The sequence below is a fragment of the Rhizobium sp. EC-SD404 genome, assembly GCF_902498825.1.
GTDB lineage: Bacteria > Pseudomonadota > Alphaproteobacteria > Rhizobiales > Rhizobiaceae > Georhizobium.
Map to the genome: position 1 here is coordinate 2,682,657 of NZ_LR701459.1, position 225,639 is coordinate 2,908,295.

The 225,639-nt window shown below is 63.2% G+C and carries 223 protein-coding genes, 1 tRNA gene, 5 pseudogenes and 1 riboswitch (2 of these 230 running past the window's edge); of the genes and pseudogenes, 124 read left to right on the forward strand and 105 right to left on the reverse strand.

The genetic code is table 11. The annotated features are described in order from the left end of the window. Nucleotides 1–112: the 5' end (the start) of a response regulator gene (locus tag GC125_RS13710; RefSeq protein WP_151986151.1), read on the reverse strand. It extends 2,903 nt beyond the left edge of the window; 112 of the gene's 3,015 nt are visible here — the first part of the coding sequence; the start codon lies at nucleotides 110–112; the stop codon falls past the left edge of the window. A 402-nt stretch (nucleotides 113–514) separates the two neighbouring features. Here GC125_RS13710 and GC125_RS13715 point away from each other — a divergent pair, with 402 nt between their 5' ends. From GC125_RS13715 to GC125_RS13745, 7 genes are all read left to right on the forward strand, one after another. Further along, nucleotides 515–1,720 carry a quaternary amine ABC transporter ATP-binding protein gene (locus GC125_RS13715; RefSeq protein ID WP_151986152.1) on the forward strand — a complete coding sequence of 402 codons (1,206 nt, stop codon included), beginning with the start codon at nucleotides 515–517 and terminating at the stop codon, nucleotides 1,718–1,720. A 40-nt stretch (nucleotides 1,721–1,760) separates the two neighbouring features. Next, on the forward strand, nucleotides 1,761–2,693 hold the full coding sequence (locus tag GC125_RS13720) for an ABC transporter permease (RefSeq protein WP_151986153.1): 933 nt from the start codon (nucleotides 1,761–1,763) through the stop codon (nucleotides 2,691–2,693). Nucleotides 2,694–2,788: 95 nt separating this feature from the next. After that, the gene (proX, locus tag GC125_RS13725) at nucleotides 2,789–3,838 is read left to right on the forward strand and encodes a glycine betaine/L-proline ABC transporter substrate-binding protein ProX (RefSeq protein WP_151986154.1); all 1,050 of its coding nucleotides are present in this window, start codon (nucleotides 2,789–2,791) and stop codon (nucleotides 3,836–3,838) included. A 219-nt stretch (nucleotides 3,839–4,057) separates the two neighbouring features. Then, complete coding sequence (locus tag GC125_RS13730) at nucleotides 4,058–4,876, forward strand: ABC transporter ATP-binding protein (protein WP_151986155.1); 819 nt, start codon at nucleotides 4,058–4,060, stop codon at nucleotides 4,874–4,876. Further along, nucleotides 4,873–5,577, forward strand: coding sequence for an ABC transporter ATP-binding protein (locus GC125_RS13735; RefSeq protein WP_151986156.1), 705 nt, complete (start codon nucleotides 4,873–4,875; stop codon nucleotides 5,575–5,577). The genes GC125_RS13730 and GC125_RS13735 overlap by 4 nt, the downstream gene beginning before the upstream one ends. A 9-nt stretch (nucleotides 5,578–5,586) precedes the next feature. After that, nucleotides 5,587–6,585, forward strand: a complete 999-nt coding sequence (locus tag GC125_RS13740; protein ID WP_151986157.1) for a branched-chain amino acid ABC transporter permease — start codon at nucleotides 5,587–5,589, stop codon at nucleotides 6,583–6,585. Continuing rightward, nucleotides 6,585–7,850 (forward strand): branched-chain amino acid ABC transporter permease, encoded by a 1,266-nt coding sequence (locus GC125_RS13745; RefSeq protein ID WP_151986158.1) that lies wholly within the window; start codon nucleotides 6,585–6,587, stop codon nucleotides 7,848–7,850. Before GC125_RS13740 ends, GC125_RS13745 begins: the two co-directional genes overlap by 1 nt. Nucleotides 7,851–7,862: 12 nt before the next feature. On the opposite strand, the gene GC125_RS13750 is transcribed toward GC125_RS13745, so the two are convergent. Next, nucleotides 7,863–10,121 (reverse strand): putative bifunctional diguanylate cyclase/phosphodiesterase, encoded by a 2,259-nt coding sequence (locus GC125_RS13750; protein WP_151986159.1) that lies wholly within the window; start codon nucleotides 10,119–10,121, stop codon nucleotides 7,863–7,865. Nucleotides 10,122–10,303: 182 nt separating this feature from the next. After that, complete coding sequence (locus GC125_RS13755) at nucleotides 10,304–11,509, reverse strand: ABC transporter substrate-binding protein (RefSeq protein ID WP_151986160.1); 1,206 nt, start codon at nucleotides 11,507–11,509, stop codon at nucleotides 10,304–10,306. 447 nt (nucleotides 11,510–11,956) lie between these two features. Between GC125_RS13755 and GC125_RS13760 the strand changes: the two genes are divergently transcribed. Beyond that, entirely contained in the window at nucleotides 11,957–13,276 is a 1,320-nt protein-coding gene (locus GC125_RS13760) for a DEAD/DEAH box helicase (RefSeq protein ID WP_151986161.1), read from the forward strand. A gap of 68 nt (nucleotides 13,277–13,344) precedes the next feature. Here the strand turns inward: GC125_RS13760 and GC125_RS13765 are convergent, their stop codons facing one another. After that, nucleotides 13,345–14,238, reverse strand: coding sequence for a DMT family transporter (locus GC125_RS13765; protein WP_151986162.1), 894 nt, complete (start codon nucleotides 14,236–14,238; stop codon nucleotides 13,345–13,347). Nucleotides 14,239–14,436: 198 nt separating this feature from the next. Here GC125_RS13765 and GC125_RS13770 point away from each other — a divergent pair, with 198 nt between their 5' ends. The 4 genes from GC125_RS13770 to GC125_RS13785 all read left to right on the forward strand — a co-directional run bounded on the left by GC125_RS13770 (nucleotide 14,437) and on the right by GC125_RS13785 (nucleotide 18,432). Further along, the gene (locus GC125_RS13770; RefSeq protein WP_199864704.1) at nucleotides 14,437–15,834 is read left to right on the forward strand and encodes a circularly permuted type 2 ATP-grasp protein; all 1,398 of its coding nucleotides are present in this window, start codon (nucleotides 14,437–14,439) and stop codon (nucleotides 15,832–15,834) included. Between the two features lie 7 nt (nucleotides 15,835–15,841). Further along, entirely contained in the window at nucleotides 15,842–16,780 is a 939-nt protein-coding gene (locus GC125_RS13775; protein WP_151987917.1) for an alpha-E domain-containing protein, read from the forward strand. A gap of 2 nt (nucleotides 16,781–16,782) precedes the next feature. After that, nucleotides 16,783–17,577 carry a transglutaminase family protein gene (locus tag GC125_RS13780; protein ID WP_151986164.1) on the forward strand — a complete coding sequence of 265 codons (795 nt, stop codon included), beginning with the start codon at nucleotides 16,783–16,785 and terminating at the stop codon, nucleotides 17,575–17,577. A 105-nt stretch (nucleotides 17,578–17,682) separates the two neighbouring features. Next, nucleotides 17,683–18,432, forward strand: a complete 750-nt coding sequence (locus tag GC125_RS13785; RefSeq protein WP_151986165.1) for a proteasome-type protease — start codon at nucleotides 17,683–17,685, stop codon at nucleotides 18,430–18,432. 6 nt (nucleotides 18,433–18,438) lie between these two features. Here GC125_RS13785 and ureG read toward each other — a convergent pair whose 3' ends face one another. From ureG to ureC, 6 genes are all read right to left on the reverse strand, one after another. Then, a complete protein-coding gene (gene ureG, locus GC125_RS13790; RefSeq protein ID WP_151986166.1) occupies nucleotides 18,439–19,074 on the reverse strand; it encodes an urease accessory protein UreG in 636 nt (211 codons plus the stop codon). Continuing rightward, a complete protein-coding gene (locus GC125_RS13795; protein ID WP_286165654.1) occupies nucleotides 19,071–19,760 on the reverse strand; it encodes an urease accessory protein UreF in 690 nt (229 codons plus the stop codon). Before GC125_RS13795 ends, ureG begins: the two co-directional genes overlap by 4 nt. Beyond that, a complete protein-coding gene (locus GC125_RS13800; RefSeq protein ID WP_151986167.1) occupies nucleotides 19,747–20,307 on the reverse strand; it encodes an urease accessory protein UreE in 561 nt (186 codons plus the stop codon). Before GC125_RS13800 ends, GC125_RS13795 begins: the two co-directional genes overlap by 14 nt. Before the next feature lie 38 nt (nucleotides 20,308–20,345). Further along, complete coding sequence (locus GC125_RS13805) at nucleotides 20,346–20,756, reverse strand: DUF2177 family protein (RefSeq protein ID WP_151986168.1); 411 nt, start codon at nucleotides 20,754–20,756, stop codon at nucleotides 20,346–20,348. Nucleotides 20,757–20,805: 49 nt separating this feature from the next. Next, entirely contained in the window at nucleotides 20,806–21,252 is a 447-nt protein-coding gene (locus GC125_RS13810) for a host attachment family protein (protein WP_151986169.1), read from the reverse strand. Nucleotides 21,253–21,338: 86 nt separating this feature from the next. Beyond that, a complete protein-coding gene (ureC, locus tag GC125_RS13815) occupies nucleotides 21,339–23,051 on the reverse strand; it encodes an urease subunit alpha (protein ID WP_151986170.1) in 1,713 nt (570 codons plus the stop codon). 142 nt (nucleotides 23,052–23,193) lie between these two features. Between ureC and GC125_RS13820 the strand changes: the two genes are divergently transcribed. After that, complete coding sequence (locus tag GC125_RS13820) at nucleotides 23,194–23,835, forward strand: hypothetical protein (RefSeq protein WP_151986171.1); 642 nt, start codon at nucleotides 23,194–23,196, stop codon at nucleotides 23,833–23,835. Between the two features lie 32 nt (nucleotides 23,836–23,867). On the opposite strand, the gene GC125_RS13825 is transcribed toward GC125_RS13820, so the two are convergent. The 4 genes from GC125_RS13825 to GC125_RS13840 all read right to left on the reverse strand — a co-directional run bounded on the left by GC125_RS13825 (nucleotide 23,868) and on the right by GC125_RS13840 (nucleotide 26,877). Beyond that, on the reverse strand, nucleotides 23,868–24,173 hold the full coding sequence (locus GC125_RS13825) for an urease subunit beta (RefSeq protein WP_151986172.1): 306 nt from the start codon (nucleotides 24,171–24,173) through the stop codon (nucleotides 23,868–23,870). An 11-nt stretch (nucleotides 24,174–24,184) separates the two neighbouring features. After that, entirely contained in the window at nucleotides 24,185–24,487 is a 303-nt protein-coding gene (locus GC125_RS13830; RefSeq protein WP_126009920.1) for an urease subunit gamma, read from the reverse strand. A gap of 31 nt (nucleotides 24,488–24,518) precedes the next feature. Beyond that, a complete protein-coding gene (locus GC125_RS13835; protein WP_151986173.1) occupies nucleotides 24,519–25,376 on the reverse strand; it encodes an urease accessory protein UreD in 858 nt (285 codons plus the stop codon). 97 nt (nucleotides 25,377–25,473) lie between these two features. Further along, the gene (locus GC125_RS13840; protein WP_151986174.1) at nucleotides 25,474–26,877 is read right to left on the reverse strand and encodes an MATE family efflux transporter; all 1,404 of its coding nucleotides are present in this window, start codon (nucleotides 26,875–26,877) and stop codon (nucleotides 25,474–25,476) included. Nucleotides 26,878–27,146: 269 nt separating this feature from the next. On the opposite strand from GC125_RS13840, the gene GC125_RS13845 reads away from it, so the two are divergent. Continuing rightward, nucleotides 27,147–28,442, forward strand: coding sequence for a hemolysin family protein (locus tag GC125_RS13845; protein ID WP_151986175.1), 1,296 nt, complete (start codon nucleotides 27,147–27,149; stop codon nucleotides 28,440–28,442). Nucleotides 28,443–28,463: 21 nt separating this feature from the next. On the opposite strand, the gene GC125_RS13850 is transcribed toward GC125_RS13845, so the two are convergent. The 4 genes and pseudogenes from GC125_RS13850 to GC125_RS20260 form a co-directional block, all read right to left on the reverse strand. Then, nucleotides 28,464–28,730, reverse strand: coding sequence for an usg protein (locus GC125_RS13850; protein WP_151986176.1), 267 nt, complete (start codon nucleotides 28,728–28,730; stop codon nucleotides 28,464–28,466). Between the two features lie 232 nt (nucleotides 28,731–28,962). Then, on the reverse strand, nucleotides 28,963–29,223 hold the full coding sequence (locus GC125_RS13855; RefSeq protein ID WP_151986177.1) for an acyl carrier protein: 261 nt from the start codon (nucleotides 29,221–29,223) through the stop codon (nucleotides 28,963–28,965). 126 nt (nucleotides 29,224–29,349) lie between these two features. Further along, entirely contained in the window at nucleotides 29,350–30,438 is a 1,089-nt protein-coding gene (locus GC125_RS13860) for a serine hydrolase domain-containing protein (RefSeq protein ID WP_151987921.1), read from the reverse strand. A 64-nt stretch (nucleotides 30,439–30,502) separates the two neighbouring features. Next, nucleotides 30,503–30,865, reverse strand: a pseudogene (locus tag GC125_RS20260) (transglycosylase SLT domain-containing protein); the annotation flags it as partial. Nucleotides 30,866–31,176: 311 nt separating this feature from the next. Here GC125_RS20260 and GC125_RS13870 point away from each other — a divergent pair. Further along, complete coding sequence (locus tag GC125_RS13870; RefSeq protein ID WP_151986179.1) at nucleotides 31,177–31,329, forward strand: DUF3563 family protein; 153 nt, start codon at nucleotides 31,177–31,179, stop codon at nucleotides 31,327–31,329. 111 nt (nucleotides 31,330–31,440) lie between these two features. Here the strand turns inward: GC125_RS13870 and GC125_RS13875 are convergent, their stop codons facing one another. The 6 genes from GC125_RS13875 to GC125_RS13900 all read right to left on the reverse strand — a co-directional run bounded on the left by GC125_RS13875 (nucleotide 31,441) and on the right by GC125_RS13900 (nucleotide 37,136). Next, nucleotides 31,441–32,559, reverse strand: a complete 1,119-nt coding sequence (locus tag GC125_RS13875) for a branched-chain amino acid ABC transporter substrate-binding protein (RefSeq protein ID WP_151986180.1) — start codon at nucleotides 32,557–32,559, stop codon at nucleotides 31,441–31,443. A gap of 137 nt (nucleotides 32,560–32,696) precedes the next feature. Further along, nucleotides 32,697–33,044, reverse strand: coding sequence for a DUF6867 family protein (locus tag GC125_RS13880; RefSeq protein WP_151986181.1), 348 nt, complete (start codon nucleotides 33,042–33,044; stop codon nucleotides 32,697–32,699). Further along, the gene (locus tag GC125_RS13885) at nucleotides 33,044–33,808 is read right to left on the reverse strand and encodes an ABC transporter ATP-binding protein (RefSeq protein WP_286165517.1); all 765 of its coding nucleotides are present in this window, start codon (nucleotides 33,806–33,808) and stop codon (nucleotides 33,044–33,046) included. Before GC125_RS13885 ends, GC125_RS13880 begins: the two co-directional genes overlap by 1 nt. Then, nucleotides 33,805–34,770: an ABC transporter ATP-binding protein gene (locus GC125_RS13890; protein WP_502706100.1), complete on the reverse strand. Its 966-nt coding sequence runs from the start codon at nucleotides 34,768–34,770 to the stop codon at nucleotides 33,805–33,807. Before GC125_RS13890 ends, GC125_RS13885 begins: the two co-directional genes overlap by 4 nt. Nucleotides 34,771–34,876: 106 nt before the next feature. Further along, nucleotides 34,877–36,211, reverse strand: coding sequence for a high-affinity branched-chain amino acid ABC transporter permease LivM (gene livM, locus GC125_RS13895; RefSeq protein WP_151986182.1), 1,335 nt, complete (start codon nucleotides 36,209–36,211; stop codon nucleotides 34,877–34,879). A 1-nt stretch (nucleotide 36,212) separates the two neighbouring features. After that, nucleotides 36,213–37,136, reverse strand: coding sequence for an ABC transporter permease subunit (locus GC125_RS13900; RefSeq protein WP_151986183.1), 924 nt, complete (start codon nucleotides 37,134–37,136; stop codon nucleotides 36,213–36,215). A 330-nt stretch (nucleotides 37,137–37,466) separates the two neighbouring features. Between GC125_RS13900 and GC125_RS13905 the strand changes: the two genes are divergently transcribed. From GC125_RS13905 to GC125_RS13950, 10 genes are all read left to right on the forward strand, one after another. Further along, on the forward strand, nucleotides 37,467–38,372 hold the full coding sequence (locus tag GC125_RS13905) for a dihydrodipicolinate synthase family protein (protein WP_151986184.1): 906 nt from the start codon (nucleotides 37,467–37,469) through the stop codon (nucleotides 38,370–38,372). Nucleotides 38,373–38,376: 4 nt separating this feature from the next. Then, nucleotides 38,377–39,624: an NAD(P)/FAD-dependent oxidoreductase gene (locus GC125_RS13910; RefSeq protein WP_151986185.1), complete on the forward strand. Its 1,248-nt coding sequence runs from the start codon at nucleotides 38,377–38,379 to the stop codon at nucleotides 39,622–39,624. Nucleotides 39,625–39,634: 10 nt separating this feature from the next. Then, nucleotides 39,635–40,642 carry a 4-hydroxyproline epimerase gene (locus GC125_RS13915; protein WP_151986186.1) on the forward strand — a complete coding sequence of 336 codons (1,008 nt, stop codon included), beginning with the start codon at nucleotides 39,635–39,637 and terminating at the stop codon, nucleotides 40,640–40,642. Nucleotides 40,643–40,818: 176 nt separating this feature from the next. Then, nucleotides 40,819–41,526, forward strand: coding sequence for an ABC transporter permease (locus GC125_RS13920; RefSeq protein WP_151986187.1), 708 nt, complete (start codon nucleotides 40,819–40,821; stop codon nucleotides 41,524–41,526). Next, nucleotides 41,519–42,262, forward strand: a complete 744-nt coding sequence (locus tag GC125_RS13925) for an ATP-binding cassette domain-containing protein (RefSeq protein ID WP_151986188.1) — start codon at nucleotides 41,519–41,521, stop codon at nucleotides 42,260–42,262. The genes GC125_RS13920 and GC125_RS13925 overlap by 8 nt, the downstream gene beginning before the upstream one ends. Before the next feature lie 32 nt (nucleotides 42,263–42,294). Then, on the forward strand, nucleotides 42,295–43,125 hold the full coding sequence (locus tag GC125_RS13930) for an ABC transporter substrate-binding protein (RefSeq protein WP_151986189.1): 831 nt from the start codon (nucleotides 42,295–42,297) through the stop codon (nucleotides 43,123–43,125). Nucleotides 43,126–43,159: 34 nt separating this feature from the next. Then, entirely contained in the window at nucleotides 43,160–43,909 is a 750-nt protein-coding gene (locus tag GC125_RS13935) for a substrate-binding domain-containing protein (RefSeq protein WP_199864577.1), read from the forward strand. Continuing rightward, nucleotides 43,906–44,961 (forward strand): iron ABC transporter substrate-binding protein, encoded by a 1,056-nt coding sequence (locus GC125_RS13940; protein WP_151986191.1) that lies wholly within the window; start codon nucleotides 43,906–43,908, stop codon nucleotides 44,959–44,961. Before GC125_RS13935 ends, GC125_RS13940 begins: the two co-directional genes overlap by 4 nt. An 87-nt stretch (nucleotides 44,962–45,048) precedes the next feature. Beyond that, nucleotides 45,049–46,035 carry a FecCD family ABC transporter permease gene (locus tag GC125_RS13945; protein ID WP_151986192.1) on the forward strand — a complete coding sequence of 329 codons (987 nt, stop codon included), beginning with the start codon at nucleotides 45,049–45,051 and terminating at the stop codon, nucleotides 46,033–46,035. Then, nucleotides 46,032–46,826 carry an ABC transporter ATP-binding protein gene (locus GC125_RS13950; protein ID WP_353617083.1) on the forward strand — a complete coding sequence of 265 codons (795 nt, stop codon included), beginning with the start codon at nucleotides 46,032–46,034 and terminating at the stop codon, nucleotides 46,824–46,826. Before GC125_RS13945 ends, GC125_RS13950 begins: the two co-directional genes overlap by 4 nt. Here the strand turns inward: GC125_RS13950 and GC125_RS13955 are convergent. The 3 genes from GC125_RS13955 to GC125_RS13965 all read right to left on the reverse strand — a co-directional run bounded on the left by GC125_RS13955 (nucleotide 46,807) and on the right by GC125_RS13965 (nucleotide 49,093). Then, nucleotides 46,807–47,016, reverse strand: coding sequence for a TOBE domain-containing protein (locus GC125_RS13955; RefSeq protein ID WP_151986194.1), 210 nt, complete (start codon nucleotides 47,014–47,016; stop codon nucleotides 46,807–46,809). The two genes, GC125_RS13950 and GC125_RS13955, sit on opposite strands and share 20 nt — an antisense overlap. Nucleotides 47,017–47,027: 11 nt before the next feature. After that, nucleotides 47,028–47,921: a substrate-binding domain-containing protein gene (locus tag GC125_RS13960; protein WP_151986195.1), complete on the reverse strand. Its 894-nt coding sequence runs from the start codon at nucleotides 47,919–47,921 to the stop codon at nucleotides 47,028–47,030. Between the two features lie 122 nt (nucleotides 47,922–48,043). Beyond that, a complete protein-coding gene (locus GC125_RS13965; protein WP_151986196.1) occupies nucleotides 48,044–49,093 on the reverse strand; it encodes a TRAP transporter substrate-binding protein in 1,050 nt (349 codons plus the stop codon). Between the two features lie 217 nt (nucleotides 49,094–49,310). Here GC125_RS13965 and GC125_RS13970 point away from each other — a divergent pair, with 217 nt between their 5' ends. The 3 genes and pseudogenes from GC125_RS13970 (at nucleotide 49,311) to cysQ (ending at nucleotide 51,246) form a co-directional block, all read left to right on the forward strand. Further along, complete coding sequence (locus GC125_RS13970) at nucleotides 49,311–49,772, forward strand: MarR family winged helix-turn-helix transcriptional regulator (protein ID WP_151986197.1); 462 nt, start codon at nucleotides 49,311–49,313, stop codon at nucleotides 49,770–49,772. Between the two features lie 3 nt (nucleotides 49,773–49,775). After that, nucleotides 49,776–50,402 (forward strand): annotated as a pseudogene (gene cysC / locus GC125_RS13975) (adenylyl-sulfate kinase); the annotation flags it as partial. Beyond that, nucleotides 50,395–51,246, forward strand: coding sequence for a 3'(2'),5'-bisphosphate nucleotidase CysQ (gene cysQ, locus GC125_RS13980; RefSeq protein ID WP_151986199.1), 852 nt, complete (start codon nucleotides 50,395–50,397; stop codon nucleotides 51,244–51,246). The pseudogene cysC and the gene cysQ, both read left to right, overlap by 8 nt. Here the strand turns inward: cysQ and GC125_RS13985 are convergent. Further along, complete coding sequence (locus tag GC125_RS13985; RefSeq protein ID WP_151986200.1) at nucleotides 51,227–51,799, reverse strand: manganese efflux pump MntP; 573 nt, start codon at nucleotides 51,797–51,799, stop codon at nucleotides 51,227–51,229. The genes cysQ and GC125_RS13985 overlap by 20 nt on opposite strands. A 445-nt stretch (nucleotides 51,800–52,244) precedes the next feature. Between GC125_RS13985 and GC125_RS13990 the strand changes: the two genes are divergently transcribed. The 5 genes from GC125_RS13990 (at nucleotide 52,245) to GC125_RS14010 (ending at nucleotide 55,701) form a co-directional block, all read left to right on the forward strand. Further along, nucleotides 52,245–52,538, forward strand: a complete 294-nt coding sequence (locus GC125_RS13990) for a ribbon-helix-helix domain-containing protein (RefSeq protein WP_151986201.1) — start codon at nucleotides 52,245–52,247, stop codon at nucleotides 52,536–52,538. A gap of 90 nt (nucleotides 52,539–52,628) precedes the next feature. After that, nucleotides 52,629–53,024, forward strand: coding sequence for a VOC family protein (locus GC125_RS13995; protein WP_151986202.1), 396 nt, complete (start codon nucleotides 52,629–52,631; stop codon nucleotides 53,022–53,024). A gap of 76 nt (nucleotides 53,025–53,100) precedes the next feature. After that, nucleotides 53,101–53,625 carry a Twin-arginine translocation pathway signal gene (locus tag GC125_RS14000; protein ID WP_151986203.1) on the forward strand — a complete coding sequence of 175 codons (525 nt, stop codon included), beginning with the start codon at nucleotides 53,101–53,103 and terminating at the stop codon, nucleotides 53,623–53,625. A 14-nt stretch (nucleotides 53,626–53,639) separates the two neighbouring features. Then, nucleotides 53,640–55,211, forward strand: coding sequence for a GMC family oxidoreductase (locus GC125_RS14005; RefSeq protein WP_151986204.1), 1,572 nt, complete (start codon nucleotides 53,640–53,642; stop codon nucleotides 55,209–55,211). A gap of 175 nt (nucleotides 55,212–55,386) precedes the next feature. Beyond that, nucleotides 55,387–55,701 (forward strand): Hpt domain-containing protein, encoded by a 315-nt coding sequence (locus GC125_RS14010; RefSeq protein WP_151986205.1) that lies wholly within the window; start codon nucleotides 55,387–55,389, stop codon nucleotides 55,699–55,701. 13 nt (nucleotides 55,702–55,714) lie between these two features. On the opposite strand, the gene mnhG is transcribed toward GC125_RS14010, so the two are convergent. From mnhG to GC125_RS14055, 9 genes are all read right to left on the reverse strand, one after another. Further along, nucleotides 55,715–56,113, reverse strand: a complete 399-nt coding sequence (gene mnhG, locus GC125_RS14015) for a monovalent cation/H(+) antiporter subunit G (protein WP_151986206.1) — start codon at nucleotides 56,111–56,113, stop codon at nucleotides 55,715–55,717. Beyond that, nucleotides 56,110–56,391, reverse strand: a complete 282-nt coding sequence (locus GC125_RS14020; protein WP_151986207.1) for a K+/H+ antiporter subunit F — start codon at nucleotides 56,389–56,391, stop codon at nucleotides 56,110–56,112. Before GC125_RS14020 ends, mnhG begins: the two co-directional genes overlap by 4 nt. Next, the gene (locus GC125_RS14025) at nucleotides 56,388–56,873 is read right to left on the reverse strand and encodes a Na+/H+ antiporter subunit E (protein WP_151986208.1); all 486 of its coding nucleotides are present in this window, start codon (nucleotides 56,871–56,873) and stop codon (nucleotides 56,388–56,390) included. The genes GC125_RS14020 and GC125_RS14025 overlap by 4 nt, the downstream gene beginning before the upstream one ends. After that, nucleotides 56,870–58,486 carry a monovalent cation/H+ antiporter subunit D gene (locus tag GC125_RS14030; protein ID WP_151986209.1) on the reverse strand — a complete coding sequence of 539 codons (1,617 nt, stop codon included), beginning with the start codon at nucleotides 58,484–58,486 and terminating at the stop codon, nucleotides 56,870–56,872. The genes GC125_RS14025 and GC125_RS14030 overlap by 4 nt, the downstream gene beginning before the upstream one ends. Beyond that, a complete protein-coding gene (locus tag GC125_RS14035; RefSeq protein WP_151986210.1) occupies nucleotides 58,483–58,827 on the reverse strand; it encodes a Na+/H+ antiporter subunit C in 345 nt (114 codons plus the stop codon). The genes GC125_RS14030 and GC125_RS14035 overlap by 4 nt, the downstream gene beginning before the upstream one ends. After that, nucleotides 58,827–61,754 (reverse strand): monovalent cation/H+ antiporter subunit A, encoded by a 2,928-nt coding sequence (locus GC125_RS14040; protein WP_151986211.1) that lies wholly within the window; start codon nucleotides 61,752–61,754, stop codon nucleotides 58,827–58,829. Before GC125_RS14040 ends, GC125_RS14035 begins: the two co-directional genes overlap by 1 nt. Before the next feature lie 172 nt (nucleotides 61,755–61,926). After that, nucleotides 61,927–62,304, reverse strand: a complete 378-nt coding sequence (locus GC125_RS14045) for a hypothetical protein (RefSeq protein WP_151986212.1) — start codon at nucleotides 62,302–62,304, stop codon at nucleotides 61,927–61,929. A gap of 268 nt (nucleotides 62,305–62,572) precedes the next feature. Next, on the reverse strand, nucleotides 62,573–63,886 hold the full coding sequence (locus GC125_RS14050) for a four-carbon acid sugar kinase family protein (RefSeq protein WP_151986213.1): 1,314 nt from the start codon (nucleotides 63,884–63,886) through the stop codon (nucleotides 62,573–62,575). Next, nucleotides 63,883–65,142, reverse strand: a complete 1,260-nt coding sequence (locus GC125_RS14055; protein ID WP_151986214.1) for a ribulose-bisphosphate carboxylase large subunit family protein — start codon at nucleotides 65,140–65,142, stop codon at nucleotides 63,883–63,885. Before GC125_RS14055 ends, GC125_RS14050 begins: the two co-directional genes overlap by 4 nt. Nucleotides 65,143–65,250: 108 nt before the next feature. Between GC125_RS14055 and GC125_RS14060 the strand changes: the two genes are divergently transcribed. From GC125_RS14060 to GC125_RS14070, 3 genes are all read left to right on the forward strand, one after another. Continuing rightward, entirely contained in the window at nucleotides 65,251–66,075 is an 825-nt protein-coding gene (locus GC125_RS14060) for a phosphogluconate dehydrogenase C-terminal domain-containing protein (protein WP_151986215.1), read from the forward strand. 70 nt (nucleotides 66,076–66,145) lie between these two features. Then, a complete protein-coding gene (nanR, locus tag GC125_RS14065; protein WP_286165519.1) occupies nucleotides 66,146–66,883 on the forward strand; it encodes a transcriptional regulator NanR in 738 nt (245 codons plus the stop codon). A gap of 165 nt (nucleotides 66,884–67,048) precedes the next feature. After that, the gene (locus GC125_RS14070) at nucleotides 67,049–68,506 is read left to right on the forward strand and encodes an aldehyde dehydrogenase family protein (protein WP_151986216.1); all 1,458 of its coding nucleotides are present in this window, start codon (nucleotides 67,049–67,051) and stop codon (nucleotides 68,504–68,506) included. A 72-nt stretch (nucleotides 68,507–68,578) separates the two neighbouring features. Here GC125_RS14070 and GC125_RS14075 read toward each other — a convergent pair whose 3' ends face one another. Continuing rightward, nucleotides 68,579–69,337: a FadR/GntR family transcriptional regulator gene (locus GC125_RS14075; RefSeq protein WP_151986217.1), complete on the reverse strand. Its 759-nt coding sequence runs from the start codon at nucleotides 69,335–69,337 to the stop codon at nucleotides 68,579–68,581. Nucleotides 69,338–69,530: 193 nt separating this feature from the next. On the opposite strand from GC125_RS14075, the gene GC125_RS14080 reads away from it, so the two are divergent. From GC125_RS14080 to GC125_RS14130, 11 genes are all read left to right on the forward strand, one after another. Next, nucleotides 69,531–70,514, forward strand: coding sequence for a TRAP transporter substrate-binding protein (locus GC125_RS14080; protein WP_151986218.1), 984 nt, complete (start codon nucleotides 69,531–69,533; stop codon nucleotides 70,512–70,514). Between the two features lie 65 nt (nucleotides 70,515–70,579). Further along, complete coding sequence (locus tag GC125_RS14085) at nucleotides 70,580–71,098, forward strand: TRAP transporter small permease (protein ID WP_151986219.1); 519 nt, start codon at nucleotides 70,580–70,582, stop codon at nucleotides 71,096–71,098. Beyond that, a complete protein-coding gene (locus tag GC125_RS14090; protein WP_151986220.1) occupies nucleotides 71,095–72,372 on the forward strand; it encodes a TRAP transporter large permease in 1,278 nt (425 codons plus the stop codon). Before GC125_RS14085 ends, GC125_RS14090 begins: the two co-directional genes overlap by 4 nt. 32 nt (nucleotides 72,373–72,404) lie before the next feature. Further along, the gene (locus GC125_RS14095; RefSeq protein ID WP_151986221.1) at nucleotides 72,405–73,154 is read left to right on the forward strand and encodes a glucose 1-dehydrogenase; all 750 of its coding nucleotides are present in this window, start codon (nucleotides 72,405–72,407) and stop codon (nucleotides 73,152–73,154) included. A gap of 66 nt (nucleotides 73,155–73,220) precedes the next feature. Next, nucleotides 73,221–74,207, forward strand: a complete 987-nt coding sequence (gene denD, locus GC125_RS14100) for a D-erythronate dehydrogenase (RefSeq protein ID WP_151986222.1) — start codon at nucleotides 73,221–73,223, stop codon at nucleotides 74,205–74,207. Further along, nucleotides 74,204–75,106, forward strand: coding sequence for an L-threonate dehydrogenase (gene ltnD, locus GC125_RS14105; RefSeq protein WP_151986223.1), 903 nt, complete (start codon nucleotides 74,204–74,206; stop codon nucleotides 75,104–75,106). The genes denD and ltnD overlap by 4 nt, the downstream gene beginning before the upstream one ends. Before the next feature lie 2 nt (nucleotides 75,107–75,108). Continuing rightward, complete coding sequence (gene otnK / locus GC125_RS14110; RefSeq protein ID WP_151986224.1) at nucleotides 75,109–76,365, forward strand: 3-oxo-tetronate kinase; 1,257 nt, start codon at nucleotides 75,109–75,111, stop codon at nucleotides 76,363–76,365. Then, a complete protein-coding gene (otnC, locus tag GC125_RS14115; protein ID WP_151986225.1) occupies nucleotides 76,362–77,015 on the forward strand; it encodes a 3-oxo-tetronate 4-phosphate decarboxylase in 654 nt (217 codons plus the stop codon). Before otnK ends, otnC begins: the two co-directional genes overlap by 4 nt. Nucleotides 77,016–77,026: 11 nt before the next feature. Then, nucleotides 77,027–77,791, forward strand: coding sequence for a hydroxypyruvate isomerase family protein (locus GC125_RS14120; RefSeq protein WP_151986226.1), 765 nt, complete (start codon nucleotides 77,027–77,029; stop codon nucleotides 77,789–77,791). 157 nt (nucleotides 77,792–77,948) lie between these two features. Next, nucleotides 77,949–78,944 carry a diguanylate cyclase domain-containing protein gene (locus tag GC125_RS14125; RefSeq protein ID WP_151986227.1) on the forward strand — a complete coding sequence of 332 codons (996 nt, stop codon included), beginning with the start codon at nucleotides 77,949–77,951 and terminating at the stop codon, nucleotides 78,942–78,944. Nucleotides 78,945–79,344: 400 nt separating this feature from the next. Further along, entirely contained in the window at nucleotides 79,345–80,667 is a 1,323-nt protein-coding gene (locus GC125_RS14130) for a tyrosine-type recombinase/integrase (protein ID WP_151986228.1), read from the forward strand. Between the two features lie 110 nt (nucleotides 80,668–80,777). On the opposite strand, the gene qatD is transcribed toward GC125_RS14130, so the two are convergent. The 6 genes from qatD to GC125_RS14160 all read right to left on the reverse strand — a co-directional run bounded on the left by qatD (nucleotide 80,778) and on the right by GC125_RS14160 (nucleotide 87,301). Beyond that, nucleotides 80,778–81,527, reverse strand: a complete 750-nt coding sequence (gene qatD / locus GC125_RS14135) for a Qat anti-phage system TatD family nuclease QatD (RefSeq protein WP_151986229.1) — start codon at nucleotides 81,525–81,527, stop codon at nucleotides 80,778–80,780. A 2-nt stretch (nucleotides 81,528–81,529) separates the two neighbouring features. Then, a complete protein-coding gene (gene qatC, locus GC125_RS14140; protein WP_151986230.1) occupies nucleotides 81,530–82,897 on the reverse strand; it encodes a Qat anti-phage system QueC-like protein QatC in 1,368 nt (455 codons plus the stop codon). Beyond that, nucleotides 82,894–83,535, reverse strand: coding sequence for a Qat anti-phage system associated protein QatB (gene qatB / locus GC125_RS14145; RefSeq protein ID WP_151986231.1), 642 nt, complete (start codon nucleotides 83,533–83,535; stop codon nucleotides 82,894–82,896). The genes qatC and qatB overlap by 4 nt, the downstream gene beginning before the upstream one ends. Nucleotides 83,536–83,780: 245 nt before the next feature. After that, nucleotides 83,781–85,709, reverse strand: a complete 1,929-nt coding sequence (gene qatA, locus GC125_RS14150; RefSeq protein WP_151986232.1) for a Qat anti-phage system ATPase QatA — start codon at nucleotides 85,707–85,709, stop codon at nucleotides 83,781–83,783. Nucleotides 85,710–85,800: 91 nt separating this feature from the next. After that, entirely contained in the window at nucleotides 85,801–86,691 is an 891-nt protein-coding gene (locus tag GC125_RS14155; protein ID WP_151986233.1) for a nucleotidyl transferase AbiEii/AbiGii toxin family protein, read from the reverse strand. Then, the gene (locus tag GC125_RS14160) at nucleotides 86,684–87,301 is read right to left on the reverse strand and encodes a type IV toxin-antitoxin system AbiEi family antitoxin domain-containing protein (protein WP_151986234.1); all 618 of its coding nucleotides are present in this window, start codon (nucleotides 87,299–87,301) and stop codon (nucleotides 86,684–86,686) included. The genes GC125_RS14155 and GC125_RS14160 overlap by 8 nt, the downstream gene beginning before the upstream one ends. Nucleotides 87,302–87,616: 315 nt before the next feature. On the opposite strand from GC125_RS14160, the gene GC125_RS14165 reads away from it, so the two are divergent. From GC125_RS14165 to GC125_RS14190, 6 genes are all read left to right on the forward strand, one after another. Next, nucleotides 87,617–88,810 carry a DUF932 domain-containing protein gene (locus tag GC125_RS14165; protein ID WP_151986235.1) on the forward strand — a complete coding sequence of 398 codons (1,194 nt, stop codon included), beginning with the start codon at nucleotides 87,617–87,619 and terminating at the stop codon, nucleotides 88,808–88,810. 129 nt (nucleotides 88,811–88,939) lie between these two features. Beyond that, nucleotides 88,940–91,021 carry a ParB/RepB/Spo0J family partition protein gene (locus GC125_RS14170; protein WP_151986236.1) on the forward strand — a complete coding sequence of 694 codons (2,082 nt, stop codon included), beginning with the start codon at nucleotides 88,940–88,942 and terminating at the stop codon, nucleotides 91,019–91,021. Between the two features lie 100 nt (nucleotides 91,022–91,121). Beyond that, nucleotides 91,122–92,168 carry a DUF7146 domain-containing protein gene (locus GC125_RS14175; protein ID WP_151986237.1) on the forward strand — a complete coding sequence of 349 codons (1,047 nt, stop codon included), beginning with the start codon at nucleotides 91,122–91,124 and terminating at the stop codon, nucleotides 92,166–92,168. Nucleotides 92,169–92,541: 373 nt separating this feature from the next. Beyond that, a complete protein-coding gene (locus tag GC125_RS14180; RefSeq protein WP_151986238.1) occupies nucleotides 92,542–93,471 on the forward strand; it encodes a DUF2493 domain-containing protein in 930 nt (309 codons plus the stop codon). A gap of 124 nt (nucleotides 93,472–93,595) precedes the next feature. After that, nucleotides 93,596–94,063, forward strand: a complete 468-nt coding sequence (locus GC125_RS14185) for a hypothetical protein (RefSeq protein WP_151986239.1) — start codon at nucleotides 93,596–93,598, stop codon at nucleotides 94,061–94,063. Between the two features lie 579 nt (nucleotides 94,064–94,642). Beyond that, nucleotides 94,643–94,975 carry a DUF736 domain-containing protein gene (locus GC125_RS14190; RefSeq protein ID WP_199864578.1) on the forward strand — a complete coding sequence of 111 codons (333 nt, stop codon included), beginning with the start codon at nucleotides 94,643–94,645 and terminating at the stop codon, nucleotides 94,973–94,975. Nucleotides 94,976–95,029: 54 nt separating this feature from the next. On the opposite strand, the gene GC125_RS14195 is transcribed toward GC125_RS14190, so the two are convergent. Next, nucleotides 95,030–95,248, reverse strand: a complete 219-nt coding sequence (locus GC125_RS14195; protein WP_151986240.1) for a helix-turn-helix domain-containing protein — start codon at nucleotides 95,246–95,248, stop codon at nucleotides 95,030–95,032. Nucleotides 95,249–95,461: 213 nt separating this feature from the next. On the opposite strand from GC125_RS14195, the gene GC125_RS14200 reads away from it, so the two are divergent. From GC125_RS14200 to GC125_RS14330, 28 genes and pseudogenes are all read left to right on the forward strand, one after another. Next, nucleotides 95,462–95,734 carry a DNA -binding domain-containing protein gene (locus tag GC125_RS14200; RefSeq protein WP_151986241.1) on the forward strand — a complete coding sequence of 91 codons (273 nt, stop codon included), beginning with the start codon at nucleotides 95,462–95,464 and terminating at the stop codon, nucleotides 95,732–95,734. A gap of 129 nt (nucleotides 95,735–95,863) precedes the next feature. Beyond that, a pseudogene (locus tag GC125_RS20390) lies at nucleotides 95,864–95,965 on the forward strand (transcriptional regulator domain-containing protein); the annotation flags it as partial. A 19-nt stretch (nucleotides 95,966–95,984) separates the two neighbouring features. Continuing rightward, complete coding sequence (locus GC125_RS14205; protein WP_151986242.1) at nucleotides 95,985–96,581, forward strand: DUF2285 domain-containing protein; 597 nt, start codon at nucleotides 95,985–95,987, stop codon at nucleotides 96,579–96,581. Between the two features lie 67 nt (nucleotides 96,582–96,648). After that, entirely contained in the window at nucleotides 96,649–97,212 is a 564-nt protein-coding gene (locus tag GC125_RS14210; RefSeq protein WP_151986243.1) for a restriction endonuclease subunit S, read from the forward strand. Between the two features lie 9 nt (nucleotides 97,213–97,221). Further along, a complete protein-coding gene (locus GC125_RS14215) occupies nucleotides 97,222–98,775 on the forward strand; it encodes a type I restriction-modification system subunit M (protein ID WP_151986244.1) in 1,554 nt (517 codons plus the stop codon). After that, a complete protein-coding gene (locus GC125_RS14220; protein WP_151986245.1) occupies nucleotides 98,765–100,102 on the forward strand; it encodes a restriction endonuclease subunit S in 1,338 nt (445 codons plus the stop codon). Before GC125_RS14215 ends, GC125_RS14220 begins: the two co-directional genes overlap by 11 nt. Then, nucleotides 100,099–101,754: a DUF6119 family protein gene (locus GC125_RS14225; protein ID WP_151986246.1), complete on the forward strand. Its 1,656-nt coding sequence runs from the start codon at nucleotides 100,099–100,101 to the stop codon at nucleotides 101,752–101,754. Before GC125_RS14220 ends, GC125_RS14225 begins: the two co-directional genes overlap by 4 nt. Continuing rightward, complete coding sequence (locus tag GC125_RS14230; protein WP_151986247.1) at nucleotides 101,751–104,984, forward strand: type I restriction endonuclease subunit R; 3,234 nt, start codon at nucleotides 101,751–101,753, stop codon at nucleotides 104,982–104,984. Before GC125_RS14225 ends, GC125_RS14230 begins: the two co-directional genes overlap by 4 nt. Then, nucleotides 104,974–105,684, forward strand: a complete 711-nt coding sequence (locus GC125_RS14235; RefSeq protein WP_199864579.1) for a M48 family metallopeptidase — start codon at nucleotides 104,974–104,976, stop codon at nucleotides 105,682–105,684. The genes GC125_RS14230 and GC125_RS14235 overlap by 11 nt, the downstream gene beginning before the upstream one ends. A gap of 140 nt (nucleotides 105,685–105,824) precedes the next feature. After that, on the forward strand, nucleotides 105,825–106,109 hold the full coding sequence (locus GC125_RS14240) for a helix-turn-helix transcriptional regulator (RefSeq protein WP_151986249.1): 285 nt from the start codon (nucleotides 105,825–105,827) through the stop codon (nucleotides 106,107–106,109). Further along, the gene (locus GC125_RS14245) at nucleotides 106,106–106,570 is read left to right on the forward strand and encodes a DUF2840 domain-containing protein (RefSeq protein ID WP_151986250.1); all 465 of its coding nucleotides are present in this window, start codon (nucleotides 106,106–106,108) and stop codon (nucleotides 106,568–106,570) included. The genes GC125_RS14240 and GC125_RS14245 overlap by 4 nt, the downstream gene beginning before the upstream one ends. Further along, complete coding sequence (locus tag GC125_RS14250) at nucleotides 106,567–107,079, forward strand: S26 family signal peptidase (RefSeq protein ID WP_151986251.1); 513 nt, start codon at nucleotides 106,567–106,569, stop codon at nucleotides 107,077–107,079. The genes GC125_RS14245 and GC125_RS14250 overlap by 4 nt, the downstream gene beginning before the upstream one ends. A gap of 3 nt (nucleotides 107,080–107,082) precedes the next feature. Next, the gene (locus GC125_RS14255; RefSeq protein WP_151986252.1) at nucleotides 107,083–107,844 is read left to right on the forward strand and encodes a lytic transglycosylase domain-containing protein; all 762 of its coding nucleotides are present in this window, start codon (nucleotides 107,083–107,085) and stop codon (nucleotides 107,842–107,844) included. Between the two features lie 241 nt (nucleotides 107,845–108,085). Beyond that, nucleotides 108,086–109,837, forward strand: coding sequence for a relaxase/mobilization nuclease domain-containing protein (locus tag GC125_RS14260; protein ID WP_151986253.1), 1,752 nt, complete (start codon nucleotides 108,086–108,088; stop codon nucleotides 109,835–109,837). A 13-nt stretch (nucleotides 109,838–109,850) separates the two neighbouring features. Beyond that, nucleotides 109,851–111,857: a conjugal transfer protein TraG gene (locus GC125_RS14265; protein WP_151986254.1), complete on the forward strand. Its 2,007-nt coding sequence runs from the start codon at nucleotides 109,851–109,853 to the stop codon at nucleotides 111,855–111,857. A 26-nt stretch (nucleotides 111,858–111,883) separates the two neighbouring features. Further along, on the forward strand, nucleotides 111,884–112,291 hold the full coding sequence (locus GC125_RS14270; RefSeq protein WP_151986255.1) for a ribbon-helix-helix domain-containing protein: 408 nt from the start codon (nucleotides 111,884–111,886) through the stop codon (nucleotides 112,289–112,291). A gap of 43 nt (nucleotides 112,292–112,334) precedes the next feature. Beyond that, nucleotides 112,335–113,483 (forward strand): PIN domain-containing protein, encoded by a 1,149-nt coding sequence (locus GC125_RS14275; protein WP_199864580.1) that lies wholly within the window; start codon nucleotides 112,335–112,337, stop codon nucleotides 113,481–113,483. A 165-nt stretch (nucleotides 113,484–113,648) separates the two neighbouring features. Further along, nucleotides 113,649–114,584 carry a P-type conjugative transfer ATPase TrbB gene (gene trbB / locus GC125_RS14280; RefSeq protein WP_199864712.1) on the forward strand — a complete coding sequence of 312 codons (936 nt, stop codon included), beginning with the start codon at nucleotides 113,649–113,651 and terminating at the stop codon, nucleotides 114,582–114,584. Between the two features lie 38 nt (nucleotides 114,585–114,622). Next, on the forward strand, nucleotides 114,623–114,913 hold the full coding sequence (locus GC125_RS14285; protein ID WP_286165657.1) for a TrbC/VirB2 family type IV secretion system protein: 291 nt from the start codon (nucleotides 114,623–114,625) through the stop codon (nucleotides 114,911–114,913). After that, a complete protein-coding gene (locus GC125_RS14290) occupies nucleotides 114,913–115,179 on the forward strand; it encodes a VirB3 family type IV secretion system protein (RefSeq protein WP_151986259.1) in 267 nt (88 codons plus the stop codon). The genes GC125_RS14285 and GC125_RS14290 overlap by 1 nt, the downstream gene beginning before the upstream one ends. A gap of 4 nt (nucleotides 115,180–115,183) precedes the next feature. Further along, nucleotides 115,184–117,652, forward strand: a complete 2,469-nt coding sequence (gene trbE / locus GC125_RS14295) for a conjugal transfer protein TrbE (protein WP_151986260.1) — start codon at nucleotides 115,184–115,186, stop codon at nucleotides 117,650–117,652. Beyond that, complete coding sequence (gene trbJ / locus GC125_RS14300) at nucleotides 117,649–118,410, forward strand: P-type conjugative transfer protein TrbJ (protein ID WP_151986261.1); 762 nt, start codon at nucleotides 117,649–117,651, stop codon at nucleotides 118,408–118,410. The genes trbE and trbJ overlap by 4 nt, the downstream gene beginning before the upstream one ends. Before the next feature lie 4 nt (nucleotides 118,411–118,414). Next, nucleotides 118,415–118,687: a putative entry exclusion protein TrbK-alt gene (trbK-alt, locus tag GC125_RS14305; protein WP_151986262.1), complete on the forward strand. Its 273-nt coding sequence runs from the start codon at nucleotides 118,415–118,417 to the stop codon at nucleotides 118,685–118,687. 3 nt (nucleotides 118,688–118,690) lie between these two features. Continuing rightward, complete coding sequence (gene trbL / locus GC125_RS14310) at nucleotides 118,691–119,980, forward strand: P-type conjugative transfer protein TrbL (protein ID WP_151986263.1); 1,290 nt, start codon at nucleotides 118,691–118,693, stop codon at nucleotides 119,978–119,980. Further along, nucleotides 119,977–120,666 (forward strand): conjugal transfer protein TrbF, encoded by a 690-nt coding sequence (trbF, locus tag GC125_RS14315; RefSeq protein WP_151986264.1) that lies wholly within the window; start codon nucleotides 119,977–119,979, stop codon nucleotides 120,664–120,666. Before trbL ends, trbF begins: the two co-directional genes overlap by 4 nt. Beyond that, the gene (trbG, locus tag GC125_RS14320) at nucleotides 120,663–121,727 is read left to right on the forward strand and encodes a P-type conjugative transfer protein TrbG (protein ID WP_151986265.1); all 1,065 of its coding nucleotides are present in this window, start codon (nucleotides 120,663–120,665) and stop codon (nucleotides 121,725–121,727) included. Before trbF ends, trbG begins: the two co-directional genes overlap by 4 nt. Continuing rightward, nucleotides 121,708–122,949, forward strand: coding sequence for a TrbI/VirB10 family protein (locus tag GC125_RS14325; protein ID WP_151986266.1), 1,242 nt, complete (start codon nucleotides 121,708–121,710; stop codon nucleotides 122,947–122,949). Before trbG ends, GC125_RS14325 begins: the two co-directional genes overlap by 20 nt. Beyond that, a complete protein-coding gene (locus tag GC125_RS14330; protein WP_151986267.1) occupies nucleotides 122,946–123,203 on the forward strand; it encodes a DUF2274 domain-containing protein in 258 nt (85 codons plus the stop codon). Before GC125_RS14325 ends, GC125_RS14330 begins: the two co-directional genes overlap by 4 nt. On the opposite strand, the gene GC125_RS14335 is transcribed toward GC125_RS14330, so the two are convergent. After that, on the reverse strand, nucleotides 123,145–124,056 hold the full coding sequence (locus tag GC125_RS14335; RefSeq protein WP_199864581.1) for a LysR family transcriptional regulator: 912 nt from the start codon (nucleotides 124,054–124,056) through the stop codon (nucleotides 123,145–123,147). The two genes, GC125_RS14330 and GC125_RS14335, sit on opposite strands and share 59 nt — an antisense overlap. A gap of 244 nt (nucleotides 124,057–124,300) precedes the next feature. On the opposite strand from GC125_RS14335, the gene GC125_RS14340 reads away from it, so the two are divergent. The 8 genes from GC125_RS14340 (at nucleotide 124,301) to GC125_RS14375 (ending at nucleotide 130,700) form a co-directional block, all read left to right on the forward strand. Continuing rightward, a complete protein-coding gene (locus GC125_RS14340; RefSeq protein ID WP_151986269.1) occupies nucleotides 124,301–125,182 on the forward strand; it encodes an NAD-dependent epimerase/dehydratase family protein in 882 nt (293 codons plus the stop codon). Nucleotides 125,183–125,270: 88 nt separating this feature from the next. After that, complete coding sequence (locus GC125_RS14345) at nucleotides 125,271–126,182, forward strand: helix-turn-helix transcriptional regulator (protein ID WP_151986270.1); 912 nt, start codon at nucleotides 125,271–125,273, stop codon at nucleotides 126,180–126,182. Continuing rightward, complete coding sequence (locus GC125_RS14350) at nucleotides 126,179–126,496, forward strand: antibiotic biosynthesis monooxygenase family protein (RefSeq protein ID WP_151986271.1); 318 nt, start codon at nucleotides 126,179–126,181, stop codon at nucleotides 126,494–126,496. Before GC125_RS14345 ends, GC125_RS14350 begins: the two co-directional genes overlap by 4 nt. A 110-nt stretch (nucleotides 126,497–126,606) precedes the next feature. Then, nucleotides 126,607–127,152: an antibiotic biosynthesis monooxygenase family protein gene (locus GC125_RS20150; RefSeq protein WP_151986272.1), complete on the forward strand. Its 546-nt coding sequence runs from the start codon at nucleotides 126,607–126,609 to the stop codon at nucleotides 127,150–127,152. A 107-nt stretch (nucleotides 127,153–127,259) separates the two neighbouring features. Beyond that, a complete protein-coding gene (locus GC125_RS14360; RefSeq protein ID WP_199864583.1) occupies nucleotides 127,260–127,880 on the forward strand; it encodes a glutathione S-transferase family protein in 621 nt (206 codons plus the stop codon). Nucleotides 127,881–127,891: 11 nt separating this feature from the next. Next, nucleotides 127,892–129,193 (forward strand): hypothetical protein, encoded by a 1,302-nt coding sequence (locus GC125_RS14365; RefSeq protein ID WP_151986274.1) that lies wholly within the window; start codon nucleotides 127,892–127,894, stop codon nucleotides 129,191–129,193. An 18-nt stretch (nucleotides 129,194–129,211) separates the two neighbouring features. Continuing rightward, nucleotides 129,212–129,889, forward strand: coding sequence for a hypothetical protein (locus tag GC125_RS14370; protein WP_151986275.1), 678 nt, complete (start codon nucleotides 129,212–129,214; stop codon nucleotides 129,887–129,889). Between the two features lie 214 nt (nucleotides 129,890–130,103). Then, the gene (locus tag GC125_RS14375) at nucleotides 130,104–130,700 is read left to right on the forward strand and encodes an isochorismatase family protein (protein ID WP_151986276.1); all 597 of its coding nucleotides are present in this window, start codon (nucleotides 130,104–130,106) and stop codon (nucleotides 130,698–130,700) included. A gap of 220 nt (nucleotides 130,701–130,920) precedes the next feature. Here GC125_RS14375 and GC125_RS14380 read toward each other — a convergent pair whose 3' ends face one another. The 3 genes from GC125_RS14380 to GC125_RS14390 all read right to left on the reverse strand — a co-directional run bounded on the left by GC125_RS14380 (nucleotide 130,921) and on the right by GC125_RS14390 (nucleotide 132,790). Then, nucleotides 130,921–131,325 (reverse strand): hypothetical protein, encoded by a 405-nt coding sequence (locus tag GC125_RS14380; RefSeq protein WP_151986277.1) that lies wholly within the window; start codon nucleotides 131,323–131,325, stop codon nucleotides 130,921–130,923. Between the two features lie 193 nt (nucleotides 131,326–131,518). Beyond that, a tRNA-Arg gene (locus GC125_RS14385) sits at nucleotides 131,519–131,595 on the reverse strand. A gap of 322 nt (nucleotides 131,596–131,917) precedes the next feature. Then, a complete protein-coding gene (locus GC125_RS14390) occupies nucleotides 131,918–132,790 on the reverse strand; it encodes a D-alanyl-D-alanine carboxypeptidase family protein (protein ID WP_353617084.1) in 873 nt (290 codons plus the stop codon). Between the two features lie 165 nt (nucleotides 132,791–132,955). Between GC125_RS14390 and GC125_RS14395 the strand changes: the two genes are divergently transcribed. Beyond that, a complete protein-coding gene (locus GC125_RS14395) occupies nucleotides 132,956–133,906 on the forward strand; it encodes a lytic transglycosylase domain-containing protein (RefSeq protein WP_151986278.1) in 951 nt (316 codons plus the stop codon). Nucleotides 133,907–133,996: 90 nt separating this feature from the next. Next, a complete protein-coding gene (locus GC125_RS14400) occupies nucleotides 133,997–134,761 on the forward strand; it encodes an SDR family NAD(P)-dependent oxidoreductase (protein ID WP_151986279.1) in 765 nt (254 codons plus the stop codon). 18 nt (nucleotides 134,762–134,779) lie between these two features. Here GC125_RS14400 and modC read toward each other — a convergent pair whose 3' ends face one another. Genes modC through GC125_RS14435 form a run of 7 tightly spaced genes read right to left on the reverse strand, consistent with a single transcriptional unit; the run spans nucleotide 134,780 to nucleotide 140,453 of the window. Next, on the reverse strand, nucleotides 134,780–135,895 hold the full coding sequence (gene modC / locus GC125_RS14405; RefSeq protein ID WP_151986280.1) for a molybdenum ABC transporter ATP-binding protein: 1,116 nt from the start codon (nucleotides 135,893–135,895) through the stop codon (nucleotides 134,780–134,782). Next, entirely contained in the window at nucleotides 135,895–136,536 is a 642-nt protein-coding gene (gene modB / locus GC125_RS14410; protein ID WP_286165661.1) for a molybdate ABC transporter permease subunit, read from the reverse strand. Before modB ends, modC begins: the two co-directional genes overlap by 1 nt. A 54-nt stretch (nucleotides 136,537–136,590) precedes the next feature. Next, nucleotides 136,591–137,403 (reverse strand): molybdate ABC transporter substrate-binding protein, encoded by an 813-nt coding sequence (gene modA / locus GC125_RS14415; protein WP_286165521.1) that lies wholly within the window; start codon nucleotides 137,401–137,403, stop codon nucleotides 136,591–136,593. A gap of 38 nt (nucleotides 137,404–137,441) precedes the next feature. Continuing rightward, complete coding sequence (locus tag GC125_RS14420) at nucleotides 137,442–137,813, reverse strand: winged helix-turn-helix domain-containing protein (RefSeq protein ID WP_151986282.1); 372 nt, start codon at nucleotides 137,811–137,813, stop codon at nucleotides 137,442–137,444. 9 nt (nucleotides 137,814–137,822) lie between these two features. After that, on the reverse strand, nucleotides 137,823–138,599 hold the full coding sequence (locus GC125_RS14425) for an SDR family NAD(P)-dependent oxidoreductase (RefSeq protein ID WP_151986283.1): 777 nt from the start codon (nucleotides 138,597–138,599) through the stop codon (nucleotides 137,823–137,825). Next, nucleotides 138,592–139,632, reverse strand: coding sequence for a phosphotransferase (locus GC125_RS14430; RefSeq protein WP_502706062.1), 1,041 nt, complete (start codon nucleotides 139,630–139,632; stop codon nucleotides 138,592–138,594). The genes GC125_RS14425 and GC125_RS14430 overlap by 8 nt, the downstream gene beginning before the upstream one ends. Then, nucleotides 139,632–140,453 (reverse strand): SDR family oxidoreductase, encoded by an 822-nt coding sequence (locus GC125_RS14435; protein WP_151986284.1) that lies wholly within the window; start codon nucleotides 140,451–140,453, stop codon nucleotides 139,632–139,634. The genes GC125_RS14430 and GC125_RS14435 overlap by 1 nt, the downstream gene beginning before the upstream one ends. A 75-nt stretch (nucleotides 140,454–140,528) precedes the next feature. Here GC125_RS14435 and GC125_RS14440 point away from each other — a divergent pair, with 75 nt between their 5' ends. The 6 genes from GC125_RS14440 (at nucleotide 140,529) to GC125_RS14465 (ending at nucleotide 145,161) form a co-directional block, all read left to right on the forward strand. After that, a complete protein-coding gene (locus GC125_RS14440; RefSeq protein WP_151986285.1) occupies nucleotides 140,529–141,770 on the forward strand; it encodes an acyl-CoA dehydrogenase family protein in 1,242 nt (413 codons plus the stop codon). After that, the gene (locus GC125_RS14445) at nucleotides 141,767–142,738 is read left to right on the forward strand and encodes an NADPH:quinone oxidoreductase family protein (protein WP_151986286.1); all 972 of its coding nucleotides are present in this window, start codon (nucleotides 141,767–141,769) and stop codon (nucleotides 142,736–142,738) included. Before GC125_RS14440 ends, GC125_RS14445 begins: the two co-directional genes overlap by 4 nt. An 86-nt stretch (nucleotides 142,739–142,824) precedes the next feature. After that, a complete protein-coding gene (locus GC125_RS14450) occupies nucleotides 142,825–143,370 on the forward strand; it encodes a hypothetical protein (protein ID WP_151986287.1) in 546 nt (181 codons plus the stop codon). A 54-nt stretch (nucleotides 143,371–143,424) separates the two neighbouring features. Continuing rightward, a complete protein-coding gene (locus tag GC125_RS14455) occupies nucleotides 143,425–143,838 on the forward strand; it encodes a phage holin family protein (protein WP_151986288.1) in 414 nt (137 codons plus the stop codon). Beyond that, nucleotides 143,822–144,805, forward strand: coding sequence for a hypothetical protein (locus GC125_RS14460; RefSeq protein WP_151986289.1), 984 nt, complete (start codon nucleotides 143,822–143,824; stop codon nucleotides 144,803–144,805). Before GC125_RS14455 ends, GC125_RS14460 begins: the two co-directional genes overlap by 17 nt. 158 nt (nucleotides 144,806–144,963) lie before the next feature. After that, entirely contained in the window at nucleotides 144,964–145,161 is a 198-nt protein-coding gene (locus GC125_RS14465) for a CsbD family protein (protein WP_151986290.1), read from the forward strand. A 139-nt stretch (nucleotides 145,162–145,300) separates the two neighbouring features. Here the strand turns inward: GC125_RS14465 and GC125_RS14470 are convergent, their stop codons facing one another. Then, on the reverse strand, nucleotides 145,301–146,098 hold the full coding sequence (locus GC125_RS14470) for a response regulator (RefSeq protein ID WP_151986291.1): 798 nt from the start codon (nucleotides 146,096–146,098) through the stop codon (nucleotides 145,301–145,303). A gap of 158 nt (nucleotides 146,099–146,256) precedes the next feature. On the opposite strand from GC125_RS14470, the gene GC125_RS14475 reads away from it, so the two are divergent. Beyond that, nucleotides 146,257–146,448, forward strand: coding sequence for a NepR family anti-sigma factor (locus GC125_RS14475; RefSeq protein ID WP_126009759.1), 192 nt, complete (start codon nucleotides 146,257–146,259; stop codon nucleotides 146,446–146,448). Continuing rightward, nucleotides 146,441–147,013 carry a sigma-70 family RNA polymerase sigma factor gene (locus tag GC125_RS14480; RefSeq protein ID WP_151986292.1) on the forward strand — a complete coding sequence of 191 codons (573 nt, stop codon included), beginning with the start codon at nucleotides 146,441–146,443 and terminating at the stop codon, nucleotides 147,011–147,013. Before GC125_RS14475 ends, GC125_RS14480 begins: the two co-directional genes overlap by 8 nt. A gap of 38 nt (nucleotides 147,014–147,051) precedes the next feature. On the opposite strand, the gene GC125_RS14485 is transcribed toward GC125_RS14480, so the two are convergent. Then, nucleotides 147,052–147,414, reverse strand: a complete 363-nt coding sequence (locus GC125_RS14485; RefSeq protein ID WP_199864584.1) for a response regulator — start codon at nucleotides 147,412–147,414, stop codon at nucleotides 147,052–147,054. 337 nt (nucleotides 147,415–147,751) lie between these two features. Between GC125_RS14485 and GC125_RS14490 the strand changes: the two genes are divergently transcribed. Then, nucleotides 147,752–148,492 carry a Crp/Fnr family transcriptional regulator gene (locus tag GC125_RS14490; RefSeq protein WP_199864585.1) on the forward strand — a complete coding sequence of 247 codons (741 nt, stop codon included), beginning with the start codon at nucleotides 147,752–147,754 and terminating at the stop codon, nucleotides 148,490–148,492. 96 nt (nucleotides 148,493–148,588) lie between these two features. On the opposite strand, the gene GC125_RS14495 is transcribed toward GC125_RS14490, so the two are convergent. The 12 genes and pseudogenes from GC125_RS14495 to aptA all read right to left on the reverse strand — a co-directional run bounded on the left by GC125_RS14495 (nucleotide 148,589) and on the right by aptA (nucleotide 157,706). Next, nucleotides 148,589–148,837, reverse strand: coding sequence for a YMGG-like glycine zipper-containing protein (locus GC125_RS14495; protein WP_151986295.1), 249 nt, complete (start codon nucleotides 148,835–148,837; stop codon nucleotides 148,589–148,591). Between the two features lie 131 nt (nucleotides 148,838–148,968). After that, complete coding sequence (locus GC125_RS14500) at nucleotides 148,969–149,289, reverse strand: hypothetical protein (protein WP_151986296.1); 321 nt, start codon at nucleotides 149,287–149,289, stop codon at nucleotides 148,969–148,971. Between the two features lie 115 nt (nucleotides 149,290–149,404). Beyond that, a complete protein-coding gene (locus GC125_RS14505) occupies nucleotides 149,405–150,391 on the reverse strand; it encodes an ABC transporter substrate-binding protein (protein ID WP_151986297.1) in 987 nt (328 codons plus the stop codon). A 13-nt stretch (nucleotides 150,392–150,404) separates the two neighbouring features. Continuing rightward, a complete protein-coding gene (locus tag GC125_RS14510; RefSeq protein WP_151986298.1) occupies nucleotides 150,405–151,280 on the reverse strand; it encodes an ABC transporter permease in 876 nt (291 codons plus the stop codon). Beyond that, nucleotides 151,277–152,179 carry an ABC transporter permease gene (locus GC125_RS14515; protein WP_151986299.1) on the reverse strand — a complete coding sequence of 301 codons (903 nt, stop codon included), beginning with the start codon at nucleotides 152,177–152,179 and terminating at the stop codon, nucleotides 151,277–151,279. The genes GC125_RS14510 and GC125_RS14515 overlap by 4 nt, the downstream gene beginning before the upstream one ends. Nucleotides 152,180–152,191: 12 nt before the next feature. Continuing rightward, nucleotides 152,192–152,998, reverse strand: coding sequence for an ABC transporter ATP-binding protein (locus tag GC125_RS14520; protein WP_502706101.1), 807 nt, complete (start codon nucleotides 152,996–152,998; stop codon nucleotides 152,192–152,194). A 26-nt stretch (nucleotides 152,999–153,024) separates the two neighbouring features. Beyond that, entirely contained in the window at nucleotides 153,025–154,482 is a 1,458-nt protein-coding gene (gene hydA, locus GC125_RS14525) for a dihydropyrimidinase (protein ID WP_151986301.1), read from the reverse strand. Between the two features lie 13 nt (nucleotides 154,483–154,495). After that, complete coding sequence (locus tag GC125_RS20265) at nucleotides 154,496–154,621, reverse strand: hypothetical protein (protein WP_286165522.1); 126 nt, start codon at nucleotides 154,619–154,621, stop codon at nucleotides 154,496–154,498. Nucleotides 154,622–154,746: 125 nt separating this feature from the next. Continuing rightward, nucleotides 154,747–154,827, reverse strand: a pseudogene (locus GC125_RS20270) (type II toxin-antitoxin system PemK/MazF family toxin); the annotation flags it as partial. Continuing rightward, the gene (locus GC125_RS14535) at nucleotides 154,824–155,045 is read right to left on the reverse strand and encodes an antitoxin MazE-like protein (RefSeq protein ID WP_199864586.1); all 222 of its coding nucleotides are present in this window, start codon (nucleotides 155,043–155,045) and stop codon (nucleotides 154,824–154,826) included. The gene GC125_RS14535 and the pseudogene GC125_RS20270, both read right to left, overlap by 4 nt. Before the next feature lie 33 nt (nucleotides 155,046–155,078). Further along, nucleotides 155,079–156,326: a Zn-dependent hydrolase gene (locus GC125_RS14540; RefSeq protein WP_151986303.1), complete on the reverse strand. Its 1,248-nt coding sequence runs from the start codon at nucleotides 156,324–156,326 to the stop codon at nucleotides 155,079–155,081. Nucleotides 156,327–156,380: 54 nt separating this feature from the next. Beyond that, on the reverse strand, nucleotides 156,381–157,706 hold the full coding sequence (gene aptA / locus GC125_RS14545) for an omega-aminotransferase AptA (RefSeq protein ID WP_151986304.1): 1,326 nt from the start codon (nucleotides 157,704–157,706) through the stop codon (nucleotides 156,381–156,383). Nucleotides 157,707–158,038: 332 nt separating this feature from the next. Here aptA and GC125_RS14550 point away from each other — a divergent pair, with 332 nt between their 5' ends. Both GC125_RS14550 and GC125_RS14555 read left to right on the forward strand, forming a co-directional pair. After that, nucleotides 158,039–158,716, forward strand: a complete 678-nt coding sequence (locus GC125_RS14550; RefSeq protein ID WP_151986305.1) for a TetR family transcriptional regulator C-terminal domain-containing protein — start codon at nucleotides 158,039–158,041, stop codon at nucleotides 158,714–158,716. A gap of 83 nt (nucleotides 158,717–158,799) precedes the next feature. Continuing rightward, nucleotides 158,800–159,108 (forward strand): EthD family reductase, encoded by a 309-nt coding sequence (locus tag GC125_RS14555; RefSeq protein WP_151986306.1) that lies wholly within the window; start codon nucleotides 158,800–158,802, stop codon nucleotides 159,106–159,108. Here the strand turns inward: GC125_RS14555 and GC125_RS14560 are convergent. The 5 genes and pseudogenes from GC125_RS14560 to ade all read right to left on the reverse strand — a co-directional run bounded on the left by GC125_RS14560 (nucleotide 159,105) and on the right by ade (nucleotide 166,453). Continuing rightward, nucleotides 159,105–160,070, reverse strand: a complete 966-nt coding sequence (locus GC125_RS14560; protein WP_286165523.1) for a DMT family transporter — start codon at nucleotides 160,068–160,070, stop codon at nucleotides 159,105–159,107. The genes GC125_RS14555 and GC125_RS14560 overlap by 4 nt on opposite strands. Nucleotides 160,071–160,202: 132 nt before the next feature. Continuing rightward, nucleotides 160,203–161,516 carry an NAD-dependent dihydropyrimidine dehydrogenase subunit PreA gene (gene preA / locus GC125_RS14565; protein WP_151986307.1) on the reverse strand — a complete coding sequence of 438 codons (1,314 nt, stop codon included), beginning with the start codon at nucleotides 161,514–161,516 and terminating at the stop codon, nucleotides 160,203–160,205. A 15-nt stretch (nucleotides 161,517–161,531) separates the two neighbouring features. After that, nucleotides 161,532–162,890 (reverse strand): NAD(P)-dependent oxidoreductase, encoded by a 1,359-nt coding sequence (locus GC125_RS14570; RefSeq protein ID WP_151986308.1) that lies wholly within the window; start codon nucleotides 162,888–162,890, stop codon nucleotides 161,532–161,534. 247 nt (nucleotides 162,891–163,137) lie between these two features. Continuing rightward, nucleotides 163,138–164,552 (reverse strand): annotated as a pseudogene (gnd, locus tag GC125_RS14575) (NADP-dependent phosphogluconate dehydrogenase). 86 nt (nucleotides 164,553–164,638) lie between these two features. After that, complete coding sequence (gene ade / locus GC125_RS14580) at nucleotides 164,639–166,453, reverse strand: adenine deaminase (RefSeq protein ID WP_199864715.1); 1,815 nt, start codon at nucleotides 166,451–166,453, stop codon at nucleotides 164,639–164,641. Nucleotides 166,454–166,595: 142 nt separating this feature from the next. Between ade and GC125_RS14585 the strand changes: the two genes are divergently transcribed. The 6 genes from GC125_RS14585 to GC125_RS14610 all read left to right on the forward strand — a co-directional run bounded on the left by GC125_RS14585 (nucleotide 166,596) and on the right by GC125_RS14610 (nucleotide 171,945). Next, entirely contained in the window at nucleotides 166,596–166,904 is a 309-nt protein-coding gene (locus tag GC125_RS14585) for an acyl carrier protein (protein WP_151986310.1), read from the forward strand. Nucleotides 166,905–166,934: 30 nt separating this feature from the next. Continuing rightward, nucleotides 166,935–167,438, forward strand: a complete 504-nt coding sequence (locus GC125_RS14590) for a 3-hydroxyacyl-ACP dehydratase FabZ family protein (protein WP_151986311.1) — start codon at nucleotides 166,935–166,937, stop codon at nucleotides 167,436–167,438. Then, entirely contained in the window at nucleotides 167,435–168,634 is a 1,200-nt protein-coding gene (locus tag GC125_RS14595) for a beta-ketoacyl-ACP synthase (RefSeq protein ID WP_151986312.1), read from the forward strand. The genes GC125_RS14590 and GC125_RS14595 overlap by 4 nt, the downstream gene beginning before the upstream one ends. Continuing rightward, complete coding sequence (locus GC125_RS14600) at nucleotides 168,631–169,911, forward strand: beta-ketoacyl-ACP synthase (protein ID WP_151986313.1); 1,281 nt, start codon at nucleotides 168,631–168,633, stop codon at nucleotides 169,909–169,911. Before GC125_RS14595 ends, GC125_RS14600 begins: the two co-directional genes overlap by 4 nt. A 61-nt stretch (nucleotides 169,912–169,972) precedes the next feature. Further along, complete coding sequence (locus GC125_RS14605) at nucleotides 169,973–171,001, forward strand: zinc-binding dehydrogenase (protein WP_151986314.1); 1,029 nt, start codon at nucleotides 169,973–169,975, stop codon at nucleotides 170,999–171,001. A 14-nt stretch (nucleotides 171,002–171,015) separates the two neighbouring features. Further along, the gene (locus GC125_RS14610; protein WP_151987938.1) at nucleotides 171,016–171,945 is read left to right on the forward strand and encodes a lipid A biosynthesis lauroyl acyltransferase; all 930 of its coding nucleotides are present in this window, start codon (nucleotides 171,016–171,018) and stop codon (nucleotides 171,943–171,945) included. On the opposite strand, the gene cbiB is transcribed toward GC125_RS14610, so the two are convergent. Genes cbiB through cobA form a run of 4 tightly spaced genes read right to left on the reverse strand, consistent with a single transcriptional unit; the run spans nucleotide 171,929 to nucleotide 176,101 of the window. Then, the gene (cbiB, locus tag GC125_RS14615) at nucleotides 171,929–172,915 is read right to left on the reverse strand and encodes an adenosylcobinamide-phosphate synthase CbiB (RefSeq protein WP_151986315.1); all 987 of its coding nucleotides are present in this window, start codon (nucleotides 172,913–172,915) and stop codon (nucleotides 171,929–171,931) included. The two genes, GC125_RS14610 and cbiB, sit on opposite strands and share 17 nt — an antisense overlap. A gap of 6 nt (nucleotides 172,916–172,921) precedes the next feature. Further along, on the reverse strand, nucleotides 172,922–173,947 hold the full coding sequence (cobD, locus tag GC125_RS14620) for a threonine-phosphate decarboxylase CobD (protein ID WP_151986316.1): 1,026 nt from the start codon (nucleotides 173,945–173,947) through the stop codon (nucleotides 172,922–172,924). Beyond that, nucleotides 173,944–175,245 (reverse strand): cobyrinic acid a,c-diamide synthase CobB, encoded by a 1,302-nt coding sequence (locus GC125_RS14625; protein WP_151986317.1) that lies wholly within the window; start codon nucleotides 175,243–175,245, stop codon nucleotides 173,944–173,946. Before GC125_RS14625 ends, cobD begins: the two co-directional genes overlap by 4 nt. Before the next feature lies 1 nt (nucleotide 175,246). After that, nucleotides 175,247–176,101: a uroporphyrinogen-III C-methyltransferase gene (gene cobA / locus GC125_RS14630; protein ID WP_286165524.1), complete on the reverse strand. Its 855-nt coding sequence runs from the start codon at nucleotides 176,099–176,101 to the stop codon at nucleotides 175,247–175,249. A 47-nt stretch (nucleotides 176,102–176,148) separates the two neighbouring features. On the opposite strand from cobA, the gene GC125_RS14635 reads away from it, so the two are divergent. Both GC125_RS14635 and GC125_RS14640 read left to right on the forward strand, forming a co-directional pair. After that, entirely contained in the window at nucleotides 176,149–177,270 is a 1,122-nt protein-coding gene (locus GC125_RS14635) for a cobalt-precorrin-5B (C(1))-methyltransferase (RefSeq protein ID WP_151987942.1), read from the forward strand. Further along, entirely contained in the window at nucleotides 177,263–178,021 is a 759-nt protein-coding gene (locus GC125_RS14640; RefSeq protein WP_353617107.1) for a cobalt-precorrin-6A reductase, read from the forward strand. Before GC125_RS14635 ends, GC125_RS14640 begins: the two co-directional genes overlap by 8 nt. Here the strand turns inward: GC125_RS14640 and cobM are convergent. From cobM to GC125_RS14675, 7 genes are all read right to left on the reverse strand, one after another. Then, entirely contained in the window at nucleotides 178,016–178,795 is a 780-nt protein-coding gene (gene cobM, locus GC125_RS14645) for a precorrin-4 C(11)-methyltransferase (RefSeq protein ID WP_151986319.1), read from the reverse strand. The genes GC125_RS14640 and cobM overlap by 6 nt on opposite strands. Then, on the reverse strand, nucleotides 178,792–180,615 hold the full coding sequence (gene cobJ / locus GC125_RS14650) for a precorrin-3B C(17)-methyltransferase (protein ID WP_151986320.1): 1,824 nt from the start codon (nucleotides 180,613–180,615) through the stop codon (nucleotides 178,792–178,794). Before cobJ ends, cobM begins: the two co-directional genes overlap by 4 nt. Next, complete coding sequence (gene cobI / locus GC125_RS14655) at nucleotides 180,612–181,340, reverse strand: precorrin-2 C(20)-methyltransferase (RefSeq protein ID WP_151986321.1); 729 nt, start codon at nucleotides 181,338–181,340, stop codon at nucleotides 180,612–180,614. Before cobI ends, cobJ begins: the two co-directional genes overlap by 4 nt. Further along, nucleotides 181,337–182,611, reverse strand: a complete 1,275-nt coding sequence (gene cbiE / locus GC125_RS14660) for a precorrin-6y C5,15-methyltransferase (decarboxylating) subunit CbiE (RefSeq protein ID WP_151986322.1) — start codon at nucleotides 182,609–182,611, stop codon at nucleotides 181,337–181,339. The genes cobI and cbiE overlap by 4 nt, the downstream gene beginning before the upstream one ends. Beyond that, a complete protein-coding gene (locus GC125_RS20275; protein WP_151987944.1) occupies nucleotides 182,608–183,261 on the reverse strand; it encodes a precorrin-8X methylmutase in 654 nt (217 codons plus the stop codon). Before GC125_RS20275 ends, cbiE begins: the two co-directional genes overlap by 4 nt. Nucleotides 183,262–184,193: 932 nt before the next feature. Next, the gene (locus GC125_RS14670) at nucleotides 184,194–185,465 is read right to left on the reverse strand and encodes a sirohydrochlorin chelatase (protein WP_151986323.1); all 1,272 of its coding nucleotides are present in this window, start codon (nucleotides 185,463–185,465) and stop codon (nucleotides 184,194–184,196) included. A 208-nt stretch (nucleotides 185,466–185,673) separates the two neighbouring features. Further along, complete coding sequence (locus GC125_RS14675; protein WP_151986324.1) at nucleotides 185,674–186,150, reverse strand: TerB family tellurite resistance protein; 477 nt, start codon at nucleotides 186,148–186,150, stop codon at nucleotides 185,674–185,676. Between the two features lie 166 nt (nucleotides 186,151–186,316). On the opposite strand from GC125_RS14675, the gene GC125_RS14680 reads away from it, so the two are divergent. Further along, nucleotides 186,317–187,102, forward strand: coding sequence for a TSUP family transporter (locus tag GC125_RS14680; RefSeq protein ID WP_151986325.1), 786 nt, complete (start codon nucleotides 186,317–186,319; stop codon nucleotides 187,100–187,102). 62 nt (nucleotides 187,103–187,164) lie between these two features. Here the strand turns inward: GC125_RS14680 and GC125_RS14685 are convergent, their stop codons facing one another. The 9 genes from GC125_RS14685 to GC125_RS14725 form a co-directional block, all read right to left on the reverse strand. Beyond that, the gene (locus GC125_RS14685) at nucleotides 187,165–188,319 is read right to left on the reverse strand and encodes a PQQ-dependent sugar dehydrogenase (RefSeq protein WP_151986326.1); all 1,155 of its coding nucleotides are present in this window, start codon (nucleotides 188,317–188,319) and stop codon (nucleotides 187,165–187,167) included. Nucleotides 188,320–188,430: 111 nt separating this feature from the next. After that, nucleotides 188,431–189,069 carry a cob(I)yrinic acid a,c-diamide adenosyltransferase gene (cobO, locus tag GC125_RS14690; protein ID WP_151986327.1) on the reverse strand — a complete coding sequence of 213 codons (639 nt, stop codon included), beginning with the start codon at nucleotides 189,067–189,069 and terminating at the stop codon, nucleotides 188,431–188,433. A gap of 6 nt (nucleotides 189,070–189,075) precedes the next feature. Then, nucleotides 189,076–189,465, reverse strand: a complete 390-nt coding sequence (locus GC125_RS14695; RefSeq protein ID WP_199864588.1) for a GFA family protein — start codon at nucleotides 189,463–189,465, stop codon at nucleotides 189,076–189,078. Then, nucleotides 189,462–193,169, reverse strand: a complete 3,708-nt coding sequence (gene cobN, locus GC125_RS14700) for a cobaltochelatase subunit CobN (RefSeq protein WP_151986329.1) — start codon at nucleotides 193,167–193,169, stop codon at nucleotides 189,462–189,464. The genes GC125_RS14695 and cobN overlap by 4 nt, the downstream gene beginning before the upstream one ends. A 46-nt stretch (nucleotides 193,170–193,215) precedes the next feature. Continuing rightward, on the reverse strand, nucleotides 193,216–194,268 hold the full coding sequence (gene cobW, locus GC125_RS14705; protein ID WP_151986330.1) for a cobalamin biosynthesis protein CobW: 1,053 nt from the start codon (nucleotides 194,266–194,268) through the stop codon (nucleotides 193,216–193,218). A gap of 5 nt (nucleotides 194,269–194,273) precedes the next feature. Further along, the gene (gene cobU, locus GC125_RS14710; protein ID WP_151986331.1) at nucleotides 194,274–194,807 is read right to left on the reverse strand and encodes a bifunctional adenosylcobinamide kinase/adenosylcobinamide-phosphate guanylyltransferase; all 534 of its coding nucleotides are present in this window, start codon (nucleotides 194,805–194,807) and stop codon (nucleotides 194,274–194,276) included. A gap of 4 nt (nucleotides 194,808–194,811) precedes the next feature. Beyond that, complete coding sequence (locus tag GC125_RS14715; protein ID WP_151986332.1) at nucleotides 194,812–195,447, reverse strand: HupE/UreJ family protein; 636 nt, start codon at nucleotides 195,445–195,447, stop codon at nucleotides 194,812–194,814. Nucleotides 195,448–195,580: 133 nt separating this feature from the next. After that, nucleotides 195,581–195,959, reverse strand: a riboswitch (cobalamin riboswitch). A 47-nt stretch (nucleotides 195,960–196,006) separates the two neighbouring features. Continuing rightward, entirely contained in the window at nucleotides 196,007–197,467 is a 1,461-nt protein-coding gene (locus tag GC125_RS14720; RefSeq protein WP_151986333.1) for a cobyric acid synthase, read from the reverse strand. Between the two features lie 58 nt (nucleotides 197,468–197,525). Continuing rightward, on the reverse strand, nucleotides 197,526–198,776 hold the full coding sequence (locus GC125_RS14725) for a TadE/TadG family type IV pilus assembly protein (protein ID WP_151986334.1): 1,251 nt from the start codon (nucleotides 198,774–198,776) through the stop codon (nucleotides 197,526–197,528). Nucleotides 198,777–199,078: 302 nt separating this feature from the next. Here GC125_RS14725 and GC125_RS20055 point away from each other — a divergent pair, with 302 nt between their 5' ends. Beyond that, on the forward strand, nucleotides 199,079–199,225 hold the full coding sequence (locus GC125_RS20055; protein WP_199864589.1) for a hypothetical protein: 147 nt from the start codon (nucleotides 199,079–199,081) through the stop codon (nucleotides 199,223–199,225). Between the two features lie 192 nt (nucleotides 199,226–199,417). Here GC125_RS20055 and fdhF read toward each other — a convergent pair whose 3' ends face one another. Genes fdhF through GC125_RS14740 form a run of 3 tightly spaced genes read right to left on the reverse strand, consistent with a single transcriptional unit; the run spans nucleotide 199,418 to nucleotide 204,597 of the window. Continuing rightward, nucleotides 199,418–202,276, reverse strand: a complete 2,859-nt coding sequence (fdhF, locus tag GC125_RS14730) for a formate dehydrogenase subunit alpha (protein WP_151986335.1) — start codon at nucleotides 202,274–202,276, stop codon at nucleotides 199,418–199,420. 24 nt (nucleotides 202,277–202,300) lie between these two features. After that, entirely contained in the window at nucleotides 202,301–202,930 is a 630-nt protein-coding gene (locus GC125_RS14735) for a LysE family translocator (protein ID WP_199864590.1), read from the reverse strand. Next, nucleotides 202,927–204,597 carry an NAD(P)H-dependent oxidoreductase subunit E gene (locus GC125_RS14740; RefSeq protein WP_151987946.1) on the reverse strand — a complete coding sequence of 557 codons (1,671 nt, stop codon included), beginning with the start codon at nucleotides 204,595–204,597 and terminating at the stop codon, nucleotides 202,927–202,929. The genes GC125_RS14735 and GC125_RS14740 overlap by 4 nt, the downstream gene beginning before the upstream one ends. Before the next feature lie 179 nt (nucleotides 204,598–204,776). Between GC125_RS14740 and GC125_RS14745 the strand changes: the two genes are divergently transcribed. After that, a complete protein-coding gene (locus GC125_RS14745) occupies nucleotides 204,777–205,823 on the forward strand; it encodes a glycine betaine ABC transporter substrate-binding protein (RefSeq protein WP_199864592.1) in 1,047 nt (348 codons plus the stop codon). A gap of 85 nt (nucleotides 205,824–205,908) precedes the next feature. Continuing rightward, nucleotides 205,909–206,928: a betaine--homocysteine S-methyltransferase gene (gene bmt / locus GC125_RS14750; RefSeq protein ID WP_151986338.1), complete on the forward strand. Its 1,020-nt coding sequence runs from the start codon at nucleotides 205,909–205,911 to the stop codon at nucleotides 206,926–206,928. Nucleotides 206,929–207,089: 161 nt separating this feature from the next. On the opposite strand, the gene GC125_RS14755 is transcribed toward bmt, so the two are convergent. Next, complete coding sequence (locus GC125_RS14755; protein ID WP_151987948.1) at nucleotides 207,090–208,661, reverse strand: trimethylamine methyltransferase family protein; 1,572 nt, start codon at nucleotides 208,659–208,661, stop codon at nucleotides 207,090–207,092. Nucleotides 208,662–208,967: 306 nt separating this feature from the next. Here GC125_RS14755 and GC125_RS14760 point away from each other — a divergent pair, with 306 nt between their 5' ends. Next, on the forward strand, nucleotides 208,968–209,666 hold the full coding sequence (locus GC125_RS14760) for a cobalamin B12-binding domain-containing protein (RefSeq protein ID WP_151986339.1): 699 nt from the start codon (nucleotides 208,968–208,970) through the stop codon (nucleotides 209,664–209,666). A gap of 106 nt (nucleotides 209,667–209,772) precedes the next feature. On the opposite strand, the gene GC125_RS14765 is transcribed toward GC125_RS14760, so the two are convergent. After that, nucleotides 209,773–209,934: an entericidin domain-containing protein gene (locus tag GC125_RS14765; protein WP_151986340.1), complete on the reverse strand. Its 162-nt coding sequence runs from the start codon at nucleotides 209,932–209,934 to the stop codon at nucleotides 209,773–209,775. A 58-nt stretch (nucleotides 209,935–209,992) separates the two neighbouring features. Between GC125_RS14765 and GC125_RS14770 the strand changes: the two genes are divergently transcribed. From GC125_RS14770 to GC125_RS14795, 6 genes are all read left to right on the forward strand, one after another. Then, nucleotides 209,993–210,631: a DUF1638 domain-containing protein gene (locus tag GC125_RS14770; RefSeq protein ID WP_151986341.1), complete on the forward strand. Its 639-nt coding sequence runs from the start codon at nucleotides 209,993–209,995 to the stop codon at nucleotides 210,629–210,631. A gap of 73 nt (nucleotides 210,632–210,704) precedes the next feature. Further along, on the forward strand, nucleotides 210,705–211,016 hold the full coding sequence (locus GC125_RS14775) for a virulence factor (RefSeq protein WP_151986342.1): 312 nt from the start codon (nucleotides 210,705–210,707) through the stop codon (nucleotides 211,014–211,016). Nucleotides 211,017–211,056: 40 nt separating this feature from the next. Continuing rightward, complete coding sequence (locus tag GC125_RS14780; protein ID WP_286165525.1) at nucleotides 211,057–211,962, forward strand: methylenetetrahydrofolate reductase; 906 nt, start codon at nucleotides 211,057–211,059, stop codon at nucleotides 211,960–211,962. A gap of 52 nt (nucleotides 211,963–212,014) precedes the next feature. Beyond that, a complete protein-coding gene (locus GC125_RS14785; RefSeq protein ID WP_126009695.1) occupies nucleotides 212,015–212,974 on the forward strand; it encodes a methyltetrahydrofolate cobalamin methyltransferase in 960 nt (319 codons plus the stop codon). A 79-nt stretch (nucleotides 212,975–213,053) separates the two neighbouring features. Next, nucleotides 213,054–213,425, forward strand: coding sequence for a hypothetical protein (locus GC125_RS14790; RefSeq protein ID WP_151986344.1), 372 nt, complete (start codon nucleotides 213,054–213,056; stop codon nucleotides 213,423–213,425). A gap of 35 nt (nucleotides 213,426–213,460) precedes the next feature. Continuing rightward, on the forward strand, nucleotides 213,461–215,482 hold the full coding sequence (locus GC125_RS14795; protein WP_151987950.1) for an ASKHA domain-containing protein: 2,022 nt from the start codon (nucleotides 213,461–213,463) through the stop codon (nucleotides 215,480–215,482). A gap of 6 nt (nucleotides 215,483–215,488) precedes the next feature. Here GC125_RS14795 and GC125_RS14800 read toward each other — a convergent pair whose 3' ends face one another. Beyond that, nucleotides 215,489–216,382: a LysR substrate-binding domain-containing protein gene (locus tag GC125_RS14800; protein ID WP_151986345.1), complete on the reverse strand. Its 894-nt coding sequence runs from the start codon at nucleotides 216,380–216,382 to the stop codon at nucleotides 215,489–215,491. Between the two features lie 120 nt (nucleotides 216,383–216,502). Between GC125_RS14800 and GC125_RS14805 the strand changes: the two genes are divergently transcribed. Together GC125_RS14805 and GC125_RS14810 are read left to right on the forward strand one after the other, a co-directional pair. Next, on the forward strand, nucleotides 216,503–216,706 hold the full coding sequence (locus GC125_RS14805; RefSeq protein WP_151986346.1) for a hypothetical protein: 204 nt from the start codon (nucleotides 216,503–216,505) through the stop codon (nucleotides 216,704–216,706). A 147-nt stretch (nucleotides 216,707–216,853) separates the two neighbouring features. Then, nucleotides 216,854–217,858, forward strand: a complete 1,005-nt coding sequence (locus GC125_RS14810; RefSeq protein WP_126009688.1) for a GlxA family transcriptional regulator — start codon at nucleotides 216,854–216,856, stop codon at nucleotides 217,856–217,858. Between the two features lie 49 nt (nucleotides 217,859–217,907). On the opposite strand, the gene secD is transcribed toward GC125_RS14810, so the two are convergent. From secD to GC125_RS14830, 4 genes are all read right to left on the reverse strand, one after another. Further along, on the reverse strand, nucleotides 217,908–220,415 hold the full coding sequence (gene secD / locus GC125_RS14815) for a protein translocase subunit SecD (protein ID WP_151986347.1): 2,508 nt from the start codon (nucleotides 220,413–220,415) through the stop codon (nucleotides 217,908–217,910). A gap of 73 nt (nucleotides 220,416–220,488) precedes the next feature. Further along, a complete protein-coding gene (locus tag GC125_RS14820) occupies nucleotides 220,489–220,890 on the reverse strand; it encodes a hypothetical protein (protein WP_151986348.1) in 402 nt (133 codons plus the stop codon). A 73-nt stretch (nucleotides 220,891–220,963) separates the two neighbouring features. After that, nucleotides 220,964–221,863 (reverse strand): DUF1194 domain-containing protein, encoded by a 900-nt coding sequence (locus tag GC125_RS14825; RefSeq protein WP_151986349.1) that lies wholly within the window; start codon nucleotides 221,861–221,863, stop codon nucleotides 220,964–220,966. Nucleotides 221,864–221,947: 84 nt separating this feature from the next. Beyond that, nucleotides 221,948–224,458, reverse strand: a complete 2,511-nt coding sequence (locus GC125_RS14830; protein ID WP_151986350.1) for a GcvT family protein — start codon at nucleotides 224,456–224,458, stop codon at nucleotides 221,948–221,950. A gap of 232 nt (nucleotides 224,459–224,690) precedes the next feature. Here GC125_RS14830 and GC125_RS14835 point away from each other — a divergent pair, with 232 nt between their 5' ends. Next, nucleotides 224,691–225,639 carry the beginning of a hypothetical protein gene (locus GC125_RS14835; protein WP_151986351.1) on the forward strand. The gene runs 1,928 nt beyond the window's last position, so 949 of the gene's 2,877 nt are visible here — the first part of the coding sequence; its start codon is at nucleotides 224,691–224,693; its stop codon lies beyond the right edge, outside the window.

Consider the following 225,639-nt stretch of genomic DNA (forward strand, 5'->3'; position numbering starts at 1 on the left):
CGCGATAGCGCATCTGGCCGTCCTTGACGTAGATCAGCGGACTGATCTGCGCCACGTGCGCGATGCCGCGCTCGATAACGTCCCTATCGAGATCACCTTCAGCAGACCCCACGCACAACCCCCGCAATTGCCGGCCACAATCGAGCCGGCCGCGCCAACAACCCAAGGGTGAGAATGCCGTGGCGCGCTGAACAAAGCGTTAACCATAGAACCCGACGGCATCAGTGGAACGTTTGGAAACGCACGCGTCATTTTTTGGCCTGTTTGCGACACGGCAGGCCGCATTCCGCATGGCGCGCGCGCCCTCCTTCTGCAACATTATGTTCCGAATTGATAAAAATCGTGTCCGTCGGTTGCCAGGATGGAATAGAGGCGTTAGGTTCCGCGCCAACTACTCCCCTATAGCCTCCGCCAGGCCGCGTCCTGCTGATCTGCACTTCGCATCACTGCGCATTATTCGAGGTTTCATCCACTTGTATTGAAATCCCTCTTGGGAAAAGCTTTAACGGACGGTATGGCGAACAAAGTAGAAGCGAAAAATATCTTCAAGATATTTGGAAACGAGCCCGAACGGGTCTTCGAAATGGTGAGCAAGGGCAATAGCAAGGCGGACATACACGCCGAAACGGGCCACACGATCGGCGTCAATGACGCGAGCTTCGAGGTCGCCGAGGGCGAAGTCTTCGTGGTGATGGGCCTCTCTGGTTCCGGGAAATCCACCCTGGTGCGGATGATCAACGGATTGATCCCACCGACGCGCGGCCAGATGATGATCGACGGCGTCGACGTGGCGTCGTGCTCGGCCGAGACCCTGCGCAAGGTACGGCGCGAAAAGGTCGCGATGGTCTTCCAGCACTTCGCCCTGTTCCCCCACAAAACCGTCATCGACAATGTCGCCTATGGCCTGAAGGTGAAGGGTCTGCCCGCTGCCGAAAGGCGCGAACGATCGTTGAAGGCGCTGGCCCAAGTTGGCCTGGAGACCTACGCAGACAGCTATCCGGAAGAGCTTTCCGGCGGCATGCAGCAGCGAGTCGGTCTGGCGCGCGGCCTGGCGACCGAGCCCGAGATCCTTTTGATGGACGAGCCCTTCGGTGCGCTCGATCCTCTCATTCGCCGCGATATGCAGTTGGAACTTTTGGAACTGCAGCGCAGCCTGAAGAAGACGATCATCTTCATCACGCACGATCTGAACGAAGCGCTGATCCTGGGCGACAAGATCGCCATCATGAAGGATGGCAGCTTCGTGCAGGTGGGCACTGCGGAGGAGATCGTGGGCGAACCGGCCGACGAATACGTGCGCGCCTTCACCCAGGACATCGACCGCTCGCGTGTTTTCGAGGTCGCCGCCATCGCCCGCCCGCCGCTTTCCATCGAAATCAGCGCCGCCGTCTCGGATGCGCTGGCGCGCATGGAAGCCGAAAGCGTGGACGCGCTTTTCGTCACGGAAAATGGCACACTGCGCGGACAGGTCTTCTATCGCGGCCTTTCTGGAACGGCAGACACAGGCGTGCTGGCACAGCATCTCGACGCTGATTTCGCGACGGTGACGCCCGATGCGCACCTGCACGAGCTTTACGGCAAGGCAGCAGCTGGCCTGCCAATTGCAGTCGTGGATGAAACGGGCGCCTTTATCGGCATCGTCGAGCCGGGCGACATCTTCCAGCAGCTGGTGCGCGGTGAAGAGCATGAGACTGCGCCAACACGCGCTGCAACTGCCTGAGATGGCTCAACCGCGCACAAGACAGTGGGAGGCTTGAAGCATGTTCAGCCCATCCGACCTTTTTGAAATTCCTTTCGGCGACTGGGTCGATTCCGCCGTCAAGGACTGGCTCGTTCCCAATTTCCGGCCGTTCTTCCGCTCCCTCCAGGCGCCGATTTCCTTCGTTCTCGATGGGTTGGACGGATTTTTGAATGCGATGCCGATGCTCGTGTTCACGGCGATCCTCGCCTTCATCGCCTGGCGTACGGCGGGCCGTGGCGTCGCAATCTTCACGGCGCTGGCGCTCGTCTTCCTCGACCTGATCGGGGTGTGGGGCCAGACGATGACGACGCTTGCCATGATCGTGACGGCCGTCTTTTTCTGCGCCGTCATCGGTGTGCCTGTCGGCATTCTCGCAGCCCGCAGCGACCGGTTCCTGGCGATCATGCGGCCGATCCTCGATGTAATGCAGACCATCCCGCCCTTCGTCTATCTCGTTCCGATCGTCATGCTGTTCGGCGTCGGCACGGTGCCCGGCGTCATTGCGACGATCATCTTCGCACTGCCGCCAATCGTGCGGCTGACCAATCTCGGCATTCGCGGCGTAAGGGCCGATCTTGTCGAAGCGGCCTATGCGTTCGGCTCCACGCCGTCTCAGGTTCTGTGGGAAGTGCAGCTTCCGCTCGCCATGCGCACGATCATGGCCGGCCTCAACCAAACCCTGATGATGGCGCTGTCCATGGCGGTCATCGCCGCGCTGATCGGCGCCGGTGGTCTTGGTCTCACCGTCAACACGGGCCTCGGCCGGCTGGACGTCGGAACCGCGATGGAAGGCGGCATCGGCATCGTCATTCTCGCGATCATCCTCGACCGGATCACGCAATCCTTCGCCGAGCGCAAGGCCGTCGCCACACCGTCGCTCGCAGAGACATTCCGCGGCTTCTTCAAGCCGTCACGGATCGCGGCACGCGCGACAAACGAAAAGCCCGCCTGACCGCCAAGAAAATCGGCCGCCTCTTGCGGGCGGCACGAAAACCCTCCGCTTCGGCACCGCGGCGGAGACCGACAAAACCCAAAGGGAGAACAAAGATGACAGCTTTCGGACGCCTATCCCGCCTCTCCGCCGGTGTTGCGGCGGCAGCCCTCTGCTTCGCAGCGGCAACGACCGTAGCAGGCGCTCAGGACGCGCAGCCCGGCGAAGGTGTGACCATCAACATGGCACAGCCGACCTGGGACACGGGCTATTTCTACACTCAGATCTACAAGCAGATGCTCGAGGAGCTTGGCTACGAGGTCGCAGGCCCAAGCGCGCTCGACAACCCGATCTTTTACCAGTCGGTCGCCCAGGGCGACATGGACCTCTGGGTCGACGGCTGGTTCCCGCTGCACAACACCTACGAGGAAACATTTGCAGAAGGCGCCGAGAAGGTCGGCGTGGTTGCCGCCGGTGGTGCGCTTGAAGGCTACCTGATCGACAAGGCCACTGCCGACGAGCACGGCATCGACAATCTGGAAGACTTCAAGGATCCGGAAATAGCCGCGCTTTTCGACCGCGATGGCGACGGCAAGGCCGATCTCGTCGCCTGCCCGCCCGGCTGGGGCTGCGAAGTCGGCATCGAGCATCACCTTGACGCCTACGGCCTGCGCGATACCGTCAACCCGGTGAAGGCCGGCTACAATGCCTCCATGGCCGATGCTGTTGCAGCCTACGAGGCCGGCGAGCCGATCTTCTTCTACACATGGACGCCGAACTGGACCGTGAACGTGCTGACGCCAGGCGAAGATGTCGTCTGGATCGAAGTGCCGGAGATCGATCTGCCGGAGTCCACCAAGGGTCTTGAAGATGCGGCCACCATGGCCGGCGTCGAAGGCTGCGTGAACGATCCATGCCAGCTCGGCTTCCCGGCAAACGATCTCGTTCCGGTCGCAAACTCCGAGTTCCTGGAAGAGAACCCGTCCGTGCGCGCCCTGCTGGAAGCGGCATCCGTGCCGCTGGATGACGTCTTCGCGCAGAACGCCAAGATGTACGAAGGCGAAAACAGCGAAGAAGATGTCGCCCGCCACGCCTCCGAGTGGATCGAGGAAAACCGTGCCGAAGTCGACGAGTGGCTGACTGCTGCACGAGACGCGGCTTCCTAATCTGAAAACTCTCTAAACAAGCGAGTGAACGGGCCCTCCGGGGCCCGTTTTCATAGGTATGGGCTGCAATCGCAAAGAATCTGCGGCATTTGTGCAGTGGTCCGCTTCTCTCGCGGCCTTCCATTGCGAATTGCCCGATGCTAGAGGCACCGCCATCGACGTCCCGGAAGAGGGACGCATCCGCGACGAGAAGCGGCCCAAGGCCGCCCACAGGGAACGATGTCAGCGATCATCGAAGTTAAAAGCGTGAGCAAGCGCTTCGGCGGCTTCCACGCAGTCAACGACTGCACGCTCTCGGTCGAAAAAGGCTCCGTTACGGGCCTGATCGGTCCGAACGGTGCTGGCAAATCGACGCTGTTCAACATGGTGGCCGGCACGCTGGAACCGACGAGCGGCACGATCCTGTTCGACGGCGAAGACGTAACCGGCCTGCCCTCGCACGCGCTCTACAAACGGCGTCTGCTGCGCACCTTCCAGATCGCGCACGAATTCTCCAACATGACGGTTCTGGAAAACCTCATGATGGTGCCGGACAACCAGGCTGGCGAAGGCCTGATCGGCGCCTGGTTCATGCCCGGCCGCGTCAGCCGCGAGGAAGAAGCGATCCGCCACAAAGCCGAGGAAGTGCTGGACTTCCTGAAGATCACCCATGTGAAGACCGAACTTGCCGGCAATCTTTCGGGAGGCCAGAAGAAGCTTCTGGAACTCGGCCGAACGATGATGACCGACGCCAAGGTCGTGCTGCTCGACGAGATCGCCGCCGGCGTCAACCGCACGCTTTTGAACGACCTCGCGTCCAATATCGAACGGCTGAACCGCGAACTCGGCTACACCTTCTTCGTCATCGAGCACGACATGGACCTGATCGCCCGGCTCTGCGACCCGGTTATCGTCATGGCGGCTGGCTCGGTGATGACGCAAGGGCACATCTCCGACATCCAGAAAGACCCGCGCGTAATCGAAGCCTATTTCGGCGGCTCGCCGACGGGCAATGCGACCGTCGCCCACGCCAACCAGGTGGTGGAGGCGCGTCCGTGAGCCTGCTCGAAATCCGCAATCTTCATGCCGGCTACGGCCAGATGACGATCCTCAAGGGGATCGACATGACGCTCGATGCCGGCGAAATCGGCGTGATCGTCGGCCCGAACGGGGCGGGCAAGTCGACCACGCTGAAGGCGATCTTCGGCATGCTGAACATCACCGAAGGATCGATCCATTTCGATGGGCACGACATCACCGGCATCAGCCCGGAAAAGCTCGCCGCCCACAAGATCGCGATGGTGCCGCAGGAGCACAACGTTTTCGGCACGCTGACGGTGCACGAGAACCTCGAGATGGGCGCCTATACGCGACGCGACGACTATTCCCGCGTGCTTGACGAGGTCTACGAGATCTTCCCGCCGCTGAAGGAAAAGCGCCGGCAGGCAGCGGGCGAGTTGTCTGGAGGCCAGCGCCAGATGGTCGCCTTCGGCCGCGCGCTGATGATAGAGCCGAAACTGATCCTGCTCGACGAGCCGACGGCCGGTCTTTCGCCCATGTACATGTCGGAGATCTTCGACCGCGTGATTGCCATCAACAAGCTCGGCGTGACGGTCGCCATGGTCGAGCAGAACGCCAAGCAGGCGCTCGCCATCGCCCACAAGGGCTTCGTGCTGGCTAACGGCCAGAATTCCTACACCGACACCGGCCGGGCGCTTCTCGATAATCCGGAAGTCGCCAAAAGCTTCCTCGGGGGATGATCGACACCAATGAATGAGCTGGTCTTCTTCATCAACAAGGGCATCATCGCCGGTGCCATCATCGGATCGATCTACGCGCTCGGCGCGATCGGCGTTACGCTGATCTTCGGCATCCTGCGCTTCGCCCATTTTGCCCATGGGGACATGATGACGCTCGGCGCCTTCATCGCCTATGTGCTTGCCGCCGCACTGGCCGCAGCAGGCTTCGCAGGTCCCCTGCCCATCGCCATGATGGTGCTGCCGATCGTTATGATCCTCACCGCCGGCATATCGATCGGGATCGACCGAACGTTCTACCAGCCGCTGCGCCGATCAGGTGCAAAAGGCATCGTGCTCGTCATGGCCTCGATCGGCGTAACACTTATGCTGCAGGGCCTCATCCGCCTTTTTGCCGGCCCCAGTTCGCGCGAGCTCTATTTCAACGAGCCGAAGGATATCTTCCGCATCGAAGTACCCGGCGCCAACCAGATGATCACCGTGACGGAGCCGCAACTGGCGCTTTTCGTCGTGACGTTGATCTCGGTGGTCGTGCTGCATTACTTCCTGTCGCGATCGCGCCTCGGCAAGGCGATGCGGGCCGTCTCCGACAACCCGTCGCTGGCGCAGGTCACCGGTATTTCCATCGAAACCGTGGTGCGTGCCACCTGGATCATCGGTGGCGGGCTGGCGGCATTGGCCGGAACGATGCTCGCACTTGACGTCTCGCTGAAGCCGGATCTTTCCTTCAACATCCTGTTGCCGATCTTCGCCGCGACGATCGTTGGCGGCATCGGCCAGCCCTATGGCGCAATCGCAGGCGGCTTCGTCGTCGGATATGCCGAGACGCTCGCCGTCTTCAATTGGTCCGTGCTGCTGCGCCCGATCGCGCGCTGGACCGACAACGCCTTCGAGGTGCCAGCCTCTCTCGCCATCGTGCCCACCGACTACAAGCTGATGGTGCCCTTCGTCCTCCTGATCCTCATTCTGATCTACCGGCCGACCGGCATCTTCAAGGGACGGGTGCTGTGATGACCGATAACCGTCGCGATCTCCTGCTCTTCGCCGGCCTCGGCGTTCTCTTCGCCATCATCTTCGTCACGCAGGGCACCGCCTATTCGCTGCGCGTGACGGTTGAAGCGCTCTGCTATGCGATGATCGCTTTCGGCCTTTCGCTGCAATGGGGCACGGCCGGGCTCTTCAATGTCGGCATCATGGGCTTCATCGCCGCCGGCGCCTTCGCCTCGCTCTTCGTGACCTTCCCGGTCAACCAGGCCTTCTGGGATTCCGAGGGACCGGCCATGCTGGGCGACGTGCTCGTGAAGGTGCTGATCGGCGCGGCCGCCGTCTTTGCCGTGTCGCGCGCGGGCAAGATCGGACTGCCGAAGCCGCTCGTGACCTTCCTGACGCTGGTGACGCTTGCCGTCGCCTACCTGGTCGTCTCGGCGAGCCTCGATCCTGCCGCGCGCTATATCGAGCAGGAAGCCGGCTTCGTCGGCGGTCTCGGTCTGCCGGTCTATTTCGGCTGGGCCGCAGCCGGCGTGGTTGCCGGTGCCATCGCATGGGTCGTCGGCAAGATCTGCCTCGGCCTTCGTTCCGACTATCTCGCGATCGCCACGCTCGGCATCGCGCAGATCATCAAGACCTTCCTCAAGAACGCCGACTGGCTGACCCGCGGCACGCAAACCGTGTCGCCTCTGCCCTGGCCGGTGCCGGGTGCAGCCGAAGTCGGCTTCACCGCCGCGCGCGCCAGCTACCTCGTCCTGACGGCAGTCATGCTCGTCATCGTCTACATGCTGCTGCAGCGCGTCTACCACGCGCCTTGGGGCCGCATGATGCGCGCGATCCGCGACAATGAAGACGCGGCCTCCGCCATGGGCAAGGACGTGACCAAGCGCCGGCTCGAGATCTTCGTCTTCGGCTGCGTCCTGATGGGCATCGGCGGCGCGACGCTCATCCATTTCAACACGATCTTCGATCCGAACGGCTTCGTGGACCTCAACCACACCTTCCTGATCTGGGTGATGGTGATCCTCGGCGGACCCGGCAACAATCGCGGTGCGATTTTCGGCGCGCTGCTCGTCTACGTGATCTGGACGATGTCGGAGCCCGTGACGCTCGTCATCTTCGACTATATCCGCACGATCGGGCGCGATCTGTTCGGCTGGCAGGCCCCTGCCGACCTGAACAGCCGGGCGCTCGCCATGCGTGTCTTCGTCATCGGCCTGACGATCACCATGGTACTGCGCTTCGCACCGAAGGGCGTCATCCCCGAACGTCTGTCGCGCAAGGCCTAGGCCAAGCACGACTCAAACAGCCTCACGCAACTCCCGCCACGCGGCCTCGACGATGGCCGCGGGCTTCGGCCGGCTGAAGAGATAGCCTTGGCCGTAATGGCAACCATGGGCGAGCAACGTCTCCGCCTGGGTGCTCGTCTCCACACCTTCCGCCACGACCTTCTTTCCGAGCCGCCGTGCCAGGGTCAACACCGCCTCGACGATCGCCATGTCGGCGGGTGACGTCAGCATTGAGCGGATGAAGGACATGTCGAGCTTGATGATGTCGAACTCGAGCTGTCGCAAATGGACGAGTGAAGCGTAACCCGTGCCAAAATCATCGAAAGCGATCTTGATGCCGTGGTCGGACAGGCGCTTGAGGCCCGAGGCGACAGATGTGGCGCCGGTGGACAGAAGCACGCCTTCCGTCACCTCGACCTGGATGTCGCCGGGCGCAAGACCGGCCGTCTCCATGCCCGAAATCAGCCGATCGACGAAACCGTGGCCAATGAACTGGCTCGACGAGACGTTGATCGCGATATCGCCGAACGCGAAGCCGTCCGCCCGCCATCTGGCTGCCTGGCGGACGGCCTCGTCCATGACGAAGTCACCGATGCGCCGCGACATTTCCCCGTCTTCCAGCACGGCGAGATATTCGCCGGGCGCGGCATGGCGACCATCGGGCTGGCGCCAACGCAGCAGCGCTTCGAAGCCGCTGAGCGACCGGTCGGCAAGCTCGATCTTAGGCTGGTAGTAAAGGCAGAAATCGCCATTCTCCAGAGCCGTTCGAGCGCTGTTGATGATGTTGAAGCGCTGCAGAGCGACGGCGTGGAGGTCGGAGGAATAGACCGCCAGGCAGTTGCGACCCGCAGCCTTCGCCTTGTAGACCGCGAGATCGGCCGACTGCACCAGGTCCATCGCATCCGGCTCTGCCCCGCGCTCGGCAAAGGCGAGCCCGATCGACGCAGAGACCTGGAACGTCAGTCCCTTCCAGGTGATCGGCTCCTGGATGATCTGGCGCAGTCCCTCAAGCCGCGCATAAAGCGCCTCGATCTGGCAGTCCTCCGCGATAACGACCGTGAACTCGTCTCCGCCCGGCCGCACAAGCAACCATTCCTTGCTGCAATGCCGGCGCAGTCGCGCGGCGATCGCCTTTAGACAGGCATCGCCTGCCATGTGCCCATAACTGTCGTTGATGGCCTTGAAACCATCCAGATCGAGGATCGCGACGCCAGTCGTCACATGCTGGTTGGCGCGCAGGAACGTATTGGCGTGGCGCAGGAAGTAGTTTCGATTGAAAAGGCCGGTCAGAGAGTCCCGATTGGCGATGTGATCGAGACGGCTGAGCAGGCGCTTCTGCCGCGTGATGTCCTGCATCATGCCGAAACGGCGCACGGGCCGACCGTTCGCGTCATACTCGAAATCGACCCGCAGCCGCACCCAACGCCGACGACCCTTGGCCGTTTTCAGCGCGGTCTCGAATTCCAGCGTTTGATGAGCCAGCATCGCTTCGCGGATTGCCTTGAGATACCGCTTAAGCTCCCGCTTGGAATAGAAGCGGTTCATATGGACGAACTCGCTGACGGGCCCGATCTGCGCATCCTCGTCGAGATCATGGATGCGTTTCAGCATGCCGCTCCATTCGGCCTGACCTGTCACCAGATCGTGGTCGAACGCTCCCATTTCACCGAGAGCACAGGCTTCGTCGAGCATGCGGTTCTGCAACGTCAGCGCATGCGATTGTTCTTCGATTGTCCGGGCGGATTGAGCGAGCGACACCGAAAGGCGGGCCACGCGCACCGTGTCGCGATGCTGTCGGAGCAAAGTGGTTGCAACCGTGGCAAGCCGCTCCAACTGGGTCGCTTCGCGTGGAGACAATTGGCGAGGCTTGGTGTCCACGATGCACAATGTGCCAAGAACGATTCCAGGGTCGATCTCCAACGGGAAACCCGCATAGAAGCGCAAACCGGGGTGCTCGTGGACGAGCGGATTGCCGTCAAACCTCGCGTCGATGCTCAGGTTCTCCACGACGACTGGCCGACCTTCCGCAAGTGCGACGTTACACAGGGAATGCATCCTGGGCGTGGCGGAATCTTCGAAGCCGGATCGGGAAATATTCCACTGGAAGTCGTGGTCGACGATCGTCACCACCGCACCGTCGACCTCGAAAATCTCGCGAGCAAAGCTGGTGATCGCGTCGAGATCTTGAAATTCGGGCTTGTTGGATAGGTTGAGCGAGCGAACGGCCTCTAGCCGTTCTATTTCACCCTTGCCAACCGAACAAATCGTCATGGCTCACCCCACATGCTGTCCCTAACAGCTAGCGAATTGGCCGTTTCCAAAGTGTTACGGGTGCATGCCTACAAATTAGAATATTCGGAAACCTGTGACGTCGCCTGATAACGAAGAAGGGAGCCTGCAGTATGCACTACAGGCTCCCTTCGAAGCGAAACGTTACGTTAGCGAGGCGAGACTCAGGTCGCCGGGCCGACGACGACGAACTCGCCGTTCTCGACCGTCATCTCGTCGAACACGCCGGGCACGTCGCCAGCGTCGTCGAACTCGTGGCTGCCGGAAGCGCCTTCATAGTTGATGTCCTGACCGGCTTCGATCAGCTCAACCGCCTTCTCCCACTCGCCCGGCAGAATGACTTCGCCCGGCTCCGTCGAGATTTCGCGCAATGCTTCGTTGAGGCCTTCCATCTCTCCGCCGTTCTTCTGCAGAGCGAGGGCGAGAAGGAATGCCGCGTCATAGGACTGTGCGGCGAAGGTCGCGCTCGGGTCGAAACCCGCTTCCTCTGCTGCAGCATCGTAAGCGGCGCGGCCCGGCAGTTCCGGAGAGCCCGGACGGGTCGCGATCATGCCATCGGCGCTGGAACCGATGAGTTCGCCGAGACGGTTGCCGACCATGCCGTCACCACCGACGAACTGCGAGAAGTCGCCGCCTTCGACGGCCTGGCGAATGAGTGTGCCGCCCGAACCGTCGACATAAGCAAGCACGACGAGTGCCTCGGCGCCCATGGACGACAGCGAACCGATTTCGGCGCGATAGTCGGCCTTGCCGTCTTCATGCGCTTCGGAGGCGAGCACCTGGCCACCGGCAGCTTCGAAAGCAGCGCCGAAGGCATCGGCAAAGCCAGTGCCGTAGTCGTTGTTCACGTAGGACACGGCAACGCTCGTGATGCCCTTGCTGAACACGAGGTTGGCGAGAACTTCACCCTGGAACGCGTCTGAAGGCGCGGTACGGAAGACGAGGTCGTTGTCTTCGAGCGTGGTCAGCGACGGCGCGGTGGACGCCGGCGAGATCATGACGACGCCGCCTGGAACGGCCGCGTTGTTGGCTGCGGCAACAGTTGCACCCGAGCACATCGCACCGACGATCGCCTTGACGCTTTCGACGTTGACGAGACGGTCGGCGGCATCCGATGCACGCGTCGCGTCGACGCAACCGTCGTCGCCGATGACCAGCGAAGCCTGGCTCTCATCACCGAAGAAACCGCCCTGCTCGTTGATCTGGGCGATGGCCAATTCCGCACCTGCCACGATCGGCGGCATCAGGCTTTCGATCGGTCCGGTCATGCCGCCGATGAAGCCGATCTTGAAATCCTCCGCCAAGGCTGCCGTCGTCAGGCTCGCTACAGCCACGCCGGTGGCGAGCGCCGTCTTGAATGCTGGCAACATGTAGTCACTCTCCCTGAAATCTGTCGGAGCGCATCGTTCGTGCGTCCGTCCTGTCTTTGACTGTCCTTTCAGGCGTCTCTGCCCAAAAGTTGGCCGATCATAGCGATTGGCGTGCATCTGGAAAGGAGGGGTCGAGAATTTCGACTGGGGCTTCTCGCCAGAGCGCTGATCACCTCCCCCGTCTTGACTTTTGTCGAGGAAAAGACGACATGCGGTTCAGCTTTCCCTTTAGGCCGCCAGCGTGAGCGCGCCATTTCGGGTTTTAACGATCCGATCAACAAGGTTTCATAAAGCGGCAGTTCCCAAGAACGACGAATCCAATTCGTCGCCCTGGCGCTGAAGAAAGCATTCCCAATCCAAGTTCCCATTTCACGCGGGGTTCTTGAAGTCGACACCCGGACCGAAAAGGTTCCGCGTGCGGCTGCCCACGCCTGAAAGGCATGTACTTTGAACGATTTCGCTTCGCTTGGACTTTCCAAGCAAACACTTGCGCCGCTCGTTGCCCTCGGTTTCACCCAGCCGACGCCGATCCAGGCACAAGCCATCCCACTCGTCCTGAAGGGCCACGATCTGATCGGCCTCGCTCAGACGGGCACCGGCAAGACGGCCGCTTTCGGCCTTCCGCTCATCGAAGGTCTGCTCTCCGACGGCAAGAAGCCGGAGCCGCGCGCCACGCGTGCCCTGATTCTTGCTCCGACGCGTGAACTGGTCAACCAGATCGCCGCCAATCTGAAGGCGTTCGTCAAGAACACCCCGCTCAAGATCGGCATCGTCGTCGGTGGCGTTTCGATCAACGGCCAGATGCGCATGCTCGACCGCGGGCTCGACATTCTGGTGTCCACGCCCGGCCGACTGCTCGATCTCGTGGACCGCAAGGCGCTGAGCCTGCACCAGGTGCACCGCCTCATCCTCGACGAGGCCGACCAGATGCTTGATCTCGGCTTCATTCACGATCTGCGCAAGATCGTGAAGCTCGTGCCCAAGAAGCGCCAGACGCTGCTGTTCTCGGCAACGATGCCGAAGATGATCGCGGATCTCGCCGACAGCTACCTCACCGACCCGATGCGCGTCGAAGTCTCGCCTCCCGGCAAGGCTGCCGACAAGGTCGAGCAGAGCGTGCATTTCGTCACCGACAAGTCCGCAAAGACCGGCCTTCTGATCGAGTGCCTGCGCGCCAACCCCGATGGCCTTGCACTGGTCTTCGGCCGCACGAAGCACGGCTCTGAGAAGCTGATGAAGCAGCTCGTCGCTGCCGGTTTCTCGGCCGCCTCAATCCATGGCAACAAGAGCCAGAACCAGCGCGAGCGCGCCTTGAAGGAATTCAAGGACGGCAAGGTTCGGGTACTGGTGGCAACCGACGTCGCAGCACGCGGCATCGACATCACCGGCGTCAGCCACGTCTACAATTTCGAGCTGCCGGAAGTTCCGGACGCTTACGTGCACCGGATCGGTCGTACGGCACGTGCCGGCCGCGATGGCCTGGCCGTCGCGTTCTGTGCTCCGGACGAAATTCGTTTGCTGCGCGACATCGAGAAGCTCATGGGCATCTCGATCGCGGTCGCAGGCGGTGTCGCACCGGCTGACCACGCTCGCCCCGCCCGCGGTGGCGGCAAAGGCCCCGGTCGCGGCAATGGCGGCGGACGCGGCAACGGCCAGCGCCCCGAGCGTACCGGCAACAGCGAGCGCCCGAGCGGCCGTTCGCATCGCCGTATCGGCAAGGGCAAGCGCGAAGGTGCATCCCAGGGCGGCCAGCGCCGCAGCGCCTGATCGTTCTCTTCAATGACAATGAAGGCCGTCGCTGAACAAGCGGCGGCCTTTTTCTTTGCCCGCTCGGCTCAGGTGGGCAGCACGGCTTTCGGCTTGCGGTTCGTCAAATAGACGCCGAGCACGACGACCAAGGTACCGACGATCATCGGCAGCGTCAGTTCTTCGCCGAAATAGAGGAAGGCCTGGATCGCGACCGTGGGCGGAACGAGGTAGATGAGCGACGCCGCCCGCGATACCTGCCCACGCCGGATGAGATAGAGCAGCAGCGCAACGGCCAGCAGCGACAGCCCGAACACCGACCAGGCAAGCGCGACGAACACCTCGAAGTTCCAGACGATCCGCATGTCTTCCAGCAGCAACACGAATGGGGCGGTCACGACGAACGCGCCCAAATATTGCAGCGTCGCGATGGTGCGCAGGTCGCCGGTCTGAAGATAGCGCTTCTGGTAGAGCGTGCCGGCCGTAACCGCGATCATGGCGACGACATTGACGATGAGCGGCACCGTCGCGGCGGCGATCTGTTCCGGTTCGAGCGCCATCAAATTCGGCACGATGGCGATCATGAGACCGATGAGCCCGAGACCGATGCCGAGCTTCTGGCCGCCCGACAGGCGCTCGCCCACGACGAAGGGCGCGACGGTGGCCGTGAGCAGAGGCTGGAGTGCGGCAATGAGCCCCGAAAGTGCTGTCGGCACGCCGTGGGCGATCGCCCACCAGACGCCGCCGAGATATATCGCGTGCAGAAGCACGCCCGAAAAAGTGGCATGCCACCACTGCGCCCGGGTCTGCGGCCATTCGGCACGCACGATCATGCAGAACACGACGAATACTGCGGCGGCGGACACGTAGCGCAAGCACAGAAAGAACAGCGGATCCGCGTGCGGTGCGGCATAACGCGCCACGATCCAACCCGTGGACCAGAGCAGCACGAATAGCGCGGGGGCGATGCGTTCGATTGTCATGGGGAGAGCGGCTCGCAGGCGGAAATTCGCGTCGACCGTTACGCGCGCTGGCGCAACCTGTCAAAGCATGATCAAAGCTTGTGCAACCACGCCTCAGCTTAAGGCATTGTTTTGCCTCTGCTCGCAGCCGCTTGCAAAGCCTCCCGCTTTGCTCTTTCATGACTGAAAAGAGGGAGCTTTGATTTGCCGTTCGACGAAATGCTCGATGCAGACGACCGGCCCCGCGGGCCCTATTCGGAGTATATGTCCTGGTACGGCGAGCAGGACCACGCCAGACTCCTGACGAAGTCGCGTGATGCCGAGGCCATCTTCCGCAAGACCGGCATCACCTTCGCCGTCTACGGCAAGGAAGAAGCCGCTGAGCGCATCATCCCCTTCGATATCGTACCCCGGGTGATCTCCGGCCGCGAATGGCGCAGGCTCGCCCAAGGGATCGAGCAACGTGTCGCGGCACTCAACGCGTTTCTCGACGACATCTATCACAAACAGGAAATCATCCGCGCCGGCCGCGTGCCGCGTCATCTGATCGAGCGCAACGTTGCCTTCCTTCCGGAAATGATCGGCATGCGGCCGCCGGGCGGCGTCTACACGCACATCATCGGCACCGACATCGTGCGCACCGGTGAAGACGAATTCTACGTTCTCGAGGACAACGCCCGCACGCCTTCCGGCGTCTCCTACATGCTGGAGAACCGGGAAACGATGATGCAGATGTTCCCGGAATTGTTTCACCGGGTGCGCGTTCGGCCGGTCGAAAACTATCCGATGCTGCTGCGCCAGAGCCTCGAGGCATCGGCGCCCCCTGGCTGCACGGACAAGCCGCGCGTCGCCGTGCTGACGCCCGGGATCTACAACTCGGCCTATTATGAACACGCGTTCCTTGCCGACCAAATGGGCGTTGAACTGGTAGAAGGTCCCGACCTGAGGGTCATTGGCGGTCGCGTCGCCATGCGCACCACCCAAGGCTACAAGCCCATCGACGTGCTCTATCGCCGCGTCGATGATGATTTTCTCGATCCCCTCACCTTCCGGCCGGAATCGGCACTCGGCGTGGCCGGGATCATGGACGTCTACCGCGCGGGCAACATCACCATCGCCAATGCGCCCGGCACAGGAATAGCCGACGACAAGGCGATCTATTCCTACATGCCGGAAATCGTCGAGTTCTATACGGGCCGCAAGCCGCTTCTCGAGAACGTACCGACCTATCGATGCTCTGAACCGGACACGCTGAAATACGTGCTGGAGAACCTCGGAGAACTGGTCGTCAAGGAGGTTCACGGCTCCGGCGGCTACGGCATGCTCGTCGGCCCGACGTCGTCCAAAAAGGAAATCAGCGCATTCGCCGCCAAGCTCAAGTCGCGGCCGGGCAACTATATTGCTCAGCCGACCCTATCGCTCTCCACCGTCCCGATCCTCGTCAAGAAGGGCGTCGCGCCGCGTCACGTGGACCTGCGGCCGTTCGTGCTCGTTGCACCAAACCGCATCCAGATCATTCCGGGCGGTCTGACGCGCGTCGCATTGAAGGCCGGTTCGCTCGTCGTCAACTCCAGCCAAGGCGGAGGCACCAAGGACACCTGGGTGTTGGAGGATTGATGCGATGATGCTCGGACGCACAGCCAACGGCCTTTTCTGGATGTTCCGCTACATAGAGCGGGCAGAAAACACCGCCCGCCTGATCGATGCCGGGGTGCGCATGTCGCTCACCGCCGCGAAAGGCTCCGACGATGAATGGACGTCGGTGCTGAAGAGCGCCGGCGTCGAGGCGAATTTCCTGCAGCACTATGGCTCGGTGACAGGCGCGGATGCCATCGATTTCATGCTGCGCGACGAGCGCAACTCGTCCAGCGTGCTTTCGGTCATCCACGAAGCCCGGTCGAACGCACGCATGGTTCGCACCGCCCTGACCCGTGAGGCCTGGGAAAGCACCAACGAGTGCTGGATCGACCTGACATCTCGGCTCTCGCGCCGCGTTCGCGATGCGGATCTGCCGAGTGTACTGGACCTCATCAAGCAACGGACGGGCCTGATCCGCGGCGCCTTCCACGGAACGATGCTGCGCAACGAGATCTTCAACTTCTCGCGCATCGGCACCTTCATCGAGCGCGCCGACAACACGGCTCGCATCCTCGACGTCAAATACTATCTGCTGCTTCCGGCGGTGACCTATGTCGGTTCATCGCTGGACAACGTGCAGTGGGTGTCGATCCTGCGGTCGGTCTCGGCGCATCGTTCGTATGGCTGGGTCTACGAATCCGATCTCAATCCCACGAACATCGCGGACTTCCTCATCCTGAACGGGCGCATGCCGCGCTCGCTCGCCTACTGCCATGAGAAGATCACCAACAATCTCGGCTATCTGGAAACGGAATATGGCATCCGGCATGGAGCGCACGACACTGCGCTTGAAATACTGGAAACCCTGCAGAACCGTGATATTCGGGCCATCATCGACGGCGGACTGCACCAGTTTCTGGAAGACTTCATCCGACGCAACAGCCGTCTCGGCCAAGAGATCGCGGAAGCCTACAGGTTCTATTGATCATGCAAATCCGGGTCAGCCACTCGACCGAATACAATTACAACATCCCCATCTACTACGCGCTTCAGCGGCTGCGACTGACACCGCGGTCCGGACGCGGGCAGACGGTGATCAATTGGCAGACCGACATCGAAGGTGCGCGGGTCGAAGTGACCTATGACGACCATTTCGGCAATCTGACGCAGCTCCTGTCGGCCGAAGGCGATCCCCACATGATCCGGATCGTCGCGCATGGCGAGGTGGTGACGGAAGACGTGAACGGCGTCTCCGGCCCGCATGTGGGCTATGCGCCGCTTTGGCTCTACCTGCGCGACACCCACCTGACCCGCGCCGGCAAGCCCATCCGCGATCTGGCCCGCTCGATCCCGGGCAAGGAACCGCTGGAGCGGCTTCATGGGCTGATGGCGACGATCAGCGACAAGGTGGCCTACGAGATTGGAACCACCGACGCCCAGACGACCGCAGAGGAAGCGCTCGAGAACGGCAGCGGCGTTTGTCAGGACCATAGCCACATCTTCCTGAGCGCTGCCCGCTATCTCGATTTTCCGTCGCGCTACGTGTCAGGCTATTTGCTGATGGACGACCGCACCGAGCAGGTGGCGACGCATGCCTGGGCCGAAGCCTTCGTCGAAGGTCTCGGTTGGGTCGGCTTCGATGCTGCGAACGGCATCTCGCCGGACGAGCGCTATATCCGCATCGCGACCGGTCTCGATTTCGTCGACGTCTCTCCGGTTTCCGGTATCCGCCATGGAAATTCCACCGAAACGCTTGCCGTGGCGATAACGGTGGAGCAGTAATTCGGCTCGCGAAATTCGGATACATCTGAGTCGCGCCGAGGCGCGTAAAGGGTGACGAAGACGGTCGGGGGTGGCCGGTAATCTGATGGCGGGGTGACGTAAGCGATGACCTACTGTGTTGGTCTTCGGCTCAAGCGCGGGTTGATGTTCATGTCCGACACCCGGACCAATGCGGGGGTCGACAATGTCTCTTCGTTCAAAAAAATGTACACCTGGGAGCGCAGGGGCGACCGGCTGATCACGTTGCTGTCGGCTGGCAATCTCGCCACGACGCAGACCGTCGTCAGCATGCTCGAAGAGCGGCACAAGACAGCCGGCGAACGCGAGCCTGATATCTACGAAGTACCGTCCATGTTCCAGGCGGCAAAGCTCGTCGGAGACACGGTGCGTTCCGTGATCCGCGAAATTGCCGTGGGCGGGGGTTTCAAGAGCGAATCCAGCTTCGGCGCGACGTTCATCCTCGGCGGCCAGATCGCGGGCGGTGAAAGCCGGATGTATTTGATCTATCCCGAAGGCAATTTCATCGAGGCGACGGACGACAATCCGTTCTTCCAGATCGGCGAGCACAAATACGGCAAGCCGATCCTGGTGCGCGCCTACGACCCCGACATGAGCTTCGAGGAAGCGGCAAAGCTTCTCATCGTTTCGTTCGACTCGACTCTCAAGTCGAACCTGTCCGTCGGACTGCCGCTGGACATCCAGACCTACGACACCGGCTCCCTGCACCGTGGCGCGCAGAAGCGGCTGATGGCTTCGGACCCCTACTATCAGGCAATTTCAGATGGTTGGTCGGAAGCGCTGCGAGAAGCCTTTCAGCGCCTTCCGAACTATCAGGGCTTGAGCAGCACGGACTGAAGCCGATTACTCGGCAGCAGCGCGTCGCTCCAAGCCACCTTCCCGGACCAGAAAATCGACGATCTCGGCAACGCCCTTGGCGCGGCTGAGATCGGTGAAAACGTAGGGCCTTTCGCTGCGCATCCGCGCGGAATCCTGGTCCATCTGCTCCAGATCCACGCCCACATAGGGCGCAAGATCGGTCTTGTTGACGATGAGAAGATCCGAACGGGTGATGGCCGGCCCGCCCTTTCGCGGAATGTCACCGCCCTGGCACACCGAAATGACGTAGAGCGTCAAATCCGCGAGATCGGGCGAAAAGGTCGCCGCAAGATTGTCGCCGCCGGATTCGATGAAGACGACATCGAGGTCCGGGTGCCGGCGGTTGAGCTCGGCGATGGCGCGCAGGTTGATCGAGGCATCCTCGCGGATCGCCGTATGCGGGCAGCCGCCCGTCTCGACGCCGATGATGCGGTCCTCCGGCAGCGCCTGCATACGCACCAGCGCCATGGCGTCCTCGCGCGTATAAATATCGTTGGTGACGACGCCGACGGAAAATTCGGCCGCCATCGCCTTGCAGAGCTTTTCGGTGAGCGTGGTCTTGCCCGAGCCGACAGGACCACCAATACCGACGCGTAGCGGGCCGTGTGGAGAATGTGTCATGAGCGAAAAAGCCTTGAATGAAGTGTTTCGTGTCGAAGTGACATGATCTCGGATCGGAACGTGCAGGACCCGAAATCGTCGAGGCCGGCAGCGGACGCGCGCTCGGCAGTTTGGGCGATAAGCGGCTCCAGCGATGCAAGCACCCTGACGCCGTCCCGCTGGCCGATGGGCGCGAGCCGGAGTGCAGCCTGAATGAGGTTGGAGACGAATGCATGGGAGAAGGCCGTCAGCGTATCGGCAAGCGGCACGCCCTCCCTGCCGGCCACCAAACCGACGGCGACGGGATAGGCCAGTTCGGCGGGCAGTGTGTCTCGATCATCGGCGATGATGAAGGCGCGTGCTCCGGCCGCATCCAAAAAGGCCGCGCCTTGCGCCATGGTTTCCAGATGCCGTTCGGCGGATCCTGCCAAAGCTTCGGCGAGTTCGCCGAGCTCGTCGATCCGCCCAATATCGGCGCATGACCGCCAGGCCTCGGCAACGAGCACCATGTCGTTCCAGCCCGACCCCCGCGCAACAAGATCGGAAAGCCAGTCCGCGAGATCGTCACGCGTTCTGACAAGGCCGGCATCGACCGCGGACTCCAGCCCGTGGCTGTAGCTGAAGCTGCCGGTCGGAAAGGCGGGCGAAAGCCACGCCATCAGCCGCATCAAGCTGCGCCGCTGAGCCTGCGCTTCAGTGAGCATCATGGTCGTGATGGTGCCCTTGATGTTTTCCGTGGTGATCCTCGTGCCCGTGGGAATGGCCGTGCCCTGGTCCATGGTCGTGATGGCCGTGGCCGTGACCGTGACTGTGCTCGTCGCCGTCATAGGCTCCGCCTTCCGGATCGAAAGAAGCGGTGATGTCGGTCACGATCGCTCCCAGTCCTTCGAGCATCTGCCGGATCACGTGGTCGCGCCTGATCAGGATGTGATCGTCGAATATCTGGGACGGAAGATGGCGGTTGCCGATGTGCCAAGCCAGCCGTAGAAGCGCGCGCGGTGATAGCTCCTGTGCCCGAACGTCATAAAGTTCTTCCGGCTTGGATCGCACGATGACGACTTCGCCTCCCGCAAGCTGCAAGCCGTCGCCATCGCGCAGCAGCACCGCATGCGGAAGATCCAGAAGGAATTCCAGGCCGCCATCGCTTGCAAGCCGCAGACGCCGCCGATTGCGCGCCGTCTCGTCGAGCGTCACGCTGTCGCGAGCTTCACCCGACCACTCGCCCTTTCTCAGGACTGAACTCGCTCTTTCCATTTCGGCTCCCGGTGGTTGCTACCGGGAGTGAAGATGCATCATCCGTGCCAGAGGGAGAAGGTGCGGGCGATGAAATAGGTGACCCCGGCCGTAAAGGCACTGAGGGCGGTACCCCACAGTGTATCGACGATGGCGACTGTCGTATCGAAACCGCGGATGGTGGAAAGGTTCGTTGCGTCATATGTCATGTAGCAGAACATGCCGAAAAGGCCGGCATTGAAGACCGTTAGCCAGAAACTGCCGGCGTTAAGGCCGGGGGCGATGGCGAAATAGATCAGGCCGATGACGAAGATCGCGTAGAAACCGGCGGCGATGCCGAAGCGCGGGCGATCCAGAAGCAGCGACCCCAGCCGGTCCTTATAGAAATCACGTGCCACGTAGCCGAGCCAGATGGCATCGATCGCCAGAAAAACGACCGCCGCGACGAGGTAGACCCAAACGAATTTCATGATGTGCCCTCAGCCGCGGCGTTGATGCTCGCTAATCTTCAATACGCAGCTAGTGCAGAAGCAGATTTTCGATTTTATCGATCGAGTGATTTGTCAGTGTTTTGGGGATCTCGCTGACGATGCGATCGAGCACTTCCTGGTGCATCGCCTCACGCATTTCGCCGAGAATCTTCGGCGGCGCGACCAGCACCAGTTTGTCGAAACGATTGGCATGGGCGTATTTGTACAGACGCTCTGCGATCTCCTTGGCAAAGCGCTCCTTACCCAGTTGCTGCCAATCGGTTGGCTCCACGCTCGACCGGCCAGTTCCGGCGGACTCATGCACGCGACCGGGACGATCTGTGCCCTGCTCGCGCGTCGGCGGATTGTCCTGCGCTATCTCCCGGAAAACCTGGAGGTTCGGGTGCTCACCGTCGCCCTCGTTGCGCAGGAACAGCGCCTTCTCTCCATCGGCCACGACGACCCAGCCATCGTGCTTGAGATTGATACCGCTCATGTTCGACCTCCGTGGTTGAATGGAGGGCCAACGTGAAGCGGCTGATCAAGTTCCTCATTGATCGACGTCAGAAATGCGGCATTTGGTCAGAACAGGAAATAACGCTGGGCCATCGGCAGCACGGTCGCGGGCTCGCAGGTCAGGAGTTCCCCGTCAGCCCGCACTTCATAGGTTTCCGGGTCAACTTCGACGTGCGGCAGCGCATCGTTGAGCTTCATGGAACGCTTCGAAATGCCGCCGCGGGTGTTTTCCACCGCCACCATGCCCTTGGCGACGCCGAGTCGGTTCTTCAGCCCGTCGTCGAGAGCCGCCTGCGATACGAAGGTGACCGACGAGGCGGCCGGACCGCCGCCATAACCGCCGAACATCGGCCGGTAGTGCACCGGCTGCGGCGTCGGGATCGAAGCGTTGGGATCGCCCATGGGAGCAGCGGCGATCGTGCCACCGAGCAGAACCATGGCCGGCTTCACGCCGAAAAAGGCCGGATCCCAGACAACCAGATCGGCGCGCTTGCCGACTTCGATCGAGCCGATGTGCTTGCTGATGCCGTGGGCGATGGCGGGATTGATGGTGTATTTCGCGATGTAGCGCTTCACTCGCGCATTGTCGTTGTCACCGGTTTCGCCGGGCAGCCTTCCGCGCTGTCGCTTCATCTTGTCCGCCGTCTGCCAGGTGCGGATGATCACCTCGCCAACGCGCCCCATGGCCTGGCTGTCAGACGCGATAATGGAGAAGGCACCGAGATCGTGCAGGATATCTTCGGCGGCGATCGTCTCCTTGCGGATGCGGCTTTCGGCGAAGGCCACATCCTCCGGTATCGATGGCGAAAGGTGATGACACACCATCAGCATGTCGAGATGCTCGGCGATCGTGTTGACCGTGTAGGGCCGCGTCGGATTGGTCGAGGACGGGATGACGTTCTCCAGCCCGCAGACCCGGATGATGTCCGGCGCGTGGCCGCCTCCTGCCCCTTCGGTATGGAACGCGTGGATCGTGCGGCCTTTCAGCGCCTCGATCGTCGATTCCACGAAGCCGCTTTCGTTGAGCGTGTCGGTGTGGATCATCACCTGCACGTCGAAGGCATCGGCAACCGACAGGCAGCAATCGATCGCCGCCGGCGTCGTGCCCCAGTCCTCGTGCAGCTTGAGCGCGCACGCTCCGCCGAGCACCATCTCTTCGAGCGCCTTCGGCAGCGAGGCGTTGCCCTTGCCGGAAATGCCGATGTTCATCGGAAACGCATCGAAGGACTGGATCATCCGGCCGATGTGCCATGGCCCCGGCGTGCAGGTGGTGGCGAGCGTGCCATGGGCGGGGCCGGTGCCGCCGCCGAGCATCGTCGTCAGCCCCGACATCAGCGCTTCCTCGATCTGCTGCGGACAGATGAAGTGGATGTGGGAATCGAAACCGCCTGCCGTGACGATCTTGCCCTCGCCGGCGATAACTTCCGTTCCTGGACCGACGATGATGGTGACGCCGGGCTGGGTATCGGGGTTGCCGGCCTTGCCGATGGCGACGATGATGCCGTCCTTCAGCCCGATATCGGCTTTGTATATGCCGGTATAATCCACGATGAGAGCATTCGTGATGACCGTGTCGACGGCTCCGTCGGCGCGGGCGACCTGGCTCTGGCCCATCCCGTCGCGGATGACCTTGCCGCCACCGAACTTCACCTCCTCGCCGTAGATCGTATGGTCTGCCTCCACCTCGATGAAGAGTTCGGTGTCCGCCAGGCGCACCTTGTCGCCGACGGTCGGGCCGAACATGTCGGCATAGGAAGCGCGGTCAATCCTGGCGGGCATGGCAATGTTTCCCTTGATGCATATTGAAAAGCGAAGCGAGAACAATCACGTTCGACATCGAACCCCGAACTGGGCTATGAGCGCGGCAAGCGCCTTGGGCGCAATTCGAATTGCCACAGCAATCTTTGTCAGGATGGAAAACGTGACCACGACGAGCAGACGAAACGCGCATGGCGGCAGGCTCTTGGCGGCGACCATTCTCGCCGGAGCGCTCGCCTTTTCCGGTCTCGTTCAGGCGCAGAGCTTCGACAGCCAGGATCCGTCCGAAAGCATCGCTGACTCCGAGATCTCGGTTGCGGGTACGCGTGCCGCCGAAAGGCTGGAAGACTTGATGGCGTCGATCGAAAATCTGCCTGAAAGCGTCGACCGGGTGAAGATCATCACCAACATGGAGCGCATCGACGTCGTCTACCTGAGCGACATGATGGACGGTGGCGCGCCGGCCGAACTGGAAGAGGCGGTCGCCGAAAACGACGAGCGCATCAATGAATTGCAGAACGGCATCGAGGGCAGCGCGATCTTCTACAACGCGCTGAATTCGCAGCGGGTCAATATCGCCGACGTGGTGTCCATTCTGCTCGACGAGCCGAATGCCACGATCTTCGTGCGCGGCGTCGCTCCTGATTCCGGCGTCAGCGACGAGACGCTGGAAGGCAGCGATGAAGCGCCCGCCGAGGACGACGCGGAAGCGCCGGCTGGAGGCGAAATGCCGGCCGCAAGTGAAGCGCCTGCCGAGACAGACGCGCCGGCCGACGTCGACGAACCGGCCGCTCAGCCGCAATAATTGCGGCGTCGGCAACTGGAGCGCATGGGCGATCAAAGCTTGCCCATGATTTCTTGGCGAAACCCGTAGATGGTGCGGTTGCCGGAAATCGGCACCAGCGACACATCACGCATCTGCCCGGGCTCGAACCGCACCGCCGTTCCTGCGGCTATGTCGAGACGCTTTCCGCGTGCTTTGTCCCTGTCGAACCGAAGCGCGGGATTGGCCTCGAAGAAATGATAGTGGCTACCGACCTGGACGGGCCGGTCGCCGGTATTCGCCACGGTGATCGTGGTCGTTTCAGCGCCGGCATTGAGCTCGATGTCGCCTTCGGCCGTGATGATTTCACCTGGGATCATGATCGCGGCTCCTAACGGATGGGCTGGTGGACGGTGACGAGCTTGGTGCCATCCGGAAACGTCGCCTCGACCTGAACGTCGTGGATCATCTCGGCGATGCCTTCCATGACCTGCTCCCGCGTTATGACGCCGGCACCCGCTTCCATCAGTTCCGCCACGGGGCGCCCGTCTCGCGCGCCCTCCACCACGAAATCGGTAATCAGTGCGATCGCCTCGGGATAATTCAGCTTCACGCCCCGTTCCAATCGACGGCGCGCGACGATGGCAGCCATCGAGATGAGCAGTTTGTCCTTTTCGCGCGGCGTCAAATTCATGTCGATCCAATCCTCGAGCCTGGAATGCGGCTCATGTCGTCCAGATTTTAGGCAGGCCTGCCCGCCCATTGAGCAGGGCAATCAGCGGTATCAGCCGTCTGCGCAGCTCATAGCTGCCCGGTGCGGTGATACGGGCAAGAAGTTTGCCACTTCCGCCGACGCGCCACACGCTGGCGCCGCCATCATCACCGATGATGCCGCGCGCCGCATCGAGCTGTGCCTCAACGTCGCTGCCGATGACCAGTACAGTCGCGATCGCGCGCGCTCCGTTGGCGACGGCGCGGTGGCCGAGAAGCGATTGAACATCGCCATCGAGCGCCACATCCTCGCCATGCACGAGACGTCCCCCGACCCGGATGCGCCAGCGGTCGCGATAATGGGCCGCCAGCACATCCTCGCCCATCGCCTGTCTTCCGAACACGAGCGGCTCGACCACTAGCAAACGCGCACTCGGAGCGAGATCGGCCGACAAAGAGCGTTCGAAAGAGGAGCGATCGAACAGGATCGTTTCCTGCGGCAGGAAAGCAAGGCTTGCTCCGGCAGCGACCTCGGCACGGGTCTCGACGCGTGCGGCGGGGCCCGTCGTCTTGTAGATACGTTCGCAGGCCTGTGTCGTGACACTTGCTCCGGCGCCCTCGCCGACGGCAATGGACCACATCATCTGGTCGCCGCCGGTCAGGCCACCGGCGGTATTGATCAAAACCGCCTCGAGGGGTGCACCCGGCCCTGCCCGCGGCAATCGGATCTTGGCGCATCCATCCTGATAGAGCACCGCCAGCCGGTTGACGCCGCCGACGCTCTTGACGGCGATACGGCCATCGCCCCGCGCACGCTGAAGCGTGGGCGCCGTGTCTGCAACCGAAAGCATGTTGGGACTGATCTGAAGCATGCGCGCCGAGTTTACCCAACGGCATTCCATGCGCAACGGCGGAATGCGCAAATCCTGAGCGCAGGACAAGGCTGCATGCAAATTGTGCGCTCGGGCTCTAGTTGATGAGCCCGAGCTGTTCGCGCTTGCTGAAGCGCAACGACAGGAAAACGGCCGCAACCGTCAGTCCGGCCGCAAGTCCGAACCAGATACCCATGGCGCCGAAGCCGAGCGGGAAACCGAAGACGTAGCCAGCCGGAAGACCGATCACCCAGTAGCTGACGATCGCGATGATCATCGGCATGCGCGTGTCTTTCAGTCCACGCAGATTGCCCGCTGCGACGGCCTGGATGCCATCGACGATCTGGAAGGCCGCGGCCACGTAAAGCAGCGGAACGGCAAAGGCGATCACCTCGGCGGCGTTCGGGTTGCTCTCGTCCATATAGAAGCCAACCAGCACGCCCGGGATGATCAGAAAGGTCATTGCCGCCGCAAGGCCGATCGCCGCAGCGAGGACAACGCCGGACCATCCCGCACGCTGCAGTCCCGTCCAGTCGCGCTGGCCGTGGGCGACGCCGACCCGCACCGTCACCGCGCTGGAGAGACCGAGCGGGATCATGAATGCGATGGACGCAAGCTGCAGCGCGATGCCGTGCGCCGCGAGCGGAATGGTGCCGAGCCAGCCGACCATGATAGAAGAGGCCGCAAAGAGGCCCGCTTCGGCGATGATGGTCAGCCCGATCGGCCAGCCCAGCCGGACCACGTCGAAGAACGCCGGCCAGTCGGGACGCCAGAAGCGGACATAAAGCTCGTACTTCTTCAGCACATCCTTGCTGCTCGTGTACCAGAACAGCCAGGCCGCCCCGAAAAGATTTGTGCCGAGCGACGCGACCGCCGCGCCGACGATGCCGAGCGCGGGAAAACCGAAATTGCCGAAGATGAAGAGGTAATTCAGCCCGATATTGAGAAAGACGCCGACGAACGTCGCCCACATCAGGACATGGGCCTTGCCGACGACTGCCAGATAGGAACGCAGCCCCATCATGATCAGCGCCGGGAACATGGCCCACTGCGCGACGCGCATGTATTCCCCCGCCAACGCGGCGATGGCCGGCTGCTGGCCGAGCGACAGCAGGATCGTTTCGGTGTGCCACATCGGCAGCATGACGAGCGCCGCAAAGAGCATCAGCACCCAAAGACCCATGCGTACCGAACGGCGCACGCCACGGATATCGCCCCGCCCCTCCGCGCTGGCGGCGACCGGCATCACGGCCTGGGCGAACCCGACGCCGAAGATGAAGACGAGAAAGAACCCCTGCGTCGCCAGAACGGTGGCTGCCAGCTCCGTCGCGCCGAGCCACCCGACCATCACCGTGTCGCTGATGTTGATCGCCATGTGGCCGAGTTGGGCGCCGATCAGCGGCGTCGCGAGCAGCATGCTCGCGCGCGCATGGCCGGCCCAGGTCAGGCCGGGTCGAATGGCTGTCTGCTCGACGGTCAGGGCGTCGACGCGGGTATCCATGGTAGGCTCCGATAGAAAACGGCGCGCCGGCCCTCTGGCCACGGCAGCGCAAGCAGCTCTCCTTAACCGAAACGACACCAGGAAGAAACGCTTCAGCGATGACAGTTGTTGATGCCTCCGAGCATCCTGCGTGAAGTTTCGCGCATGTCACAAAACGCCAGCAGCAGTTGCACATCGGCGGCAGAACCCGTAAATCCTGAAGGGACAGCGGCGGCTTCTTGCCAGCGACGCTGCAAATCAGAGGAGCCGGACGGCCGGCAACCCCATCAATGTATCTGCAATTGTTGATCGTGTTCCTGTTGATCCTGCTCAACGGGTTTTTCGCGATGTCCGAAATGGCGCTCGTTTCATCCCGCAAGATCCGCCTGGAACAGATGGCCGACAATGGCAGCAAGGGGGCCCGCCGTGCACTCAAGCTTGCCGAAGACCCAACGGGCTTCCTTTCCACCGTCCAAATCGGAATCACGCTCATAGGCATCGTCGCCGGTGCGTATAGCGGCGCGACCTTCGCAGATCCGCTTGCAAACGTGCTGCGCGAAGTCTCCTTCATCGAAGAAAGCGCGTTCGCGATCGCCTTCACGATCGTCGTTGCGATCACCACTTATCTGTCGCTGATCGTCGGCGAATTGGTCCCAAAGCGCATCGCGCTCAATCACTCGGAAGCCATTTCGAGCTTCGTCTCCGGTCCGATGACGATTCTTGCGGTGATCGCAGCCCCGATCGTCTGGTTCCTGCGCCTGTCGACCGAAACGCTCCTGAAGCTCCTCGGGATCAAGCCGAGCGAAGAAGCGACGGTTACGGAAGAGGAAGTGAAGGCGCTTATTGCCGAAGGCGCCAAGACCGGTGTTTTCGAGCATGCCGAGCGCGACATGATCGACGGCGTTCTGCGCCTGGCCGACCGGGACGTGCGCACCATCATGGTGCCCCGCCCCGACACCGTATGGCTGTCGATCGAAGACCCGATCGAGACCATCATGGAAGAGATCGTCGCGAGCGGCTTTTCACGCTTTCCCGTCTGCCGCGGCGATGTCGACGACGTGGTGGGCATCCTTCACGTCAAATCGCTGATCTCGCTCGGACGCGCGCCGACGCACGACGAGATCGAGGCGCGCATCGCAGAACCGCTCTACGTCAACGAAACCATGAGCGTCCTGAAGCTGCAGGAGCGCTTTCGGGATTCGCCGATCCACATGGCGATCGTCATCGACGAATACGGCTCCTTCGAAGGTGTCATCACGCCCACGGACATTCTGGTTGCCATCGCGGGCGACCTACCCGAGCGCGAAGGCGAGGATCTGCCCTACGCCGTGCAGCGCGACGATGGCTCCTGGCTGCTGGACGGCGCCATGCCGATCGACGAGGTCGACCGCGTGCTTGCCGGCGTGTCCATCAACCGCGGCGACTTCGCGACGCTGGCCGGTTTCGTTCTGGAATCCTTCGGCCACATCCCCGAAGCCGGGGAGCACTTCCAGGCGCAGGGTTGGCGCTTCGAAGTGGTCGACCTGGATGGCCGACGCATCGACAAGGTCCTAGCAGCGCAAATCGGCGCCGCCACCGACGCTTAACCGGCTTGACGATGTCGCTGCCTAGTGAAGGATGAACTCGCCCTTGACGGTTCGCCACTCGCGCGGCTCGATCAGCCTTTGATGGGTGTATCGCACCGAGTGCAGCAGCCCTTCCAGCGTCGTTTCCCAAAACTTGAGGAAGCCGCGCATTTCGGGAAAATCTGGAGCGAGATCGTATTCCTGCCAGATATAGGTCTGGAGAAGGGAAGGATGGTCCGGAAGGCGGTAGAGAATGTGGGCGGTGGTGAGGCCGTAGCCCGCCATCTGCTTTTCGAATGCTGACTGCATGCTTTTCCTCATCATAGCTGTCATCCGATGAGAAAAGTGTGCGCTGCTTCGCGTTTTCGGTCCAGATCGAATATGCGAAGTATCATTTAAAACTTCGTCGATTCAGTGTGTTAGCAGCACGGACCATCGACTGCTGACACCATCCGAATGCCTGTTTCGATTGGAGCGAGCCCAGGATGCGCGGGTGCCTGGATGGCGCCCGCCCGCCTTTTTGTAATAATCGTAGATACGATCACATTGCCTTTGCGGCCAGCATAGCACGCACGGCCGCCACGATATCGTCGACCGTCTTCAGCGAGTTCCAGGACTCGACGCTGTCGGTCTCAATCTCGATATCGTATTTTTCTTCCAGTTCCATGACGAGCTCAGCGAGCTCCAGTGAATGGATGCCGAGATCGTCCACCATCGACGAACCCGTGATGTCATCGGCATTGGCGTCGCTGTATTCGGCAATGTGGCGGATGATTTCATCCTTCAGGGTGTCAGTCGTCATCGCGTTCCCTCGGCAAAATGTCGGCCCCCGCGGGTTGTGCGATTCCGCCGCCCGCCCCGCCGGAGCAAGGTGCGTCAACTGACAGTGCAATGCAACAAGGCTTAAGGTTGCAACCGTTAAGACTGGTTAACTTCCACTGGCCTCAAGCACGGGACGGACCAGCCGGTCTTCGACCAGCGCGTGCAGGTCATCGCGGTACCCCGAGCGCGCCGATGGGCGATTCTCGGCAGAAGTGATGACGACGGTCATTTCCAACTCGGGCAGGATATAGAGCATCTGGCCGCCATAGCCCCAGGCGTAGAAACAATCGACGCCCGCCATGTCCGTCAGGAACCAGCTGTAGCCGTAAGCCTCGCCCGAGAAGACCGAACTGGTGCGGCGCTGCCACGACTGCTCGATCCACTCCTCCGAAACGACGCGCGCGCCATCGGGCCCCACGCCGCCGTTGCGATAAAGTTCGCCGAAGGCCAGCAACGACCGCGGCGAAACGGCCATCTGGTTGCCGCCGAGCGGAATGCCCTGCGGATCGCGTTCCCAGTCGGTCACGCGAAAAGCACCGTCCATGCCGAGCCACTCATTGGCGAGTTCCATCGTGTCGGCATCACCGACGCGCATCAGGATGGCGGACAGAAGATGGGTGCTGCCGGTGGAATAGAGCATCCGCCCGCCGGGATCGTCGGCAAAGGGCTCGGCCAGAGCGGCACGGACCCAGTCGGAGCTTGCGATCCAGCGACCATAATTCTCGCCGGACGTCCGACCGAGGCCGGCCTGCATCGAAAGAAGATTTCCGATGGTGATCTCGTTGATGCGCGGATCCGCATCGTCGGGAAGCTTGTCCTCGAGCAGCGGCGCGATCGGCTGGTCGACACCCTCGAGCAGGCCCTTGTCGATCGCGATGCCGACCATCGCCGACACGATCGATTTCGAGGCCGACTTGATGTTCGTCGGCGTCGTGACCGAACGACCCTCGAAACCTTCCTCGATCCAGACCTCACCATCGCGCGCGACGATGAGCGTGTGAAGACCGTCCAATTCCTCGGCCGCCTGAACGGCAGCGTCGCGCACTTCGACAAGCGAAGCGGCCGCCGGCCCGATCGCCTCGACGTCGGGCGATGGCTCGGAGGCGGCATCCTGGCCATGTGCAGACAGGGAGACAGCGAGACAGGAGAGAAAGACGACGCCGCGAAGGGCGTGCAGACGCGCAGTGTTTTTCATGGTCATGGGCATCACATATGGGAGGGAAGCGGCAAGTCCATGACTGGACGAGCGAATGCCGCGATCACGAAGCGCGCAGCCCTGTCTCGACGAGAAGTCCACGACGCTTGGCGTCGTAGTAATAACCGCGCTGATAAAGAGCGATCGCGCGGTCCTCGTTGCGATCGGCAACGATATAGGCGCCGCGGAGATACTTCACCGCATAGCGCAGATTGGTATCGGCATCGAGCAGGCCCGATGGCTCGCCACGATAACCCATGGTGCGCGCCGTATCGTGGCGGATCTGCATCAGGCCGAGATTGGGACCGTTGCGGGCCGCCGGATTGTAATTGCTTTCACGCTTCACCACCCGCCGAACCAGCGATTCAGGCACGCCATAGGCCGTGGAGTGTGCAGAGATCAGACGGTCGAGATCGGACTGCGGAGCCAGAGCGGCGGTCTGATTGGCCGTCTGACGACCCGCAGCCTCCTGCCCGCTCGTCGCGCAGGCCGTAAGACCGCTGCCACAAAGGAGGATGATCAACACTCGTGCGGCAAGACGCATCTGATGGCTCGTCGATGAACACGCACTCGGCGCGGGAAAGCCTTTATTGCTCAATGCTTGCGGCTGAATTGTGGTGATGCCGGTCACGCCCTGCCACGTGCAGGCGTCGCATGGCTCACATGCCGCAATGTCTGTTGTGCATTGCAGCATGGAAGACTATTTCATGGTCAACAACAAGAAGAAGGAAGAAAACCATGAAGAACATGACACGTCGCTTTATTAAGCTCATTAGCGCAGATCCGTGGCGCGACCGGGAATCGGCCTATCTCAATGGCTCGACCTCGATCGTCGACTTGGAAATGCGTATGCGCGAGATCGACAGCGGCCGGTTCCGCAATCGCCTTTAAGACGAGCATGACGCTCCGACGTTGAAAAGCCCGCTGCGATCGCTCGCAGCGGGCTTTTTGTTTGTAGTCGATGGGCCGAGCTGACGCCGGCCCATCGCGACAATTGTTTGCTTACTGAGCAGCGGCGTCTTCGTAGTAGCCGTATTCGCCGGCAGTCCACTCGTACATGACGTAGCCGGGCAGCGTGACGTCGCCCTTGTCGTCGAAGTCGAGTTCGCCGAGAACGGTCTGGAAGGTGCCTGCATTCAGGGCTTCGACCACACCGTCGAAATCGGTCGAACCGGCTTCTTCAACGGCAGCGGCCCAGGCCTGGATCGCAGCGTAGGTGTAGAGCGTGTAGCCTTCCGGGTTGATGCCTTCAGCTTCGAACTTCTCGACGACCGGAGCGGCTTCTTCGTTGAGGCGCGGATCCGGAGAGAAGGTCATGAGCGTGCCTTCGCCGGCATCGCCCGTGATGGACCAATACTCGTCGGTGACAAGCGCATCGCCGGAGATCAGGACCGCGTCCATGGCCTGGTCGGCCATCTGGCGTTTGATGAGACCGGCTTCCGTGTGGTACCCGCCAACGTACAGAACGTTCACGCCTTCGTTCTTCAGACGGGTCACGAGCGCGGTGTAGTCCTGCTCACCAGCCGTATAGGCCTGGTAAAGAGCCGGCTCGCCGCCTGCTGCCTCATAGAACGACATCGTCTGGTCTGCGAGGCCCTTGCCGTAAGCCGTGTTGTCGTGAATGAACGCGACCTTGGCATCCGGGAAGGTTTCCATCAGGAACTGGCCGGCGATTTCGCCCTGCTGGTCGTCACGTCCGCAGGTGCGGAAAATGCCGGGGCCCGGACGCTCGTCCGTGAAGGCCGGGGCGGTCGAAGCTGGTGAGATCTGGACCACGCCTTCTTCGTCATAGACGGCGCTGGCCGGGATCGACGAACCCGAGCAGAAATGGCCGGCAACGAAAACGGCGCCTTCGCCGACGAGCTGGTTGGCGACCGAGACGGCCTGACGGGCGTCGCAGGCATCGTCACCGATTTCAAGCACGAGCTGTTCGCCGAGGACGCCGCCAGCCGCATTGATGTCGGCCACGGCCATTTCGGCGCCGGCCTGCATCTGTGCGCCGAACGACGCGTACTGTCCGGTCATCGGACCAGCGGTCGCGATGACGATATCGGCCGAAGCCATACCGGCGGTTGCAAAGAGCGCGGAAGCGGCCACGCCCGTCATCAGAACTTTCTTCATTCGATAGTCTCCCTCTGGTGTTTTGCGGCGGAGCACACGCCCCCGTTCCGCTCCCGAAACATCCTTGCGTTCCGGCTTATTTCGGATGCTATTCCCTTTGCCGGCAAAGGCAATCGGGAAAAGCCCCGAAAATTCGATCACGAACCCTGCTTCACCTTCCAGGCGAGTGGGCCCGCCTGCTCGTTGATCCACGTGTATTGACGCACCATCTGTCGCGCCCGGAAAAACCGATGCCCGATGAGCCCGATGACGACGATGATCGCGAGGTGGAGAAGGAAATAATAGAGCGTCAGCAGCTCGCCGTCGTAGAGCGCAAAGTTGAGGAAGCGCACCGCGAGCGAGACGAGAAAGCAATAGAAGACGAGCAGCCAGATAGGCTGCCAGGTCTTCGCCATCGCCCGTCCCGTCATCCAGGCAGCGCCTCCGCCGAGAAAGAGCGTGACGACGATGAAGGCGATGATTGAGTTGTCCCAGAGCACGCCCATCAGTGCGCTCCCCCTTCCAGATAGGCAGCCTGGATCTCGGGGCTCGCCAGCAACTCCTTGCCGGTGCCCGTAATCGAGATCTTGCCGTTGACCATGACATAGCCGCGGTGGGCGAGCTTCAGCGCATGGTAGGCGTTTTGTTCGACGAGGAAGACCGTCAGCCCTTCCGATTGGTTGAGGTCGCGGATGGCGTTGAAGATCTGCCGCACGATCAGCGGTGCAAGACCGAGGGACGGTTCGTCCAGCAGAAGCAGCTTCGGCCGGCTCATCAATGCCCGAGCGATAGCCAGCATCTGCTGCTCACCGCCCGAAAGCGTTCCGCCGCGCTGGCCCTGCCGGTCTTTCAAACGCGGAAACAGCGTGTACATCCGCTCCAGATCATCCTCGAAATGGGTCATGTCGGTGATGCCGGCACCCATCTGCAGATTCTCGCGAACGGTCATACGCGGGAAGATGCGGCGCCCTTCCGGGGACTGGGCGATGCCCTTGCGCATGATCTCGTGGGTTGGAACGCGGGTGATGTCCTCCCCCCGATAGAACACGTTGCCATGCCGCGCTTGCGGATTTCCGCAGATCGTCATCATCAGCGTGGATTTGCCGGCGCCATTGGCGCCGATCAGGCTGACGATCTCACCATCCTGAATGTCGATGTCGACGCCCTTCAGGGCGTGGATGGCGCCGTAGTAGGTGTGGACGCCACGAACGGCCAGAACGGGCTCGCCTGTCGGAACGGCCATGGGATCGCTGACGCTTGCCATGCTCATTGGCCGTCTCCCTTCGCATCCTTGGAAACACTGCGCGCCGACAATTCCTTCAGTGTCTGCGCGGCTTCAGCGTCGACAACCCGAACGTTTCCGCCGACACTGGCTGCTTCCATTTCGACCTCTGCTTCCACCGCCTCTACCTCTTCGTCGTCGACACCGAGATAGGCCGCGATGACCTTGGGATCGGAACGCACGTCCTGAGGCGCGCCGTCGGAAATCTTGCGGCCATAGTCGAGAACGACGACGTGGTCCGAAATCTCCATCACGACGCTCATGTCATGCTCGATGAGCAGCACCGAGATGCCCTCGTCGTCGCGAATCTGGCGCAGAAGCGCATTGAGCTCGCTGGACTCTTTTGGGTTCAAGCCGGCGGCGGGCTCGTCAAGGCACAGCACCTGCGGGCGCGTGCACATGGCCCGCGCGATCTCCAGCCGGCGCTGATCGCCATAGGGCAGATCGGCAGCCGGATCGTCGGCCCGGTCGATGAGATTGGTTTTCTCCAGCCAGTATTTGGCCAGTTCGATCGCCTCGCGCTCGCCCTTTCGGTAGGACGGCAGGCCGAAAATGCCGCCGAACGTATAGCTGGACGCGACGATCAACGCATTGTGCTGCGCGACCATCAGGTTTTCCAAAAGCGTCATTCCGCCGAAGAGGCGAATGTTCTGGAAGGTACGCGCGACCTTCCCGACGGCTGCAATCTCCATGTCGGGCATGCGCTCGAGCAGGAAGAGGCCGTCATCGGCGAAATACCGCCGCCCCTCTTGTGTCCGAGCTTCCAGATTGGCGAAGGCAGACGGCGTGTGCGCCATGATCATCCGACCTTCGGTCGGCTTGTAGAAGCCGGTCAGGCAGTTGAACACCGTCGTCTTGCCTGCGCCGTTCGGGCCGATCAGCGAGGTGATGTCGCCACGCCCGACATCGAACGAGAGATTGTCGACCGCGACCAGGCCGCCGAAGCGCATGGTCAGGTGCTCGATGCGGATGACGACGTCGGTTTCCCAGTTGCGCAGCGTCTGCTTGGAGCTGCCTGCAATTGCAGGCGTTGGGGAAATGGGTTGCAGGCTCATGTCAGTGCCCCTCCCCCTGGCTCACAAGATCGGCAGAGACCGCCTTTCGTTCCTTCAGGAAGACCGTGGGATTGCGCGTCGACACCAGCCCGCGCGGCTTCCAGATCATGATCAGCACCATCAGGAGGCCGAACACCAGGACGCGGAATTCCTCCAGATTTCGGAACATTTCGAAGCCACCGATCATCACCAGCGAGGCGAAGACGACGCCCATCTGGCTGCCGAGACCGCCGAGCACGACGATGGCAAGAATGATCGCCGATTCCAGGAAGGTGAAGCTTTCCGGCGAGATGAAGCCCTGGCGCGTGGCGAAGAAGGCACCGGCGAACCCGCCGAACATTGCGCCGATCGCAAAGGCGGAAAGCTTGGTGTTGGTCGTGTTTATGCCGAGCGACCGGCAGGCGATCTCGTCTTCACGCAAGGCTTCCCAGGCGCGGCCGATCGGCAGTTTGCGCAGCCGCAGCGTGACCCAGTTGGTGATGAGCGCAAGCGCGAGGATGATATAATAGAGGAAGATGATGCGGTGAATCGCGGCGTATTCGAGCCCGAAGAAATCCGCAAAGCCTCCCTCGTCGCGCGTGAAATCCAGACCGAAGAAGGTCGGGCGCGGGATCTGCGTGATGCCGTTCGGACCATTCGTCAGGTCGTACCAGTTCAAGAGCACGATACGGATGATTTCGCCGAAAGCGAGCGTTACAATTGCGAGATAGTCGCCGCGTAGCCTCAGCACCGGGAAGCCGAGGATCACGCCCCAGAAGGCGGCGAGAATGCCCGCGAGCGGAAGGCAGACCCAGAAGCCGAGATCGAAATACTGCGACAGCAGCGCGTAGGAATAGGCGCCGACCGCATAGAACGCGACATAGCCGAGATCGAGCAGACCGGCGAGCCCGACGACGATGTTCAGGCCCCAACCGAGCATGATGTAGGTCAGCACCAGCACGCCGAGGTCGACATAATAGCGGCCCTGACCCGGAACCAGCAGCATGACGATGAAGGGAAGCGTGACGGCGATGCCGAGCATCACCGGGCCGAGGAACCGCGAAACATGGCCGGCCTTGTTGAAATCCGGCAGTACGTCGGAGAGCCCCTTGGGTCCGCCGGCGCGCTTCCAGAAGAAGATGTTCAGCAGGAACCGGCCGACGGCCGTCGCTGCCGCCATCATCAAGACACGGTCCCATTCGGTCGTGATCTGCAGACCGCCGGCACCGGCATCGGTGCGTAGCCCGACGATGATGGAGAAGAGGATAAGGGCGAGAACCCCGGCGAGGATGGCATCCTTGAGAGAAGCCATCACGATGTTTTCTTCGGCGGCAGGTGCCGCGTTGAACGCAACCATATCAGACCTTCTCGACTTCAGGTTTGCCGAGCAGGCCCGACGGCAGGAAGATCAGCACGGCGGCCAGGATGAAGAACGCGGCCACGTCTTTGTATTCGACGGAGAAGTAGCCGGACCAGAAGGTCTCGATCAGTCCGATCAGGATACCACCGAGCATGGCGCCCGGCAGCGAGCCGATGCCGCCGAGCACGGCGGCGGTGAACGCCTTAACGCCGGCTATGAAGCCGATGTAGAAATCGATCACGCCGTAATAGAGCAGATACATGAAGCCCGCGACGGCTGCGAGCGCAGCGCCGAGCACGAAGGTCAGCGAGATGGTGCGGTCGACGTTGATGCCGACGAGCGACGCCATCTTGCGATCCTGCTCGCAGGCACGCAGCGACCGGCCGAGCGCGGTGTTGTTGATGATGTAGGTGAACACACACATCAACACGACCGTCGTCACCAGGATCAGGATCTGAATGTTGGAGATCTGAACGTCGAAGCCGTTGCCGTCCATGATCGTGTATCCACCGGAAACCAGCGGAGGAAGCGGCTTGACGCGTGCACCCTGAACGATCTGAACGAAGTTCTGCAGCACAATCGACATGCCGATCGCAGTGATCAGCGGCGCGAGGCGGAAGGAGCCTCGCAGCGGCCGGTAGGCGATCCGCTCCACCGTCCAGCCCCAGGCGGACGTGAAGAGCATGGCCATCAGAAGCACGAGCATCAGCGCCAGGATGAGCACGATGAAACCGGCGCCGGCCGTGATGCCAAGCGCGACGATCAGGATCATGGCAATGAACGATCCGACCATGAAGATGTCGCCATGGGCGAAATTGATCATGCCGATAATGCCGTAGACCATCGTGTAACCGATCGCGATGAGCCCATAGATGGACCCCAGCGTCAGCCCGTTGATCAACTGCTGAACGAAATATTCCACTGTGCTGTACCCCTCTGGCCGGCTTGTCCCGCCGGTTTTGCCGTTCGATCGACCGCGGCTCCCACAACCGCCGATCATCGTCTGCAATATCAGCTATTAAGATCGCCAATGGGTCGATGAGGTCAATAGAGAAAAACGCCGATTGAAGGCGCTTTGACCGGTCAATCCACCGTCTTGATCGTCATTTGGCGACCAAGAAAACGAAATGCTTTGAAACCGGTATGGGCCCTCGGAATCGTGTGGGCGAGGTACGGCGTGCTGCCTCTTGCCACTGAACCGGCTTTGGGATTTGCTGCCGAAACTGAAACGCTCGACGCACGGAGTCTGGTCATGTGGAGTGGCATCCTTCCCGCCGTTACAACGAAGTTCAAGGAGGATGAAAGCCTCGACCATGCGGAGATGGAGCGTTGCTTCGGCCTGCAGATCGACGCGGGCGTCGACGGGCTGATCGTCGCCGGGTCGCTCGGCGAAGGCCCGATGCTGACGCAGGAAGAGCGCATCGAGGTCTACCACACCGCAAAGGCCGCGGCCGGCAAGCGACCCGTCCTGGTGACGGTCGCGGAAGCATCGACAGCGGCGGCATGCGCGATGGCGAAGAAGGCAGCACAGGCCGGGGCCGATGGACTGATGGTCGTGCCGAGCCCGATCTATCATACCGACGCGCGCGAGACCGAGGCCAATCTGCGCGCCATCGCAGCTGCCGGCGATCTGCCGGTGATGATCTACTCGAACCGCGTCGCCTACCGCGTTGACGTGACTCCGCAATTGATGGCCGACCTTGCCGACGACGCCCGCTTCGTCGCCATCAAGGAATCCTCCGACGACATTCGCCGCACCACCGAGATCATCAATCATCTGGGTGATCGCTACGCCGTGCTGACCGGCGTCGACAATCTTGCTTTCGAGGCGCTGTCGGTCGGCGCGACGGGTTGGGTCGCCGGCCTCGTCGTTGCCTTCCCCAAGGAAACGGTCGCCATCTGGCAGCTCATGCAGGCTGGCCGCCGCGACGAGGCGCTTGCGATCTACCGCTGGTTCCGCCCGCTGCTCGATCTCGATGTCTCCACCTATCTCGTCCAGAACATCAAGCTGGCCGAAGCGCTCTCCATAAAGACCACCGAGCATGTGCGCGGACCGAGGCTCCCGCTTGCGGGCGAGCGGCGCGCCGAGGTCGAGCGCATCATCCGTGGAGCGATCGAGATGCGCCCGACCCTCCCCGCACTGGACATTGCGGCCTGATCCCATGAACGCCGGCCGATACGATATTGCCGTGATCGGCGCCGGCGTGATCGGAACGACGACCGCGCTCTATCTTGCCGAGCGCGGCCTGTCGGTCGCGCTCGTCGACCGCAAGGGCATCTCGTCCGAGACCAGCGCCGGCAATGCGGGCGCCTTCGCCTTTTCCGACATTCTGCCGCTCGCCTCTCCGGGCATCATGCTGAAAGCACCGTTCTGGCTGATGGATCCGACCGGGCCGCTTTCGGTGCCGCCGGCCTATCTGCCGACGATCGCACCGTGGCTCTGGCGGTTCTTCAAAGCCGGCAGCCGCAAGAACTATGAACGCAGCATTTCGGCGCAGGCGGCCTTGATGCGTGTCGCTGAGGCCGAGACGGAGCAGCTTCTGGAGCGCACCGGCTTGAAGCATATGATCGTGGCTCGCGGCGCCCTGCATCTCTACGACACCGAACGCAGCTTCAATGCCGCTGCGCGCGGCTGGGACCGGCGCACCGAATACGGCATCAGCCACCGCCATCTCGACCGCGCCGGCATCGACGCGATCCAGCCGGGCACGGCGCAGACCTTTCGCCACGGCACCCATGTGGCCAGCTGGTCGAACGTTGCCGACCCGAAAGCCTATGTCGTTGCGCTCGGCGAGCGCGCCGTATCCCTCGGCGTCCATATGGAAGTCGCCGACATTGAACGGATCGCCGTCGAGGACGCCGGCGTCCGCCTCTCCTTCACCGATGGACGCTCGCTGCTCACCGAGCAGGCGGTGATTGCGGCAGGCGCCTGGTCGCATCGGCTGGCGGCATTGATCGGCGACCGGATCCCGCTAGAAACGGAGCGGGGCTACAACACGACGCTTCCGAAATCGGCACTCGATCTCAATTGTCAGATCATTTTCGACGACCATGGCTTCGTGGTGTCGCCGCTCGGGCAGGCCGTGCGCGTCGGAGGCGCGGTAGAGTTGGCGGGGCTTGACCGGCCGCCGAACTTCCAACGCTCGAAGACGATGCTTGCCAAAGCTGCACGGTTCCTGCCGGAATTGAACCCTGTGGGTGGCACGGAATGGATGGGCTTTCGCCCCTCCCTGCCCGATTCCCTGCCCGCCATCGGACGGTCGCGCCGCGTACCCCGTGTAATCCATGCCTTCGGACACGGCCACCTCGGCCTGACGCAGTCCGCGGCGACCGCAAAGCTCGTTGCCGACATCGCGCTCGATCGCGACACCGAAATCCCGCTTACACCTTATTCACCGCACCGGTTCTGAAAGCATTCCCATGGCGCGCCACTCCTTCTTCTGCATCGACGGTCACACCTGCGGCAATCCCGTTCGCGTCGTCGCCGGCGGCGGGCCGCAGCTTCAGGGCGCGACCATGCTGGAGCGCCGCGCGCATTTCATCGCCGAATACGACTGGATCCGCACCGGGCTGATGTTCGAGCCACGCGGCCACGACATCATGTCCGGCTCGATCCTCTACCCGCCGACCCGGGCCGACTGCGACATCGCCATCCTCTTCATCGAGACGTCGGGCTGCCTGCCCATGTGCGGCCACGGCACCATCGGCACGGTCACGACGATGATCGAACACGGGCTGGTCAAGCCAAAGACGCCGGGCATCGTAAAGCTCGACACGCCGGCGGGCCTCGTCACCGCAACCTACCGGCAGGAAGGCGACTATGTTGAAGAGGTCCGCATCACCAATGTCGCGTCCTTCCTCCATGCCGAAGGGCTGAAGGCGGACGTCGAAGGCCTGGGCGAGATCACGGTGGACGTTGCCTATGGCGGCAATTTCTACGCCATCGTCGAGCCGCAGGCCGCCTTCTCCGATATCGCCGATGTGTCGGTGCAGGACCTTCTGACCTGGAGCCCGCGCCTGCGCGCTGCGCTGAATGCCAAATACGAGTTCCAGCATCCCGAACATGCCGACATCAAGGGCCTGCGCCATGTTCTGTGGGCCGGCGCGCCGCGCGACCGACAAGCGCACGCGCGCAACGCCGTCTTCTATGGCGAAGCCGCGATCGACCGCTCGCCCTGCGGCACGGGCACCTCGGCGCGCATGGCGCACTGGGCGGCGAAGGGAAAGCTGGCGGCAGGCGACGATTTCATCCACGAAAGCATCATCGGGTCCCTCTTCCATGGCCGCGTCGAAAGCGAGACGACCGTCGGCGGCAAGCCGGCGATCATTCCGTCCATCGGCGGCTGGGCACGCGTCACCGGGCTCAACACGATCTTCATCGACGACCGCGACCCGTATGCGCACGGTTTTTCGCTCGCGGCGCTTTGATACGCTGACCACCTGAGACTTTCGCCGCAGATTTTCCCGCAAAGTCCACCGCAGCCGCAGATTGCGCCTGCGGCACGATGTCGGCCGCGCCGTAAACGCGCCATTTTGCGTTGCGCCAGCGCTTTTCATCCCATAGTCTCCGGTTCACGCAAGATAAACGGACGAAAAGTCACGAAATGCAGAGTTTTGCAGACGCGTTTGGTGAAGCCTTTCGGCTGATCGCATCCTTCGATGCCGATCTGCGTGCCATCGTGTTCTTGTCACTGCAGGTGAGTCTGTCGGCCGTCATCGTCGCCGCGATCATCGGCCTGCCGCTGGGCGCGTTCCTCGCCGTGGCCAACTTTCCGGGCCGAACGGCAATCGTCGTTGCCATCACAGCGCTCATGGGGCTGCCACCGGTCGTCGTCGGCCTGATCGTCTACCTGCTGCTCTCGAATTCCGGCGCCCTCGGGCCGCTGCAACTGCTGTACACGCCCACTGCGATGATCATTGCGCAGTCGCTCCTGATCACGCCGATCATCGCGGCGCTGGCCCGTCAGACGATCGAGGACCTGAACGACGAATACCACCAGCAGATGACCCTCTTCGGCCTGACCAGCGGCCAGCGATTGGTCACGCTCCTTTGGGAAGGACGCTTCTCGCTGATGACCGCGCTGCTTGCCGGCTTCGGCCGCGCCATCGCCGAGGTTGGGGCGGTCATCATCGTCGGCGGCAACATCAACCACGTCACCCGCGTCATGACGACGACGATCGCGCTGGAAACGGCAAAGGGCAATCTGGCACTAGCGCTCGGGCTCGGCATCATCCTGGTGTCCATTGCCGTTGCCGTAAACAGCCTTGTCTTCGCCTTGCGCGGAACGGCGGAGCGCGCTGCCTATGCTTGACCGCACCGATACAAGGGCGCTGGCCGCCACCCCCGTTTCGGGACGCGATCTCAAGATCGAGCGCGGCGGCAGGCTGCTGCTCGATATCGAGCAGATCGTCTTCGGCCATCAGGCCGTCACCGCCATACTCGGCCCCAACGGCGCCGGCAAATCCATGTTGATCAAGTCGCTCGCCGGGCTGCAGAAGCCGGATCGCGGCGACGTTTCCTGGAACGGCTCGGCGCCCTCGCGCGATGGCTACCGCAAGGTCGGCATGCTGCTGCAGCATCCCGTGCTGTTTCGCCGTTCGGCGATCGCCAACGTCGTTTACGCCCTGAAACAGGCGGGCCATGGCACCCGCGACGCGCAGGCGCTGGCGCACGGAGCGCTCGAGCATGCCGGCCTTTCCGCCATCGCCGACACTTCGGCGCGGCTTCTCTCCGGCGGGGAGAAACAGCGCCTTGCCATGGCCCGGGCGCTCGCCCTGAAGCCCGAGATCCTCTTCCTCGATGAGCCGACGGCGAGCCTCGATCCCGCCTCCACGCTGCGCATCGAAGAGATGATCGGCGCCGCAGCAAAGGCCGGAACGATCATCGTGCTCGTCACCCACGACATGGCCCAGGCAAGGCGCCTCTCCGAGCGCGTGCTTTTGATGCATCGCGGCCGGATCGTCGAGGATGGACAGACTGCCGAATTCTTCGATCGCCCGCAGACGCAGGAAGCGCGCGCCTTCGCCGCCGGCGAAATCCTTCTCTGACTGCAACCAAAAACCAACGGGAGAAACGACCCATGAACAGACTGACATTGCTTTCCGCAGGCGTGGCCTTCACGCTTGCCGCCGCACCGGCGCTCGCCCAGGAAGACAACTTCATCATCGTCCAGTCGACGACCTCGACCGAAGCCTCCGGCCTTTACGAGCATCTGCTGCCGATCTTCCAGGAAGAAGCGGGCATCGAGGTTCGCGTCGTTGCCGTCGGCACCGGCCAGGCGATCAACAACGCCGAGAACTGCGACGGCGACGTTCTGCTGGTGCATGCAACCGCGCAGGAGGAAGCCTTCGTCGAGGCTGGTTTCGGCGTTTCGCGCGAGCCTTTGATGTACAACGACTTCGTCATCGTCGGCCCCCCTGCCGATCCGGCCGGTGTTGCCGGCTCGACCGACGTGGTCGACGCGATGACGAAAATCGCCGAGAGCGAGTCCATCTTCGCGTCGCGCGGCGACGATTCCGGCACACACAGCAAGGAACTGGAACTCTGGGAAGTTGCCGGGATCGACGTTTCTGCGGAAAGCGGAAGCTGGTATCGCGAAACCGGCTCCGGCATGGGTGAGACGCTCAACACCGGCATCGGCATGGGCGGCTACGTGCTGACCGATCGCGCGACCTGGATCAACTACGGCAACAAGGGCGAGTACACGGTCGCTGTCGAAGGCGACGAGGCAATGTTCAACCCCTACGGCATCATCCTCGTCAGCCCCGAGCACTGCGCGAACGTCAAGGTCGAAGCCGGCCAGACCTTCATCGATTGGATGCTTTCGGATGCGGGCCAGCAGGCGATCGCAGACTACGAGATCGACGGCGAGCAGTTGTTCTTCCCGGACGCCGATGCGAGCCAGAGCTGATCGCTCGATTTCCGAAATCGGACACCCGGACGCGATGAGCGCCCGGGTTTCCATCCATGCCGCCGGCAGCCTGAAGGCGGTCGTCGGCGAAATCGCCCATGCCTATGGCGCGGCGAACGGGACGCAGATCACCACGCGCTTCGGCGCATCCGGACTGCTGCGCCAGCGCATCGAGGCGGGACAACGACCCGACCTCTTCTTCTCTGCCGATCTCCACCATCCACGGCAACTCCAGGAAGCCGGACTTGCCGGACCGCCTCACGCGATCCTCAGCAACACGCTGTGCCTCATCCTGCGCGCCGGGCTGAAAGTTGAGCCTGATACGCTTCTCGATGCGTTGCTGGCGCGCGATGTGACGATCGGCATGTCGACGCCCGGAGACGATCCTTCCGGCGATTATGCGCTCGAATTCTTCCGCAGGTGCGACGCGCTACGTCCGGGCAGCTTCGACAGCTTGAGCGTCAAGGCCCGCCGGCTGACAGGGAGCGTGGACAAGCCCAAGGCGCCCGGCGGCCGAAATCTCTATGGCTGGCTGATGGCCAAGCCTGCTGCCGATATTTTCGTGACCTACCGAACGAACGCGACAATCGCTTTGCAGGAAGAACCTTCGCTGGGCGTTGTGGATCTGCCGGAAAATCTCGCGGTGGGCGCGACCTACGGACTTGCGCTCCTCGATGGGGCCGGCGATGCCGCGAAGCGCTTTGCCGACCACCTGTCGAGCGACAGTGTCGGCGACATCTTCGCGCGCCACGGATTCACGCATCTGACGGGTACGCGGCCATGACCATCACGACAAAGCTTGCTGCCGTCATCCTCGCATCCATCCTCTTCCTGCCGATCGCACAGGCGCGCACGATTACCGACAGCGCCGGACGCGTCGTCGAGATCCCGGACGAGATCAAGCGCGTCTATGCCGCCGGACCGCCGGCCATGGTGCTGCTTTATGCCTTGCGGCCTGAGGTGATGACCGGCTGGCCGCGCCGGCCCTACCCGGAAGAGATGCCGTATATCGCCGAGCCCTACCGCGACCTGCCCGAAACGGGCCGGCTGACGGGACGCGGCGGCGAAGCCAATCTCGAAGTCGTGCTGTCCATCCAGCCCCATCTCATTCTCGATTTCGGCTCGGTAACAGACACCTATGTGTCGCTTGCCGATCGCGTGCAGCAGCAGACCGGCATTCCCTATCTCCTGATCGACGGACGGTTCGAGAACACGGCCGAGGCCTTGCGTCTCGTCGGAGAGGCGCTCGGCGTGCCCGAACGCGGCGAGGAACTCGCCGCATATGTAGAAGCCACCTTCGCCGATATCGATCAGGTTCTGGCCGAAGTGCCGGTCGAAGAGCGTCCGCGCACCTATCTTGCCCGGGGGCCCGACGGGCTCGAAACCGGCCTTGTCGGCTCGATCAATACCGAGATCATCGAACGGGCGGGCGGGCGCAACGTCGCCGATCCCGGCAATGGCCAGCGCGGCCTCGTGCAGGCCTCGATGGAACAGGTGCTGACTGCAAATCCCGACACGATCATCACCTGGGACCGCAATTTCCACGCCGCAGTCTGGACCGATCCGCTTTGGCAAAGCGTCGAGGCCGTACGCAATGAGCGCGTCTTTTTAAGCCCGACGGCGCCGTTCGGCTGGATCGACCGTCCGCCCTCGATCAACCGAATCATGGGCCTAAAATGGCTGAGCGGTCTGTTCTATCCGGACCGGATCGAGTTCGACATCCGCGAGGACACGCGCGCTTTCTACGAGCTGTTCTACCACGTGACGCTGTCCGACGCGGAACTGAACACGCTCGTCGAATGGTCGGATGGCCAGCCACCGGCTGCGCCGCGCTGACATGCGGCGATGTCTGAAGGATCAACGGCATAGCCTGACCTGCGGAATCCGTTTGTGAGGCGGCACCCCAACACGAGCAGCGGTCGATTGACGACACCATTGGTTCTCCTCGCTCTCGGCATCGGCGCCTTGGCGCTCTTCGCCATGACGATCGGTGCCTATCGACTGGATCTCACCGACATCTTCTCCGTTGTCTTCGGGCAGGCGGCCGCGGACCCGCGGGCGCAGATCGTCATCTGGTCAATTCGTCTGCCGCGCGTGCTTGGCGCGCTCGCTCTCGGCGCCTGCCTGGCGGCGGCCGGAGCGGTCTATCAGCAGATCTTCCGCAATCCGCTCGTCTCGCCCGACATCCTCGGCGTCTCGGCCGGCGCAGGGCTCGGCGCCGTCATCGGCATCTTCCTGTCGCTGCCGGTCATCGGAATACAGATGCTCGCCTTCGTCGGTGGCCTGACTGCCGTCGGTGCGGTGATGGGGCTGGCAGCCGGCATCCGGCGGCAGGACACGGTGCTCGTGCTGGTGCTTGCAGGCGTGGTGATCGGCGCGCTGGCCGGTTCAGCGACGTCGCTGTTGAAGGTGCTGGCCGATCCCTATGACCAGCTCCCCGCCATCACCTTCTGGCTGCTCGGCAGTCTCGCCGCCATCGCCGGCAGCGACATCATGGCGGCCCTGCCGTTTGCGATCGTGGCACTCGTTCCGCTCATCCTGCTGCGACACAAGGTCGATGTTCTCGCTATGGGCGACGAGGAAGCCCGCGCGCTCGGCGTCGATACCGGCCGCATCCGCATCATCCTGATTGTCGCAGCCACGCTGATCACCGCGTCGGTCGTTTCCTTTGCAGGCGTCGTCGGCTGGGTCGGGCTGATCATCCCGCATTTCGCGCGCATGCTGGTCGGCCCGAGCTTCCACCGCCTGTTGCCGACAGCGATCCTCATCGGGGCCGGATTCATGCTGGTCGTCGACACCATCGCCCGCACCATCGCTGTGACGGAAGTGCCGCTCGGCATCCTCACCGCCGTGATCGGCGCGCCGGTTTTCGTCTATCTGCTGGCGCGCGGCCGGAGGGCATGGTCGTGACCCTGCTTCGCGCCGAGCGCCTCGCCATCGGCTACGGCCGGACGCAGATTGCGTCGGGTATCGATCTCACGATCCGTGCCGGCACGATCACATGCCTGCTCGGACCGAATGGATGCGGCAAGACGACCTTGCTGAAGACGCTGATCGGCCTCATTCCGCCGCTCGCCGGATCGGTGACGGTGGATGATGCGACGATTGCCGGCCTTTCGGCGACGGAGAAAGCACGCCGCATCGCCTATGTCCCGCAGCAACACGCGCCTCCCTTCCCGTTCACCGTCGGTGACGTGGTGATGATGGGTCGGCAGGCGCATCTCGGCCTTTTCGCAGCACCGGGCAAACGCGATCGCGAACGGGTTGGCGCGGTGCTCGCGCAGATCGGTATGGGGCACCTTGTCGAGGCTGATTATTCGCGGCTTTCCGGTGGCCAGCGACAGATGGTGCTCATCGCACGGGCGTTGGCTCAGGACACCACGCTGCTTGTGCTCGACGAACCGACGGCGAGCCTCGATTTCGGCAATCAGGCGCTGATCCTGTCCGAAACAGTGCGGCTGGCGCAGGCAGGCTTCACGATCCTGATGTCGACGCACGACCCCGATCACGCATTTGCCGTGGCGGACGATGTGATCCTGATGAGGGATGGTGTCATTCTTGCCCGTGGCGCGCCGCGCGAGACGCTGACGGCAGAGGCGCTGCAAGCTGTCTACGGCGTCGAGATCGCGGTGGAGACGCTGGCGAGCGGCACGACGATCGCCGTGCCGCAGATTCAAGGGGTCACTCGACGCCGAGAATGATGTCCGAGGATTTGACGATCGCGGTGACCGTCTTGCCTTCCGACAAATTGAGATCGTCGATCGCTTCGACCGTCACGGTGGACGTGACGAAGTGACCTCCGCCGATATCGATCTTCACCTTGCCGGCTACGGCTCCCCGGGTGATTTCGACGATCTTGCCTTCGAACACATTGCGTGCGCTGAGTTTCATAGGTGGTCCTTTCAAGGGCCGTTGTAGTGAATGGTTCCCGTGTGGGAAACATCATATCCGCCAAGCTGTTCCGCCCGATCTTGAAACTGCGATGTGCGGGTGAATGAGAGGAGTTTCTGCAGGCTTGGCGCACAAAAATCCCGCCGCCAGACGAGCAAGTCGAAACGCTCTTCGGTGATTGGCACGAAAGCGAGCTTGTGCTGGCGAGCGACAGCCGCGATGCCGAAGCCGAGATCGGCGTCGCCCTGCGCGACCGATTGGGCGAGATCCGTCTGGTTGCGCGCCACATCGGGCAGGAGCGTGAACTGGCCGGGCGCAAGGCCCGCTTCAGTGAGCAGCAACTGGAACAGATCCTGGCTGCCGGCGCCCTCCTGGCGGAAGACCACGCGCCGTTCGGCGATATCGGCGATCGAGCCGATGGATTCGGCATGCTCTGGCTTGATGATCAGACCCTGGCTGCGTTTCGCCCATTCGACGAGGACGACCGGCTCGTGATGCATGTCGAGCGATATGCGCCGCTCATTGGCGTTCGAACCGGCTTCTTCCTCGGGTGTTCGATGAAAATGGATGCCGGCGGCGACCGCCTGCCCTGCCTTCATGCGCCGCAGCCCGTCGGCGGAGCCATCGTAATAGGTCGCAAGCTCGCTGCCGGAAGCACGAAGGGCCCAATCGAGAAGCGGATCGTGGCTGCCTGCGACGACGGCCGGATGGTCGCGCAGTGCGGAAAGTTCGGCGCCATAATCTGTGTTCTTGCGCAGCCACGCCATCAGCGCATCGCGCGGGAAGATCAGCTTCCCCGTCACCTTGGTAACCGGCAAAACGCCTTCCGCCGTGAGGTCGTAGAGCTTGCGCTCCTTGATCCTCAGAAGATCGGCCACTTCCTTGACGGTGAGAAAATCGTGCATGGTTGTGCAACATAACGGCAGGACCATCCGCTGCAAGCAGTTTGGCCGGCCAAAGCGTCGCATTCACTTCTAAGGGTCGCTGGCGCGCCGGAAGACGCGCCAGCGGAGAGGAGTTGCAGGTTTTACTGCGTTGCTTCTTCGATCAGAGCACGCGCACGATCGACGATCGCCTGGCCTTCGAGACCACGGCCGTCCATCTCGGCGATCCAGCTTTCGACGACGGGCTGAGATGCCTCGACCCAACGTGCGACCTCTGCCTCGTCCAGAACGATGATCTCATTGCCGGCTTCCTCGGCAATCGCGCGTGCCGGTGCATCGTATTCCTGCATCGTCTTGCCGGCGAGAGCGGAGAATTCGAGCCCGCTGTTCTCGTCGATGACGGCCTTCAGGTCGTCCGGCAGGCTGTCATACTTCGCCTGGTTCATGGCCAGCACGAACGTCGCGACGTAGAACGCCTGGGTTCCTGCGAATTCCGTGTGGCTGTCGACCAACTCCGAGAGACGCAGCGACGGCGTCACTTCCCACGGCACGACGGCGCCGTCGATCACGCCTTTCGAAAGCGACTCCGGAATGGCCGGAACCGGCATGCCGATCGGAGCGGCACCCATCTGCTCCAGCAGCTGCGTGATCATGCGGGTCGGCGCGCGCAGCTTCAGATCGGCCATATCTTCGAGCGAACTGACGCCGTCGCCCTTCACGTGGACGAGACCGGGGCCATGCACCCAGGTGCCGAGGATCTTGATCCCGGCGAAATCGGTCTCCTGCATGCTTTCTTCGAACAGCTGCCAATAGGCGCGCGATGTCGCCTCGGCGTCGGCGGAGAAGAAGGGCAGCTCGAACACTTCCGACTGCGGGAAGCGGCCGGGAGTCGAGCCGGGCAAAGTCCAGACGATATCCACGACGCCGTCGCGCGCCTGGTCGATGAGCTGTGGGGGCGTGCCGCCGAGCGCCATCGCCGAATACATCTCGATTGCGATACGGCCATCGGACGCTTCCTGGACGCGCTCGATCCAAGGCTTCAGCACGTAGGCCGGCACGTTCGCCTGCTCGGGCAGGAACTGGTGCAGCCGCAGCGTCACGTCCTGTGCGGTGGCGATCCCTGCTGAAAGAAGCGCGCTGCAGGCGACGAGGCCGCCGGCGAGCATGCTGCGAATGCGTGTGGTCCGTGTCATGATAAAGTCCTCCCTGGCGCGGTGCTCCCAATGCCCGCGCTTGTAATTGGACATAAGCAGGCGCCGACCGCCCTGCCAACAGCCCAAGGCCGCCATGGGGCAGGATTTTTGGTGCATGACGTGCGCGGGCCGACAATCCTTGCAGCCGATCGCTTGTCCCGGCGGCGCAGACTGTTATGCACGATGACATGAGATCGCAGGGAGAGCGAACACAGCGATGATGGCTCTTTACGAGATGCCAGGTCACCTGATCCGGCGCATGAACCAGATTTCCGTCGCGACTTTTCAGCAGGAAGCCCAGACTGCCGGTTTCGACCTGACGCCGGTGCAGTTCGCGGCAATCTATGCGATCGCGCGAAACGAAGGCATCGACCAGGCAACGCTGTCGAGCCTGATTGCCTATGACCGCGTGACGATCGGCGGGGTGATCGACCGGCTTCTGACCAAGGGCCTGGTGCGCCGCGAAGTGAGCGAACGGGACCGGCGGGCGCGCGAACTCTATCTGACCGAGAAGGGCCGAGACCTCCTGACGGCGATGATGCCCGCGGTCCAGAAGGTCCAGGAGCGGATGCTGGAAGGCCTGAGCGCGGAGGAGCGCGACAGCCTGGTCGCCCTGCTGAAGAAGGCGACGACCGGCGCGAATGCGGGTTCGTTCGACACGCAGAGTGAGGGGGATTGAAGACGCATGGCCGAGAACAACCCGCCCCCAAGCAACATCATCCAATGGCAGAAGACGACACTCAACCGGGGCGATCATGCGCGGCTTATGGGACAGAAGCCTGCGGTTCTCTGGTTCACGGGCCTGTCCGCATCGGGTAAATCGACCATCGCCAATCTGGTGCAGGTCCGGCTGCACAAGGCCGGCGTCAAAACCTTCCTGCTCGATGGCGACAATCTCCGCCACGGCTTGAGCAGCGACCTTGGGTTTTCTGCAACCGATCGCGTCGAGAACATGCGGCGGGTGAGCGAGGTCGCACGGCTGATGAGCGATGCCGGACTGGTCGTGATCGTCGCTTTCATCTCCCCGTTCACGGCGGAGCGTGAGGCGGCCCGTGCGCGCATGGTCGACAGCGAGTTCATCGAGATTTTCGTCGACACCTCATTTGAGGAATGCGCGCGCCGAGACCCGAAGGGCCTCTATCGCAAGGCGCTTGCGGGGGAACTTTCCAACTTCACCGGCCTCGATTCGCCCTACGAAGCGCCTGCTGCTCCCGACATTCACCTCAAGACGGCTCACACTGGTGCGGAAGCGCTGGCCGACGCGGTCGTCGATCATCTTAGAAATCGGGGCTTGGTGCCCTATGGCTGAAACAAGACAGATCGACCACGCAGCGGTGCTTGCTATCCTGCTGGAGGCCGCGCAGGCGGCCGGCACTGTGCTGGTCAGCATCTTTGCGCAGGGCTACGAAATCCGCAGCAAGTCCGATGGCTCGCCGGTAACCGAGGCCGATACGGCCGCGGAACTGCTGATCCTTGCGGAACTGCACGCGCACTTCCCGCAAATCCCGATCGTCGCCGAAGAGGCTGCGGCCGCCGGAGTGCTGCCGGCGGACCTCGGTCAGCGGTTCTTTCTCGTCGATCCTTTGGATGGCACGCGCGAATTCGTGTCCGGTCGCGCGGAATTCACCGTCAATATCGCGTTGATCGAGCACGGCTGCCCAACAGTCGGCGTGGTGGTCGCGCCGGCCCTTGGCCACACCTATTACGGCTCCGAGGCGGGCGCCTTTCATGTGGATGAGAGAGCCGGACGGACGACGCGGCTGATGGCCGTTTCAACCCACGACGATCCCGTCGCCGTCGCGAGCCGGTCGCATCGCGACCCGGACACCAATGCCTATCTCGCGCACCGCAAGATCACCAATTGCGTTAGCGTAGGCTCCTCCCTGAAATTCTGCCTGCTCGCGGAAGGCAAGGCCGATATCTATCCGCGCTTTTCCCGCACCATGGAATGGGACACGGCGGCCGGCGATGCCGTGTTGCGCGCGGCAGGCGGGCGGACTACGCTTGCCGACGAAGTGACGCCGCTCGCGTATGGCAAGCGCCCCGAGGCGTGCGAAGACGATCCGCAAGGCTTCACGGCCGCCTTCGCCAACCCGCCCTTCATAGCCTTTGGCCGAGGGCGCTCGGCAAAACCTAGCCGATATGATCGATGAGGATCATCGTGCCGAGCGCGCAGAGCACGACGCCGGCGACCATTTCGGCATAGCGGCCGAACCGGTTGCCGATCGCCTTGCCGAGCAGCACGCCGGCCGTCGACATCACGAAGGTCGCCATGCCGATGCCGGCCGATACGGCCAGGATGCCGGCCAGATCCATATCGATGAAGGCGAGCGACAGCCCGACTGCCATGGCGTCGAGGCTGGTGCCGAACGCCGTCGCGAGAAGAACGAAGGGCGAATCGGAGGATGGACGCCCGGCGCCTTCGCCGCCTTCCTGGCTGAACGCATTGTGGATCATGTGGATTCCGACCAGTCCCAGCAGGCCGAAGGCAATCCAATGATCCACATGGGCGACCCAGTCGCTGGCGGCGATGCCGGCAAGCCAGCCGAGAAACGGCGTTAGCGCCTCGACGAGACCAAACACGGCGCCGATGCGCAGCGCCCGGCCCAGTTGCGCACGATCGAGCACAGTGCCGCGACCGACCGCGACGGCAAAGGCATCGACCGACATGGAGACGGACAGGAAGAAGACGGCTGCTGGGGACATGGCTTTGACCGAAGACGGATCGAAAATCGGGGGAACGGGCCGCCCGTCCGCCAACGGTCGGCCATACCCACGGTCTTGCCGGGCCGGCATCGCCGGCTGAACGCGCCACGCCATGAGGGCGATCGTGTTGACGCGCCCCCAATCGCTTGGTGGCTACTCCCCGATGGCCCGAAGTAGAAAGCGCTGACCAAAATGTCAATTAAAATCATATATTTAAATGAATTTGAGAGGCATTTGCAGACCCCTTCCAATAGATCGGCGGAGCGATAAGGCAGCGACCGCCAACGCCCCTCGGGTTTGCATCCAATGGCGGGAAGGCCCGGAAAGAATGTCGTATCCGTTTTGATCGTTCATGCACCAATGGCGGAGTCGTGCGCGTCTCGGAATGGCGCTAACATCCGATACGCCCACCTTCAGCCAGGCGGGCAATTGCGGGAGGAATATCATGTGCCAGGTTTTTGCGGGCCAGGAGCCAACGCGATACGAGTATGTGACGCGCAGGTTGCGACTGAACGGCCAGAGCACCAGCATCCGGCTTGAGCGTGCATTCTGGGCAATCATCGACGAGATTGCCGCGCGCGATGGTTCAACGACGCCGGCCTTCGTGTCCAAACTGCATTCGGAAGTTCTCGAACTGCGTGGCGAGCCGGAGAATTTCACCTCATTGCTGCGCTGCGCGTGCCTGATCGAAATGGATCGGCGCGCACCGATGCAGACAAAGGCAGCCGCGGCAGCTTAAAAACCGCAGCGTAGTAGCATTCTACTACCTGATGGGCCGTCCCTCCTTCCAGACTTCGAACATTGAATCGGAAGAAGGAGGGAAGCCAGAGTGGCTAAAGCCATACACAGCATGATCCGCGTTCTCGACGAGGCGCGGTCAGTAGCATTCTACGATCAGGCCTTCGGGCTGAAGGTGGCCGATCGTCTCGATTTCGAAAGCTTCACGCTGGTCTACATGTCGAATGACGAGACCGGGTTCGAGCTGGAACTGACCGTCAACAAGGGCCGCACCGAGCCATACGATCTGGGCGACGGCTACGGCCATCTCGCATTTTCGGTCGACGACCTGGAAGCCGAGCACAAGCGCTTGACCGATGCGGGCCTCTCGCCCCGCAAGCTGGTCGATTTTGCGCCCGCCGGCGAGGTCATCGCACGCTTCTTTTTCATTGCCGATCCGGATGGATACCAGATCGAGGTGCTGAAACGCGGCGGTCGCTACCTGTAGCGCCGCGCATTCGCCGGCTGCCGCGACGAGGAGTGGAGCCTCGGACCGTCAGCCAGAATTTTGAGGGAGGACTGACATGACTGAGACATTATCGAAAACCGGCATGACGCGGCGCGAGCTTTTGGCTCGTTCCGTGGCTGTCGGCGCGACATTCGTCGTCGGCGCAGACTTCGTCGCCGGCAACGGTGCCGCATGGGCCATGGAAACGACGGCGGTGAAGCCGGAAAGCATGGCCACATTGATTCAGATGGCACGCGACATCTACCCGCACGACCATCTCGCCGATCATTTCTACGCAACCGCCGTCAAGGGTTACGACACCGCTGACAGCTCCCAGGAAATCGAAGACGGAATTGCCGCTCTCGACGCCGCCGCGCGCGGCAAGGGCCATGCGGACTACCTGTCGATCGGCTGGGAAAGCGACCGCGTCGAAGTCCTCCAGGGCATGGAGGAGAGTGCCTTCTTCCAGAAGATCCGGGGCGGGCTCGTCACCGGTCTCTACAACCAGAAGGAAGTGTGGCCGCTCTTCGGTTACGAGGGCGAGTCCTACAGCCAGGGCGGCTACGTGTCGCGCGGCTTTGACGATATCAACTGGCTGTAGGGAGGAGGCGCACCATGGTTGCAAAATTTGATCTCAACGACGATTCCGTCGTCGTCATCGTGGGTACGGGCGCCGGCGGCGGCGTGCTCGCAAACGAACTCGCCCAGAAGGGCGTCAAGGTCGTTGCGCTGGAAGCCGGCGGACGCCACCTGCCGGAAGATTATCTCAACGACGAATGGGATGCCTTCGGCCAGCTCTCCTGGCTCGATGCGCGCACGACCAGCGGCGACTGGCGCGTCGCCAAGGACTTTTCGGGCCTCCCGGCCTGGATCGTGAAGGCAGTCGGCGGCACGACCATCCACTGGGCCGGCGCATCGCTGCGGTTCCAGTCACACGAATGGAAAGCGCTGACCAACTACGGACGCGTCGACGGGGCAAACCTGCTCGACTGGCCGATCGACGGCGATGAAATGGCGCCTTGGTACGACCAGGCGGAAGAAAAGCTCGGCGTTACCCGCACCGGCAACCGTCCCGGCCTGCCCGGCAACAACAACTACAAGGTCTTCGAAAAGGGCGCGCTCGCGCTTGGCTACAAGGAAGTCCACACCGGCAACATGGCGATCCAGACCCGTGAAGACGGCGACCGCCTGCCCTGCCAGCAGACCGGCTTCTGTTTTCAAGGCTGCAAGTGGGGCGCAAAATGGTCGGCGGCCTATACCGAAATCCCGGCCGGCGAAGCCACCGGCAATCTCGAAGTCCGCGACCGCTCGCACGTCATCAAGATCGAACATGACGATAGCGGCAAGGTCACCGGCGTGGTCTACGCCGACAAGGACGGCAACCAGCATATGCAGAAGGCGCGTCTTGTCGCAGTCGCCGGCAACACGATCGAGAGCCCGCGCCTGCTGCTGAACTCGGCCTCCAACATGTTCCCGGATGGCCTTGCAAACTCCTCCGGCCAGGTGGGTCGCAACTACATGCGCCACGTAACCGGTTCGGTCTATGCCGTCTTCGACAAGCCCGTGCGCATGTGGCGCGGCACGACCATGGCCGGTATCGTGCAGGACGAGGCACGCCACGATCCGGCGCGCGGCTTCGTTGGCGGCTACGAGCTGGAGACCTTGTCGCTCGGCCTGCCCTTCATGGCAGCCTTCCTCGATCCGGGTGGCTGGGGCCGCTCGTTCACGTCCGCGCTCGACCAGTACGAAAACATGGCCGGCATGTGGATCGTGGGCGAGGACATGCCGCAGGAAACGAACCGCATCACCCTGAACTCGGAGGTGAAGGACCAGTACGGCCTGCCGGCACCGAACGTGCATTTTACCGACCACCCGAACGACGTGGCCATGCGCGACCATGCCTACAAGCAGGGGATTGAGATGTACAAGGCGGTCGGCGCGACCCGGGCCTTCCCGACGCCGCCCTACCCGTCGACGCACAATCTCGGCACCAACCGCATGTCCGAAAACGCCCGCGATGGCGTGGTCAACAAATGGGGCCAGACCCATGACATCCCGAACCTGTTCATCTCGGACGGTTCGCAGTTCACCACGGGCGCCGCTGAAAATCCGACCTTGACGATCGTGGCGCTCGCCATCCGCCAGGCCGATCACATCGCCAAGGAGCTCAGCGCCGGCAACATCTAGATCTTCTCCTCCCGCACAAGGCCGTTCGAAAGACGGCCTTGTGCCCCTTTTTGATGCCGCTTACCGCCTGCGCGCAACCGCAACGGCTTTGACGCGTTCTTCCCGCCTGACAGTTCATATTTTGCTTAAGTGCCGCGCAGCCATGCGGAGTGCTTGAACAGGCGAGGAGCTTGCGGTGGTTCAGTCACTTTCTGCACTGAAAGAGCGGTTCATCACCCGGTTGCACAGCGACAGGACTGCTTTGAATGCCATCGCAAAAAACCCGATCGTCACGTCCGACACGCAGCGGCGCGAACTTGCGAGGCTTGCCCACGGCATCGCCGGTGCAGGTGGTTCGTTTGGCTTTGACCATCTGAGTATCCGGGCTTCGCAGATGGAAGCGACGCTCGAGGCAGACAGCTCCCCCGTGGAAAAGCGCGAGGCGCTCACGTCTCTCATCCGGGAACTCGATGCGGTGATCGCGGATATGAAAACGGGACATCCGCTCTGACAGCGACCCTGCGCTAAGTCACCTCCCCCTCTCTAGGCTCCTCGCTCAAATTGAGATCGGCGCGCCGTCCAACCGGCGGAATGCCGGGACGCGCGCTTGAGCGGTCGCGATAGATGGCGGCGCGACCGAGCATCATGAGGGTCACGGGCGTCGTGATCGTGACGAATGCAGCCAGCAGCAGTTCGTGAACAAGCGGACGCCCGCCGCCCACCAGGAAAAAGATCATCGACCCGACGGCCATGCCGCCCGTGCCCCAGCTGGTGGCGAGCGTCGGCGCGTGAATGCGGTCATAGAAGCTCTTCAGCCGCACCATGCCGATGGCGCCGATCAGTGTCAGGAGCGATCCGACGACGAGGAAGCACGAGACTAGGATCGCCGCCCAGAGCGGATATTCGACGAGATCGACCGTCATTCGATGACCTCCCCGCGCATGAGGAACTTGGCAAGCGATACTGTTGCGACGAAGCCGAGCATGCCGATGATGAGCGCCGCTTCGAAGAAGATCGCGTTGCCGGTCCGCACGCCGAAGACGAGCAGTTGCAGCATCGCGCAGACATAGAGCATGTCGAGCGCGAGGATCCGATCCTGCGCGCGCGGCCCGATGAAAAGCCGGTAGGCCACCAGCATCATCGCGACTGCGAGAATGATCTGCGAGGTCCAGACCGCGACCGTAAGAATGACGACGCTCATTCGAATATCTCCAGGAGAAGACGCTCATACCGGTTGGAGATGAGATCCAGCCAATGCGATTCATCCTTGAGGTCGAAGACGTGGATGATCAGCGTGCCTTGCGCGGCATTGTAGTCGAGCCAGGCGGTCCCCGGCGTGCTGGTAAGCACGATCGAGAGAACGGCGAGCGAAGACGGGTTCTGGAGGCGGATCGGCACCGTCATGAAGCCTGACTTGCGGTTGAGCCTTTTGCCGAACAGGATCAGCCGGGCAACGTCGTAGTTGGACCGCAGGATGTCGATGAACACCACGCGCGCTAGGGTCACGATGGAGCCGACCCGCTTGACCCGGGTGCTCCTTTCGCCAAGCGCCTTCAGCGTGAGAGCGCTGCCCGTGCTGACGATGAGGGCCAGGATCGCATGACCGGGCGTCGCGCCGGCGAGCGCAATCCACATGACGAAAAGCCCAAGCGTCATGACCGGATAAGGGAAGATCATGCTCATTCTTCGCCTCCTGCAAAAGGCGGCACGCGTTCGGCGCCGAGCACCGCATCGAGATAGCCGTTCGGAATGTGGAGATCATTAGCCGTAGCCGCCATCAGGTCCACCGCCGGACCGGCATAGACCGACAGAAGCACGATCACGACGAGAAGGAACAGCACGGGCGCCACCTCGACGATGGATACCCGCGGCATGAACGGCTCCACCGGCGCCCAGAAGGTTCGTATGCCCGCCCGCGACAAGGCGATCAGCGCCGTGAGCCCCGAGAAGATGAGCAAGGCCGCGAGCCCAAGACGCATCGTCACCGCTTCTGACATCGCCTCAGCACCCGGCCCGATGACGGAATGCAGGATGGCAAATTTGGCGAGAAACCCAGCAAGCGGCGGAAGACCGATCAGGACCATGGCGAGAATGCCGAAACCGGCGGCGAGCACTGCGGCCGCCTGCGGCATCGGCCGACCCACCTCCTCTTCCGGATCGACAAACTGGCTGTTCTCGCCAAAGGCCTCCATCGTTACCGATAGCATCGCCGACAACGGATCCTGATCCCGTTCCAGCAATTCGGCGAGCAGGAAGAGCGCACCCGTCGCGAGCGTCGAGGTCACAAGATAGTAAAGCGCGCCGGTCGTGCTCGCAGGTTCTGAGAGACCAAGCGTCGCGAGGATCGTGCCGGACGAGACCATGACGAGATAGGCCGTCGCCGTCCGAATCGATTGCGTTGCCAGAAGGCCGATCGATGCGAAGACCAATGTGGCTGCGCCACCGATGAAAATGACGAGCGATCCGAACACTTCGCCTTCCGCCGGCACCAGAAGCGAGAGCCGGATGAGCGCGTAGATTCCGACCTTGCTGAGGATCGCCATGATGGCTGCGACCGGTCCGGCTGATGCGGAATAGGCAGGCACCAGCCAGTTCCCGAGCGGCCACATCGCTGCCTTCACCAGAAAGGCGAGGCCAAGCATGGACAAGCCGACATGCAGGCCGGGTGTCGCGAAACCCTCGAGATCGGCGGCGCGCATGGAGATTTCGGCCATGTTCAAGCTGCCGGTTGCCCCGAAGACCATCGCGATACCGATGAGGAAAACGAGCGACGCGGCGAGATTGATGGCGATGTAGTGCAGCCCTGCCTTCACGCGCGCGGGTCCCGATCCGTGCAGCACGAGACCGTAAGACGCGGCCAGCATCACTTCGAAGAACACGAACAGGTTGAACAGGTCACCTGTCAGGAATGCACCATTGATGCCGACGAGCATGAACTGGAACATCGAATGGAAATGCGGACCCGCCTTGTCCCAGCGGGCTGTCGCGAAGATGAGCGCCGGGATCGCAAGCAGCGATCCGAGAACCAGCATGATGCTCGACAGGCGATCGGCGATCAGATTGATCGCGATCGGGGCCGGCCAGTTACCGAGCAGGTAGACGAGCGCCGTCGCGTCGTCCGACCAGTGCACTCTGAACAGAAGGGTGAGCCCGATCGCAAGCTGTGCAAGGACCGACAGGATCGCAAGCGATGTCTTCAGCCGGCGTTCGCGGTCGTCGAAGAACAGCAGCAACGCGCCGATGATCAGCGGCAGGATGATCGGCGCGACGATCAGATGGGGGAATTGGCCCGTCATCGCTCGCCCTCCCGGCCATCCACATGATCCGTTCCGGTCAAGCCGCGTGAGGCGATCAGCACGACGAGAAACAGCGCGGTCGTTGCAAAACTGATGACGATGGCGGTCAGGACGAGTGCCTGCGGAAGCGGATCGGTGAAGGCCGACGGATCGATGGCGTCGCCGCCAGGAAGCACGGGCGGCGCGTTCACCCGAAGACGGCCCATGCCGAAGATGAAGAGATTGACGCCGTAGGACAAAAGAGCGAGCCCCATCACGACCTGATAGGTGCGCGGCCGCAGGATGAGCCAGACGCCCGAAGCACCGAGCACGCCGATGGCGAATGCAATGATGAATTCCATCAGCTTTCTCCCCGCTCAGCGACCGCCCGCTCGGCCACTGCCCGCTCTGCGCGCGCTTTCGGTGCACGCAGCGACTGGTGGGCGATGGCGACGAGCATCAGAACGGTTGCGCCGACGACGAGGCTGAAGACGCCGAGGTCGAAGAAGAGCGCCGAGGCCGTCGGCACGCCGCCGATCAAGGGGATTTCAGTGTACTGGAAATAGGATGTCAGGAACGGGTAGCCGACGGTCAGCGAGCCAAGCCCGGTCGCCGTGGCCGCAAGCAGCCCGAAGCCGATCCACTGGACGGGCCGAATGCGCAGGCGCTCCTCCACCCAACGCGTGCCACCCGCGAGATATTGCAGAAGGAAGCCGATCGCCATCGCGACACCGGCTGCGAAGCCGCCACCCGGGAGATCGTGACCGCGCAGGAACAGGTAAGCCGCCAGCAGAGTGATGGCCGCGAACATCCAACGCATGATGACGGATGGCACGAGCAGGTAGTCGGTCAGCGTCTCGCCCACTTCACGGTCGCGTTGGATGTCGTCGAACTCGTTCTGTTCGCGCTGCTGGTACGGCAGCTCGGAATTGTCCTCCGCCGGCCGGAAACGGCGCAGCAGCGCGAACACCGTAAGCGCCACGACGGCCAGAACGACGATCTCGCCGAGCGTATCGAAGCCGCGGAAATCGACGAGGATGACGTTGACGACATTGGTGCCGCCGCCCTCGCTATAGGCATGCTGCAGGTAGTAATCGCCGACCGATGGCGGCAGCGGCGTCATCATCATGTAATAGGCGAGCAGCGCCATGCCGGCACCGGCCGTCACGGCGATGAAGAAGTCGCGCGCGCGTCGGACCCGCACCCAAAAGGCACGCCGTTCGATCTGGTCGTCGCGCTTCGGCAGCCAGCGCAATCCGAGCAGGATGAGTACGGTCGTGACGATCTCGACCAGAAGCTGCGTCACGCCAAGATCGGGTGCCGAAAGCCAGACGAAGGTGATGCAGGTAACGAGACCTGCGACGCCGAGGAAGATGAGCGCGGCGAGCCGGTGGAACTTCGCCTGATAGGCTGCGGCAACGGCACAGCCGCCGCCGACGAGCCACATCATCGCAAGGACAGGATCGACACCGGTGATGGTCAACGGCGGCGTCAGATGGCGAGAGCCCCACATCGCCCAGATCCCGGCGAGGATGGCAGCAACGACCATCAGCCGCAGCTGGGGCTGAAGCCGCCGTGTGCCGAGGCGGCGCTCGGCAACGCGCGCCCACCGCCAACTGACGGCAACCAGGATGCGCTCGAAAATACGTTGCCCCTTGAGGCGACGGAAGAGCGGCGGCCCCTCCTCGCACCGGTCGAGATAGGACTTCAGCGCCATGTAAAGAACGATGCCGCCCAATAGCGCGACGATGCTCATCACCAGCGGCAGGTTAAAGCCGTGCCAGATCGACAGGCTGTAGACGGGCGTCGCATCGCCGAGAACCGATACCACCGCCGTGTCGAGATAGGATCCGACGCTCAATCCCGGGACGATGCCGACCACCAGGCAGGCCAGCACGAGGAGCTCGATCGGCAGGCGCATCCAGCGCGGCGGCTCGTGCGGAACTTTGGGCAGGTCGGCAGCGCGAGGGCCGAAGAAGACCGTGTGGATCAACCGGACCGAATAGGTCACGGCGAAGGCTGCGGCGACGGTGGCCACATAGGGCGTGATCGTGTCGAGCACCGACGCGCGATGCTGCTCGAGCGTCTCGGCGAAGAACATCTCCTTCGACAGGAAGCCGTTGAGAAGCGGCACCCCGGCCATTGCCGCACTCGCCACCATGGCGAGCGTCGCGGTGATCGGCAGGAAACTGAACAAGCCACTTAGTCGCCGCATATCGCGGGTTCCGGCCTCATGGTCGATGATGCCGGCCGCCATGAACAGCGATGCCTTGAAGGTGGCGTGGTTGACCATGTGGAAGATGGCTGCAACGGCCGCCAGCGGGCTACCGAGACTCAAAAGCGTTGTCACCAGCCCGAGATGGCTGATCGTGGAATAAGCGAGCAGCCCCTTGAGGTCGTGCTGGAAGATCGCGAAATAAGCGCCGATCAACAGGGTGCTGAGACCCGCGAAGCCGACGATGAAGAACCATTCATCTGTTCCGGAGAGCACCGGCCAGAACCGGGTCAACAGGAAGACGCCCGCCTTCACCATTGTCGCCGAGTGGAGATAGGCCGACACCGGCGTCGGCGCCGCCATGGCATTGGGCAGCCAGAAGTGGAACGGGAACTGCGCGCTCTTGGTCAGGGCGCCGGCAAGGATGAGCAGCAATGTGGGCAGATAGAGATCGCTCGCACGGATCAGGTCACCGGACTGCAGAACCACGTCGAGATCGTAGCTGCCGACGATCTGGCCGAGCAGCACCATGCCTGCCAGCAGGCAAAGGCCGCCGGCACCGGTGATGGTGAGCGCCATGCGCGCGCCATCTCGCGCTGCCTGGTTGTGGTGCCAGTAGCCGATCAGCAGGAACGAGAAGATGCTCGTCAGTTCCCAGAAAACCGCGAGCAGGATGATGTTGCCGGAAACGACGAGCCCCTGCATAGCGCCCATGAACGCCAGCAACAGGGCGTAGAAGCGAACGACCGGATCCTTGGGCGACATGTAATAGCGCGCATAAAGGATCACGAGTGCGCCGATGCCCGTGATCAGCATGGAGAACATCCAAGCGAAGCCATCGAGCCGCAGCGAGAAGGACAGACCGAGATGCGGCACCCACTCCACCTGGTGGCGCACGACCATCCCGTCCGTCACCGATGAATAGGCGCTGATCGCGATCCCGAAACACGCAAGCGCCATGGCGCCGGCCAGCCAATTTGCCGCGCTGCGCGATTGGCTCGGTAACAACGCCGTCAGCAGGCTTCCGAGGAACGGAAGACCGACGAGCAGGATGAGCCATTCACTAGACCACATAGAGACTTACCGGGACTGACGCTTGAAGTGGGGCGACTCACGCAGCGAACAGGGAGCCTAACGATTGCGACCGTCGCTCGAAAGCGAGGGTCATTGGCTCCTGCATATACGTTTCATGTGCCGTTCGAAGAAAGAGGCCGAACCGGGTGCGTCGTCAGACGGTCGGTAAGGCTCAGACGATCGAAGGAGGGCCTCTCGCCGCCGGCTTCACGCGCGCCTGTTCGCTGCCGACAGGGGACGGGCCGATACGAACGAGTGCAGCATCGATTTCCGGCAACGCCAGCGTCACTGCTTGCACAACGGAGGACGGCGGGACATCGCCCGTCTCGGCCTCGAATGCATCGAAGCTCTCGCTGCGGGCGCGATATTCCTGCTCTTGCTTTGGGGTGCGGAATTTCTGCGTCAGATCGGCGGAGAGAGCGGCCGATAAGGAGATCGGAGCGAGCCGCTCGGCAATTTCGATGCCGTTGGACGGCTTCGACGGGAAGCAGGCATATCCGAGCAGGGCGAGGAGCAGCAGCGCATAGGCGGCAAAATCAGTCGCACGCAAGCGCCGCCCGCGTCGCTCTTCCCAATCCGCCCCAATCCTAACCACTTGCCGTCTCTCGAATCTCGCGCTTCCTGAAAACCTAATATGCTTCTTTCACAAGGACATCGTCAAATTATGGCAGCTGCGAAGAAAGGACGCGGTTGTGGAATTAAGACAAAACTCTTTTAGGTTGTGTTTAAGATTTGCTAGCGCATAGATTGCGGCATGTTGACAAAGGTGGAAAGTGGCGCGCCGGATGGGTCGGTCAAGAAATGCACGTATCGATCCCTCACGACACCGTGCCATCTCGGATCTTCACGAAGTAATCGTCGTTGCCGATCTGGCCGCCCTTCAACGTGATTTCGGTCGTGCCGCCCGTGTCGCGATGGGCGAGGCAGACGGGGGAGCCGGGGGATTGGGTAATGGGGTGGCGCAGCGTCAGGGCGAAAATGCCGAGTTGCGACAGGGCGTGGCTCGACGTGTCGCCGCCGGCGACCACGACCCGGGTAAGGTTTGTACGGGCGATAATTTCATCCAGCGCGTGTCCGAGAGCCCGGCCGACCGCGTCGTTCTCAGCGGCCTCGATCGACAGGGTGGTGTCCGGTCCGAGTGCGGTGTGCAGGATCGGGCTTTGCCCTGCCTGCAGGACGGCAAGAGCCTGGGACAACGCCGTGTCGATGACAGCGTCCACATTCAGGCCGGAAGCGATGGCGCGGTAGTCGACCTCGATCGGGACGAAGCCGGCCTGCGCAGCCGTCCGGATCTGCCGCTCGGTGGTCGGCGAGCAGCTTCCGGAGACGACCGCAATGCGCGCCTCGCGCCGCAGCGGCTCGAACGAAGGCAGTGTCGGCGGCAGCACGCCGCGGGCCCGCCACGCGGCGATCAATGCGTAGTCGACGCCGGACGACCCTATGATGAACGGGCCAAAAATCTCCTCCCCGTCGAGGATGAACTCGCCGGCCGCGCGCTGTGTCGCCAGATCATGCACGTCGATCAGCACACCGCGCGCGCGGCCGTGCCGAAGCGCAGCGACGCTCCCCGTCGTAGCCTCTCTGCCGCCGATGCGCGCGATCGGCAGATCGGTCTGGGCCGCGAGGTGAAGGACGAGGTCGGCCTCCCCCATCGGCGTCGCAGGATGACGGCTCATCACGGGATGCCGGTCGATGCGATAGACCGCGTCGCGATAGCCTGCGAAAAGGTGCCCGAAGAACGTGTAGCGGCGCAGTTGCGGCACGCCGACGACGATCGCCGCCACCTGCTGGTCGAAGACGTCGAGGCCGATTTCAAGTGCACGGCCAATGGAGCCCTGGTGCGGCGCGCTGTCGAAGGTCGAACAGACCTTGTAGTGGCAGTGCGCGGCCTGCAGCGTCTTCAACCAGATGAACGCTTCCCGCATATCCCGATCCATCCAGGATGGGCTCTGGCTGCGACTGGTGCCTGCGAGACCGACGGCTTGGCAATGTGCGAAGGCGGCAAGTTCGTCGGCGCTTGGCAGGCGCGTGAAAAGCACCGTTTCGATGCCATTGGCCGACAGCGCCTCCATGGCGTCTGTCGAGCCGGTGAAATCATCGCCGTAGAAGCTGATCAGCGGCGCGCCGCTCATCCGAAGCGGTCTCCGAAGACCTTCAGAGCGTCGGCCAGTTCCGTGTGATCCCGCGCGTATTCAGAAGCGGGAATGCCTTTCACCGCCGCTTCTGCCGCCTGACGCAGGCTCGCGACGCCACCGGCCACACCGCCCGGATGCCCCATGATGCCGCCGCCAGCGCAGTAGATGAAGCCGGTGGTACCGATCGCCTTGTAGGTCGGCTCGATCTGAACCGCGGTCTGACCCGAGGAGAACACCGGCATCGCGGCGAAGCTTGGCCGTTTGCCGCAGAACATCGGCTCGGCGACCGCGCGGGCGGAATCGATGACGCTGTCGTCGCTCTCGCTGAACTTGTTGCCGAGCCCGTTGACGTGGAGGTGGTCCGCCCCCGCGAGCCGCCAGAACTTCTGCCAGGCGCGGTAGGAAATCCCGATATCGGGCGAGCGCTGGAAAAGGCCCCAGCCATTGCGGTGACAGTGGAGCGGCAATTGCGCATGCCGCCGGATCGCGCCGAGACCCGCAAGGCCGATGGAATGGAGACTGACCATCAGGCAGGTGCCGCCTTGCGCAAGTACCAGATCTGCATTGCGTTTCATCTCGTCGACTTCGTCGGTGATGTTGAAAGCGTACATGACCTTTTTGCCGGTCTTTTCCGCATGGGCGTTGATCACGGACATCACGGCCCTCACCCGCTCGTTCAGTCGGCAGTGGGGCCCGTTCGCCTGCAGTTCGTCGTCCTTGATGAAGTCGATGCCGCCATCGCAGAGCTGTTGCACGAGGGCCGCCGTCTCATCCGGAGAAAGGCCGACGCTCGGCTTGATGATGGTACCGATCATCGGCCGGTTGGAGACATTGGCGAGCCGCTGCGTGCCTTCCACGCCGAACGCCGGCCCCGGACACGCATCGGCGAACGCGTCGGGAAACGTGACGTCGATCAGCCGGATGGCGGAAACTTCGGCGAGCTCGAACAGATTGCCGGCAACCGTCGCAAGCGTGTTGGTCAGCGACGCGCCCATATTTTCGAGCGGCCAGGACAGAACGATCCGCCCGCGCTCATAGGTTTTGCCCGGTTTCCGCACGGGCAGCGATGGTCGATCGCGCACCTCGTCGACGATGACGTCTTCGACATCGGCTCCGGCGCGACGTCTGAGATCATCGGTCTCGCCCGGCAGCCGCATGAAAGTCCCGCAGGACTGTTCGCCGGCAATGACCCGCGCGGCCCTCTCGAGCCCGACCGGGCTTTCGACCTCATATTCTGCGAACAAGCGCGTCATCGCCAAAACTCTCCCCTGACGACGACGGGAATTATCATCTCATCATACCAGTTGACAACATAATCTTTCCTTGCAATCGTCCGACGCAAATACAGGGAGGCTAACAGCATGAAAATCGCTCTCATCGGCGCTGGCGGAAAGATGGGCGTGCGCCTGTCGCGCAACCTGAAAGGGTCGCGCTATGACGTTGCCCATGTCGAAGTCAGCGAGATCGGCCAAAAGCGGCTGAAGGATGAGGTCGGCGCAGACTGCGTCGCCGTCGATGAGGCGTTGAAGGATGCGAAAGCCGTAATCCTGGCGGTTCCGGACACCGCGATCCGCAAGGTCGGCGCCGATATCGTGCCGAAGGTCGCGCCGGGAACGATCGTGATCGCACTCGATGCTGCAGCGCCGTTCGCCGGGCATTTTCCCGAGCGCGCCGACGTCACTTATTTCGTGACCCACCCCTGCCATCCGCCGATCTTCAACGACGAAACCGAGATGGCGGCCAAGCGCGACTATTTCGGCGGCATCGCCGCGCGCCAGGCAATCGTCAGCGCGTTGATGCAGGGCCCGGAAGAGCATTTCGTCATCGGCGAAGACATCGCCAAGACGATCTTCCAGCCGATTCTGCGGTCCCATCGCGTCACCGTCGAGCAGATGGCGCTGCTAGAACCCGGCCTGTCGGAAACCGTATGCGCGACCCTTCTCGTCGTGATGAAAGACGCAATGGATGAAGTGGTGCGCCGCGGCGTCGACCGCGTGGCAGCCCGCGATTTCCTGCTCGGCCACCTGAACATTCTGGCGGCCGTCGTCATGGAAGAAGTCGATGGCGTGTTTTCCGATGCTTGCAACAAGGCGATCGTGAACGGCAAGCCGCGCCTCATGCGCGACGACTGGCTCGGCGTGTTCGAAACCCACGAAATCACCGAGAGCATTCGCCGGATTACGTGAACCCATGACGGCAGTGCATGGACGAACGCGGCGATCCGCTGCACATATCGGTTCACGAAACGATTGGGACATGCTGATCACGATGGAAAAGCAGAATGGCCTGGAAGCGGTTGAAGACCGGATCGTGCGCCGCAAGCTCTCCGATCAGGTGTTCGAACGCCTGCGTGAAATGATCGTGCGCGGGGAACTGGCAGCCGGCGATCCGATGCCGTCGGAGCGCGAACTGATGGAGCGTTTCGGTGTCGGTCGACCTGCCGTGCGCGAGGCCCTGCAGTCCATGCAGACGATGGGCCTCATCACGATTTCCCACGGCGAACGCTCGAGGGTCAGCGCGCTTTCCGCAGACATCGCGTTTCGGCAGATGGATGCGGTGGCGAGGCTGTTACTCTCCGCCTCCCCCGACAATCTGGAGCATCTTAAAGAGGCGCGGCGGCTGTTCGAACTCGGCATGGTGCGGATTGCCGCACAAAACGCCACGACCGAAGACGTCGCTGAACTGACCGATCTGATCGAGAAGCAGCGCAGCAAGATCGACGACCCGAAGGCCTTCATCCGCGCCGACATCGCCTTCCATGCCAAGATCACCCGCATGGCCGCCAACCCCATCTTTGCGGCTGTCGGCGATGCAATGCTGAACTGGCTCTTCACCTATCACACAGACCTCCTGATCTGGTCGGGCCAGGAGGAAACCACCTTGCGGGAGCATGCCGCGATCGTCGATCGCCTTGCCGCTGGCGAGGCGGATGGCGCAGCCGATGCCATGCGCAGCCATCTGGATCGTTCGGCGGCGCTTTACCGTCACCACTGAATCCTTTGGCCAAGAAATTTGTAAAGTGAATTGACTGATCTGTCCGCACACCGATAGGCTCGCGGCATTGGCAATCAGCACGGAACGCGTGGATCCCGTGCGATGATGGAGTACCATGCCTGCGGTGCTCGGCCGGGAGGACCACGAAGCGAGGAGGCCAGCCCGATGCTGGAGCAGACATCCGTGACGGCCTATGGCCATCTCATCGACGGTGAAATCATCGACAGCGCAACTGGGGGCGGCATCGACGTGCTCGATCCGTCGACGGGCAAGGTCTTTGCCCGGATCCCAAGGGGCAGCGCTGCCGATGTCGATCGCGCCGTCAAGGCCGCACGCAGCGCCTTCGAGGGTGACTGGGGCGCCAAGTCGGCACTCGAACGCGGCCGGATCCTGATGAAAGTTTCCGCGCTGATCCTCGAGAATTTCGAGGAGCTGACCGCGCTTGAATCTCGCGATACGGGCAAGCCGATGAAGCAGGCGCGCGCTGACATCACGGCGACTGCCCGCTATTTCGAGTATTACGGCTCGGCTGCCGACAAGCACCATGGCGAGACGATCCCTTACAGCAAGGGCATGACGGTGCTGGCCTTGCGCGTGCCGCACGGCGTGACAGCACACATCATTCCCTGGAACTACCCCTCCCAGATCTTCGGTCGCTCGGTCGGCGGCGCGCTTGCGGCCGGCAATGCCTGCGTCGTCAAACCGGCCGAAGACGCCTGCCTCACGCCGCTCCGGATATCTGAACTGGCACTGGAAGCCGGCCTGCCCGCAGGGGCCTTGAATGTCGTTTGCGGGCTCGGCACCGAGGCCGGCGCGGCACTCGCCCGACATCCGGGCATCAACCACATCTCCTTCACCGGCTCGCCGCAGACAGGCACGGCGGTGGCGAAGGCGGCTGCGGAAAACCATGTGCAGGTGACGCTCGAACTTGGCGGCAAGTCGCCCCAGGTGATCTTTGCCGATGCCGATCTGGACGAGGCGCTGCCCGTGATCGTCAACGCGATCATCCAGAACGCCGGCCAGACCTGCGCTGCCGGCAGCCGCGTGCTGATCGAACGCTCGATCTATGACGAGGTTCTGGCCAGGCTTTCAGAGCGCTTCTCGGCGCTGAAGGTTGGCGCCGGCGTCGACGATCTCGACTGCGGGCCCATCATCAGCGCCAAGCAGTTGGAGCGGGTCACGTCCCTGGTCGACGCGGCCTTGGCCGATGGGGCAAAGGTCGTCGCCTCCGCGAGCATGACCGAAAACGCGCCCGAGGGTGGATTCTTCTACCCGCCAATGCTGCTCGATGGGGCGGCTCCAGAAAGTCGCCTCGGCCAGGACGAGGTGTTCGGGCCAGTTCTCGCCGCCTTCCCCTTCGAAGACGAAAAAGACGCCATCCGCATCGCAAACGCGACGCCCTACGGCCTGACGGCATCCGTCTGGACCCAGGATGGCGGACGGCAGATGCGGTGCGCGCACGGCATCGAGGCGGGTCAGGTCTTCGTCAACAATTACGGCGCCGGCGGCGGCATCGAATTGCCCTTCGGCGGAATGAAGCGCTCTGGCTATGGCCGTGAAAAGGCCTTCGAAGGCATGATCAGCTTCACCACCATCAAGACGGTCGTGCTCAAGCACGGCTGATTTGGCTCGATCCCTCCCGGGACGGCGTCGCGGCTTTGGCTGCGGCGCCTTTTTGATCGATCCTGAGCGACCTCAAAAACCCGGACGGTTGCTCATCATGCGGATGCGCGCATGCTCGATATGGTTTCGCATGGCGCGCTTGGCCTTCGTGGCCGCACCGGCTTCGATATGCCGGAAGATATCCTCGTGCTCATCCCGCACCGCTTCGTTGCGCACGAAGGGCTGGAACTGCACGAGGAAGCGCATGAGATTGACCGAGCGCGTCACGTCATATTCAAGCGATTTCAGCGTCTGGACGATGCGCGCATTGCAGGTGGCCGTCGCGATCGCTTCATGAAAAGCATAGTCGTGGTGATGAAGAATGGCGTTTTGCTTCATCGCCTCATCGAACCGGTCCAGTGCGGCACGCATGCTCTCGATATCGGACGGCCCGCGCCGTTTTGCGGCGAGATAGGCGGCCTGCGGCTCGACGATCATGCGCAGTTCCATGCCTGCCAGAAGGTCGCCGATGCGTTGCAACGCGTCGCGATCCGCCTCGTCACTCGTCACGCCATCGACCCGCGCGCCGAGCGCGTTCAACACGTAATTGCCGGACCCGCGCACCGAGGAAATCAGCCCGTCGTCGCGCAGCTTGTCCAGCGCCTCGCGCAGAACCGGGCGCGACACCTCGAACTGCTTGGCGAGCTCGTTTTCGGAAGGAAGCTTGGCGCCGGCCGAGATCATGCCGGTGACGATCGCGTGGAACAGGTTTTCATATACCCGTTCGGACAGCCGCTCACCCTTGCTGTTGGGAAGATCGGCAACGACAATATCGGCGGTTCTGCTCGGCATGGAAAAGGTCTTGCTCCTGCAACAGGAATTTCCCGATCGGCGCTGCCCGTCAAGCTCAGAATTCAGCACAGATGGGCTGCTCGAAACGCTCCTCAGCCGACCGGCCGTTAGAAAGTTGTAAAACAGGTTGACTGGAAATGGGTTCAAGGTCAATGTCGAAGGCAGTGATGACTGAAACTGAGGGAGGAGAACCATGTTTCGTTTTCGCACCATCACGGCTGCTGCCGTGTTCGCCTTGTCTGCCGGCGTGGCCGGGAGTGCCGTGGCCCAGACAACCCTGAATTTTGCGCACACTACCGCGCAGGGCTCGCATTACAGCGTCGGCGTCCAGGCCTTCGGTGAGAAGCTGGCCGAATTGTCGGACGGCAAGTTCGAAATCCGTGAACAGGCCGCCGGTGCGCTCGGCGGTGAGCGCGACATGATCGAAGGCCTGCAGATCGGCTCGGTCGAACTCGTCTATTCCTCGACCGGCCCGCTCGGCAATTTCGCGCCTGAAACGCTGGTGCTCGACCTGCCCTTCCTCTTCAAGGATTACGCTTCCGCGCGTTCGATCCTCGATGGCGAAATCGGCGACGAGCTTCTCGAAGCGGTCAACGCACAAGGCCTCGTCGCGCTGGCATGGAGCGAGAACGGCTTCCGCCACATCACCAATTCCAGCCGCGCGATCGATGCACCGGAAGACCTCAACGGCCTGAAGATCCGCACCATGGAAAACAGCGTGCACATGGAAGCCTTTACGGCTGCCGGCGCATCGCCGACACCCATGGCGTTTCCGGAAGTCTTCGCAGCCCTGCAGCAGCGCGTGATCGACGGGCAGGAAAATCCGATCCCGATCATCACCTCCGCCAATATGTGGGAAGTCCAGGACCACCTCACGCTGACCGGCCACGTCTATTCGCCGGCCATCATCATCGCGTCGCCGAGCCTGTGGGACTCGCTGTCGGATGAGGAAAAGGCATGGTTCGAGGAAGCTGCCGATACGGCTGTGGCCGCGACCCGGGCCAAGGTCGAGGCAGACGAACAGACCGGCGTTGCGATGCTGCGCGAGCGCGGCATGGAAGTGATCGAGGAAGTGGATCAGGCACCGTTCCGCGAAGCCGTCGCGCCCGCCTATGACACCTTCGTCGGCCAGTATGGCGACGAGATGCTGAAGCGCATCCAGGCAGCGCAGGAATAACCCATCGACATCGAAACGGTGTGTGAACGGCCGCGTCTGCGGCCGTTCCTCACGGAGCTCGTCCCATGCAGTGGTTTCTCGCAATCGAGCGGCGGCTGACGCGCGTCGCGCTGGATCTCGCGATCCTCGCGCTCGCACTCGTCGTAGCGCTGGCATTTTACCAGGTCGTGACCCGCTTTGTGTTCGGCCACCCCTCCGCATGGTCGGAAGTGGCTGCCCGCTCGGCCATGATCTGGATGGTCTTCCTCGGATTTGCCGCAGCGTTCCGCCAGGGCACGATGATTGCGGTCGATTTCCTGGTCGATATTAGCCCGCAAATGTTTCGGCGGGTGCTTTACGTCGTGATTCTCATTGCCTCGCTGATCTTCCTCGCCATCCTCATCTGGTACGGCTGGGGCATGACGATGCGGGTGCGCAGCCAGAACTTGGCCGGCCTGCAGGTCACGATCGCCTGGGTCTATGCAGCGCTTCCCGTCGGATCGGCACTCGCGACGCTCGGCGTCATCGCGCGGTTCATCGAAGTCTGGAACGAACCCGACACAACGACCAAGGGCGAGCTCAAGGATGTGGAGGGTGCCATATGAACGCCGCCCTCGCCTTCTCGCTGATCACGCTCTTTGCGCTTGCCGTGCCGATCGGCGTCTCGCTGGTGCTGGCAAGTGCCTTCGGCATCCATTTCTTCTCGACGGTGCCGCTGCTCCTGGTAGCGCAGCGGGTGTTCACGAGCCTGGATTCCTTTCCGCTCCTGGCCGTGCCGCTCTTTATTCTGTCCGGCAACCTCATGGCTGCCGGCGGCATCTCCGAACGCCTCGTCGATCTTGCAAAGTCCATCGTCGGCGGCATCCAGGGCGGGCTTGCCTGCACCTGCGTCATCACCTGCATGATCTTCGCCTCGGTCTCCGGCTCTTCCGTCGCCACTACCTTCGCGATCGGCGTCATCCTGATCCCGGCCATGGTCAAGCACGGTTATCCTGTCGGCACGGCAGCCGCGATCCAGGCGTCGTCGGCGGAACTCGGCGTGCTCATTCCGCCTTCCATTCCGCTCATCCTTTATGGCGTTGCCACGGAAACATCGATCGGCCAGCTCTTCCTGGCAGGCATCGGCCCTGGTCTGCTCGTTGCGACGGCACTGTTCATCTACTTGCTCGTGCTCTGCCGCATCAAAGGCTACGGCAAGGACGACGGGCTCGACAGCCAGCCTTTCTTCAGGGCGCTGCGCCGCTCCTTCTGGGCGATCCTCATGCCCTTCATCGTGCTCGGCGGCATCTATGGCGGCATTTTTACGCCGACCGAGGCGTCGGCTGTGGCGGTGGTCTACGCTCTGGTCGTCGGCATGTTCGTCTACCGCGTGCTGACCTTCCGCAAGATCCACGACGCGCTGCGCTCGTCGGCGATTTCGTCCACGGTCATCATGATCATCATCGCCGGCGCTGGTCTCTTCTCGTTCCTCATCACAAGAAGCGGCCTCCCCTCCATCGTTGCGGAATGGGTGCAGGAGGTTTTCACAAACAAGTGGAGCTTCCTCCTCGCGGTCAACGTCTTCCTGTTCATGGTCGGGATGTTCATCGAAACGTCGGCGGCGATCCTCGTGCTTGCTCCTCTGCTTGCCCCAATCGCGATCGCCTATGGCGTCGATCCGGTCCATTTCGGACTGATCATCGTCGTCAACCTGGCGCTCGGCATGATCACGCCGCCGGTGGGGGTCAACCTCTTCGCGGCCTGCGCGGTCGCCCGCATATCCCTGCAGACGATCATTCCGCCGCTTGTGCCGATGGTTCTGGTCGTGATGGGCTGCGTGCTGCTTGTCACCTACGTCCCCTTCATCTCTTTGGGACTTGTGGAATTGTTTTACCGCTGACCATCGCGACGACGTAAATGGAGGAGACCAACATGAAACTGAAAGACAAAGTCGCACTGGTGACCGGAGCCGGCGGCGGCTACGGCGAAGGCATCGCGCATTATTTCGCCCAGGAAGGTGCGAAAGTGCTCGTCGTGGATATCCGCGCCGAAGCTGCCGAAAAGGTCGCTGCCGCGATCGGCGAAAATGCCTCCGCCTTCACGGCCGACGTGACGAAGAGCGACGACACCAAGGCGATGATCGACGCGGCCGTCGAGCGCTTCGGCAAGCTCGACATCATCGTCAACAATGCGGGCACAACCCACAAGAACCAGTCGATGCTGAATGTCGATGAGGCGACGTTCGACAAGGTCTATGCGGTCAACGTGAAGTCGCTCTATCACGCGGCGATCCACGGTGTGCCGGTGCTCGAAAAGAACGGCGGCGGCGTCATCATCAACATCGCCTCGACCGCCGGTGTGCGCCCGCGCCCGGGCCTTGTCTGGTACAACGGCTCGAAGGGTGCGGCAATCTCGATCACCAGGTCGATGGCCGTCGAACTCGCCGATCGCAAGATCCGCGTCTGCGGCGTCAATCCGGTGATGGGCGAAACCGGGCTGACCGATCAGTTCCTGCCGGGCGACGATACGCCCGAGACCCGCGCCAAGGTCATTGCCGGCATTCCGCTTGGCCGCCTGTCCCGTCCGCTCGATATCGCCAAGGCCTGCGGTTTTCTCGCCTCCGACGAAGCCGAATTCATCACGGGCGTCTGCCTGGAAGTCGATGGCGGCCGCTGCATCTAGTCATTTTTGATTGGGAAGGCTGTTCAGTCGGGCAGCCTTCCTTTGCTTTTCTGGAGTTCGATCGACATGGGCGAATGCCTCATCATCGGCGGAGCCGGCATGCTGGGCCTCAGGCTGGCAAAGGCGCTCGCGGCCAAGGGCACAATCGGCGGCAAGCCACTCGATGCCATCACGCTGTTCGATGTGGTCGAGGCGCCAACCATCGAGGCAGCGATCAAGGTCTCTACCAAGACCGGTGACCTGACGACACCCGGTGCGGCAGACGCGCTCATCGCGAGCCGGCCGGCGACCATCTATCACCTTGCCGCCATCGTTTCAGGTGAGGCAGAGCGCGATTTCGACAAGGGCTACCGCATCAATCTCGACGGTACGCGGCATCTGTTCGAGGCGATCCGGCAAGAGCATTTGCGCTCCGGCTACTGCCCGCGCGTCGTCTTCTCCTCCTCGCTCGCCGTCTTCGGCGCACCCCTGCCCGACGTGATCGGCGACGACCAGGTCCTGACCCCGATGTCGAGCTACGGCACGCAAAAGGCGATCGGCGAGTTGCTGCTGGCGGATTACACGCGCCGCGGTTTCATGGATGGCATCGGCATCCGCCTGCCGACCATCTGCATTCGGCCCGGCAAGCCGAATGCGGCCGCCTCCGGCTTCTTCTCCAACATCCTGCGCGAGCCGCTGGTGGGCGAACAAGCGGTGCTGCCCGTTTCACCGGATGTGCGGCACTGGTTTGCGAGCCCCCGCGCCGCGATCGGCTTCCTGGTCCATGCCGGCGATATTGCCGCGGACAAGATCGGCACGCGCCGCAACCTCACCATGCCTGGCGTGACGGCAACGGTCGCCGAAGAAATCGAGGCGCTGCGGCGCGTTGCGGGTGATGCCGCCGTCGCCCGCATTCGCCATGAGCCGGACGCGGCGATCGATGCGATCATTTCCACGTGGCCGAAAGCCTTCGACGCCACGCGGGCGATCGAGCTCGGATTTACGCCGGACATTTCGTTCGATGCGATCCTCGATGCCCACATCGCCGACGAAAAGATCGAGCTGTCCGCATGAGCAGCGTCCTTCTGGTTGGCCTCGGCGCCATGGGCTTCGGCATGGGCCAATCGCTGTTACGCGCCGGCCATGACGTTTGCGGCCACGATATCGATCCCGATGCCATGGCGCGCTTCTCCTCCGAGGGCGGCAGGATCGCGGAGCTCGACGATGCGGCAAATGAAGCCGACATCGCCGTTCTCGTCGTGGTCAACGCGGTGCAGACCGAGGCGATCCTCTTTGGCGATAATGGCATCGCTCAAAACTTGACCCAAGGCGCCGTCGTCGTCTCCTGCGCGACCTTTGCGCCCGATCATGCGATCGACTTCGAGGCGAGGCTGGCCGAACGCGGCATTTATTATCTCGATGCGCCAATCTCCGGTGGGTCGGCCCGGGCGGCGCAGGGCAAGCTCTCCATCATGGCGGCCGGCAGCGCCGATGCCTTCGCCAGCGCCCGCCCGGCGCTCGACGCGATGGCGGAGACCGTCTTCGAGCTCGGCGACAAAGCCGGTTCCGGGTCCGCGATGAAGATCGTCAACCAGTTGCTGGCCGGCATCCATGTGGTCTCGACCGCGGAGGCGATGGCGTTCGGCATCGGTCAGGGGATCGATCCGCACCGCATGATCGAGGTCATCTCGCGCTCGGCGGGCTCGTCCTGGATGTTCCAGAACCGCGCGCCGTACATCGCCGACGGTGATTACCGACCGCATTCGGCCGTCGACATCTTCGTCAAGGATCTCGGCATCGTGCGCGACATGGCGGAGGCGGCCGGCCTTTCGGTGACGCTCGCCGATGCCGCGCTCAGCCGGTTCGCGGAAGCAAAGGAAGCAGGCTTTGGCCGAATCGGCGATGTCGCGGTTGCCAAGCTTTATGCGCGAGAGGGCGGGATCGTCCTGCCCGACGAGACGACGAAGGACTGACCATGCTGCTCGGCTGCATCGGCGATGATTTCACCGGCTCCTCCGACCTCGCCAACACGCTCGTCAAGAACGGCATGCGCACCACGCAATATTGCGGCCTGCCGGAGACCAGTGCCGAGCCGAATGTCGAAGCAGGCGTCGTCGCGCTGAAGACGCGCAGCATCCCGGTCGAGGAAGCCATCCGGCAATCCTTGCAGGCACTGGAGTGGCTGCAAAACCAGGGCTGTACGCAGTTCCTGTTCAAATATTGCTCGACATTCGATTCGACGCCCGAAGGCAATATCGGCCCGGTCGCCGAGGCGCTGGCCGAACGGTTGGACGCCCGCAAGGTCATCGTCTGCCCCGCCTTTCCCGGCGCCGGGCGAACGCTCTATCAGGGCCATCTCTTCGTGGAGGACCGGCTGCTGAGCGAATCCGGCATGGAAAACCATCCCCTGACGCCGATGACCGATCCGGACATCCGTCGCTGGCTCGGCCTGCAGGCGAAGGGCAGCGTCGGCCATGTTTCCTACCTGGACGTCGCAAATGGCGCCGAAACGATCGCCACGGCGCTCGACCGTGAAGACGAGGCCGGCCACCGTCTCGTTGTCGTCGACGCGCTGACCGACCAGGATTTGATGGCAATCGGTGCGGCGGCGCATGATATTCCGCTACTGACCGGCGGTTCCGGCATTGCGACAGGATTGCCCGGCAACTTCCGCAAGCGCGGTCTTCTGGCCGATTCGCGCGAAGCGTGGGACGGCGTGGACGGTCCGGCCGTCATTCTCTCCGGGTCCTGCTCCAACGCCACGCGACGCCAGGTCGAGCGGCACCGGCAGACCCACCCCGCCTTCGAAGTGACCGCCGACGCCGTCATGGACGGAAGTGTTGACGTCGAAGCACTGGTAGAATTCGTGGACATGCATCGCGATGCCGTGCCGCTGGTCTATTCGTCTGCCGATCCCGCGACTGTGAAGGCCGCACAGGCGCGCCACGGCTCCGAACGGCTTGCCCAGGCAATCGAGACGCTATTTTCAGATCTCGCCGGTGCACTCGCGACAAGAGGTTTCACCCGCATCGTTTCGGCCGGCGGCGAGACCTCGGGCGCGGTGGTTCACGGGCTCGGCATCGATGCGCTGCAGATCGGCCCCGAGATCGATCCCGGCGTTCCGGCAATGCGCGTAACTGGAAAGCCGCTTGCGGTGGCGCTGAAATCGGGCAATTTCGGAGCGGACGACTTTTTCGACAGGGCCGTTGCGGCGTTGGGAGCCCAAGCATGAGCAGCGAGGAGGTGAAAGCGCGCGAACTCGTCTGCACGCTAGCACGGTCGCTCTTCGAACGCGGCTTGACCGGTGGCGCTTCGGGCAACATTTCGATGCGGCTTGACGATGGCGGCTTGTTGGTGACACCGACCGGCAGTTCCATGGGGCGGCTCGATCCCGCGCGCCTCTCACGCTTCGACGCGGCCGGAACGCTCGTATCCGGCGACCAGCCGACGAAGGAAATGGCGCTGCACAGCGCCTTCTATGAAACGCGCGGCGCGAAGACCGGCGCGGTCGTGCATCTCCATTCAAGCCATTCAGTCGCGCTCTCCATGCTGCCGGAGACGAACCCGGACAACGTGCTGCCACCGCTGACGCCCTATTCGATCATGCGGCTCGGGAAGGTGAAACTGCTTCCCTATTTCCGCCCCGGCGACGCCGCCATGGGCGCGGCGATCCGCGGCCTCGCCGGCAAGCGCAGCGCCGTGTTGCTCGCCAATCATGGCCCGGTTGTCGCCGCCAAGGACCTCGAGGCCGCCGTCTACGCCATGGAAGAGCTGGAGGAAACCGCCCGCCTTGCACTTCTGACGCGCGGCATGAACCCGCGCCTGCTCGACGACAATGAAATCCGCGACATCGTCGACACGTTCGACGTCGAGTGGGATTGAGGGTTCACGCCATGCCCCTCGCCTTTTCCGCCAATCTCGGCTTCCTCTTCACCGAACACGCCTTGCCGGATGCGGTGCGCGCGGCAAGCCGTGTGGGCTTCAAGGCCGTTGAATTGCATTGGCCCTATGCGACGCCTGCCGCAGACCTGCGCGCGGCGCTCAACGAAACCGGGCTGCCGGTTCTCGGTCTCAACACGGTACGCGGCGATCTGGGCAAAGGTGAATTCGGCCTCGCCGCAATGCCCGGCCGCGAAACCGATGCGCGCGCAGCCATCGATGACGCGATCGCCTATGCGCAGGCGATCAGGGCACAGAACGTTCATGTCATGGCCGGTCGTGCCGAGGGCGAAGACGCCGAGCGAACCTTTGCGGACAACCTTGCCTATGCCTGCACGGCGGCTGACGCCCATGGCATCGGCATTCTCATCGAGCCGCTCAACACACGCGACGTGCCCGGCTATTTCCTGACGGATATTGCGCACGCTGAGACGATCATCGACCGCGTCGCAGCGCCCAATCTCCGCATTATGGCCGATTGCTACCACATGCAGATCATGGGCGGCGATCTCCTGACGCGGCTGACGCATCACCTACCCAAAATCGGCCACATCCAGTTTGCCGCCGTCCCCACCCGCACCGAGCCCGACCATGGGGAGGTCGATTTTCCATGGCTGTTGAAGGCGCTTGGCGAGGCCGGCTACCATCGCCCGTTCGGCGCGGAATACAAGCCGCGGGGTCGAACAGAGGACGGGCTGGGGTGGATGGCGGGGTTTTAAGGCGACAGCCCAGACGAGCGGTGTGGCTCTGACCCCTCAGCGAGCTGGCGCGAAATAGCTCCGGCGAACGACGTGCGAGCCGGCGCTGAGTCCGCAGGTGAAATTCTTTAATGCCTCCCGCCTTAAACTGCTGTCGCCACATCGGGAGCATACAGCAGTGCATGAGTTTCTGGCCGGTGAATTCGACGAAGCGGCTGCGCTGCGCCGGCGCGTGGCCACGCAGAATGCGCTGATCGCCGAGCAGGAACGGGACCTCGCCCACTTCCGCAAAATCTTCAAGCGTGCTTCCGAGGCGGCGCAGATCGGCGTTTGGGAATGCGAACTCGCCGACAATTCGCTGCGCTGGTCCGATGTCGTCTACGATATTTTCGATCTGCCGCGGGGCTCGATGCCGACGCGCGAGGCCACACTCGCACTTTACACGCCAGCCTCCCGCGCGGAGTTGGAGCGCCGGCGCAGCCAGGCGATCGCAGAGCGCTCCTCCTTCACCTTCGACGCCGAGATCGTCACCGCCAAAGGCGTACAAAAATTCATGCGCATCACCGCGCAGGTCGAAAGCGAGCGTGGCGTTGCGGTCCGCATCTTCGGCATGAAGCAAGACATCACCGCCGAGAAGCGCGCCGTCGACCGCCTGCGTCGACTCGCCGCCTTCGACCAAATGACCGGGCTGCCGAACCGCGCGCAGTTTCAGGATAGGCTTTTCGAACAAGCCGAAGCCAACGCGCTCGCCGCGCTGCTGCTGATTGATCTCGACGGCTTCAAGCAGGTCAATGACAACCACGGTCACATGGCGGGCGACGCCTGCCTACGGGAAGCCGCAGCGCGATTGCTGGAGACATGCGCCTCGGCCGATCTCGTCGCGCGGATCGGCGGCGACGAATTTGTGGTGCTGGTCGCAGGCGGCGTCAATCTCGAGAAGATCTCCGAACTCGCCCGCGCGATCAACCTCGCGATGGCCGAGCCGTTTCTCCTCGACGGGAACAGCCACGCGCTCGGCGCTTCGGTCGGTATCGCACTTGCGGACGGCACCCACCCGGCGGATCTCTTCGCGAATGCCGACACTGCGCTCTATGCGGCCAAGTCCGGCGGGCGCGGCACATTCCGATTCTTCAAAGGCCAAGCAGCCGCACAGCGCGACAGCGCAGCAGCTTAATCGAACGAGGACCGAAGCCCGCCACCGTGAGCGAGGTGACGCCTTGCCCATGGCGCGATGCGACATGAGCGGAAAAACCGCCAGCAAGACCGCCTTCCTGATCCGGAATGCAGCCGCCATCAGCAGTCAGAAAATCTGTGTCGATGGAGGTGTGAAGCCCGCTATTCGAAGGAAATGGCGCACCCGACAAGATTCGAACTTGTGACCTCTGCCTTCGGAGCTGGCCTAATGGCCTTTCCGAAGTGCGCGACAGAGCGCGACGGAGCACGATAAAGTTCTGTTTCACATAGACTTTCTGAATCGGCGCTCCGAAGTCTCTATCCCGCGACAACCCCGGAATTTGCTCCCGAGTGCTTACGTGGTGCTTACGTGAAATCCGGGTCCGACAGGGACCGAGACGATGGCGAAGATCACGAAACGAACCGTAGACGGCGCCGAGCCGCAGACCAAGGACTACATCATCTGGGACGATGAACTGCCTGGCTTCGGGCTTCGGGTCTTTCCGTCAGGCAAGCGCAGCTACGTCATTCAGTATCGCGCGCGAGGGCGGTCACGCCGCTATGCGATTGGGTTGCACGGGGTGTGGACACCGGAGACTGCCCGCCGCGAAGCGAAGGTCCGTTTAGGTGATGTCGCCCAGGGCGATGACCCCGCAGCTGAGCGGGAGGAAGAGCGGCGGGCGGTGACGGTCCGAGAACTGTGCGAGCAGTACATCGCCGATATGGAGGCAGGCCTTGTTCTCGGAAAAGGTGGTCGCCCCAAAAAGGCGACCACAGTTTCGACCGATGTCGGCCGCATCCGCCGGCACATCATCCCCTTGCTCGGTACGCAGAGGATCAAGGACATCACCAAGCCGGACATGAACAACCTTATGAAAGATATTATCGCTGGGAAGACCCGCGTCGTGATGAAGACGGAGAAGCTGCGCGGCAAGGCGATCGTGCGCGGCGGCCGCGGCACGGCGATACGCACGATGGGCCTTCTCGGCGGCATCTTCAGCTACGCAATCGAAGCGGGGATCATCGACCAGAACCCGACGCACGGCCTGAAGAAGCCGAGATACAGAGTGCGGGACCGGCGATTAAGCGAGGCGGAGTACCGGACGCTCGGCCGCATTCTCAAGGAGGTCCAGCATGATACCCACTACGGCATCCACGCCGAGATCCTGCGCCTTATTGCGCTCACCGGCTGCAGGCGTGGCGAGATCATCGGTCTTCGCTGGAGTGAAGTCGATATCGAGGGCAGTTGCCTACGGTTGAAGGACAGCAAGGAAGGCGCTTCTGTCCGCCCCGTCGGTCTCCCGGTCATCGATTATCTCGAAACCGCCCGCCTCAAAAGGGAGGGAACGTTTGTGTTCCCTGGCCAGGGAGAAGACAACGCCGTCGGAAACTTTCCCCAGAGCTGGAAGAAGCTCTTCGCCGAGACGCCGCTTTGGGATGTGACGCCCCACGTTCTGCGGCACAGCTTCGCCAGCATCGCCAACGACCTTGGCTTCACCGAAATCACCATCGCCGCGCTCATCGGGCACGCCAAAGGTTCTGTCACGAGCAAATACGTCCACACACTGGATTCAACGCTGATCATGGCCGCCGACACGGTGTCGGGCTATCTGAAGGCTCTTTTGGAAGGGGGCGAGTTCACCCGAAACACTTACACTCTCGACCGTCAGGCACGGCGGACCGCGATTAACGACATGCTCGCCGAGGCGCGTCCATGCACCTAATCAACGTTCTCGATGCCTAGATTGATAGATCACCAACCGTCATCGTTGAAAGCTGGGCACGGCCTAGCCGTCAGATATGACGGATGACGACATATTGCGGGCTCGGCCGACTATCCGCTCTGCAAAAGACTTCTGAGGTTTGAGATGATCCGGCGGCGGACATCCTCCGCCGGTGTTTCGACAAGCTCAGAGATCATCTCGACGGCGCGGCCAACATCGCCTGGTTCGATCGGCTTGTCACCACGCGCAACGAATGGGCCATCCGTTTCAGTGAGCAGGCGGTTAAGCGGGATCTCCTGTATCAACCGCTTTCCGCTCGCGCTAGCGAGCATTCCCTCGTTGACTGAAAAGAAGCAACCTCTGTCGACGGCCCTGCGGACATCTGATTTGCTGCCGGTGAACCAGTGAAGCACCACCCCTGCTCGGTCAGGAGGCAAGTGCTCTTCGAGCATATCCAGAACCGGTTTGGTTGCTCTCACACTGTGGAGACTCAGAATCTTGTCGCCATGCTCGGCGCACGCGTTGAGGATGCGTTCAAAAATTGCCGTCTGCAGTTCGAAGGAGCGGTAGTGAGCAGGTCCGCGGTCGAGCCCGATCTCGCCGACATAACGCGCCCTTTCCAATAGCTTCTCGAACAGACCAATCTCGGAATGTCGCTCAGAGACGAGTTGCGGGTGGAGGCCCAGTCCGACCCTAACGAAGTCGCTATTCGACGATAGTTCGACGTTCCGTTCGAAGGCCTTCGGCGTCGTGGTGACAGCCAAGGTCGCAACACGATTGCGGTCACAGGCCGCGATCGCCTGGCCGAGGTCGGGGTAGAGGTCTAAGTGCGTGTGGAAGTCCACGTAGGCCGGTCGCATTGTCAGCCGCCCGGCCGCGTTCGCACGTCGTTCAAGAGTTCCGAGACCTCGAGGACGCCACGTCTAAAGACATCAGCGTAGTCAGGAATCTCATCCGGATAGTCGATGAGCGGCCCCGGCTTGTGGACCAGTATCTTCGCGAGACTCGGCTTCGCCCTGATCCGTTTGGCCATGAGTTGGAATGATCGGACATGCTCCCCCTCGGGCTGGTCAGACGCGAGAACGTGCTTGTTGAGTTCCTCGACCGTATACAGGGTCCCGTCTTTGCCATCGAGGCCGGCGGCGAGCGAGGCTCTGCGGATCAGACACGGCACGCAGTAGCCGCAATGGCGCGGCGACAGCTTCTTGTAACGGGCCTTCGCCGGGGAGGAACACGACATGGAGTTCGCGACGATCTTCTCGAGAAAGGGTCTATCCGCACATTTCGTGACCATCTCACCCTTGGTCATATGTCGATAGGGGTTACCAAGCTCGACCTTAAGGCCAATGGAATCGATCATTCTCTGCATGCTTGCGACGAAATGCGGATGGGCGGTTCTTGTGCTGAGCGCGCCGAATCGCAACGGGTCCAGCGGAACGTTGAGCGCGATCAGCCCATTCTCCGGGATGTCTACGGCCGTGCGCCCTTTGATGGCCGAGGCGGCAAGCGTCGCAAGTGCGTAGAAGAGGAAGGACCGTCCGCGCTGAGTGTTCTCGGTTTCTCCGGTCGAGAGATGGTTCTTGTCGAAGCCAAGGCGCACGCGAAGGCTCTTGAACGCCTCCTTGCCAAACCGGTTCTCGAGTCGATCCAAGATGTACGATTGGGCTTTCGCTGTTTCGCTGTCCCAGTAGTGGCTGACGAAAAGTGGTCGGTCGCCCTCGACGAGGAGATCGATCGCGCCGACCAAGCTGTCCAAGCCGCCGGAAAGGAGGCTGACCTTGGTCAGCCCGTCGATGGCCAACCGCTTCGGGGCGAGCGTCAGCGTTTGGGTGCGCTTTGTCCGGTTTCGGAAGAAAACGCGCCACCGATCCCCGGTGAGGAAGCGGAGCATCGCCCCGATGGACTCGGCACTCGGAGCCCATGCGTCGGCGGCGGACACCGGCACGTATAGATCGATTTCCCGGGTCCAACCGTCCTGAGCGTTGAGCTTGCGCGAAACCCGCGTGTCACCCGCGTTGACGAGGGCCGCGAGGACGACGAGGTCGACGCCCCGCTCCGATGGTTGCAGCCCCAACGAGGCGAGCTGGTCCAGGGCATGGCCGATCCCGAACCCCATGCGCTGGTCGCCGTCGAGGAAATCGATTTCGAATACGTCTGAATCGGCCTGGACGGGCCTGACCTTGGCCTTGTCGTCTGGTCCGAGCCTGCCGATCAGACTGAAACGTCTCATTCGTCGTCTCCCAAGGCTTCGATTAGGTCCAGAGCGGCGGCATAGAGGTCGTCCACGAAGCGATCGACGGCTCCTGCATCGAGGTCATCGAGATCGGTTGCACGCGCATCGAATTGGTCCCGAACACAGCCTTCGACGAAGTCGTGTAGCATAGCTTGTGCCCGTTCGACCCCGCCGATGTCGGAGGGAGCGGCGATGGCGTTGGTCCCGACTTCGTTGAGTATCTTGCCTTCGATGGAGCGACTGACCACCCCGATGAAGAACTCGCGCAGATCGTCGGCCGATAGCTGATCGAAATTGCCGACGCCGGAGGCTGCAAGATCTGCGACCGTCTCCAGCATGGCGTCTCGCGCAATCGCTTCGTCGATCGTGCCGCCCGCTGGACAGAGCATGTCCGTCAGGGCGACGAATACCTGCTCCGCCGGAGCGCCGGCCATGCCCTCCAGGTTGAAGCGCCTCAGCGCCTCCGTCGGGCCTTGGTTCGCGAAGTTCCTCGCGAGGCCGGCGACACCGCCCGCCACGGCGCGGGAGTTCGGCATCCGGCTCGCCGCCGCTCGGCCCCCTCCGCTGGCGCGCACATAGCCACCAGCGCCCCGCCGCAATGCGCCAGCGTCGGAGGCGCGAGCACCCCTGGTCATGTTGCCTCGAGCACCACCCAGCCCTGAGCTTGCCGGCACCGCGGATATTGGTGGGTAGGGCTGCCTAGAATCTGGACGAGTCGGAGCCGTTGAGTCGTCGCCATCCTGACCAATTGCATCCCCACCATCGGCGCCGTCATCGGGCTCGTCGCCGCCTGGCGCCGCCGCTGGCGGGGAAGCTGGTTCATCAACCCAGCTCGGAACAAGACCGTTCTTGGAGCCACCGAATGTTCCCGACGTCCCCATCAGTCACGCTTCCGCTTGCCGGTGAGTTTCATCGCTGCGCCGGCAGCCGCTTTCAGCTTCCGGTTTTCCTCTTGCTCGGCCCATCCCCTGAGTGTGACCGCCATGTCGGACACGACGTCCACCTCGCTGAAAACCGAGACCCAGCCGCTGACCACCCATGGACCGAGTTTTGAGACCGGAAGATCTTGCAAGAACGAAAGCAACGGGCGCTGCAGAAAGGGATGCTGGCGCGCGACCTCCGCCAAACCCTTCACGCCGGGCGGTTCCTGGCTGAGGTTCTCCGCGTCCCTGATCTTGGCGCGCAACGCGTCGAAAACTTGCTCCGCCTCGATCGTCTGGAGTCTGGCGACTTCCGCTGCGGCCTGCTTCACTTGGAGAGACGATCCCTGAAGTTTCACGATGAGTTCCTCGAGTTCGCCGAGCGACGTCACCGCACCGAAAACGCTCCGGCGATCGCGAGTCACGAAGACGTAAGGCCTGAGGTCGTTCTCGGCGAGCGGCGGGTCGATCGCTGCCCATTGCTTCGCCCATTCGAGGTTTGGCCAATCGGGTAGCGACGGCGTCTCCGAAGGCGCCTGGGTTTTCTCGTCCGCCGACTTCGTTTCCAGATCGGGAGGCGGGCTCGCCACGACCGCTTCGAGCGCCGCGAGTTCCTCGGACGCACCGGTGCTCGCTGATCCACGTGCCATCGCGTCGTAGAGCTCCGGCGCGAAGCGCTCCGCGAGCATGATCTTGGCGAGCACGGCAACGTTGATCTCGTCGCCAAACCCGCGCTCCTCCGCGATCGCCAGTCTCAGCATCATCGTGTTGATGAACCGCTTGATCTGCCTTGGATTGCCACGGGCGCCGTCTGCCAGTATCGGGGCAATCCGTCCGGCCAGCTCCATCGCCCGTTCAACCTCCGCGGGGACGCCGCCCAAGGCCTTTTCGACCGTCTTCCGGTCAAGGCCTGGTCCTTTCCACGGCCGGCGCAAGACTTCTCGCGCAAGCTCGGCGAGCTTCTGGAACTCGTCGGACGTCTCGCCATGAACGTTCAACACCAATAGCAATGTCACGTAGATCCGGGTCTCGGCGTAACCCAGGGAGGGCAGACGGAACGGGACCTGGATGAGTTTCTCGAGATAGTTTCGCGCATAAGTGGCCGGTCCCGTCGCCACGGGGAGATCGGGGAAGTGCTGCCGCACCGCGTACTCGATCATTCCCTCGTCCGCCGCGATGACAAAGGCCGCACGAGGGACGAACAGAAACAGCCTGATGGCCTCGAGCGTCTCGATGGCCGTGTCGGGTAAACAGCGATCAAGATCGTCGACGAGGACGATCAGCCGATCGATTTCCGCGTCCTGGAGGAGCTTCGCGAACTCGTCCCTGAACGCGTGCATCTGTTCGGGCGCACTATCTTCCGCGACCTCGCGAAGAAACTCGTCCGAGCCCTCGACCAACGCGGCGAGGGCCTCGGGCGACACCTTCTCAGCGCCCTTGCCGACAAGACTACGCGCAGCCGCGCCCAGGTCCTTGATCGTGTCCGGATGCGGGATGCCGGTCGCCAAGGTCAGACCGTAAGCGCCAGCCTTTCGTGCGAGCTTCATCCAATCGACCCGACGCAAAACCTTCTTTGCCTGCTCCGCGACCTTCTTTGAGGTCGGCCTCTTGCGACGCAGCTCCTCGACGATCGTCTCGATCAGAACGGCCTTTGCGTCTTCGAAACCCTGAAACAGCCATCCGTTGAAGCGCACGCAAAGGACGCGGTCATCCTCCTTGAACGCTTCCTCCACCATCATCAGGACACTGGATTTGCCCGCGCCCCAGTCACCGTGAACACCCACGCTCAGGGGCTCGTCCGATTTCTCACTGACCAGACGGACCACGGTCCGGGCGATTGCCTCGTAGTAAAGGAGGTCGACGGCTGTTTCGTTGTCCGCAACGATCATGCCGTGGTCACCCGACTCAGAAATACTTGCAGAGGCCGCAAAGCGAATGCCGCTCGATGTTGATATCTGGTTTTTGCGCCGGCATGAACGATCATTCGTCTTCGTCTTTGTTTTCGGTGTCTGTTTCTATTGCGATTTTGGCATGCGGCATCAAGAAGTCGCATAGTGAAGCGAGGACTTGAACAAAAGGCCCCGGGTCCACAGCGACGTTCTCGACGAAGGTGTGCCACTGCTTCTGTTTCTGCTCGTCATCCGCAAATGCGGGCGTGAGTGCGTCGGGCGGCTCGGTCGGGAGCGCTGTTCCGCGCCGCGCGAATGTCGCAGCGATCGCGCGTGCGAGCCGGTCATCATCGAAGCTGAAAGACTGGCTCAGGACCCAGACATCGTAGAAATCCTTCATCCGGCTGTTCGCCCGGCCCAACGCCACCATCGCCTGGAATTTCTCGGCAATCACCGTCTCGCGCGCATACGCGCGCAATCTCGGCGCCGGTAGATCGAGCATGACGGGATACTCAACGATCTCTGCGCCCGGTTCGAGCGCGTCACCGAAACCGATATCGATCGTCAAGTTGATCCGCGCGCCGCCGACCGACGCGAGCGCGCGGAGGCGCAAGCCGCCATACTCCAACTCCTCGCGGATACGGTCGACCCGCAAGGTGTCCGGATCGAACACGACGCCGTCATCGACATCCTGGGCGAGGATGTCCCGGAACGTGGCCAGCATCGCCTCCTCACCCGGATCCCCGAAACCGAGCAGGTCCAGATCGCGCGTTCCGCGGTGCGGATCGTCGAACCAGCTCATCATCAGCATCGCGCCCTTGAGGACGAAGCGGTCGGCGTGAGGTGACGTGCTGAGCCTGTAGAGCAGTCGTTCCAGCGCGAAGCGCGTGAGGACGAGGTCGAAACTCTGCCCGCGCTCCTTCGAGAGTTTCAGGAGCCGCCCGCGCACCGAGGCGCCAAGGTTCTTGATCTCCCTAGCCATTGGCGGTGAGCGCCTCGATATAGGGACGGATCACAGTGGAGACCCCGCCTTTGTCAGCAGCCCGCATGATCTGGGCCGGCGTCGATTTGCGCTGGCGCAGGGCCTCCTGCAGACCCTCGATCGCAACGTTCAGACCCACCTTGCTTCGGTGCCGGAAACAGTCGGCGACGCTCTTCGCGACGCCGAACACCTTGACCGGCGCCCCTTCGATCACGTGGGTTTCGATATCGTCGGCCAGCAGATCGTCTGCAAATCGCAGCACGCGGATCGGCATGTCGCTCGGCTTCGGCGTCCAGTCGTTCCGGCCGATCGCCATCCACACCTTCTTCGGAAGCTGGTCGGTGATCTCGTGAAAGGCGAGAGCAGAGACCAGGCAGACCACGCCTTTCGGAAATCGCTTGGCCGCTTCTGCTAGGCTGTGGTTTGCGTCCAGCTCCGCGTCCGGAAGCTGGTAGAGTCCGCGCGCGAGGCGGACGACCTCGCCATCCCTCTCCATGCGACTGACGGTTGCGGCCGTAATCCCGGCCTCCTTCAGCTCGGCGAGTCGCATGAGACCATGGGCCGCGAGGAGATCGCGGGCCTTCTCGCGCTGAGATGGGTCTGCGGACATCGATACTTTCTCTCGCACCTTGAGGTCTATGGTGCGAGGTTTCGTATCACATCCAATAATTTAGGGGAAGTGATGCACAGGACCGAGCCAACCCCCCGCCAATTGGAAGCCAAGCTCCCGCTGATTGGCATCTCACAGACTGCGGAGCGCATGAGGGGAAAGCCTTCCCCTGCGGCCGAGCCTGCCGTCTCGCCCGACCCCTTCTGCGGGGAGACCCTGCAACGCCCCCTTTAGAGTGAGAGGCCGCGGCTGTCGCCGTGACGGGTTTGGAGGTCGAGAGAGAGGCTCTCGGACCGCCCGTCCTGGAGATCAGCCATGACTGCAATCGAGATCATGAACGGCCGCCCCGAAAGCGGCGGCTACAAGGTTGACGCGTCCCGCGGCGGGCACAACGGGCGGGTATCGTCCGAATGGTTTTCCCGCCCCGACGACGAGAAGTACCTTTCCCTCGCGGACCTCTACGCCTCGATAAAGGGTCGCGCCGAGCGGAGCCAAACGCGCACGGTCGAGAGCGCGGCGATCCGGGTCGAGGCCCATCGCGACGATCCGGAGCGGCTCGCGCTCATCCTCCCCCACGCAGACGCGCCGGTCGCGCCGACCCATTGGAGCTTCGGCCAGCTCGCCAGCCTCGTTGGCGCCCCGGCGGCCTATCTACGCCAGCTTCCCGCGCCGCTCGCCGGCATCAATCTCCAATACGGCCTCACCAACCACCGCGCCGAGCAGGTGAAGACGATGGAGGTCGCGAACGGCCGCACCGAGCTGCGCGCCGTGACCGGCCCGGACTATGGCCGCATCTATGACCACGAACTGGTCGCGGCGGTGCAGCGCATCGCGGGCGACGGTGTCGGCGACACGCGCTGGAAAGTGCCGGGCGTGCTCGACTGGTCGACCGGGATCTACAACCCCATGGTCGACGTCACCAAGGATACAACCACGCTCTATGCCTCGGATCGCGACGTCTTCCTCTTCCTGGTCGACGACATGAACCCGATCGAGGCGGGCAAGCTTCCGGACGGATCGCCCGATCTCTATTTCCGCGGCTTCTATTGCTGGAACTCGGAGGTCGGCGCGAAGACACTCGGCATCGCCAGCTTCTATCTCCGCGCCGTCTGCCAGAACCGCAATCTCTGGGGCGTGGAGGATTTTCAGGAGATCACGATCCGGCATTCCAAATACGCCGCCAACCGCTTCGCACACGAGGCGGCGCCGGCGCTCGCGACCTTCGCCGACTCCTCGCCGCGGCCGTTCATCGAGGGCATCCACGCCGCCCGCGAAAGGATCGTCGCCCGCAGCGACGACGACCGCGTCGACTTCCTGAAGAAGCGCGGCTTCTCGAAAGCGGAGACGGCCAAGATCGTCGAGACGGTCCTCGCCGAGGAAGGCCGTCCGCCGGAGAGCGTGTTCGACTTCGTCCAGGGCATCACCGCCGTCGCGCGGTCCAAACCGCAACAGGACGCGCGCCTCGCCATGGAGACCCGCGCCAAGGCGCTGCTGGAGCGCGCGGCCTGAAAGGCTCCGCTCCGCCAGACCGTGGACCCCGGCCCATCGCTCCTTAGAGGGAGAGGTGGGCCGTGGTTTTCGTGACGGGTTTGGAGGCCCGAGAGAGTGTCTCTTGGCCGCCCGTCGCGGAGAAGTCCGATGACCAAGTCACAAAAGATCACCCTCAGCGCCTCGCGCGACATCCCCTTCAACAAGCTGGTGCTCAGCCAATCGAACGTCCGGCAGATCAAGGCTGGCGTCTCGATCGAGGAGCTGGCCGAGGACATCGCCCGACGCACACTGTTGGCGAGCCTCACCGTTCGGCCCGTGCTCGACGAGAACGGCGTGGAGACCGGCATGTTCGAGATCCCGGCCGGCGGCCGCCGCTACCGCGCCCTCGAACTCCTCGTGAAGCAGCGCCGGCTCAACAAGACTGCACCGGTGCCCTGCATCGTGCGCACCGAGGGCCTTGCCGAGGAGGACAGCCTCGCCGAGAACGTCCAGCGCGCGCCGCTGCATCCGCTCGACCAGTTCCGCGCCTTCCAGGCGATGCGCGAGAAGGGCAAGTCGGAGGAGGAGATCGCCGCAGCGTTCTTCGTCTCCGCCAGCGTCGTCAAGCAGCGCCTGAAGCTCGCCGCCGTCGCGCCTTCGCTGCTCGACGCCTATGCCGAGGAGGAGATGACGCTCGACCAGCTCATGGCCTTCACCGTCAATCCCGACCACGAGCGCCAGGAACAGGTCTGGGAGGCGCTGAAGCGCCACTACTCGAAGCAGCCTTACGAAATCCGCCGCATGCTGACCGAGGGCGCGGTTCGCGCCTCTGACCGGCGGGCGCAGTTCGTCGGACTCGACAACTATGTCGAGGCGGGCGGCGAGGTGCTGCGTGATCTCTTCCAGACCGACGATGGCGGCTGGCTGCAGGACGCGGCGCTCTTGGAGACCATGGTCGCCGAGAAGCTGAACGAGGAGGCCGAAGCCATCCGCGCCGAGGGTTGGAAGTGGATCGAGGTCGGCACCGACTTCCCCTACGGCCACACCTACGGGATGCGGCGCATCCGCGGCGAGGCCGAACCGATGAGCGACGAGGAGGACGCATCCTATTCCGCGCTCAAAGTCGAGTACAAGAAGCTCGAGGAGGACTTTGCCGAGGCGGACGAGCTCCCCGAGGAGGTCGATGCGCGGCTTGGCGAGATCGAGACGGCGATGGAGGCGCTGCAGGACCGGCCCATCCAGTTCGATGCGGAGGAACTCGCCATCTCGGGCGCCTTCGTCAGCGTCGACGGGTCCGGGCGGCTTCGGGTCGAGCGCGGCTATGTCAGGCCCGAGGATGAACCGGTCGAGGAAACCGCAGACATTCCGGAAGGCGATTTCGTCGATCCGGTCACGGACAATACCGACGGCGACATTGGCAAAGTCGCCGACGAACCGGAGGAAGACGAGGACGACGGGACGAAGCCGCTCTCCGACCGGCTCGTCTGCGAACTGACCGCCCACCGGACGATTGCTTTGCGCGACGCGCTGGCGAACGATCCGCAGACCGCCTACCTCGCCGCGCTCCACGCAATGGCTATGCGACTATTCTACCACTACGGCCAGGAGAGCTGCGTCGAGATCGAGCCGCGTTCCACCAGCTTCGGCGCGCAGGCGCCGGGCCTTGGCGACACGGCCTACGCGCAGTCGATCGATGCCCGCATCGAGAGCTGGACCAAGGCGCTCCCCAAGCGCGCCGAGGATCTGTGGGACGCGCTCACGGAGTTCGACTGCGACAGCCGCGACGCGCTGTTCGCCCACTGCGTCGCAATGACTGTCAACGCCGTCCAGGAGCCGCACTACCGCAAGCCCCGGGCGCTTGCGCATGCCGGCGTGCTCGCGGCGACGCTCGGGCTGGACATGGCGAAGGTTGGATGGGCGCCCAGCGCTGACAACTATCTCGGCCGGGTCACCAAAGCGCAGATTCTCAAGGCGGTGCGCGAGGCGAAGGGCGACAAGCAGGCCGACCGGATCGCGGGCCTCAAGAAGCCCGACATGGTCGCGGCCGCCGAGGAACTGCTCGCGAGCACCAGCTGGTTGCCCCAACCTCTGCGCACGCCCGCGCTCGTCGAGAAGCCCGACGAGCCGGAATTCGAGATCGTCGAGGTGGTCGAGGACGGCGAAGGGGAGTCGGCCGCGAACGGCGGCGAATCGGCCATGGGCGATTCCGAGCCGATTGACGAAGATGAAGACGTCGCCGCCTTCGCCTGAGGCGACAACCAAACGAGGGTCGATCCCCCTGAGGCCCTCGCCCCTAGGGCCCGCCGGACGCGGCGGGCCCTTTTTCGTGCGCAGCAAATGGGAGTCTTCAATGGAGAGCATGGCATCCGAAATCGCACAGCGTCTCTCGCGGGACGCGGAGGCGGTTTGTCGCCACTACCTTTCGAGCGGCCGCCGACAGGGCCGCTACTGGATTGTCGGCGACGCCGAGAACACGCCCGGGCGCAGCCTCTATGTGCGCCTGACTGGCCCCACTTCTGGCAAGGGCGCGGCCGGGAAATGGACCGACGCGGCGACGGGCGAGCACGGCGATCTGCTCGATCTCATCTCGGCCAATCTGCGGCTCTCGTCACTCGGCGAAGCGCTGGACGAGGCCCGGCGCTTTCTCAGTCTGCCGCGACCTAACCCACAGCCACGCACTCCGCAAACGAGGGCGCAGACCGGATCGCCCGAAGCCGCGCGCAGGCTCTGGGCGATGGGTTCGCCCGTGGCTGGGACGCTAGCCGAACGGTATCTCACCGGGCGCGGGATCGTCGGCAAGCGGACTATCAGTGCGCTGCGTTTCCACCCGTCCTGCTATTACTGGCGCGAGGACGAGGCTGACGCCGCCGAACCGGAAACCTGGCCGGCGCTGCTCGCGAAGGTCACCGACATCGGCGGGTCGCTGACCGGGCTGCACCGGACCTGGCTCGATCCCGAGACAGCGGACAAGGCGCCGCTCGACCCGAACCGGAAGGCGATGGGCGCCCTCCTCGGTCATGGCGTGCGGATCGGGCGGACCACCGACATTCTCGGAGTCGGCGAAGGCCTTGAAACCATGCTCTCGTTGCGGATGGCGCTGCCCGACCTGCCCGTCATCGCGGCGCTCTCCGCCAGTCACCTCGCCGCACTTGATCTGCCGGACTGCCTCGGACGCCTCTACATCGCGGTGGATTCGGACGACGCGGGCCGAAACGCGGCAGAAGCGTTGGGCGAGCGCGCGCGGATCGCCGGAATCGAGACCTTGCCCCTCACGTGTCGGCGTGAGGACGCCAACGAGGATCTTCGTGCTTTCGGTCTCGACGATCTCCGAGCGTATCTGAGGCCCCAGCTCGCCCCGCAGGACGTCGAACGCCTGCTGCCATCCTCCGCCGCCTGATCGAACACACTTGCGGTGCCGGCGGATCCGTCACGGGCACATCTCCAGACATCGGAGCCGCGCCTCAGGGCCTTCCGAGAGGGGCGAAACGGAGCGGAGCCCGCCCGGTCCGGCAACGGCTGCGGCGTCACCGTTTTCCGCCGCCGCGCCACCCGCGCGTTCCGCGCGGGAGCACAAATCATGAATGCGCCCGGCTTTGCATCGCGAAGCAAAACGGCGCCGCCTCCGCCGTCCTCCGCTGCGCTGCGGTTCCACCCCATCGCGCGAGCGCGATGGGGACCCCTGAGAATGCAGGACCGTACGGCCTCCGCTTTCCCGTCGCCCGGGAAGGCCCGCGAGAGGCGCGGGTCCCGACAACCGGAGACGACCCGCCATGACCGAACACGCCGACACCACGCACCGCTCCGCGACCGCCATCGTCCTCGACGAGCTGCAACTCTACGGCTACCGCCCCTTCGCGGGCGAACCCGACCCGCGCCCGCTGCCCGAGGCCGACGCCCTGCAGGGCGCGCTCGCCGACATTTTCGACGCGCTGATCGCGACGCTTGGCGACACGCGGCTCGAACCCGATCTTGAAGACCTGCTCTGGTCGACCACCAACGTCTTCCACCGCATGGCGGCGCGGGTTGACCGCGAGCTCGACACCAACGAACAGGCGCAGAAGCGCTGGCAGCGCGAGCAGGACGGCTCCGAGGTCCGCTCGGTCGAACTCGAGGAGCTGACCGCGCAGGGCATCACGCTGATCGAACGGCGCAACGCCTACGAGGGCATGCGCGATCTTGCCGCCGACCTCTTCGAGGCGCATCTCGGCACGGCTTGGCATCCGCATTCCGGCTCGCACACGAACCGGCGCAACCTGACCGCATCGCTGATCGACAGCCGCGACTTCCTCGCCGCCAAGCGGAAGACCGAACTCGAACCGCTGCTGCCGACGGGCACCAAGATCGCGCTTGCCGGCGGCGCCGACTTCGGCGACCACAACGCCGTCTGGACCGCGCTCGACCGGGTGCACGCCAAGCACGCCGACATGGTGCTCCTGCATGGTGGATCGCCGAAGGGCGCCGAGCGGATCGCCGCCTGCTGGGCCGACACCCGTAAATGCCCGCAGATCGTCTTCAAGCCCGACTGGACCCGCCACGGCAAGGCCGCGCCGTTCAAGCGCAACGACCAGCTCCTCGACACCCTGCCGATCGGACTGATCGTCTTCCCGGGTTCCGGCATCACCGACAACCTCGCCGACAAGGCGAAGCGGATGGGTGTGCCGCTCTACGACTTCCGCCCCAAGAATGCGGGTGAACCATGACCCGTGATGCGCCGGGCGCATCGCCGATGCGCGCGCCGGAGCATTCCGGCGCGCGATCATTTGCGCTATACTTCACCCGCGCCGTGGCGGTGGTGGAGGCGCACCTCTCTGAAGGAGACCGCCCATGTTCGTATCCGCCATACTAAGCGTCCTCGGCCTCGGCTTCATGGTTTATGTTCTGTTCGCGCTCGCCATCTACGCGCTCCCGTTCTTCGTCGCCGTTTCGGTCGGGATGCATGTCTACGACAGCGAAGCGGGGCTGATTGCCGCATTCGTCTCCGCCTTCCTCGCGGGCGGCGCGACCCTCGTCGCGGGCCAAATCGCGTTCGCAACGATCGAGTCCGTTCCCGCCAGGCTCGCCATCGGCGCGCTCTTCGCCGCTCCCGCGGGCATCGCGGGCTACCACGCCATCAAGGGCCTTTCCGAGATCGGCGGCGCGGGGGAGACCTGGACGCCCGTTTTCGCCTGGATCGGCGCCATCGTCGTCGGCGCGACGGCCTGGGCGCGCATCGCGTCCCTCGCCGGGCCGGACGAGGACGCAACGGCGATATCACAGGCGTTCAGCGGCGGGCGTGCAGCCAACGACGGCTGAGAGCATCTCGAACCCTCTCATAATATCCAGATCGTGATCCACATTGATCCGGACCCGGAGGAAGGGCCGGAACGGCGCCTGTGGCTAAGCCGCGTACACCCGTTCGAGGAAAGACGCTCAAAAGCCGACTCCGTTAAAGCGGCACGAAGTACCACCGGTCGGGGCAGCCATTTCTGTATGACGCCCTCCTGACGCGCCGATACGTTTCCGTCCGTCTGCACGCCGGGGCCTGTCTTCGTGCGACGCGCGCTACCGGGATCTTGCCGGTATCCATCGGTGGGTCTCAGGACTTCTCCCATGTGCCCGTCCCCCGCATCCCACACCGCCTCTCAATGGGCTGATCTGGCCGGGGCCGGCTACGCCTCGACCGCCTTGGCCGCAACGGCGGAGCCGGACTTTCTTCCCCTGGCCGAAGGCCATTCCTCGCGAGCGACCCTTGCGGGTCCAAGAAAGACCGTTCCCGCCGTCCTCCGCTGCGCTGCGGGCCATGAATGGCTGCGTCGGCGGATCGCCCCGGCCTCTGCGATCGCCATCGAGGCCGCGATGGGCGCGGGCTCGAGAACCCAAAGGAGAACTGACATGGCCACCATCGGAACCTTCAAGAAGACCGGCAACGAATACGTCGGCGAGATCGTCACCCTGAGCGTACAGGCGAAGAACGTCCGCATCGTCCCGGAAGAGACCGGCGCCAACGGTAACGCTCCGAGCCACCGCGTCTTCGTGGGCCGCGCCGAGATCGGCGCCGCCTGGTCCAAGACCTCGAACGAGGGCCGCGACTATCTGAGCCTCAAGCTCGACGACCCGAGCTTCACCCAGCCGATCTACGCCAACCTCTTCGACGACACCGTCGTCGAGGGCGAGGAGAGCTTCAGCCTCATCTGGTCGCGGGCCCGCCGCCAGAACGGCGACTGAGGTCGCCGGCGAACCGCCTCGTCCGGTCACCCGGGCGGGGCGCCTTCGCGTGTATCAGGCCTCGTCCTCATCATTGAGCAGCGCGGCTGGCTTGACGCCAAGCTCGCGCGCGAGACGCTCGATCACGTCGATGCTTGCCGCATACTGGCAGCGCTCGATCGAGCTGATATAGGTCCGGTCGATCTCCGCGCGGTGCGCCAGTTCCTCCTGAGACAGGCCCACAGCCTGCCGATATTTCCTGAGATTTCTGGCCAGTATGTCGCGGATCGTCATCCGCGCGAGAAACGGCCATTGTAGAGTATTTAACCACGGAGTATTCTCTACAAACTGTGTAGGCTGATCGCTCGGACCGGATATGACCCGCATTCGCCGACCCCAGAGTCACTGGCAGCCGACAGAACTCCCCTGTGCAAAGATTCCCTGCCGAACCGTGGATCATGGTTACCGATCCGCTTATGACTCGGCGCAAAGACGGGGGACGCCGAAATGACTGATTTGCCGCAAGCGCCGCTCGCCAACGCGCCGCCCGCAGAGGATCGCGTCACGGTCTACGACCGCGATCACCTCAAACTCTATATGCGCCTGCTCGACGCCAACGCGGAAGGCGCCTCCCTCCCCGAGATCGCGCGCATCCTGTTCGGCATCGACGCCGAGGCTGAGCCGGAGCGCGCCCGCCGCGTCCATGACAGCCATCTGGGGCGCGCCCGCTGGATGACCGAGCACGGCTATCGCGACCTGCTCCGCCACGAACTGCCCTGATTTACTTCAGTGGTGATGCGCTCCGCGCATCGCCCGATGCCGCGCCGGGGTCTAGGCAGGCGCAACCTGAGGCCGAAAATTCCTTTCGTCCGGCGCGCGCGAGCCGCGCCCTCGTCGGGGAGATCGGCCATGCCGCGCGACTGGCGTGAGGATCAGCACTACGACCATTTCGACACGCTCGGCCTGTCGGGCCTCGCCTGGGAGTGCTTGCGGCGGAACGAGGACTATCGCGCCGCCTGGCGGCGGGCGGATGGCGACACCCGCGTCGCAGACTGGGGGTTGCGATTTCCCGGTCGATCCGGAGCTCGACGCCCCCGACGCGCCGGTGTTCTGGAACCCGGAGGAAGCACCGGCCGTCGCCCAATACATCGCGCCGCTTCCAACCGACCTGCAGAGCTCTTCGTTGGCTCGGCTCGTGCAGCCGCCGCAGACGCGCAGCGAAGCTGGCCTCACATGGGCCCGGCTCGATGATGGGACGGTACTCGTCGGCGAAGTCGATGATCTCGACCTGAGGCCGCTGGGCATCCTCCTCCCGCTCGACGAGAGCTGGCCGATACGGCTCGCTGCGGCCAACGGGATCTACTGCGCGCTGATCGAGCGGACGGCCGACCCGCCGCTGTCCCGCCAGCGCCGTGACCGACTCAAGCGCGCCTTGAGGTGCGTGGACGCCATCGCCAGCGGAGCAAGCTACCGTGACGTCGCGACTGCCTTTTTCGGCACGCGTCGACTGCAAGCGGAACCTTGGAAAACCAGCTCGATCAAGGCTCAGGTCGTGCGTCTTACCGCGTATGGAAGGAAAATGGTCGGCGGTGGCTACCGGGAACTTCTGCGAGGTCGCAGCCGCTAAGACGGAAGATAGGATCGTATGAGGCCGTCTCATACGATTTTTCTTGTGCGGTCTGACAGCTCGGTGCATGATCCGTCGCATGACACGCTTGGGCGACATCGCGAACATTCTGAGTGGCTTGCTTCCGCCGAAGGGCCGCGAGCAGAATGCGGCTTTCGTACAGATCAAGGATCTTCGCGAACCGGAAGGCGCCCTCCCTCGCGGCCCTGCTCCAGGTGCACGGCGCGCGACGACCATTCAGCCGACAGACCTCCTCGTGCCGACCCGCGGTGAGGATCTCGCCGCCTTCAGGCCCTGGCCACACATGGTCGGCGCATACATCGGCCTCGACGTTTATCTCGTCCGACCCAACCCCTCTCGCATCGACCCGGATTTTCTCTTTGTCGCGCTCAATGACATTGAAGCCGTCCGGCAACTGAAGGCATCGGCGACGGCGGGCGCATTGCCGCGCATCCCAAAGCAAGCGTTAGAGGATGTTGTTCTGCCCCTCCCTCGATTGGACCAGCAACGCAAGATCGGACGCATCGCCAGTCTCGCCGCCGAGTGCGAGCGCCTCAGCCGCGCGCGCACCGCCGCCGAAAGCAGGCTGCATGCCGCGATCATTTCACAAATGCTTAAAACCGCCGCGTAAGGACGACCCATGGCAAGGACAGAAGACATCAACAATGCGGTATGGGCGGCGTGCGACACGTTCCGTGGCGTGATCGATGCCGAGCAATACAAGAACTATATCCTCGCGCTGCTATTCCTGGCATACATCAGCGACGTCTGGAACAAGCACTACGAAGAGATGCTGGAGGAGTTTTGCGACCATCCCCAGCGCGATCTCCGCATCCGTCGGCGTCTCGAGCGCGAGCGGTTCAAGCTCAAGGAAATCGAGTACCGCAACGAGAAGGGCGAAGTCGTCGAGACCTTCCTCTCGAGCTTCGACAGTCTATACGAGCGCCGCAACCGGGACAATGTCGGCGAATTGATCAACATGGTGCTCGACGCCATCGAACAGGCGAACGAGCCGAAGCTGAACGGCGTCTTCCGCAACATCGATTTCAACTCGGAGATCAGTCTCGGTCAGACAAAGGACCGCAACCGTCGCCTGAAGAATGTGCTGGAAGACTTCGCCAAACCTAGCCTCAATCTCAGCGCCGTCAGCGAGGACGTGATCGGCGAAGCCTACATCTACCTCATCGAGCAGTTCGCCGCCGACGCCGGGAAGAAGGCCGGGGAGTTCTTCACCCCGCGCAAGGTCTCGGAAGTCGTGGCCAAACTGGCCGCGCCGAAGGACGGCGCGCTGATCTGCGACCCTGCCTGCGGCTCGGGCTCGCTTCTCCTCCGCGCCGGCGAGGAAGTCGGCACCAACAACTTCCGCCTCTATGGTCAGGATGCGAACGGCCAGACCGTCGCGCTCGCGCGCATGAACATGTTCCTGCACGGACGGGACGCGGCCGACATCCGCTGGTGCGACACGATCAACGGGCCGACCCTGCTCGAAGGCGATCATCTGATGCGCTTCGACACCGTCGTCGCCAATCCGCCATTCAGCCTCGACAAATGGGGGGCGGAGAACGCCGAGAACGATCCTTTCCGCCGCTTTGCACGCGGGGTCCCACCGAAGTCGAAGGGCGACTATGCCTTCATCCTCCACATGCTGGCGATCGCCCGCCCCGGGGAGGGGCGCGTGGCCGTCGTCGCGCCGCACGGCGTTCTCTTTCGAGGCGGCGCCGAAGGACGCATCCGTGAAAGCATCGTGCACGACAACCTTCTCGACGTGGTCGTCGGTCTGCCCGCGCAGCTCTTCCCGACGACGGGCATTCCGGTCTGCATCATGGTGTTCGACCGCGCCCGCGAGTCGGGCGGCGCGCGTGAAGGCGAGCGCGACGTGCTCTTCATCGATGCGAGCCGCGAATACGGCTCTGGCAAGCGCCAGAACCAGCTCCGCGACGAGGATGTGGCCAAGATCGTCTCGACGGCGCGCGAGCGCCGGGAGATCGAGCGCTATTCACACCGCGCCGCGTTCGAGGAGATCGAACGCAACAAGTTCAATCTTAATATCCCGCGCTACGTCGATACCTTCGAGCCCGAGCCAGAAATCGACATCCAGGCGGTGCAGGACGAGATCCGCGAGCTCGACCGGCAATTGGCCGAAACGCGCGCCGAGATGAACCGCTATCTGAAGGAGCTCGGCATTGAAGTCTGACGTCGAACAAGACATCGACGCCGACCTCGATGCGGCGGACGACCAACCTTCCGAAGTGTCTGGTAGCGCTAGCGCCTATCCGCCCAGCGTCCAGCCGGGAATCCCCAAGCTCGGGCGCAAACCGAAGGGTTGGACCCGGGCGCCCATTGGGGATTTCCTTGAGCCCGTCGTTCGTCCTGCGAAGCTGGTCGACGATAAGCGATATCAACTCGTCACCGCGAAGCGAAGCCGGGGGGGCATCGTTCCACGCGAGGTCTTGTTCGGCCGTGACATCCGCACCAAGACACAGTTCTTCGTCGAGGCGAATGATTTCCTTATCTCTCGCCGCCAAATCTCGCATGGTGCGTGCGGTTTGGTTCCGGCGAACCTCGATGGGGCAGTGGTGTCGAACGAGTACGTGGCGCTCAAGCCCAAGAGCGGACTCGACCTCCGCTTTCTGCAACACTTGTCACACTCCGTCTATTTTCAGCAGACATGCTTTCATTCGAGCATTGGCGTCCATGTCGAAAAGCTAGTTTTCAAGATCGAGGATTGGCTCGAATGGGAGATCGACGTACCGCCCAAGGCCGAACAACGGCGGATTGCAGACATTCTCGACGCTTGGGACCGAGCATTTGGTCTCATCGAAATGCGCTTCAAAGCTGCAACCAAGCTGAAGCAAGGCATGCTTCGCCGTGTCTTCTTAAGCAACACAACGGAACAGCAGAGAGCCGATCTAGAACGCCTCAAAATCGGGGAAATCGGAGATTTAATTCGAGGGGTTTCTTACGATCCAGCGACCGATTTGGTCCAAAACCTTGCTCCAGATTCTGTCCGCATTTTGACTGCTGCAAACCTCAGCGATTTTAGGCTACGCCTCACTGGCCAAGAGAAACACGTTAGGCCGAACTGCGCCAAAGCCCGCCAATTTGTCCATCCGGGTGACTTCGTCATTTGCATGTCAAATGGAAGTTCAGACCTCGTCGGCAAAGCAGGGCTGGCGAATTTAGATTTTCCGAACTGTGCGCCAGGCGCCTTCAACGCCATATTTCGACCGCATAACGAAGAATACCGACAAATAGCTATCAACTATTTCGAGTCTGAGCCCTATCGACGGCAGCTGTATGTCGAACTTGCCGGGTCCAGCATCAACAATCTATCGAACTCGGCCCTGTCTGAATTCGAGATTGTTTATTCATCCCTAGATATGAGCGTGTTCCATTCCATAGACTCCGAAGTCGATGCGGTTAAGGCGCAGTATCGCCTACTCGAAGAACAAAAACGCGGGCTCATGCAAAAGCTGCTCAGCGGCGACATGCGCCTCACGTCGATGGAGGCCGCTGAATGAGCAACACCCAAAAGCTCTCCATCCGACTGTTGCGCCATGGCCTGACGCCCGCCGACGCCGTGCGCGAGGGCGTCGACCTAACGGCGTGGCCTAAACTCGAAGGAGCCCTCATTTCCCTAGCTACGCTCGGTGGCGGCGTGCCGAAATGGGCGCATTTCCTCGAGTTGTCCGAAGATGAGAAGAAGCGAATCTTCAACCACACGGCGTCTGGCCTAGTTTTCGTTCAGGCGGCCAGCCGTTGGTTTGCCATCTCGTTCGGGATGGGTCATGTCAAACTCGACCCTGCCGCGTTCGAGCAGGATTTCGGGCTGCGCGTGGTTCTCAACGCGGTAGACCCCAAACAGCTCAAAAGCGCCGATGTTCGCACGCCTGACGAGAACACGCTGTCCCGCCGGACGCAAACGAGCCGGGGTTCGGATCAGACTGCCTTCGCCATCGACATCGAACGGGACCTGGTCCGCGGCTTGGCTGGAACTCCGAAGGACGCCGCCTTCGGCTCCTACGTTGCAGGAACGGACGGTCTGACCCTTAACCGAAAACTTGAGGTGGGCGGCCTCGCGCAGGCCTGCGCCGACGCCTACGCAATCTATCAGAAGACGGACTACAAGGCCGATTTCACCTGGATCGATCAGATCCGGCACATCCGCGATCAAGCCTTGATTGAAAAACTCGACGCCAAACTCATCGAAGCGATGGCGAAGGCAGTCGACAATGGAGAGGCTGAGGGCATCCATCTGGCCTTCCCGGTGATCTACGATCCCGAAAAGTCCAGCCTCATCCGATATAAGGGCTTTAACAGCTGGCAACTCTACGCGGACCTCGATCTGCCCGGATATCTCGACGCGCTCAAGGAGCGTAAGAGGACCGCGTACACAGACGAAAACTTGCGTAACCATACGGTTCATGAGGTCGACGACGACGGCCATGACTGCGGCGGCAAATGGAAACTCCGCGAGTGCGTGATCTTCGAGACCGATCTCGATGGATCGACCTACGTGCTGTCCGGTGGCCGCTGGTATCAGATTGACCAAGATTTGGCGAAGGAGGTGCGGGAGTTCTTCGACAAGACGCCGAAGATCAAGCTGCCCGAGGCCGAAGCCGACGAAACCGAGGAAATCTACAATAAGCGTATCGCCGGTCTCGACGCGGACATGATCTGCCTCGATCGCCGCCTCATTAAACCGACAGGCTGGTCGACAACGATGGAGGCCTGCGACTTCCTCAGCCGCGACCGGCAACTCATTCACATCAAAGATAAGACGTCATCGTCGCGCCTCAGCCATCTCTTCAGTCAAGGAACGGTGTCCGCTCGTGTTCTTGCCATTGATCCACCCTCACGTGACAGCGTGCGCGCCAAAGTGATCACCGTCCAAGGCGAAACCGGACAAGCGGGCTATGAGGACATTCTTCCGAAATCCGACGAGCACTTCACCCGGTCCGATTTTACCGTCGTGTACGGCGTGATCGTTGCTTCCGAGCAACCAAAGCTGCCGTTCTTCAGCCTTGTATCGTTCCGGCAGGCCGCGCGCGAGCTCGATGCGCTTGGCTACAGATACGCTTTCGCCTGGATCGAAAAGCCGAAGACGGCTTCTAAGGGCAAGGCGAAACGCGGCGCCAAAGGCGAAGTCGCCGAGCCGGAGGTCGTTGAATGACCGAAAGCCCGCAATTCTCGCTGTCCGAAGCCGGGCGCGAGCAGCTTCAGGCGCTCATGACCCTTTCGGCGCTAGGCTGGCGCTATGTCACGCGCGCGGAGATCGACCGGCAGCGGCGGCACCGTCGCACCGGCGTCCTACTTGAAGACAAGCTGCGCGCTCAACTGGCCTCCCTCAATCGCATCCGCGCTGGCGGGCGCACGCACGCCTTCTCGGAAGGCAACATCGAAACCGCCGTCGAGCGCCTCAAGGACGTGCGTTTCGACGGCCTGATGCGCACGAACGAGCGCCAGACCGATCTGATCCAGCTCGGCGTCGCGCTGCCGCAGACCGTGGACGGACAATCCCGCGAATGGCCCTTCCGCTACATCAACTGGGGGCTCGACGCCGATAGCACGCGAGCGAACGCCTTCCACATGACGAGCGAGTTTCCGGTCGACTGGCCGGAAGGAGCGAGCATCCGTCCCGACATCGTCCTGTTCGTCAACGGCATCCCCTTCGCCGTCGTCGAGGTGAAGCGCAGCCAGGAGAAGGTTGCGCAAGGGATCAGCCAGCACCTGCGCAACCAAAAGCCGGATCTCGGCGCGACAAATCTGTTCTTCACGGCGCAGTTGCTCATTGCCGCCAACTCGCACGAGCCGCGCTACGCGACGGTCGGCACGCCGGCGAAGTTCTGGTCGGCCTGGCGCGAACGCGAGGATGTGCCTGACTACGTTTCTGAGGTCGTCAACCGAGCGATCGACACGACGGATCACGACGCGATCTTCCAGGACTTCGGGCTCCACCGCCGCAAGCATGACGGTCTGCGTGAAGCCGGGGAGCGCTTCGTTACACCGCTCGACGAGATGCTGGTGAGCCTTTGCCGGCCCGAGCGCATTCTCGACCTCGCACGCCGTTTCACGCTGTTCGATGGTGGTGTGAAAAAGGTCGCGCGCCATCAGCAGTATTTCGCGGTGAAGGACCTGCTCAAGCGTGTCGCGGCGCGCGACAACGCCGGACGGCGCGCAGGCGGCGTGGTCTGGCATACGCAAGGGTCGGGCAAGTCGCTGACCATGGTGATGCTCGCCAAGGCGCTCGCCATGAGCGTCCCGACGGCGCGTGTCGTGCTGGTGACCGACCGCACCGATCTCGATGACCAGATCGACAAGACGTTCAAGGCGACGGGCCTGTCGCCGGAGCGCGCGAAGACGGGCGAGCATCTGGTCGAACTCATCGAAGCGAAGACGCCGGTCGTCACGACCCTCGTTCACAAGTTCAAAGCCGGTCTCAACAAGCGCCGCGTCGTCGATGCGAGCACGGACATCTTCCTGCTGGTCGATGAGAGTCATCGCAGCCAGTACGGCGACATGGAGAGCCTGCACCAAAAGATGCGCGACGTGTTGCCGGGCGCTTGCTTGATTGGCTTCACCGGCACGCCGATCGCCAAGAAGGAGCGAAACACTTTCACCAAGTTCGGACCGCTCGTGCAGCCGGTCTACTCGATGAAGGATGCCGTAGCGGACGGCGCCGTCGTGCCGCTGCTCTATGAGGGTCGTCATGTCGAGGAGGATATCGACGAAGACGCGGTCGACGCCTGGTTTGACCGCGTGACCGTCGGCCTTACCGACACGCAGAAAGCCGACCTCAAACGCAAGATGAGCCGACCGCGGACGCTCATGGGCGTGTCAGCACGGCTGCGCTGTATCGCGTTCGACGTCAGTCGGCACTTTGCGGACAATTTCCAGCCCGACAGGTTGAAAGGGCAGCTCGTCGCGCCGTCCAAGCGGGACGCCATCACACTGAAAAAGCTGCTCGACGAGTTCGGTGAGGTGACCTCCGAGGTCATTATCTCCGGGCCCGATCAGCGCGAGGGCCAACACGCCATCGACGAGGAATCCGACGACGAGGTGGTGAAGTTCTGGCGCCGGATGATGGAGCGTCACGGCGGCGAGGAGAGCTACAACAAATCCATCATCTCGAAGTTCAAGGGGCCCGGCGAGCCGGACATCCTGATCGTTGTCGACAAGCTGCTCACCGGTTTCGATGCGCCGCGCAACACGGTGCTCTACATGGCCCGACCGCTCCGCGAGCACGGGCTTTTGCAGGCCATCGCGCGAGTCAACCGCGTTTTCGACGAGGACGGGGCGCCCGAGAAGCCGTTCGGCTTCATCATCGATTACTGCGGCGTGCTGCGTCACCTTGGCGAGGCGTTGACCGCAAATGAGGCGCTACGGGACTTCGACGAAGCCGACCTGCAGCAGTCGGTCAGCGCGATCGCCGATGAGGCGCGTAAGCTCCCCCAAAAGCACGCTGCACTCCTCGATCTCTTCGCTGGCGTCTCCAACGTGTACGACGAGGAGGCCTATGCGCGAGAGCTCGCCGACGACGCGCTGCGCGATGACTTCTACCGCCGCCTATCGGAATTCTCCCGCACCCTGACGGTCGCCGTCAGCTCGCGGACCTTCGTCGAGGAGACGCCGCCAGAGCGGCTCCTGCGCTGGCGAACAGACGAGAAGCGCTTTCTCGCGCTGCGCGCCCACGTGAAGGCTCGGTACGCAGACGCGGTGGATTGGAGCGAATATGAGCGGCGCGTCCGCAGTCTGCTCGATCAGCATGTGACCGCCCACGAAGTCACGACGATCGTGGAGCCGCTAGCGGTCTTCGACGATGGCGCCATCGAAGCGGCCCGCAACGAGAAGAAGCGTTCCGACGCCTCGATCGCTGACGAAATCGCACACCGGACGCTGCGAACCATCGAGGAAAAATGGGACGAAGACCCCACCTTCTTTGAGAAGTTCTCGAAGCTCATTCGGCAAACGATCGACGACTTTCGTCGCGGCCGCCTTGAAGAGAAAGCATACCTCGAACGTATCCGCTCACAGCGCGACAAGCTCGACGCCCGCGACGATGAGGATGACCCGACACCGCACGAACTGCGCGGCAAGGGCAATGAGACTGCCTTCTGGGGCATCGCCCGAAAGGAACTCCGGCGCGCCGCGGTCGACGATCCTGACCTTCCGGTCACGATCTCGATGTCACTCGTTGACATAATCGAAAGCCACCGCCGCGTCGGGTGGCAGCATGACCGCGACATCCAGAACGATATGCGAAACGCAATGGATGACTTCTTCTTCGACGTGGTCATGGGTTCAGGTGGGCCCGAGATCGAACCGGCCGTAATGGACAGCATCATCAACGAGGTGCTGTCGGCCGCCCGGGTGCGCATGCAGGATGACGGCCGTGTCCGCTGACGCCTGGTTCCAGTGGGGCCGCAGACGGATCGCCTATAGCGTCGCGCGCGATGAGCGCCGGCGGCTGAAAATCGTCGTCTCGCCATCAGGTTCGGTGCAGGTCATCGCTCCGCACGACGCGGCCGATGACGAAGTCCAAGAACGCGTTCGCCGCAAGGGCGGGTGGATCGCAGCGCAAATCGATGATTTCGAGCAGTACCGCCCCAGAACGCCCCCGCGCCAGTACATCAGCGGCGAGACGCACCTCCTTCGGGGCATCCAGTATCGCCTAAAAGTTCACCAGAATGATGCGTCTCGCATTTTTCTGAGCGGAGACCGCATCGTCCTGGAGACGCCGCACGTCGAAAGCAATGTGCACAAAGTGGCTCTGCTCGATCATTTCTACAAGCTCGAAGCTCACGCCGAATTTCCGCGGCGACTTCGCGACGTGGCGCCGCTATTCGCTTCCGAAGGCACCGCACCACCCAAGCTGATGATCCGCCCCATGACAAAAAGATGGGGCAGCTATACGCCGAAAGGCAATCTCGTCCTCAACCAGGACCTGATCCGCGCTCCGGTCCAATGCATTGATTATGTGATCGTCCACGAACTCGCGCACGTATTCGAGCCTCACCACGGTTCACGCTGGCGGCAGCTGATGGACAAGGCCATGCCGGACTGGCGTGACCGCAAGAAGAAGCTCGAAACAAGTCTCGTCTAGAGATTCTCCGTTGAGCTCTCAGGGGTGACGATTTCGCGGCGCGTAAATCGTCATCCCTCCAGGCCCCCCTCATCCGCTTCTCTGGCCTCCGACAGCCGGCCGCCTTCCGCGGCGCGGCGCAAGCACCGGAGGCGCTACCCATGCCCGATCCCACTGCCGGCCTGCCGCCGCGCTATCTGAGAACCCCCGAAGCCGCCCGATTCCTCGGCCTGTCTGGCCGGACGCTGGAGAAACACCGCACCTACGGCACAGGTCCCCGCTATTCCAAGATCGGCGGACGCGTCGTCTACGCGATTGACGATCTGCAGGCCTGGGTCGGCCGGGGCGAGAAGACCTCGACTTCTGACGACACCGGCGACACCGTGCTGCCCGCCAAGCGCCACGCGGCGATCTCTCCGGCCTATGCCGATAAGAGCCGCCCATGAGTGCGCGCACGACTGTCGATCTCCTGTGGCTCGAAGGACGGGTAGAGCGCTGGATCCGCTTCGGCCGGATCGTCCAGGAGACCATTCTGAGCCGCTCCGAAAGCACCGTCGGCTTCGATCCAGGCAGCGTCTTCGCCTTCGTTCGCTGGTCATCGAATGACTACGGCACCGTCGAAAGCCGGATCGACATCCTGCGCGCCGTCCAATCCGGCGAGCGCTGCTCGACCGTGCCGCATGTGACCCCCGGCGGCGAGATGCTGCTGCGCTTGTCCGGCTGGCCGAAGGTCGAGGCCGCCCTCCTCGCCATCGATCAGGTCGAGGCGCTCGAGCTCGCGCCGGAGGATGTCTGTCCCGACCATTGGCGGCACGTCCACAACCGGCTGACGACCGGTCTCGACCCCCGCGCCTATACCGAGCTGCGGCACGCAGCCTGGCTCAAGCGCCGCGCGGTGACGGCATGATCCGCGCGCGCAAGACCCTCGTCGCGATGGGCGCGGCGCTCGCGCTTATCGGCGCGTCGGCCGTCGTGACGAGTGATCCGCTCCTTGTCTGGAACGCGTCCGCCAGCGTGCCGATCGGCATCTACGCGATCACCCCGATCGCGCGTCCGGAGGTCGGCGATCTCGTCGCCGTGCGCACGCCCGAGCCGCTTGGCCGCTGGCTGGTCGAGAACGGCTATCTCGGCCCCGACACGCCGCTCCTGAAGCGCGTCGCCGCGCTGCCGGGAAGCGAGGTCTGCCGCCAGGGCACGACGATCACTGTCGATAGCACCGCCGTCGCCGAGGCGCGTGAACGCGACCGGCTTGGCCGCCCGCTGCCGGTCTGGCGGGGCTGCCGGACGCTCCGCAACGGCGAGGTCTTCCTGCTCAACGCCGACCATCCGGCGAGCCTTGACGGGCGGTATTTCGGGCCGCTCGGCGCAGACACGGTCATCGGCCGGGCGACGCCGATCTGGACGCGGGAGGGCTGAGCCATGCGCACCCTTCCGCCTTCCGGCCGTGGCCTTATTGTCGCCCCCGCTACCGGCCTCGCGCTCGCCGCACTCCTGTTCGCCGCTACGCCGAACGCGGTCGCAGAGCCTTCGGAAGGCACGCAAACTGGCGGGCGAACCACAGTGCAAGCGACTGCGTTCGACACATTCATCGCGGAAGCCGCGTTGCGGTTCGCCATCCCCGAGCACTGGATTCGCGCCGTCATGCAGGCCGAAAGCGCAGGCGATCCGCGCGGGGTCAGCCGCGCCGGGGCGATGGGTCTGATGCAGATCATGCCCGCGACCTGGGCCGAGTTGCGCACTCGCCATCGCCTCGGAGCGGACGTGTTCGACCCGCGCGACAACATCCTCGCCGGCGCCGCTTACTTGCGCGAGATGTACGACCGCTTCGGCTCGCCCGGCTTCCTCGCGGCTTACAATGCGGGACCGGCCCGATACGCCGAGCACCTCGCCACCGGACGCCCGCTGCCGCGCGAAACACGGGCCTATATCGCGACGCTGGCGCCAATCATCGGCGACCCCTCGGCGGCGCCGCGGCGTGCCGAAGCGCCGGTCCTGAACTCCGACTGGCGCGCCGCGCCGCTCTTCGTCGCGCGTCTTGGCCCGCGCTCGGACGGCGGTGCCAGTGCGGATGAAGCATTAGCGGAACGACCGTCACGCCGCGCCTGGAATGCCGACGCGCAACCGTCAAACGCCACTGCGAACGGCCTGTTCGTGCGCTCTCAATCGGAGGGATCGCGATGAAGGCCCCGCTCGCAGTCTGGCGCGTGCTGGCGTACGCCGTCGCAGTCCCGGAAGGAGTGCAGGGGACGGACAGTCGAACAACGGAGGGAGGGCGAGATAAAAGGCGCGGCACGGATGCGCGCTATGTGGTTGTTTTACTGCAGCTTTTTACGCACTTCGGCATGGTCCGCGGTGCCGCGCCTTCCTTCAATACGCTGATTTATATACGATTTCACCGTGCCGCCGCATCCGAGGCGGGCATATGAGCCGCCGCGACGACGGCATCCGCATCCGGCCAGGCCGCATCCGCGACCGCGGGCCATCTGGCCGCAAGGCGCAGAGCTTCGTCGGCCAGGTCTTGCGCGCCGCCCGCAAGGCGGGGCACACCGGCTACAGGTTCGGCAGATCGTCGCGCGCTGGCCGCTCGACCTTCGGACGGTGTCGCTTCGCCACCACCGCACGGAGTCTTTCGAGCACCCGGCGTCGGGTGGTCGTCAAGGCACGCATCGTCCGCCATCGCGGTCAGCGTTTCCGTTCAGCCCCGCTCGCGAAGCACATCGCATATCTCAAACGCGAGGGCGTCAGTCGTGATGGACGCGACGCAGCGATGTTCACCGCAGACCGGGACGCGGTCGACGAGCTCGACTTCGCCCAGTCCTGCGAGGACGATCGGCACCATTTCCGCTTCATCGTCTCGCCCGAGGATGCGGGGCACATGGAGGATCTGCGCGCCTTCACCCGCGACCTCATAGCCCAGGCAGAACGCGACCTCGGCACGAGGCTCGACTGGATCGGCGTCGATCACTGGAACACCGACAACCCGCATGTCCATATCCTCATCCGCGGCAAGGCCGATGACGGCAAGGACCTCGTCATCTCGCGCGACTACATCTCCCGCGGCCTGCGCGGACGCGCGGAAGAGCTGGTCAGTCTCGAACTCGGGCCGCGCAGCGAGAAGGAGATTGCGGCCGGTCTCGACCTGGAAGTGAAGGCCGAGCGCTGGACCGGGCTAGACCGCGCCTTGCGCGCCTATGCGGACGATTCGCTCGGCATCGCCGACCTACGTCCCGGCGCGCCCGGTCTCGAAGATCGCGACTTCAAGAACCGCATGATCGGGCGCGCGCAGACGCTCGAACGCCTCGGCCTTGCCGAAAGGCTTGCGCCCTCGGTCTGGCAGCTCAGGCCCGGGATGGAGGAGACGTTGCGCGACCTCGCCATCCGCGGCGACATCATAAAGACGATGCACCGCGCGATGGGAGGTCAGTCCCGCGCGGCTTCCGACTTCGCTATTCAGGCGGCACCAAGCGAGCCGATCCTCGGACGCCTCGTCGAGCGCGGCCTGCATGACGAGCTCAAGGGCGAGGCCTACGCCGTGATCGACGGCGTCGACGGACGCGTCCATCACGTGCGCTTCGCCGATCTCGACGCGACGGGTGACACGCCTACAGGTGGCATTGCTGAGACACGGAGCTGGTCGCCGAAGGAAGGTGGCCGCCGGCGGCTCGCTCTCGTCGGACGGTCTGACTTCGCGCTCGACGCACAGGTGAGCGCGGACGGCGCGACTTGGCTCGACCGCTTGGCGCTCGCAAAGGACCGTGCGCCTCTGTCGAACGGCGGGTTCGGGGCCGAAGTGCGACACGCGCTGGATCGACGCGCCGACCATCTCGTCGTCGAAGGTCTCGCGACCCGGCAAGGCAAACGGGTCACCTTCGCCCGCGACCTGCTCACGACCCTGCGCAATCGCGAGATCGATAAAGCCGCAGCAAATCTCAAGGCCCAGACCGGCCTGCCGTTCCGCAAGCCCGCCGAGGGCGAAAGTGTCGCCGGAATATACCGCCAGCGCCTGGACCTCGCCACTGGCCGCTTCGCCATGCTGGACGACGGCATGGGCTTCGAACTCGTCCCTTGGAAGCCGCAGCTCGACAAGCATCTCGGTCAGACCGTGAGCGGGACCATCACGACCGGCGGCGGGATCGCCTGGACGCTCGGCCGCAAGCGCGGACTCGGCATCTGATGGAGCGCCGCCCATGAGCAAGAGCCACTCCTCGCCCGCCACGAAAATCCTCTGGGGCCAGATCGTCATCGTCACGAGCGTCGCGCTGTCCTTCGTCTGGGCGGCGACGCAATGGGTCGCGTTCCGGCTCGGGTTTCAGCCGCAGCTCGGAGAGCCGATGGCGGAAGTGTTCGGTCTGCCGGTCTACGCCCCCTGGAACGTCTTCGTCTGGTGGTACTGGTATGACGCCTACGCGCCCCGCGTCTTCATGGAGGGCGCGATTGTCGCCGGCGCGGGCGGCATCGCCGCGATCGGCGTCGCGATCTTCCTCTCGGTGCTGCGCGCCCGCGAGGCGAACGACGTGACCACCTACGGCTCGGCCCGCTGGGCAAGTCGCAAGGACGTGGAGGCGGCGGGGCTGCTTGACGACGACGGCGTCGTGCTCGGCCGGTATGAGACCCGCTATCTCCGCCACGACGGACCCGAGCACGTGCTCTGCTTCGCGCCGACGCGTTCGGGCAAGGGCGTCGGGCTGGTCGTACCCTCGCTCCTGACCTGGCCGGGCTCGGCGATCGTCCACGACATCAAGGGAGAGAACTGGCAGCTCACCGCCGGCTGGCGCTCGCGGTTCAGCCGCGTGCTCCTGTTCGATCCGACCGATCCGGTGAGCGCGGCCTACAATCCGCTGCTCGAGGTCCGGCGCGGCGACAGCGAGGTGCGCGACGTCCAGAACGTCGCCGATATCCTGGTCGACCCCGAGGGCCAGCTTGAACGCCGAAACCATTGGGAGAAGACCAGCCACTCGCTGCTCGTCGGCGCGATCCTGCACGTGCTCTACGCCGAGCCTGACAAGACGCTCGCAGGGGTCGCCGCCTTCCTCTCCGATCCGAAAGGCCCGATCGAGGCGACCCTTGCGGCCATGATCCGCACCCCGCATCTGGGCGACCGACCGCACCCGGTGGTCGCGCAGGCCGCGCGCGAGCTGCTCAACAAGTCAGAGAATGAACGCTCCGGCGTTCTCTCGACCGCGATGAGCTTCTTGGGGCTTTACCGCGACCCCGTCGTCGCGAAGGTCACGCGCCGCTGTGACTGGCGAATCGACGATCTTGTTTCCGGAAACAATCCGGCGACACTTTACCTCGTCGTGCCGCCCTCGGACATCTCGCGCACCAAGCCGCTCGTCCGACTCGTGCTCAATCAGATCGGGCGACGCCTGACCGAAGAGCTGGAAGCAAATGGCCGACGTCATCGTCTCCTGCTCATGCTCGATGAATTCCCCGCGCTCGGTCGGCTCGATTTCTTCGAGAGCCAGCTCGCTTTCATGGCTGGCTATGGGCTGAAGGCGTTCCTGATCGCCCAGTCGCTCAACCAGATCGAGAAGGCCTACGGGCAGAACAACGCGATCCTCGACAACTGCCACGTCCGCGTCGCCTTCGCGACCAATGACGAGCGCACGGCGAAGCGCGTCTCCGACGCCCTCGGCACGGCGACCGAGATGCGCGCCATGAAGAACTATGCCGGCCACCGGCTCAGCCCTTGGCTCGGACACCTCATGGTCTCGCGACAGGAGACCGCGCGTCCGCTGCTAACCCCCGGCGAGATGATGCAGTTGCCGTCGTCCGACGAGATCGTGCTGGTCTCCGGCGCGCCGCCCGTCCGCGCGAAGAAGGCGCGCTACTATGAAGACCGGCAGTTCAAGTCGCGCATCCTTCAGCCGCCACGGTCACCTTCCTCTGAGACACCCGGCTCCACCGCTCGGGCCAGAGACGATTGGAGCGGCTGCCCGCCGATCGCCGCGCCGCGACCAGCGAAAAGGAAAGGCGTGGGCAGCGACGAAGACAGCGATGGCGGCGTTCGACGCGAGCCCACGTTGCCCGAGCACGAGGCAATCGCGCCCGAGACCGCGCCCGCAAGGGAGGAGTTCACGGGCCTCGACGAGGAGCCCGATGACCACGCGCAGCGCGCACGGGCTATGCAGGACCGGTTCCGAGGGGTCGCGCGCCAGGCTTCGCTCGATCCCGATGACGGGATCGAGCTCTGAGCGATGACCGGAAGGAGGAGTGACGATTGAAAAAAGATCGTCTCAACGTCTATTTCGACGCCGCACTCTCGGCGGAGCTTGACGCCCTTGCCGCACGACGCAAGGTCTCGAAGTCACAGATCGTCGAGGCCGCACTCGCCGCGTTCCTTTCGCCTGACGGCACCGATCAGCGCGAGGCGGCGATCGTCCGACGGTTAGATCGTTTGACCCGTTCGATCGAGCGGCTCGAACGTGATGTCACCATCGGCAACGAGGCGGTCGCGTTGTTCGTAAAGTTCTGGCTGAGCACCACACCGCCGCTGCCCGACACGATGCGCGAGGCGGCGCAGGCGAGCGGGCGCGAGCGCTACGAGGGGTTCGTCGAAACACTCGCGCGTCGGCTGGCGAAGGGCGGGACTCTGGCGAAAGAGGTATCAAAAGACGCGGCCAATTGATTGAGTTGATGTCCTGCCCGGCGAAACCCTCTACGGTTCCGCCATGCCTCAACTCTCTGACGACGACATCAAAAGCCTTATCGCCAACGGCGACGTGTTCGCGATCTCCATCGATACAGCCGTCTTCGACGGCAAGCAGAAGACGTTTCACAATGCCGTCCTGCAGCGGCTCGATCAGTTCCATCAACGCGATGTCCGCGTCGTTTTCGTCGATATCATCGCCCAGGAAATGAAGGCACACCTGCGGGACGATGCCATCGAGACACAGCGAGTCCTCAAGAAGGCGCTAAGGGCGCATAACAAGCGCTGGCGCAGAGACGCACCGAATGCCGAAGTCGCCGATCTTCTCATCGCTGCTGATGCAACGGCATTCGCCCGAGCCGAATTTGATGCATACCGGCAGCATGTGAACGGAGACGAGATAGCCGCTGGTGATACACCTGATGCGGTCATGAAGGTATTTGATCGTTACTTCGCAGAAGCACCTCCCTTCGGCGCGGCCGACAAGAGAAAGAGCGAGTTCCCCGATGCATTCGCCCTGTTGCGGCTGGAAGCCCTCGCTGCCGAAGAAGGCCGCAAACTGATCTGCGTGTCGCCAGACAATGGCTGGCTGGACTTCGCGTCGCAATCGGATCACCTGATTTGCGTTCCCCGACTCGAAGAGGCCCTGGCCCTCTTTAACGCCGCGGATCAGCATGTCGCCGATGCCATTGTCCAGAGGTGGCGCCAGAGCGAGGGCGGCGAATTTATCGAGGATATCTCCCGGGCCTTCGAGTATCGATTGGATGATCTCGATTTCGATATCGACGGACATGCCGACATCCCGTTCGAGGCCGAGCCCCTGAGTGCAGCGCTCCAGTACGTGCCGCCGGATACGATCGGCCCGCCCACCGTTATCGCCGTCGACGGCGAAACCGTGACTTTCACGGTGCGGGTCGACGCCCTTGTCGGCTTCGAGGCACTGTTCAGCTTCTACGTCACCGACAGCGTCGACAGGTACGATGTCAGTCTCGGGTCGGAGGAAGCCTATGTCGAACGGACGCTTCCGTTCGAACTGACCATCACGGCCGACCGATCTCTCGAGGACGGCCCAGTGTTTCATGAGGTCGAGGTCGCGAAGAAGCGCTTCGAAGTCGACTTCGGCTATGTCGAGGCCTTCCCCAACGGAGATCCGACGCACGAGAAATACTGAGCGCTCCGAATCCGGCCTGCCTTCGCGCGCCGCTGCACTACTACGCCCTCAACACTGTTTACGTTGACCATTTGACGGTCTTCTTGATCGACCCCGTAACCAGATGCGGGGCCGCCAGTGACCGTCCAAACTCTCAAATCAGAAGCGATCGAGCGCGGCTCCCGCATGCTCCGGACGGCGCTCGGACCGGATGTGGCCACCTGGCTCACAGATCCGGCGGTCGTCGAGGTGATGCTCAATCCCGACGGCCGACTCTGGATAGACCGGCTCGGCGACGGTCTCTCGGAAACTGGCGAGCGGCTCTCGGCGGCTGACGGCGAGCGAATCGTCCGCCTAGTCGCTCACCATGTGGGAGCCGAGGTGCATGCGGGCGCTCCGCGCGTCTCGGCCGAGCTGCCCGGAACGGGGGAGCGCTTCGAAGGACTCTTGCCACCTGTCGTCGCCGCACCCGCCTTCGCGATCCGCAAGCCTGCCGTCGCGGTATTCACGCTCGCAGACTACGTCGCTGCCGGGATCATGGATGAGAACGCCGCCGGCGCACTACGCGAGGCGGTTGCCGCCCGCGCCAACATCCTCGTCGCCGGAGGCACCTCGACCGGCAAGACGACGCTCACCAACGCGCTCCTCGCCGAGGTCGCGAAGACGACCGACCGCGTCGTCCTGATCGAGGATACGCGTGAACTCCAGTGCCTGACGCCCAACCTCGTGGCGCTGCGCACGAAGGATGGCGTTGCGACTCTCTCCGATTTGGTGCGCTCTTCGCTGCGGCTGCGTCCCGACCGCATCCCGATCGGCGAGGTGCGCGGGTCCGAGGCGCTCGATCTCCTGAAGGCCTGGGGCACCGGCCATCCGGGCGGGATCGGGACCATCCATGCCGGCTCCGCGCTCGGCGCGCTGCGCCGTCTCGAACAGCTCATCCAGGAAGCGGTGGTCACCGTCCCGCGCGCGCTCATCGCCGAGACCATCGACCTGATCGCCGTGCTCGCCGGCCGCGGGAGCGACCGCCGCCTCGCCGAACTCGCCCGCGTCACCGGCCTGGGGCCGGCCGGAGACTACGAACTTCAACCGCTCCTCAGCCACCCGAAAGGACCCACCCCGTGACCCGAACCACCACGTTCTATCCTCGCTGGCCATACTACGTGTCGGTCGTTGCCCTCGGCTTCCTCTTCGCCGCCGATCCCGCCCATGCCGCCGGTTCCGGAATGCCCTGGGAAGCGCCTCTGCAATCGATCCTGGAATCGATCGAGGGGCCGGTGGCCAAGATCGTCGCGGTGATTATCATCATCGTCACCGGCCTGACGCTCGCCTTCGGCGACACGTCCGGCGGCTTCCGCCGCCTGGTGCAGATCGTCTTCGGTCTGTCGATAGCCTTCGCGGCGTCGAGCTTCTTCCTGTCCTTCTTTTCCTTCGGCGGCGGAGCGCTGGTCTGATGGACGGGGCGGACATTCCCGGCTTCACCGCGCCGGTCCACCGCGCGCTCACCGAACCGATCCTTCTCGGAGGCGCGCCGCGCACCTGGGCGATCGCCAACGGCACGCTCGCCGCCGCGGTCGGCCTCGGGCTTCGCCTCTGGGCGGTCGGACTCGTGGTCTGGCTGGTCGGCCATCTCCTCGCGGTCTGGGCCGCGAAGCACGACGCGCAGATCGTCGATGTCGCGCGGCGGCATCTGCGCTTCCCGACATGGTTCGGAGTGTAAGGCCATGATGCGCCTCGCCGAATACCGCTCGAAAGCCTCGCTTCTCGCCGACTTCCTGCCGTGGGCCGCGCTGGTGGGCGAAGGCGTCGTCCTCAACAAGGACGGCAGCCTCCAGCGCACGGCGCGGTTTCGCGGCCCGGACCTCGATTCCTCGACACCCGCCGAACTGGTCGCGACTGCGGGCCGCCTCAACGGCGCGTTGCGGCGGCTCGGCTCGGGTTGGGCGGTGTTCGTCGAGGCGCAGCGCGTGCCCGCGCGAGACTATCCGCTCTCCACCTTTCCCGATCCAGTCTCGGCGCTGGTCGATGCCGAGCGCCGGGCGCAGTTCGAAGAGGCTTCCAGCCACTTCGAGAGCCGCTACTACCTGACGCTCGCCTGGATGCCGCCCGTCGACGAGGCGAGCCGCGCCGGCAAATGGCTCTACGAGGACGCGCCTGCGAAAGGCGTGAACCCGCGCGAGCATCTGGCGAGCTTCACATCGCGCACGGAGCGGCTGCTCGACCTCCTCGAAGGGTTCATGCCCGAGGCCGAATGGCTCTCGGACGAGGAGACGCTGACCTATCTCCATTCGACCGTATCGACGCACGCGCAGCGCGTGCGCGTGCCCGAGACGCCGATGCATCTCGACGCGCTCCTCGCCGACCAGCCGCTCGTGGGAGGGCTCGCGCCGCGGCTCGGCGACGCGCATCTGCGCACGCTCTCCATCATCGGCTTCCCGACCGCGACCTGGCCAGGACTGCTCGACGAGTTCAACTCGCTCGCTTTCGAGTATCGCTGGGCGACCCGTGCGATCTGCCTCGACAAGACCGATGCGCAAAAACTCTTCGGCCGCATCCGCCGCCAATGGTTCGCCAAGCGCAAATCTGTCGCCGCGATCCTCAAGGAGGTGATGACCAACGAGGCCTCGACGCTGCTCGACAGTGACGCCGCCAACAAGGCCGCCGATGCCGACGAGGCCCTGCAGGAGCTCGGCTCCGATCTCGTCGGCGCGGCCTATGTCACCGCCACCATCACGGTGTGGCACACGGACGAACGCGCCGCCGACGCCAAACTGAAGGCGGCCGAAAAGGTCGTCCAGGGCCGGGACTTCACCTGCATCCCCGAGACGCTGAACGCGCTCGAAGCCTGGCTCGGATCGCTCCCCGGGCATCTCTACGCCAATGTCCGCCAGCCGCCGGTCTCGACGCTCAACCTAGCGCACATGATCCCGATCTCGGCGGTCTGGGCCGGGCCGGCAAGGAACGATCACCTCGACGGCCCGCCGCTCTTCTACGCCGAGAGTGAAGGCTCGACCCCGTTCCGTTTCTCGACTCATGTCGGCGATGTCGGCCACACGCTCGTCGTCGGGCCGACCGGCGCGGGCAAGTCGGTTCTGCTCGCGCTGATGGCGCTGCAGTTCCGTCGCTATGAACACGCCCAGTGTTTCGCCTTCGACTTCGGCGGATCGATCCGCTGCGCAACGCTGGCGATGGGCGGCGACTGGGAGGATCTCGGCACCGCGCTGTCGGAAGGCGAGGCTGCGGTGCAGCTGCAGCCGCTCGCGCGGATCGATGACACGGCCGAACGCGCCTGGGCGCAGGACTGGCTTGCGGGTCTCCTCGCCCGGGAAGGGGTGACCGTCGATCCGGGCGCGCGCGAACATCTGTGGTCGGCGCTGACCTCGCTCGCCTCGGCGCCGGTCGAGGAGCGCACGCTCACCGGCCTCTCTGTGCTGCTGCAATCGACCGAGCTCAAGCGCGCGCTCGCGCCGTTCTGCCTCGGCGGCCCATTCGGGCGGCTGCTCGACGCCGAGGGCGAGGCGCTCGGAACCGCCGATGTCCAGGCCTTCGAGACCGAGGGACTGATCGGTTCCGCCGCTGCGCCTGCGGTGCTCGCCTATCTCTTCCACCGGATCGAGGCGCGGCTCACTGGACGCCCGACTTTGATCCTGGTCGACGAGGGCTGGCTCGCGCTCGACGACAAGACCTTCGGCGGGCAGCTCCGCGAATGGTTGAAAACGCTGCGGAAGAAGAACGCGAGCGTCGTCTTCGCCACCCAGTCGCTCGCTGACATCGACCGCTCATCCATCGCGCCGGCCATCGTCGAGAGCTGCCCGACGCGCATCTTCCTACCCAACGAGCGCGCCTTCGAGCCACAGATCGCAGAGATTTACCGCCGCTTCGGCCTCAACGACCGGCAGATCGAGATCGTCGCGCGCAGCCTGCCGAAGCGCGACTATTATTGCCAGTCGCGGCGCGGCAACCGGCTATTCGCGCTCGGGCTTGGCGAGGTCGCGCTCGCCTTCACCGCCGCCTCCTCGAAATCCGACCACGCCGCCATCGACGAGACGCTCGCCGAGAACGGCCGCGAGGGCTTTCCCGCCGCCTGGCTGAAGCGATGCGGCCTCGACTGGGCGGTCGAACTGCTCGCCCCGGGCGACATCGTTCCTCCGTCCACCCCCGATCAAACCCCAGCCAAGGAGACTATGAAATGATCCGCACCCACTTCCGCCGCGCGCTTCTCGCCGGCGCCATGCTCGCGCTGCCCGTCGGGTTGGCGGTCTCGCCGATCGCCGTGCCACCTGCGACGGCGCAGATCACGGTATTCGACCCCACCAACTACTCGCAGAACATCCTGCAGGCCGCCCGCGCGCTGGAGCAGATCAACAACCAGATCACGCAGCTCCAGAACGAGGCGCAGATGCTGATCAACCAGGCCCGCAACCTCGCGAGCCTGCCGCATTCCTCGCTCGCCGAGCTCCAGGCGTCGGTCCAGCGGACGCAAGCGTTGCTGAACGAGGCGCAGCGCATCGCCCACGACGTCGCCGCGATCGAGGGGGCCTTTGCGAGCCGATACGGCGCGGCGGCCGGAACGGGGGGACACGACGCGATGGTCGCGAACGCGCAGGAGCGCTGGCGCACCTCAGTCGCGGGCTTCGAGGACGCGCTCAAGGTCCAGGCGGGCGTCGTCGGCAACATCGACGCGACGCGCGCCGAGATGGCGGCGCTGGTGGCCCAGAGCCAGTCGGCGACCGGCGCGTTGCAGGCCGCGCAAGCGGGCAATCAGCTTCTCGCCCTGCAATCCTCGCAGATGGCTGATCTCACCGCCGCCATCGCCGCGCAGAACCGCGCGCAGGCGCTCGAAGCCGCGCGTGCAGCCTCGGCCCAAGCGCAGGCACGCGAGAACCTCGCGCGCTTCCTCGACTACGGCGACGGCTACGTGCCAACGACCGTGCGCATGTTCGGGGACTGAGGCCATGCGAACCGCTCCCGAGAAGATGCTGAAGCTCGTCGCCATCGCCATGGGCGGGATCGTCCTGCTCATGATGGCGATCGAGCTTCGGGACGCCGTGAAGGAGGAGCGAGCGGCGCCCGTCTCGGTGACACCGGACGATCCACTGCGCACCGAGCTTGCGCGCTGCCGGGCGCTGGCGCCCGAAGCCCTCGAGACCGACACCGCCTGCCGCGCGGCCTGGGCCGAGAACCGCCGCCGCTTCTTCGACGGTCCGCCCCAAGGTCTGGAAGACTGAGCCATGGACGGCGTTGGCGTCATCGACCGGTTCCTGGACGTCTTTGCGTCCTACATCGACTCAGGCTTTGGCCTGCTCGGTGGCGACGTCGCTTTCCTCGCGACCACGCTGATCGTCATCGACGTGACGCTCGCCGCGCTCTTCTGGGCCTGGGGCGCGGACGACGACATTATCGGTCGGCTTGTCAAGAAGACGCTCTTCGTCGGAATCTTCGCCTACATCATCGGCAACTGGAACGCGCTCGCCTGGATCGTCTTCGAGAGCTTCGCCGGGCTCGGCCTCGTGGCCACCGGCGGGGCGCTCGGCGCCGCCGAACTCCTGCAGCCCGGCCGCATCGCCGAGGTCGGACTCGAGGCGGGCCAGCCGATCCTCGCCTCGATCGCCGACCTCATGGGCTTCGTCTCCTTCTTCGAGAACTTCATCCAGATCGCGATCCTGATGTTCGCCTGGATCGTCGTCGTGCTCGCCTTCTTCATCCTGGCGATCCAGCTCTTCGTCACGCTGATCGAATTCAAGCTGGCGACGCTCTGCGGTTTCATCCTCGTGCCCTTCGGCCTCTTCAACAAGACCGCCTTCATGGCCGAACGGGTGCTCGGGCTCGTCATCTCCTCGGGCGTCAAGGTGCTGGTGCTCGCCGTCATCGTCGGGATCGGCTCGACCATCTTCGGCGAGTTCACCGCCGGCTTCACGGGCGAGCCGACCATCGAGGACGCCATGGCGGTCGTGCTCGGCGCGCTGTCGCTCCTCGCCCTCGGCATCTTCGGCCCCGGCATCGCCAACGGCATCGTCTCGGGCGGACCGCAGCTCGGCGCCGGCGCGGCGGTCGGCACCGCCGTCGCGGCCGGTGGCACGCTCGTCGCCGGCGCCGCGGGCGCCAAGATGGGCCTCGCCGCCGCGGGCGCGGCCGCAAAGGGTGGCGCCTCGGTCGCCGGCGGCGCCTCCACCGCTTACCGGATCGGCGCCGCCTCGAGATCGAGCACCGCCGGGAAGGTGGCCGGAGGCATGACCGTCGTCGGCCAGGCCGGCATGAACGCCGCCAGCAGTCCGCTGAAGAAGAGCCTCGGCGACAGTTACCGGGCCGGCTCGCGCGCCGCGTTCACGGCGACCGGCGGCCAGTTCTCGAACAGCCCGTCTGCCGTGCCGGCGCCCGCGAATGATGGCCCGCCCGCCTGGGCGCGCCGCATGAAGCGCCAGCAATCCCTCCATCACGGCGTCGCCACCGCCGCCCATGTCGTCCGCTCGGGCGACCATGGTGGCGGCGGAACCGCCGTCAGCCTCTCGGAGAAACCATGAGCCTCTTCAAACGCCCCAGCGTCCGCTACGCGAAGACCCCCGAGCCGGTGACGCCCTACCAGAAGGCCGCGCAGGTCTGGGACGAGCGAATCGGCTCGGCCCGTGTCCAGGCCCGCAACTGGCGGCTCATGGCGATGGGGTGTCTGATCCTCACCACCGGCACCTCAGCCGCGCTGGTCTGGCATTCGACCCGCAGCACCGTCGTTCCCTACGTGGTCGAGGTCGACCGGCTCGGCGCCGCGCAGGCCGTCGCGCCCGCCACCGAGAACTTCCGCCCGACCGATCCGCAGATCGCGTTCCACCTCGCGCGCTTCGTCGAAAACGTCCGCCAAGTCCCCGCAGACCCGATCGTGCTGCGGCAGAACTGGCTCAGAGCCTACGACTTCACGACCGACCGTGGATCGGTCGCGCTCAACGACTACGCCCGCGTCAATGACCCGTTCGCGCGCGTCGGCGACGAACAGGTCGCGGTCGAGATCTCCTCGGTCATCCGCGCCTCGGACTCGAGCTTCCGCGTCGCCTGGACCGAGCGGCGGTATCTGAACGGCCAGCTCGCCCGCACCGAGCGCTGGACCGCGATCCTAACCGTCGTCCTGCAGCCGCCGCGCACCGCGGAGGCGCTCCGCAAGAACCCCCTCGGCGTCTTCGTGCACGCCATCAACTGGTCACGGGAGAACGCCCAATGACAGACTCGGTCTGTGCGACACTTCGCATCTCAACACTCGCCGTCGCCGTCTCGCTCGCCGGCTGCGCCACCTTCAAGCCGCCCGAGATCGCCTATGACGATCCCGTCGCCGCGGCGCTCATCGCCGACCCGCCGCGCCCAGTCGAGATCGTCGAGCGCCCTGAGCCGCTGCCGCTCCCGGGTCAGCTCATGCGGGTCGATGCCGACGACCGCCCGCCCGAAGCCGCCGATCCCGCCGACCGGATCGACGCCGCCAACGCCGCGGCGCGCATGGAACCGGTGCGCGACGGGTTCATCAATGCCGTCCAGCTCTATCCCTATAGCGCCGGCGCGCTTTATCAGGTCTATACATCGCCGGGACAGATCACCGACATCGCCCTGCAGCCTGGCGAAAGCCTCGCCGGCTCTGGTCCCATCGCCGCAGGAGACACCGCGCGCTGGATCATCGGCGACACCGAAAGCGGGTCCGGCAATACCCGCCGGATCCACATCCTCGTTAAGCCGACCCGGCCCGACCTCACCACCAACCTCGTCATCAACACCGACCGGCGGACCTATCATCTGGAGCTGCGCGCCACGCCCTCGGCCTATATGGCGTCGGTCTCCTGGACCTATGCCGAGGACGCGCTGATCGCGCTGCGCCGCCGCAATGCGGAGGCCGAGGCCACACTGCCGATCTCCCGCGAGGTTGCGCTCGAGGATCTCAACTTCCGCTATCGGATCGAAGGCGATCGGCCGCCCTGGCGTCCGGTGCGCGCCTTCGATGACGGGCGCCAGGTCTTCATTGAGTTCCCGCGCGGCATCGGCCAGGGCGAGATGCCGCCGCTCTTCGTGATCGGACCCGAGGGCGAAGGCCAACTCGTCAACTACCGAATCCGCCGCAACTACATGGTCGTCGATCGGCTCTTCGCCGCCGCCGAGCTGCGTCTCGGCGACCGCCAGCGCGTCGTACGCATGGTGCGCACCGATGGGGTCCGCGCGCTTCGCAACGCGACGAGACAGTCGTCTCGGCCTGGCGGCCGGACGGCGACCGGTGAACGCCATGAGCGATCAGGGCAGTGACCAGGAGGGGATGGGCACTTCGGACGAAACCGTCCGCAATGCGCCGCGCTCCGAAAAGGACATCGCCGCCGAACTCCGCCTGCGACCCGATCCGCCGCGTGTCATGAGGCTTTCGAGAAAGGCGATCGCGGTGCTCGTCGGCGCGGGCGGGCTTGGGCTAGCGGCAATCCTGATCGTCGCCCTGCAGGATGGCGGCTCCATCGACGGACCGGCCGAGCTCTTCTCGACCGAGCGCGTCCAGCAGGCCGAGGGGCTGATCGGGCTTCCGACCGATTATGGCGACGTGCCGCAACTCGGCCCGCCGCTGCCGGGAGAGCTCGGCCGTCCGGTGCTCTCGGCGCAGAGGCGTGGCGACCCAGTCCCACCCGTCCTCACGCCGGCGGCGAATGCGGTCGATCCTGCGGAGCAGCTCCGCTTGCAGGAGGAAGAAGCTGCCCGACTGAGCCGCCTATTCGCCGAGGCCAACACCGCCGTGAACGCGGCCGCGCCTCCAAGGAGTACGGTCGCGCCTCGGGCAGGAGAATTTGGCGCGCTGTTCCCCCCGGCCACGGCGCAACAGGCGACGCAGCCCGATGCGACGAACCGAAGAGAAGACTTTCTGAACCGAGAGGTGGATCGCCGCATAACCGCCGCCGACAGGCTGCAGCCGCCGCCGAGCCCCTACGTGCTGCAGGCGGGTTCGGTGATCGAGGCTGCGCTCCTCACCGGCCTGCGCTCCGACCTGCCGGGCCAGATCAGCGCGCAGGTGACAGCAAACGTCTATGACAGCCCGACGGGGCGGTTTCTGCTCATCCCGCAGGGATCGCGCCTCCTCGGCGAATACGACAGCCGCGTCGCCACCGGCCAGTCGCGAGTGCTTCTGGCATGGACGCGACTGATCCTGCCTGACGGCCGGTCGATCGTTCTCGAACGCCAGCCCGGCACCGACGAGGCCGGTTATGCCGGTCTCGAGGACCGTGTCGACAACCATTGGGGACGGGTCGTTCTGGCCGCTGGCTTGGCAACGGTACTCAATGTCGGGCTCGAGACCGGCCGTGACGACGACAGCGACATCGCCCGCGCGATCCGCGAGGGAACCCAGGACACGATCGGCCGCACCGGTGAGGAGATCGTGCGCCGCCAGCTCCAGATCCCACCGACGCTGACCATCCGTCCGGGTTTCCCCGTCCGGGTGATGGTGACGAGGGATCTGATCCTCGAGCCACAAGGAGAAAGACGATGACGAAGCTCAAGCTCGGCGCGATCCCCGACGACAAGCCTGTCAAGCTCACGGTCGAACTGCCCGCCGATGTCCATCGCGACCTCGCCGCCTATGCCGAGGTCTTGGCGCGCGAGACCGGCCAGAGCCTCGAACCGGCCAAGCTCATCGCGCCCATGCTCGCGCGGTTCATGGCGACCGACCGCGGGTTCGCGAAGCTCAGGAAAGGCTGCCGTTCCGCCTCGCCTCGATCCGCGCTAGGCTCAGGAACCGCCTGAGCGCAGGATTATCATTCTCCGGGCGCCAAGTCAGCGAAAATGGCACTCGGTCGCCTTCCCCTCCGATCGGCACGAACGCCACGTTAGGATAGCCAACGCCGCGCCATTGGTCCGGAACAAGACTCACTCCGAAGCCCATGCCGACGAGGTCCATGATTCCTTCCCGCCCCATGCGATGCCTTCGCACCGAGAGCTGGCGGCCGACCCGTCCGACACGACTGACGACATGATCGTGAATTTCGGGACCGGGTTCGCGTGAACTGATGATGAACCTTTCGTTCCGTACATCGTCCCATGAAAGGAGGGGGCGATCCGCGAGCACAGTGTCGGCGGCGGTTGCGAGAAAAACCGCCTCGTGACAGAGTGTGAACCCGTCGCCGACGCCCAGATGCGGCTCTCCACAAGCAGCCACGAGGTCGATCCGCCGATGGCTGAGCTTTGACAAGAGATCGCTCCTGTCCGATTCAACCATTGCAATTTCCACCTTGTCATGGGATCGGATGAAATTGGACAAAACATCACGGGCAGCGCCGCGAGAGAGCGAGAGGATCACGCCCAAGGTGAGATGGCCGTTTCTGCCAACACCCGCCACTTGAGCCGTCTTTCTTGCAGCTTTGAGCTCATCGATTATCAAGCGGGCACGTGTCGCGAGGCAGGCTCCCGCGACGGTCAGGCGAGCGCCGTCCGCCCTTCGTTCGAATAATGACACTCCGAGCATATCCTCGAGACGTTGAATCTGGCGGCTGACGCTCGACTGGCCGACCGACAACGACTCCGCCGCGCGGCGAAAGCCGCCTCGCTCGGCGACGGCGAGGAAATTCGTGAGTTGTCGGGTCTCGATCTCGGGGACCATCTTGTTCTCCCTTATGTTCGGCGCTCCTTCGAGGGGCATGAGGTCTCTCTGGGACCCTCGCATCCATCGAGATAGTGGTCTTCCGAACCCCTAAGCCATTCTGGATTCCGTAGCAGCTGTCGTCCCAAGAATTCGGAATCGTCCAGGACCCTCAGAAGACGTATTTTTCGAAAGCTGATGTGTCTTTCAAGAATTGCGCTCCTGACCGGCGCAGTTGCGCAAGGAGGAGAGGGAAGGCCTTTCCATGAAAATCGCGATCACCGGCGCGGGCGGATTCATCGGCGACGCCGCCGCGCGATGCGCGCTGGCGCGGGGGCATCGCCTCATTCGGGTCGTGCGTCCGGGGTCGCCACCGAGGAACTCAAGCGACATGGCGGTCGACCTTGAGGATGGCGGAAGTCTGGAAGCGGTCGCGGCGCGCGTCGACGCGGTCGTTCATTGCGCGTCGAGCGACGATCCGGCGTTCCTTCCTGTGTTGCAGGCCGCCTCCTTCGCGCTGATTTCCGGTCTCCCGCCAGGCGGGCGGTTTGCCATGCAAGGCGGCAGCGCTGTGTTCGGCGACACCGGGGCAGAGGCCGTATCGGATCCCTTCTTCGATCCACCGCCGAACCTGCAGGCCAGGGCTGCGTTCGATCAACAGATCCTCTGTTCCACGCGTGCCGACGTTCTCACGCGTATCGTATATGGTTCGCTCATCTATGGCGGCAGCGCCGCCGCAATCCCTTCGATCATGATCCGAGTCGCCATGGAAACCGGCGTTGCCTGCTATTTCGGGCAGGGCAAGCAGGTGTGGTCGAGCGCGCACGTGCTTGATGTCGGCGCTCTGCTGATCGACGCGGTCGAGAACGAAGCGGTGCATGACGCTCGCCTGTTCGCAGCGGGCCGCGCAGTGCAATTGAAGCCTGTCGCGGACATCATCGGTCAGGTGCTAGGCGTCCCGTCGCGGCCGGTGCGCTCGGAAGAGGAAGCTCGAATGTTCGGCCCCTTTGCCGAGCTGCTCACGATGAATCAGCACTTCTCTTCGGAAACCGCACGAACACATTTCCGTTGGTGTCCGGAGATGTCCGACGATGTCTCAGCGATAGTGCGGGCCCTTACCAGACAAGCGTCACGCACTAGTCTATGAGAAGGTAGCCCAGGCCGCAGCCTAACAACAACTGAATAGCGATAGCATCTGACAGCTGTTAAGTTCTCGCAAGAAAGGAGGAAGTGGAATGCAAACAGAAGATCGGACAGCGGATCGTGAGTTTTCTTCTTTCGCGGAGTTCTGGGTCGAAGGGGAATGGGCACCGTTCGTCGAGACGGTTCATCCGGGCGGACGCAGTCCACACACGCTCGCGGTCTTTCAGCAGCCAGCAGGCGCTTTTCCCGATCCGCCCCTACCGGAGTTCCAGCTTCAACTCGTCGCCAAGGGAAGCGCACAGAGTAGAGTAGAGTTCGGTGGAACCGCTTTCTCCTCCCAGCTATCGCCGGGCGGGATCTACCTCTCCCCGCCGGACACCGATTGCAACTATGAAGTAGAAGGTCTGCACCGCATCATCGCGCTTGCGATCAACAAGAATGCAATGGACCGCTTCCGCGAACAGGCGGATTTCGAACTGCCACGCGATTTCGGCAGGCTTCATGAACAAAAGTTCCATGACCCGATCATCGAAGCACTCATGCTACGCATGCTGGAGCAGGCGATGGTCGATCACCCCACCAGTGATCTCTTCCTTGATCAGTCGACTAATACGATCCTTGTCGGCCTGCTGTGTCGCAGCGGGACGATGCAGCCCGATACTGAAGACGCCCGCCCGCTTTCCGATGGCGATATCGCCAAGGTTTCGCGTATCATCGATGAGCGGCTGGAGGACAATCTCAGCATCGCCGACCTGGCCCGCGTCACGTCGTTGTCCGACTGGCACTTCGCCCGCGCCTTCAAGCAGGCGACCGGCCTCAGTCCGCACCAGTATGTCCTGCGTCGGCGCATCGCGCGGGCGATTGACCTGCTGCGGAACAGCCAGATCGCGCTCGCCGAGGTGGCGCTATCGGCGGGCTTCTCCTCGCAGAGCCACATGACCGACGTGTTCCGCCAGAAGGTCGGAACGACGCCGGGGAAGTATCGCGACCAGATCAAGGCGTGATCCTGCTCATAAATCCTTTCCGCATCTTCGAAAGCCGCGAGGATGAGGTTCTCGACCTTTGGGATCAGACGGGCGACATCTTCCGACGCTCCAAGGGCTATATCTCCGCGCGACTCTACAAGGCGGCGCGGGATCAGCCACCCGGCCAGACCGCGCCGTTCACTCATATCAATATCGCCGATTGGGAAAGCGCAGAGCTCTACGCCAAACCCCTCTCTAACCCCGACATTCGCCGGCTGGCGGGTGCCTATGCGAAAGTCTGCACGTTCAATCCTGCGCTCTACGAGACCGCAAAGGACCAGCTGCCAGTCTGAGCGCCTGGTTCTCTCAAGCAAGATTTCCGAATCATCCGACGGCTCCGGAATACCAGCAGGCTTCTGTTGGATAGAGTGTTCAAAGGTAAAGTGCACTTTGGAGCTGCAACATGACCACATACAACGATCTCTCACGAAATCAGATGACTGACGGGCCAGTTCGGGGTGAGATCACCGGCGACTGTCAGAAAGTAAATCATGACGCCTCTGAAAGCGCGCGACGGCGGTTCCTGAAGTTTGCGAGCCTCGGCTCGATGGGCGCATACAGTCTCCTCGGAGCAAGGACGGCTTCTGCGCAAGTGAACGGAGGTGCGGAACAAAACGCCGAAATGGCCATCGTTGCTGGAGGGAATTTTCTCGTTATCAACATGTTCAGGCCTCAAGCCGCCGATCAAGATAAACTCGTCGAATTTCTGAAAAAGGGCATTGGCGAGGAGATGGCGGCGCAGCCCGGTTTCCTGTCGGCCGCCATCCACAAGAGCACGGACAGCGCCCACGTCCTCGTCTACGCCTATTGGACAGACGAAGCCGCTCTGAAGGCAGCGGGGTCCGTCGTTCAGGCCGGCGAGGCACCGAATATGCTTCGCGCATTCGAACTCGGGGCACCGGAATATCATCCATATATCGTTACCGACGTGATCGGTCCGAAGCGATGACGACGGGTCCGGCTACCATCGCGCCGACCGTGCCCGACGCGTTGGGGTCCGACCCGCTTCCGATGTCGCCCGGTTCGGACCAAGCCTATCGAGCGACGCTCTATTACATGCCCGGCACCTGTGCACTGGGCATTCACATTGCGCTTGAATGGGCTGGAATACCGTTCGAAGCGATCCGTCTCAAGCGCTCCGACCTCGCTTCAGACCGATACCTTTCCATCAATCCGATGGGGGTTGTGCCGACACTACGGTTCGACGGTGAGGCGCTGACTGAGGCGTCGGCGATACTCCTCGCGCTGGCGCGAAGTTTTCCCATTCTTGGGCCCGAAAAAGCTGCGACCGAAAGAGCGCGCTTCGAATTCGAACGAACGATTATCTTCATTGGCGGTACGCTGCATCCCCACTTCTGGCCGTGGTTCGTACCCTCACGCTATGGTGCGCGAGGTAGCGACGAAGAGACCCGGGTCAAAATCGCGGCCGAAGCGCTGATCGCCAAGGACTTCGCCTTCCTTGATGAGAGGCTGGCGTCGCGACCCTTCCTCACCGGCGAAAGGAAGAGCGCCGCCGACGCCTATCTCCTGCCCATGGCACGCTGGGGACTGAGCCATGAGCGCGCGACCACTTCCTATCCGAACTTTGCGCGTTGGCTGGCCCGAATGGCGGCCGATCCGGGCGTGCGGGCGGCGATGACCGCACATAATCTTCCCAGCCTCACCTTACCCAAATGAGGAGATCCGCGATGCACCCCACCAGACGCACTGTTATGACCTCCGCCGCAACCGTGGCGTTTCTCTCGGCGACGTCCGGCCCGCTCTCGTTCGCGGCGTCCGCGCGAGCGCAGGGGACCGATCGCGCGACCGTCCGATCAATCAGCGCCATGGCGTTCGGCCCCAATGGCCGGTTAGTGATCGCTGACTGGCGCTCGGATGCGCTCCACGCATTGGCGCTTCCAAAAAAGGAGCCCGCCGCCGAGGCCTCGTTTAACGTCAAGGCGCTCGATGCGGCGATCGCGAAAGCTGAGGGGCTGGAACCGGGACGGATTAAACCGACCGCCGTCGCTATGGAACCGAGCAACGGGCACGCTGTCGTCGCATACAAGGCGGGGGCGTCGCCCGAAGCGCCAGCGAGACTTGCCATGGTTAATCCGAGCGGTGCGGTCGAGATCGTCGACCCGGCCGAATTGACAGTTTCAACCCAACCCCTTAGCGACCGGCCAGGCGACGCCTTGATCTGGAACGAGACGCCGGCGCGCACGCTACTGGTCACCGACATCGTCCCCCACGAATTGCCCGGTGGCGGGACGGAGCTTCTCGTTGCCGGGCTCGCGAACGCCGACTTCTCCTCGACGCTGCGCCGCGTACCGTATCCATTTACAGGCGAGATCGCCGTTTCGGAAATCGAGATGTACCACACGGTGCACAACCAGATCGAAACCCGCGCGCCGATCCGAGCCATGAGCATCGTCGAACTGGGTGGTGAAGAACACCTGCTTGCAGCCTACACTTGTACGCCGCTCGTGACTGCGCCCTTGTCCGCGCTCGTCGACGGCGCTTCGGTCCGGGCCAAGACGATCGCCGAGCTTGGCTTCGGCAACACACCACTCAGCATCATGCCCTTCGACATCGATTATCATGGCGAGACGTCGAAATGGGTGATGGTGGCCAACGCTGCCAAGGCCGCCGATCTCATCTCGCTCGACGCGATCGCGGCGGCAAACGCCGCGCCCGGCATCAAGGAACCCGTCAAGGTCCCGTTCGAGACGACAAAAGGGGTCATCGGCGCACAGATGCCGATCACCAATCTCGTCGGCATGGTCGACCAAGGCCCGCAATTTCTGCTCGCGCTGAGGCGCGGTCCGCAATCGGGAGAGTTGGAGCTCGTCTCCTTCCGGAAGGGGGCTTTTTTCCGGCTGTCGGATTTCATAAATGAATATGATCTGCCGTCCTATGAATATGGCGAAGACAGTTTCCAGCAGGACTATATTCGGCCCTTCCATCGCATGATGAAGACCGATGAGGGCCATGCTGATCTCATCGAGTGAGACGGTCCGTGGGCGGCCATGATCCAAATCTACCCGAACACGCATATCTGGCCGTGCAATGCGCTTCGCTTCCACGTCGTTTTCGACCGGACGATGGATACGGACCGGGCGTTGCGCCATGTCCGTCTCGAAAGAATGCGATCCGACGGAAACTTCGAATCTGTCACGGGCGCGCTGGTCGACCTTGCAGACGGCCTCTGGTCGCCCGACCAGACGGTCATGACGACTCTGTTCCACCCGGCCCGGGTCAAGACCGGGCTCGCCGCGAACGAACAGTATGGACGCACGATCGAACCGGGTGCTCGCTACCGGATCGCGATCGATCCGGGATTGGAGGATGCAAACGGCGTACCTATCGGGCACGTCGTTGAACACGACTTCACGGGCAGCGCGGCTCACAATCAGGGGCTCGCTCATTTGAGCACGAAGCAGAACGCAAAGGCAGAATGCGTCGTGCGCTTCGATCACCCACTCGATTACCTCTCGGCCTGCACGCATGTCCGGCTCGTCGATCGCGCGGGACGCACGATCCCCAGCGTGCGGCGCGTCGAAGGGTCTGCGATACGGCTTCGTCCCGTGCAGCCGTCACGGGTCGCAGACGTGGAGATCGATCCGAGACTGGAAGACCCGTGCGGCAATCGCCTGGCCGGACCTTTCGAGAGCGCGACACCAGCAGAAAGCGCCTTCCCGGTCTGATTGTCTCGCCCAGAGGATTCGCAAGAATGCCGAACCACAAAACATTCGCTGGAATACGTCGTCATGGCTCCATGCCTTTATAGCAAGAGATCGCAGAAACTCCGGTCTACCGACCTGAGGACAGATGCAACACGCCATCGTTCGCCGTCAAAATCGGAAACGATGTGTCACGCAGCCCTCCTCCGATCCCTGGAACGACAGAAGGAAGCCCACAATGAGAAATCCATTTACCGCTGACGACGCCGCGATGCTCCTGATCGATCATCAGGTCGGCACAGCGAAACTCGCCCGCAATATCGACCACGCGCACCTGCTGGCCAACGCCCGTGCCCTTGCACGAACCGCAGCCGAAACGGGTATGCCGCTGGTCCTGACGACCAGCCAGGAAGATCGTTTCCAGGGGCCACTGTTCGACGATCTCCAACAGATCGCGCCCGATGCCCACGCGGCTCGGGTCGAGCGGCCTGGCGTCGTCGATGCCTGGACCTACGCACCCTTCAAGGACGCCGTCGTGGCGACCGGTCGCAAAAGGCTGATAATGGCCGGCCTCACCAACGATGTGTGCACCGTCTATCCCGCCATCAGCGCGATCGAGGACGGCTACGAGGTTCAAGTCGTGGTCGATGCGGGCGGCTCGCCCACGCAGGAGGCCGACGACATCGCGGTCGCCCGCATGCGTCAAGCCGGCGTCACCATCACCTCGACCAACCAAGTGATGGCCGAACTCGCCACCGACTGGGCCAGTCCCACAGGACAGGCGATCCAGGGCATCATGTACGAGGAAATCCTGAAACCCCTCGTTGAGGGGTAGGCCGTGATGCCGTCTAGCCCCCAACCCTGCATCTATGCGCGCGAGAAGGCTCGTTGCGGCGCTTCGTCCCTGGTCCACGCCTCCCCGGCGGGCCTTCTCCACGCACGGAATGGCGATGCGGAAGAGACCTGCCTACCGCTTCCGATCATTTCCAACGAACGCGATCCGCGCGACATGAAGCATCTGGACAGCGATCCCGGGCCGCTGGACGACCTCAAATTCATGCCATTGGCCCCGGACACACGTCTTCCTGTCTTTCGGTGGAGCGCTTCGCAGCCGCTACGAGATCACCACCAATCCCGGCTTTGGCGCCGGCGAGGAAGACGGTGACGGCGCCGTCCATCATCGCTAACCGCTCGCCGTCAACCTGGTCGGACGCCATTTCCGCGTCTACGGCGAACTCGAAGGACAGGGACCGGTCAATGAGAACGCGCTGGAATTCCAGCTCCCCTTCGTCGAGTTGCGCGACGAACTCGGCCCGGGACTTGAAACCTACGCCTGGCTCGAGCGTCATGAACGCAATATACGCTCCAGCCGTCTCGTCAGCATCCACGACGGGCCGAATGTCCAACGCACCTTTGATCAGTTCGATGCTTGGGGGCTGGCTGAAAGCGTAGCCAGACAAGCGCAACGTTCAATCGTGCCTCCTGACAACGCACTTAACCAAGAAATCTGATGCTTACTTGGGGAACCAATCATCGTGTTGAAAAGTCGGGCATATTTCCATCCGACGGATGCCACGTGCTTACGCAAGACCTTCGCGCAAGCGCTGGTCTTTTTCGATCCGCAGCGCTATCTCGTTGCATTTTTTTGGAAAATGGTGCACCCGACAGGATTCGAACCTGTGGCCTCCGCCTTCGGAGGGCGGCGCTCTATCCAGCTGAGCTACGGGTGCATACCGTTCGCGAGATGCTTACGCCATGCTTACGCGAGATTTTCGGCCTCTTGAAGAGCGAATCCGATATCCGCTCAAGCCGTTGTTTAGTCACCTCTTTCTTCCAGAACATTTCGCGATCGCCAGACTTGACATCCGCCTTCGGAGGGCAGCGCTCTATCCAGCTGAGCTACGGGTGCCGGCGCGGGGCATGATCCGCGCGGGATTGGTGATAGACGATGGCGCGCTTCGCTTCAATGGGGAATTGGCGGCCGCGTGGGTTTGGTGGTGGGCAGTTGGGAGGGGCGCGCCGTATGGGCTTCCGGCGCGACAGAGGTTTAATTCATCGGGCGCGCGACGCGAGCGGCATGTAGATTTCCAGGAGTTGGCGCATATGTTCGTTACGCGCTTTGGCCGTATCGCCGCCGAGCACGACGGCGACGACGCTGCGGCCACCGGCCTGGGCCGAGGTCGCGAGGTTGAAGCCCGATGCGCGGATATACCCGGTCTTCAGGCCGTCGACGCCGGGCATCGCACCGACCAGTTCGTTGTGGCCGCGGATTGTCGTACCGCGATAGACGAAGTCCTTGTTGCCGAAATAGCGGTAATATTGGGGAAAGTCGCGGCGAAGCGCGAGCGAGAGCACCGCCATGTCCCGCGCTGTCGTGATCTGCGCGCTGTCCGGCAGCCCATGCGGATTGCGAAAGATGGTGCTTGCCATGCCGAGCTGGCGGGCCTTGGCGTTCATGACGGCGGCAAAGCCCGCTTCGGTACCACCGAGATATTCCGCGACGGCAGTGGCGACGTCATTGGCCGACTTGACGACGAGCGAGAGGATCGCCTCCTCGACGGAGAGCGCTTCTCCCGCCCTGAAGCCTATTTTTGTCGGCGGACGCGAAGCGGCGTAAGCCGAAACCGGGATCGGCGTGGTTTCGGCGAAACGACGGTCGCGCAGACCTTCGAACAGGACATAGAGCGTCATCATCTTCGTCAGCGAAGCGGGATGACGCGGCGTATCGGCGCCATATTGGTAGAGCACCTGTCCCGAATGCGCATCGACGACGATCGCGGCGTATTTCTCCGACAGCGGCGGCGGGGCGACCGGCGTGGACACCTGAAGGGTCGTGCTGGTACATCCCGCAAGAAGTACGGCAGCAAAGGCAAGCGCGAGGAAGCGCCGCAAGGCGGTCGACGCGAAGGAATTGATGGTCTGCAAGCGAAGGCCCCGTGCACTAGATCAGAACTATCGAATATACCGGCGCCGCCTGGCAGTTCGATGTGAAGTCGCAGTCTTAGGCCGACAAGATTAAGGCGACGTTATTCATACTTGCATGAAAAGCTGGAGCGAGGAATTCTTGGGCGAACGAGCTGGCGGATCCCGATGAGCATTGTGCCTTCCTGTCTGCGCGCCTTGCTGCTGGCGCTTCTCGTGGCGGCAGCACCGGTCATGGTCGCAAAGGCGGCCGAACTGTCCGCCGAACATGATGCGATCGAAGAAGCCCGCTGCGGCTGGCGCCATGCCGTGGCACTGCCCGGCCGCCTGCCGGCCGATATCTGCATCCGTTCCGATCATTTCGCCGAAGACATCTGCCGGACGATCGAGGGACTGTCCGCAGGCCATGATCTGCCGGCCGGCTTCTTCGCGCGGCTGATCTGGCAGGAAAGCCGCTTCGATCCGAATGCGGTGAGCCCCGCCGGCGCGCAAGGTATCGCGCAGTTCATCCCGTCGACGGCGCGGCTCAGGGCACTCTCGGATCCCTTCAACCCGGCGGAGGCCCTTGCCCGGTCGGCCCATTATCTCGCCGAGATGAAGGAGCGATTCGGCAGCCTCGGCTTCGCCGCGATCGGCTACAATGCAGGCGAGGAGCGCGCCCGACGCTTTCTGGCGGGTGACACTTTCATGCCGGGCGAAACGCGCGCCTATGTCCACATCATTACCGGGCGCGGCGTCGAGCAGTGGCGCGACGATCCACCGACGGATCTCGATTTCGCGCTCGCCACCGATGTGCCGTTTACCCAAGCCTGCCTGGAGCTCGCGAAGAACAGCCGCATGAGCGAGATGCGGATGGCTGCGGGAGACTGGAAGCCGTGGGGCGTTCAGCTGGGATCGGATTTCTCGCGCGCGAATGCCGAGCGCATCTTTGCCCGCGTCCAGTCGCGCACCCCGGCGCTCGCCGGCGAAACGCCCATTTTCGTGGCCGAGCGCAACCGCAGTTTCGGCAGCCGGAGCCGCACCGCCGTGCGCGTCGGCCGCGACACGCGCGAAGAAAGCCAGGCGCTGTGTGCCGACATAAGGCGAGCCGGTGGCTTCTGCTTGGTCGTGCGCAACTGACGCCACGCGCCCTTTCGCGCAACAGCCGCTTGCAAGCTTCGCCGCAACGCCGATAGAACGCGTCCAACGAAGCGGTGTGGAGACTTGATCATGGACATCAATGGAGTAGCGGCAATCGTCACGGGTGGCGCGTCCGGGCTCGGTGCGGCAACGGCGCGGGCACTGGCGAAAGCAGGCGCCAAGGTGGCCCTCGTCGATCATAACGAAGCGGGCGCCATAAAGGTCGCCGACGAAATTGGCGGCATCGGCATCGGCTGCGACGTCTCCAGCGCCGAGCAGGCCGAAGACGCAGTGAAACGCGCGGAAGAAGCCCATGGCCCGGCCCGCATCCTCGTCAACTGCGCCGGCATTGCCCCTGCCAAGAAAGTTCTGTCGAAGTCGGGCGTCATGCCGCTCGACGAGTTCCGCAAGGCCATCGAGGTCAATCTGATCGGCACGTTCAACTTCCTGCGCCTCGTGGCGGAGCGCGCGGCCAATCTAGATCCGGTTTCCGAAAGCGGCGAGCGCGGCGTGATCATCAACACCGCTTCCGTCGCCGCCTATGAAGGCCAGATCGGCCAGACGGCTTATGCCGCATCGAAGGGTGGCGTGAAGGCGCTGACGCTGCCGGCCGCACGCGAGTTCGCGCAGATCGGCATTCGCGTCTGCTGCATTGCGCCGGGCATCTTCGAAACGCCGATGCTGCTCGGCTTGCCAGAGCCGGCGCAAAAGAGCCTCGGCGCCTCGGTGCCCTTCCCGTCCCGCCTCGGCAAGCCGGACGAATACGCCAAGCTCGTGCTCGCTATTCTCGACAACGAGATGCTGAACGGCGAGACGATACGCCTCGACGGCGCGCTGCGCATGGCGCCGAAGTAAGCCCCAAAATGCGTCGGCTCAGGCACCATCCTGGCGGTGGGTCTGGGCCGGACGTTCGATCGCGATCGACTTGACGAGAACGAAGACCGGCCTGCCTTCGGCAAGCTCCAGTTCGGCAACGGCCATGCGCGTGACACGGGCGCGAACACCGACACCCGCGACATCCACCAGCACTTCCGCATAGGCCGTTTCGGCCTCCGCCGCGATCTGGCGCACAGTGCCGGAAAGAACGTTGCGGATGGAAAGCCCGCTCGGCCGCTCCGTGGCCAGCGCAACGTCGCGGGCGCGCAACCTGACCTTCACCATCTGACCGATCACGCCGTCGATGCGCGGCACGAGCAGCATCTGGCCGCGATGATCGAGCTTGGTCATCACCCACTCGGCATTATGACCGACGATCTGAGCAGTCAGCGTCACGCCCGCCTCGAAACGCCCTGTCAGCGGCCCGAGGTCGATGCGTGACAGCACGTCCTCGACCGGCCCCTTGGCGGCGACGCGGCCGCCCGAAAGCACGATCATTCGGTCGGCGAGCTGTCCCACCTCCTCCACCGCATGCGTGACGTAGATGATCGGGATCGAAAACCTGCGCGGCAGGCTTGCGATATGCGGCAGGATTTCGGCTTTGCGCCCGCCATCCAGCGCGGCCAGCGGTTCGTCAAGCAGCAGCAGACGCGGCCGCGAAAGCAGGGTTCGGGCGATGGCGACGCGCTGTCGTTCGCCGCCGGAAAGCGCCGTGACGGATCGGTCGAGCAGCGGCACGAGATCAAGCGCATCGACGACATCGTCGAAGGTCGGCTTATCACTGATCTTGCGCGAGCGGCGGTCGGCAAAAGCAAGATTTCCTCTTACCGAGAGATGTGCGAAGAGCCGCGCATCCTGGAACACATAGCCGACGCCGCGCCGTTCGGTCGGCACGAATTGCCGCGTCGATGTTTGTTGCCAAACGTCCTGGTCGAAGCGCACATGGCCGGTTGCCTCGCGGTCGAGCCCAGAGAGGATGCGCAGAAGCGTGCTCTTGCCGCAGCCGGAATGGCCGAAAAGCGCCGTGATGCCGGTCAGCGGGATCGCTTCTTCCACCTGGAGATCGAAGGCGCCGAAGCGGCGCGCGATGGCTATGTCGAGCATCACCATCATCAGACCGTCTTCAACGGAAAGCGGCGGTTGAGCGTGTAGACCGTCATCAACACCACGAAGGAAAAGACGAGCATGATGGCAGACAGCACATGCGCCTCCGCATAGCGTAGTGTCTCCACGTTCTCGTAGATCGCGATCGAGATGACGCGCGTCTCGCCGGGGATGTTGCCGCCCACCATGAGCACGACGCCGAATTCGCCGACCGTGTGCGCGAACGTCAGCACGATCGCCGTCAGGAACCCGCGGGCCGCAAGCGGCGCGGCTACGAAGAAGAAGCGGTCGAACGGCCCTGCCCGCAACGTCGCGGCCGCTTCCAGCGGCGCCTTGCCCACGGACTCGAATGCGGCCTGAAGCGGCTGCACCATAAAGGGCAGCGAATAGAAGACGGACGCAATCACAAGCCCGATGAACGAGAAGGTCAGCGTCGTGTCCGTCAGGCTCACCCAGAATGCGCCGAGCGGCGCGCGTGGGCTCATCAGGACCAGCAGATAGAAGCCGATTACGGTGGGCGGCAGCACGAGCGGCAATGCCGTCAGAGCTTCGACCACCGGCTTGAGGCGGGCGCGCGTATGCGCAAGCCACCAGGCGAGCGGCGTGCCGAGGATGAGCAGCACGAGCGTCGTCACTGCCGCCAACTGCATCGTCAAGATGAGTGGGCCCATATCTGGGATGGGGATAGAGGATAGCATCAGGCCCTATTCTGTGGCGTAGCCATAGTCTTCGATAATGGCTTTTGCCGGCGCGCTGGCAAGGTATTCGATGAACGCTGTCGCGGCCTCCTTGTCGCCACCCCGAGTTGTCAAAACAGCATCCTGACGGATCGACTCGTAAAAGTCCTGCGGCACATCCCAGCGGCTGCCGGGCTGCTCGTTCGACGGGCTCAACACATAGGAAAGCGCGACAAAGCCGGCTTCTGCATTGCCGGTCGCCACCATGGCATGGGTCTGGCCGATGTTTTCGCCGCGCACGATTTTGGGCTCAAGCGTCTCCCATAGCTCTAGCGCTTCCAGCGTCTGGCGCGCGGCAAGCCCATAGGGAGCCACGTCGGGATTGGCGATCGCGAGTGCGCGGAATGCGTTGGCTTCGAGAAACGCTGCGCCGTCGTCCACGATCAATGCCTCGTCTGCGCTCCACAATGTCAGCTTGCCTATCGCATAGGTGAAGCGCGTTCCTTCGACCGTACCGCCCTCGGCTTCCAGTTGCTCCACGGTGCGCTGGTCGGCGGAGAGAAACACGTCGAAGGGCGCACCATTGATGATCTGCGCAAAAAGCTGACCGGTCGAACCTGCCGAGATCCTCAGCGTGTGATCGGTTTCAACCTCGAATGCCTCGGCGAGAACCTCGGCAACCTCGGCAAAGTTCGCGGCCACGGCAAGTGTCGCTTCCGCCGCGTGCGCGGGCTGAGCGCTGATCCCTGCAGCGAATGCGAGCGCGGCGAAGGTAGACGCGCGGAGCGTTGCACGCAATTTCAGCATGGCCGAATTCGCCCGATAGGTCTGGTCAAACATATCGGCAAGGAACCAGAGATGGAGCGGCCACGCAACCGTTATTTCCGTTCGGACATATCGGAAAGCATCGCCTTCAGTTGCTTGACCTCTCCCACGCTTTCGGCGACGGCGCGCGCCTCCATCTGCCGGTAGAGCGCAAGTGCCGCCACCCCCGCCTCGGTCAGCACCGCGCCGCCGCGCTCGGAGCCGCCTTTGGAGGTTTCGACAAGCGGGTCTGCGAAGTTCCGGTTCAGCGTTTCGATCAACGTCCAGGCGCGCTTGTAGCTCATGCCCATGCGCCGGCCCGCAGCTGCGATCGAACCGGTCTCGCGGATCCCGTCGAGCAGGTCCGCCTTGCCGGGCCCGAACGCGACATCGGGGCCGAGCACGACGCGCAGCCTGACGGTCGGGTCGCTCTTCGAATGGGTCATGAGGAAAGCCTAGCCAGCGGTGATGCCGCCGTCGACATTCAATGTTTGACCCGTGATGAAACTCGACGCGGGCGACGCGGCATAGAGCACGGATTCGACGACGTCCTCGACGCTGGCCAGCCGCCGCATCGGGATGCCCTTGGCCAGCAGATCAACTTCCGGGCCGCCTTTCGTGATGGTCTCGGTCACCATCGCGGTCGGGGAAAATGTCGGGCAGATCGCGTTGACGCGCACGCCATGGCGGGCATTTTCGAGCGCGGCCGATTTCGTCAGCCCGACGACGCCGTGTTTCGCCGCCGCATAGACCGCGAGCCCATTGGCGCCGATGACGCCGGCAATGGAGGCGATGTTGACGATGGCGGACGGTTGACCGGTGTCGGCGAAGCGCTGGCGCATTGGCGGCAACTGATGCCGCATGCCGTGGATCACACCCATGAGATTGACGGCGATCAGCCGCTCCGCCTCAGCTGCCGTGGTCTCGTGCAGCGACTTGAAGGCGGTCGCGATCCCGGCATTGTTGATGGCGACATCGATCGCGCCGAACCGGTCGAGCGCGGCAGCGACGAGACGCGCCGATGTCTCTTCATCAACGATGTCGCCGGCGAGCAGCACCGTTTCGCAATCGAGATCTGCCGTGCACTCGGCAAGCAGCGTCTCGTTGCGATCGGCGAGAACGAGTCGCGCGCTTTCGGATGCGAACCTTTTCGCCATCGCCTGCCCGAAACCCCCGGCCGCTCCGGTGATGAGGACGACAGCGCCTGCGAACGGTCCGCCCCGCTCACCCATTGCGGATCACGTCCATCGCCTCAGAAGCGATCAGCGGGATCGCGCGGCCCATTTCGCGCGCGCGTTCCGGATTCGACGCATTGCCGTCGACGGCGCGCTTCAGCACGCCCTGCAGGATCGCGCCGAGGCGGAAGAAGGCAAAGGCCAGATAGAAGCGCCAATTGTCGATGCGATCGATGCCGCGCAGCCGGCAATAGGTCGCGACGTAGTCCTCTTCGCTGGGGATGCCGAGTGCTGCGCGATCAAGCCCACCCAGTCCCTTGAACGTGCTGTCATGCGGCAGCCGAAGCTGCATGCACTGGTAGGAGAGATCGGCGTAGGGGTGGCCGAGCGTCGACAGCTCCCAGTCGAGAACGCCCAGGATCGTCGCGCTGTCCTTGGCGAAGATCATGTTATCCATGCGGAAGTCGCCATGCACCAGCGACACCTGCCCATCATCCTCCGGCAGGTTTTCGGACAACCAATCGATCAGCGCATCCATGTCGGGGATCGGATCGATGACGCTTGCGCGGTACTGCTCGCTCCAGCGCTTCAGCTGGCGCTCGAAATAATTGCCGGGCCGCCCGAAATCGGAAAGCCCGGCAGCCTCGATGTCGACATCGTGCAGCGCAGCCAGTGCCTCCACCATCGCGTCGTAGATTGCCTGTCGTTCGGAACCGGGAAGCTCGGGCAGTGCCGGATCCCAAAGGATGCGCCCGTCCAGATGCTCCATGACGAAGAACATCCGGCCGATGACGGACTCCTCGGGCGAGAGATAGTGGACCTGCGGAACCGGCACATCCGTTCCCGCAAGCGCGCGCATGACGCGGAACTCACGATCGACCTGATGCGCGGATTTCAAGAGCTGCCCGGGCGGCTTGGCGCGCAGCACGAAGCGGCGATCCGCCGTGACGATCAGATAGGTCGGATTGGACTGACCGGTGTCGAACTTCCGCAATTCGCTGATGCGGCCGAAGCCCTCGATCTCACCGGCCAGAAGCGCTTCCAGCGCATCGATGTCCGGCATGTCCACGATATCCGTCGCCGACGCCATCACTGAAAATCCTTGAATAGGCGGTTGCTGTCATGCGCGGACATGCCGCCATCCAGCGGCAGGATCGCGCCCGAAATATAGGCGCCGGCCTTTGAGCAGAGATAGAGCGTGGCGCCGGCGATATCGTCCGGGGATCCGATGCGCCCGAGTGGCACGCCGCGACCGACGATATCGGCCTTCTCGTCCGTGCCGGTGGCAAACGCCGTCATCTTGCTTTGGAAAGGTCCAGGCGCGAAGGCGTTGACGGTGATGCGGCGTGCCGCAAACTCATTGGCCAGAATACGCGTCAAATGATGCACCGCGGCCTTCGCAGCCGAATAGGAATAGGCGCCATCGGCAAGCGGCACAGTGCCCATAACCGAGCCGAGATTGATGACGCGCGCCGGGTCCGCATCGCTTGCGGCCTTGTCGAGCAGCGGCAGGAGGTCGCGCGTCAACGTGAAAAGACCCGCGACATTGACGTTCATGACTTTCTGCCAAGCGGCATGAGGAAAGGTCTCGAGCGGCTCGCCCCAGGAAATACCGGCATTGTTGACGAGGATGTTCAGGCGGTCGGTGCGCTGCGCCAGTTCCGCTACAAGCGCCTTCACGCCCTCCTCGCTGCCGACATCGCCGGCAAAGCCTTCAGCCCGTCCGGGCGCGTCGAGGCCATTGAGCTCTTCCGCGACCGCTTCGCAGTCCGCGCCCTTGCGCGAAGCGATGTAGACATGCGCGCCGCCCTGGACGAGCGCCGTCGCAGCCATGCGTCCGATGCCGGTGGCACCGCCCGTCACGAGCGCCGTCTTGTCCTTGACCGTAAAGAGGTCCTCCAGATAGGCCATATGCATCCTCCGCCTTGTCCTCATCGATCCTTAGTCGATGGAGCCAGCGAAGGACAACCGAGGAGGAAGGATGAGATGGGCGCCATGGACCTTGGAATGACGGAACGGCTCATCCCGATCCACGCTGAGGTGAAGCAGATGATCGAAGAGGAGATCGCCCCGCTCGACGAGGAGTTTCTGGCGGAAGTCGGCAACGGTGATCGCTGGACGCACACGCTGCGCCAGAGCGAAATCCTCTCCTCATTGAAGGCGAAGGCGCGCGAGCGCGGCCTCTGGAATTTTTGGCTGACCGACAGCGAGCGCGGCTTCGGCCTGACGACGGTCGAATATGCCTATCTGGCCGAGGAAATGGGCAAGTCGCACCTGGCGGCAGAGATATTCAACTGCGCTGCGCCCGACACCGGCAACATGGAAGTGCTCGAACGCTATGGCTCGACCACCCACAAAGAGCGTTGGCTGAAGCCCCTGCTCGCCGGTGACATCCGCTCGGCCTATCTGATGACGGAGCCGGACGTCGCGTCCTCAGACGCAACCAACATCGCCATGCGGTGCGAACGCGATGGCGACCACTATGTGCTGAACGGCGAGAAATGGTGGGCGTCGGGTGCCGGCGATCCACGCTGCGCCGTTTTGATCGTCATGGTGCGGACCGGCGGTGAGGACGCACCGCGTCACCGCCGCCATTCCATGCTTGTCGTCGATGCGAAGACGCCCGGCATCGAGAAGCTGCGTGCCATGGAAGTCTATGGCGACGATGACGCGCCACACGGGCATCTGCATCTGCGCTTTACCGATGTGCGCGTGCCGGTCGACGACCTGCTCGTCGGCGAAGGGCGCGGCTTCGAGATCGCGCAAGGGCGGCTGGGTCCCGGCCGCATACACCATTGCATGCGCGCAATCGGCCAGGCGGAGCGTGCGCTCGAACTCATGTGCCGGCGCGCCGTCGAGCGCGAAGCCTTCGGCAAACGCCTGTCAGATCTCGGCGCCAACCACGACATCATCGCGGAGTGCCGCATGGAAATCGAGATGGCGCGGCTTCTCTGCCTGCGCGCCGCCTTCGCCATGGACCAGAAGGATGCGAAAGCCGCAGCACCCTGGATCAGCCAGATCAAGGTCGTCGCGCCGAATGTCGCGCTCAAGGTTGTCGATCAAGCGGTGCAGATGTTCGGCGGCCAGGGCGTGTCGCAGGATACGCCGCTCGCGCGCATGTGGACCCATCTGCGCACGCTGCGTCTTGCTGACGGACCCGACGCCGTCCACCGTCGCCAGGTGGCGCGCAACGAACTGAGCCGCTACCGGGAAGGATCCGCCAAATGACCAGAGCCATCCTCTGCCGCGCATTCGGCCCACTCGATCAATTGCGGCTGGAGACGATCGAGCTCAAGGCACCGGCTGCAAACGAAGTGCAGATTCGAGCGGAAGCGATCGGCGTCAACTATCCGGACGGATTGCTGGTGCAGGGTCTCTATCAGATGAAGCCGCAAACGCCGTTCATCCCCGGCATGGAAGTCGCCGGCACGATCACGGCCCTGGGCGAGAACGTCGAAGGCTTCGCGATAGGCGACCGCGTCGCGGCGCTGCTGACGACCGGCGGGTATGCGAGCGAGATCGGGACCGATACGGCCAATCTGATCGCTCTGCACGATCACGTGTCGTTCGATGACGCTTGCGCCCTGCTCTGTGCCTACGGCACGTCGCATCATGCGCTGAAACAGCGTGCGGCGCTCCAGCCGGGCGAAACGCTGCTGGTGCTGGGCGCTGCGGGCTCCACTGGCATTGCCGCCATCCAGATCGGCAAGGCGATGGGCGCGCATGTCATTGCGGTCGCGTCTAGCGATGACAAGCGTGCTCTGGCGCTGGCGAATGGTGCCGATCTCGCACTCGGATACGATGACCTGAAAGATGCGGTGAAGCGCCAGACCGATGGCAAGGGCGTCGATGTTGTCTTCGATCCTGTGGGAGGCGATGCATTCGATACGGCAACGCGCCTGATGGCGCGCAACGGCCGGTTGCTCGTCGTCGGTTTCGCAGCGGGACGTATTCCGAGCCTTCCCGTCAACCTCGCGCTGGTGAAGGAATTCGCCGTCGTCGGCGTCTTCTGGGGCAACTTCATCGCCAAGGAACGCGCACTCTACGTAGACAACATGCGCGAGCTTTTCGCCTGGCATGCGGATGGACGTGTCAGACCGCATATCGGCGGCAAGCGCCCGCTTGCCGAAGCAGCGAGTGTGTTAAGCGAAATCATGCAGCGCGGCGCGCGGGGCAAAACTGTGCTTGTTCCATGATACTGCCGCGCCGCAACCTTACATAAGCAAATGTGGAACAAGTCATCTTCCGTCGCGTTGAGGGGGCAACGAAACGGAGGCGGACGATGTCCACGAAAGCAAGTATTGAACGCACGGCGAACGAAGTCTTCGAAACCGTCGAAGATCAGGTCGGCCGGTTTGCAGGCAAGGCCTACGAGACTGGACGGGCGCAGGCTGAAGCCGTCGTCGACGAACAGCGGAATGCATTCAAGAATTTCTGCATGACGATCGTACGTGCGCTACGCCGCGGCGGCGATGAGCTACGCGACGAAGGCTATGCGACGGTGGCGGGCATGGTCGACGATGTCGCAACAAAAGCAGAAGACATGACATCCAACGTCGACGATCTTGACATGCGCTCCGCAACGCAGCGCGTCGAAGATTTCGTGCGCGAAAAGCCGCTGGTTGCCTATGGCGCCTTGGCAATCGCAGGCTTCCTCGTTGCGAACACTTTGCAGTCTGCGGCGCAGCACCGCCAGCAGCGCAACATCGCAGCACCCCGTCCGGCATCCAAGCCGCGCACCGTTCAGTCCCGCGCACCGCGCCAGACAGCGGCAGCAAAGCCGGCTGGAACGACGACCCGCAAGCGCACGGCAAAGTCGACCGCCTGAGGCAATTGACCAGTTGCGTACCCGGCGCCTTTCGCGCCGAGCATTGAGAGAACGATGACCGATCCACAACGACCGATCCAACCGCCATCGCTGATCCAGAACGTGCGGGCTTTGTTTGAAGACACGATCGATCTCTTCCGAAAGGAGATCGAGCTCGCAAAGGCGGAATTCTCGGAAAAATTGTCCCAGGCTCAGAGTGGCCTGACGATGATTTTCTGCGGACTCTTGTTCTGTGCCGTCGCAACCTTCCTGCTGGCTCAGGCGTTGGTTGCATGGCTTGCGATTTATCTCGGCCCCGCCGGTGCTGCACTCGCAATCGGCGCAGTCGTTCTTCTGTTCGGTGTCATCGCCCTCTGGATCGGTGCCGCGCGACTGAAGCCACAAAATTTGAAACCCGTCAGAACCATTCGCGCCACAAGCGAGAATGCGACCCAATTCAAGGAGACCTTCAATGACAAAATCAAGTGAGCGCATCGAAGAAGAAATCGACGGCCTGCGTGAACGCATGAAAGATCGGATCGACACCACTGCCCGCGAATTCTCGCCGAAGGCACTGGCTGCACGCGTTACCGGCCAAGAAGATCCTTCTGCCAGCGAGATGCTCGACTGGGCGGTGCAGAAAGCACGCAACAACCCGCTGTCGACAGCACTTGTCGCACTCGGTGTTCTTGGCCTCGCGACGCAGTCCAGCGAACGCACCCGCCTTCTCTCGCGTCGTGACGTCGACAAGGGCACGCAGCGCATTCGCGGTTACGCTTCCAAGGCGTCCGATACAGCTCGCGGCCTGATTCATGATACCGCTGACGTGGCTGTGGAAGCAGCGGACGACGCCGTTCATTATGCCCGCGAAACCGCTGAAAGCGCGAGCCGCGCCGTGACGCGTTCGGCCCATGATGCCGAACTGGCTGCACGCCGTGCCGCTCGTTATTCGGCCGACACCACTCAGGAAGGCGTCGAGTGGGTAAAGCGCAACCCGACTGCAACCGGCTTGTTCGCACTGGCGATCGGTGCTGCTGCTGCCTCCATGTTCGCAGCGCGCCGCAGCCAGGACCCGGTACTCGCAGCGCTCTCCGACGACGACGATGATGCAATGCCTGCGCGTCGTGCACCAGTGAAGCGTGCGCCTCGCGCCGCTCAGGCCGCATCCACGGCCGGCACCGCACGCAAGTCGACGCGCAAGTCTGCAGCAGCACAGCCGGCTGCCTCTGGCACCCGCAGGCGCTCGACTGCTGCTTCGCCCAAGACGGCAGCGGCCGGCGCTTCGGAAACTGTTCGCAAAGCGCGTCAGACCGGCGCCCGCAAGACGCCAGCAGCCGACAAAGCTACGAAGTCAACGACTGCGGCTGGCACCGGAAACAGCACCGCATCGACGACAGCCCAGTCGGCTGCGCCGGCAACGACCGCATCGACGACGACGACACCGCAGGTTCATTGATCGCGGTTCCGACCAAGCCCAAATCTGCAAAAAGCCCGGTTTCGACCGGGCTTTTTCTTGGCCGCCACCCGCAAATGTCGGAACCGGCTCCTGCCTGAAGCGTTTTTCTAATGAAGAAGCCAAGACGAGCTTCTCATCAACGAACAAGGAGATGCCTAATGAACTGGGACATCATCGAAGGTAAGTGGAACGAGTTCCGTGGCAAGGCCCAGCAGCAGTGGGGCAAGTTGACCGATGACGATCTCGATCGCGCCAAGGGCAGCCGCACGGAACTGGCAGGCCTTATCCAGCAGCGTTATGGCATCGAAAAAGACGAAGCAGAACGTCAGGTGGATGAGTGGCGTTCGCGCCACTAACCGGCAGTCACCATCTTAGCATTTCTAAAACGCCGCTCCTTCATCGAGCGGCGTTTTTGTATTGGCGCCAAATAAAGAAAAAGCCCGATGCGATCGATGATCGCATCGGGCTTTGATAGGTCCGAACTCGTGCGGAGCGTCAGGCTGCCGATTTCTTGTCGGACTGACGGTTGAAGAACAGTGCCTGGCTGATGAGAGCCCTCACCATATCTGGCTGGAAAGGCTTCGTTACAAGGAAAGCAGGCTCTGGCCGCTTGCCCGTCAGGAGCTGCTCCGGATATGCCGTAATGAAGATCACCGGAACGTCGGTTTCCTTGAGGATGTCGTTCACTGCATCAATGCCGGAGCTGCCATCGGCGAGCTGAATGTCCGACAGAATGATGCCGGGCTTCTTCTTGGCGAAAAGCGCGTTTGCTTCAGAGTGCGTGCGCGCAATGCCGGTAACCGAGTGGCCGAGGTCGATGACCAGGTTCTCGATGTCCATGGCAATTAGCGGCTCGTCTTCGATGATCATCACATCGGTCGCAACCTGCTGAGCGATGTCACGCGATGCCTGAACGAGCAGCTCGGAAAAGTCGTCTTCCGACATGGACAGGATTTCGGCACCCTCCGACTTCGAGAATCCTTCGACGGCAACGAGAAGGAAAGCCTGACGCGGCAACGGCGCGATCATCTGGAGGTTATGATCGCTCTTGTCCATGCCACCGAGACCAGAGTGCGGGGTGACATTCACCTCGATGGACTTCCAGATCGTTGCAAAGGTTTTATAGAGCCCGATCTTTGCATCGTGGCCACGTGGAAACAGATCGACATCGGCAATCAGCGCCTCGAGCACCGCCGTGACGTAAGCGTCGCCGCTGCTTTGGGAACCGGTAAGCGAGCGTGCAAAACGCCGCAAGAATGGAAGGTGCGGAGCAAGCTCGGCAGCTAAAGACATATGGAACTCCCTCGAATGGGCGCGCTATGGAAAGTCGGATGTGCGTCGCCGTGTGATAAACAATCGAATGTCAAAAAAAGTTCCCTATAGACTGGAACAATTTTGAACAAGCTGCGTTGCCCGGCTGCGAGTAGGGGTCGGAAAGGATACCATTGCATATGAATTCAACTAAGAGTGAGGGATCCGGTGGCGCAGCGTCGCAGCGGCCGCTGGACGATCTCTCGTCGTCGCAAATCGGCAAACGCCTGAAGTCCATGTACGACGAAGTGGCGCAAGAACCCGTCCCCGATAAATTCATGGACCTGCTCGCCAGCCTGGAGCGCGCAGAAAAGGATCGCTCGAATGGGTGAGCCTGATCCCGCCGACCTGTCGGCGTTCCGAAAGGATCTTCTCGCCGTCGTTCCCAACCTGCGCGCGTTCGCAATGTCGCTGATCGGTTCGGCCGACAGAGCAGACGACCTTGTCCAGGAAACGTTGATGAAGGCGTGGGCGAAACAGTCCAGTTTCGAACGCGGCACCAATCTCAAGGCCTGGCTGTTCACCATTCTGCGCAACGAGTTCTACACTCAAATGCGTAAAAAGGGCCGTGAAGTTTCAGACGCTGATGGCATCCATGCCGCGCGGATGGCCGGCCATCCCGAACAGATGGGTCACCTTGACCTGCAGGACTTCCGCAAGGCACTCGAGCTGCTTCCTGCCGACCAGAAGGAAGCGATCATCCTGGTTGGTGGCTCGGGCTTTTCCTATGAAGAAGCCGCCGAGATCTGCAATTGCGCCATCGGCACGATCAAGAGCCGTGTCAGCCGCGCACGCACGCGCCTTGCAGAACTGATGAGCGTCGAAGCGGACGATGAATTCGGTCCAGATGCCGTGACGCGTCAGATCATGACCGGCTCGAGCCGTTCGAACATGTAACGCGTTCAGCCGGATCGAAAGATCCGGCTGGTCCCCTGCTATCGATTCTTCAGCAAATCCTGGATGACCTGCTTGAGCCTGTCAAAGTGATAGGGCTTTTCGAGATAGGGTACGTCCGGGAATTCGGTCGCGACCTCTTCCGGCTTGGCGTAGCCCGAGGTGAAGACGAACGGAATGCCCCGCGCCTTGATCGTCTTTGCGAATTCGATCGAATTTCCATCCGACAGTGACAGGTCTAAAACGGCCAGATCAAAGCGGTCGGACCGGTTGATGGCTTCGATAGCCTCGACCAGGTCCTGAAAGATCACAACGCTGTTGGCACCCAACTCCAGCAATGCCTGCTCGGCTTCATACGCGATAAGAAACGCGTCTTCTAATATAAGAGCAGACAAATTGGACAAGGGACCGCCACCTTCCGGGGGCAAATTCATTTATGAAGAACCTGTTAACTGGAAATCGTCGCCGATGTAACGTGTAGCCCCCGCTCCCGTCTTTTACTTATGACATAGCAATTGCCGACGCAATTGGGCATCTGGTCTTCTGGAACACGAATTTCGCGGCTGGAAACACATACGGACAGGCATGACGAATGCAGGGGATTCCGGCGACGAAAGCGCTGGGATCACCGGCCCTGCACATGCTATCAGTATGCTTGGTAGGGGCACGGGGGTGTGCCCCCAGTTTGGGCATTAGCGGTTCAGAATGGCAACGACCATCAAGAGTGCGACTTCAGCCGCAATGAGCGCTGCTGTACATCGGCTTGCCAACACCGTTCTCTTGAACGAAGAGGAAGTCGACTTCTTCGAACAACTTCAGATCAACCGCGTCGCCTATCAGCGCGGCGAAGATCTCGTCGTCGATGGCGACGACTTCCGCGTGTGCTTTCTGGTGCGTCGCGGTTGGGCCATCAAGTACAAGATCACCAAGGCAGGCCGCCGTCAGATCATCGGAGTGGCTCTTCCCGGCGACTTCATCGGCCTCCACATCAATTTCCAGAGGCGCGCATCCTACTCGGTCGCTGCTCTGACGGAACTCGAGACCGCCGTGATCGAGCCGATCAGGCTGCTCGAAGTCTATCAGAAATATCCGGTTCTCGCGTCTGGCCTGGACTGGATGGCCGTGCGTAACTTCAACATTCTCAGCGAGCACAATGTTTCGCTCGGCGCCCGCCCCGCCAGCCAGCGCATTCTGCATTTCATGCTGGAGCTCTGGTGCAGACTGCGCGTCATCGGCGGCGCCGACGAAAACGGCTTCAAGCTGATGATGACGCAAGAGCAGATCTCCGACACGATGGGCCTTTCACTTGTTCACACGAACAAGAATTTGCGCAAGCTTCAGCGCGAAGGCCTACTTTCTGTGAACAATGGGATCGTCGGATTTCCCGACCCTGCCCGGTCGATCGAATACGCAGATTTCGATGAGCGATTCCTGGATAATTTCCAGGAGAACCGACTGGTCGCGAGCGTCGTTTCACGCTGACGGCACGGCTGTCGCCGTCACACCTCCACAACTCAAATCGCACAAAAAAGCGCGCCGCATTTCTGCGGCGCGCTTGAATGCGATCTTGAATCGATATCAGCAAGCAGCTGTGTAGCGACGGCCGTAGCGATCTTCGTAGATGCACTGGTTGTTGTTCTCAGACGCGCGGCCGATCAATGCGCCGCCGACTGCGCCCGCTGCACCACCGATCAGAGCGCCATCCGTACCGCCAACTGCCGCACCGATTGCTGCGCCGCCAACGCCACCGACGACAGCACCCTGCTGCGTCTGCGTGCATGCTGCGAGCGGGAGGGCGAGAAGGGCGATTGCGAGTGTCTTTTTCATGATGTTATTCCCATAACCGAAACTGGAGCGGAGACTTCCGCGGGTGACCGATTGCAAGACCGGGAGCCCACACTCCCCTCCGACGCCTGGCATCGCACACGAAACGCGAAAGTCGCCGATTGGTTCCGGGCTTACTGACGCGATGTCTTCGTTACGGCGACGTCGCTCGAGGCATAAAGTGAGTCGCCCGCGACGACATCGACCAGAAGCTCACCGCTCGTGTTGAAGTCCCATGCAACGATCGCGTCCTGCTCGAAATCAGCCGGGTCAACGACTGCGCACTGACCATAAACCACGGGGTGGTCGTTGCTGATGCTGCGCAGGACAGGCTCCATCTCCTGCTCGCACATCTGCACCGTTTCATAACCGACGGTCGGTGCGGAAAGTTCACGGCATTCGATATCGCCGTGGCCACACCCGATAAGCACCATAATCGCTGCAATATGTTCCATCGGTTCGTCCTCTCATGGGATCGTTTCGATGGAAAAATGCAGCCGGCGGGACTTGGTTCCGCCGGCTGCACAGAATTCAAACCGATGTCAAGCGCCCGATGCGAGCGCGTGCCGTTCAGAGCTGGTCGGTGACGACCGTCGAGAACGCGCCTTCCGGCTCGGCACTGATGGCCGGGTTGTCCGGCGACACGGCGTTCAGCAGCGTCTGGACCGTTTGGTCGTAAGCTGCCTCGTCGAGTGCTGCACTGTCGCCCACGAGCGCTGCCGCTTCTTCGACCTGATAGACCTGGCTTTCAAGCTGAAGCGCGCCGGACATGTCGTTCTCCAAAACGATTTCGGCAGCCTCCTGCGGATTCTCCTTGGCGTACTCCCAGCCACGCATGGACGCGCGAACGAAGCGAACCATCTTGTCGACGAAGGCTTCGTCGGCCAGGTCTTCCTCAAGCACGTAGATGCCGTCTTCCAGCATGCCGACGCCTTGATCGAGGAAGTTGAAGACGGTCAGGCTGTCTTCAGGAATGCCGGCATCGAGGATCTGCTTGTACTCGTTGTAGCGCATGGTGGAGATGCAGTCGGCCTGGCCCTGCAGCAGCGGGTCGGCGGAGAAGGCCTGGCGCAGCACTTCGACGCCCTCGTCGCCACCTTCGGTCTCGTAGCCGAGCTTCGCCATCCAGGCATAGAACGGATACTCGTTGCCGAAGAACCAGACGCCGAGCGTCTTGCCGGGGAAGTCGTCGGTGGACGTTACGCCGCTTTCTTCCGAGCAGACGAGTTGCAGCGCCGAGCCCTGGAATGGCTGTGCGATGTTGACGATCGGCACGCCGCGCTCGCGCGCAGCAAGGGCTGCCGCCATCCAGGTCGTGATCACGTCGGCACCACCACCGGCAATGACCTGCTCGGGCGCGATGTCCGGACCGCCCGGGTTGATCGTGACGTCGAGGCCTTCCTCTTCGTAGTAGCCGAGATCTTTGGCGACCAAATAACCGGCGAACTGACCCTGGTTCACCCATTTCAGCTGGAAGGTCAGCGGTTCCAGATCCTGGGCGTGGGCGCCCGTCATCATCAGGCCGGCAAGCATCGTGGAGGCGAGAAGTTTCTTCATTGTGCCATTCCCCTTATTGTCCCGTCCGTCCACCACGGACCGACGGATGCCAGAAGGTGACGCGCTTCTCGAGGAGCGCGATCAACCCGTAAAAGAGCGAGCCGGCGAGCGCGGCAACCGCGATCTCGGCCCAAACCATATCCACCTGCAGGCGCCCGATGGCCGACGAAATTCGGAACCCCATGCCGACGATCGGCGTGCCGAAGAATTCCGCCACGATCGCGCCGATCAACGCCAGCGTCGAGTTGATCTTCAGCGCATTGAAGATGAACGGCCAGGCGGCAGGAAGACGCAGCTTGAAAAGCCCCTGCCAGTAGCTGGCCGCATATGTGTGCATCAGGTCGCGTTCCATCGCATTGGCGGCGGCAAGGCCGGCGACGGTATTCACCAGCATCGGGAAAAACGTCATCACGACGACGACGGCCGCCTTCGACTGCCAGTCGAAACCGAACCACATCACCATGATCGGCGCGATGCCGACGAGCGGCAGCGCGGAGACGAAGCTCCCGATCGGCAGCAGGCCACGCTTGAGAAAAGGAGAGCGGTCGATCGCGATGGCGACGACGAGTCCCGACGCGCAGCCGATGGCGTAGCCGATGAGAACCGATTTCAGGAAGGTCTGACGAAAATCGGCCCAGAGCGTCGGCACGGAATTAGTGATCTGCACCCAGATGGCGGATGGTGGCGGCAACAGCACCGGCGGAACGTTGAAGCCGCGCACCAGGCCTTCCCATAGTGCAAGCAGCGAGACGCCGAAGAGCAGCGGAACGACGAGATCGATCGCGCGGCGGGTGCTCGCCTTTCGCGTCTCGACCCGCACGAGATATTCGTTGGCCGCCCAGCAACCCAGCCAAACGACGAGCGCGAATGCGATCCATCCGCCGTTCATGGCCGGACTCCCATGCGCTTCAGCACGATGCGCTCGACGACACCGATCACGAAGATCAGCGTCGCGGAAAGCGCCGCCGCCATGAAGAGAGCCGCCCAGATTTGCGTGGTCTGGCCGTAATAGCTGCCGGCAAGCAGGCGCGAACCGAGACCGCCGGCAGCACCTGTCGGCAATTCGCCGACGATCGCCCCGACGAGGCTCGCCGCGACGCCGACCTTCATCGATGTGAAGAGATAGGGCATCGCACTCGGCCAGCGCAACTTTCCGAACACCTGGCCGCGTGAGGAGTGATACGTCCGCATGAGATCGAGTTGCAGCGCATCGGGGCTGCGAAAGCCCTTCACCATACCGACGACGACGGGGAAGAACGACAGATAGGTGGAGATCAGCGATTTCGGCACGAGGCCGGTCAGGCCAATGGATGCGAGAACGACCACGATCATAGGCGCGATCGCAAGGATCGGGATCGTCTGCGATGCGATCAGCCAAGGCATCAGCGACCGATCGACCGCGCGGTTGTGCACGATCAGGACGGCGAGCGCGATGCCGAGCGCCGTGCCCATGACGAAGCCGAGCAACGTCGCCGAGAGCGTGATCCAGGCGTGGTAGACGAGGCTGCGGCGCGAGGTGACCTCCTGCATCGCCACCGAATTCCACAGTTCCACCAGAACCTGGTGCGGCGCCGGCAGAACCGGCCGGTCCTGCGCGAATGTGCCGGCGATGAACTGCCAGACCGTCCAGTCCGCCTGGCCGGCGCGATCGAACACCTGCAACTGCCAACGCGCATTGAGCCAGATCGTGCAGGCATACCAGATGACGAGGATGGCAAGCACCATCGTCGCCACCGGCACGGCGCGGCCCTCGGTCAGGCGTCGACGGGGGGCTGTGATCGTCGTCATTGCACGCAGTGCTCAATCATAGCTGTGCCCTGCCCTGAGGCCGTCACGGACGCGCGCGGCAATGGCGAGGAACTCCGGTGTTTCGCGGATCTCCAGCGGACGGTCCTCGCCGAGGTCGCAATCGATCACTTCGTGGATGCGGCCCGGTCTCGGGCTCATCACAACGATCTTCGTCGAAAGGAAGACGGCCTCCGGGATCGAGTGTGTGACGAAAGCCACGGTCTTTTGCGTCTTTGCCCAAAGCTGCAGCAACTGCTCGTTCAGATGGTCGCGCACGATCTCGTCCAGCGCGCCGAAGGGCTCGTCCATCAAAAGCATGTCCGGATCGAACGACAGGGCGCGCGCGATCGATGCGCGCTGCTGCATGCCGCCGGACAGTTGCCAGGGGAACTTGTTCTCGAAGCCAGAGAGATCGACCAGCGAGAGATTGTCGCGGATACGCTTCTGACGCTCGGCCGCGCTGAAGCCCATGACCTCGAGCGGCAGTGCGATGTTTTTGCCGATCGTGCGCCACGGATAGAGCGCCGGCGCCTGGAAGACATACCCGTAGGCCCGCGCCTTGCGCGCGGCTTCCGGGCTGAGCCCGTTGACCGAGATGGTGCCGCCGGTCGGCTGTTCCAGATCCGCTATCACGCGCAGAAGCGTTGTCTTGCCGCAGCCGGACGGGCCGATGAAGGACACGAACTCGCCCTGCCGGATCGTGAGATTGATCTTCGAAAGGGCATGGATGGGGCCGTCGCCGGTCTGGAAGGTGAGATCGAGGTCGCGCGCTTCGATGACCGGCTTGCCAAAGCTTGCCGCCACAGGATCGCTCTGCATCGTCTGTCCGGGCATCGCCACGTTCATCAGACCCCGCTCGCCGGAATGCCGGTGCGCTCGACCTTGCGGGGAGCGGTCAGTTCCTTCCAGGTGGAGAGCGCGCGGTTGACCGGCTGATCAGGCTTGCGCGCGACGAACTGGCCGTGGCCCATGCGCCCTTCAAAGCCGCCGTCACGCACAGCGACATGGCCGCGCGTGAGAACGAAGCGCGGCAGGCCTGTCACTTCGACACCCTCGAACACGTTGTAGTCGATCGCCGAGGCCTGCGTGTCCGCGGAGATCGTCTTCTTCGCCTTCGGGTCGAGCACGATGATGTCGGCATCGGCACCGACGAGAATCGCGCCTTTCTTCGGGTACATGTTGAGGATCTTCGCGATGTTCGTCGACGTCGCCGCCACGAACTCGTTCATTGTCAACCTGCCTGTCGCGACGCCCTTCGTCCAAAGCACCGGCAGGCGGTCTTCAAGGCCGCCCGTGCCGTTGGGGATCTTGGTGAAATCGTCGCGGCCGTACCGCTTCTGCTCTGTGGTGAACGCGCAGTGGTCCGTCGCCACCACCTGCAGCGAACCGGCTGCAAGGCCCGCCCAAAGACCGTCCTGATGCAGTTTGGAACGGAATGGCGGCGACATGACGCGACGTGCGGCGTGATCCCAATCGGGGTGCTGGTATTCACTTTCGTCGAGGACCAGATGCTGGATGAGCGGCTCGCCATAGACGCGCTTGCCGAGTTGGCGGGCACGGCGGATCGCCTCATGCGCTTCTTCGCACGAGACGTGGACGATATAGAGCGGAACCCCCGCCATGTCGGCGATCATGATGGCACGGTTGGCCGCCTCGCCTTCCACCTGCGGAGGGCGCGAATAGGCATGTGCTTCCGGGCCGTTGTTGCCATTGGCGAGCAGCTTCTGCTGGAGCGAGGCGACGACGTCGCCGTTCTCGGCATGGACGAGCGGCAGCGCGCCAAGCTCGGCGCAGCGCTGGAAAGACGCGTACATCTCATCGTCATTGACCATGAGCGCGCCCTTGTAGGCCATGAAATGCTTGAAGGTGTTGATGCCCTTCTCGCGAACGACCGTCTCCATCTCGTTGAAGACCTGCTCGCCCCACCAGGTGACCGCCATGTGGAAGGAGTAGTCGCACATCGCCTTGGTCGACTTGTTGTCCCAGGCCTGCAGCGCTTCGAGCAGCGACTGCCCCGGCGCGGGCAGGCAGAAATCGACGACCATAGTCGTGCCACCGGTCAACGCCGCCCTGGTGCCACTCTCGAAATCATCCGACGAATAGGTGCCCATGAAGGGCATCTCCAGATGGGTATGCGGATCAATGCCGCCCGGCATCACATAGCAACCCGTCGCGTCCAGCACCTCGTCGCCCGCAAGGTTCGGCCCGATCTGCGTGATCACCCCGTTTTCGATCAGCACATCGGCTTCATAGGTGAGATCGGCGGTGACGACCGTACCGTTCTTGATGACTTTGGTGGACATGAATGCTCCCAAGTTAAAGGTCAACGAGGCCAAGGACGATCGTCAGGGACCGGGCCAAATGGTTCATCGTGTCGTCATCCATCCGCCCGATGGCCTCCCCGATGCGCGATCGATTGGCCGACTGAATCTTGTCCACCATAATCTCCGACGGCAATCTAAGTCCGTTCTCGATCGTGGGCTCGACGGCAACACGGAAAAACTCGGATCTGACGAAAAACTGCTCAGCGGGCACAGAACCACCGTCCGTAGATTGTCATTGAGCACATCTGCCTGGACAATGACTGCAGGTCGCGGTTTCCCGATGTCGCCTGGCAAGGAAACGACCACCACATCGCCTCGCCTCATATCTGGTCCTGGCCTTCCCACATGTCCTGCTGAACCGCGTCGATCCAATTGCCGATGTCTTCTTCCTCATCGGCCAGCGCGATCCTCTTCGCTTCAGCCACAGCGAGGGCAAGCATCTTCGGATTTGCGAAGTTCGGCACCCAGACCTCGATGGGTCGATACCCTTCCGCGATTAACTCAGCTCGTTCCTCTTCCGTCCGTTCTCTTGGCCGTCCCATGACTGCCTCCATCGATCCAATTGGCGTGCCAGTCTACTCCACGATCTCCGCCGTCTCCACGACCGCATGGAACAGGACGTCGGCGCCGGCTTTCGCCCATTCCTTGGAAATCTCTTCGTCCTCGTTGTGGCTGAGGCCGTCGACGCAGGGGCACATGACCATCGCGGTCGGCGCGACGCGGTTGATCCAGCAGGCGTCGTGACCGGCCCCCGATACGATGTCGCGGTGGCTGTAGCCAAGACGTTCGGCAGCGTCGCGGATAGCCTTGACGCAGCCCGCGTCGAAGGTGACGGGATCGAAATGTCCGACCGCTTCGATCTCGATCTCGATACCGAGCTCTGCCGCAATTTTCGGCGCCTCTGCCTCCAAACGTGCCTTCATCGCATCAAGCGTCGCCTGGTCGGGCGAGCGGAAGTCGACGGTGAAGACGACCTTGCCGGGGATCACGTTGCGCGAGTTCGGGAACACCTCGCAATGGCCGATCGCACCGACCGCGTTAGGCTGATGATCCATGGCGATGGTGTGGACGAGTTCGGTGATGCGCGCCATTCCGAGACCGGCATTGCGGCGCATCGGCATCGGCGTCGAGCCGGTATGGGCGTCCTTGCCGGTCAGCGTCACCTGCAGCCACCACAGCCCCTGGCCATGCGAGACGACACCGATATCTTTGCCTTCCAGCTCGAGGATCGGACCCTGCTCGATGTGCAGCTCGAAGAACGCCTTCATCTTTCGAACGCCGATCTTCTCTTCGCCCTTCCAGCCGATCCGCTCGAGCTCGGCGCCGAATTTCAGCCCCTTGGCGTCGGCACGCTCCAGCGCCCAGTCGAGCGCGTGGATGCCGGCAAAGACCCCGGAGGCGAGCATGGCCGGGGCGAAACGCGTGCCCTCCTCGTTCGTCCAGTTGGTGACGACGATCGGATGCTTGGTCTTGATGTCGAGATCGTTCAGCGTGCGGATGACTTCGAGCCCACCCAGAACACCGAGCACGCCGTCATATTTTCCGCCGGTCGGCTGCGTGTCGAGATGGCTGCCCACATAGACCGGAAGCGCGTCCGGGTCGGTGCCCTCGCGGCGATGGAACATGTTGCCCATCTCGTCGACGCCCATGGTGAGGCCCGCCTCGTCGCACCAGCGCTTGAAGAGATGCCGTCCCTCGCCGTCTTCGTCGGTCAAGGTCTGGCGATTGTTGCCACCCCTAAGGCCTGGGCCGATTTGCGCCATCTCCATCAGGCTGTCCCACAGGCGATCGCCGTCGATGCGCATGTTTCCAGCAAGTGCCATGGCGGTTCCTTCCATATAAGAAATGCTTTCGATTGGTGCGCGCAAAAAGCGCCGTCACTCGAGTGACGTCAGGATGTCCTTCAGCGTGTCGAAGATGAAATCGATCTGGCCCTTTTCGATGATCAGCGGCGGCGACAGCGCGATGATGTCCCCGGTCGTGCGGATGAGCAGCCCCGCGTCGTAGGCCTTGAGGAATGCCGAGAAGGCGCGCTTCGTCGGCAAGCCGGCGATCGGCTCCAGTTCGATTGCGCCCACCAGGCCGATCGAGCGCAGATCGATGACGTGCGGCAAGCCCTTGAGCGAATGGAGCGCTTCGGCAAAGTAGGGTGCAAGCTCGCTCGCACGGGTCAGCAGGCCTTCTTCCTGATAGGTGTCAAGTGTGCCGAGCGCGGCGGCGGAAGCGATCGGATTGCCCGAATAGGTATAGCCGTGGAAGAACTCGATCAGGTGCTCGGGGCCGGTCATGAAGGCATCGTAGATGTCCTTCTTCACAAACACCGCGCCCATCGGAATGACGCCGTTGGTCAGCCCCTTTGCCGTGACCATGATGTCCGGCGTAACGCCGAAATAGTCGGCCGCGAACGGCGTGCCGAGGCGGCCGTAACCGGTGATGACTTCATCGAAGATCAGAAGAATACCGTGCTGGTTGCAGATTTCGCGCAGCTTTTTCAGATAGCCCTTCGGCGGGACAAGCACGCCGGTTGAGCCGGCCACTGGCTCGACGATCACGGCAGCGATGGTCGATGGATCATGCAGGGTCGCGATCCGCAGCAGGTCGTCGGCCAGTTCCGCGCCATGCTCCGGCTCGCCGACCGTATAAGCGTTGCGGTCCAGATCATGCGTGTGGCGCATGTGGTCGACGCCGGTCAGCAGCGTTCCGAACATCTTGCGGTTGGTGACGATGCCGCCGACGGAAATGCCGCCGAAATTGACGCCGTGATAGCCGCGCTCGCGACCGATGAGCCGGAAGCGCGAGCCGTTGCCCTTGGCGCGCTGGTAGGCGATCGCGATCTTCAGCGCGGTGTCGACCGACTCCGAACCCGAATTGGTGAAGAAGACGTGGTCGAAGCCTTCCGGCGTGATCTGCGTCAGGCGCGAAGCAAGTTCGAACGCCTTCGGATGACCCATCTGGAAGGCCGGCGCGTAGTCAAGCTCGCCTGCCTGCTGGCGGATCGCCTCTACGATCTTCGGGCGATTGTGACCGGCGTTGCAGCACCAGAGACCTGCCGTGCCGTCAAGCACCTGGCGGCCGTCCGATGTCGTGTAATGCATGCGGTCGGCCGACACGAACATGCGCGGCGCTTGCTTGAACTGCCGGTTCGCGGTGAACGGCATCCAGAAAGCTTCAAGATTGTTGGTTCTCACAGGTGCGCTGGCCATGAGCGGCATGCCTCCCGCATGATCGTGGCCACTCGCCTGCCGCCATGCCTGAAAATGTTGATCCCCTGGCCAATCCGCCCGTCCCGCGCAAGCGGAGGTCTTTCTTCGCGAAGACCTTCAAAAACTTGACTGATTGGTCAAAATGTACGCTAGAAGAGCAGCATAGGCCGGTCAAGCCCGATTTCTGCAAGCCGCCGCTCCAGCCACAACCTCGTGTCCTGGGCCGAGTTGGGGCCCGGGTCGGGGCTGGTGTCGTGGCTCATACTAGCGGCTCGTCGAGCGGGCCAGATGGCGTGCGCGCGATGCCTTTCGGCCGGCTCGGGGGAATGGGAATGGACGTTCGTGCAAAGCCCAGATCGCGCAAGTCGCGGCTGTCGGAGGATCAACAACCGGCCGAGAAGCGCACGCGCATACAGGCGATCAACCGCGGCCTGATCATCGATGCGGCCCTCGACATTTTCTCCACCTACGGCTTTCGCGGATCGACGATCGATCAGATCGCGGAAAAGGCCGGCATGTCGAAGCCGAACCTCCTCTATTATTTCCCGCGCAAGGACGATATCTACGTCACGGTGCTGGAGAAGACGCTTGAGGAATGGCTCGACCCGTTCGAGGCGATCGATCCGAATGGCGACCCGATCGAGGAACTGCGCCGCTACATCACGCTGAAGCTCGAAATGTCGGCGCGCAAGCCCGAGGCCTCGCGGCTCTTCGCCAACGAGATTCTTCACGGCGCTCCCCGCATCGGGCATTTTCTCGAGACCCATTTGAAGAAACTGGTGCGCGAGAAGGCCGCCGTTCTCTCACGCTGGACCAGCGAAGGCCGGCTTGCGCCCGTCGATCCCTATCATCTGATCTTCAGCATCTGGGCAATGACGCAACACTACGCGGACTTCGACGTCCAGATCCGCGCCGTGCTCGGCCATCAGGTCGATCAGCCGGGCCACCACGAGCAGACCGCGCAGGCGGTGCTGACCATTCTCCTGAACGGCATCCGTCCGCGATCCTGAAATCGCGACCCGCACCAAGGTCGCGATTGTCCCGGTCGTCGACCGCTGCAAGAGTGCGCAAGCACCCCGGGGAGGATCCGACCATGGCCAAGCTCATCGCGCTCTACAAGAAGCCTGCCGATACCGAGAAATTCGATGCCTATTATCGCGACACGCACATTCCGCTCGCGAAGACCATTCCAGGCCTGACGAATTACGAGATCAGCACCTCGTCGATCGCGACGCCCGACGGTGAAGCGCCCTATTATCTGATCGCAATGCTGTCTTTCGAGTCGCTCTCGGCCATCAACGAGGGACTGCAGTCGCCGCAGGGCCAGGCAACGGCAGCCGACCTCGCCAATTTCGCCGATGCCGGCGTCGATCTTATCTTTTTCGACGACAAGAAGGTCTAGTCGGCCGCGACCACGAGAACCACGAGGCCGAGCACGGTGACGAGCGCGCCGGCCAGCACGCTCATCGTCGTCCACCCTGCCCCGGACAGGCCTTCAAGCACGATGATAATGCTCGGGATCAGGTAGGAATAGCCGAACACCTTCGAGACCGGCAGGCGCATCGATGCGTATTGGAGGAGGAAGAAGCTGACTCCCGTCGCGAAGATCGCGAGATAGACGACCGTCAGCCAGACGATGCCGGGCAGGTTTGCCCAATCAGTGCGGGCGATTTCGCCGGCGCCGTAGACGATGATGCAAAGCCCGGTGGCGAAAAGCGTCCAGAACGTGAAATAGGCCAGCGGCTCGCCGCGGTTGAACTTCTTGACCAGCGGCGCGTAGATCGCGTGGGCGACGCAGCCGATGAAGAAGATCGCCTCCCCCGTGCCGATCTGGAAGCCGAGCAAGGCATCGAGACGTCCGCCGAAGATCACCCAGACGGCACCGGCGCCGGCGACGAGCAGGCTGAACAGCACGACCGGGCTCACCTTCTGACCGAGCAGCAGGAAGCCGAAGCCGGCGCTCATGAACGGGATCAGCGTGAAGACGGCACCGCTCGACACCGGGCTCGTCAGCCCGAGCGAGATGAACATGGTGACGAAATAGATCGCCATCAGCGCGCCCAGCACGAGATAGCGCCAGGGCGCCTTCGGCACCGACGACAGGCGGTGGGGCGTGCCCCGCAGCAGAACGGTTGCCGCCACCGCCATGATCGCGACGCCGATGGCAAACCGGATGGCATTCAGCGCCACCGGCCCGATATGGGGAGCGGCGCGCGAGCCGAGCGAGAACGACACCGCCACGATCAGCGCGAAACCGACCATTGCGAGATGTCCGAACAACTTCTCCCGCCCGATCGCGTAGCCGGCTGTGACCGGCCGAACCGAATTGTCTGAGATCGAGGCCTGGGGAACATCTGTGCGCATGCCTGCTCCCTACCCGGCTTCGTGAGGCAATGCCAGATCGACATCAGACGCCGTAGCGAGACAAACGAAACGAGCCCCGGCTTTTCAGACCGGGGCTCGAAAGTCTTTTTGGGAGGAAAACGACGCGTCCGATTACTCGGCAGCTTCCTTGACGGCCATCGGGTTGTTCGGGTGCTGCGTCCAGTTGGCGTAGTTCGGGTCGATCGGACGGCCGGTCCGCGGATCGGCGCCGGCGACGAGCTGCTCCATCGTGATGCAGTCTTCCACCGGGCAGACATTGACGCAGAGATTGCAGCCGACGCACTCGTCGTCCATCACCTCGAAGTGGCGGACGCCATCGACCATCGACGTGATCGCCTGGTGCGATGTGTCCTCGCAGGCGATGTGGCAGCGGCCGCACTTGATGCAGAGATCCTGGTCGATGCGCGCCTTCGTGACGTAGTTGAGGTTGAGATACTGCCAGTCCGTGACGTTCGGAACCGCCATGCCCTGGAAATCCGAAATCGAGCGGTAGCCCTTTTCGTCCATCCAGTCGGAAAGACCGTCGATCATTTCCTGCACGATCTTGAAGCCGTAGGTCATGGCCGCCGTGCAGACCTGAACGGTGCCGCAGCCGAGCGCGATGAATTCGGCCGCATCGCGCCAGGTGGTGACGCCACCGATGCCCGAGATGGGCATACCGCGCGTCTCGCCGTCCCGCGCGATTTCCGCGACCATGTTGAGCGCGATCGGCTTCACCGCCGGGCCGCAATAGCCGCCATGCGATCCCTTGCCGTCGATCGATGGTTCCGGCGAGAAGGTGTCCAGATTGACCGACGTGATCGACGAGATTGTGTTGATCAGCGAGACCGCATCCGCGCCACCGCGCTTGGCCGCGCGGGCCGGATAGCGGATGTCGGTGATGTTCGGCGTCAGCTTCACGATCACCGGCATGCGCGAATAAATCTTGCACCATTCGGCGACCATCTGGATGTATTCCGGTACCTGGCCGACGGCCGCACCCATGCCACGCTCGCTCATACCGTGCGGACAACCGAAATTGAGCTCGATCCCGTCGGCGCCTGTATCTTCGACGCGCGGCAGGATCGCCTTCCACTCGGCTTCCTCACAAGGGACCATGATCGAGGCGATCATCGCGCGGTCCGGCCAGCGCCGCTTGACCTCGGCGATCTCGCGCAGGTTTGTCTCAAGGTCGCGGTCGGTGATGAGTTCTATGTTGTTCAGACCGAGCAGGCGCCGGTCCGGCCCCCAGATCGCGCCATAGCGCGGGCCGTTGACGTTGACGACGGGAGGCCCTTCCGAGCCGAGCGTCTTCCAGACGACCCCGCCCCACCCGGCTTCGAATGCACGCTCGACATTGTAGGCCTTGTCGGTCGGGGGCGCGGAGGCGAGCCAGAACGGATTGGGCGACTTGATGCCGAGAAAATTGGTGGAAAGATCAGCCATTGTCTCGTCCCTTTCTCAAGCGCCCATCAAGGCGGCGTGGATGTCCATGGCGGCGATCTTGCCGTCTTCGACGGAGACGACCGTCAGGTCCTCACCTCCGAAGATGCAGTCGCCACCGGCCCAGACTTTGGCGAGTGAGGTGCGCCGTGCCGCATCTGTCAGGATACGGCCCTTTTCGAGCCGGATATCGGTGCCGGCGAGCGGTCCGGCATCGAAGCTCTGGCCGATCGCCTTGAAGACCTGGTCGGCCGGCAGGATCATCGTCTCGCCGGTTCCGACGAGCGCCCCGTTCGGCTGGGCAGTGTATTCCAGTTCGATACCGACGACCGCGCCGCCCTCGCCGCGCAAGAGCGACTTCGGCTTCAGCCAGTGACGGATGGTGACGCCGGCGGTCTTGGCGACTTCCTGCTCGTATTCCGAAGCGTTCATCGCATCTTGGCCGCGGCGGTAGCAAATGGTCACGTCTTCCGCCCCGAGCAGCTTGACCTGCGTCGCGACGTCGATCGCCGTCATGCCGCCGCCGATGACGACCACGCGGCGGCCGACCGGCAGCGCGGCGAGATCGTCCGTCTGGCGGAGCTTGGCGATATAATCGACCGCATCGATGCAGCCTTCGGCATCTTCGCCTTCGAGGCCGAGATCGTTCACGCCGGGCAGGCCCATTCCGAGGAAGACGGCATCGAAGCCGGCCGTCAGGTCTGAAAGAGCGATGTCGCGGCCGAGCGCCGTCGCCGGTTTGATCTCGATACCGCCGATGCCGAGGATGAATTCGAGTTCCGCCTGGGCGAACCCGTCGACCGACTTGTAGGCCGCGATCCCGTATTCGTTGAGGCCGCCGGCCTTCTCGCGGGCATCGAAAACCGTGACGTCATGGCCGAGTGCCGCGAGGCGGTGGGCGCAGGACAAACCGGCTGGACCGGCGCCGACGACCGCGACCCGCTTGCCGGTCGGTTCGGCGCGCGTGAAGGGATGCGCCGATGCGGTCTCCATCAGATGGTCGGTCGCGTAGCGCTGAAGCTGGCCAATCTTGACCGGCTTACCTTCTGCCACTTCGCGCACGCAGACCTCTTCGCACAGCGTCTCCGTCGGACACACGCGGGCGCACATGCCGCCCATGATATTGGATTTGAGGATGGTCTTGGCCGCCCCGGTGGCGTTGTCGGCAGCGATCTGGCGAATGAAGAGCGGGATGTCGATCGAGGTCGGACACGCGTTCATGCACGGGGCATCGTAGCAGAAATAGCAGCGATCGGCCTCCACGAAGGCCTCGTGGCGATCAAGCGGCGGATGCAGGTCGGAGAAATTCGTCGAATAATCGTCGGGCGCGAGCCGGCCAGGCTTCACGTCCCGCGCGGCTGGCACGGAAATCGTCATTGTTCCACCTCGGGTTCAGCCGGTCGCGCCCTCGGTCATCCGCCCGGTCCCACCCCGTTGCGTGCCGATTTATAGCGGGTCTGACGATCCGGTGTCTTCTTGTTGCGGTGAGAATGAGCGGAAAATTCCGGGGCGTCAATTTTTTTATCATCCGATCAAAAAATTCTTCAGACCGCCTCCCCCAAACGAAAACGGAGCCCGATTTGGGCTCCGTTTGCTGCATTCGAAAGGAGCAGAAACGCCTGCGTCAGGCGTTCCATTGCCCGTGGTGCGGGCCAGATCCGTCAAGCCGATCGAAGCCATGCGCACCGAAGAAATCGCGCTGCGCCTGGATGAGATTGGCCGTGCCGCGTCCGCGGCGATAGGTGTCGAAATAGGCGAGTGCCGCAGAGAGCGCCGGAGCCGGGATGGCCGAGGACGCCGACAGAGCGACGATCTTGCGCAAGCCGACGGACGCCTCCGTCATCATCGCCGAGAACCGCGGCGTGACCAGCAGATTGGCAGTCCCGCTCTCGGCCTCGAAGGTGGCGGCGATCTCGTCGAGGAACTGCGATCGGATGATGCAGCCGGCGCGCCAGATCCGCGCTATGGTCGCGAGTGGCAGGTCCCAGCCATGGTCGGTGGAAGCGCCGGCCATCACTGCGAACCCTTGCGCATAAGCCGCGATCTTCGCTGCCAGCAACGCCTGCTCCAGCTGGTCGACGGTGGTCGCGCGGTCGATGGACGCATCGAGCGGTTCGATGGGGCCGAACACCGTTTCGGCAGCTTCGCGTTCCGCCTTCATGGCAGACAGCACGCGCGCCGCGACGGCGGCCTCGATGGTCGTTGCCGGAACACCGAGCATCTGCGCCTCGATGGCGGCCCAGCGCCCGGTCCCCTTCTGTCCGGCACTATCGAGGATCTGATCGACCAGCGGACTTGCGGTTTCGGCGTCCGCGGTCTCCAGCGCCTTTGCCGTCACCTCGATCAGATAGGAATTGAGCGGACCTTCGTTCCAGCGGGAGAAGGTCGCAGCCATCTCGTCGGGCGACATCCGCAGGCCGTCGCGCATGATGCCGTAGATCTCGGCGATCATCTGCATGTCGGCATATTCTATACCGTTATGGATCGTCTTGACGAAATGGCCGGCACCGTCGCTGCCGAGATGGGCAACGCAAGGCTCGCCCTCGAAACGCGCCGCGATGGCATTCAGCATGGGCTCGACACGGCATACGCCTCAGCTGTGCCGCCGACCATGATCGAAGGGCCGTGACGCGCACCCTCCTCGCCGCCGGAAACGCCCATGCCGATAAAGGTGAGGCCCGATCCTTCAAGCTCCTTCGACCGGCGAACCGTGTCGTGGAAATTCGCATTACCCGCATCGATGATGATGTCGCCCGCTTCCAGCAGCGGCCGAAGCGCCGCGATCTGCTCGTCGACCGCCTCACCGGCCTTCGTCATGATGATGATCGGGCGCGGCGCGCGGATTGCGGAGACGAGGTCCTCCAGCGAGTGGCAGGGGACGATCCGGTCCTTGAGGGGCCCGGCGTCGGCATGGAAGGCATCGACCTTCTCGATCGTGCGGTTGGCGACTGCGATGGTGCTGGCGTTTTCGGCGATGTTGAGGGCAAGATTGCTCCCCATAACGCCGAGGCCGATAAGGCCGATTTCTGCTTGAGGCATATTTTCGATCCGTTGATTTCAGACCTTCTAAATGGATTTAGACGGTCAGATCGCAACCCCGCTCATGCATCTGTGATGGAACGATATCAGGCGAACAGCTCCACGAACTCGAATTTACGCACATCGACAAGGCCGAGATCGGAGATGCGCAGCTCGGGGATGACGACCAGCGCCAGCAGCGAATGCTGCATGTAGGCGTTGTTCAGCGTACAGCCGCATTCGGCCATGGCATCGACCATGCGCTGCGCCTTTTCGGCCACGATTTCGGCCGGCTCGTCCGACATCAGGCCCGCGATCGGCAGTTCGACGAGCGCGATCTCCTTGCCGTCCTTGAAGACGCAGATCCCGCCACCGACCGTCGCCAGCCGGTTCGCCGCTTCCGCCATGTTCTCCTTCGACGTGCCGACGACGATCATGTGGTGGCTGTCGTGGGCGACCGTCGATGCGACCGCGCAGGCGCCCTTGTAGCCGAAGCCGGACACGAAGCCGTTCGTCACGCCGCCCGTCGCACGGTGCCGCTCGACGAGCGCGATCTGGCAGACATCGCGGTCGCGGTCGCCGCGCACGAGGCCGTCGCGCACCGGCAACTCCACCTGGAGCGCACGCGTCGGCGCCTGATTCTCGACCATGCCGATGACATTCGCCGTGACGATTTCCGCGCCCTTGGGCGCATGGATGTCGAAGTCGACCGACACCAGCGCGCGGCCGAGCTTGACCGTGTCGCGCGCGGTTTTCGGGTATTCGAACGCCACGCGCTCGACTGTGCAGACACTCTTTTCCGCAGCGACGACGCCGCGGGCCAGCACGAGGTCGATCGGCAGCGATTCGAGGTCGGAGGTGAGGATCAGGTCGGCGCGGCGACCTGGCGTGATCGAACCGAGCTCGCGCTCCAGACCGAAATGACGCGCCGTGTTGATCGTCGCCATCTGGATCGCCTGCATCGGCGAAGCACCACATTCGATGGCATGGCGCACGACACGGTTCATATGCCCGTCATTGACCAGCGTTCCCGAATGGCTGTCGTCTGTGCACAGGATGAAATTAGAGGCATCGAGCCCCTTTTCGGTCACCGCGGTGATCTGGCTCTTCACGTCGTACCAGGCCGAACCGAGCCGAAGCATGGCACGCATGCCTTGGCGGACACGCGCGATCGCGTCCTCTTCGCGTGTTCCCTCGTGATCGTCCGCCGGGCCGCCGGCGACATAGGCGTGGAACGCGGACCCGAGATCGGGCGACGCATAATGGCCGCCCACGGTTTTTCCGGCATTCTGGGTCGCGGCGATCTCGCCGAGCATCTTCGGGTCGGCATTGGCGACGCCCGGAAAATTCATCATCTCGCCAAGGCCGATGATCTGCGGCCAGGCCATCGCCTCGACGACGTCGTCCGGCGTGATTTCGTAACCCGTGGTCTCGAGCCCCGGCGCGGAGGGCGCGCAGGACGGCATCTGGACATAGACATTGATCGGCTGGAGCACCGCTTCGTCATGCATCAGCTTCACGCCCGCAAGACCAAGCACATTGGCGATCTCATGGGGATCGATGAACATCGAGGTCGTGCCATGCGGCAGAACGGCCCGCACGAACTCCCCGACGGTCAGCATGCCCGATTCCACGTGCATGTGCGCATCGCACAGTCCCGGAACGAGATACCGCCCGTCCGCATCGATCACCCGCGTATCCGGCCCGATCATCGCCGAAGCATCCGGGCCGCAATAGGCGAATCGCCCCTCCGCAATCGCGATATCCGTCGACTCGATGATTTCACCGGAATGGACGTTCACCCATCGGCCATTGCGGATCACCGTATCGGCGGGTTCGCGACCAGCAGCGACGCCGATCAGGCGGCGGGCGGCCTGCGGCCAGGTCTTGAGGGTCATGGGAGCTGTCCTTCCGGCTGACATGTCGTTGAAGTCGCGTGAAGCAAGCGATACGCCAGTTTCACCGGGCGCGTAAACACGGACGGTCCCAACAGCCAGCATGCCTGCGAAAGCCCGACACGGCCATTGGCAATCCCGTGGCTTTTCCCTATAGCTCCTGCGCAAAATGGCATTTGATGAGGAATTCTTCGTGTCCGCCACATTCGACAAAGTCGCCGACATCATCGCGGAAACCAGCGAAATCGACCGCGACCAGATCACGCCCGAAAGCCACACGATCGACGATCTTGGCATCGACAGTCTCGACTTCCTGGACATCGTTTTTGCGATCGACAAGGAATTCGGCATCAAGATCCCACTCGAAAAGTGGACCCAGGAAGTCAACGACGGACAGGTTTCGACCGAAGAATACTTCGTGCTGAAGAACCTCTGCGCCAAGATCGACGAGCTGCGCGCCGCAAAGGCGGCAAGCTGAACCCCTTGCCCATGAGCGGGCGGAGCCGGGATGCTTCTTGAATATTTCCAGATGATCGATCGCGTTGAAGCGGTCGATCTTGAAAGCGGCAGCCTCACCGCGCGCTCCACCACGCCCGAAAAGAGCCCCGTCTTCGAAGGCCATTTTCCCGGCCTTCCGCTTGTCCCGGGCGTGCTCCTGATCGAAACGATGGCACAGGCATCCGGCTATCTCATTCTGGCCAAGACGAACTTCGCCTCGATGCCGTTCCTGGTCTCGGTCGACAAGGCCAAGCTGCGCACCTTCGTCGAGCCGAACACGCCGCTGTCGGTCACCGCGACGCTGGAGCACGAAGGTTCGGGCTTTGCCGTGATGAAGGGCATGATCAAGCGCGAGGGCAAGCGCATCGCCGATTGCGAGCTGAAGCTGCGCGTCCTGCCGGCCGACAATGCCGTCCTGGCTGCCGGCGTGCACAAGCGCGCGACCGAGATCGGCCTGCTCGAAGCGATGGAGGCCGACAAGGCCCGTGCCGACAATGCTGGAGACCCCGCATGACCAACGCGCCACACAGGGTCGTCATCACCGGCGTCGGCATCGTCACCAGTCTCGGTGTCGGCCGATCCGCCCATGAAGCGTTGCTGGCCGGCACGGCAGCACCGGAACCGGTCGTCGACAGTGCACGCTATGCGCCCTACTCCGTGCATCCGCTGCCTGAAATCGACTGGTCGGCGCAAATCCCGAAGCGTGGCGACCAGCGCCAGATGGACGACTGGCAGCGCCTCGGCGTCTTCACCGCAGGTCTGGCACTTGAAGACGCCGGGTTGAAGGACGATGCCGACGCGACCGCTTCGATGGACATGATCGTCGCGGCCGGCGGCGGAGAGCGCGATCTGGCCGTCGACACGCTGATCATCGACGAGGCGGCGAACCACAACGACCGCGAGAGACTTCTCAACGAAAAGCTGATGACTGAGCTGCGCCCGACGCTGTTCCTGGCGCAGCTGTCTAATCTGATGGCCGGCAACATCTCGATCGTCCACAAGGTGACGGGCTCGTCCCGCACCTTCATGGGCGAGGAAGCAGCCGGCATTTCAGCGGTCGAGATCGCCTTCGCCCGCATCCGCGCCGGCCAGTCGACTCACGCGCTCGTCGGCGGCGGCCAAGTGGCCGAGCGTCCCGACATGCATTTCATCTTCGAAGCCGTCCAGGCTTTGGCGCAGGGCGATTGGCAGCCGCTTTCGGCACGGTCCAACCAGGCGGGCGGCGGTATCGTGCTCGGTTCGGCAGCATGTTTTCTGGTGTTGGAATCGCTTGATCAGGCGACAGCTCGAGGCGCCACGATCTACGCAGAGATCGACTCCGTGGAGGGGGATCGTGGTTCGCGCGACGACGACGGTCTCGAAAAGCGCCTCGAACGCATGGCGGCGAACACTGCCTCTCCTGACCTGATCCTGTCGGGTGCAAGCGGGCTGGTCGGCATCACCGAGCGCGAAGCGGCGGTTTGGCGCAGCAGCTTTCCCGAGGCTATCTTGCGGCGATACGCCAATGTGACCGGCCACGCGCTGGAAGCACAGTTCACGCTCGGCCTCGGCCTTGCAGCGCTCGCATTGAAAGCAGATGCCGCAATCGCTCCATTCGAAACCGACGACAAGGCGCTCGAAAAGCCGGCCGACACGGCGCTCGTTACCACGGTCGGCTATGTGCGCGGCGAAGGGCTCGCGCGGCTCTCTCGCGTCGGAGGCAAGGCATGACATCCTATCGCGATCACAAGGGCCGCCCCATCGTTGCCGTAACCGGAATGGGCATCGTGTCCTCGCTTGGACGCGGCAAGGTCGACAACTGGCAGAAGCTTTCAGGCGGCGTATCGGGCATCCACCCGATCTCGCGCTTTCCAACCGAGGGATTGTCCACGAAGATCGCCGGAACGGTCGAATTCGTCGACGTTCCGCTGATCAATGCCACCGAGATCTCCTTCGCCATGGCGCGTGAAGCCACCGAGGAAGCGCTCGGCGAGGCTGGCTTGTCCGGCGAATTCGGCGGCCCGCTTTTCCTGGCGGCACCACCCATCGAAGCCGAATGGTCGACGCGTTTCGGCTATGCCGACATGGCCCGTGCGATCGAGGCCGAGGGCAACGCCTATGAGCGCTTCAACGCGGTGTTGCGCGAGCGCGCCGACCCCGATCTGCACCACGCCGTTCTGTTCGGCACGATCTCCGAGCGGCTTGCTGACAAATTCGGCACGCGCGGCCTGCCGGTGACGCTTTCCACCGCCTGCGCTTCGGGCGCAACCGCGATTCAACTCGGCGTCGAAGCGATCCGCCAGGGCCGCACCGACCGCGCGCTAACAGTCGCGACGGACGGCTCCGTATCGGCCGAATCGCTGGTGCGGTTCTCGCTGCTGTCGGCGCTCTCGACCCACAACGACCCGCCGGAAAAGGCATCGAAACCCTTCACCAAGGACCGTGACGGCTTCGTGCTCGCGGAAGGCGCAGCGGCCCTGGTGCTCGAATCGCTCGAAAGCGCCGTCGCCCGAGGCGCCAGAGTGCTCGGCATCGTCGCCGGCTGTGGCGAGAAGGCCGATCATTTCCACCGCACCCGCTCCTCCCCCGATGGCGGGCCGGCGATCGCGACGATCCGCGAAGCCATGGCCGATGCCGGGCTCGACGCAAGCCAGATCGGCTACGTCAACGCGCACGGGACCTCGACGCCCGAAAACGACAAGATGGAGTATCTGGCGATCTCGTCGGTCTTCGGCGACCACCTGCCGAACGTGCCGGTCTCGTCCAACAAGTCGATGATCGGCCATACGTTGACGGCGGCCGGCGCCATCGAGGCCGTGTTTTCGCTGCTGACGATCGCCAATGGCACGCTGCCGCCGACCATCAACCACGACAATCCGGACCCGGCGATCCATCTTGACGTCGTGCCGAACGTCAAGCGCGACAAGGCCGTCACCAGCGTTCTGTCGAACTCCTTCGGCTTCGGCGGGCAGAACGCCTGTCTTGTCATGACGGCAGAACCGGCCTAACTCACCGGCCAATCACTTCAAGAGACCGAACAGGCGCCTTGAAAGGCGAAGGAATCTCCGCATGCGTGCCCTCCAGCTTATCGAAGACCGCAAGCTCGAAATCGCCGACATCGCACCGCCGCTGCCGCCGACGCACGGCGAAGTCACCGTGCGCATCCGCGCCGTCGCTCTGAACCACATCGATGTCTGGGGCTGGCGCGGCATGGCCTTTGCCAAGCGCAAGATGCCGCTCGTCATCGGTGCGGAAGCCGCCGGCGAAGTCGAAACGGTCGGCCCCGGCGTCGGTCACCTGCAGCCCGGCCAGATCGTCGCGATCTATGGCGCCCGCACCTGCGGCCTTTGCCGCCATTGCCGCGCCGGTCGCGACAATCTCTGCGAAAACGTTTCCGGTGTACACGGTTTCCACCTCGATGGGTTCGCGCAGGAAAAGGTCAATCTGCCGGCGCGCCTGCTCGTCCCCGCCCCGCCCGGCGTCGATGCAGTGGCTGCGGCACTCAGCCCGGTCACCTTCGGCACGGTCGAGCACATGCTGTTCGACAACGCCAAGCTTGAGCCCGGCGAAACGATCCTCGTCCATGCCGGCGGCTCCGGCATCGGGACGGCGGCGATCCAGCTTGCCAAGAAGATGGGCTGCACCGTGATCACAACGGTCGGGTCGGACGACAAGATCGAGAAGGCGAAGGCGCTCGGCGCCGATCACGTCATCAACTACCGCGAAGACCGTTTCGAGGGCGTGGTGCGCAAACTCACGAAGAAGAAGGGCGTCGACGTCGTGTTCGAGCATGTGGGCGCCGACACCTGGGCCGGCTCCATGCTCTGCCTCAAGCGTGGCGGTCGCTTGGTCACTTGCGGCTCGACCTCGGGCGTCTCCACCTCGATCAACCTGATGCACGTCTTCCAGCAGCAATTGCGGATCATCGGTTCCTTCGGCTGCCGCATGGAAAACATGGCGGACGCGATGGAGAAGATGGCCCGCGGCATCGTGCATCCCGTGATCGACACCGAGGTCGGGTTCAACGATCTCGACACCGCGCTGCAGCGCATGGAAGGCCGCCAGGTCTTCGGCAAGATCATCCTGAAGATCGATTGACGGGCACCCATCGCTTGAAGCTCTTCATCACCCGCATCGTTCTGGCGCTCAAGAAATTCGGCGACTGGGCAACGGCGCAGCTGATCTTCGGCCTGCTCGGGCTTTTGCAGATGCTACCGACGACGAAGGCGATCGATTTCGTTGATCGCATGGCCCGCCGGATCGGCCCGATGACGTCGCGCCACAAGCTTGCGATGGAAAACCTGCGCCGCGCCTACCCGGAAAAGACCGAAGCGGAGCGCGAGGACATCGCGCGTGACATGTGGGGCAACATGGCGCGCCTTGCAGCAGAGTACGTCTTTCTGGATGACCTGTTTGACTACGATCCCGATGCAGGCAACACCGGCATCGTCGAAGTATCCGGCACGGACATCTTTCTAGAACTGCGCGACAATCCGCGCCCGTTCATCGTCTTCACCGCCCATACCGGCAATTTCGAGCTTTTGCCGATTGCGGCCTCCGCGTTCGATCTCGACGTGACGGCGCTCTTCCGACCGCCGAACAATCGCTATGTCGCCGAGCGCGTCATGAAAGCGCGCCAAGGCCGCATGGGCAAGCTGGTCGCTTCCAATTCAGGTGCTGCTTGGACCCTGGCGCGCACGCTGGAAGAAGGCGGGGCAGTGGGCATGCTCGTCGACCAGAAGTTCCACAAGGGCGTCACGACGCAATTCTTCGGCCTGCCGGTCAAGACCAATCCGCTTTTGGCCAAACTGCAGCGCCAATACAACTGCGAGGTCTATCCCGCTCGCTCGATCCGCCTGCCGAACGGTCGATTTCGCCTCGAAATCGAGCCGGCCGTCACGATCCCCACGGATGCCAACGGCAATGTCGACGTCGCTGCCACCGCGCAGATGCTGAACGACAAGGTGGAAAGCTGGGTGCGCGAATATCCTGGCCAGTGGCAGTGGTTCCACGATCGCTGGGCGATCAAGCACGAACTGTAAGCGCCAGCAGCACCGTCAGAACGAGCAAAGCCGAGCACGCTGAGCCATAGACGCGGATCGCACGATCGATATCGGGCATTGTGCAGGTTCGCCCGGCTGCGTTGAGCATCGGCTCGGCCACGCGCTCGCCGCCATAGGTCCGCGGCCCGGCAAGCGCAATATCGAGCGCACCCGCCATCGCCGATTCCGGCCAGCCGGCATTGGGCGAGCGATGCAGCCCGTGATCCATCAAGGCGACCTTCAGCGCACGCCGCGCCGCGCTCAGGCCCGCCTGGACGAAGGCGCCGGCGGCGATCAACACAGCCGACAGCCGCGCTGCCGGCCAGTTCGCCCAATCGTCGGCTATTGCGGAGGCGCGGCCGAAATCGATGTGGCGGACGGAGCGATGACCGATCATGCTGTCGGCCGTGTTCAGCATCTTGTAGGCGAATATCCCCGGCAGGCCGAGCAGCGCATACCAGAAGGCCGGCGCAACAGTGCCATCGGAGAAATTTTCGGCAAGACTTTCGATGGCCGCACGGGCAACGCCCTTCTCATCGAGCGTCGCCGGATCACGCCCGACGATCATAGAAACCGCGAAACGCGCGCCTTCGAGACCGTCGGTGCGGTAGCCGATGGCCACCGCCTGGACATGATCCGACAGGCTCTTTTGCGCGAGAAGCACAGCGACGACGATCATTTCGAGCAGCACGCCGACGACGCTGGCATGCGCGAACAGCAGCGCCAGAACAACGCCGGTGACCGCCGATGCCACCAGAAGCGTCCCGATCACGAGCCGGCCCGCAAAACGGCGTGAAGCCGGGCTCGCGCCGTCTCGGTTGAAGCGTTTGTCGGCAGAACCGATCGCCTTGCCCAAGATCACGACCGGATGCGGCAGGCGCCGCCACAGCCAGTCGGGGTCGCCGACGATGCGATCGAGAAGCAGCGCAGCAGTGAGGATGAGCAATTGCCGTTCGGGATCGACGATCATGGCCGGTCAGGATTTCGACATTGCAGGACATTTCGATAGCACATCGGCAAGACGCTCAGCCTCGGAGGCATCCTTCGTCAGGCCGAAACGCAACCAGTCACGCCGATAGTCGAAGGCGCGAACGAGGACATGATCACGGCATAGGTGATCGTAGATGTCCGCTGCTGCAGGATGCTGAACGAGCAGGAATAACCCGCCATCGCCGACGACATGAAGGCCAGCCTGCTCGAGAACATTTCGTGTCTCTCGATTCCGCTCGCCGATCGCCTGTCGCATCGCTTCGATCTGGCCGCGATCCGCCATGATCTCGGCAGCGACCGCCAGCGCCGGGCCCGATACGGGCCAAGGCCCCATCATCGCCTCTATCGCCGACAGGCGGGCCTCCTGCGCAATGACGAAGCCGAGGCGGAGGCCGGCAAGGCCGAAGAATTTGCCGAAGGAACGAAGCACGATCAGGGACTGATGCGCCCCGGCATCGCCCGCCACGCTCTCGCGCGGATCGCAATCGGCGAAAGCCTCGTCGACGACCAGCGTGCCACCCCGCGCGGCCAGCCGGTCGGCAGCGGCAAGAATATCCGCCCGCGACAGAAGCCGCCCATCCGGGTTGTTGGGATTGACGACGATGATCGCATCCGCGTCCGCTCCGAGCGCATCATCGGCCGGCAGTTCATCCACCTGGCAGCCGGCGGCGCGGAACACGCGGGCATATTCGTTGTAAGTCGGCGCGGCGATGACGACACGCCGGCCACCGACCAGAAGCCGCGGAAGCGTCTGGATCGCGGCTTGAGTTCCGGGCACCGGCAAGGGCTGCGGATGGTCGTCCGGCACACCGTAATGCAGGGCAGCGGCGGCGCGCGCGGATGCGGTCAGATCGGCATCAGGAAGGCGCTGCCAGATATCTTCGCCCGGCCCAGTGAATCTCGCCGCGAGCGGGTTGATGCCGGTTGAAAGATCCAGCCAGTCGCGCGGCTGGCCGCCGAACAGCCGGCAGGCGGCGGCAAGCCCGCCACCATGGCGCGGCAATGCGCTCATGCATCACTCGCAAGGTCGATCAAATGCATGAAGGAGCCCGCCACGCGCCCGCGCCGCAAACCCACATGTCCCAGATCGGTGCCGAGTGCATCCGTCACTGAAAAGAGCCGGTCGCCCTCCTCCCGTACGATCGTCGCATAGTGAAACTCATGTGCGTTCAGGCGCGCGGTGAACGGCGCGCCTTCAAGGGGCGTCAGCACGCGGTAGCCGAGATGGCGCCGACGTTCGGCAAAACACGTCGTCAGCGACAGCATGCCGAGCATCGGATGTTCGATACCGTCGGCATCGATAAGCCCGTCACCCAGCACCATGTAGCCACCACATTCCCCGAGGATCGCCGCTCCTCGGTCGCGTGAAGCGGTCATTCCGTCGCGAAACCGCGTCGCCGCAGCAAGCTGCCCCGCGTACAACTCGGGATACCCGCCCGGCAGGTAGATGGCGTCGCAATCGGCCGGCGGGGCTTCGTCGGCGAGCGGCGAAAAGAACGAGACCTCCGCGCCGCGGCGCCGCCAGCCAAAAAGCATGTGCGTATAGGCGAAAGCGAAAGCGACATCCTGCGCCACCGCAATGCGGTGTCCCGGCGGCGGCAAGCGGTCGATATTGGCCTCGCTCTCCGGCTGCCGGAAAAGTCCCGCTGTGCGCAGTACGGCATCGAGATCGACGCCGACCGTCACCGCATCGGCGGCGCACTCAATGAACGCTTCGAGCCCCTCGTGCTCCTGCGCCTGGACAAGACCGAGATGTCGCTCGGGCAGTTTCAAGGCCGGGTCGCGCATCAGCGTGCCGAACACGGAAATGCCCGCTCGGTCGAGCGCATCCCGCAGCATCGCCGCATGACGCTCGCTCGCGACATTGTTGAGGATCACGCCGGCGATCATCACACCCGCGTCGAAGCGGGCAAAGCCCCGAACGAGCGCCGCGATGGAATGCGACATCTTCGATGCATCTACGACGAAGACGACCGGCAGCCGCATGAGCCGTGCGAGATCGCCGGACGAGCCCCGCCCGTCTGCCGCCGCGTCAAAGAGCCCCATCATGGCTTCCACCACGAAAAGCTTGCCGCCCGCCATCTGCAGGCTGGCATTGGCAAGCATGAGTTCGGGGCGCATGGCCCAGGGGTCGTAATTGAAACAGGCAGAACCTGCGGCAGCCGTGTGGAATGCCGGATCGATGTAGTCGGGGCCGGCTTTGCCCGGCGTCAGCGCGATGCCGCGCCGCTTGAGCGCGCGCAGGATCCCGAGCGTGACCGTCGTCTTGCCCTGCCCCGAGCTCGGCGCTGCTATCAGGAAGCCTGCCATCTCAGCCGGCGTCCCGCTTCTGGTCGCTCCGATCGCCCATCGGATCGGCTGTCAGCGCCTTGCCGCCGAGTGCGCCCAGCCAGTCGAGGCCTGCGCGCAGCCGCACGACTTCGCCCAGAACGACGATCGCCGGCGGTGCCAGCCCGGCATCCTCAAGCGCCGGAAGCGCCTGCCCGAGCGTCGTGACGAGAACGCGCTGCTCGGCCGTCGAAGCATTGCAGACGAACGCCATCGGCTCGTCCGCCCCACGACCGGCCTCCAAAAGCTTTTCGACGATGACGCCGATATGCTTCATCGCCATGTACATGACGAGGACCGGCGATCCCTTCGCGACGGCGTTCCAGTCGATCCGGTCCGGCACGAGGCCGGACGAATCATGGCCGGTGAGAAAGGTCACCGTGTGGTTCGTCTCGCGGTGGGTCACGGGAATGCCCGCATAGGCCAGACCGCCGATGCCCGACGTGATGCCCGGCACGATGCGGAACGGCACCTCGTGCTCCACGAGCGTCAGCGCCTCTTCCCCGCCCCGGCCAAACACGAACGGATCGCCGCCCTTCAATCTCAGGACGCGGCGTCCGGCGCGCGCCAGCTCGACGAGCCGGAGCGAAATGTCCCGCTGCTTCGGCGAAGGCTTGCCGCCGCGCTTGCCGGCGAAGATCATCTCGGCACCCGGCCGCGCCCATTGCAGGCACGTTTCATCGACCAGCGCATCATGCACGACCACATCGGCCTGCATCAGCGCATGGACCGCGAGCATCGACATCAGGCCGGGATCGCCGGGGCCGGCGCCGACCAGCCAGACATGGCCGGGCAGAAGCTCGGGCAGGCCGGCAAAAGGCGATGATGATTGCCTCAACGGCCGGTCTCCTTTCCCAGCGCAATGCGCTCGCCTATAAGCGAGCCATGGTCGACGACGCTACAGCCCGCGGCAAAAGAAGCAAGCCAGCCGGCGACGGCGGCGCGGCTCCTTTGCGACGTGGCTGGACGACGGGTGCCTGCGCCACCGCCGCGACCAAGGCGGCGCTGACCGCGCTCGTCACCGGCAACTTTCCAGATCCCGTGACGATCCGCCTTCCAAAAGGTGAAGAACCCGCCTTCCCGCTTGCTGTCGAGACGCTTGCCGACGGCGTCGCTTCGGCCGGCATCGTCAAGGATGCAGGCGACGATCCTGACGTTACCCATGGCGCGACGGTGATCGCGTCTGTCCGCTTCCTGCATCAAGGCGTGGGCATCGTCTTCCGCGCCGGTTCGGGCGTCGGCATGGTGACGAAGGCCGGGCTCCCCGTGCCAGTCGGCGAAGCCGCGATCAACCCGGTCCCCCGCGCCATGATGCGGGCGGAAATCGAAGCGATTTGCACTGAACATGGACGTTCGCCGGATGTGGAAGTCACGATTTCCATACCCGGTGGCGAGGCGCTCGCCGAAAAGACCTGGAACCCGCGGCTTGGTATCGTCGGCGGGCTTTCGATCCTCGGCACGACGGGCATCGTGCACCCCTTTTCCTGTTCCGCCTGGATCCACTCCATCCATCGTGGCGTCGATGTCGCACGCGCCGAAGGACTGACCCATGTGATCGCCGCGACAGGCTCGACCTCGGAAGCCGCGGCCCAGGCGATCTATGGGCTTTCCGAAATCGCGCTGATCGACATGGGCGATTTTGCGGGCGGCCTGCTCAAATATCTGCGCGTGCACCCGATCGAGCGGCTGACGATCGCAGGCGGTTTCGCCAAGCTGACGAAGCTCGCGCAAGGAGCGCTCGACCTGCATTCCGCGCGCAGCCAGGTCGACATGGCGTTCCTCGCCGATCTCGCGGAGACCGTGGACGCCGAACTTCGCGAGCGGATTCTCAATGCTAATACGGCACTCGAAGTGCTTGAGACGACGCGCCTTTCGGGCATCGATCTCGCACCGCTGATTGCGGCGCGTGCCCTTGAGACGGCCATCGCGACCTTGCGGGGCGCGGCGGTGAACGTGGAAATCATCGTCACCGATCGCCGGGGAGACATTCTTGCCCGCAGTGCCTGAAACGATCCTGATCCTCGGCGGGACGCGCGAAGCGGCCGAGCTCGCGGCGAGGCTCGCGGCCTCCGGCAAGGCCCGCATCGTCACCTCGCTTGCCGGCCGGACGCGCGAACCGAAACCGCTTGCCGGCGAAACCCGGGTCGGCGGCTTCGGCGGCGCGGAAGGTCTCGCGGCATATATCAAGGACAATGCGGTCGACCTCGTGATCGACGCGACCCATCCCTTCGCCGGCACGATCTCTGCCAATGCAGGGAAAGCCGCGGATTTCTGCGCCATCCCGCTTATCAGCCTTGCACGCCCCGCCTGGCAGCCTGTCGACGGCGATCGCTGGAAGCGCGTCGCGACCATCGCAGATGCCGTTACCGCCATCCCGACGGATGCAACGGTGCTTCTTGCACTCGGCCGCCAGCACATCGCGCCCTTTGCCGGCCGCTCCGACGTGACCTTCGTCATCCGCATGATCGACGAACCGGAAAGCGACCTGCCCTTTGAGCGCGCCGTGCTTGTGCTCGGCAAGCCCGATCTCGACGTTGACGCCGAGGAGGCGATGCTGGCTGGGCGTGGCATCGACATGATCGTCTGCCGCAACTCCGGAGGCCGGGGCGCATATGCCAAGATCGAAGCCGCCCGTCGGCTCGGCCTCCCGGTGCTCATGATCGACCGTCCGCCGAACCTGGTTGGCCTGCACAGCTACGCGTCCGTCGAGGCGCTGCTCGGAGCGGAACTTTTGCGCAGGCTTGCCGACCCTTCATGAAGTCGCCCGCTGCTTCTTGCCGCGATTGCGCAGCACATGGGCGTAATCGGCGTCATAGAGCGCCGAATCTCGGAACTCGACATCGCCGAACACCTTGCCGACCATGACGAGCGCCGTCCGGGTGATCTTTGCCTCGCGCACTGCATCCTTCATCCCGGCAAGCGTAGTGCGGATATAGAGCTCGTCGGGCCACGTGGCGCGGTACGCGATGACGACCGGGCAATCCGCACCGTAATAAGGTTCCAGCGCCTCGCGGATATAGACGAGGTTGCGGATCGAGAGATGGATGGCGAGCGTCGCGCCGGAGCGGCCGAGGATTTCCAGTTGCTCGCCCTCCGGCATCGCCGAGGCCTTCATGCCGGTGCGGGTCACGATCACCGTCTGGGCGATTTCCGGCAGCGTGAGTTCCGTCTTCAGCTTCGCGGCGGCGGCGGCGAAGGCGGGAACGCCCGGCACGATTTCGAAATCGATGCCGAGCGCGTCGAGCCGGCGCATCTGTTCGGCAACCGCGCCGTAGATCGACGGGTCGCCGGAATGCACGCGGGCAACGTCCTCTCCGCGCTGATGCGCGGCCACGATCTCCTTGATGATCTCATCGAGATGCATCGGCGCGGTATCCATGACGCGCGCACCCTCCGGTGCAGCCTTCACGATCTCTTCCGGCACCAGCGATCCGGCATAGAGGCAGACCGGGCAGCGCTCGATGAGCCTGAGGCCGCGCACGGTGATGAGATCCGGCGCTCCGGGCCCGGCTCCGATGAAATAGACCGTCATGACGCTGTTCCCATCGCTGTTCCCGCCTTCCCGGCATAGCCGCGAGGCGTATAGACCCATGTGCGCCCTTCGCCCGTCTTGACCGTTCGAGTTTCGGACGAGCCGACGATCACCACCGTCAGCATGTCCACATCGTCGACCTGAAGCTCTGCGAGCGGCACGATCCTAACGATTTCGCCCTCGCGCCCGAGATTGGTGGCGAGCACCACGGGCGTATCTGCCGGCCGATGTTGAAGCAGCACATCGCGGGCATACGCGAGCTGCGTGCGCCGACGCTTCGAGACGGGATTGTAGAAGGCGATCACGAAATCACCCTCCGCCGCCGCCGTGACGCGCCGCTGGATATCCGCCCAGGGCGTCAGCAGATCGGACAGCGAAATGGTGCAGAAATCATGCCCGAGCGGCGCGCCCACACGCGCAGCAGCTGCTTGCAGAGCCGAAATACCCGGCGAGACGACGATCTCGATCCGCCGCGCCGCATCCGTCAGCCCCGCCTCCCCGCCGGCCTTGTCCAGAAGCTCGAAGGCAAGCGTCGCCATGGCATAGATACCGGCATCGCCCGAACAGACGAGCGAGACGGTCCGCCCGGTGCCCGCAAGCTCCATGGCGTGGCGCACACGCAGCTCCTCGGCACCCAGATCAAAATCATGCCGCATCTTGCCGTCCGCCAGGCGCCCGAGCAGGTCGATATAGAGGCCGTAGCCGACGAGATCGCTCGACCGCTCCACCATGCCGCTCACTTCCGGCGAGCGCCAGGCGTCACTGCCCGGCCCGATGCCGACGATAAAGAGCGTGCCGCGCGCCCGCCCGATGGTTTCGGAGTCCAAAGGCGCGGTTGCCCGCGCAATGGCCGCCGTAACTGCCCGAGTCTTGCGCTTCGGGACGATGAACGCGCCTTCCGGACCCACGGCTGCAAGCGCCGCACCTTCGGCCACGCCGTGGCATCCGACTTCCGCAAATACGATGTCGGACGGGTTTTCCAGCCGCTCGACTTCAGCTTCTAGCGTCGTCGCATCGAAGAAACGCGCGGGCACGCCAAAATGCGCGGCGACGGCATGGATGGCGGTCTCATCCGCCTTGAGATCAAGCGACGCCACAGCCGCGAGGCTTTCCGGAGCGAGCCCGGCGGATGACAATGCGTCCTCGGCAAGTGCGATGGCTTCGGCCGCAGAAGCACCGCGCTCGCAGCCCATGCCAAGCACGAGCGTCGCGGGATGATAGACGAGTTCCCGCGGCCCCGGCTTCCGGGCGGTGTGCGTCACTCTCAGGGTAATGTCGCCACCGGCGTCGATGGGCAATCGGCTCTCCTGCAACCAGTCGGCCTGCCCTTCGAGGCGGACGGAGGCGCCGGCAACGAGATCGGCCATCACGGCGCGCGCGGCCTGGGGATTGGCCAGCCGGTAGCCCCTGGGCGGATCGTCGAGCGCCACGCCGAAGCGCAGATCCCCCGCCGTCGTGATCGCCGCGTGGGCGGAGAGTGCAGCCGCGATGGCCCGGGCGAGATCGTTGGCGCCATGGTGCCCGCCAAGAAGCGGCACGACGCTTGCGCCATCCTCGGAGACGGCAACGACCGGCGGCTCGGCATGCTTGTCGGCAAGTTGCGGCGCCAGAAGCCGGATGATCGCACCGGTCGCCATCAATGCGACGATCGGGCGGCCTTGCTGATAAAGCGAGGCCAGATGAGCGCCCGTGTCCTCGAACGGCACGTCACTGACGTCCACCCGGCGTGCAAGCCCGTGGATATCGCCGCCGATCGCGGCGGCGATCTTGGACGCCAGCGGCACCGCATGGGTCGACAGGATGACGATCGCGGGCTTCATCGGTTCGACCCCGTGAGATCGGCGATCCAATGCTCGGCACCCTTGTAGACGAGGATCATCGAGAAATAGGGCGCTGCATCTTCGGTGACTGCGCCGAGTGGCAAGACGCGCTCGGATGTGAGCGTGACGCGTTCGAGATAGAGGCTTGCGGCCTCCAGATTCAATGTCTGAAGCAATTGCCTGATCCGGTTGAAATGGCGGCCGATCTTGATGATCGCAAGTGCGTCCGCGGCCTCGATCCGTGCCTGAAGCGCGGCATCGTCGAGCGGCGCCGGCAGCACCGTCAGCACGTCGTTGCGCGCGGCAAGCGGCCGCCCGGCAGCGGCGGCAGCGGCGACCATGGAAGATACGCCGGGCACGATCTCGGTCCGATGCGCGCCGGCGAGCCGCTCGAAAAGATACATGAAGGAGCCGTAGAAGAACGGATCGCCTTCGCACAGCACCGCGACGTCGTCTCCCGCAACAAGCGCGGCGCCGATCTCCGCGGCTGCCTTGTCGTAGACCGTGCGGGCCGGGAAGCGCTCGACGCGCATCGGCACGACAATCGGGATTTCGCGCTGCTCAGGTTTCAGAAACCCTGCGACGATCGAGCGTGCGAAGCTTTCACCGCTATCGGGCGCAGGATAGGCGACGATGGGCGCCGCTGTGAGGATGCGATGCGCCTTCAGTGTGAGGAGTTCCGGGTCGCCGGGACCGACACCCAGCCCGTAGAGCGTGCCGCTCATGGTTGCCTTCCCCCTGAACCATCCGCTGGCTTCGTCACCGACCAGAGCGTCACCGGCATCAGCGGCTTCCAACCCATGAAGCGGCCGACGGGCTCGGCCCGCGAGACGGCCATGCGCACGAGGTTTCCGCCGAAGCGGGCGTGTAGATCGAGAAGTCGCGCCTCGCTTTCCAGCGTCACGGCGCTCGCCACGAGGCGGCCATTACCACGAAGCGCCGCCCACGCCGTCTCGAACGTCCCTTCTGCTGAAATTCCCCCGCCGATGAAGACGGCGTCGGGCCGGGCGAGCCCTGCGAGCCCCGAAGGTGCACGGCCTTCGACGACCGCCAGATGCGGCACGCCGAGCGTCTCGGCATTGGCGCGGATCATGGCGAGCCTTCGCTCGACCGGCTCGATCGCGATCGCCTGGGCGAGCGGCGCAGCCCGCAACCACTCGACGGCGATCGACCCGCAGCCTGCACCGATATCCCAGAGCAAACGACTGCCGCCGGGACGCAGATGCGCCAGCACAGCCGCGCGGATCTCGCGCTTGGTCAACTGGCCGTCGTGCTCGAAGGCATCGTCGGGAAGTCCCGACATCGGTCCGTCGATCAGCACGCTGGCATCGGCGATGCAGGTGATCGCCAGCGTGTTGAAGTCCGCGAACAGTTGACCTCCCGCCTCCCTCGCTTCGAGATCGACGATCCGCTCTTTCGGTCCGCCGAGATGCTCCAACACCGTCAGCCGTGACGCACCATAGCCGGCGCGTGCGAGTATCGCCGCTGCCTCATGCACCGTCTGGCCATGGGAGGTCAGCGCCAGAATTCGCTGCCCGTCGGCAAGATGCGCGGCAAGGCGAGCGACGGGTCGTCCGTGCAGCGAAATACAGGAGACGTCCTGAAGCGGCCAGCCAAGCCGGGTCGCCGCAAGCGAAAAGGCCGAGGGTGCGCCGATGATCTCCATCTCGGCAGGCGTAATGTGGCGGGCAAGCGTCGAGCCGATGCCGAAATGCATCGGATCGCCCGTTGCAAGGATGACGAAGGGCATGCCGCGCCGCGCGAGGATTGCGGCCAGCGTCGCTTCGAACCCCTCGCTCCAGTCGAGAACAATTTTGCCGGCAAGGTTGGCGCCTGGCAACCCGTCGAGCACGCGCCGCGCACCGAGAAGAGTCTCAGCTTCGGCAATCGCCGCCAAGGCGCGCGGCGACAGTCCGGCGACGCCCTCTTCCCCGCTCCCGACGATCGTCAACCAAGGCGCGGTTCTATCGGTTGGCTTGCCATCCGCTGAGCTCATCGGCTGGCCTCCAGCGCGAGTGCATTGACGGCAGCCGCCGCCATGGCGCTGCCGCCACGGCGACCAGTGACCGTGATGAAGGACATGCCATGCGGCAGCGTCGCAAGCGCGTGTTTCGATTCCGCCGCGCCAACGAAGCCGACGGGCATGCCGATGACGAGCGCCGGCTTCGGCGCGCCGGCCTCGATCAGTTCGAGAAGCCTGAACAGAGCGGTCGGCGCATTGCCGATCGCAACGATCGCGCCCTCCAGATGCGGTAACCAGAGATCGACCTGCGCGGCGGAGCGCGTCGTCCCGTGGGTTTTCGCCAATGGTGCCACGCCCTTTTCGTTCAGAAGGCAGATGACCTCGTTATCGGCTGGCAGGCTGCGCACGATGATGCCATGGCGGACCATTTCCGCGTCGCACAGAATGGGTGCTCCGGCTCGAAGTGCCGACCGCCCGGCAACCGCCGCGTCGACCGAGGCTTCGATATCGCCGATGAGATCGACCATGCCGCAGGCATGAATCAATCGCACAGCGACGGTCCGCAAATCCTTGTGAAGACGCGAAAAATCCGCTTCTGCCTCGATGGTCGAAAACGAGCGCCGATAGATTTCGTCCGGATCGCGGATATAATCGAGTGATGCCGGCGCTGGTGCCTGCTTCATAGCAGATGCCGGCTTTTTCCGGCCGACCGGCGGGATGGCCGCCTTCAAGGTCGTGGCGCCGACGATCCAGCCTTCCTCGCGGACGACCGCATCGAGATCCGCCTGACCCAAGCCAACCGGTGCCGCGAGATGCGGTTCCAGCGCATCGGCGGCATCCAGCGTGGCGAAGGTTTCGACCACGGCCCGCACCTGCGATTCGTCCAGGCAGGTGTCCCCGGGCTTTTGCTCGACAGGAAGCAGCGACGGATAGATCTCGGTAATGACGACCGGCGCGTCGAGCGCTTTGGCAAAGCGGGTCTCGAATGGCCAGACCTTGAGCTTGCCCACGAGCCGCGGATCGCGGCGCAGCCGCTCCAGCGCGGCGATCCCGACGAGGCTTTGGCTGCCCACGGCACCCGCGCCCGCCAGCTGCCACACGGTTTTGGCGCCCGGCAGTTGCCGTTCGATCAACCGTCGCTCGGCGATGCTGCCCGGCGCAAAGCGTTCCTTGGTGCGAAAAAGCCCGTCATGGTCCGTTTTCGAGCCGTTGCCCCAGAACCGCACGCCGTGGTGGCGAGCGAGTTTGCCGTTGAGCGCGGCGGCGACGGCGAGCCTGTTCGACGCATTCCGATCATCGTCGATGACGGCATCGGCGAGGTGCGCCCAGATCGCTTCCCAGCCGGCTGTGCCGGTCAGCTGCTCTGCCGTGCCTTGCGGATAGCCGAAAGCGAAATCGAAACCGGACATCAGCCGCAGGCCGGCCTGCTCGCAGGCGATCATCGTCTCGACGATGAGGTCGAGCGCGGCCTTGCGGGTCGGCAAATTGCGGTTCCAGGCCAGCGTGAACGCCCCGTTCCGGCGCTCGCCATAGGCGATCCAGATAGAATCCTTGCCGAGCCGCGGCACATTGGCCGCCGACCAGTCGGCCATCAGATAGGCATCGAAGAGCGGCATCAGCGACCGCCCGTCCCCTTCGGCTTCTCCATGGAACGCGGCCCAAGCGGATGATCCGCATGGGGATAGGGATGGTGATGGTGCGCGTGGTCATGGTCATGATTGTGGTCATGCGTATGCCCGTGATCATGGTCGTGGCCATGATGATGATCGTGGGTGTGGTCGTGATGGTGATCGTGGCTGTGCCCATGATGGGCATGATCGTGATGATCATGGTCGTGATGCACATGCGCGACCGGGTCCAGCGCGGCGGGTTGCGCGTGGCTGTGCACCGGCGTGAACGGCAGGCCGTGGAGGCGACAGAAGTCCTCGTCGCGGCATGAGGCATCGCAGTCGCCCTTGCAGGGGCAGTTTTCGAGCCCGCCGCCGATGCCCTCGACATGGTGGTGGTGGCTCTCCTGCGGAAGGCCGACCTCCGCCTCGAAGCCCAGCACCTGCTCGCGATATTTGCACATCTGGCAGTTCATCAGCGCCTGCCCGTCGAGGATCTCCTGCACACGGTCCTGGAACGTGTCGAGCACGAGCGGGTGGTCGTTCAGATAGGAGGCCTTGACGAACTGGATGTCCGGATGGCGCGCGGCAACCGCATCCGTATAGCTGTAGATGCGCTTCACCAACACGCCGGTGAAGAGGAAATAGGGAAACACGACGATGCGCCGATAGCCGAGCCGCGCCGCATGATCGAGACCGGGCTCGACGAGCGGAAAGGTGACGCCGGAATAGCAGGTCTCGCCCCAGCCGAAGCCCATGCCTTCCCAGATCATGCGCATGACCTTGGTGACGTTGGAATTCGCGTCCGGATCGGAAGCGCCGCGACCGACGACCATCAGCAGCGTTTCATGGCGATCGACCGTCCCATGCGCTGCGTCAGCCTCGGCGATCGCTTCGGCAATCCTGTCGCCGGCGGCCCGGATCATCTTCAGGTCGACGCCGAGCTCGCGCCCGTAATGGATGACGACATCGCGGTGCTCGGCCTGGTAGGTGTTGAGCACCGAGGGGATGTCGTTCTTGGCGTGCCCGGCGGCAAAGAGCATGCCCGGCACGGCGAGGATCTTGGTTGCGCCTTCGGCACGCAGCGCATCGAGCCCCGCCGAAATCACCGGATTGCAGAATTCGAGATAGCCGTATTCGACCGCCACGCCCGGATAGCGCGCGCGCAGGCCTTCCGCAACCGTCGAGAATTCCCGCGCCGCGTTCTGATTTCGGCTGCCATGGCCGCAGACCATGATGCCGATCTTCTCGCTGGACGCGTCGGGGATTAAAGAGGTCATGGGCGGCGGCTCTCGGTTTGGAACACGGGTCCGCACGCAACGCCCGCCGCACCGGATAATGGTGCGGTCTGAAGCTCTGACAGCTTCCGGAATCGGCCCCGGATTTCGGTCGGCCTCACCGGATTTTCTCTCAGCCCGCATCCATCGATCGGGCGCCATCGTGCCGGGCGAAGCTAGTCGAGCACACCGCCCCGGTCAAATGAAAGGCTTATGATTTCAAGTGATTTTGCGCAGGCGCCGGTTGCCATTCCTGTGCGGAAAGCCCGAGTGCCGACCGGGCATCCGTGATGAAAATCTGCGCTTGCCGACTAAAAGTGCCGGGCTCCGCGTCGCCTTCGCTCGACACGGCGGCGATTTCGACCATCAGGTCGACCAGTCGTCGCCGCTGATCCATAGGCAGCTGGCTGAGCGAAGCTATGTGCGCTTCCGCATCGACACGCCGCTGCCATCGCTCCAGGTAGCTGTGCAGAGCCATCATCTCTTCGGCCAGGACGCCGAATTGCCGCCCGCAAATGTCGGAGAAGACCTTCATCTCCTTTTCGCGCACGATGCCGTCCGCCAGGATGGTGCGAAACAGCAAGAGCATCTGCGCCACGATCTGCGGTTTGGGATCGAGCCTTCGGGCGAGCTGATTTCGCCGGCGGCGGTGCGTCAGCGATACACCCAGATTGCGGAGCAGGTTCATAATCGACCGCGGCCGCTTGCAAAAGCGATCGCGCCCCAATGCGCCGCCTCAAACGAACCGGCCTGCGCGCGAGAGCCGATTCAGGGCATCCGAACCGACGACACCATTGCCGCCGCGTCCGTGCTCTGCCATAGGCGATCAAAACACACGGGCGCGGCATTCACCATTGGAAGACATCTTATCCACAGCGACGTTGATCCTGGTGATCGCCGCGTTCCTTGCCGGTTTCATCGATGCCATTGCGGGTGGTGGCGGCCTCATCACCGTTCCGGCCCTGCTTCTGGCGGGCGTTCCTCCGGTTGAATCGCTCGGCACCAACAAGCTGCAATCGCTGTTCGGCTCGGCCTCGGCGACGATCGCCTATTCCAGGAAGGGGCATGTCGACCTGAAGAAGCAGTGGCGCTGGGCCGTCTATTCGTTCGTCGGTGCCTGCGCAGGCGCGCTTTTGGCAACGGTGATGCCGGGCATCGTCCTCGCGACGCTGCTGCCGGTGCTGCTCATACTGATCGCGGTCTATTTTGCATTCAAGCCGGATCTCAACGATCTCGATCGCGCGGAACGGATGCGCCCTGCTCTTTTCGGGATCCTACTGGTCCCGATCATCGGCTTCTATGATGGTCTGTTCGGGCCCGGCACCGGATCGTTCTTCATGCTAGCCTTCGTGGCGCTCGCAGGCTTCGGCGTCCTGAAGGCGACGGCCCATACCAAACTCTTGAACTTCGCGTCCAATCTCGGCGGCTTCGTCGTTTTCGCGCTCATGGGCGTGGTCTACTGGAAGATCGGGCTTCTGATGGGCGTGGCACAATTCACCGGCGCGCGGGTCGGCGCGGGTCTCGCGATGAAGAACGGCGCGAAACTAATCCGCCCGCTTCTCGTGCTCGTCTGCATCGCGCTTGCCGTCCGGCTGCTGATGGATGCCGATCATCCGATCCGGACACTGATCGGCTATTGAAACGAAAAATGCCACCGCGCTGACGCGGTGGCATCGATGTCTAGGCTTCTGAAGTCGAACGATCAGTCGGCCGGCGAGATGCGCAGGATCTGGCCGTTCGAATCATCGGTCAGCACATAGATCGATCCATCCGTGCCTTCGGCCACGTCACGTATGCGCAGGCCGAGGTCTTCCATGTAGCGCGCCTCTTCCGTTGCCGTATCGCCTTCAACGCCGACATGGACGAGCGCTGTCGAGGCGAGGCCGCCGACGAAGATGTCGCCCTGCCAGTCAGGGAAGGCGTCGCCTTGGTAGAAGATCATGCCGGACGGCGCGATGACCGGCGTCCAGGTCAGGATCGCATCTGTCACGCCTTCCATCGTCGCTTCGCCGTCGTTGATGGGGTCGCCCGAATATTCGACACCTTCCGTCACCAACGGCCAGCCGTAATTGTTGCCTGCCTCGATGATGTTCAGTTCGTCGCCACCGCGCGGGCCATGCTCGATTTCCCACAAAACCCCTGTTTCAGGATTAAGTGCCGCGGCCTGAACGTTGCGGTTGCCGTAGGAGAAGATTTCCGGAAGCGCCTCTGCCTGGTCGACGAACGGATTGTCCTCCGGCACGCTGCCATCAGTGTTGATGCGCACGATTTTGCCGAGATGGCTGTCGAGGTCCTGCGCTTGGCCACGGAATTCCGCATCGGAACGCTCGCCGAGCGTGACATACAGCAGCCCGTCATTATCGAAGACGAGACGCGATCCAAAATGGGCGGTGCTCGGCAGCTTCGGCTGCTGCGAGAAGATCACCTCTCCCTCCTCGAGCGCAGTGCCGTCACCGGACAGACGAGCCTTGAACACCGCGGTCGAGTTCGTGCCGTCGGGGCCAGGCTCCGAGAAGCTCATATAGATAAGACGGTTTTCATCAAAGGCCGGGTCGAGCGCCACGTCGAGAAGGCCGCCCTGGTCACGGGCGTCCACTTCCGGCGCGCCCGAAATCGGTTCGGACGGTGTGCCATCTGCGCCGATCAGGCGAAGATTGCCTTCCTTTTCGGTGACGAGCCATGTCTCGTCCGGCAGCTGAACCATGCCCCAGGGCTGGCCGAAACCGGAGGCGAAGGTCTCGACCTGAATCGAGCCATTGCCCGTGTCGTAGGTCTCGTCGACCTGCGCCCAGACGGGAGCGGCAAAGCCAAGAGCAGTCGAAGCCACGATGGCACGGAGGTAGGTTGAGCTTTTCATGATCTTTCCCTCGTCACGATTGTGTTCGGACACGCAACCGTGACGGGCGCTCTCCCGTTCCGCGAAAAAGCCCCCTAGGGACTCACAAATGCGTGAGGGTGGAACAAATGCTCAGTACTCGATCCCAACCTGCGCTTTGACTCCCGAACGGAAGGGGTGCTTGATCATTTCCATCTCGGTGACGAGATCTGCGAACTCGATGAGCTCGTCCTTGGCATTTCGACCGGTGATGATGACGTGCTTCATTTCGGGCTTTGCCTTGAGCACATCGATGATCTCCTCGAGCGGAAGATAATCGTAGCGCAGCACGATGTTGAGCTCATCGCAAAGCACCATTTGGTGTTCGTCGTCGAGGATCATCGCCTTCGCTTTTTCCCAGGCCGCCTGGGCGGCCGCTATGTCGCGTGCGCGGTTTTGCGTCTCCCAGGTAAAGCCTTCGCCCATGGTTGCGAGCGTCACCTGCTCCGGGAACTTGTCGAGCACGTTGCGCTCCCCCGTTCCCCACTTCCCTTTGACGAACTGGACGACGCCGACCTTCATCCCGTTGCCGAGCGCCCGGAACACCAGACCGAATGCGGCCGTCGACTTGCCCTTGCCCTTGCCGGTATGAACGATCGTAAGGCCCTTCTCGATCGTCTTGGTGGCGATGATCTTGTCGCGTGCCGCCTTCTTTTTCTTCATCTTCTCCGCATGGCGCGCATTCAGCTCGTCTTCGCTCAAACCGGCCAGCTTTTCCGACTTTACAGCCATTTTGCGTCAATCCTCTTTGGGCAGCGTGTCGCCGACGACGAGCCAGGGCAGATGCTCGCCATAAAAATCGTGCTTCTCGAGCTGCCAGTCGTGATCGTCTTCGAAAGCAGCGAGAAGCAGGTGATAGTCACCGTCCAGATCATCATGACGGTACCAGATGGGTGATCCGCACCGTCCACAGAAGGCGCGCTCCACGTCAGGCGAGGAGCGGAACGTCTGCGGCGCGGTGCCGGTGAAGCGCACCTGATCCTCAGAGAAGGACGCGAAAGCGGCAACTGGCGCCGACACTGCCCGGCGGCAGGATTCGCAATGGCAGAACGACACCCATTTCGGATCGCCGGACGTTTCGAAGCGCACTGCTCTGCAAAGGCATCGGCCTTCCCTGGTCTTTATCACGAGGCACCCTCCATGAGTTTGGCCAGATCGAACTTGGCGGAATTGCTTTTCGGCGTCCACATGCCGCGGTCGATTGCTTCCATGAAGCGCGCTGCGGTCTCCTTCAGCGCTTCCGGGTTCCGTTCGTGCATGAAGTCCCGCACGTCCTCATCCACAAGGAAGGCGTGATAGGCGAGTTCGAAGTGATGGTCGCGCACCGCACCCGTCGTCGCGGCAAAGGCGAACATGTAGTCGACGGTCGCGGCGATCTCGAAGGCGCCCTTGTAGCCGTGGCGCATCACGCCTGCGATCCATTTCGGGTTGACCACCCGGGCGCGCACGACCCTGCCGATCTCTTCCTCCAGCGAACGGATCACCGGCTTTTCGGGCCGCGAATGGTCGTTGTGATAGACTGCGGGGAGCGCGCCTTTCAGCGCTTCGACTGCCGCCGTCATCCCGCCTTCGAACTGGTAGTAGTCGTCCGAATCGAGAAGATCGTGTTCACGGTTGTCCTGGTTCTGGACCACCGCGTCCACGGTGCCGAGCCGTTCTTCGAACAGGCCGCGCTCCGCGATGCCTTCAGCCTGCGCGCCATAGGCATAGGAGCCCCAGACGAGATAGGCCTCCGCAAGATCGGCTCTCTCGGCCCAACCTTTCTCGTCGATGAGAGCCTGCAATCCCGCACCATAGGCACCGGGCTTCGACCCGAACACACGATAGCCGGCGCGCTTCAGCGCCGCCGCTTCCTCGATGCCCTGCGCCTTGAAAGCCTCGGCCTCCTGCCGCATCCGGGCAGCGATCGGGTTTTCCGACGTATCCTCGTCAAGGGCGCCGACAGCGCGGGCCGCCTTGTCGAAAAGCGCGATCTGGTCGGGAAACGCGTCGCGGAAAAATCCGGAGATCCTCAGCGTCACGTCGACCCGTGGCCGCCCGAGCATCGCCGGCGGAATGATCTCGTAGCCAGTCACGCGGCGGGAAGCGTGGTCCCACAGAGGCTTGACGCCGATCAGCGCCAGGGCCTGGGCGATATCGTCGCCGCCGGTGCGCATGTTGGATGTGCCCCATGCGGTGATGCCGAGCGATGTCGGCCAGTCGCCGTGGTCCTGCGCATAGCGCGTGATCAGGAGTTCGGCCGACTTGCGGCCAAGTTCCCAGGCGGCCGGCGTGGGCACGGCGCGGCTGTCGACGGAATAGAAATTGCGCCCGGTCGGCAGCACGTCCGGCCGTCCCCGCGTCGGTGCCCCGGATGGTCCGGGCGGCACGAAGCGCCCGTCGAGCGCCGTAAGCGTGGCCGCGATCTCGGCTGGGCCCGAGGCGACGATCGACGGCATCAATTGCAGGTCGATTTCACCGAGCACAGCCCGTGTTGCCGCCCAGTCGGCCGGGCAAGCGGTTTCACCGGCGACGAGGCTGGTTGCCAGCAATTCGATTCGCTCGACCGTATCGCCGTGGGTGCGCCATGGGTCGGGCGTGACATCGGCAAGCATCGGCGATCTCGGTCCCGTCCAGGGCTCGGCCAAGCCGCAATCGAGCGGATCAAACGCGAGGAAGGCATCGAGGCTTATCGCGCGCTGCAGGCTCTGGTCCCCGCCCTCGCCCTGACCGCGCGGCACGCGTGCCAATGCGACGGTCAGATCCGTCAGCAGCCGGCCCTCGGGTGCCACGCCGAAAACATGCAACCCGTCGCGGATTTGCATTTCCTTGAGGTCGCAGAGGTAAGCGTCGAGCTTTTCCAGCGCTGCATCGTCTCCGTCTCCAGCTGCGATGCCGACGTCATGGTCGAGGCCGATATCGCGCATCAGCTCGAGAATCTGTCGCTTGAGCAGCTTGATCCGGCGCGGATCGCTGCCGGCGGCCTGATAGTATTCATCGACCAGCGCCTCTAGGTCCTTGAGCGGCCCATAACTCTCGGCGCGCGTCAGCGGTGGCGTCAGGTGATCGATGATGACCGCAGACGAGCGGCGCTTGGCCTGCGTCCCCTCGCCCGGATCGTTGACGATGAACGGATAGACATGCGGCATCGGCCCGAACACGATTTCCGGATAGCACCGGTCCGAAAGCGCCAGCGCCTTGCCGGGCAGCCATTCGAGATTGCCGTGCTTGCCCATATGGACGACGGCATGGGCGCCATAGACCGTGCGGAGCCAGGCATAGAAGGCGATGTAGCCGTGCGGCGGCACGAGATCCGGCGCGTGATAGGTTTCCTTCGGATCGATATTGTATCCACGCGCGGGCTGGATGCCGACGACCGTCTGGCCGAACCGCATCAGCGGCAGCGCAAAACGATCGCCGAGGATGAACGGATCCTGCTCCGGTGCGCCCCATCGAGCGACCACCTCTTCCTGAATCGATTCGGGAAGTGTTGCGAAGAACGCCTTGTAATCATTGAGCGCCATCGTCTCGCGAATTTCGCGGGCATCGACGGCGGCATTGGTCGGCCCGGCCATCAGCGCGGTGATCAACGCATCGCCATCGGCAGGCAGATCGTCGACCACATAGCCCGCGCCTTGCATCGCCTTCAGCACTTCGATGGTGCCGGCCGGCGTATCCAGGCCGACGCCGTTGCCCAGCCGCCCGTCGCGGTTCGGGTAATTGGCGAGCACGATCGCGACGCGGCGGTCGGAGGGTGCAGTTCGGCGCAAGCTCGCCCAATTCGCGGCAAGGTCGGCAACAAAATCGATGCGGTCTGCCAACGGCTCGTGCGCGACGATATTCGCCTCGACCGTCTCATCGTACCGCTCGGCCGATTTGAACGAGACAGCGCGCGACAGGATCCGCCCGTCCACTTCAGGCAACGCCACATGCATGGCAAGATCGCGTGCCGACAGCCCTTGCGCCGACGCCTCCCACGCAGATCGCGCCGAGCCGGAGAACACCACCTGAAGCACCTGGGCGCCGGTCGATTCCAGCACGGTGCCTTTCGTTGCACCGCCCGGCGCCGAGACGGCGAAACCGGTGGCATTGATGACGACGTCCGGCGGCGCCTTGGCAAAGCTTCGTTCGACGGCCGCGATCGAAACTGGGTCTTTGAGGCTGGAAACGAAAAGCGGCGTGACGGCGAAGCCTCGTGCCGAAAGCGCGTCGACCAAGGCTTTCACCGGCGCCGTCTGCCCGCTTTGGACAAGTGCGCGGTAAAATACGATGGAAACACGGCCGGCTTTCGTCCCGTGCTGAGAGCCGTTCTGCGCCCACACGCCGGCTCGCATCAGCGGAACCGCGCCGCCCGGCCTTGTCGAGCCGTCGATCATCGCCGCCGCGTAATCGAGCAGGCCGCGGGCGTTTTCCACCCCGCCCTCGTTGAGAAATGCCCAGAGCGCTTCCCGGTCAGCCGGTCGAACGGTCGAATACCGCGCAAGACCCTCGTCGGGCTTGTCGTCGCCCGGCAGCACCGCCAGCGCGATGCCCTCCCGGGCGGCCGTCGCCAGCAGCGCATCGAGCACATAGGCGAAATAGCTGGCTCCGCCGAGCGCGCGCACGACGATCAGCCGGGCGTGGCGTGCCGTCCGCTCGATGTAGGTATCGACCGACATCGGATGCTTCAGCGTCATCAGGCTCGCGACACGCACGGACCGCGCACCGGCACTGCCGCCCGCCCTGGCAGCCGCGATTGCTGCCAGTTCCGTATCGGCAGCCGATAGGAAAAGGATATCGCCCGGCGTCTGTCCGAGATCGATCGCCTCGTCTCCGTCGGCAATCGAGCCCTTCTGGCTCAGGAGGAGGTGCATGGCCGCCGTCGCTTGCCGCCATTACCGCATGGTCGGCGTTTCATCGTCATCGCGCGGCGTCTTGCAGCGCTGCAGTGATCGCCGCCTCGTCGAGCCCATCATGAAGACCGATGACGACGAGACGCGTCCCGCGCTCCTCGTTAGGCTTCCAGGCACGGTCGAAATAGCTGTCGACGCGGCTCCCCACCGCCTGCACCACGAGGCGCATGGGCTTGCCCTCGACGTCCGCGAAGCCCTTGAGCCGGAGGATGTCGTGGGTCGCGATGACGTCCTTGAGGGCCGACGCGAAACGGTCGGGTGCAGCGACAGCGCCCAAATCGACGACGAAGCTTTCGAAATCGTCGTGATCGTGCTCCTCGCCATTCTCGTGCTCGATCTCGTGATGGGATCGGCGATTGGCGATATCGCTTTCGGTCCCCACGCCGAGCCCGAGAAGGACGGCCGCCGACACGTTGCCACCCGACGCCTCGATCATCTGCGGCTTGCGGCTCGTGCGCGCCGCAACGTCAATCCGCACCGCGGTCATGCGCTCCAGGTCGACGAGATCGCTCTTGTTCAGGATGATGAGGTCGGCCGCCGTCAGCTGATCTTCGAACAGCTCTTCCAGCGGGCTTTCATGATCGAGGCTCTCGTCGGCGGCACGCATGGCGTCGACGCGATCTTCGTCATCGGCGAAGCGGCCGGCCGCGACTGCGGCGCTGTCGACGACGGTGACGACGCCGTCAACCGTGACGCGCTCCTTGATGCCGGGCCAGTTGAAGGCGTTGACGAGCGGTTGCGGCAGCGCGAGGCCCGAGGTCTCGATGATGATGTGATCCGGCAGGCGGTCGCGCTCCAGAAGCTTTTCCATCGTCGGGATGAAGTCGTCGGCGACCGTGCAGCAGATGCAGCCATTGGTCAGTTCGACGATGTCGTCTTCGGTACAGGTTTCGGCACCGCAGCCTTTCAGCACGTCGCCATCGACGCCCAGATCGCCGAATTCGTTGATGATCAGCGCGATGCGGCGCCCTTGCGCATTCATCAGCAGGTTTCGAATGAGCGTCGTCTTTCCGGCGCCGAGGAAGCCGGTGATCACCGTTGCCGGTATCTTCGCTTGCATGGAAACTAACCCTTCATTTTGAGCGGCAGGCCGGCTGCGACGAAGTAGACCTCGTCGGCGACCGCCGCGATTTTCTGGTGCAGGCGCCCTGCATGATCGCGAAAGGCGCGCGCCATGGAATTTTCCGGAACGATGCCGAGACCGACCTCATTGGAGACGAGGATAACGCGTCCGGGCGGGCTGACGAGGAGCGAGACGAGATCGTCGAAATCGGATTCGATCGCAGCATCGCCCTGCTCCTCCATCATGAGATTGGTGACCCAGAGCGTAAGGCAGTCCACCAGCACGACGCGTTCGGGACGCAGGTGCTCGCGCAGCACTCCCGTCAGCGACAGGGGGCAATCATGGGTCACCCAGTCCGCACCTCGATCAACCCGGTGGCGTGCGATCCGGGCACGCATCTCGTCGTCGAAGGCTTGTGCCGTCGCGACGTAATGGCGAGGAAGGCCGGTCTCCCGCGCCAGCGTCTCGGCGAATGCCGATTTGCCGGAGCGGGCTCCGCCGAGGACGAAGACCGCCCCGTTCCGTGCTGCTGCCATCCGCTCAGGCGAGACCGATCGCGGCAAGCAGATGCTCGCCCACGAGCAAAGCGCCAACGCCTGCCACGACACCACCGGAAATCCGCAATGCGACATTCTCGGCAGTTCGGCCCGGTGCGAACAGCGCCGTTACCGCAAGCCCGGCGCCGATCGCAATCAGGTACTGGGTCGCTGCGAAACCGGCGAGGTAGGCGAGAACCGGCGTTGTTTCGGCACCGAACACGGCTTCGCCATAGGCATGACCATGAAAGAGGCCGGCCAGCGCGAAGACGGCAGCGTAGGCGGCCGGCGCGTAGTCGCGGCCCGAAAGCAGCATGATGCCGAGCACCGCGACCGACAGCGCCACCATGACTTCCACGAAGGGCAGTCCCACCGATGCGAGATGTACGAGCGTTCCGACCACCGTCGCCCCGACGAAGAAGAGCGGCATGGCGAAGCGATGACGCGTGAGCGTTGCCGCGATGCCGACGGCGATGATGAAGGCCAGATGGTCGAGCCCGATGATCGGGTGCCCGATGCCGGACAGAAGACCGGCGGAGAATGTGGACGGCGTTTCGCCGCCCATCGGGTGGTGGGCATAGGCAGACGAGGCAAGCACAGTGAAGACTACGGCCGTCAAGCCGCGGTTCAAGACGATCATAAAGACAACTCCCGTGTCAGATGGGCCCAAAATGGCCTCTGAACGGTGTGTTCGCCTGACCGCGCAGCCTCCCCCAATATCCGGGCTTCCCGGAAACGAGACTGTTGGCCAAGAGCGGAACACCCCGTCCCTCTAGGTTCGAAATCGACGGGCAGGTCTCCTGGCTCATGGCTGCAGCATCGGGCGCAATGCCCGATGCAACGGCTTGTCCCTCACCTTCCCGGAGTTTGCGGCGCTGCGCTGGCGGACGATTCGTAGACAAGAGGCGTCCAGCCATGGTTCTGCGCAGTCGCCACTCCAGTGGCTTTTCCGGCGTCCTCGGTCTGGTGGTCCGCAATGCACCACGCATCGCTCCAACCGTCAGACCAAGATCGTCGGATGGGAAAGCCTCGCCACTCTACAGTCGCGGGGTCGGCTGCGATCAAGGCGCCCGGATTGGGTCCACCCCTCGCATTCCCTTTTCATCCCCGAACGCCGATGGCGGCCGAGGAACCTTTCGATGCACTAGAAATAGGCGTGGCGCGCGATCGGTGTCAATCGCGTTTGAGAACTGGGCGCATCATACAACAGCCGCCGAGGCGAGAAGCCTGTCGACATCCAGCACTTGCTCCAGCCGCGCGGCGATGGCGTCGAGGGCGATGTCCACGCCCTGCGCATACCCATCCGCACCGGCCTCGATCCCAAGCGTCGAGAGATAGGCGCGGCGAAACCCATCGGCAGCAAATAGGCCGTGGAGATAGGTGCCCATGACGCGCCCATCGGCCGTCATCGCGCCATCCGGTCGTCCGTCGATCACGACAGGCGCGCGTCCGGCATCGGGTCCCTCGCTAAGGCCGAGATGAATTTCGTATCCCTGCAACGGCTCGTCGAACACCGTCGAATGAGCGGCGACGTTGCGCACGATCTTGTCGGGCTCCATAACCGTTTCAATGTCGAGAAGGCCGAGCCCCTCGACGCGCGACGGGGCGCCTTCGAGCCCGAGCGGATCGGCGACGCTGCGCCCCAGCATCTGGTAGCCGCCGCAGATGCCGACGACATGCCCGCCGCGACGCACATGCCTGGCAAGATCGAGATCCCAACCATTCGCCCGAAAGGCGGCCAGGTCGCCGATGGTGGATTTCGAACCGGGGATCACGATCAGGCCGGCATCGTCCGGCAAGCGTTCGCCGCTGCGCACATAGACCAGTTCGACCTGCGGCTCGGCGGCGAGCGGATCGAGATCGTCGAAATTGGCGATTCGCGACAGAACGGGTACGGCCACCTTCAGCGCCCGCGCCGATCCCGCCACCAATCGCTCGAGCGCCACGGAATCCTCGGCCGGCAATCGAGCCGTCTCGGCCAGCCAAGGGACGACACCGAAGCTTTGCCAGCCGGTAAACCTCGTGATCGCCGCAAGCCCATCGTCGAAAAGCGACACGTCACCGCGAAACTTGTTGATCAGGAAGCCGCAGATCATGCGGCGGTCTTCTTCCGGCAGGATGTGGTGCGTTCCGACGAGCGAGGCGATCACGCCGCCGCGGTCGATGTCGCCGACGAGCACCACCGGTACGCCGGCCTTCGTCGCAAAGCCCATATTGGCGATGTCGCCAGCGCGCAGATTGATCTCGGCAGGCGACCCGGCCCCTTCCACCAGCACGAGGTCGCAATCCTGCTTGAGAAGCGCAAAGCTCTCCATCACCTTTTCGAGCAACTGCGGCTTCAGCGCCTGGTAGTCCCTGCCCCTGGCCTTGCCCACGACGCGGCCGTGAACGACGACCTGGCTTCCCGTCTCACTTTCCGGCTTCAGAAGGATCGGATTCATGTGGATCGAAGGCGCTATGCGCGCGGCCAGCGCCTGCAACCACTGCGCCCGCCCCATCTCGCCGCCATCCTCGGCGACGGCGGCGTTGTTCGACATGTTCTGCGGCTTGAAAGGTTTGACCCTGATCCCGCGGTTGGCCGCAAGCCGGCAGAGCCCGGCCACCAGAACCGTCTTGCCGACATCCGAGCCGGTTCCTTGCAACATCAGCGCTTTTGCCAAAAGACAGTCTCCGGCCGCAGATTGGGTCGGCCGTCCTTAGCACCCGCAATGGCAAAGGTCAGCGGGTGAGACGAAGCGCCGATGATACGAGCGATCCGCCGATATCCTCAAATGCCGCCGACAGTTCGGAAGCCGAATTTGCGTCATAGACATGATCGGCAACACCGGTGCAGGCGGTGTAAAGGTCGGTCAACGTCCCGTTCATGTAATAGGTAACTGCGTAGATCGTATAGCCCTGGTCGCGCATCCGCTGACACTGCCGGATCAACTGGGCATTGACCTCGTCTTCGGTATGCTCGTCGCCGGCTTGTTTTGGATGGTTCTTTCCGTCGGTCATGATGACGACGTGCTTGCCGGGTGTCTCCTCGTAGGACAGAGGCAAATCGGGGTTGTCGGGAAACCAGTGACCTTGCCAATCCGGCGAGAGCGAACGCCAGCCCCAGAGAAGCCCGACCTGCGTACTCGTGCCGTGATTGTTGGTCAGCGCGTTGATCCCGTCCTGGATCACCGCCCTGCTCTCCGTCAGAGCGATCATGCGAGATTGCGGGCAGGTTTCGTGCGGCCCGTCGAACATGGGAAGTTTTTCGACCGTTGGGGAAGCGTCCGTCTCACCATTGGTGCCACTGCGCCAACCGGAACACAGTGCAGATGCGGACGGCGAAAACGCATCCTTCTTCGGGTTTCTTGGCTGCGCATTTGCGACATTGCGGCCCGTCTGGTCCGCCATCCAATCCCAGCCATAGTCGACGAAATTGACGCGGCCGGAGAACGGCACGAGCGACACACGCACATTGGGAAGCGTCGCTTCCGTACCGTAAAATTCATCGATCAGACGGTTGGCTGCCAGCTTCATTTCCGGCATGCGGTTTTTCATGGAGTTGCTGACATCGAGCACGAGCGCCAGTTCCAGACCGCCGCGCCAGACGCTGCGAGCCTGTTTAGCGAAACTCTGAACACCGATATCCGCCGTCGGCGCATTGAGGACCGAGGCTATGCGCAACGGGATCGTGCGGTGGATGCTGAGCTGCAGCTCACCATTCACAAGGGAGACATCCCAATCGAGGTCATCGGCGTAGGCGAGAGACGAGATATAGCGGTCGACCTCGCGACGCGCGACGCTCTCGTCATCCAGGGAGATCCCTGCTGCCATCAGCACAGCCGCATCGGCGATCGCCTGCAAATTGGTACGTTCGCGCAACAGGTTGACATAGTCCACGGCGAGCCCTGCCGCACCCAGGAGCGGCAGGAAAGCCAGCGCGGTGATCATGGCGACGTTGCCGCGGCGATTGGATAGGAATTTTGAAATCATGGCTGAGACGGCCCCTGCTGCACCATGCAAGGGCTAGCGTATGCTACATTAACGATTGCTTACGTTTCGGCATTTCAATCAAGTCTAGGCCTTAAAAGTTCCGAGTATTTACAGTATTTTATCAAACCTAAACCGATCTTGAACCCGAGTTGAACAAGTAGAGGAAGACATCCTTCGCCGCCTCTGGAGGCTGACGCGGAGGATAGCAATTTTGCGACATGCCGTGGCGCTTCCATGTCGGCGGCGACGCATGAACAGGCCTATATGCGGTGCACGCGTTCCAGCCCTTAAGAGTGAATTCCATGCGTGATTTCCTGAACAATCTGCGTCGCCGCTTTGCCGGGGCAAATCGCCCTGTCGCATCCGCACGCCCCCACGATTTCGTGCTGCGTCACCAGATCGAGTGTGGCCCGTTCAACACGAGACGGCATCGCTTCTCCGACGTCTGACGGCGACCAAAGGTCAAACAAGGACAGCCGCGCCTGCTTCGTGCAGGCGCGGCTGTCCTTGTAACTGGAGGCGCTAAAGGGCGGGCCGCTCCGGGACGCGAGACCTTTTCCGGAGCTTCGGCGGCGTTTATCCCCCGCACGTGAAGTCTTACGCGGATATCGTTACCGGAGGGTTATTTAGAGATTAAGCGATTATGAATTGGGCAATTCTTTCGTTAACGACGAACTGCCTCGGTTCTCGCCAAGAGCCGCTGTTCCCGTATCCGCAAGGCCGATGCGCGCGGCACAATATTTGAACTCCGGGATTTTGCCGAACGGATCCAGCTGCGGATTCGTCAAAACGTTGGCCGGACTTTCGTTGAAGCAGAACGGCATGAAGATCATGCCATCTGCGACTTCCCGGTCTGCGCGCAGCAGCGCTTCCACCGTTCCCCGACGCGTCTCCACCTTCACCATCATGCCCTGTCGCATGCCCCGCCGCTCGATTTCGCGCGGGTTCATCGAGGCGATGCCTTCCGGCTCGATCGCATCGAGCACGCCGGCGCGCCGCGTCATGGCGCCCGTGTGCCAGTGTTCAAGCAGCCTCCCAGTGGTCAGCACGAGAGGATAGTCCTCGTCTGGAACTTCGTCCGGCGGCAAAAGATCGGCCGGCACGATCTTGCCGCGTCGATCCTTGGTCGGGAAACCGTTGACGAAGATGATCTCGTTGCCAGGAACATCCGGACCATCGGCCGGGTAGGTCACGGAGCCTTCGCGTTCGACGCGATACCAGCTGATGTTCTTGAGCGACGGCATGACCGAGGCCATCTCCGTGTACACTTCTGAAACATGGCCATACTGCCACCCGAGATCGCAAGCGCTCGCCAGCGCCTGAATGATCTCCCAGTCCTGGCGTGCCTCGCCCGGAAGTGAAATGGCCGGCCGGCCGAGTTGCACCTGCCGATTGGTGTTGGTGTAGGTGCCGAGCTTCTCGGCATGCGCGGAGGCCGGCAGGACGACATCGGCGTGCCATGCGGTCTCGGTGAGAAAGATGTCCTGCACCACGAGATGATCGAGCTTGGCGAGCGCCGCGCGTGCATGGATCTGGTCCGGGTCCGACATGGCGGGGTTTTCGCCCATCACATACATGCCGCTGATTTCGCCGTCATGGATGGCGTCCATGATCTCGACGACGGTCAAGCCGCGCTTGGCATCCAGGGGTCGGCCGTAAAGATCCTCGAATTCGGCCCGGATATCGGCATCTTCCACCGAGCGGTAGTCCGGATAGACCATCGGAATGAGGCCGGCATCCGATGCGCCCTGCACGTTGTTCTGGCCGCGCAGCGGATGCAGCCCGGTTCCCGGACGGCCGATCTGACCGGTGATCAGCGCCATCGCGATCAGGCAGCGGGAATTATCGGTGCCGTGCGTGTGCTGCGAGATGCCCATTCCCCAGAAGATGATCGAACGTTCCGACTTGGCATAGAGCCGCGCCACGTCGCGAATGGTCTCTGCCGGCACCGCGCAAACGGGCTCCATCGCCTCGGGCGTGAAGTCCTTCACCTTCTCCTTCAGCGCTTCGAAGCCGCTGACATTGGCTTGGATATATTGCTCGTCATAGAGCCGCTCGGTGATGATGACATTGAGCATCGCGTTGAGGAGCGCGACGTCGGTGCCGGGCTTGAAGACCAGCGAATGGCTGGCATGACGCATCAGATCCTGCTTTCGCGGATCGATGACGACGAGTTTGCTGCCCTGCTTCGCCGCCTGTTTAAAGTAGGTCGCGGCCACGGGATGATTCGTCGTCGGACGGGCGCCGATAACGATGATGCAATCGGCCTTCAGCGCGTCGTTGAATGGGGCCGAGACCGCGCCCGATCCGACGCCTTCCATCAACGCGGCAACAGAGGATGCGTGGCAAAGCCGCGTGCAGTGATCGACATTGTTCGTACCGAAGCCCTGGCGGATGAATTTCTGGAAGAGATAGGCTTCTTCGTTCGAACCCTTGGCCGAGCCGAACCCGGCGATGGCTTGCCCGCCGCGCTCGTCGCGAATCTTCGTCAGCCCGCTCGATGCGCGCTCCAGCGCCTCCTCCCACGTGGCCTCGCGAAAGACGGTCAACGGGTCAGCGCCCTTTAGATTGATGTCACCGCGCTTCGGCGCATCGTCCCGGCGGATCAGCGGCTTTGTCAGCCGGTCCGGCGAGCGCACATAGTCGAAGCCGAAGCGACCTTTGACGCAGAGCCGGTTCTCGTTCGCCGGTCCGTCGCGCCCGTCCACCTGCACGATGACGTCGTCCTTGACGCGCACCGTCGTCTGGCAGCCGACGCCGCAGAACGGGCAGACGGAATCCACGACCTTGTCGAACTGCTCGACGGTACGTGTACGGCCGTCACCGTCCATCAACGACTTCTCGTAGAGCGCACCGGTCGGGCAGGCCTCGACGCATTCGCCGCACGTCACGCAGGTGGAAAGCCCCATCGGGTCGTGAATGTCGAAGACCGGGACCATGTGGCTGCCGCGATCGGCCATGCCGATGACGTCGTTGACCTGCACCTCGCGACATGCGCGGACGCAGGCGTTGCAGGCAATGCAGGCATCGAGATTGACCGCGATGGCCGGGTTCGACACGTCGTGCAGCAGATCCATGCCCTTCTGCGAGGATGGAGACGCCTCGGAGAACTTGGATCGAAGGCGATCCGAACCGGAAATGCCCATCGATCCCGCCCACTGCCAAAAGGACGACTGGTCGTCCGGCCCGGCTTCCTTGGCCGGCATGTCGGAGGCGAGCATCTCGAACACCATGCGCCTGGCCTTGTCGGCCCTGTCCGTCTGGGTTTTCACCTCCATGTCGTCTGTCGGCTTCCGGATACAGGAAGCCGCAAGCGTCCGCTCGCCATCGATCTCCACCATGCAGGCCCGGCAATTGCCGTCCGGCCGGTAACCGACCTTGTCCAGATGGCAAAGATGCGGGATGCGCGTACCTTCGCGCTTCGCCACCTGCCAGATCGTTTCGCCCTCGGCAGCTTCAACCGCCTTGCCGTCGAGCGTGAACCGGATTGTTTTCGACATGGGACAGGCTCCGTTCGACAAATTTCAGCGTGACAGAAGCAGTTGTCCGCCGACGAGACAGAAGAATGCGCCGAAGGCCGCTTCGAACCACCGCATCAGTCGCTTGTAGGTGCCCATTACGGCTTTTGATGAGAAGACGAAGACATAGGCGCCGTAAATGCTGGCCGAGGTGAGCCCCGCCACGATGCAAAAGCCGAGGATCACGCCCTTCGACGCGCCGGACGACAGCACGAATGTCGAGATCGACGCCCAGAAGAGCGCCGATTTCGGATTGAGCAGGCAGACGGTTAGCCCACGGCGAAACGCTGCGGCGGGCAAAAGCGCTCTGCCATCAGGCCGAATGGCGCCGGGGACATTGCGCCATGCCGCCACCAGGCCGCGCACGCCGAGATAAAGAAGATACAGGCCGCCGCCTATCTTCAGCACCAACAACAGCGGTGGGTAGAGTGCGAAGACCACGGACAACCCGAAACCTGAAGCGAGCGACCAAAGGAAAGACCCCGTCGCAATTCCCAAAGCCGTATAGAAGCCGATAGCGCGCCCGTTTCCGAGCGCGGTGGAGGCGGCGGCAACAAGGTTTGGGCCGGGCGCGGCAATGGCCACAGCGAGCGCGGCCCAGGCTGTGAAGAGTATCCTGAAGGTTTCGTCGCTCACCCCAGATCCTCTCGAAAATGCGTCAGAAGATGGTTGACCGGGTTCGGTGCCGCCTGCCCCAGCCCGCAGATGGATGCATCGCGCATCACCGCCTCGAGGTCGCGGAGCGTCTCTTCGTCCAGCACACCATGGCGTTTCAGCAGTTCCACCATCTTCTCGGTGCCGGACCGGCACGGCGTGCACTGGCCGCAGCTCTCGTGCTTGAAGAATTCCAGAAGGTTGATCGTCGCCGCCTTGATGTTGTCTTGCTCAGACAGGACGACGACCGCATGGCTGCCGACGAAGCCGCCAAGATCCGCGAGCTTGTCGCCGAAATCGAGCGGCACATCGTCGAGCGACGCCGGCAGGATGCCACCCGAGGCCCCGCCCGGCAGATAAGCCTTGAAGCGGTGCCCGTCGGCCATGCCGCCGCAGTAGTCGTCGATCAGCTCGCGCACGGTTATGCCGGCCGGTGCCAGCTTGACGCCGGGATGATTGACCCGGCCCGAGACGGACCAGGAGCGCAGGCCCGGATGACCAGGCTTGCCCTGCGCGGCAAACCAGGCGCCGCCCTTCTCAACGATGTCGCGCACCCACCAGAGCGTCTCGATATTGTGGTTGAGCGTCGGACGGCCGAACAGGCCTTTCTCGGCGATGTAAGGCGGCCGGTGCCGCGGCATGCCGCGCTTGCCCTCGATGGATTCGATCATCGCGCTCTCTTCACCGCAGATATAGGCTCCGGCGCCACGCCTGAGTTCGATAAAGCCTGCTGCGATGATCCCCGCATCCTCTAGCGCGGCGATCTCGCGGCGAAGGATAGCCAGCACAGCCGGATATTCGTCACGCATATAGAGATAGATGCGTTCCGCCTCGACCACATGGGCGGCGATCAATGCGCCCTCCAGCGTGCGATGCGGATCACTCTCCAGATAGAAGCGGTCCTTGAATGTACCGGGCTCGCCCTCGTCGCCGTTGATCGTCATCAGACGCGGGCCCGGATACCCTTTCACGATCGACCACTTCTTGGCGGTCGCAAAACCCGCTCCGCCGAGACCGCGCAGATTGGCGTCGGATAGTTCCTTCACCAGGTCGTCGACCGTCATTTGTCCGGCGCGTAGCCGTTCCAGAAGTGAGTAACCGCCGAATTCCCGGTAGGCATGCAGGCCGATATAGTCCGGCTGCAGCGCATCGATCGCGCCCTCATCCGCCATGACGTTCAAGCCGTCGGCGGTGGCGTGATCGACTTCCCGGTCTCCGATGCGGGCAGCAGGCGCCGTTGCGCAGCGTCCCATGCACGGCGCGCGCACGACGCGGACGAAACGACCGTCAACCGCTTGCTTCGTCGCCTCGATCAGGGTTTCGGCACCGGCCATCATGCAGGACAGGCTGTCGCAGATGCGGATCGTCAGCGGCGCCGGTCGCGGCTCGCCTTCGCGCACCAAATCGAAATGGTCGTAGAAGGAGGCGACCTCGTAGACCTCAGCCTGCGACAGACGCATCAGCTCGGCGAGTGCTTGGAGGTGAGACGCCGGCAGGCATCCATGGGCATCCTGGATAACGTGCAGATACTCGATCAGCCTATCGCGGACGAGCGTCTGTCCGGCGAGCAGATTTTCGACATCCAACAGTGCCGCATCGTCCAGCGCCCTGCCCTTCGGCGCATCCGCGCGCCTTTTACCAACAGCCATCGACAGTTCGAACTCCTCGCCAATTCCACCGGCACTTGTCATGCGTCGGGCCGTTTCACGCAACAGCAATGTCGCGAAAAAGGCACAGAGCCGTGCCAAAGTACGCTACACACTCGAGAAAGGATGCCCTTCAGCGACCTCGATGGCGACGATCGCGACCCCGGGTAAGAAATGATCCGATGAGACATCTGCGCCTGTCCCTGGCCCTGACGGCACTTCTCGGCCCCACGCTTTCCGTGCACGCACAGGAGAACGGGGAACCGACCGGTGATGCGCCGCCGAACGCCGTCTGCGGTGAGGTGTCGATCGCAGACCTCAACTGGCCCTCCGCGACGTTTTTCGCCCATCTGGACGCGATCATTCTCGGCGAAGGCTATGGCTGCGACATCAGCCTGATCCCCGGCGATACGCTGTCGACGCTGACCAAGATGGTCGAGGATGGCACACCCGACGTCTCCCCGGAAACCTGGATCAACTCCGCCCGCGACATGCTCGACGAGGCGGTCGCATCGCGCGACCTGCATTATATGGCGCCGGCCTTTGCGGATGGCGGCGTCGAAGGCTGGTGGATACCGGCCTACGTCGCCGAGGCCCACCCGGACATCAAGACGGTCGCCGATGCGCTGAAACGCCCCGATCTTTTCCCCTCACCAGACAATGACGGAATGGGTGCGGTCCACACCTGTCCGGAAGGCTGGAGCTGCGAGGTCACGACGGCCAATCTGTTCCAGGCCTACCAAGCCTCCGACAAGGGCTTCGAACTGCTGCCGGCCGAAAATGGTGATGCGCTGGAAGCGTCGATCGCCGAAGCATTCGCCGAACAGCGCGGCTGGCTCGGATATTATTGGGCACCGACAGCAGCCCTCGGGCGCTACGATATGGTGAAGCTCAATTTCGACGCGCCCTATGATGACGCTGAATGGCATGGCTGCACCACCGATCCCGAATGCCCCGCCCCGCGGGTTACGTCGTGGCCCCGCTCCGAAGTCTACACGGTGGTCACCGATCAGTTCATGCGCCGCGGCAATGGTGCGCTCGCCTATCTGCGCGCCCGCCAGCTTGGAAATGAGGTTCTGAGCAACGTGCTTGCCTACATGGCCGACAATGATCTGGACGGCCAGGCAACGGCGATGGCATTTCTGCGCGAGAACGAGCCGATCTGGACGGAGTGGGTCAGCCCGGAAGCAAAAGGCAAGATCGACGCCGCGCTCGCAGAGGCCGATTAGCGCCTCGCCGACATTGCCGATTGCAATGACATAAAGACATCTTTATATCGTTACATGTCTTTCGCAAATCGTCAGGATGTGCCCCATGCCCGTTGCCAACCCGCTCGCCGATCTCATCGCTGAAAAAGGCGTTCTGCTCGCCGACGGCGCGACCGGCACCAATCTCTTCGCCATGGGCCTGGAAGCGGGCGATGCGCCCGAGCTGTGGAACGAGGACCAACCCGAGAAGATTCGGAAGCTGCACCGCGACTTCGTCGATGCCGGCTCCGACATCATTCTCACCAACTCTTTCGGCGGCACGCGCCACCGTCTCAAGCTCCACCACGCCCAGGACCGGGTTTTCGAATTGAACAAGCGGGCAGCCGAAATCGCGCGCGAGATCGCCGATGCCGTACCGCGCAAGGTCATCGTTGCCGGTTCGGTCGGCCCGACGGGCGAACTGCTGATCCCGCTCGGCGCGCTCTCCTATGAAGCTGCCGTCGAGGCTTTCGTCGAGCAGATGGAAGGCCTCAAGGCCGGCGGCGCCGATGTTGCCTGGATCGAGACCATGTCGTCGGGCGACGAGATCAAGGCCGCCTGCGAGGCAGCCAACAAGGTCGGCATTCCCTACACCTACACGGCCTCCTTCGACACGGCCGGCAAGACCATGATGGGCATCCATCCCAAGGACATTCACGGCCTCGAAGGCGATGTCAGCGAAAAGCCGGTTGCCGTCGGTGCCAATTGCGGCGTCGGCGCTTCGGACATCCTGTCGTCCCTGCTGGACATGGCGGCTGCCAAGCCGGGCGCTGCGATCATCGTGAAAGGCAATTGCGGCATCCCGGAATTCCGCGGCTCGGAAATCTATTATTCGGGCACCCCGCCGCTGATGGCCGAATATGCCAGACTGGCCGTCGACGCCGGCGCGACGATCATCGGCGGTTGCTGCGGCACGGCCTGCGATCATTTGAAGGCCATGCGGGAAGCCATCGACACCCACAAGAAGGGTGAGAAGCCGAGCCTCGAAGCGATCGTCGAAAAGGTCGGCCCGTTCCGCAACAAGACCGCCGGGACTGGCACCGACACCCCTCAGCGCGAACGCCGCGGTGGCCGCCGACGGGTCTGAGCGGCTTAAGCCACGGACCTATTTCGCCCTCGCGGTTCGACCGGCTCACCATGAGGGCCGGCCAGCCGACTTCACCCCTGCATCAGAGAGCGCCACACGGCTTTGTGGATCAGATGACTGACGATTTCGCGACCACCTTGCTCCCTGGCTTCGGGAGCCTTTCAGGTGAAGGCATCGGGCATCGATTCCTTGCGCTGGCGGATGAATGCGAGCAACGCCTCGTCGATGCCGGCGTCGAGCTCGGGCGCCTGATAGTTCTGAAGCCAGGATCGGCAGAGCGCGTTGGCGCGCACTTCAACCCGCTTTTCACCCTCGGCGAGCCACTGTTCGTAGGAATTGTTGTCGGCAAGGTTCGATCGATAGAACGCGGTCTGGAAATTGGCCTGCGTATGGGCGCAGCCGAGATAGTGGCTGCCTGGGCCGACTTCGCGGATGGCATCCATCGCCTGCCCGCTTTCGGAGAGATCGACGCCTTCGGCCATGCGCTGCATCATGCCGAGCTGGTCAATGTCGATCATGAACTTCTCATAGGAAGAAACCAGCCCGCCTTCGAGCCAGCCAGCGGCGTGGAGCACGAAATTGGTGCCGGCCAGAAGCGTCGTGTTGAGCGTGTTGGCGCTTTCATGCGCCGCCTGCGCATCGGCGACCTTGGAGCCGCAGAGCGAGCCGCCGGTTCGGAAGGGCAGATTGAGCCTGCGCGCCAGTTGAGCGGCCCCGTAAGAGACGAGCGACGGCTCCGGCGTTCCGAATGTGGGGGCACCGGACTGCATCGAGATGGACGCGGCGAATGTTCCGAAAACGACGGGCGCTCCCGGACGGATCAGCTGCGTGAAGGCGGCACCGGCGAGAACTTCGGCCAGAACCTGCGTCAGAGTGCCGGCGACGGTCACGGGGCTCATGGCGCCGGCCAGGATGAAGGGCGAGATGACGGTCGCCTGATTGTTGCGCGCATAGACTTTCGCGGCACCGAGCATCGTCTCGTCGAAGACCATCGGCGAGTTGGCATTGATCAGATTGATGACGACGCAATTCTGATCGACGAAATCCGCGCCGAACAGAATCTTGCACATTTCGACGGTGTCTTCGGCCCGCTCGGGCGCGGTGACCGAACCCATGAAGGGTTTGTCGGAATAGCGGATATGGCTGTAGACCATGTCCAGATGGCGCTTGTTGACGGGAATGTCGACCGGCTCGCACACCGTGCCACCCGAATGGTGCAGCGAGGGCGCCATGTAGGCGAGCTTCACGAAATTGCGGAAATCCTCGATCGTCGCGTAGCGGCGCACGCCTTCCAGGTCACGCACGAAAGGCGGACCGTAGACCGGCGCGAAGACGGTAGCCTTGCCGCCGATCTGGACCGAGCGGGCGCCGTTGCGGGCATGCTGCGTGAATGTGGCGGGCGCCGTTTTCAGGAGCTCGCGGCACAGGCCCTTCGGAAAGTGCACCCGCTCGCCACGGATGTCGCATCCGGCATTCTTCCAGAGCGCGATGGCTTCCGCATCGTCGCGAAACTCGATGCCGATTTCCTCGAGCACGATGTCGGCGTTCGCCTCGATGAGCGCGAGCCCCTCCTCATCAAGCACCTCATATTCACGGATGCGCCGCTGGATGTAGGGGCTGGAGGCGCCCGGGCCGCCGCCGGAGCGAAGCGCGCGTCGGGCTGCCGCGCCGCGACCCTCGCCGCGCCCGCGCCTCGACGGAGCCGCAGCATCCTCCACGCCCGCGTTGCCCATGTCGCCCAACGGCGTTTCGCTCGACTGGTCCATGACCGGAAGACCCTTGCTCTATCGTATCGCAGCGACGGACGGTCCGGGCTGCGGTTGGCGCGATGCTATCCACTTGGCCCAGTGCTGCATGTGCAGACTGCGCCAAGCAATGGCGTTTTGAAGACATTCAAGCACGGCAGTGTCCGTCGTAATTCGCACGGCGCAATGTCGCTATTGAGGAACCGGATTTTGACCTTTTCCGGCGATATCTGTACCGATCAATCCATGTGCGTCCAACGCACATTCACGAGGTGAAGGGCCAAGGCTTCAGCAATGTCCGAAGATGATATCATCCTGTCCGAACTGGCCGACGACGAACTCGTCCTGCAGATGCACGACGACCTCTATGACGGTCTCAAGGAGGAAATCGAAGAAGCGACCCGCATTCTGCTCGACCGCGGCTGGCAGCCCTACGAGGTTCTGACGGAAGCGCTGGTCGAAGGCATGCGGATCGTCGGCGAAGACTTCCGCGACGGCATCCTGTTCGTGCCGGAAGTACTGCTGTCGGCGAATGCCATGAAATCCGGCATGTTCATTCTGCGACCCCTCCTTGTCGAGACAGGTGCGCCCAAGCTCGGCAAGATGGTGATCGGCACCGTCAAGGGCGACATCCACGACATCGGCAAGAATCTCGTCGGCATGATGATGGAAGGTGCGGGCTTCGACGTAATCGACCTCGGCATCAACAATCCGGTCGAAAACTATCTCGCCGCGATCGAAGAGCACCAGCCGGACATCGTCGGCATGTCGGCGCTTTTGACGACGACGATGCCCTACATGAAGGTCGTTATCGACACGATGAAGGAAAAGGGCATTCGCGACGACTTTGTCGTTCTCGTCGGCGGAGCGCCGCTGAACGAGGAGTTCGGCAAGGCTGTCGGGGCCGACGCCTATTGCCGCGATGCGGCCGTGGCTGTCGAAACCGCCAAGGAATACATGAAGCGCCGCCACAACCAGTCTCAGAGCGCCTGATACGAATTGTCAGCCTGTAGAGCGGGAAATAAAAAGGGCCGCACGGTGGAGAGCGGCCCTTGGCAGGCAACGCCGGAAGTATCCGGCAAACGACTATGTCGTTCTATTAGTAAGTGGCTGCAGAATCGACGTCCGTAGCGGCGGCCTGCGTCGCGTCGACCGTGTTTGCCATGTCTGCACCGGCGCCGCGGATCGTGTTGCCACAGGCGCTGAGCGAAAAGATCGCTACGAGAAGGATGGCTGCGCGGCCAAGTGTTTTGGAAGTCATCTTTTCTGTCCCTACTCTCAAAGAGCGCCCCCGGCTGGGGATGCGCGTCGGTTAAGCAATGACGCAGAAACGCATGAAAGCGGAAAAGGTTCAACTGATTGCGTGCGGAGCGCTCGCGCGCGAAATTCTCGCGGTCCGCGAGCAAGCGGGGCTGACCCATCTCGACGTCCATTGCCTTCCGGCCATCTGGCACAATCACCCGGAAAAGATCGCGCCGGGCGTGAAAGACGCCATCAACAAGGCCCGAGAAGCAGGATTCGAGCACATTTTCGTGGCTTATGCCGATTGCGGAACGGCCGGTGCCTTGGACAAGGTGCTCGCGGAAGAAAATATCGAGCGGATCGCTGGCCCCCATTGCTACGCATTCTTCGTGGGCAATGCGGCGTTCGAAGCCCGTGGCGATGAAGACATGACCTCATTTTTCCTGACGGATTTTCTTGCGAGGCAATTCCAGGCATTCGTCATCGAGCCGCTGGCGCTCGATCGCCACCCGGAACTGCGGGACGCCTATTTCGGTCATTACGAGAAACTCATCTATCTCGCCCAGACCGACGACGCCGCGCTCAACGAAAAAGCCCGCGCGGCCGCCGACCGGCTCGGGCTTGCCTATGAGCGACGTTTGACGGGCTATGGCGAGCTTTCCGATGCCGTGCTGTCAGCCGGCGCACCACCACAATCGGCGTCACGTCGCATTTGATCCATTGCGACGTCGCGGGGCAGCCAGCGGCCCGCACGATTCCCAATCACAGTCACTTTCAAGGAGCATATGCATGGCCGACCGCATCGTCGTCTACTGGCGCGACATCCCGGCGCAAGTCATCGTGAAAAAGGGCCGCACGGCCGCAAAACGCGAGCTTTCGTTGCGATTTACCGAGGCCATCGACATGTGTGCGATGCGCTCGGGCGCCCATGGCACGGATGATTATCTTGCCGATTGGCGCAAGGGCGACCCGCAAGCCGTCTCCGACGATCTCGAAGCCGAGGCCGATAAGGCCGTGGCGGAGCTGGAAGATACATATACGCGGGAGCGGCTGGTCGCTCTCGTCAAAGCAGGCGGTTCGGAAAGCGATACAGCTTCTTGAAAAGCTGATCGTCCGCAGCCGCTGGAACATGGAAAGCAGCATGAACGCGGTCATCGGATTGAAGCAGCACCAGAGCACGCATATCGCCGCCTCCATCGAGGTGGCGCCGGCGCAGGCCATCACCTCCATGGATCTGCCGGGGCTCTTTCCGCATGGCACCCGGGTCTACATCACGGACATCGGGACCGCGACCGACGAGATGGTTGCGGCGGCAAGCCGCGTCCGTAGTCTCGGCTATGAACCGGTGCCGCATTTTGCCTGCCGGCGCCTGACCACGCGGGCAGCGCTGACCGATCGCGTCGAGCGCTTGTCCCGCGAAGCCGGCGTCAGAGATGCGCTCATCATCGGCGGTGGGCTTGAGCGCCAGGCGGGCGAGTTTTCATCGACCATGGAAGTTCTCGAAACCGGTCTTTTCGACCGCTTCGGCTTCACCGATCTCGGCGTCGCGGGCCATCCTGAAGGCAGTCCCGAGTTCAACGAGGAAGTGGCGCTGCACGCGCTCCGCCTGAAGAAGTCGTTCGCCGAGCGGACCGGCGCGCGCATGCGCATCGTCACCCAGTTCGGTTTTGACGCTGAACGCTTCATCGACTGGAGCGAGGGACTGCGCATGGAAGGCATCGACCTTCCCGTGCATCTCGGTGTCGCCGGGCCTGCCAAGATCACGACGTTGATCAAATACGCTGCGCTTTGCGGCATCGGCAATTCGGTTACGTTCCTCAAGAAGAACGCGCTTGCGCTGACGGCGCTTGCCACGAGCCACTCGCCCGAAACGGTCGTCGGGCCGATCGAGCGCCATGTTGCCGCCACACCTCATTCCGCGATCAAGCAGATCCACGTCTTTCCGTTCGGCGGCCTGAAAAAGTCGGCCGAGTGGCTTGAACAACGTGGCTCATGGGATATAAAGACATCTTTATATCCTTCTATGCCCCTGATTGCGGAACGCTGATTCCCCCGCATCTTCGCAAACCAGGCGGCACAGGCCCGACCGAGGAGCTTCCATGTCGCGCACCATCATCGCATCGGCAACCCGTGAGATCATCATGGGCTTCGACCAGCCCTTCTGCGTGATCGGAGAACGCATCAACCCGACCGGCCGCAAGAAGCTCGCGGCCGAGATGGTGGCCGGCAATTTCGAGACGGTCATCAAGGACGCGCTCGAACAGGTCGCGGCCGGCGCCACGATGCTCGACATCAATGCCGGCGTCACCGCGGTCGATCCTAACGCGACCGAGCCGGACTTGCTGGTGAAGACCTTGCAGATCGTCCAGGATCTCGTGGACGTGCCCCTCTCTATCGACAGCTCCGTAACGGCTGCAATCGAAGCCGGGCTGAAGGTCGCCAAGGGTCGTCCCCTGGTCAATTCCGTGACCGGTGAAGACGAGAAGCTGGAAGCGATCCTGCCGCTGATCAAGAAATACGACGTACCGGTCGTTGCGATCTCCAATGACGAGACCGGCATTTCCGAAGATCCGGACGTGCGTTTCGCCGTCGCCAAGAAGATCGTCGAGCGCGCCGCCGACTATGGCATCAAGCCATACGACATCGTCGTCGATCCGCTGGTCATGCCGATCGGCGCCATGGGCACGGCAGGTCTCCAGGTTTTCAAGCTGGTTCGGCGTCTGCGCGAAGAGCTCGGCGTCAATACCACGTGCGGGCTTTCCAACGTGTCGTTCGGCCTTCCGCATCGCCACGGCATCAACGCGGCCTTCATTCCCATGGTGATCGCGTCCGGCATGACCTCGGCGATCATGAATCCCTGCCGTCCGCAGGAGATGGAAATGGTGCGCGCCGCCAACGTTTTGAACTCCACCGACGCCAATTGCTACAACTGGATCATGAAGTATCGCGATCACACGCCGTCTGCCGCAGCCGACGCTGCATCGGCCGGCAATACTACGGTCGCGGCTTCGGCCGGCGGTCGGCGCCGTGGTGGACGCGCAGCTCGCATGGGAAGTTGAAGCTGTTATTTTGCTCTGGGAGGAGCTTTAACCGCTTTCGGCCATTGTCGATGTGCCAAGGAAACAGGATCCCTCCCCGATGACGCGCTCTCGCTCACGCAAGACACCAGCAGTTCCGGTCGGTGCCAATGCCGATCTCGCCACGCTTGCGTTCACCGCACCGTTCGTCATTGCATCGCGCATGACGGGCATGTGGATGAATATGCTTTCGCCCACGGCTAAGGGCGACCGCGAAAACTCCATGATGGTCAATGAAAAGGTGCTCGCGGGCTTTGAGAGCATAACGGCGATGAACCTCTCGATTGCCAAGCAGATGACGGATGCCGCGATGGCACCCCTTTCGGGGATGACGCCGCGCCAATTCGATCCGCAGTTGGTTTTCGCCGCATCGCTTCGGCCCTACGCCCAGCGCGTCACTTCCAACGCGCGGAGACTGAGCAGGAAATCGTGAACGCACACGCAAAGCCCGACCACCTCGTTCTCTTCATGCCATCCGGCCGTCGCGGGCGCTTTGCGCCCGGTACGCCGGTGCTCGAGGCGGCGCGCGAACTCGGCGTCTATGTCGAAAGCGTATGCGGCGGTCGCGGCATTTGTGGTCGTTGCCAGGTGGAGGTCCAGGAGGGCCGTTTCGCCAAGCACGGCATCACCTCCTCCGTCGACCACATCTCCGCGTTCTCGCCGAAGGAAGAGCGCTACGCCGAGAAGCGTGACCTCAAGGAAGGCCGCCGCCTCTCCTGTTCCGCGACGATCCAGGGCGATCTCGTGGTCGACGTGCCGCAGGACGTGGCCATCAATGCCCAGGTCGTTCGCAAAGATTCCGACGGTCGCGTCATCGAGCGCAATCCGGCGATCCACATGTGCTATGTCGAGGTCGAAGAGCCGGACATGCACAAGCCGCTCGGCGACCTCGACAGGTTGAAGGTCGCACTGGAGCGCGACTGGGGGATCAAGGATCCCGACGTCGACACCCATTTGCTTGCAACCGTCCAGAAGACCCTGCGTGAAGGCAACTGGACCGTCACGGCTGCGATCCACCGTGACCAGCCCACCGATCGACCGCGCATCATCGCCATCTATCCGGGCCTTAAGAACGAAGCCTACGGCATCGCCTGCGACATCGGCTCGACGACCATCGCGATGCATCTCTCCTCGCTGCTTTCGGGCCGCACGGTGGCGTCGGCAGGCGCGTCGAACCCGCAGATCCGCTTCGGCGAAGACCTGATGAGCCGTGTCTCCTACGTCATGATGAACCCCGAAGGTCGGGAAGCGATGACGTCGGCCGTGCGCCAGGCGCTCAACGAACTCATCGACAAGGTCTGCGCGGATGGCGGCATCGAGCGATCCGACATCCTCGATTCGGTCTTCGTCGGCAATCCGATCATGCACCACCTCTTTCTCGGCATCGACCCGACCGAACTCGGCGGGGCGCCGTTTGCGCTCGCCGTTTCGGGCGCCATCTCGATGAAGGCCTCCGAGGTCGACCTGCCGATGAATGTCGGCACGCGGGTCTACGTCCTGCCCTGCATCGCCGGCCATGTCGGCGCCGACGCAGCAGCCGCCACGCTGACCGAAGGCCCCCATCGCCAGGACGAGACCATGCTCCTCGTCGACATCGGCACCAATGCGGAAATCGTGCTCGGCTCTTCGGCTCGCGTCGTTGCCGCATCGTCGCCCACCGGCCCAGCCTTCGAAGGCGCTGAAATCTCCTGCGGCCAGCGTGCGGCGCCCGGCGCGATCGAGCGCGTCCGCATCGATCCGGAAACTCTAGAACCGCGCTTCCGTGTCATCGGCATTGACGCATGGTCCAACGAACCGGCCTTCAAGGAGGGTGCAGGAAGCCACAAGATCACCGGCGTCTGCGGCTCCGGCATCATCGAAGTCATCGCCGAAATGTATCTCGCGGGCATCATCTCCGAAGACGGCGTCATCGACGGCGCGCTCGCCGAGAAGAGCCCGCGCATCGTCGAGAACGGCCGGACCTTCTCATACGTGATCCAGGAGGCCGAACCGCGGCTTATGATCACCCAGACCGATGTGCGTGCGATCCAGCTCGCCAAGGCTGCACTCTATGCTGGCGTAAAGCTCTTGATGGACAAGCTCGCCATCACCGAGGTCGACCGCATCGGGCTTGCCGGCGCGTTCGGCTCGTTCATCGATCCGAAATACGCGATGGTGCTCGGCCTCGTGCCGGATTGCGATCTGGACAAGGTGAAGGCCGTCGGCAACGCTGCCGGTACCGGTGCTCGCATGGCCCTGCTCAACCGCGACCATCGCCGCGAGATCGAGCGGACCGTGACGGAGATCGAGAAAATCGAGACCGCGCTCGAGCCCAAGTTCCAGGACCATTTCGTCGCCGCCATGGCCTTGCCGAACAAGGTCGACCGCTTCCCGAAACTCAGCGCAGCCGTGACGATGCCACCGCGCAAGACGCTGAGCGACGGCGATGGCGAGGATGGCGCAAGCCGCCGCCGCGGAGGTCGGGCCGGAGGACGCCGCCCACGCGGGTGACGCGTTTCACAGCTTTTCGTTCAGCGTCGCAAGCGTTGCCCGCAGATGGTCGGCTGCGGCGAGGACCGGGGCTGATGCGTTCGGCGCGACAACCATGATGATGTTGTAGGTGCCGAGTTCCGGCAGCCCGTCCTTGGCACCCAGACAAACCAGATCGTCAGCCACGAATGACTTCGGCAGCGGCGCGATGGCCAGATCGGCGAGAATTGCGGCGCGTTGGCCGGCGGTGTGCGCACTCATATAGGCGATCCGGTACTTGCGGCCCTCGCGACTCAGCGCGTCGAGCGCGCGCAGGCGCCAAGCACACCCCTCTTCCCACATGGAAACCGGCAGCGGATCGCGCAAGTGAGCGGATCCACCGCGCGCACCTGCCCAAACGATGTCTTCGGTCAGTAGCACTTCCGACCCCGCCGGCGTCTGCACGCTCGAGCAGGTCATCAGCGTCAGGTCGAGCGTGCCGTCGTCGAGCCGCTTCTGCAGATTGACGCTCTGGTCGATGACGACATCGACGGCGATTGCCGGATGGGTTTCGGCAAAGCGCTTCAGCACATGGGGCAAGACTCGCTCGCCGTAATCGTCCGGCGAGCCCAGACGGACGACACCCGAGATATCCGGCGCGATGAATTTGGAAACGGCCTCGCGATTGATCGCCAGCAGCTGCCGCGCATAGCTGAGCAGGATCTCGCCGTCGCCCGTGAGCGTGACGTTGCGCGCATCGCGGATGAACACCGGACGCTTCAGCGTCTCTTCCAGTTTTTTGATCTGCATGGAGACGGCAGACGGGGTTCGGAAGACCGCATTGGCCGCGCCGGAGAAGCTCTTCGTCTCCGCGATCGCGACGAATGTGCGCAGGACATCGAGTTCAAGCGTCGGCAGTGGATGGTTCAGTGGAGCGTTCATGATCAATTTCTCTTCACATAGAGATCACTTCATTTCGATTGATTGAACTCCAAGCCGCGATCATAGTCAACATCAAGGGTCGCGACCTTTCGAGAATTGAAACCCGAAAGGATCCCAGAAATGGCTTATCATCACCAAAAAGACGCCTTTGGTGGCGTCTCCGCCTGGATTTCATCCGTCTTCGCCGACATCGGACGCCGGTGGGCGGTCAAGCGAGAGCGAGCCCGTAAGGCTTGGGTTCGGCACGTGACAGAGGTGGAGATTTCCCGTCTGCCGCCCGAGGTGCGCAAGGACATCGGCTGGCCGACACGGAACGTCGACTGACATGCCGACACGACCAATCCGGGCGCGCCCAAATTTCAAGGTGCGCCCGCTTCACAGCCATGGAGCGCTATGCCAAATTCTGCGGCGCAACGCCTGATGCGTCGTCGGCAGTCGAGCCGAGGCCGTCGGCCCCATTGGAATGCCGTCATGGCCAGCACACAGAGCCGCATCAAGCGGTCCATCGTCTTCTTTCTTGTCCCCGACTTTTCCATGCTGGCCTTCTCCACCGCGATCGAACCGTTGCGGATCGCAAACCGCATGCTCGGCTACGAATGCTACCGCTGGCGACTGGCCTCGACGGAGGGCCAGCCGGTCTGCGCGTCGAACGGCGTCGAGGTGGCCGTCAACACGTCGCTCGCCGACGAGCGCCGCCACATGACCGGCGAGATGAAGCCATCCATGGTGTTCGTGTGTGCCGGCGTAAACGTAGAAAAATTCAACAACAAGACGGTCAACGCCTGGCTGCGGGAGGAATATCACCGCGGCATCGCCGTCGGCGGTCTATGCACCGGCGCCCATGTGCTTGCCAGTGCCGGCCTCCTTTCGGGCAAGCGCTGCGCCATCCATTGGGAAAACCTGCCGGGCTTTGCCGAGGCTTTTCCGAAGGCCGATGTGTACGCCGATCTCTACGAGGTCGATTCCAATCTCTACACATGCGCGGGCGGCACCGCCGCGCTCGACATGATGATCAATCTGATCGGCGAAGATCACGACGACACGCTCGTCAACCGCATCTGCGAACAGGCCCTGACCGACCGGGTGCGCTCGCCGCACGATCGGCAACGGCTGCCGCTTCGGGCACGCCTCGGCGTCCAGAACTCCAAGATCCTTTCGATCATCGAACTGATGGAGGCGAACCTCTCCGAGCCGCTCTCCCTGATCGAGATCGCGCGCTATGCCGGCCTTTCGCGACGCCAGATCGAGCGGCTCTTCCGCCATGAAATGGGCCGCTCGCCCGCCCGCTACTATCTGGAAATCCGGCTCGACCGCGCCCGCCACCTGCTCGTGCAGTCGACCATGCCGGTCGTCGAGGTGGCCGTCGCATGCGGCTTCGTGTCGGCTTCGCATTTCTCCAAATGCTACCGCGAACTCTATGGCCGCTCGCCCCAGCAGGAGCGTGCGGATCGCAAGCTGCTCCTGAACGCAGCCTGACGGGACAGCGGGCGGCGCGATCGTCGCACCGCCCGATACTCATTGAAGCCTACTCCGCAGGCAGCGGCACCGCATCCACCTGTCGCGCACGACGCCTGCCTGCCCAGTCACCCAGCAAGAGCAGGATCGGCGCCGCGATGAAGATGGACGATGTGGTGGCCACCACCACGCCGAACACCATCGGGATCGCGAAGTTTGCGACCGAATTACCGCCCCAGATCGCCAGCGGAAGGATCGCCAGGAATGTGGTCAGCGAGGTGAACACGCATCGCAGCAGCACCTGGTTGATCGACATGTCGATCACGTCGCGCAGCGTCATTTTCTTGTAGAGCCTGAGGTTTTCCCGCATCCGGTCGTAGACCACCACCTTGTCGTTCACCGAATAGCCGATGATCGTCAAAAGCGCGGCAATCGCCGTCAAGTTGAAGTCGAGCCCCGTCAACGCGAAGAACCCGACGGTCTTCGTCGTATCCAACACCAGCGTCACGATCGCCCCGACGGCGAAGTACCATTCGAACCGCCACCAAATGTAGACGAGCATGGCTAGGCTCGCGAGCACGACGGCAATCACGCCGTTGCGGGCAAGCTCGCCGCTCACCTTCGGCCCGACGACTTCGGTCCGATCGACGCTCGAGCCCGGATCGAGCTCGGCCATCTTGGTGCGTACCTGATCGATAGCCGCCGTTTGCGCTGCCTCCCCGCCTTCCTGCCGCGGCAGGCGCACGAGCACCGAATCGCCGCTGCCGACCGTTTGAAGACTGACTTCACCCAGTCCGAGCTCACCGAGGCCCGACCGCAGCGCCGCAAGATCCGTCGACTGCGATGTCGAAATCTCCGCCTGGATGCCGCCCGTGAAGTCGATGCCGTAGTTCAGCCCCGGCTTGATGAAGAGCACGATCGAAGCGATCGACAGGAAAATCGACATGCCGATGCCAAGATAGCGCGCCCTCATGAAGCGGAAGTGCGTCTCACGCGGCTTGAACTTGAAAGGCGAGCGGATCGTCAGGGTCTTCATCCTGCGCCGGCGAACCACCTCCGTCATGGCGATGCGCACGACGGCGACCGCCGTGAACATGGACAGCACGATCCCGATCAGCATCGTGACCGCAAAGCCGCGCACCGGACCCGTTCCGAACATAAAGAGGAGCAGCGTCGCGATCAGCGAGGTCACATTGGCGTCGACGATCGTCGAATAGGCACGGTTGAAGCCCTGGTCGAGCGCCGCGAAAGCGCTCTTACCGCGCGCGGCCTCTTCCTTGATGCGTTCGTTGATGAGGATGTTCGCGTCGACTGCGATGCCGATGCCGAGAATGATGCCGGCGATGCCCGGAAGCGTCAGCGTCGCGCCGAGAAGGCCGAGAGCGCCGAGCGTCAGGATGACGTTGAGGAGAAGTGCGCCACTCGCGATCAGGCCCCAGCCGCCATAGAGGCCCACCATGAGGCCGACGACCAGCACGAAACCGGCGATGCCGCTGACGATCCCCGTGCGGATGACATCCGCTCCGAGATCCGGCCCGACGGTGCGTTCCTCGATGACGGTCAGCGGTGCGGGCAGTGCGCCGGCCCGCAGCAGCGCGGAGAGCACGACCGTGTCCTCCACCGTGAAGGAGCCGCTGATCTGGCCGGACCCGCCGGTGATGGGCTCGCGTATGACCGGAGCGCTGAGGACTTTGCCGTCGAGAACGATGGCAAAGGGCCGCCCGACATTCTTCTGGGTGATTTCCGCGAAGCGCTGCGTGCCGACGCTGTCGAATCGGAACGAGACGAGCGGTTCGTGGCTCCGCTGGTCGAAGCCCGCGCGGGCATCGACGAGCCGTTCGCCGCTGAGCGCCACGCTGTCTTCGATCGGGTAGGAATTGCCCTCGTCATCCTGGAGCGTGCTGATTCCCGGGCCGCTTTGCGAACCGGCAACCATGTGGAAAGACATCTGTGCGGTCGAACCGAGCAATTCGCGCAGCCGCGTCGGGTCCTGAAGGCCGGGCAGCTGAACCATGATGCGGTCGCTGCCGACGCGCTGGATCGTCGGCTCGGCGACACCCACCTGGTCGACGCGCTGGCGCACGATCTCGAGGCTCTGGTCGATCGCCTGGTTGACGCGATCGTCGAGGCCCGCCTGGCTGAGTGTCAAATTGAGCTGCGTTCCGTCGCGAGCGACCAGGATGTCGTTCGTCGGCGTGAAGCCACCGGTCTGCACCGGGGTGGCGAGGCCCGAGACGAGGGTTTCGACCCGGCCGGCCGTTTCGGCATCCGGCGTCACGATCACGACAGCATCGCCCTGCAGGCGTGGGGTGGCGTCGGAAACACGTTCCTGGCGCAGCAGGCGGCGCGTCTCGTCCTGAAGCCAGGTCAGCCGTTCATGCTTCAGCGCCGGGCCGTCGACTTCAAGAACGAGATGCGACCCGCCCTGCAGGTCGAGGCCAAGCGTCACGTGCTGGGTCTGGAGCCAGTTGGGAAGCATGCCGAGCTTGTTCGGCGGTACTAAGTTGGGAAGCGCGGCGATCAACCCGCAGAATATGATCAGTGCATAGATGGCGAGTTGCCATTTGGGAGCGCGCATGGATGAATCCTTGCATGCACCGTCATCGCCGCAGGGCGAAAAGCCCGCAGCGAGATGATTCGGTGCAATTCCGTCAAAGGGTGGCGGAGTTCAGGATCGTGGCAGGGGGAGCGCGCACATCGGCGTGAAACGCCAGATGGGGAGGATTTGCGGACGCGAGCATCGCCGCGCCGACCGCATTGCGGAAGATCGCAACGTTGAAAAAGGGAGCCGCGGCTGCGGCGAGATCCGGCGGAGCGCCGTCCTTGCCATGGTCATCGCTCCGCGGCTGGATCGCGTAATGCGCAGTCGCGAGCAGCGGATCGAATTCGAAGGGTGTTCCCGGCGCTGCTTCGGAGCCAATGGCCAAAAGCCGGGGAAGCGGATCAATGCGCGACTGCTCGACCGCAAGCAGCGAGAAGGCGAGCGCGAGCGTCGCTGCGAAAAACGCACCGACGGCATTCGTCCATCCTTGCTTGCGGAAAGTCTCGTTCATTTCAAACGTCACGCTTCGTCGGAAGACGCTTCACATAGCGATTTGCAGGCCTGCTGCCAAGGAAGCACCTGCCTTAGGGCACGCTCCAGATCTGTCGTCGGCTGTTCCAGATTTTCTCTCCGATCAGGCAATCGATGTCGCTGGCTGCAGGATTGGACGCTTGGGCGCGGATAACCGGCAGAAAATCACCCGACTGCCGCAGATTCAGAGGACCGACGGGATCGATCGGATCGCCGGACATAGCGCCCGCGAGTTCCAGAACCAGTTTGCGCCGCACCGCCTGCGGGAATTCCTGCCAGGTCGTCACCGGAATGACGAAGGCCCCGCCCCCGCCGATCACGCATTCGGCGAAATAGCCATCGAGATTGTCGATCGCATAGCCCATCGTTTCGCCGGGCGCGTTGGTCATCAAAGGCAGGCCGTTGATGGTGATCCCGGCATCCACGGCCCGATCACGGGCAAGCGTCACGGGCGCACCCTGGTTGTTCGGGCCATCGCCGGAGATATCGATGACCTTGCGCAGGCCTTCGAACTGATTCTCGTCGAAGAGCTGCGACGAGAAGCTGATCGCTCCCGAAATGGACGTGCGGCGGAAATGGCGGGGTGTGCCGCGTTCAAGTGCATCGGCAAAGGCATGGGCCGCTTCGTGGCTATCGATCAGCGTCCAGGGGACGACGATCTCCTGCGAGCCCATGCCGGCCCATTCGATATAGGTCACCGCCACGCGGCCGTAACCGCCATAGACGATCGCCTCGATCACCTCTTCGGAGCGAAAGGCATTCGCATACCCGTCGCGCTGGATAACCTGCTCCTCGAAATCCATCGACCAGGACGCATCGACGGCAAGTACCAACTCGACGTCGACCGTGTTGTCGTCCTGCGCAAGTGCAGGCGATGGGAGGATCGATCCAAGGACGGGAAAACCCAGCGTCAGCGGAAGGGCCCACAACCAGCCTGTGATTGTGCCCGGCATGCCTTTCTGTGAGCGGACAGACAAGCGCATGTCCGAAGCATGCCTGAAGGCGGGTTCACCGCAAAGTGTGAAACCCGCTTATCCTCAGGCCCGCAGTTTCACATTCTCGGCATCATAGGGGCTCTCGGCAATCACCCGCGCCTGATAGATCTGACCCAAGATCTTGATTTCAAGAGCGGTTCCCTCCGCCGCGCAATCGGGCCTCACCATGGCGAGCGCGATCGACTTGCCAATGCGGAAACCGAAGGCGCCATGGGTCGCGCGGCCGACGAGCTCGCCGTTCCGGTAGATCGCTTCGTTGCCGCGCGCATCGGCATCGGTCACGCCGTCCACCTCGAGCGTCACGAAGGTCCATTTGAGACCGGCATCCTTCGCCCTGACCACGGCGTCGCGGCCGATGAAGTCGCCTTTGTCCGGCTTGATGAAGCGATCGAGCCCGGACTCGTAGGCGTTGTATTCGATGGACAATTCGCGCGGGATCAGCCGGTAGGATTTCTCCACCGCCATCGCGGTCATGGCGCGGATGCCGAACGGCTTGATGCCGAATTCGGCGCCCGCCTCCATCAGCCGGTCGAAGATCGCGATCTGCTGCTCGATCGGGTGATGCAGTTCCCAACCGAGCTCACCGACGAAATTGACCCTGAGCGCATGCGCCGTCGCCGCCCCGACATTGATCGCCTTGCCGGAAAGCCAGGGGAAATCGGCATTGGCAAGGCTGGCACGGGTCAGTTTCTGCAGCACGTCGCGCGCGCGCGGACCGGCAAGGACCAGCACGCCCCACTGGGTCGTCATCGGCATCATCTGCACCGAGCCATCTGTCGGCAGCAGCTTCATCAGGATGTCGTGGTCGTGCGCCTCATAGGCGCCGGCCGAGACGAGATAGAAGCCCTGCGGCTGACGATACACGGTGAATTCGGAGCGAACGCCACCGTGCTTCGTCAAAAGGTGACAGAGAGCGATACGACCGATCTTCTTCGGCACAGCATTGGCGAGAATCGCATTCAGCCACGCCTCCGCGCCGGGGCCGGAAATCCAGCACTTTGCAAAAGCCGACATGTCGAGAACGCCGACATTCTCGGCGACGTTCTTCACCTCGTTGCCCACATGCTCGAAATAGTTCGAACGACGGAACGACCAGCGCTCCACGATCCGTCCGTCCTCGAGCGGCGCTGCGTGATTGTGATTGGTCAGGACATCGACGCCGACGCCGATCTCTTCGGCCGGCACCGAATAGCCTTCAGGCGCGAACCAGTTCGCCCGCTCCCAGCCATAGACGGAGCCGAAGACCCCGCCGAGGCTCTTCAGCCGGTCATAGACGGGCGTCGTCTTCAACGGACGGGCCGCGCCGCGTTCCTCATCGGGATAGTGCATGGTGAAGACGTTGGCGTAGGCCTCCTCGTTCTTTTCCTTGAGGTAGCCTTCCGTCGCATAGGGACCGAACCGGCGTGGATCGACGCCCATCATGTCGGTGGTCGGTTCGCCGTCGACGATCCATTCGGCGAGTTGCCAGCCGGCACCGCCCGCTGCCGTGATGCCGAAGGAATGGCCCTCGTTCAGCCAGAAGTTCTTGAGGCCCGGCGCGGGGCCGACGATCGGCGAGCCGTCCGGCGTATAGGCGATGGCACCGTTATAGACCTTCTTGATGCCCACTTCGCCGAAGGCCGGAACGCGCGTGATCGCCGTCTCGATATGCGGCATCAGCCGATCGAGGTCTTCCTGGAAGAGCTCGTACTCACTATCGGCGCTCGGGCCGTCGACATAGCAGACCGGCGCGCCGTGCTCGTAGGGCCCGAGCAGCAGGCCACCATTCTCCTCGCGCATGTACCAGGAACTGTCGCTCTCGCGCAGGACGCCCATTTCGGGAAGCCCCTGCTTGCGCCGCTCGACGATCGCAGGGTGCGGCTCGGTCACGATGTACTGGTGCTCGACGGGAATGACCGGCACGTTGAGGCCGACCATGGCGCCGGTGTTGCGTGCGAAATTCCCCGTCGCCGACACGACGTGATCTGCGACGATGTCGCCCTTGTCGGTGCGCACGAGCCATGTGCCGTCCGCCTGGCTCTCGATCGCGGTCACCGACGTGTGCCGGTAGATCGTGGCTCCGAGATCGCGGGCGCCCTTGGCCAGCGCCTGCGTCAGGTCGGCTGGCTGGATGTAGCCGTCATCGGGATGCTGGATCGCGCCCAGAATGCCGTCGGTCTCGCAGAGCGGCCAGATTTCCTTGAGCTGCTCTGGCGTCAGAATTTTGAGCGGCACGCCGATCGTCTCGGCGATGCCAGCATAATACATGAACTCGTCCCAGCGGTCCTTGGTACGCGCAAGGCGGATATTGGACACCTTTGAGAAGCCGACATTCATGCCGGTTTCTTCCTGAAGCTCCTGGTAGAATTTCACCGAGTATTTGTGGATCTGGCCGACGGAGTAGCTCATGTTGAAGAGCGGCAACAGGCCCGCCGCATGCCAGGTCGAGCCGGATGTCAGCTCCTTGCGCTCGATCAGAACGCTGTCTGCCCAACCCTTCTTGGCGAGATGGTAGAGCGTCGACACCCCGACGACGCCGCCCCCGATGACCACCGCGCGCGCTCTGTCCTTCATTGATTCTGAACCCCGATATCCGAATTGTCGTCGCGCCTTGAGGCGATGGATCGTGCGTCCGAGTGGGCCACACGTTTGGCCGACTATGCAAGCCCACTCCGCCGCGCAACAGCCTGTTTGCGACACGCCGATCGATACACGCGACGAGCTTGCGACGAAGGTCCGTTGCCGGGCTACCCGTCTGCGCTTTTAATAGATGCTCATGCGGGCGGGGCTGGTCGGGGTGTGCATGATGCAACAGCGCAGATTCTTGGCGGCGAAGGCTCAGGCTTACGTCGGCCGCTTTCTCCCGTCTGCGAGACGGCGGACAAGCTTCGTCGCAGTCGTCATCAGCCTTTGCACGCTGTTTACTCCCGCGACCGCCCACGCACAGGCGGGATCAGACGCGGCAGCCCTGAACGGAATGTGGAGCGGCACCTACACCTGTCTCCAGGCCGAGGGCTCGACGTTCGACCTGACTCTGTCTGCGGGCGACGGCGGCCCGACGGGCGTCTTCGCATTCACCCTGCCCGATGGCCGGAAGGGCTCCTACGCTGTGCTCGGAAGGCTGGCATCTGAGGGGCGTTTTATGCTCCTGCCGTCCGACTGGGTGGAACGGCCAACGGGCATCCAGGCACTGACGCTTCAGGGCAGCCTGCACGACAACGGCATGATGATCAGCGGGACCATGCCGGGATGCGGCGGCACCGAGAATTTTGTCGGACGCCGCCTCGACGAGAGCGGCGCGCAGACCCAAGCCGCCGTCGACTTCGAATTCGCGCCTCTGTCGGGTGGCGCTGCCGCCGGCACATGGCGCGGCGATATCGTGTGCGGTCCCAAGCAGCGCCCCGAAACCGTGCCGCTGACCGCGACGGTCCTGCAAGACGGCGACGGGCTGGTCGCCAAATTTGCCTATGACGGCCCCGCCTTCCCACCTTCTCCTGTGATCATGACCGGCAACATCGTCGACGCGGCGGTCGCGTTACAGCAGCTGATGAAGCTCGACAACTCGAACCGCAGCCTGAAGACACTGTCCGCGCGCCTTGACGCAGCCGGCCAGACGCTGGTGGGGACTGTCGGCCAGAACGGCGCCCGCTGCCGCGAATTCCAGCTCACGCGAACGGGCGACCCCCAGATGCCGGATGTTGGCGCTGCACTTGCCGGCAACTGGGCGGGCGCGATCGACATTGCGCCGATGGAAC

Bases quoted from the DNA above. Each gene is read 5' to 3' on its own strand.
- GC125_RS14780 (WP_286165525.1), top strand. From the start codon at position 211,057: ATGAACGCGGTCATCGGATTGAAGCAGCACCAGAGCACGCATATCGCC.
- GC125_RS14450 (WP_151986287.1), top strand. From the start codon at position 142,825: ATGTCCACGAAAGCAAGTATTGAACGCACGGCGAACGAAGTCTTCGAA.
- GC125_RS14510 (WP_151986298.1), bottom strand. From the start codon at position 151,280: ATGAACGGCGGATGGATCGCATTCGCGCTCGTCGTTTGGCTGGGTTGC.
- trbE (WP_151986260.1), top strand. From the start codon at position 115,184: ATGATGCGCCTCGCCGAATACCGCTCGAAAGCCTCGCTTCTCGCCGAC.
- GC125_RS13750 (WP_151986159.1), bottom strand. From the start codon at position 10,121: ATGACGATTTGTTCGGTTGGCAAGGGTGAAATAGAACGGCTAGAGGCC.
- GC125_RS14075 (WP_151986217.1), bottom strand. From the start codon at position 69,337: ATGCCGAGCAGAACCGCCGATATTGTCGTTGCCGATCTTCCCAACAGC.
- GC125_RS14365 (WP_151986274.1), top strand. From the start codon at position 127,892: ATGCACCCCACCAGACGCACTGTTATGACCTCCGCCGCAACCGTGGCG.
- GC125_RS14770 (WP_151986341.1), top strand. From the start codon at position 209,993: ATGACGCAGAAACGCATGAAAGCGGAAAAGGTTCAACTGATTGCGTGC.
- GC125_RS14060 (WP_151986215.1), top strand. From the start codon at position 65,251: ATGAAAATCGCTCTCATCGGCGCTGGCGGAAAGATGGGCGTGCGCCTG.
- GC125_RS14755 (WP_151987948.1), bottom strand. From the start codon at position 208,661: ATGGGCAACGCGGGCGTGGAGGATGCTGCGGCTCCGTCGAGGCGCGGG.
- GC125_RS13775 (WP_151987917.1), top strand. From the start codon at position 15,842: ATGCTCGGACGCACAGCCAACGGCCTTTTCTGGATGTTCCGCTACATA.
- GC125_RS13925 (WP_151986188.1), top strand. From the start codon at position 41,519: ATGCTTGACCGCACCGATACAAGGGCGCTGGCCGCCACCCCCGTTTCG.
- ltnD (WP_151986223.1), top strand. From the start codon at position 74,204: ATGAGCAGCGTCCTTCTGGTTGGCCTCGGCGCCATGGGCTTCGGCATG.
- cobO (WP_151986327.1), bottom strand. From the start codon at position 189,069: ATGGCTGTAAAGTCGGAAAAGCTGGCCGGTTTGAGCGAAGACGAGCTG.
- GC125_RS14040 (WP_151986211.1), bottom strand. From the start codon at position 61,754: ATGTGGTCTAGTGAATGGCTCATCCTGCTCGTCGGTCTTCCGTTCCTC.
- trbG (WP_151986265.1), top strand. From the start codon at position 120,663: ATGACAGACTCGGTCTGTGCGACACTTCGCATCTCAACACTCGCCGTC.
- GC125_RS14420 (WP_151986282.1), bottom strand. From the start codon at position 137,813: ATGACCCATTCGAAGAGCGACCCGACCGTCAGGCTGCGCGTCGTGCTC.
- trbL (WP_151986263.1), top strand. From the start codon at position 118,691: ATGGACGGCGTTGGCGTCATCGACCGGTTCCTGGACGTCTTTGCGTCC.
- GC125_RS13840 (WP_151986174.1), bottom strand. From the start codon at position 26,877: ATGGATACCCGCGTCGACGCCCTGACCGTCGAGCAGACAGCCATTCGA.
- preA (WP_151986307.1), bottom strand. From the start codon at position 161,516: ATGGCTGATCTTTCCACCAATTTTCTCGGCATCAAGTCGCCCAATCCG.
- GC125_RS13740 (WP_151986157.1), top strand. From the start codon at position 5,587: ATGAATGAGCTGGTCTTCTTCATCAACAAGGGCATCATCGCCGGTGCC.
- GC125_RS14120 (WP_151986226.1), top strand. From the start codon at position 77,027: ATGCCCCTCGCCTTTTCCGCCAATCTCGGCTTCCTCTTCACCGAACAC.
- GC125_RS14460 (WP_151986289.1), top strand. From the start codon at position 143,822: ATGACAAAATCAAGTGAGCGCATCGAAGAAGAAATCGACGGCCTGCGT.
- modB (WP_286165661.1), bottom strand. From the start codon at position 136,536: ATGCAGTTGGCGGCAGTGACGACGCTCGTGCTGCTCATCCTCGGCACG.
- GC125_RS20150 (WP_151986272.1), top strand. From the start codon at position 126,607: ATGACCACATACAACGATCTCTCACGAAATCAGATGACTGACGGGCCA.
- GC125_RS14170 (WP_151986236.1), top strand. From the start codon at position 88,940: ATGACCAAGTCACAAAAGATCACCCTCAGCGCCTCGCGCGACATCCCC.
- GC125_RS14765 (WP_151986340.1), bottom strand. From the start codon at position 209,934: ATGACTTCCAAAACACTTGGCCGCGCAGCCATCCTTCTCGTAGCGATC.
- GC125_RS13730 (WP_151986155.1), top strand. From the start codon at position 4,058: ATGTCAGCGATCATCGAAGTTAAAAGCGTGAGCAAGCGCTTCGGCGGC.
- GC125_RS14180 (WP_151986238.1), top strand. From the start codon at position 92,542: ATGACCGAACACGCCGACACCACGCACCGCTCCGCGACCGCCATCGTC.
- GC125_RS14440 (WP_151986285.1), top strand. From the start codon at position 140,529: ATGGGCGCCATGGACCTTGGAATGACGGAACGGCTCATCCCGATCCAC.
- GC125_RS14540 (WP_151986303.1), bottom strand. From the start codon at position 156,326: ATGGCACTTGCTGGAAACATGCGCATCGACGGCGATCGCCTGTGGGAC.
- GC125_RS13935 (WP_199864577.1), top strand. From the start codon at position 43,160: ATGAGCGCCCGGGTTTCCATCCATGCCGCCGGCAGCCTGAAGGCGGTC.
- GC125_RS14570 (WP_151986308.1), bottom strand. From the start codon at position 162,890: ATGACGATTTCCGTGCCAGCCGCGCGGGACGTGAAGCCTGGCCGGCTC.
- GC125_RS14775 (WP_151986342.1), top strand. From the start codon at position 210,705: ATGGCCGACCGCATCGTCGTCTACTGGCGCGACATCCCGGCGCAAGTC.
- GC125_RS14445 (WP_151986286.1), top strand. From the start codon at position 141,767: ATGACCAGAGCCATCCTCTGCCGCGCATTCGGCCCACTCGATCAATTG.
- GC125_RS14070 (WP_151986216.1), top strand. From the start codon at position 67,049: ATGCTGGAGCAGACATCCGTGACGGCCTATGGCCATCTCATCGACGGT.
- GC125_RS14430 (WP_502706062.1), bottom strand. From the start codon at position 139,632: ATGGCGTCGGCGACGGATATCGTGGACATGCCGGACATCGATGCGCTG.
- GC125_RS13795 (WP_286165654.1), bottom strand. From the start codon at position 19,760: ATGATGCTCACTGAAGCGCAGGCTCAGCGGCGCAGCTTGATGCGGCTG.
- GC125_RS14480 (WP_151986292.1), top strand. From the start codon at position 146,441: ATGGGTGAGCCTGATCCCGCCGACCTGTCGGCGTTCCGAAAGGATCTT.
- GC125_RS20275 (WP_151987944.1), bottom strand. From the start codon at position 183,261: ATGAAGCAGGCACCAGCGCCGGCATCACTCGATTATATCCGCGATCCG.
- GC125_RS14675 (WP_151986324.1), bottom strand. From the start codon at position 186,150: ATGAACCTGCTCCGCAATCTGGGTGTATCGCTGACGCACCGCCGCCGG.
- secD (WP_151986347.1), bottom strand. From the start codon at position 220,415: ATGCGCGCTCCCAAATGGCAACTCGCCATCTATGCACTGATCATATTC.
- GC125_RS14325 (WP_151986266.1), top strand. From the start codon at position 121,708: ATGAGCGATCAGGGCAGTGACCAGGAGGGGATGGGCACTTCGGACGAA.
- GC125_RS14465 (WP_151986290.1), top strand. From the start codon at position 144,964: ATGAACTGGGACATCATCGAAGGTAAGTGGAACGAGTTCCGTGGCAAG.
- cobW (WP_151986330.1), bottom strand. From the start codon at position 194,268: ATGCAAGCGAAGATACCGGCAACGGTGATCACCGGCTTCCTCGGCGCC.
- GC125_RS13780 (WP_151986164.1), top strand. From the start codon at position 16,783: ATGCAAATCCGGGTCAGCCACTCGACCGAATACAATTACAACATCCCC.
- GC125_RS14155 (WP_151986233.1), bottom strand. From the start codon at position 86,691: ATGGCTAGGGAGATCAAGAACCTTGGCGCCTCGGTGCGCGGGCGGCTC.
- fdhF (WP_151986335.1), bottom strand. From the start codon at position 202,276: ATGTCGAAAACAATCCGGTTCACGCTCGACGGCAAGGCGGTTGAAGCT.
- GC125_RS14290 (WP_151986259.1), top strand. From the start codon at position 114,913: ATGGACGGGGCGGACATTCCCGGCTTCACCGCGCCGGTCCACCGCGCG.
- GC125_RS14265 (WP_151986254.1), top strand. From the start codon at position 109,851: ATGAGCAAGAGCCACTCCTCGCCCGCCACGAAAATCCTCTGGGGCCAG.
- GC125_RS13870 (WP_151986179.1), top strand. From the start codon at position 31,177: ATGAAGAACATGACACGTCGCTTTATTAAGCTCATTAGCGCAGATCCG.
- GC125_RS13915 (WP_151986186.1), top strand. From the start codon at position 39,635: ATGGCGCGCCACTCCTTCTTCTGCATCGACGGTCACACCTGCGGCAAT.
- GC125_RS14210 (WP_151986243.1), top strand. From the start codon at position 96,649: ATGATCCGTCGCATGACACGCTTGGGCGACATCGCGAACATTCTGAGT.
- aptA (WP_151986304.1), bottom strand. From the start codon at position 157,706: ATGGCCAGCGCACCTGTGAGAACCAACAATCTTGAAGCTTTCTGGATG.
- GC125_RS14165 (WP_151986235.1), top strand. From the start codon at position 87,617: ATGACTGCAATCGAGATCATGAACGGCCGCCCCGAAAGCGGCGGCTAC.
- GC125_RS13755 (WP_151986160.1), bottom strand. From the start codon at position 11,509: ATGTTGCCAGCATTCAAGACGGCGCTCGCCACCGGCGTGGCTGTAGCG.
- GC125_RS14830 (WP_151986350.1), bottom strand. From the start codon at position 224,458: ATGAAGGACAGAGCGCGCGCGGTGGTCATCGGGGGCGGCGTCGTCGGG.
- qatB (WP_151986231.1), bottom strand. From the start codon at position 83,535: ATGACCAGGGGTGCTCGCGCCTCCGACGCTGGCGCATTGCGGCGGGGC.
- GC125_RS14715 (WP_151986332.1), bottom strand. From the start codon at position 195,447: ATGATCGTCTTGAACCGCGGCTTGACGGCCGTAGTCTTCACTGTGCTT.
- GC125_RS13990 (WP_151986201.1), top strand. From the start codon at position 52,245: ATGTGCCAGGTTTTTGCGGGCCAGGAGCCAACGCGATACGAGTATGTG.
- qatA (WP_151986232.1), bottom strand. From the start codon at position 85,709: ATGATCGTTGCGGACAACGAAACAGCCGTCGACCTCCTTTACTACGAG.
- bmt (WP_151986338.1), top strand. From the start codon at position 205,909: ATGCCCGTTGCCAACCCGCTCGCCGATCTCATCGCTGAAAAAGGCGTT.
- GC125_RS13765 (WP_151986162.1), bottom strand. From the start codon at position 14,238: ATGACAATCGAACGCATCGCCCCCGCGCTATTCGTGCTGCTCTGGTCC.
- GC125_RS14550 (WP_151986305.1), top strand. From the start codon at position 158,039: ATGGACGTTCGTGCAAAGCCCAGATCGCGCAAGTCGCGGCTGTCGGAG.
- qatC (WP_151986230.1), bottom strand. From the start codon at position 82,897: ATGAGACGTTTCAGTCTGATCGGCAGGCTCGGACCAGACGACAAGGCC.
- GC125_RS14395 (WP_151986278.1), top strand. From the start codon at position 132,956: ATGAGCATTGTGCCTTCCTGTCTGCGCGCCTTGCTGCTGGCGCTTCTC.
- trbJ (WP_151986261.1), top strand. From the start codon at position 117,649: ATGATCCGCACCCACTTCCGCCGCGCGCTTCTCGCCGGCGCCATGCTC.
- GC125_RS14805 (WP_151986346.1), top strand. From the start codon at position 216,503: ATGGCTTATCATCACCAAAAAGACGCCTTTGGTGGCGTCTCCGCCTGG.
- GC125_RS13845 (WP_151986175.1), top strand. From the start codon at position 27,147: ATGTATCTGCAATTGTTGATCGTGTTCCTGTTGATCCTGCTCAACGGG.
- GC125_RS13720 (WP_151986153.1), top strand. From the start codon at position 1,761: ATGTTCAGCCCATCCGACCTTTTTGAAATTCCTTTCGGCGACTGGGTC.
- GC125_RS14255 (WP_151986252.1), top strand. From the start codon at position 107,083: ATGCGCACCCTTCCGCCTTCCGGCCGTGGCCTTATTGTCGCCCCCGCT.
- GC125_RS14760 (WP_151986339.1), top strand. From the start codon at position 208,968: ATGTCCGAAGATGATATCATCCTGTCCGAACTGGCCGACGACGAACTC.
- GC125_RS13910 (WP_151986185.1), top strand. From the start codon at position 38,377: ATGAACGCCGGCCGATACGATATTGCCGTGATCGGCGCCGGCGTGATC.
- GC125_RS14080 (WP_151986218.1), top strand. From the start codon at position 69,531: ATGTTTCGTTTTCGCACCATCACGGCTGCTGCCGTGTTCGCCTTGTCT.
- GC125_RS14345 (WP_151986270.1), top strand. From the start codon at position 125,271: ATGCAAACAGAAGATCGGACAGCGGATCGTGAGTTTTCTTCTTTCGCG.
- GC125_RS14490 (WP_199864585.1), top strand. From the start codon at position 147,752: ATGAGCGCTGCTGTACATCGGCTTGCCAACACCGTTCTCTTGAACGAA.
- GC125_RS13785 (WP_151986165.1), top strand. From the start codon at position 17,683: ATGACCTACTGTGTTGGTCTTCGGCTCAAGCGCGGGTTGATGTTCATG.
- GC125_RS13745 (WP_151986158.1), top strand. From the start codon at position 6,585: ATGACCGATAACCGTCGCGATCTCCTGCTCTTCGCCGGCCTCGGCGTT.
- GC125_RS14025 (WP_151986208.1), bottom strand. From the start codon at position 56,873: ATGAGCATGATCTTCCCTTATCCGGTCATGACGCTTGGGCTTTTCGTC.
- GC125_RS14790 (WP_151986344.1), top strand. From the start codon at position 213,054: ATGACGCGCTCTCGCTCACGCAAGACACCAGCAGTTCCGGTCGGTGCC.
- cysQ (WP_151986199.1), top strand. From the start codon at position 50,395: ATGGCTGAAACAAGACAGATCGACCACGCAGCGGTGCTTGCTATCCTG.
- mnhG (WP_151986206.1), bottom strand. From the start codon at position 56,113: ATGACGGTCGATCTCGTCGAATATCCGCTCTGGGCGGCGATCCTAGTC.
- GC125_RS13855 (WP_151986177.1), bottom strand. From the start codon at position 29,223: ATGACGACTGACACCCTGAAGGATGAAATCATCCGCCACATTGCCGAA.
- nanR (WP_286165519.1), top strand. From the start codon at position 66,146: ATGCTGATCACGATGGAAAAGCAGAATGGCCTGGAAGCGGTTGAAGAC.
- GC125_RS14240 (WP_151986249.1), top strand. From the start codon at position 105,825: ATGCCCGATCCCACTGCCGGCCTGCCGCCGCGCTATCTGAGAACCCCC.
- GC125_RS14005 (WP_151986204.1), top strand. From the start codon at position 53,640: ATGGTTGCAAAATTTGATCTCAACGACGATTCCGTCGTCGTCATCGTG.
- otnC (WP_151986225.1), top strand. From the start codon at position 76,362: ATGAGCAGCGAGGAGGTGAAAGCGCGCGAACTCGTCTGCACGCTAGCA.
- GC125_RS14190 (WP_199864578.1), top strand. From the start codon at position 94,643: ATGGCCACCATCGGAACCTTCAAGAAGACCGGCAACGAATACGTCGGC.
- GC125_RS14335 (WP_199864581.1), bottom strand. From the start codon at position 124,056: ATGGTCCCCGAGATCGAGACCCGACAACTCACGAATTTCCTCGCCGTC.
- cobM (WP_151986319.1), bottom strand. From the start codon at position 178,795: ATGACGGTCTATTTCATCGGAGCCGGGCCCGGAGCGCCGGATCTCATC.
- proX (WP_151986154.1), top strand. From the start codon at position 2,789: ATGACAGCTTTCGGACGCCTATCCCGCCTCTCCGCCGGTGTTGCGGCG.
- GC125_RS14745 (WP_199864592.1), top strand. From the start codon at position 204,777: ATGAGACATCTGCGCCTGTCCCTGGCCCTGACGGCACTTCTCGGCCCC.
- GC125_RS14230 (WP_151986247.1), top strand. From the start codon at position 101,751: ATGACCGAAAGCCCGCAATTCTCGCTGTCCGAAGCCGGGCGCGAGCAG.
- GC125_RS14810 (WP_126009688.1), top strand. From the start codon at position 216,854: ATGGCCAGCACACAGAGCCGCATCAAGCGGTCCATCGTCTTCTTTCTT.
- GC125_RS14370 (WP_151986275.1), top strand. From the start codon at position 129,212: ATGATCCAAATCTACCCGAACACGCATATCTGGCCGTGCAATGCGCTT.
- modA (WP_286165521.1), bottom strand. From the start codon at position 137,403: ATGTTTGACCAGACCTATCGGGCGAATTCGGCCATGCTGAAATTGCGT.
- GC125_RS14020 (WP_151986207.1), bottom strand. From the start codon at position 56,391: ATGAGCGTCGTCATTCTTACGGTCGCGGTCTGGACCTCGCAGATCATT.
- GC125_RS14330 (WP_151986267.1), top strand. From the start codon at position 122,946: ATGACGAAGCTCAAGCTCGGCGCGATCCCCGACGACAAGCCTGTCAAG.
- GC125_RS14055 (WP_151986214.1), bottom strand. From the start codon at position 65,142: ATGACGCGCTTGTTCGCAGAATATGAGGTCGAAAGCCCGGTCGGGCTC.
- GC125_RS13830 (WP_126009920.1), bottom strand. From the start codon at position 24,487: ATGAATTTGACGCCGCGCGAAAAGGACAAACTGCTCATCTCGATGGCT.
- GC125_RS20265 (WP_286165522.1), bottom strand. From the start codon at position 154,621: ATGGTGGACAAGATTCAGTCGGCCAATCGATCGCGCATCGGGGAGGCC.
- GC125_RS14555 (WP_151986306.1), top strand. From the start codon at position 158,800: ATGGCCAAGCTCATCGCGCTCTACAAGAAGCCTGCCGATACCGAGAAA.
- GC125_RS14585 (WP_151986310.1), top strand. From the start codon at position 166,596: ATGGCATTTGATGAGGAATTCTTCGTGTCCGCCACATTCGACAAAGTC.
- GC125_RS14195 (WP_151986240.1), bottom strand. From the start codon at position 95,248: ATGACGATCCGCGACATACTGGCCAGAAATCTCAGGAAATATCGGCAG.
- GC125_RS14245 (WP_151986250.1), top strand. From the start codon at position 106,106: ATGAGTGCGCGCACGACTGTCGATCTCCTGTGGCTCGAAGGACGGGTA.
- GC125_RS14275 (WP_199864580.1), top strand. From the start codon at position 112,335: ATGCCTCAACTCTCTGACGACGACATCAAAAGCCTTATCGCCAACGGC.
- GC125_RS14260 (WP_151986253.1), top strand. From the start codon at position 108,086: ATGAGCCGCCGCGACGACGGCATCCGCATCCGGCCAGGCCGCATCCGC.
- GC125_RS13810 (WP_151986169.1), bottom strand. From the start codon at position 21,252: ATGAGCGGTATCAATCTCAAGCACGATGGCTGGGTCGTCGTGGCCGAT.
- GC125_RS13890 (WP_502706100.1), bottom strand. From the start codon at position 34,770: ATGCGCTTCGGCGGCCTGGTCGCGGTCGACAATCTCTCGTTCGATGTC.
- denD (WP_151986222.1), top strand. From the start codon at position 73,221: ATGGGCGAATGCCTCATCATCGGCGGAGCCGGCATGCTGGGCCTCAGG.
- ade (WP_199864715.1), bottom strand. From the start codon at position 166,453: ATGTCAGCCGGAAGGACAGCTCCCATGACCCTCAAGACCTGGCCGCAG.
- GC125_RS14625 (WP_151986317.1), bottom strand. From the start codon at position 175,245: ATGGCAGGCTTCCTGATAGCAGCGCCGAGCTCGGGGCAGGGCAAGACG.
- GC125_RS14375 (WP_151986276.1), top strand. From the start codon at position 130,104: ATGAGAAATCCATTTACCGCTGACGACGCCGCGATGCTCCTGATCGAT.
- GC125_RS14590 (WP_151986311.1), top strand. From the start codon at position 166,935: ATGCTTCTTGAATATTTCCAGATGATCGATCGCGTTGAAGCGGTCGAT.
- ureC (WP_151986170.1), bottom strand. From the start codon at position 23,051: ATGCCCGCCAGGATTGACCGCGCTTCCTATGCCGACATGTTCGGCCCG.
- trbB (WP_199864712.1), top strand. From the start codon at position 113,649: ATGCTCCGGACGGCGCTCGGACCGGATGTGGCCACCTGGCTCACAGAT.
- GC125_RS13930 (WP_151986189.1), top strand. From the start codon at position 42,295: ATGAACAGACTGACATTGCTTTCCGCAGGCGTGGCCTTCACGCTTGCC.
- GC125_RS14495 (WP_151986295.1), bottom strand. From the start codon at position 148,837: ATGAAAAAGACACTCGCAATCGCCCTTCTCGCCCTCCCGCTCGCAGCA.
- modC (WP_151986280.1), bottom strand. From the start codon at position 135,895: ATGATGGTGATGCTCGACATAGCCATCGCGCGCCGCTTCGGCGCCTTC.
- GC125_RS14595 (WP_151986312.1), top strand. From the start codon at position 167,435: ATGACCAACGCGCCACACAGGGTCGTCATCACCGGCGTCGGCATCGTC.
- GC125_RS13835 (WP_151986173.1), bottom strand. From the start codon at position 25,376: ATGCTTCAGATCAGTCCCAACATGCTTTCGGTTGCAGACACGGCGCCC.
- GC125_RS14605 (WP_151986314.1), top strand. From the start codon at position 169,973: ATGCGTGCCCTCCAGCTTATCGAAGACCGCAAGCTCGAAATCGCCGAC.
- GC125_RS14470 (WP_151986291.1), bottom strand. From the start codon at position 146,098: ATGTCTTTAGCTGCCGAGCTTGCTCCGCACCTTCCATTCTTGCGGCGT.
- GC125_RS13805 (WP_151986168.1), bottom strand. From the start codon at position 20,756: ATGAAATTCGTTTGGGTCTACCTCGTCGCGGCGGTCGTTTTTCTGGCG.
- GC125_RS14455 (WP_151986288.1), top strand. From the start codon at position 143,425: ATGACCGATCCACAACGACCGATCCAACCGCCATCGCTGATCCAGAAC.
- GC125_RS14030 (WP_151986209.1), bottom strand. From the start codon at position 58,486: ATGACGGGCCAATTCCCCCATCTGATCGTCGCGCCGATCATCCTGCCG.
- GC125_RS13965 (WP_151986196.1), bottom strand. From the start codon at position 49,093: ATGACACGGACCACACGCATTCGCAGCATGCTCGCCGGCGGCCTCGTC.
- GC125_RS14035 (WP_151986210.1), bottom strand. From the start codon at position 58,827: ATGGAATTCATCATTGCATTCGCCATCGGCGTGCTCGGTGCTTCGGGC.
- GC125_RS14360 (WP_199864583.1), top strand. From the start codon at position 127,260: ATGCCCGGCACCTGTGCACTGGGCATTCACATTGCGCTTGAATGGGCT.
- GC125_RS13885 (WP_286165517.1), bottom strand. From the start codon at position 33,808: ATGAGCATGGCAAGCGTCAGCGATCCCATGGCCGTTCCGACAGGCGAG.
- GC125_RS14520 (WP_502706101.1), bottom strand. From the start codon at position 152,998: ATGCAGAGCGATCCTGTGGCGGCAAGCTTTGGCAAGCCGGTCATCGAA.
- GC125_RS13985 (WP_151986200.1), bottom strand. From the start codon at position 51,799: ATGTCCCCAGCAGCCGTCTTCTTCCTGTCCGTCTCCATGTCGGTCGAT.
- trbF (WP_151986264.1), top strand. From the start codon at position 119,977: ATGAGCCTCTTCAAACGCCCCAGCGTCCGCTACGCGAAGACCCCCGAG.
- cobD (WP_151986316.1), bottom strand. From the start codon at position 173,947: ATGAGCGCATTGCCGCGCCATGGTGGCGGGCTTGCCGCCGCCTGCCGG.
- GC125_RS14505 (WP_151986297.1), bottom strand. From the start codon at position 150,391: ATGAAGAAACTTCTCGCCTCCACGATGCTTGCCGGCCTGATGATGACG.
- GC125_RS14685 (WP_151986326.1), bottom strand. From the start codon at position 188,319: ATGAAAAGCTCAACCTACCTCCGTGCCATCGTGGCTTCGACTGCTCTT.
- GC125_RS14740 (WP_151987946.1), bottom strand. From the start codon at position 204,597: ATGGCTGTTGGTAAAAGGCGCGCGGATGCGCCGAAGGGCAGGGCGCTG.
- GC125_RS14435 (WP_151986284.1), bottom strand. From the start codon at position 140,453: ATGGCCTATCTGGAGGACCTCTTTACGGTCAAGGACAAGACGGCGCTC.
- GC125_RS14400 (WP_151986279.1), top strand. From the start codon at position 133,997: ATGGACATCAATGGAGTAGCGGCAATCGTCACGGGTGGCGCGTCCGGG.
- GC125_RS14425 (WP_151986283.1), bottom strand. From the start codon at position 138,599: ATGGGTGAGCGGGGCGGACCGTTCGCAGGCGCTGTCGTCCTCATCACC.
- GC125_RS14205 (WP_151986242.1), top strand. From the start codon at position 95,985: ATGGCGACACCCGCGTCGCAGACTGGGGGTTGCGATTTCCCGGTCGAT.
- GC125_RS14085 (WP_151986219.1), top strand. From the start codon at position 70,580: ATGCAGTGGTTTCTCGCAATCGAGCGGCGGCTGACGCGCGTCGCGCTG.
- GC125_RS14725 (WP_151986334.1), bottom strand. From the start codon at position 198,776: ATGATTTCAAAATTCCTATCCAATCGCCGCGGCAACGTCGCCATGATC.
- GC125_RS14560 (WP_286165523.1), bottom strand. From the start codon at position 160,070: ATGCGCACAGATGTTCCCCAGGCCTCGATCTCAGACAATTCGGTTCGG.
- GC125_RS14215 (WP_151986244.1), top strand. From the start codon at position 97,222: ATGGCAAGGACAGAAGACATCAACAATGCGGTATGGGCGGCGTGCGAC.
- GC125_RS14795 (WP_151987950.1), top strand. From the start codon at position 213,461: ATGCCATCCGGCCGTCGCGGGCGCTTTGCGCCCGGTACGCCGGTGCTC.
- cobU (WP_151986331.1), bottom strand. From the start codon at position 194,807: ATGGCAGCAGCACGGAACGGGGCGGTCTTCGTCCTCGGCGGAGCCCGC.
- GC125_RS13860 (WP_151987921.1), bottom strand. From the start codon at position 30,438: ATGAAAAACACTGCGCGTCTGCACGCCCTTCGCGGCGTCGTCTTTCTC.
- GC125_RS14160 (WP_151986234.1), bottom strand. From the start codon at position 87,301: ATGTCCGCAGACCCATCTCAGCGCGAGAAGGCCCGCGATCTCCTCGCG.
- cobI (WP_151986321.1), bottom strand. From the start codon at position 181,340: ATGAGCGGCACGCTCTACGGGCTGGGTGTCGGTCCCGGCGACCCGGAA.
- GC125_RS13770 (WP_199864704.1), top strand. From the start codon at position 14,437: ATGCTCGATGCAGACGACCGGCCCCGCGGGCCCTATTCGGAGTATATG.
- cobN (WP_151986329.1), bottom strand. From the start codon at position 193,169: ATGCACCTCCTCCTGAGCCAGAAGGGCTCGATTGCCGACGGAGACGAG.
- GC125_RS14200 (WP_151986241.1), top strand. From the start codon at position 95,462: ATGACTGATTTGCCGCAAGCGCCGCTCGCCAACGCGCCGCCCGCAGAG.
- ureG (WP_151986166.1), bottom strand. From the start codon at position 19,074: ATGACACATTCTCCACACGGCCCGCTACGCGTCGGTATTGGTGGTCCT.
- GC125_RS13905 (WP_151986184.1), top strand. From the start codon at position 37,467: ATGTGGAGTGGCATCCTTCCCGCCGTTACAACGAAGTTCAAGGAGGAT.
- qatD (WP_151986229.1), bottom strand. From the start codon at position 81,527: ATGCGACCGGCCTACGTGGACTTCCACACGCACTTAGACCTCTACCCC.
- GC125_RS14820 (WP_151986348.1), bottom strand. From the start codon at position 220,890: ATGAACGAGACTTTCCGCAAGCAAGGATGGACGAATGCCGTCGGTGCG.
- GC125_RS14535 (WP_199864586.1), bottom strand. From the start codon at position 155,045: ATGGGACGGCCAAGAGAACGGACGGAAGAGGAACGAGCTGAGTTAATC.
- GC125_RS14825 (WP_151986349.1), bottom strand. From the start codon at position 221,863: ATGCCGGGCACAATCACAGGCTGGTTGTGGGCCCTTCCGCTGACGCTG.
- GC125_RS13715 (WP_151986152.1), top strand. From the start codon at position 515: ATGGCGAACAAAGTAGAAGCGAAAAATATCTTCAAGATATTTGGAAAC.
- GC125_RS13800 (WP_151986167.1), bottom strand. From the start codon at position 20,307: ATGGAAAGAGCGAGTTCAGTCCTGAGAAAGGGCGAGTGGTCGGGTGAA.
- GC125_RS14500 (WP_151986296.1), bottom strand. From the start codon at position 149,289: ATGGAACATATTGCAGCGATTATGGTGCTTATCGGGTGTGGCCACGGC.
- GC125_RS14475 (WP_126009759.1), top strand. From the start codon at position 146,257: ATGAATTCAACTAAGAGTGAGGGATCCGGTGGCGCAGCGTCGCAGCGG.
- GC125_RS13940 (WP_151986191.1), top strand. From the start codon at position 43,906: ATGACCATCACGACAAAGCTTGCTGCCGTCATCCTCGCATCCATCCTC.
- GC125_RS13880 (WP_151986181.1), bottom strand. From the start codon at position 33,044: ATGGGCGTGCTCTGGGACAACTCAATCATCGCCTTCATCGTCGTCACG.
- GC125_RS13970 (WP_151986197.1), top strand. From the start codon at position 49,311: ATGATGGCTCTTTACGAGATGCCAGGTCACCTGATCCGGCGCATGAAC.
- GC125_RS14225 (WP_151986246.1), top strand. From the start codon at position 100,099: ATGAGCAACACCCAAAAGCTCTCCATCCGACTGTTGCGCCATGGCCTG.
- GC125_RS14600 (WP_151986313.1), top strand. From the start codon at position 168,631: ATGACATCCTATCGCGATCACAAGGGCCGCCCCATCGTTGCCGTAACC.
- GC125_RS14340 (WP_151986269.1), top strand. From the start codon at position 124,301: ATGAAAATCGCGATCACCGGCGCGGGCGGATTCATCGGCGACGCCGCC.
- GC125_RS14130 (WP_151986228.1), top strand. From the start codon at position 79,345: ATGGCGAAGATCACGAAACGAACCGTAGACGGCGCCGAGCCGCAGACC.
- GC125_RS14800 (WP_151986345.1), bottom strand. From the start codon at position 216,382: ATGAACGCTCCACTGAACCATCCACTGCCGACGCTTGAACTCGATGTC.
- GC125_RS14635 (WP_151987942.1), top strand. From the start codon at position 176,149: ATGGTCGACGACGCTACAGCCCGCGGCAAAAGAAGCAAGCCAGCCGGC.
- GC125_RS14515 (WP_151986299.1), bottom strand. From the start codon at position 152,179: ATGACGACGATCACAGCCCCCCGTCGACGCCTGACCGAGGGCCGCGCC.
- GC125_RS14250 (WP_151986251.1), top strand. From the start codon at position 106,567: ATGATCCGCGCGCGCAAGACCCTCGTCGCGATGGGCGCGGCGCTCGCG.
- cobJ (WP_151986320.1), bottom strand. From the start codon at position 180,615: ATGAAGCCCGCGATCGTCATCCTGTCGACCCATGCGGTGCCGCTGGCG.
- GC125_RS13920 (WP_151986187.1), top strand. From the start codon at position 40,819: ATGCAGAGTTTTGCAGACGCGTTTGGTGAAGCCTTTCGGCTGATCGCA.
- GC125_RS13875 (WP_151986180.1), bottom strand. From the start codon at position 32,559: ATGAAGAAAGTTCTGATGACGGGCGTGGCCGCTTCCGCGCTCTTTGCA.
- livM (WP_151986182.1), bottom strand. From the start codon at position 36,211: ATGGTTGCGTTCAACGCGGCACCTGCCGCCGAAGAAAACATCGTGATG.
- cbiE (WP_151986322.1), bottom strand. From the start codon at position 182,611: ATGAGCTCAGCGGATGGCAAGCCAACCGATAGAACCGCGCCTTGGTTG.
- GC125_RS14185 (WP_151986239.1), top strand. From the start codon at position 93,596: ATGTTCGTATCCGCCATACTAAGCGTCCTCGGCCTCGGCTTCATGGTT.
- GC125_RS20055 (WP_199864589.1), top strand. From the start codon at position 199,079: ATGCGTGATTTCCTGAACAATCTGCGTCGCCGCTTTGCCGGGGCAAAT.
- otnK (WP_151986224.1), top strand. From the start codon at position 75,109: ATGCTGCTCGGCTGCATCGGCGATGATTTCACCGGCTCCTCCGACCTC.
- cbiB (WP_151986315.1), bottom strand. From the start codon at position 172,915: ATGATCGTCGATCCCGAACGGCAATTGCTCATCCTCACTGCTGCGCTG.
- GC125_RS14670 (WP_151986323.1), bottom strand. From the start codon at position 185,465: ATGACCTCTTTAATCCCCGACGCGTCCAGCGAGAAGATCGGCATCATG.
- GC125_RS14000 (WP_151986203.1), top strand. From the start codon at position 53,101: ATGACTGAGACATTATCGAAAACCGGCATGACGCGGCGCGAGCTTTTG.
- GC125_RS13850 (WP_151986176.1), bottom strand. From the start codon at position 28,730: ATGCAGTCAGCATTCGAAAAGCAGATGGCGGGCTACGGCCTCACCACC.
- trbK-alt (WP_151986262.1), top strand. From the start codon at position 118,415: ATGCGAACCGCTCCCGAGAAGATGCTGAAGCTCGTCGCCATCGCCATG.
- GC125_RS14785 (WP_126009695.1), top strand. From the start codon at position 212,015: ATGTCGCGCACCATCATCGCATCGGCAACCCGTGAGATCATCATGGGC.
- GC125_RS14050 (WP_151986213.1), bottom strand. From the start codon at position 63,886: ATGAGCGGCGCGCCGCTGATCAGCTTCTACGGCGATGATTTCACCGGC.
- GC125_RS14175 (WP_151986237.1), top strand. From the start codon at position 91,122: ATGGAGAGCATGGCATCCGAAATCGCACAGCGTCTCTCGCGGGACGCG.
- GC125_RS14090 (WP_151986220.1), top strand. From the start codon at position 71,095: ATGAACGCCGCCCTCGCCTTCTCGCTGATCACGCTCTTTGCGCTTGCC.
- hydA (WP_151986301.1), bottom strand. From the start codon at position 154,482: ATGTCCACCAAAGTCATCAAGAACGGTACGGTCGTCACCGCCGATCTC.
- GC125_RS14095 (WP_151986221.1), top strand. From the start codon at position 72,405: ATGAAACTGAAAGACAAAGTCGCACTGGTGACCGGAGCCGGCGGCGGC.
- GC125_RS13960 (WP_151986195.1), bottom strand. From the start codon at position 47,921: ATGCACGATTTTCTCACCGTCAAGGAAGTGGCCGATCTTCTGAGGATC.
- GC125_RS13825 (WP_151986172.1), bottom strand. From the start codon at position 24,173: ATGATCCCAGGTGAAATCATCACGGCCGAAGGCGACATCGAGCTCAAT.
- GC125_RS13955 (WP_151986194.1), bottom strand. From the start codon at position 47,016: ATGAAACTCAGCGCACGCAATGTGTTCGAAGGCAAGATCGTCGAAATC.